This is a genomic window from Ramlibacter henchirensis (assembly GCF_004682015.1).
Taxonomy (GTDB): domain Bacteria; phylum Pseudomonadota; class Gammaproteobacteria; order Burkholderiales; family Burkholderiaceae_C; genus Ramlibacter; species Ramlibacter henchirensis.
This window is the reverse complement of the sequence record NZ_SMLM01000004.1, coordinates 1-230,686: the sequence shown is the minus strand read 5'-3', so window position 1 is coordinate 230,686 and position 230,686 is coordinate 1. Positions and strand designations below refer to the sequence as shown.

Annotated in this window: 191 protein-coding genes, 3 tRNA genes and 2 pseudogenes (1 of these 196 cut by a window edge); 104 read left to right on the top strand and 92 right to left on the bottom strand. The window is 67.0% G+C overall.

The genetic code is table 11. From position 1 onward, the window contains the following. Both EZ313_RS22365 and EZ313_RS23415 read left to right on the top strand, forming a co-directional pair. On the top strand, positions 1–1,502 hold the 3' end of the coding sequence (locus EZ313_RS22365; protein ID WP_135265535.1) for an efflux RND transporter permease subunit. Its footprint begins 1,633 nt before the window's first position; only the last 1,502 of its 3,135 coding nucleotides appear in the window; its start codon lies off the left edge, out of view; it ends in the stop codon at positions 1,500–1,502. 143 nt (positions 1,503–1,645) lie between these two features. Continuing rightward, complete coding sequence (locus EZ313_RS23415; RefSeq protein WP_167772706.1) at positions 1,646–1,795, top strand: hypothetical protein; 150 nt, start codon at positions 1,646–1,648, stop codon at positions 1,793–1,795. 36 nt (positions 1,796–1,831) lie between these two features. On the opposite strand, the gene moeA is transcribed toward EZ313_RS23415, so the two are convergent. The 6 genes from moeA to EZ313_RS22335 are packed head-to-tail and all read right to left on the bottom strand — an operon-like array spanning position 1,832 to position 7,940. Then, on the bottom strand, positions 1,832–3,103 hold the full coding sequence (gene moeA, locus EZ313_RS22360) for a molybdopterin molybdotransferase MoeA (protein WP_135265534.1): 1,272 nt from the start codon (positions 3,101–3,103) through the stop codon (positions 1,832–1,834). Then, positions 3,100–3,708, bottom strand: a complete 609-nt coding sequence (gene mobA, locus EZ313_RS22355; protein WP_135265533.1) for a molybdenum cofactor guanylyltransferase MobA — start codon at positions 3,706–3,708, stop codon at positions 3,100–3,102. Before mobA ends, moeA begins: the two co-directional genes overlap by 4 nt. Before the next feature lie 2 nt (positions 3,709–3,710). Then, positions 3,711–4,826: a GTP 3',8-cyclase MoaA gene (gene moaA, locus EZ313_RS22350; RefSeq protein WP_135265532.1), complete on the bottom strand. Its 1,116-nt coding sequence runs from the start codon at positions 4,824–4,826 to the stop codon at positions 3,711–3,713. A gap of 43 nt (positions 4,827–4,869) precedes the next feature. Next, positions 4,870–5,631, bottom strand: coding sequence for an SDR family oxidoreductase (locus EZ313_RS22345; RefSeq protein ID WP_135265531.1), 762 nt, complete (start codon positions 5,629–5,631; stop codon positions 4,870–4,872). Positions 5,632–5,663: 32 nt separating this feature from the next. Beyond that, the gene (locus tag EZ313_RS22340; RefSeq protein ID WP_135265530.1) at positions 5,664–7,097 is read right to left on the bottom strand and encodes an aldehyde dehydrogenase family protein; all 1,434 of its coding nucleotides are present in this window, start codon (positions 7,095–7,097) and stop codon (positions 5,664–5,666) included. 24 nt (positions 7,098–7,121) lie between these two features. Beyond that, positions 7,122–7,940 carry a metal-dependent hydrolase gene (locus EZ313_RS22335; protein WP_135265529.1) on the bottom strand — a complete coding sequence of 273 codons (819 nt, stop codon included), beginning with the start codon at positions 7,938–7,940 and terminating at the stop codon, positions 7,122–7,124. Between the two features lie 129 nt (positions 7,941–8,069). Between EZ313_RS22335 and EZ313_RS22330 the strand changes: the two genes are divergently transcribed. Continuing rightward, positions 8,070–8,648, top strand: a complete 579-nt coding sequence (locus tag EZ313_RS22330; protein WP_205960464.1) for a TetR/AcrR family transcriptional regulator — start codon at positions 8,070–8,072, stop codon at positions 8,646–8,648. A gap of 43 nt (positions 8,649–8,691) precedes the next feature. On the opposite strand, the gene EZ313_RS22325 is transcribed toward EZ313_RS22330, so the two are convergent. Next, the gene (locus EZ313_RS22325; protein WP_135265528.1) at positions 8,692–10,845 is read right to left on the bottom strand and encodes a sodium-translocating pyrophosphatase; all 2,154 of its coding nucleotides are present in this window, start codon (positions 10,843–10,845) and stop codon (positions 8,692–8,694) included. A 221-nt stretch (positions 10,846–11,066) separates the two neighbouring features. Here EZ313_RS22325 and ppa point away from each other — a divergent pair, with 221 nt between their 5' ends. Further along, positions 11,067–11,603 (top strand): inorganic diphosphatase, encoded by a 537-nt coding sequence (ppa, locus tag EZ313_RS22320; RefSeq protein ID WP_135265527.1) that lies wholly within the window; start codon positions 11,067–11,069, stop codon positions 11,601–11,603. A gap of 12 nt (positions 11,604–11,615) precedes the next feature. Here ppa and EZ313_RS22315 read toward each other — a convergent pair whose 3' ends face one another. Continuing rightward, the gene (locus EZ313_RS22315; protein ID WP_135265526.1) at positions 11,616–12,797 is read right to left on the bottom strand and encodes a GNAT family N-acetyltransferase; all 1,182 of its coding nucleotides are present in this window, start codon (positions 12,795–12,797) and stop codon (positions 11,616–11,618) included. Here EZ313_RS22315 and EZ313_RS22310 point away from each other — a divergent pair. Together EZ313_RS22310 and EZ313_RS22305 are read left to right on the top strand one after the other, a co-directional pair. Continuing rightward, positions 12,796–14,460 (top strand): NAD+ synthase, encoded by a 1,665-nt coding sequence (locus EZ313_RS22310; RefSeq protein ID WP_135265525.1) that lies wholly within the window; start codon positions 12,796–12,798, stop codon positions 14,458–14,460. The two genes, EZ313_RS22315 and EZ313_RS22310, sit on opposite strands and share 2 nt — an antisense overlap. 19 nt (positions 14,461–14,479) lie before the next feature. Beyond that, on the top strand, positions 14,480–14,818 hold the full coding sequence (locus EZ313_RS22305) for a P-II family nitrogen regulator (RefSeq protein WP_135265524.1): 339 nt from the start codon (positions 14,480–14,482) through the stop codon (positions 14,816–14,818). Positions 14,819–14,845: 27 nt separating this feature from the next. Here the strand turns inward: EZ313_RS22305 and EZ313_RS22300 are convergent, their stop codons facing one another. The 5 genes from EZ313_RS22300 to EZ313_RS22280 are packed head-to-tail and all read right to left on the bottom strand — an operon-like array spanning position 14,846 to position 17,713. Then, positions 14,846–15,454 carry an LOG family protein gene (locus tag EZ313_RS22300; protein WP_135265523.1) on the bottom strand — a complete coding sequence of 203 codons (609 nt, stop codon included), beginning with the start codon at positions 15,452–15,454 and terminating at the stop codon, positions 14,846–14,848. A gap of 13 nt (positions 15,455–15,467) precedes the next feature. Next, positions 15,468–16,022 (bottom strand): RDD family protein, encoded by a 555-nt coding sequence (locus tag EZ313_RS22295; protein WP_276606978.1) that lies wholly within the window; start codon positions 16,020–16,022, stop codon positions 15,468–15,470. Between the two features lie 10 nt (positions 16,023–16,032). Next, a complete protein-coding gene (locus EZ313_RS22290; protein ID WP_240788750.1) occupies positions 16,033–16,716 on the bottom strand; it encodes a DUF3106 domain-containing protein in 684 nt (227 codons plus the stop codon). 14 nt (positions 16,717–16,730) lie between these two features. Beyond that, positions 16,731–17,150: a DUF3619 family protein gene (locus EZ313_RS22285; RefSeq protein WP_135265522.1), complete on the bottom strand. Its 420-nt coding sequence runs from the start codon at positions 17,148–17,150 to the stop codon at positions 16,731–16,733. Continuing rightward, positions 17,147–17,713, bottom strand: a complete 567-nt coding sequence (locus tag EZ313_RS22280; protein ID WP_135265521.1) for an RNA polymerase sigma factor — start codon at positions 17,711–17,713, stop codon at positions 17,147–17,149. Before EZ313_RS22280 ends, EZ313_RS22285 begins: the two co-directional genes overlap by 4 nt. Positions 17,714–17,977: 264 nt before the next feature. Here EZ313_RS22280 and EZ313_RS22275 point away from each other — a divergent pair, with 264 nt between their 5' ends. The 7 genes from EZ313_RS22275 to pbpG all read left to right on the top strand — a co-directional run bounded on the left by EZ313_RS22275 (position 17,978) and on the right by pbpG (position 27,004). Further along, positions 17,978–19,765 carry an acetolactate synthase 3 catalytic subunit gene (locus EZ313_RS22275; protein WP_135265520.1) on the top strand — a complete coding sequence of 596 codons (1,788 nt, stop codon included), beginning with the start codon at positions 17,978–17,980 and terminating at the stop codon, positions 19,763–19,765. A gap of 90 nt (positions 19,766–19,855) precedes the next feature. Continuing rightward, positions 19,856–20,347: an acetolactate synthase small subunit gene (ilvN, locus tag EZ313_RS22270; RefSeq protein ID WP_135265519.1), complete on the top strand. Its 492-nt coding sequence runs from the start codon at positions 19,856–19,858 to the stop codon at positions 20,345–20,347. 33 nt (positions 20,348–20,380) lie between these two features. Beyond that, positions 20,381–21,397 (top strand): ketol-acid reductoisomerase, encoded by a 1,017-nt coding sequence (ilvC, locus tag EZ313_RS22265; RefSeq protein ID WP_135265518.1) that lies wholly within the window; start codon positions 20,381–20,383, stop codon positions 21,395–21,397. A gap of 155 nt (positions 21,398–21,552) precedes the next feature. Further along, positions 21,553–22,371, top strand: a complete 819-nt coding sequence (pssA, locus tag EZ313_RS22260; protein ID WP_135265517.1) for a CDP-diacylglycerol--serine O-phosphatidyltransferase — start codon at positions 21,553–21,555, stop codon at positions 22,369–22,371. 190 nt (positions 22,372–22,561) lie between these two features. Next, the gene (gene leuA, locus EZ313_RS22255) at positions 22,562–24,259 is read left to right on the top strand and encodes a 2-isopropylmalate synthase (protein ID WP_135265674.1); all 1,698 of its coding nucleotides are present in this window, start codon (positions 22,562–22,564) and stop codon (positions 24,257–24,259) included. Positions 24,260–24,279: 20 nt separating this feature from the next. Next, on the top strand, positions 24,280–25,818 hold the full coding sequence (locus EZ313_RS22250; protein ID WP_135265516.1) for a 2-isopropylmalate synthase: 1,539 nt from the start codon (positions 24,280–24,282) through the stop codon (positions 25,816–25,818). A 124-nt stretch (positions 25,819–25,942) separates the two neighbouring features. Continuing rightward, positions 25,943–27,004 carry a D-alanyl-D-alanine endopeptidase gene (pbpG, locus tag EZ313_RS22245; RefSeq protein WP_135265515.1) on the top strand — a complete coding sequence of 354 codons (1,062 nt, stop codon included), beginning with the start codon at positions 25,943–25,945 and terminating at the stop codon, positions 27,002–27,004. A 60-nt stretch (positions 27,005–27,064) separates the two neighbouring features. Here pbpG and EZ313_RS22240 read toward each other — a convergent pair whose 3' ends face one another. The 3 genes from EZ313_RS22240 to aat are packed head-to-tail and all read right to left on the bottom strand — an operon-like array spanning position 27,065 to position 29,401. Continuing rightward, positions 27,065–27,859, bottom strand: coding sequence for an IclR family transcriptional regulator (locus EZ313_RS22240; protein ID WP_135265514.1), 795 nt, complete (start codon positions 27,857–27,859; stop codon positions 27,065–27,067). A gap of 49 nt (positions 27,860–27,908) precedes the next feature. Next, positions 27,909–28,658, bottom strand: a complete 750-nt coding sequence (locus EZ313_RS22235) for an arginyltransferase (RefSeq protein WP_135265513.1) — start codon at positions 28,656–28,658, stop codon at positions 27,909–27,911. Further along, positions 28,655–29,401, bottom strand: coding sequence for a leucyl/phenylalanyl-tRNA--protein transferase (aat, locus tag EZ313_RS22230; protein ID WP_135265512.1), 747 nt, complete (start codon positions 29,399–29,401; stop codon positions 28,655–28,657). Before aat ends, EZ313_RS22235 begins: the two co-directional genes overlap by 4 nt. Positions 29,402–29,568: 167 nt before the next feature. Here aat and EZ313_RS22225 point away from each other — a divergent pair, with 167 nt between their 5' ends. The 9 genes from EZ313_RS22225 (at position 29,569) to EZ313_RS22185 (ending at position 56,330) form a co-directional block, all read left to right on the top strand. Beyond that, positions 29,569–30,759 carry a CHRD domain-containing protein gene (locus tag EZ313_RS22225; RefSeq protein WP_135265511.1) on the top strand — a complete coding sequence of 397 codons (1,191 nt, stop codon included), beginning with the start codon at positions 29,569–29,571 and terminating at the stop codon, positions 30,757–30,759. Between the two features lie 135 nt (positions 30,760–30,894). Next, on the top strand, positions 30,895–31,134 hold the full coding sequence (locus EZ313_RS22220) for a hypothetical protein (RefSeq protein ID WP_135265510.1): 240 nt from the start codon (positions 30,895–30,897) through the stop codon (positions 31,132–31,134). A gap of 159 nt (positions 31,135–31,293) precedes the next feature. Beyond that, positions 31,294–32,673 carry a GAF domain-containing protein gene (locus EZ313_RS22215; protein ID WP_135265509.1) on the top strand — a complete coding sequence of 460 codons (1,380 nt, stop codon included), beginning with the start codon at positions 31,294–31,296 and terminating at the stop codon, positions 32,671–32,673. Further along, on the top strand, positions 32,670–34,814 hold the full coding sequence (locus tag EZ313_RS22210; RefSeq protein ID WP_135265508.1) for a hypothetical protein: 2,145 nt from the start codon (positions 32,670–32,672) through the stop codon (positions 34,812–34,814). The genes EZ313_RS22215 and EZ313_RS22210 overlap by 4 nt, the downstream gene beginning before the upstream one ends. After that, a complete protein-coding gene (locus EZ313_RS22205) occupies positions 34,811–36,721 on the top strand; it encodes a preprotein translocase subunit SecA (RefSeq protein WP_135265507.1) in 1,911 nt (636 codons plus the stop codon). Before EZ313_RS22210 ends, EZ313_RS22205 begins: the two co-directional genes overlap by 4 nt. Then, on the top strand, positions 36,718–37,626 hold the full coding sequence (locus EZ313_RS22200; protein ID WP_135265506.1) for an efflux RND transporter periplasmic adaptor subunit: 909 nt from the start codon (positions 36,718–36,720) through the stop codon (positions 37,624–37,626). Before EZ313_RS22205 ends, EZ313_RS22200 begins: the two co-directional genes overlap by 4 nt. A gap of 7 nt (positions 37,627–37,633) precedes the next feature. Next, positions 37,634–51,907 (top strand): cadherin-like domain-containing protein, encoded by a 14,274-nt coding sequence (locus EZ313_RS22195; protein ID WP_135265505.1) that lies wholly within the window; start codon positions 37,634–37,636, stop codon positions 51,905–51,907. Continuing rightward, entirely contained in the window at positions 51,904–54,390 is a 2,487-nt protein-coding gene (locus tag EZ313_RS22190; protein ID WP_135265504.1) for a PAS domain-containing hybrid sensor histidine kinase/response regulator, read from the top strand. Before EZ313_RS22195 ends, EZ313_RS22190 begins: the two co-directional genes overlap by 4 nt. 17 nt (positions 54,391–54,407) lie before the next feature. Further along, positions 54,408–56,330, top strand: coding sequence for an EAL domain-containing protein (locus tag EZ313_RS22185; protein ID WP_167772705.1), 1,923 nt, complete (start codon positions 54,408–54,410; stop codon positions 56,328–56,330). A gap of 21 nt (positions 56,331–56,351) precedes the next feature. On the opposite strand, the gene EZ313_RS22180 is transcribed toward EZ313_RS22185, so the two are convergent. Both EZ313_RS22180 and EZ313_RS22175 read right to left on the bottom strand, forming a co-directional pair. After that, on the bottom strand, positions 56,352–56,660 hold the full coding sequence (locus EZ313_RS22180) for a hypothetical protein (protein WP_135265502.1): 309 nt from the start codon (positions 56,658–56,660) through the stop codon (positions 56,352–56,354). Positions 56,661–56,734: 74 nt separating this feature from the next. Beyond that, positions 56,735–57,052 (bottom strand): hypothetical protein, encoded by a 318-nt coding sequence (locus tag EZ313_RS22175; RefSeq protein WP_135265501.1) that lies wholly within the window; start codon positions 57,050–57,052, stop codon positions 56,735–56,737. A 181-nt stretch (positions 57,053–57,233) separates the two neighbouring features. Here EZ313_RS22175 and EZ313_RS22170 point away from each other — a divergent pair, with 181 nt between their 5' ends. From EZ313_RS22170 to EZ313_RS23850, 3 genes are all read left to right on the top strand, one after another. Continuing rightward, positions 57,234–57,575: a hypothetical protein gene (locus EZ313_RS22170; RefSeq protein ID WP_135265500.1), complete on the top strand. Its 342-nt coding sequence runs from the start codon at positions 57,234–57,236 to the stop codon at positions 57,573–57,575. Positions 57,576–58,189: 614 nt separating this feature from the next. After that, positions 58,190–59,323 carry a hypothetical protein gene (locus EZ313_RS22165; RefSeq protein ID WP_135265499.1) on the top strand — a complete coding sequence of 378 codons (1,134 nt, stop codon included), beginning with the start codon at positions 58,190–58,192 and terminating at the stop codon, positions 59,321–59,323. Beyond that, a complete protein-coding gene (locus tag EZ313_RS23850) occupies positions 59,304–60,545 on the top strand; it encodes a toll/interleukin-1 receptor domain-containing protein (protein WP_135265498.1) in 1,242 nt (413 codons plus the stop codon). Before EZ313_RS22165 ends, EZ313_RS23850 begins: the two co-directional genes overlap by 20 nt. A gap of 458 nt (positions 60,546–61,003) precedes the next feature. On the opposite strand, the gene EZ313_RS23845 is transcribed toward EZ313_RS23850, so the two are convergent. Then, positions 61,004–61,264 (bottom strand): N-acetylmuramoyl-L-alanine amidase, encoded by a 261-nt coding sequence (locus EZ313_RS23845; protein WP_420849336.1) that lies wholly within the window; start codon positions 61,262–61,264, stop codon positions 61,004–61,006. Next, the gene (locus tag EZ313_RS23840) at positions 61,201–61,695 is read right to left on the bottom strand and encodes an N-acetylmuramoyl-L-alanine amidase family protein (RefSeq protein WP_420849340.1); all 495 of its coding nucleotides are present in this window, start codon (positions 61,693–61,695) and stop codon (positions 61,201–61,203) included. The genes EZ313_RS23845 and EZ313_RS23840 overlap by 64 nt, the downstream gene beginning before the upstream one ends. A gap of 248 nt (positions 61,696–61,943) precedes the next feature. Between EZ313_RS23840 and EZ313_RS22145 the strand changes: the two genes are divergently transcribed. Beyond that, positions 61,944–62,909: a protein-glutamine glutaminase family protein gene (locus EZ313_RS22145; protein WP_135265496.1), complete on the top strand. Its 966-nt coding sequence runs from the start codon at positions 61,944–61,946 to the stop codon at positions 62,907–62,909. Further along, complete coding sequence (locus tag EZ313_RS22140) at positions 62,906–63,121, top strand: hypothetical protein (RefSeq protein WP_135265495.1); 216 nt, start codon at positions 62,906–62,908, stop codon at positions 63,119–63,121. Before EZ313_RS22145 ends, EZ313_RS22140 begins: the two co-directional genes overlap by 4 nt. Before the next feature lie 1,994 nt (positions 63,122–65,115). Here EZ313_RS22140 and EZ313_RS22135 read toward each other — a convergent pair. Further along, the gene (locus EZ313_RS22135) at positions 65,116–65,859 is read right to left on the bottom strand and encodes a hypothetical protein (RefSeq protein ID WP_135265494.1); all 744 of its coding nucleotides are present in this window, start codon (positions 65,857–65,859) and stop codon (positions 65,116–65,118) included. Positions 65,860–66,291: 432 nt separating this feature from the next. Here EZ313_RS22135 and EZ313_RS22130 point away from each other — a divergent pair, with 432 nt between their 5' ends. Beyond that, complete coding sequence (locus EZ313_RS22130) at positions 66,292–67,017, top strand: hypothetical protein (RefSeq protein WP_135265493.1); 726 nt, start codon at positions 66,292–66,294, stop codon at positions 67,015–67,017. A gap of 125 nt (positions 67,018–67,142) precedes the next feature. Here EZ313_RS22130 and mcrC read toward each other — a convergent pair whose 3' ends face one another. The 6 genes from mcrC to EZ313_RS23405 form a co-directional block, all read right to left on the bottom strand. Beyond that, entirely contained in the window at positions 67,143–68,195 is a 1,053-nt protein-coding gene (gene mcrC, locus EZ313_RS22125; protein ID WP_135265492.1) for a 5-methylcytosine-specific restriction endonuclease system specificity protein McrC, read from the bottom strand. 1 nt (position 68,196) lies between these two features. Then, on the bottom strand, positions 68,197–70,518 hold the full coding sequence (locus EZ313_RS22120) for an AAA family ATPase (RefSeq protein ID WP_167772703.1): 2,322 nt from the start codon (positions 70,516–70,518) through the stop codon (positions 68,197–68,199). Between the two features lie 212 nt (positions 70,519–70,730). Next, positions 70,731–71,105, bottom strand: a complete 375-nt coding sequence (locus EZ313_RS22115) for a nucleotide pyrophosphohydrolase (RefSeq protein ID WP_205960463.1) — start codon at positions 71,103–71,105, stop codon at positions 70,731–70,733. A 272-nt stretch (positions 71,106–71,377) separates the two neighbouring features. After that, positions 71,378–71,980: a nuclease-related domain-containing protein gene (locus EZ313_RS23835; protein ID WP_420849339.1), complete on the bottom strand. Its 603-nt coding sequence runs from the start codon at positions 71,978–71,980 to the stop codon at positions 71,378–71,380. A gap of 463 nt (positions 71,981–72,443) precedes the next feature. Further along, positions 72,444–73,127 (bottom strand): hypothetical protein, encoded by a 684-nt coding sequence (locus EZ313_RS22105; RefSeq protein WP_135265489.1) that lies wholly within the window; start codon positions 73,125–73,127, stop codon positions 72,444–72,446. A 579-nt stretch (positions 73,128–73,706) separates the two neighbouring features. Then, positions 73,707–74,075 (bottom strand): SHOCT domain-containing protein, encoded by a 369-nt coding sequence (locus EZ313_RS23405; protein WP_167772702.1) that lies wholly within the window; start codon positions 74,073–74,075, stop codon positions 73,707–73,709. 1,079 nt (positions 74,076–75,154) lie between these two features. Between EZ313_RS23405 and EZ313_RS22095 the strand changes: the two genes are divergently transcribed. Continuing rightward, positions 75,155–75,613, top strand: a complete 459-nt coding sequence (locus EZ313_RS22095) for a hypothetical protein (RefSeq protein ID WP_135265487.1) — start codon at positions 75,155–75,157, stop codon at positions 75,611–75,613. A 20-nt stretch (positions 75,614–75,633) separates the two neighbouring features. Next, positions 75,634–76,059: a thermonuclease family protein gene (locus tag EZ313_RS22090; RefSeq protein ID WP_240788747.1), complete on the top strand. Its 426-nt coding sequence runs from the start codon at positions 75,634–75,636 to the stop codon at positions 76,057–76,059. A 22-nt stretch (positions 76,060–76,081) separates the two neighbouring features. Here the strand turns inward: EZ313_RS22090 and EZ313_RS22085 are convergent, their stop codons facing one another. Then, positions 76,082–76,426, bottom strand: coding sequence for a hypothetical protein (locus EZ313_RS22085; RefSeq protein ID WP_135265485.1), 345 nt, complete (start codon positions 76,424–76,426; stop codon positions 76,082–76,084). Between the two features lie 206 nt (positions 76,427–76,632). Beyond that, entirely contained in the window at positions 76,633–76,755 is a 123-nt protein-coding gene (locus EZ313_RS22080; protein WP_240788759.1) for a DUF3606 domain-containing protein, read from the bottom strand. A gap of 209 nt (positions 76,756–76,964) precedes the next feature. Between EZ313_RS22080 and EZ313_RS22075 the strand changes: the two genes are divergently transcribed. From EZ313_RS22075 to EZ313_RS22060, 4 genes are all read left to right on the top strand, one after another. Beyond that, complete coding sequence (locus EZ313_RS22075) at positions 76,965–78,206, top strand: M48 family metallopeptidase (protein ID WP_135265484.1); 1,242 nt, start codon at positions 76,965–76,967, stop codon at positions 78,204–78,206. Continuing rightward, positions 78,203–78,589: a hypothetical protein gene (locus EZ313_RS22070; protein ID WP_135265483.1), complete on the top strand. Its 387-nt coding sequence runs from the start codon at positions 78,203–78,205 to the stop codon at positions 78,587–78,589. The genes EZ313_RS22075 and EZ313_RS22070 overlap by 4 nt, the downstream gene beginning before the upstream one ends. A 168-nt stretch (positions 78,590–78,757) precedes the next feature. Continuing rightward, entirely contained in the window at positions 78,758–79,138 is a 381-nt protein-coding gene (locus EZ313_RS22065) for a hypothetical protein (protein WP_135265482.1), read from the top strand. Positions 79,139–79,233: 95 nt separating this feature from the next. Beyond that, positions 79,234–79,845: a PIN domain-containing protein gene (locus tag EZ313_RS22060; protein WP_135265481.1), complete on the top strand. Its 612-nt coding sequence runs from the start codon at positions 79,234–79,236 to the stop codon at positions 79,843–79,845. 389 nt (positions 79,846–80,234) lie between these two features. Here the strand turns inward: EZ313_RS22060 and EZ313_RS22055 are convergent, their stop codons facing one another. Next, positions 80,235–81,497, bottom strand: a complete 1,263-nt coding sequence (locus EZ313_RS22055) for a PxKF domain-containing protein (protein ID WP_135265480.1) — start codon at positions 81,495–81,497, stop codon at positions 80,235–80,237. 446 nt (positions 81,498–81,943) lie between these two features. Between EZ313_RS22055 and EZ313_RS23665 the strand changes: the two are divergent. After that, a pseudogene (locus EZ313_RS23665) lies at positions 81,944–82,339 on the top strand (transposase); the annotation flags it as partial. Positions 82,340–82,478: 139 nt separating this feature from the next. On the opposite strand, the gene EZ313_RS22050 reads toward EZ313_RS23665, so the two are convergent. Further along, the gene (locus tag EZ313_RS22050) at positions 82,479–82,718 is read right to left on the bottom strand and encodes an H-NS histone family protein (protein ID WP_420849338.1); all 240 of its coding nucleotides are present in this window, start codon (positions 82,716–82,718) and stop codon (positions 82,479–82,481) included. Between the two features lie 1,036 nt (positions 82,719–83,754). Between EZ313_RS22050 and EZ313_RS22045 the strand changes: the two genes are divergently transcribed. The 5 genes from EZ313_RS22045 to EZ313_RS22015 all read left to right on the top strand — a co-directional run bounded on the left by EZ313_RS22045 (position 83,755) and on the right by EZ313_RS22015 (position 93,587). Further along, positions 83,755–84,348 carry a hypothetical protein gene (locus EZ313_RS22045; protein ID WP_135265478.1) on the top strand — a complete coding sequence of 198 codons (594 nt, stop codon included), beginning with the start codon at positions 83,755–83,757 and terminating at the stop codon, positions 84,346–84,348. 59 nt (positions 84,349–84,407) lie between these two features. Then, positions 84,408–85,370, top strand: a complete 963-nt coding sequence (locus tag EZ313_RS22040) for a hypothetical protein (protein WP_135265477.1) — start codon at positions 84,408–84,410, stop codon at positions 85,368–85,370. 1,797 nt (positions 85,371–87,167) lie between these two features. Then, the gene (locus tag EZ313_RS22025; RefSeq protein ID WP_135265476.1) at positions 87,168–90,080 is read left to right on the top strand and encodes a glycosyltransferase; all 2,913 of its coding nucleotides are present in this window, start codon (positions 87,168–87,170) and stop codon (positions 90,078–90,080) included. 12 nt (positions 90,081–90,092) lie between these two features. Beyond that, positions 90,093–91,202, top strand: coding sequence for a radical SAM protein (locus EZ313_RS22020; RefSeq protein ID WP_135265475.1), 1,110 nt, complete (start codon positions 90,093–90,095; stop codon positions 91,200–91,202). A 219-nt stretch (positions 91,203–91,421) separates the two neighbouring features. After that, a complete protein-coding gene (locus EZ313_RS22015; protein WP_167772700.1) occupies positions 91,422–93,587 on the top strand; it encodes an alginate lyase family protein in 2,166 nt (721 codons plus the stop codon). A gap of 350 nt (positions 93,588–93,937) precedes the next feature. Here EZ313_RS22015 and EZ313_RS22010 read toward each other — a convergent pair whose 3' ends face one another. Next, the gene (locus tag EZ313_RS22010) at positions 93,938–94,345 is read right to left on the bottom strand and encodes a hypothetical protein (RefSeq protein WP_135265473.1); all 408 of its coding nucleotides are present in this window, start codon (positions 94,343–94,345) and stop codon (positions 93,938–93,940) included. A gap of 131 nt (positions 94,346–94,476) precedes the next feature. Continuing rightward, on the bottom strand, positions 94,477–95,448 hold the full coding sequence (gene ku, locus EZ313_RS22005; RefSeq protein ID WP_135265472.1) for a non-homologous end joining protein Ku: 972 nt from the start codon (positions 95,446–95,448) through the stop codon (positions 94,477–94,479). A gap of 242 nt (positions 95,449–95,690) precedes the next feature. Here ku and EZ313_RS22000 point away from each other — a divergent pair, with 242 nt between their 5' ends. Together EZ313_RS22000 and EZ313_RS21995 are read left to right on the top strand one after the other, a co-directional pair. Then, the gene (locus tag EZ313_RS22000) at positions 95,691–95,927 is read left to right on the top strand and encodes a hypothetical protein (protein ID WP_135265471.1); all 237 of its coding nucleotides are present in this window, start codon (positions 95,691–95,693) and stop codon (positions 95,925–95,927) included. 724 nt (positions 95,928–96,651) lie between these two features. Continuing rightward, on the top strand, positions 96,652–97,563 hold the full coding sequence (locus EZ313_RS21995) for a bacteriophage abortive infection AbiH family protein (protein ID WP_167772699.1): 912 nt from the start codon (positions 96,652–96,654) through the stop codon (positions 97,561–97,563). Positions 97,564–97,878: 315 nt separating this feature from the next. Here the strand turns inward: EZ313_RS21995 and EZ313_RS21990 are convergent, their stop codons facing one another. Both EZ313_RS21990 and EZ313_RS23510 read right to left on the bottom strand, forming a co-directional pair. After that, complete coding sequence (locus EZ313_RS21990; RefSeq protein ID WP_135265469.1) at positions 97,879–99,561, bottom strand: hypothetical protein; 1,683 nt, start codon at positions 99,559–99,561, stop codon at positions 97,879–97,881. 361 nt (positions 99,562–99,922) lie between these two features. Continuing rightward, the gene (locus EZ313_RS23510; protein WP_135265468.1) at positions 99,923–100,144 is read right to left on the bottom strand and encodes a hypothetical protein; all 222 of its coding nucleotides are present in this window, start codon (positions 100,142–100,144) and stop codon (positions 99,923–99,925) included. Positions 100,145–100,203: 59 nt separating this feature from the next. Here EZ313_RS23510 and EZ313_RS21980 point away from each other — a divergent pair, with 59 nt between their 5' ends. Next, on the top strand, positions 100,204–101,235 hold the full coding sequence (locus EZ313_RS21980) for a hypothetical protein (RefSeq protein ID WP_135265467.1): 1,032 nt from the start codon (positions 100,204–100,206) through the stop codon (positions 101,233–101,235). 127 nt (positions 101,236–101,362) lie between these two features. On the opposite strand, the gene EZ313_RS21975 is transcribed toward EZ313_RS21980, so the two are convergent. The 6 genes from EZ313_RS21975 to EZ313_RS21950 form a co-directional block, all read right to left on the bottom strand. Further along, a complete protein-coding gene (locus tag EZ313_RS21975; RefSeq protein WP_135265466.1) occupies positions 101,363–101,680 on the bottom strand; it encodes a hypothetical protein in 318 nt (105 codons plus the stop codon). A gap of 74 nt (positions 101,681–101,754) precedes the next feature. Next, positions 101,755–102,570 carry a hypothetical protein gene (locus EZ313_RS21970; RefSeq protein ID WP_135265465.1) on the bottom strand — a complete coding sequence of 272 codons (816 nt, stop codon included), beginning with the start codon at positions 102,568–102,570 and terminating at the stop codon, positions 101,755–101,757. Between the two features lie 89 nt (positions 102,571–102,659). Beyond that, complete coding sequence (locus tag EZ313_RS21965; RefSeq protein ID WP_135265464.1) at positions 102,660–102,917, bottom strand: hypothetical protein; 258 nt, start codon at positions 102,915–102,917, stop codon at positions 102,660–102,662. Between the two features lie 123 nt (positions 102,918–103,040). Next, complete coding sequence (locus EZ313_RS21960) at positions 103,041–103,565, bottom strand: hypothetical protein (protein WP_135265463.1); 525 nt, start codon at positions 103,563–103,565, stop codon at positions 103,041–103,043. Between the two features lie 25 nt (positions 103,566–103,590). After that, positions 103,591–104,601 carry a tyrosine-type recombinase/integrase gene (locus EZ313_RS21955; protein WP_135265462.1) on the bottom strand — a complete coding sequence of 337 codons (1,011 nt, stop codon included), beginning with the start codon at positions 104,599–104,601 and terminating at the stop codon, positions 103,591–103,593. Positions 104,602–104,678: 77 nt separating this feature from the next. Next, positions 104,679–104,754: transfer RNA gene (locus EZ313_RS21950), tRNA-Asn, on the bottom strand. A 340-nt stretch (positions 104,755–105,094) separates the two neighbouring features. Here EZ313_RS21950 and thiD point away from each other — a divergent pair. The 11 genes from thiD to EZ313_RS21895 are packed head-to-tail and all read left to right on the top strand — an operon-like array spanning position 105,095 to position 114,818. Then, positions 105,095–105,940, top strand: a complete 846-nt coding sequence (thiD, locus tag EZ313_RS21945) for a bifunctional hydroxymethylpyrimidine kinase/phosphomethylpyrimidine kinase (RefSeq protein WP_135265461.1) — start codon at positions 105,095–105,097, stop codon at positions 105,938–105,940. Beyond that, positions 105,937–107,037 carry a LuxE/PaaK family acyltransferase gene (locus EZ313_RS21940; RefSeq protein WP_240788745.1) on the top strand — a complete coding sequence of 367 codons (1,101 nt, stop codon included), beginning with the start codon at positions 105,937–105,939 and terminating at the stop codon, positions 107,035–107,037. Before thiD ends, EZ313_RS21940 begins: the two co-directional genes overlap by 4 nt. Then, positions 107,034–108,506, top strand: a complete 1,473-nt coding sequence (locus tag EZ313_RS21935) for an acyl-CoA reductase (protein WP_135265460.1) — start codon at positions 107,034–107,036, stop codon at positions 108,504–108,506. The genes EZ313_RS21940 and EZ313_RS21935 overlap by 4 nt, the downstream gene beginning before the upstream one ends. Beyond that, positions 108,503–109,240, top strand: a complete 738-nt coding sequence (locus tag EZ313_RS21930) for an ABC transporter ATP-binding protein (RefSeq protein WP_135265459.1) — start codon at positions 108,503–108,505, stop codon at positions 109,238–109,240. The genes EZ313_RS21935 and EZ313_RS21930 overlap by 4 nt, the downstream gene beginning before the upstream one ends. Next, positions 109,237–109,980 (top strand): ABC transporter permease, encoded by a 744-nt coding sequence (locus tag EZ313_RS21925; protein ID WP_135265458.1) that lies wholly within the window; start codon positions 109,237–109,239, stop codon positions 109,978–109,980. Before EZ313_RS21930 ends, EZ313_RS21925 begins: the two co-directional genes overlap by 4 nt. Positions 109,981–109,988: 8 nt before the next feature. Next, complete coding sequence (locus EZ313_RS21920) at positions 109,989–110,969, top strand: ABC transporter substrate-binding protein (RefSeq protein WP_135265457.1); 981 nt, start codon at positions 109,989–109,991, stop codon at positions 110,967–110,969. An 11-nt stretch (positions 110,970–110,980) separates the two neighbouring features. Continuing rightward, complete coding sequence (locus EZ313_RS21915) at positions 110,981–111,748, top strand: SDR family oxidoreductase (protein ID WP_135265456.1); 768 nt, start codon at positions 110,981–110,983, stop codon at positions 111,746–111,748. Then, positions 111,745–112,815: a thiamine phosphate synthase gene (locus EZ313_RS21910; protein ID WP_135265455.1), complete on the top strand. Its 1,071-nt coding sequence runs from the start codon at positions 111,745–111,747 to the stop codon at positions 112,813–112,815. Before EZ313_RS21915 ends, EZ313_RS21910 begins: the two co-directional genes overlap by 4 nt. Next, complete coding sequence (locus EZ313_RS21905) at positions 112,812–113,837, top strand: FAD-dependent oxidoreductase (RefSeq protein WP_205960461.1); 1,026 nt, start codon at positions 112,812–112,814, stop codon at positions 113,835–113,837. Before EZ313_RS21910 ends, EZ313_RS21905 begins: the two co-directional genes overlap by 4 nt. Continuing rightward, positions 113,834–114,037, top strand: coding sequence for a sulfur carrier protein ThiS (gene thiS, locus EZ313_RS21900; protein WP_135265454.1), 204 nt, complete (start codon positions 113,834–113,836; stop codon positions 114,035–114,037). Before EZ313_RS21905 ends, thiS begins: the two co-directional genes overlap by 4 nt. Before the next feature lie 4 nt (positions 114,038–114,041). After that, a complete protein-coding gene (locus EZ313_RS21895; RefSeq protein WP_135265453.1) occupies positions 114,042–114,818 on the top strand; it encodes a thiazole synthase in 777 nt (258 codons plus the stop codon). Between the two features lie 21 nt (positions 114,819–114,839). Here EZ313_RS21895 and EZ313_RS21890 read toward each other — a convergent pair whose 3' ends face one another. The 8 genes from EZ313_RS21890 to EZ313_RS21855 all read right to left on the bottom strand — a co-directional run bounded on the left by EZ313_RS21890 (position 114,840) and on the right by EZ313_RS21855 (position 122,084). Continuing rightward, the gene (locus EZ313_RS21890) at positions 114,840–115,175 is read right to left on the bottom strand and encodes a helix-turn-helix domain-containing protein (protein WP_135265452.1); all 336 of its coding nucleotides are present in this window, start codon (positions 115,173–115,175) and stop codon (positions 114,840–114,842) included. A gap of 178 nt (positions 115,176–115,353) precedes the next feature. Next, positions 115,354–116,457, bottom strand: coding sequence for an NAD(P)/FAD-dependent oxidoreductase (locus EZ313_RS21885; RefSeq protein WP_135265451.1), 1,104 nt, complete (start codon positions 116,455–116,457; stop codon positions 115,354–115,356). Between the two features lie 7 nt (positions 116,458–116,464). Then, positions 116,465–116,794: a ferredoxin FdxA gene (gene fdxA, locus EZ313_RS21880; protein ID WP_135265450.1), complete on the bottom strand. Its 330-nt coding sequence runs from the start codon at positions 116,792–116,794 to the stop codon at positions 116,465–116,467. Positions 116,795–116,895: 101 nt separating this feature from the next. Beyond that, positions 116,896–118,194, bottom strand: coding sequence for a sulfate adenylyltransferase subunit 1 (locus tag EZ313_RS21875; RefSeq protein ID WP_135265449.1), 1,299 nt, complete (start codon positions 118,192–118,194; stop codon positions 116,896–116,898). Then, on the bottom strand, positions 118,194–119,147 hold the full coding sequence (cysD, locus tag EZ313_RS21870; RefSeq protein WP_135265448.1) for a sulfate adenylyltransferase subunit CysD: 954 nt from the start codon (positions 119,145–119,147) through the stop codon (positions 118,194–118,196). The genes EZ313_RS21875 and cysD overlap by 1 nt, the downstream gene beginning before the upstream one ends. Next, on the bottom strand, positions 119,144–119,869 hold the full coding sequence (locus tag EZ313_RS21865) for a phosphoadenylyl-sulfate reductase (RefSeq protein ID WP_135265447.1): 726 nt from the start codon (positions 119,867–119,869) through the stop codon (positions 119,144–119,146). The genes cysD and EZ313_RS21865 overlap by 4 nt, the downstream gene beginning before the upstream one ends. Then, complete coding sequence (locus tag EZ313_RS21860) at positions 119,869–120,243, bottom strand: DUF934 domain-containing protein (RefSeq protein ID WP_135265669.1); 375 nt, start codon at positions 120,241–120,243, stop codon at positions 119,869–119,871. Before EZ313_RS21860 ends, EZ313_RS21865 begins: the two co-directional genes overlap by 1 nt. 11 nt (positions 120,244–120,254) lie before the next feature. Then, positions 120,255–122,084: a nitrite/sulfite reductase gene (locus EZ313_RS21855; protein ID WP_135265446.1), complete on the bottom strand. Its 1,830-nt coding sequence runs from the start codon at positions 122,082–122,084 to the stop codon at positions 120,255–120,257. Between the two features lie 157 nt (positions 122,085–122,241). Between EZ313_RS21855 and EZ313_RS21850 the strand changes: the two genes are divergently transcribed. Further along, a complete protein-coding gene (locus EZ313_RS21850) occupies positions 122,242–123,015 on the top strand; it encodes a response regulator (protein WP_167772696.1) in 774 nt (257 codons plus the stop codon). On the opposite strand, the gene mnmC is transcribed toward EZ313_RS21850, so the two are convergent. Continuing rightward, on the bottom strand, positions 122,990–124,798 hold the full coding sequence (gene mnmC / locus EZ313_RS21845; RefSeq protein WP_135265444.1) for a bifunctional tRNA (5-methylaminomethyl-2-thiouridine)(34)-methyltransferase MnmC2/FAD-dependent 5-carboxymethylaminomethyl-2-thiouridine(34) oxidoreductase MnmC1: 1,809 nt from the start codon (positions 124,796–124,798) through the stop codon (positions 122,990–122,992). The two genes, EZ313_RS21850 and mnmC, sit on opposite strands and share 26 nt — an antisense overlap. 10 nt (positions 124,799–124,808) lie before the next feature. Then, entirely contained in the window at positions 124,809–125,081 is a 273-nt protein-coding gene (locus EZ313_RS21840; RefSeq protein WP_135265443.1) for an oxidative damage protection protein, read from the bottom strand. Between the two features lie 123 nt (positions 125,082–125,204). Between EZ313_RS21840 and EZ313_RS21835 the strand changes: the two genes are divergently transcribed. Then, a complete protein-coding gene (locus tag EZ313_RS21835) occupies positions 125,205–126,221 on the top strand; it encodes a sulfate ABC transporter substrate-binding protein (protein ID WP_135265442.1) in 1,017 nt (338 codons plus the stop codon). Between the two features lie 71 nt (positions 126,222–126,292). On the opposite strand, the gene EZ313_RS21830 is transcribed toward EZ313_RS21835, so the two are convergent. After that, a complete protein-coding gene (locus EZ313_RS21830; RefSeq protein ID WP_135265441.1) occupies positions 126,293–127,015 on the bottom strand; it encodes a sulfite exporter TauE/SafE family protein in 723 nt (240 codons plus the stop codon). Between the two features lie 120 nt (positions 127,016–127,135). Here EZ313_RS21830 and epsC point away from each other — a divergent pair, with 120 nt between their 5' ends. Continuing rightward, positions 127,136–128,044, top strand: coding sequence for a serine O-acetyltransferase EpsC (gene epsC, locus EZ313_RS21825; RefSeq protein WP_135265440.1), 909 nt, complete (start codon positions 127,136–127,138; stop codon positions 128,042–128,044). A 4-nt stretch (positions 128,045–128,048) separates the two neighbouring features. Here the strand turns inward: epsC and EZ313_RS21820 are convergent, their stop codons facing one another. Further along, complete coding sequence (locus EZ313_RS21820) at positions 128,049–128,252, bottom strand: hypothetical protein (RefSeq protein WP_135265439.1); 204 nt, start codon at positions 128,250–128,252, stop codon at positions 128,049–128,051. A 257-nt stretch (positions 128,253–128,509) separates the two neighbouring features. Here EZ313_RS21820 and EZ313_RS21815 point away from each other — a divergent pair, with 257 nt between their 5' ends. Further along, positions 128,510–129,073, top strand: a complete 564-nt coding sequence (locus EZ313_RS21815; protein ID WP_135265438.1) for an NADPH-dependent FMN reductase — start codon at positions 128,510–128,512, stop codon at positions 129,071–129,073. A 10-nt stretch (positions 129,074–129,083) separates the two neighbouring features. Here EZ313_RS21815 and glgA read toward each other — a convergent pair whose 3' ends face one another. The 14 genes from glgA to EZ313_RS21745 form a co-directional block, all read right to left on the bottom strand. Further along, positions 129,084–130,565: a glycogen synthase GlgA gene (glgA, locus tag EZ313_RS21810; protein WP_135265437.1), complete on the bottom strand. Its 1,482-nt coding sequence runs from the start codon at positions 130,563–130,565 to the stop codon at positions 129,084–129,086. Then, positions 130,562–135,616, bottom strand: a complete 5,055-nt coding sequence (locus tag EZ313_RS21805) for a malto-oligosyltrehalose synthase (RefSeq protein ID WP_135265436.1) — start codon at positions 135,614–135,616, stop codon at positions 130,562–130,564. The genes glgA and EZ313_RS21805 overlap by 4 nt, the downstream gene beginning before the upstream one ends. After that, positions 135,613–137,517: a malto-oligosyltrehalose trehalohydrolase gene (gene treZ / locus EZ313_RS21800; RefSeq protein WP_135265435.1), complete on the bottom strand. Its 1,905-nt coding sequence runs from the start codon at positions 137,515–137,517 to the stop codon at positions 135,613–135,615. Before treZ ends, EZ313_RS21805 begins: the two co-directional genes overlap by 4 nt. Further along, complete coding sequence (glgX, locus tag EZ313_RS21795; protein ID WP_135265434.1) at positions 137,514–139,679, bottom strand: glycogen debranching protein GlgX; 2,166 nt, start codon at positions 139,677–139,679, stop codon at positions 137,514–137,516. The genes treZ and glgX overlap by 4 nt, the downstream gene beginning before the upstream one ends. After that, positions 139,676–140,959, bottom strand: a complete 1,284-nt coding sequence (locus tag EZ313_RS21790; protein ID WP_135265433.1) for a glucose-1-phosphate adenylyltransferase — start codon at positions 140,957–140,959, stop codon at positions 139,676–139,678. Before EZ313_RS21790 ends, glgX begins: the two co-directional genes overlap by 4 nt. Continuing rightward, the gene (gene glgB, locus EZ313_RS21785; protein ID WP_276606980.1) at positions 140,956–142,857 is read right to left on the bottom strand and encodes a 1,4-alpha-glucan branching protein GlgB; all 1,902 of its coding nucleotides are present in this window, start codon (positions 142,855–142,857) and stop codon (positions 140,956–140,958) included. The genes EZ313_RS21790 and glgB overlap by 4 nt, the downstream gene beginning before the upstream one ends. 312 nt (positions 142,858–143,169) lie before the next feature. Then, positions 143,170–143,889 (bottom strand): ABC transporter ATP-binding protein, encoded by a 720-nt coding sequence (locus EZ313_RS21780; RefSeq protein ID WP_135265431.1) that lies wholly within the window; start codon positions 143,887–143,889, stop codon positions 143,170–143,172. Positions 143,890–143,991: 102 nt separating this feature from the next. Beyond that, entirely contained in the window at positions 143,992–144,744 is a 753-nt protein-coding gene (locus tag EZ313_RS21775) for an ABC transporter ATP-binding protein (protein ID WP_135265430.1), read from the bottom strand. Further along, complete coding sequence (locus EZ313_RS21770) at positions 144,737–145,762, bottom strand: branched-chain amino acid ABC transporter permease (RefSeq protein WP_135265429.1); 1,026 nt, start codon at positions 145,760–145,762, stop codon at positions 144,737–144,739. The genes EZ313_RS21775 and EZ313_RS21770 overlap by 8 nt, the downstream gene beginning before the upstream one ends. After that, complete coding sequence (locus EZ313_RS21765) at positions 145,759–146,622, bottom strand: branched-chain amino acid ABC transporter permease (RefSeq protein WP_135265428.1); 864 nt, start codon at positions 146,620–146,622, stop codon at positions 145,759–145,761. Before EZ313_RS21765 ends, EZ313_RS21770 begins: the two co-directional genes overlap by 4 nt. 9 nt (positions 146,623–146,631) lie before the next feature. Beyond that, on the bottom strand, positions 146,632–147,249 hold the full coding sequence (locus EZ313_RS21760; protein ID WP_135265427.1) for a LysE family translocator: 618 nt from the start codon (positions 147,247–147,249) through the stop codon (positions 146,632–146,634). 61 nt (positions 147,250–147,310) lie between these two features. Beyond that, positions 147,311–148,498, bottom strand: a complete 1,188-nt coding sequence (locus tag EZ313_RS21755; RefSeq protein ID WP_135265426.1) for an ABC transporter substrate-binding protein — start codon at positions 148,496–148,498, stop codon at positions 147,311–147,313. A gap of 95 nt (positions 148,499–148,593) precedes the next feature. Then, a complete protein-coding gene (locus EZ313_RS21750) occupies positions 148,594–150,171 on the bottom strand; it encodes a benzoate-CoA ligase family protein (RefSeq protein WP_135265425.1) in 1,578 nt (525 codons plus the stop codon). A 54-nt stretch (positions 150,172–150,225) separates the two neighbouring features. Then, a complete protein-coding gene (locus EZ313_RS21745) occupies positions 150,226–150,696 on the bottom strand; it encodes a flavodoxin domain-containing protein (protein ID WP_135265424.1) in 471 nt (156 codons plus the stop codon). Positions 150,697–150,797: 101 nt separating this feature from the next. On the opposite strand from EZ313_RS21745, the gene EZ313_RS21740 reads away from it, so the two are divergent. The 6 genes from EZ313_RS21740 (at position 150,798) to EZ313_RS21715 (ending at position 156,875) form a co-directional block, all read left to right on the top strand. Then, positions 150,798–151,727, top strand: a complete 930-nt coding sequence (locus tag EZ313_RS21740; protein WP_135265423.1) for a helix-turn-helix transcriptional regulator — start codon at positions 150,798–150,800, stop codon at positions 151,725–151,727. A gap of 102 nt (positions 151,728–151,829) precedes the next feature. After that, positions 151,830–153,521: a 2,3-epoxybenzoyl-CoA dihydrolase gene (gene boxC, locus EZ313_RS21735; RefSeq protein WP_135265422.1), complete on the top strand. Its 1,692-nt coding sequence runs from the start codon at positions 151,830–151,832 to the stop codon at positions 153,519–153,521. A gap of 136 nt (positions 153,522–153,657) precedes the next feature. Beyond that, a complete protein-coding gene (gene boxB / locus EZ313_RS21730) occupies positions 153,658–155,082 on the top strand; it encodes a benzoyl-CoA 2,3-epoxidase subunit BoxB (RefSeq protein ID WP_135265421.1) in 1,425 nt (474 codons plus the stop codon). Between the two features lie 273 nt (positions 155,083–155,355). After that, positions 155,356–155,790 (top strand): type II toxin-antitoxin system RelE/ParE family toxin, encoded by a 435-nt coding sequence (locus tag EZ313_RS23830; RefSeq protein ID WP_135265668.1) that lies wholly within the window; start codon positions 155,356–155,358, stop codon positions 155,788–155,790. Then, positions 155,678–156,166 (top strand): helix-turn-helix domain-containing protein, encoded by a 489-nt coding sequence (locus tag EZ313_RS21720; RefSeq protein WP_135265420.1) that lies wholly within the window; start codon positions 155,678–155,680, stop codon positions 156,164–156,166. Before EZ313_RS23830 ends, EZ313_RS21720 begins: the two co-directional genes overlap by 113 nt. Positions 156,167–156,317: 151 nt before the next feature. Beyond that, positions 156,318–156,875: a hypothetical protein gene (locus tag EZ313_RS21715; protein ID WP_135265419.1), complete on the top strand. Its 558-nt coding sequence runs from the start codon at positions 156,318–156,320 to the stop codon at positions 156,873–156,875. Positions 156,876–156,927: 52 nt separating this feature from the next. Here EZ313_RS21715 and EZ313_RS21710 read toward each other — a convergent pair whose 3' ends face one another. After that, positions 156,928–157,320, bottom strand: coding sequence for a DUF488 domain-containing protein (locus EZ313_RS21710; protein ID WP_167772695.1), 393 nt, complete (start codon positions 157,318–157,320; stop codon positions 156,928–156,930). Positions 157,321–157,367: 47 nt separating this feature from the next. Here EZ313_RS21710 and EZ313_RS21705 point away from each other — a divergent pair. Together EZ313_RS21705 and EZ313_RS21700 are read left to right on the top strand one after the other, a co-directional pair. Next, positions 157,368–157,444, top strand: a tRNA-Pro gene (locus EZ313_RS21705). Positions 157,445–157,456: 12 nt separating this feature from the next. Next, positions 157,457–158,836, top strand: coding sequence for an alkaline phosphatase PhoX (locus EZ313_RS21700; RefSeq protein ID WP_135265417.1), 1,380 nt, complete (start codon positions 157,457–157,459; stop codon positions 158,834–158,836). A gap of 33 nt (positions 158,837–158,869) precedes the next feature. On the opposite strand, the gene EZ313_RS21695 is transcribed toward EZ313_RS21700, so the two are convergent. Next, positions 158,870–159,304, bottom strand: coding sequence for a DUF4383 domain-containing protein (locus tag EZ313_RS21695; protein ID WP_135265416.1), 435 nt, complete (start codon positions 159,302–159,304; stop codon positions 158,870–158,872). 153 nt (positions 159,305–159,457) lie between these two features. Here EZ313_RS21695 and EZ313_RS21690 point away from each other — a divergent pair, with 153 nt between their 5' ends. After that, complete coding sequence (locus tag EZ313_RS21690; protein ID WP_135265415.1) at positions 159,458–159,991, top strand: DUF4334 domain-containing protein; 534 nt, start codon at positions 159,458–159,460, stop codon at positions 159,989–159,991. 51 nt (positions 159,992–160,042) lie between these two features. On the opposite strand, the gene EZ313_RS23735 is transcribed toward EZ313_RS21690, so the two are convergent. Further along, positions 160,043–160,174 (bottom strand): hypothetical protein, encoded by a 132-nt coding sequence (locus tag EZ313_RS23735; protein ID WP_276606977.1) that lies wholly within the window; start codon positions 160,172–160,174, stop codon positions 160,043–160,045. A gap of 25 nt (positions 160,175–160,199) precedes the next feature. After that, positions 160,200–160,475, bottom strand: a pseudogene (locus EZ313_RS23825) (tripartite tricarboxylate transporter substrate-binding protein); the annotation flags it as partial. 107 nt (positions 160,476–160,582) lie between these two features. On the opposite strand from EZ313_RS23825, the gene EZ313_RS21680 reads away from it, so the two are divergent. Both EZ313_RS21680 and EZ313_RS21675 read left to right on the top strand, forming a co-directional pair. Then, positions 160,583–161,551 carry a Bug family tripartite tricarboxylate transporter substrate binding protein gene (locus EZ313_RS21680; RefSeq protein WP_135265413.1) on the top strand — a complete coding sequence of 323 codons (969 nt, stop codon included), beginning with the start codon at positions 160,583–160,585 and terminating at the stop codon, positions 161,549–161,551. A 24-nt stretch (positions 161,552–161,575) separates the two neighbouring features. Beyond that, a complete protein-coding gene (locus EZ313_RS21675) occupies positions 161,576–162,946 on the top strand; it encodes an MmgE/PrpD family protein (RefSeq protein ID WP_135265412.1) in 1,371 nt (456 codons plus the stop codon). A gap of 123 nt (positions 162,947–163,069) precedes the next feature. Here EZ313_RS21675 and EZ313_RS21670 read toward each other — a convergent pair whose 3' ends face one another. The 4 genes from EZ313_RS21670 to EZ313_RS21655 form a co-directional block, all read right to left on the bottom strand. After that, the gene (locus EZ313_RS21670) at positions 163,070–163,687 is read right to left on the bottom strand and encodes a hypothetical protein (protein WP_135265411.1); all 618 of its coding nucleotides are present in this window, start codon (positions 163,685–163,687) and stop codon (positions 163,070–163,072) included. 325 nt (positions 163,688–164,012) lie between these two features. Next, a complete protein-coding gene (tcuB, locus tag EZ313_RS21665) occupies positions 164,013–165,134 on the bottom strand; it encodes a tricarballylate utilization 4Fe-4S protein TcuB (RefSeq protein ID WP_135265410.1) in 1,122 nt (373 codons plus the stop codon). Continuing rightward, on the bottom strand, positions 165,121–166,524 hold the full coding sequence (gene tcuA, locus EZ313_RS21660) for an FAD-dependent tricarballylate dehydrogenase TcuA (RefSeq protein ID WP_135265409.1): 1,404 nt from the start codon (positions 166,522–166,524) through the stop codon (positions 165,121–165,123). The genes tcuB and tcuA overlap by 14 nt, the downstream gene beginning before the upstream one ends. Positions 166,525–166,605: 81 nt before the next feature. Next, the gene (locus EZ313_RS21655; RefSeq protein ID WP_135265408.1) at positions 166,606–166,860 is read right to left on the bottom strand and encodes a hypothetical protein; all 255 of its coding nucleotides are present in this window, start codon (positions 166,858–166,860) and stop codon (positions 166,606–166,608) included. Positions 166,861–166,988: 128 nt separating this feature from the next. On the opposite strand from EZ313_RS21655, the gene EZ313_RS21650 reads away from it, so the two are divergent. The 3 genes from EZ313_RS21650 to EZ313_RS21640 all read left to right on the top strand — a co-directional run bounded on the left by EZ313_RS21650 (position 166,989) and on the right by EZ313_RS21640 (position 168,981). Further along, entirely contained in the window at positions 166,989–167,804 is an 816-nt protein-coding gene (locus EZ313_RS21650) for an exodeoxyribonuclease III (RefSeq protein WP_135265407.1), read from the top strand. A gap of 28 nt (positions 167,805–167,832) precedes the next feature. Then, a complete protein-coding gene (locus tag EZ313_RS21645; RefSeq protein WP_135265406.1) occupies positions 167,833–168,210 on the top strand; it encodes a hypothetical protein in 378 nt (125 codons plus the stop codon). A gap of 144 nt (positions 168,211–168,354) precedes the next feature. Then, complete coding sequence (locus tag EZ313_RS21640; RefSeq protein ID WP_135265405.1) at positions 168,355–168,981, top strand: hypothetical protein; 627 nt, start codon at positions 168,355–168,357, stop codon at positions 168,979–168,981. 10 nt (positions 168,982–168,991) lie between these two features. Here EZ313_RS21640 and EZ313_RS21635 read toward each other — a convergent pair whose 3' ends face one another. Further along, the gene (locus EZ313_RS21635) at positions 168,992–169,549 is read right to left on the bottom strand and encodes a DUF924 family protein (protein ID WP_135265404.1); all 558 of its coding nucleotides are present in this window, start codon (positions 169,547–169,549) and stop codon (positions 168,992–168,994) included. An 84-nt stretch (positions 169,550–169,633) separates the two neighbouring features. Between EZ313_RS21635 and EZ313_RS23390 the strand changes: the two genes are divergently transcribed. The 3 genes from EZ313_RS23390 to EZ313_RS21620 all read left to right on the top strand — a co-directional run bounded on the left by EZ313_RS23390 (position 169,634) and on the right by EZ313_RS21620 (position 172,754). After that, entirely contained in the window at positions 169,634–169,921 is a 288-nt protein-coding gene (locus EZ313_RS23390) for a hypothetical protein (protein WP_167772694.1), read from the top strand. 103 nt (positions 169,922–170,024) lie between these two features. Further along, positions 170,025–172,307 carry a YgiQ family radical SAM protein gene (locus tag EZ313_RS21625; protein ID WP_135265402.1) on the top strand — a complete coding sequence of 761 codons (2,283 nt, stop codon included), beginning with the start codon at positions 170,025–170,027 and terminating at the stop codon, positions 172,305–172,307. 63 nt (positions 172,308–172,370) lie between these two features. Continuing rightward, the gene (locus tag EZ313_RS21620) at positions 172,371–172,754 is read left to right on the top strand and encodes a VOC family protein (RefSeq protein WP_135265401.1); all 384 of its coding nucleotides are present in this window, start codon (positions 172,371–172,373) and stop codon (positions 172,752–172,754) included. Between the two features lie 12 nt (positions 172,755–172,766). Here the strand turns inward: EZ313_RS21620 and EZ313_RS21615 are convergent, their stop codons facing one another. Further along, complete coding sequence (locus EZ313_RS21615) at positions 172,767–173,660, bottom strand: CoA transferase (RefSeq protein WP_135265400.1); 894 nt, start codon at positions 173,658–173,660, stop codon at positions 172,767–172,769. 47 nt (positions 173,661–173,707) lie between these two features. Continuing rightward, the gene (gene pobA / locus EZ313_RS21610) at positions 173,708–174,883 is read right to left on the bottom strand and encodes a 4-hydroxybenzoate 3-monooxygenase (protein ID WP_135265399.1); all 1,176 of its coding nucleotides are present in this window, start codon (positions 174,881–174,883) and stop codon (positions 173,708–173,710) included. Between the two features lie 124 nt (positions 174,884–175,007). Between pobA and EZ313_RS21605 the strand changes: the two genes are divergently transcribed. The 7 genes from EZ313_RS21605 to EZ313_RS21575 all read left to right on the top strand — a co-directional run bounded on the left by EZ313_RS21605 (position 175,008) and on the right by EZ313_RS21575 (position 180,969). Beyond that, positions 175,008–175,766, top strand: coding sequence for an IclR family transcriptional regulator domain-containing protein (locus tag EZ313_RS21605; RefSeq protein WP_135265398.1), 759 nt, complete (start codon positions 175,008–175,010; stop codon positions 175,764–175,766). Positions 175,767–175,859: 93 nt separating this feature from the next. Next, positions 175,860–176,501 (top strand): peroxiredoxin, encoded by a 642-nt coding sequence (locus tag EZ313_RS21600; RefSeq protein ID WP_135265397.1) that lies wholly within the window; start codon positions 175,860–175,862, stop codon positions 176,499–176,501. A 45-nt stretch (positions 176,502–176,546) separates the two neighbouring features. Next, positions 176,547–177,539, top strand: a complete 993-nt coding sequence (locus EZ313_RS21595; protein WP_135265396.1) for a sulfate ABC transporter substrate-binding protein — start codon at positions 176,547–176,549, stop codon at positions 177,537–177,539. Further along, a complete protein-coding gene (cysT, locus tag EZ313_RS21590) occupies positions 177,540–178,427 on the top strand; it encodes a sulfate ABC transporter permease subunit CysT (RefSeq protein WP_135265395.1) in 888 nt (295 codons plus the stop codon). Beyond that, positions 178,427–179,311 (top strand): sulfate ABC transporter permease subunit CysW, encoded by an 885-nt coding sequence (gene cysW, locus EZ313_RS21585; protein WP_135265394.1) that lies wholly within the window; start codon positions 178,427–178,429, stop codon positions 179,309–179,311. The genes cysT and cysW overlap by 1 nt, the downstream gene beginning before the upstream one ends. 13 nt (positions 179,312–179,324) lie before the next feature. Then, a complete protein-coding gene (locus EZ313_RS21580) occupies positions 179,325–180,419 on the top strand; it encodes a sulfate/molybdate ABC transporter ATP-binding protein (RefSeq protein WP_135265393.1) in 1,095 nt (364 codons plus the stop codon). A gap of 31 nt (positions 180,420–180,450) precedes the next feature. Next, positions 180,451–180,969 (top strand): disulfide bond formation protein B, encoded by a 519-nt coding sequence (locus EZ313_RS21575; protein WP_240788742.1) that lies wholly within the window; start codon positions 180,451–180,453, stop codon positions 180,967–180,969. Between the two features lie 21 nt (positions 180,970–180,990). Here EZ313_RS21575 and EZ313_RS21570 read toward each other — a convergent pair whose 3' ends face one another. Both EZ313_RS21570 and argA read right to left on the bottom strand, forming a co-directional pair. After that, positions 180,991–181,224, bottom strand: a complete 234-nt coding sequence (locus EZ313_RS21570; RefSeq protein ID WP_135265392.1) for a hypothetical protein — start codon at positions 181,222–181,224, stop codon at positions 180,991–180,993. Positions 181,225–181,293: 69 nt separating this feature from the next. After that, positions 181,294–182,643 carry an amino-acid N-acetyltransferase gene (argA, locus tag EZ313_RS21565; protein ID WP_135265391.1) on the bottom strand — a complete coding sequence of 450 codons (1,350 nt, stop codon included), beginning with the start codon at positions 182,641–182,643 and terminating at the stop codon, positions 181,294–181,296. Between the two features lie 96 nt (positions 182,644–182,739). Between argA and EZ313_RS21560 the strand changes: the two genes are divergently transcribed. From EZ313_RS21560 to EZ313_RS21550, 3 genes are read left to right on the top strand one after another with little or no spacing between them, the layout of a single operon-like run. Continuing rightward, positions 182,740–183,957: a diguanylate cyclase domain-containing protein gene (locus EZ313_RS21560; RefSeq protein ID WP_135265390.1), complete on the top strand. Its 1,218-nt coding sequence runs from the start codon at positions 182,740–182,742 to the stop codon at positions 183,955–183,957. Between the two features lie 41 nt (positions 183,958–183,998). Continuing rightward, on the top strand, positions 183,999–187,943 hold the full coding sequence (hrpA, locus tag EZ313_RS21555; RefSeq protein ID WP_135265389.1) for an ATP-dependent RNA helicase HrpA: 3,945 nt from the start codon (positions 183,999–184,001) through the stop codon (positions 187,941–187,943). Next, positions 187,943–189,124 (top strand): Bcr/CflA family efflux MFS transporter, encoded by a 1,182-nt coding sequence (locus tag EZ313_RS21550; protein WP_135265388.1) that lies wholly within the window; start codon positions 187,943–187,945, stop codon positions 189,122–189,124. Before hrpA ends, EZ313_RS21550 begins: the two co-directional genes overlap by 1 nt. A 3-nt stretch (positions 189,125–189,127) precedes the next feature. Here EZ313_RS21550 and EZ313_RS21545 read toward each other — a convergent pair whose 3' ends face one another. From EZ313_RS21545 to tagH, 7 genes are all read right to left on the bottom strand, one after another. Continuing rightward, entirely contained in the window at positions 189,128–190,258 is a 1,131-nt protein-coding gene (locus tag EZ313_RS21545) for an ABC transporter substrate-binding protein (protein ID WP_135265387.1), read from the bottom strand. Positions 190,259–190,365: 107 nt separating this feature from the next. Continuing rightward, positions 190,366–191,124 (bottom strand): HAD family hydrolase, encoded by a 759-nt coding sequence (locus tag EZ313_RS21540; RefSeq protein ID WP_135265386.1) that lies wholly within the window; start codon positions 191,122–191,124, stop codon positions 190,366–190,368. An 89-nt stretch (positions 191,125–191,213) separates the two neighbouring features. Continuing rightward, a complete protein-coding gene (locus EZ313_RS21535) occupies positions 191,214–192,491 on the bottom strand; it encodes an amidohydrolase family protein (RefSeq protein WP_135265385.1) in 1,278 nt (425 codons plus the stop codon). A gap of 23 nt (positions 192,492–192,514) precedes the next feature. Beyond that, on the bottom strand, positions 192,515–193,144 hold the full coding sequence (gene upp / locus EZ313_RS21530; protein ID WP_135265384.1) for a uracil phosphoribosyltransferase: 630 nt from the start codon (positions 193,142–193,144) through the stop codon (positions 192,515–192,517). Between the two features lie 26 nt (positions 193,145–193,170). Beyond that, positions 193,171–194,439, bottom strand: coding sequence for a URC4/urg3 family protein (locus EZ313_RS21525; RefSeq protein WP_135265383.1), 1,269 nt, complete (start codon positions 194,437–194,439; stop codon positions 193,171–193,173). Then, the gene (locus EZ313_RS21520) at positions 194,436–195,704 is read right to left on the bottom strand and encodes a GTP cyclohydrolase II (RefSeq protein ID WP_135265382.1); all 1,269 of its coding nucleotides are present in this window, start codon (positions 195,702–195,704) and stop codon (positions 194,436–194,438) included. The genes EZ313_RS21525 and EZ313_RS21520 overlap by 4 nt, the downstream gene beginning before the upstream one ends. A gap of 60 nt (positions 195,705–195,764) precedes the next feature. After that, entirely contained in the window at positions 195,765–197,054 is a 1,290-nt protein-coding gene (tagH, locus tag EZ313_RS21515; RefSeq protein WP_167772693.1) for a type VI secretion system-associated FHA domain protein TagH, read from the bottom strand. Positions 197,055–197,329: 275 nt separating this feature from the next. Here tagH and EZ313_RS21510 point away from each other — a divergent pair, with 275 nt between their 5' ends. The 3 genes from EZ313_RS21510 to EZ313_RS21500 are packed head-to-tail and all read left to right on the top strand — an operon-like array spanning position 197,330 to position 207,987. After that, positions 197,330–199,027, top strand: a complete 1,698-nt coding sequence (locus tag EZ313_RS21510; protein ID WP_167772692.1) for a ShlB/FhaC/HecB family hemolysin secretion/activation protein — start codon at positions 197,330–197,332, stop codon at positions 199,025–199,027. Between the two features lie 39 nt (positions 199,028–199,066). Continuing rightward, positions 199,067–205,849: a two-partner secretion domain-containing protein gene (locus EZ313_RS21505; RefSeq protein WP_135265379.1), complete on the top strand. Its 6,783-nt coding sequence runs from the start codon at positions 199,067–199,069 to the stop codon at positions 205,847–205,849. Continuing rightward, positions 205,846–207,987, top strand: a complete 2,142-nt coding sequence (locus EZ313_RS21500; protein WP_135265378.1) for a serine/threonine-protein kinase — start codon at positions 205,846–205,848, stop codon at positions 207,985–207,987. Before EZ313_RS21505 ends, EZ313_RS21500 begins: the two co-directional genes overlap by 4 nt. A gap of 158 nt (positions 207,988–208,145) precedes the next feature. On the opposite strand, the gene EZ313_RS21495 is transcribed toward EZ313_RS21500, so the two are convergent. Next, positions 208,146–209,654 carry a helicase HerA-like domain-containing protein gene (locus EZ313_RS21495; protein WP_135265377.1) on the bottom strand — a complete coding sequence of 503 codons (1,509 nt, stop codon included), beginning with the start codon at positions 209,652–209,654 and terminating at the stop codon, positions 208,146–208,148. A gap of 76 nt (positions 209,655–209,730) precedes the next feature. Here EZ313_RS21495 and EZ313_RS21490 point away from each other — a divergent pair, with 76 nt between their 5' ends. From EZ313_RS21490 to rng, 8 genes are all read left to right on the top strand, one after another. After that, entirely contained in the window at positions 209,731–210,459 is a 729-nt protein-coding gene (locus EZ313_RS21490; RefSeq protein WP_135265376.1) for a YebC/PmpR family DNA-binding transcriptional regulator, read from the top strand. Position 210,460: 1 nt separating this feature from the next. After that, positions 210,461–211,741 (top strand): phosphoribosylamine--glycine ligase, encoded by a 1,281-nt coding sequence (gene purD / locus EZ313_RS21485; RefSeq protein WP_135265375.1) that lies wholly within the window; start codon positions 210,461–210,463, stop codon positions 211,739–211,741. Then, a complete protein-coding gene (gene hemF / locus EZ313_RS21480) occupies positions 211,741–212,652 on the top strand; it encodes an oxygen-dependent coproporphyrinogen oxidase (protein WP_135265374.1) in 912 nt (303 codons plus the stop codon). Before purD ends, hemF begins: the two co-directional genes overlap by 1 nt. After that, the gene (gene nadD, locus EZ313_RS21475) at positions 212,649–213,266 is read left to right on the top strand and encodes a nicotinate-nucleotide adenylyltransferase (protein ID WP_240788741.1); all 618 of its coding nucleotides are present in this window, start codon (positions 212,649–212,651) and stop codon (positions 213,264–213,266) included. Before hemF ends, nadD begins: the two co-directional genes overlap by 4 nt. Continuing rightward, on the top strand, positions 213,266–213,937 hold the full coding sequence (gene rsfS / locus EZ313_RS21470; protein WP_135265372.1) for a ribosome silencing factor: 672 nt from the start codon (positions 213,266–213,268) through the stop codon (positions 213,935–213,937). Before nadD ends, rsfS begins: the two co-directional genes overlap by 1 nt. Further along, entirely contained in the window at positions 213,934–214,401 is a 468-nt protein-coding gene (gene rlmH / locus EZ313_RS21465) for a 23S rRNA (pseudouridine(1915)-N(3))-methyltransferase RlmH (protein ID WP_135265371.1), read from the top strand. Before rsfS ends, rlmH begins: the two co-directional genes overlap by 4 nt. Next, positions 214,394–214,996, top strand: a complete 603-nt coding sequence (locus EZ313_RS21460; protein ID WP_135265370.1) for a Maf family protein — start codon at positions 214,394–214,396, stop codon at positions 214,994–214,996. Before rlmH ends, EZ313_RS21460 begins: the two co-directional genes overlap by 8 nt. 155 nt (positions 214,997–215,151) lie before the next feature. Then, a complete protein-coding gene (gene rng / locus EZ313_RS21455; RefSeq protein ID WP_135265369.1) occupies positions 215,152–216,633 on the top strand; it encodes a ribonuclease G in 1,482 nt (493 codons plus the stop codon). Positions 216,634–216,642: 9 nt separating this feature from the next. On the opposite strand, the gene EZ313_RS21450 is transcribed toward rng, so the two are convergent. The 4 genes from EZ313_RS21450 to galE form a co-directional block, all read right to left on the bottom strand. Continuing rightward, on the bottom strand, positions 216,643–217,749 hold the full coding sequence (locus EZ313_RS21450; protein ID WP_135265368.1) for a glycosyltransferase family 9 protein: 1,107 nt from the start codon (positions 217,747–217,749) through the stop codon (positions 216,643–216,645). Beyond that, positions 217,746–218,912: an O-antigen ligase family protein gene (locus EZ313_RS21445; protein WP_135265367.1), complete on the bottom strand. Its 1,167-nt coding sequence runs from the start codon at positions 218,910–218,912 to the stop codon at positions 217,746–217,748. Before EZ313_RS21445 ends, EZ313_RS21450 begins: the two co-directional genes overlap by 4 nt. A gap of 104 nt (positions 218,913–219,016) precedes the next feature. After that, positions 219,017–220,780 carry a lipid A export permease/ATP-binding protein MsbA gene (gene msbA / locus EZ313_RS21440; protein ID WP_135265366.1) on the bottom strand — a complete coding sequence of 588 codons (1,764 nt, stop codon included), beginning with the start codon at positions 220,778–220,780 and terminating at the stop codon, positions 219,017–219,019. After that, entirely contained in the window at positions 220,744–221,742 is a 999-nt protein-coding gene (gene galE / locus EZ313_RS21435; protein ID WP_167772691.1) for a UDP-glucose 4-epimerase GalE, read from the bottom strand. The genes msbA and galE overlap by 37 nt, the downstream gene beginning before the upstream one ends. A gap of 78 nt (positions 221,743–221,820) precedes the next feature. On the opposite strand from galE, the gene EZ313_RS21430 reads away from it, so the two are divergent. The 8 genes from EZ313_RS21430 to EZ313_RS21395 form a co-directional block, all read left to right on the top strand. Further along, positions 221,821–222,591, top strand: a complete 771-nt coding sequence (locus tag EZ313_RS21430) for a glycosyltransferase family 2 protein (protein WP_135265364.1) — start codon at positions 221,821–221,823, stop codon at positions 222,589–222,591. Between the two features lie 88 nt (positions 222,592–222,679). Beyond that, on the top strand, positions 222,680–223,963 hold the full coding sequence (tolB, locus tag EZ313_RS21425; protein WP_240788739.1) for a Tol-Pal system beta propeller repeat protein TolB: 1,284 nt from the start codon (positions 222,680–222,682) through the stop codon (positions 223,961–223,963). A gap of 35 nt (positions 223,964–223,998) precedes the next feature. After that, complete coding sequence (pal, locus tag EZ313_RS21420) at positions 223,999–224,541, top strand: peptidoglycan-associated lipoprotein Pal (RefSeq protein WP_135265362.1); 543 nt, start codon at positions 223,999–224,001, stop codon at positions 224,539–224,541. Further along, positions 224,538–225,317, top strand: coding sequence for a tol-pal system protein YbgF (gene ybgF / locus EZ313_RS21415; RefSeq protein ID WP_420849333.1), 780 nt, complete (start codon positions 224,538–224,540; stop codon positions 225,315–225,317). The genes pal and ybgF overlap by 4 nt, the downstream gene beginning before the upstream one ends. Further along, positions 225,317–226,111: a tRNA threonylcarbamoyladenosine dehydratase gene (locus EZ313_RS21410; RefSeq protein ID WP_135265360.1), complete on the top strand. Its 795-nt coding sequence runs from the start codon at positions 225,317–225,319 to the stop codon at positions 226,109–226,111. Before ybgF ends, EZ313_RS21410 begins: the two co-directional genes overlap by 1 nt. Positions 226,112–226,151: 40 nt before the next feature. Continuing rightward, positions 226,152–226,227 (top strand) — tRNA-Lys (locus EZ313_RS21405). 782 nt (positions 226,228–227,009) lie between these two features. After that, on the top strand, positions 227,010–227,555 hold the full coding sequence (locus EZ313_RS21400) for a hypothetical protein (RefSeq protein WP_135265359.1): 546 nt from the start codon (positions 227,010–227,012) through the stop codon (positions 227,553–227,555). Positions 227,556–228,657: 1,102 nt separating this feature from the next. Next, positions 228,658–230,686, top strand: a 2,029-nt coding sequence (locus EZ313_RS21395) for a pilus assembly protein (protein ID WP_476748475.1), incomplete at its 3' end; no start/stop codon positions are given.

Here is a 230,686-nt window from a genome sequence, read left to right as displayed (position 1 = left end):
CCAGCGCGCTGGGGATCGCGGCCGTGTGGCCGACGATGAAGTCCGAGCTCTCGCCGCTGGAGGATCGCGGCACCATCCTGGCCACCATCAATGCGCCCGACGGCGCGACGCTGGACTACACCAACCGCTATGCGCAGGAGCTGGAGCGCCTGGGGCAGCAGTACAAGGAGTTCGACCGCATCTTCGCGAGCCTGGGCAACCCGACGGTGTCGCAGGGCAGCGTGATCTACCGCGCGACACCCTGGGAAGACCGCAAGCGCACCACGCTCGAGATCGCGCGCGAACTGCAGCCCCGGGTGAGCGGCCTGCCCGGCATCAACGCCTTCATCGTCACCCCGCCGTCGCTCGGACAGGGCTTCCGGGACCGGCCGGTCAACTTCGTCATCCAGACCTCCGACAGCTACGAGAACCTCAGCCGCGTCGTGCGGGAGATGCAGGACGAGATCGCGAAGAACCCCGGCATCATCGGCGTCGACGTGGACCTGCGGCTGAACAAGCCCGAGCTGCGCATCCAGGTCGACCGCGACAAGGCGGCCGACATGGGCGTCGGCGTCGACGTGGTGGCCCGCGCGATGGAGACCCAGCTGGGCGGCCGCCAGGTCACGCGCTACAAGCGAGACGCCGAGCAGTACGACGTGATCATCCAGACCCGCGCCAGCGGCCGCAGCACGCCGGAGGACATCGACAGCATCTACGTGCGCGGCCGCAACGACACCATGATCCCGCTGTCGGCCCTCGTGAAGGTGAGCGAGAGCGTCAGCCCGCGCGAGCTCAACCACTTCGGGCAGCGGCGCTCGGCCACGATCACGGCCAACCTGTCCTCCGACTACTCGCTCGGCCAGGCGTTGCAGTTCATGGAGCAGACGGCGGCCAAGGTGCTGAAGCAGGGCTACACCACCGACCTGAACGGCACCTCGCGCGAGTTCCGCAACTCGCAGGGCGCGCTGGCCATCGTGTTCGTGCTGGCGCTGGTGTTCATCTTCCTGGTGCTGGCGGCGCAGTTCGAAAGCTTCGTCGACCCCTTCGTGATCCTGCTGTCGGTGCCGCTGTCGATGATCGGCGCGCTGCTCGCGCTCAAGTGGTCGGGCGGCTCGCTGAACGTCTACTCGCAGATCGGCCTGATCACGCTCGTGGGCCTGATCACCAAGCACGGCATCCTGATCGTGGAGTTCTCGAACCAGCTGCGCGAGCAGGGCAAGGCGCTCCTGGACGCGGTGGTCGAGGCCGCCACGCTGCGGCTGCGGCCGATCCTGATGACCACCGGCGCGATGGTGCTGGGCGCCATCCCGCTGGCGCTGTCCACCGGCGCCGGCGCGGAGAGCCGCATCCAGATCGGCTGGGTGATCGTCGGCGGGATGTCGCTGGGCACCGTGCTCACCGTGTTCGTGGTCCCGACGATGTACATGCTGTTCGCCCGCGACAAGGTGCCCGGCGCCAACAAGGCGGATGCACGCGAGGATGAGCACCGCGAGCCCATCCGCGGCGACCTCATCGCGAAGTAACCGATCCTTGCAGCCGCCGCGTTGGTGGCTCAGCGGCACGGTGGTGTCGCCGCCGTCCGACAAGCTGTGCAGTGAGGCGCTGACTCGGCCTTGTGGGCGATGCTGACGGGATGGCTCTGCCGTACCCCGGCACCATGGAGCCCATGAAGATCATTCGCTTTATCCACCTGTCGTTCGCTCAAGCGTTCTATGGTTGGGCGTTACGCGAGATCGATCCCATGCACCCCGACCTGCCCAAGCTGGTGATGCGGCGGCAGGAGCTGGCGGACCAGGCGCGGCGGATGTTCGCCTGAGGTCTTCGGCAGCGGGACGCCGCCCGGCGGCGAACGCTACAGCAGGCCTTCGAACATCATGACGTCCACCTCGTCCCCGGCGGCGACACCGCCCTGGGCGTGGTGGAGGACGATCAAGCCGTTGGCCTGAACCATCGAACTGAGCACGCCCGACCCCTGGTTGCCCGTGGTGCGCACTTCCAGCCGGCCGTCCCGGCCCGTCGACACGATTCCCCGCTGGTACTCGGTGCGCCCGGGCTTCTTGCGCATGGCTTCGACGCTGCGGGCGCGCAACAGCGGTGGCGGCGCGCAATCGCGGCAGCCCATCATGCGCAGCAGCGCGGGCCGCACGAAGGCCAGGAAGGTCACCATCACAGCGACAGGGTTGCCCGGCAGGCCGAACAGCACGGAAGAGCCGATCCGGCCGACCGCCATCGGCCGCCCCGGCCGCATGGCGATCTTCCAGAACGCCACGTCGCCCAGCTGCTTCATCATGGCCTTGGTGAAGTCGGCCTCGCCGACGCTGACACCGCCGCTGGTGATGATCGCGTCGGCTCGTGAAGCCGCGTCGCGGAAGGCCCGCTCCAGCAGCGCCGGCTGGTCGCGCACCACCCCCAGGTCGATCACCTCGCAGCCCAGCCGCGCGAGCATCCCGCGCACGGTGTAGCGGTTGCTGTCGTAGATGGCGCCCTCGCGCGCCGGCTCGCCCAGGCTGAGGATCTCGTCACCTGTCGAGAAGTAGGCGACGCGGAGGCGGCGCAAAACGGGCACGGTGGGCAGGCCCAGGCTCGCGAGCAGGCCGCACGCGGCGGGGCCCAGGCGGTCGCCTTGCAACAGCGCGGGTCGGCCGGCCGTCAGGTCCTCGCCCGCGAGGCGGCGGTTGTCGCCGCGCTGGAGCACGCCCGCCGGAATGGCGATGCGGTCTTGGCCGGCGGGCCGGGTGAATTCCTGCGGCACGACGGTGTCGAGGCCGGCCGGCATGATCGCGCCGGTCATGATCTTCACGCACTCGCCAGGGCGTACGTCGCCCTGCCAGGCCTTGCCCGCCAGCGCCGTGCCGATGACGCTGAGTTCCAGCGGCGCGCCGGCCAACAACTGCGAGCCGTCGAACGCGAAGCCGTCCATGGCCGAGTTGTCGTGCGGCGGAACGCTGATCGGCGACACCACGTCGCGGGCCAGCACGCGGTCGAGCGCCTCGCCGGTCGCGACGTCCTCGATGTCGGCCACCGGAGAAACCAGTTTCGAGAGGAATTCGCCGACGGCCGGGGCCGGCAGCGCCTGCGGGTCATAGCCCTGCAGTTCCGCGGCGATCTGCGCCAGCGTCTTCACCGCCGCTCCAGCTGTCGCAGCTCGGCCAGTGTGTTGGCGTTGAAGAAGGCTTGGGGATCATCGCCCGGCCGGTCGAACGGCACGACGACGGTGCGGTGCTGCGCAGTCCAGGCGTCGATCTTGCGGCCGCCGCCATGGGTGAACTGCACGAGGCTTTCGAGCAGGTCGCGGCGCAGGAGGCAGAACACCGGCTGCGTGCGCAGCTGGCCGTCCGCTTCCTTGGCGCTGGCCATCGCGATCTCGGCGTCCTCGCGCTCCGCGGCTTCGCCCAGGCGCTCGACCAGGTCGGCGGGGAACATCGGCGTGTCGCAGGGCACCGTCACCACCCACTCCGTCTGCGACTGCTCGAGGCCGGCGAGGAAGCCCGCCAGCGGTCCGGCGAAGTCGGGCAGGGCGTCCGGCCAGACCGGCACGCCGAACGATTCGTACGCGGCCAGGTTGCGGTTGGCATTGACCATCGCCTCGCCCACCTGAACCTGCAGCCGCAGCAATGTGTGCAGCGCGAGCGGCACGCCGTTGAAGTTCTGCAGGCCCTTGTCGACCCCGCCCATGCGCGAGCCGCGGCCGCCCGCGAGCACGACTCCGGTGACTTCTTCCCGATGCATCCTCAACCGCCGATGTAGCTCATTTCGACGCGCTTGCGGCCCTTGCCGGCGTCGGGGGGCAGCTGGCTGCGCAGCTGCGAATAACGGTCCGCCCGGCCGTGCCAGATGTGGGCGATGGCCGAGGCGAGCTGTTCGTCGCTGGCGCCGCCGCGCACCAGCGCGCGCAGGTCGTGGCCCTGGTCGGCGAACAGGCACAGGTACAGGCGGCCCTCGGTGGACAGCCGCGCGCGGTTGCAGGTGCCGCAGAACGCCTGCGTCACGCTGCTGATCACGCCGATCTCGCCGGCGCCGTCCTCGTACGCCCAGCGCTCGGCGGTCTCCCCGGGCGCCGTGGGCTCCAGGGCGCGCAGCGGAAAGACCTCCTGAAGACGCTGCACGACATCGGCCGAGGGCAGGACTTCGTCCATCCGCCAGCCGTTGGTGGCGCCCACGTCCATGTACTCGATGAAGCGAAGCACGATGCCGGTGCCGCGGAAGTGGCGCGCCATCGGCACGATCTCGTGCTCGTTGGTGCCGCGCTTGACCACCATGTTCACCTTGAGCGGACCGAGGCCCGCGGCCGCGGCCGCTTCGAGGCCGCGCAGCACCTCGGCCACCGGGAAATCGACGTCGTTCATGCGGCGGAACACCGCGTCGTCCAGGCCGTCCAGACTCACCGTCACGCGGCGCAGGCCCGCCTGCTTGAGTGCCGCGGCCTTGCGGGCCAGCAGCGAACCGTTGGTGGTCAGGGCCAGTTCCACCGGCTCGCCTTCCACGGTGCGCAGCTGCGAGAGCTGCTCGATGAGGATTTCGATGTTCTTGCGCAGCAGCGGCTCGCCGCCGGTGAGGCGGATCTTGTGCACGCCGTGGGCGACGAACTGCCGGGCGAGGCGGGTGATCTCCTCGAAGGTCAGCAGTTCGGCGTGCGGCAGGTACGGGTAGTCCTTGCCGAACACCTCCTTGGGCATGCAGTAGCTGCAGCGGAAGTTGCAGCGGTCGGTGACGCTGATGCGCAGGTCGCGCAGCGGGCGCGCCAGCGAGTCGCGCAGCTGGCCGGTCGCCGGGACGGGCTCGGCCGGGATGCGCGCCGTCAGCGCCGCGGTGCGCTGGTCGACGAGGGGAATGACGCGTTCTGCCACGACGCAATTGTGCCGCAGCGCTCATCCATCCCGGCAGCGGGGGTTAGACGCAGCGGGCGCCGTCCACCTCGATGCAGACGCCGGAGATGAACGCGGCCTCATCGCTGGCGAGATAGAGCGCGGCATTGGCCACGTCGAGCGCCGTCGAGAAGCGGCCGAGCGGGATGGTCGCCAGGAACCTGGCCTTGCGCGCCTCGTCCACGGGGCCGCCGGCGAACTCGGCCGAGAGGCCGGTGTCGGGGTTGAACACCGGGTTGATGCAGTTCACGCGGATGTTGTCCGGGCCGAACTCGGCGGCCAGGGACTTGCTGGTCGTGATGACCGCGCCCTTCGAGCCGTTGTACCAGGTGAGCCCCGGGCGCGGCCGGATGCCGGCGGTGGAGGCGATGTTGATGAAGACGCCGCCCTTGTTGGCGCGGAACACCGGCACCGCATGGATCGTGGAGAGGTAGATGCTCTTCACGTTGATCGCGTAGACGCGGTCGAACTCCTCCTCGCTCACTTCCAGCGCGGGGCGGTTGCGGTGCGTCCAGCCGGCGTTGTTGACCATGACGTCGAGCTTGCCGTGCCGCTCGACGGCGGCCTGCACCAGCGCCTTCATCTCGGCCGACTTCGTCACGTCGGCGGCAAAGAAGGACGCCCGCCCGCCCTGGCCCTTGATCGCCGCCACCACCTTCTCGCCGAGCGCGGCATTGATGTCGTTGACCAGCACCTGCGCGCCTTCCTGCGCCAGCCGCCTGGCGATGCCCTCGCCGATGCCCTGGCCGGCGCCCGTCACGATGATGGACTTGTCCTTGACTCGCATGTTCGTCTCTCCTGGGTTCTTCGTTCTTGCGTTCAGCCGTGGCGGATGGCGACCGTCTTGAGGGTGGTGAAGCCGTACAGCGCCTCGAAGCCTTTCTCGCGGCCGTAGCCCGAGGACTTCACGCCGCCGAAAGGCAGTTCGACGCCGCCGCCCGCGCCGTAGTTGTTGATGAACACCTGGCCGCTCTTGACGCGCTTGGCCATGCGCAGCTGCCGGCCGCCGTCGCGCGTCCAGATGCCGGCCACCAGGCCGAAGTGGGTGGAATTGGCCAGCTGCACGGCGTGGTCCTCGTCCTTGAACGCCATCGCCGCCAGCACGGGGCCGAACACTTCCTCCTGTGCGAGGCGGTGCGTGATCGGCACGTCACGCAGCAGCGTGGGCGCCTGGTAGTAGCCGGTGTCCGGCGCCTCGTCGACGATCTGCCCCTGCGCCACCATCGGGATGCTGGCGTGCTGCGCATCCGAGAGGAAATCCCAGACGCGCTGCTGCTGGGTGGCGCGGATCAGCGGGCCGACGTCCAGGTCCATCCTGGCGGGGCCGACGCGCAGGTTGGCGAAAGCGCCTCCGAGGCGATCGAGCAGCGGTTCATAGATCGACTGCTGCACCAGCAGGCGCGAGCCGGCCGAGCAGGTCTGGCCGGCGTTCTGCACGATGGCGTTGATCACCGTGGGGAGGGCGGCATCGAGGTCGGCATCGTCGAAGATGATCTGCGGGCTCTTGCCGCCCAGCTCCAGCGTCACGGGGCAGTGGCGCTCGGCCGCGGCCTGCTGGATCAGCGTGCCCACGCGCGGGCTGCCGGTGAAGCTGATGTGGTCGATGCCTTGGTGACGCGCGAGCGCCTCGCCGACCTCATGGCCGAACCCCGTGACGATGTTGATCGCGCCGGCCGGGAAGCCGCATTCGGCCGCGAGTTGCGCCACGCGAATGAGCGACAGGCACGCGTCCTCCGACGGCTTGACGACGCAGACGTTCCCGGCGGCCAGCGCGCCGCCGACGCTGCGGCCGAAGATCTGCATCGGGTAGTTCCACGGGATGATGTGGCCGGTGACGCCGTGCGGCTCGCGCCAGGTGAGCACGCTGTAGCCGTCCTGGTAGGGGATGGTGTCGCCGTGCAGCTTGTCGCAGGCGCCGGCGTAGAACTCGAAGTAGCGCACCAGCGCCAGCGCATCGGCGCGGGCCTGCTTGGTCGGCTTGCCGCAGTCGCGCTGCTCGATGGCGGCCAGTTCGTCGGCATGTTCCGCGACCTTGAACGACAGCCGCATCAGCAGGCGGCCGCGCTCGGCGCCGCTCAGGCGGCTCCAGACGCTGTCGTAGCACTTGCGCGCGGCCTGCACCGCCCGGTCGATGTCCTCGGGCGAGCCGCGCTGCAGTTCATCGAACGGCTGTCCGTCCGAAGGGTCGATCACGGGGATGGTGCGGCCGGAGGAGGACCGCACGCCTTCATTGCCGATGTGGTGGAGCTGCATGCCGCGATTTTGCGGCATGCGCGCTCACTGGCCGACGAGGGCGAAGCGCTCGCGGTTGGCGGCCAGCCAGCGCTGCGATGCCGAGCTGTCGTGCTGGCTCGGGTGGAAGTCGCGCCGCAGGTAGTCCTTCCAGGGACGGAAGGTCTGGCGCACGAGGCCGCGGCGGCCGAACAGGTAAGACGCCGCGCTCTTCCAGGTGCTCCACTTCCACAGCGTGCCGTCCTGCCGCAGGTTGCTGATCGTCTGCCGCAGCGTGTCCCCCAGGAAGAAGATGGTCACGCGGCGGAACCAGCGCATCCGCCATTCGTGGTCGCCGCCGAGGGCCTGGTACAGGTCGAACGCCGTGCTCTTGTGCTCGGATTCCTCCGAGCTGTGCCAGAGCCAGAGGGTCGCCAGGCGCGGGTCGCGGTCGCCCAGCAGGTCGGCGTTGTGCAGCATCCAGTCGGCCAGGATGGCGGTGAAGTGCTCGTTGGCGGCGGTGATCCCCAGCCAGTGGCGCACGTCGGCGCCTTCCATCAGCTGGAGCCGCTCGCGCGCGCGAGGCTCCCAGTGGTTCACCAGCCCGAGCTTTTCCAGATGGGCGTTATAGAGACTGTGCAGGCGCCGGTGCGTGGCCTCCTGGCCGATGAAGCCCTGCACCTCGGCGCGAAAGCGCTCCTGCTTTTCTGCCGGCAGCGCCTTGAAGCCGTTGCGCACCGAGTCGATGAAGAACTGCTCCCCGACGGGGAAGCTCATCGAGAGCGCGTTGAACAGCGCGCTGCGGAAGGCGTCGCCTGCGCACCAGTGGCGCTCGATGGGCGCCTCCATGTCGACGAGGAGGCGGCGGACGACAAGGTCGGTCATGGCGCTGTTTTCGAGGATGGCAAAGCTGTGGCGCCGGCGGCACCGAGCGCGGAATGATGGTTGCGAGGTTTGGTACTGTCAAGTACCAAAGACCTGTGAGCGCCCCCATTCGCTGGACACAATGCCCTGATGGCCGAGCCCGACTTCCTGATCCCCGAGCACCGCAGCCGCCTCCTGGAAGGCATGGCGCGTGCGGTCGCGGCCAAGGGCTATGCCGCCACGACGATCGCCGACATCGTGCGCGAGGCCAGCGTCTCGCGGCGCACCTTCTACGAGCACTTCCAGTCCAAGTCCGAGTGCCTCGTCGCGCTGTACGAAGCCGCGAGCCACAACGCGCTCAAGGTGCTGCGTGCCGCGATCGATCCCGCCCACCCGTGGCAGACGCAGGTGGAGCAGGCGCTCGCCGCGTACTTCGCGGGATTGGCGTCCAACCCGCTGCTGATGCGCACGCTCTACATCGAGATCCTCGGACTCGGGCCCGAAGGCCTCGCGGCGCGCCGCCGGGTCAATCGGGAGATCGCCTCGTTCATGCTCGACGTGGTGAACGGCGCCTCGCCCGAGAAGCCGCTCTCGCCTCAGATGGCGATGGCCGTGGTGGGCGGCATCAACGAGCTGGTGCTCGAATACATCGAGCGGGATGACGAGGAGCGACTGGCCGAACTGGTCGCACCGGCGGCGCAACTGGTGCACGCCGTGACAGGCAAATGAAAAAGGCCCGCCGGAGCGGGCCTTCCTTGCGGCTTGCGGGGGCTTACTTGCCCGTGCTCGCCGGCGTGGCCGGAGCCGCCGCCGTGGCGGCGGCCGGTGCCGCTTGCGGAGCGCCCGTCGCGTTCGCATCGCCGCTGTGGAACTTCACCACCAGCGGCACGATGAGCAGCGCCACGATGTTGATGATCTTGATCAGCGGGTTGACGGCGGGGCCGGCGGTGTCCTTGTAGGGATCGCCCACCGTGTCACCGGTGACCGCGGCCTTGTGGGCTTCAGAGCCCTTGCCGCCGTGGTTGCCGTCCTCGATGTACTTCTTGGCGTTGTCCCAGGCGCCGCCGCCCGTGCACATGGAGATGGCGACGAACAGGCCGGTGACGATGGTGCCCATCAGCAGGCCGCCCAGCGCCTTGGGGCCGAGGATCAGGCCGACCAGGATCGGCACCACCACCGGCAGCAGCGACGGGATGATCATCTCCTTGATCGCCGCCGTCGTCAGCATGTCCACCGCCCTGCCGTACTCGGGCTTGGCCGTGCCTTCCATGATGCCCTTGATGGTGCTGAACTGGCGCCGCACTTCCACCACCACCGCGCCGGCGGCGCGGCCGACAGCTTCCATCGCCATCGCGCCGAACAGGTAGGGGACGAGGCCGCCGATGAACAGGCCCACGATCACCATCGGGTCGGACAGGTCGAAGCTGATCGCCCGGCCGTAGCCTTCCAGCTTGTGCGTGTAGTCGGCAAAGAGCACCAGCGCGGCGAGGCCGGCCGAGCCGATCGCATAGCCCTTGGTGACGGCCTTGGTCGTGTTGCCGACGGCGTCCAGCGGGTCGGTGATGTCACGCACGGAAGAGGGCATGTCGCTCATCTCCGCGATGCCGCCGGCGTTGTCGGTGATCGGGCCATAGGCGTCCAGTGCCACGATGATGCCGGCCATGCTCAGCATGGCGGTGGCCGCGACGGCGATGCCGTACAGGCCGGCCAGCCAGTAGGCCGCGATGATCGCCATGCAGACGAAGAGCACCGGCCACGCGGTGGAGCGCATCGACACACCCAGGCCCGCGATGATGTTGGTGCCGTGGCCGGTGGTGGAGGCTTGCGCGATGTGGCGCACCGGCGAGTACTGCGTGCCGGTGTAGAACTCGGTGATCCAGACCAGCAGGCCGGTGAGGATGAGGCCGACGGCGCAGGCGCCGAAGAGGCGGATCTGCGAACCGGTGGACGTGATCGCGTTGTCCGGCATCAGCCACACGGTCACGCCGTAGAAGGCGATCAGCGACAGGAGGCCCGACACGGCCAGGCCCTTGTAGAGCGCCGGCATTACGTTCGTCATCCCGGGGCGGGCCTTCACGAAGAAGCAGCCGATGATGGAAGCGATGATGGACACGGCGCCCAGCGCCAGCGGGTACAGCACGGCCTGGCCGGCGGCGGCGCCGACGAGCAGCGCGCCCAGCACCATGGTGGCGATCAGCGTCACGGCGTAGGTCTCGAACAGGTCGGCCGCCATGCCGGCGCAGTCGCCGACGTTGTCGCCCACGTTGTCGGCGATCACGGCCGGGTTGCGCGGATCGTCCTCGGGGATGCCGGCTTCCACCTTGCCCACCAGGTCCGCGCCGACGTCGGCGCCCTTGGTGAAGATGCCGCCGCCCAGGCGCGCGAAGATCGAGATCAGCGAGGAGCCGAAGGCGAAGCCGATCAGCGGGTTGAGCAGGTTGGCCAGCTTGACGTCCGGCGTCAGGCGGCCGTTGCCCACCAGGAACCAGTAGAAGGCCGTCACGCCCAGCAGGCCCAGGCCCACCACCAGCATGCCGGTGATGGCGCCGCCGCGGAAGGCGACATCCAGCGCCGGGCCGATGCCGCGCGTGGCCGCCTGCGCGGTGCGCACGTTGGCGCGCACCGAGACGTTCATGCCGATGAAGCCGCAGGCGCCGGAGAGGATGGCGCCGATCAGGAAGCCGACGGCCGTCTGCGTGTCGAGGAAGATGCCGATGAGGATGGCGAGCACCACGCCGACGATGGCGATGGTCTTGTACTGCCGCGCCAGGTAGGCTGCCGCGCCCGTCTGGATCGCTGCCGCGATCTCCTGCATCCTGGGATTGCCGGCGTCCTGCCGCAGGATCCAGCCGCGGGCCCAGAACCCGTAAGCCACGGCCGCCAGGCCGCACACGAGCGCCAGTATCAGCGCCGAGTTGCCATTCATTTCTTCATCTCCGATCCGTTGTTTGCTTGGAGGAGGCGACGCTGCGGTGCCCCCGCTGCGTTGCTTCCTCGTGGCTCCCAACGACCGGGAGACGATTGGCCAACCCGCGGAATATATCGGCAAACGATGACGCCCCCGTGGCGCTGTTGCTGAGATGCAAGGGTCGCGAAAGTAGAATCAGGGTTAATCCCGAGCTTCCTTTTTCTTACCGGACCCGATCCATGTCCCTCGACAACGTCACGCCCGGCCGCCAGGCCCCCGATGCGTTCAACGTGATCATCGAAATCCCGATGAACGCCGACCCCGTGAAGTACGAGGTGGACAAGGAGACCGGCGCCATCTTCGTGGACCGCTTCATGAGCACGTCCATGCACTACCCGACCAACTACGGCTACGTGCCCAGGACCATCAGCGGCGACGGCGACCCGGTCGACGTGCTGGTGATCACGCCGGTGCCGCTGATCCCGGGCGTGGTGGTCAGCTGCCGCCCACTGGGCATCCTGAAGATGGAAGACGAAGCCGGCGACGACGCCAAGGTGCTGGCCGTGCCGGTCGACAAGGTGCTTCCGATCTACACGCACTGGCAGAAGCCGGAAGACCTCAACCCGATGCGGTTGAAGGCCATCGCGCACTTCTTCGAGCACTACAAGGACCTCGAGCCGAACAAGTGGGTCAAGGTGCTGGGCTGGGAAGGGCCGGACGCGGCCCGCAAGGAAATCGTCGAAGGCATGGAGAACTACCGCAAGGCCCAGCGCTGACGCGGCGCGCGCTCAGCCGCCCGGCTGCCGGAACGGCGAGCGCGCCTCCAGGTGCTCGAGGTAGTGCTCGATGCCCTGGCCCTCGCGTTCCAGGAAACGCTCCACCGCCTCGGCGAAGGACGGATGCGCCAGCCAGTGCGCGCTGTGCGTCTTCACCGGCATGAGCGCGCGGGCCATCTTGTGCTCGCCCTGCGCGCCGCCCTCGAAGCGACCGACGCCGTTTTCGATGCACCACTGCAGCGGCTGGTAGTAGCAGGCCTCGAAGTGCAGGCAGTCCACGCGCTCCAGCGCGCCCCAGTAGCGCCCGTACGCCGCCGCGGGCGAGGCGCTGTCGTCTGAAAGCGCGATCAGGCTGGATGCGATGTCGCGCCCGCCGCGCTGCGCGACGAACAGCAGCCAGTGCTGCGGCAGGTCGCGGGCCATTCGCCGGAAGAAGTCCCTCTTCAGGTAGGGCGGGTTGCCGTGCTCGCGGTAGGTGCGGTCGTAGCAACGGTAGAAGAAATCCCAGTCGGCTTCGCGGATCGCGTTGCCGCGAAGCGCGCGAAAGCGCACGTCGGCCTCGGCCACCTTGCGCCGCTCCTGCCGGATCTTCTTGCGCTTGTCCTGCGCCAGGCTGGCGAGGAAGTCGTCGAAGCCGGCCCAGCCCTGCGCCAGCCAGTGGAACTGGACCGTGTGGCGCGCCATCAGCCCGGCGTGCGCGCAAGCCGCGACATCGTCGTCGGACAGGAACAGCAGGTGCAGTGAGGAGAGCTCGTTCTGGCGGCACAGCGCGAGCAGGATGTCCACGAGTGCGCGTCTCGAAGCCGCATCGCGCGCCAGCAGGCGCGAGCCCGGCACGGGCGTGAACGGCACGGCCACAAGGCCCTTGGGGTAGTACGACAGGCCGTGCTGCTCGTACGCGTTCGCCCACGCCCAGTCGAACACGTACTCGCCGTAGGAATGGCTTTTCAGGTAGAGCGCGCAGGCCGCGTGCAACTCATCGCCGCGCCACAGCGTGGCGAAGCTGGGCTGCCAGCCGCTCTTGACCGTGGCGCTGCCGCTTTCGTGCAACGCGGACAGGTACTCGTGGCGCAGGAAGGGCGTGGGCAGGTCCTGCGAAGCCAGCAATTCGTTCCACGCTTTCGCGGGCAGCTCACCCGGAGCGCCGCAGAGGCGGATGACATAATCGTCCGGCTGTTTTCGCACTGCTGACATGGCCCTTCAAATCTGCATCGCCCAGCTCAACTACGTTGTGGGCGACATGCCGGGCAACGCTCAGAAGATCATCGACGCGGCGCGCACCGCCTACGGCCAGGGATCGCGGCTGGTCGTCACGCCCGAACTCTCCCTGTGCGGCTATCCGGCCGAGGACCTGCACCTGCGTCCGGCGTTCACCGCGGCCTGCGATGATGCCGTCAAAACCGTGGCCCGCGAACTCGCGGGGTTGAAGGGCCTGCACGTCGTCGTCGGCCATCCCATGGGCGGCGACGTTCGCAGCAAATCGGTGCAGGTTCAGCGGCGGCTCAATGCGGCCAGCGTCATCAGCGAAGGCCGAGTGCTCGAGACCTACGCCAAGCGCGAGCTGCCCAATTACCAGGTGTTCGACGAGAGGCGCTACTTCACGCCTGGCAAGGGCACCTGCGTGTTCCACGTCGAGGGCCTGAACATCGGACTGCTGATCTGCGAGGACGCCTGGTTCGACGAGCCGGCCCTGCTGGCCAAGGAAGCGGGCGCGGAGCTGCTGGTCGTCACCAACGCATCGCCGTTCCACGTCGGCAAGGGCGGCGAGCGCGTGGCGCGCATGGCCTATCGCGCCAATGCCGTGGGCCTGCCCGTGGTCTATGCGCATTTCGTCGGCGGGCAGGACGAGGTGGTGTTCGACGGCGGCTCGTTCGCCGTCGATGCGGCGGGCACGCTCGTCGGCCGCGCGCCCGGTTTCAAGGAAGACCTTTTCACTGTCACGGTGGAACAGGGCGCCAGCGCGTTGGTGCTGAACGCACCGATGGCCCCTGCGCGCGAGCCCGAGGCCGAGCTGTGGGATGCGCTCGTGCTCGGCGTGCGCGACTACATCCTCAAGAACGGTTTCCCGGGCGTGCTGCTGGGGCTTTCGGGCGGCATCGATTCGGCGCTGGTGCTGGCCATCGCGGTCGACGCGCTCGGCAAGGACAAGGTGCGGGCGGTGATGATGCCCTCGCCGTACACCGCCAACATTTCGCTGGACGATGCGCGCGAGATGGCCCGCCGGCTCGGGGTGCGCTACGACGAGATCTCGATCACGCCGCAGTTCGAAGCATTCAAGGCGGCGCTCGCCAAGGAGTTCACCGGGCTGCCCGAGGACACGACGGAAGAGAACATCCAGGCGCGCATCCGCGGCGTGCTGCTGATGGCGCTGTCCAACAAGTTCGGCAGCATCGTCCTGACCACGGGCAACAAGAGCGAGATGGCCACCGGCTACTGCACGCTGTACGGCGACATGGCCGGCGGCTTCGCGGTCATCAAGGACGTGCTCAAGACCTCGGTCTTCAAGCTGGCGCGCTGGCGCAATGCGAACGATCCGTACGGCACGGGCGCCGATCCCATCCCCGACCGCATCATCACGCGGCCGCCCAGCGCCGAACTGCGGCCCGACCAGGTCGACCAGGACAGCCTGCCGCCGTACGAGATCCTCGACGCGATCCTGGCGCGCTACATGGAGAACGACGAAGGCGTGGAGCAGATCGTGGCGCAAGGCTTCGACCGTGCGGTGGTCGAGCGCGTCGCGCGGCTGGTGCGGATCAACGAGTACAAGCGGCGGCAGGCGCCGGTGGGCATCCGCGTGACGCACCGCGGCTTCGGCAAGGATTGGCGCTATCCTATTACCGGCAAGTTCCGCGCCTAGGGCCGCAGAGGAAGAACACATGAAACAGATCACCGCCGTCGTCAAGCCGTTCAAGCTGGAGGAAGTGCGCGAGGCGCTGGCCGAGTGCGGCGTCACCGGCCTGACGGTTACGGAGGTCAAGGGTTTCGGGCGGCAGAAGGGCCACACGGAGCTCTATCGCGGCGCCGAGTACGTGGTGGACTTCCTGCCGAAGGTGAAGGTGGAAGTCGTGGTCAAGGACGACGACGTGGAGCGCTGCGTCGACGCCATCGTCAAGGCCGCCCGCACCGGCAAGATCGGCGACGGCAAGATCTTCGTCACCAGCGTGGAGCGGGTCGTGCGCATCCGCACCGGCGAGACCGACGAATCGGCGGTCTGATCGGGCGCGACGCAGCCCGCGCCGCCTTCAGATCTGCGACAGATCCTGCGCCGAAGGCGCGGTCGAGCCGTCCACCAGCGATTGCAGCAGCGCCCCGGGCTCGGTGCCTACCTGCACCAGGTCCATCTGCCAGCCGTTCATGAAGCCCTGGCGCACGCTCTGCTGCAGGAACTGCAGCAGCGGTCCGTAATAGCCGGCCGTGTCCAGGATGCCGACCGGCTTGTCGTGGTAGCCCAGCTGCCGCCACGTCCAGACCTCGAACAGCTCCTCGAACGTTCCGATGCCGCCGGCCAGCGCGAGGAAGGCGCCAGCCCGCTCGGCCATCATGCGCTTGCGGTCGTGCATGCTGTCGACGACGTGCAGCTCGGTGCAATCCCGCTTGGCCCATTCTTTCTCGACCAGCGCCTGCGGGATCACGCCGATGACGGCGCCGCCCGCTTCAAGCGTGGCGTCGGCGACGGTGCCCATCAGCCCGTTGTGGCCGCCGCCGTAGACCAGCTGGCCGCCGCGGCTACCGATCCAGCGGCCGACATCGCGCGCGGCTTGCACGAACGGCTCGGCCACGCCGTTGCGCGAGCCGCAGTAGACACAGATCGAGAACGGCGGGTTCGAAGGAGCTTGGGTCGGCCGGGACATGGGCGCGGATTGTCTACGACGCGCGCGGCGACGGTGGCGGCGCTTCGACCAGCCGCGTGCCGGCCAGCGCGTCGTGCCAGAACTGCCGCTCCGGGTGGAAGCGCGAGAGGAGCGCCCAGATCGCGACCCAGCCAATGAACACGACGAACACCGGGCCGACGGCGATGCGGTGCGTCTGGAAGGCGGCCAGCGGCGGCAGCAGCCACAGGTAGCTGAACACGTAGCGCATGAGCGCGCGCAAGGGCCGCACGCGCTGGCCGTATCGGTCGACCACGCGGATGCGCCACGTCTTCATCGCGAGCGTCTGCCCCTTCGACCAGAACCAGACGAAGTAGGCGGCCAGCACGGCGAACAGGAATGCGATCAGTCCCTGCCGGTTGTCCAGCCCGTGCCGCATCTGGGTGGCAACGCTGAACAGCAGCCCGGCCGGCACCACGACGCCGAACATCAGGACGCCTTCGTAGAGCCAGCAGGCCATGCGGCGAGGCAGGGGCGGTGCGATGAGCGATGCGCGCGAGGGCGGCACGGCAGCGGCCGCGCCGCCGGGCGCTCTCGGCGGTGGGGTCATGAGGCGGAGACTAGTTGGCGGTGCCCGCCGGGGGCGCCGGCATCGGCTGCGGTGGGTCAGCGGCGCCCGACGCGATGCGCGGAGGCTTGCTGGATCGCCTCTCGGCCCGGGGCACGTTGGTGAGCTTTTCGGCGGGGACGGGTTTGACGGCTGCGGCCGTGGGCGGCGTGCGCGCGTTGGCGCCGGCGGCGAGCTTGCGCTTTTCCTCTTCGGAGAGGGCCTGGTACGCCTCCCACTTGGCCTTCTTGTCGTCCGGCGACACGCCCTGGGTCTGGCCGAAGTTCAGCCGGGCCTGGGTGCGCTGCTGCGGACTGAGCGCCGCCCACTCGCTCATGCGGCTGTGCAGCTTGGCCTGCTCCTGCGGCGACATCCCCGCGTAGTTGCGCGACAGGGCGATCCACTTGCGCTTGTGCGGCTCGGTCAACGTGGCCCACGTGCCCGCGAGCGGCTGCAGCGCAACCCGCTGCTGGGGACTGAGCTCGTTCCATGCCGGGCCTGCGCCGGGGGCTTGCGCGACGCGCGTGCCCTGGGCTCGGGCAGGAGCCGAGGAAGCGGCGGCGGCTCCCGCGGTTTGGGGGGCAGGCGGGGCAGCCTGGATGGGACACCACAGCAGGACTGCGGCCGTGGCCAGGGCGGCGCGGCACGCGCGAGGGAGGGGGGCGGCGAACCGCGCGCCGAAACGGAGCCCGTTCATGCGAGGCTCCCCGGTCAACGGCTGGTCTTGAGGAACTGGACGAAGCCCGGATCGGCGTAAGCGGCCGGAGGCAGGTCGTCGGTGAGGATGGCGGCGTCAACCTCCGCAACCTCGCTGGCGCGGCGCTCGTTCTGGATGACGTGGATCGTCACCAGGCCGGCGGCCAGCACGATGATCGGCAGGGCCAGGCCGATGCGGTGCCACAGGCTGACATGCTCGTCGCCGGCCAATGCGGCCTGGCCGCCGGAAACGGATACCGAGCGGGCGGCCTGCAGGACCGACTGGCGCCGGGCCAGCGCCTGCACCCGCGCGGCGCGCAGGCGTTCGGTGATGTCGTGCGGAAGCTCTTCCGCGCCGGCGTTCAGGCGAGCCGCGATGCGACGGCCGAACTGGTCCTGGCGGGCGAGCGCCACGGCGGGGCTGATGCTGTTCATGGTTGTAATCCCTTTGCCTTCAGTGCTTTGCTGAGGGCCTGGACCGCGCGGGAGCAGTGCGTCTTGACACTGCCTTCCGAACAGCCCATGGCCGCCGCCGTTTCGGCCACGTCCATATCCTCCCAGTAACGCATGAGGAATGCTTCACGTTGACGGGCGGGAAGACCCTGGATCTGTACCTCGATCTCGCGCAGCACCTGCGCGCGCCGGGTGGAGTCCTCGGCACTCTCCGCCTGCTGTGAGTTCTCCAAGGCCGTGTAAGTTTCCAGCAGGTCGAATTCTCCGTCGTCGGTGGACGACTCGAAGTCGCTCATGTTGGAGAACAGCGCGTTGCGCGTCTTCTGCCGGCGGAAAAAGTCCAGCGTGCAGTTGGACAGGATGCGCTGGAAGAGCATCGGGAGCTCCGCCGGCGGTTTGTCGCCGTAGTGCTCCGCCAGCTTCATCATGCTTTCCTGGACGATGTCCAGCGCAGCTTCCTCGTCGCGGACGTGGTAGACGGAGCGCTTGAAGGCCCGCTTTTCGACGCTCTTGAGAAAGTCGGAGAGTTCTCGTTCGGTGGCCAAGTGGGACGGGGCCTTCGGGTCGCTGCGGGTGCGAAAGGAGGGGGTGCCTGGGCGGGCGCGATTATGGCATCGGGTCGCCGTTGTTCGGCTCCCCCTCGTTGAGGTGCCATAATGCGCGCTGCAAGTCAAAGGCAAACGAGCCCGGATCCGGCGGCGCAATCGGCCCGTCCATGGTCTGTGGGTTCTAAGTCCCGACCCGGCCTCACAAGGGCTCGTGAAGGGGCACCCCAAGGTTTTTCGTTCCCGAAGCCCGAAAGGTTGATCATGGAAATGTCGAAGGCGGAGCTCAGCTCCGCGGCCGCGGCCACCGCCGGCCTCCAGAACCCCCGTCCCCCCGAACTGCGCGGCGCCGAGATCCTCGTCAAGGCACTGCAGGCCGAAGGCGTGAAGTACGTCTGGGGCTATCCCGGCGGCGCCGTCCTGCACATCTACGACGCGTTCTACAAGCAGGACACGATCCAGCACGTGCTGGTGCGCCACGAGCAGGCGGCCGTGCATGCGGCCGACGGCTATGCGCGCGCCACCGGCGAAGTCGGCGTGGCGCTCGTGACGTCGGGCCCCGGCGTCACCAACGCGGTCACGGGCATCGCCACCGCCTACATGGATTCCATCCCGATGGTGATCGTGACCGGGCAGGTGCCCACGGCCGCCATCGGCCTGGACGCCTTCCAGGAGTGCGACACCGTCGGCATCACGCGCCCGATCGTCAAGCACAACTTCCTGGTGAAGGACGCGCGCAACGTGGCCGAGGTGATGAAGAAGGCCTTCCACATTGCCCGCAGCGGCCGTCCCGGCCCGGTGGTGGTGGACATCCCCAAGGACGTTTCCTTCAACAAGGCGGCCTGGGAGGGCTATCCCGAGAAGGTGGAGATGCGCTCCTACAACCCGGTGCGCAAGGGCCACTCCGGCCAGATCCGCAAGGCGGTGCAGCTGCTGATGTCGGCCAGCCGGCCCTACATCTACACCGGCGGCGGCGTGGTCCTGGGCAACGCCACGCAGGAACTGCGCGCGCTGGCCGACATGCTCGGCTACCCCTGCACCAACACGCTGATGGGCCTGGGGGCCATCTCCGGCACCGACCCCAAGTTCCTCGGCATGCTGGGCATGCACGGCACGATCGAGGCCAACAACGCGATGCAGAACTGCGACGTGCTGCTGGCCGTGGGCGCGCGCTTCGACGACCGCGTGATCGGCAACCCCAAGCACTTCGGGTCGGCCGAACGCAAGATCATCCACATCGACATCGATCCCTCCAGCATCTCCAAGCGGGTGAAGGTGGACGTGCCGATCGTGGGCGACGTCAAGGAGGTGCTGGCCGACCTCATCTCCAGCATCCGCGAGTCGGGCGCGAAGCCCGATGCGCAGGCGCTGTCCGGCTGGTGGGACGCCATCGAGGGCTGGCGCAAGCGCGACTGCCTGCGCTACGACCGCAAGAACCGCGAGGTGATCAAGCCCCAGCACGTCATCGAGACGCTGTGGAACATGACGAAGGACGTCGATACGTACATCACCTCCGACGTCGGCCAGCACCAGATGTGGGCCGCGCAGTTCTACAAGTTCCAGGAGCCGCGCCGCTGGATCAACTCCGGCGGGCTGGGCACCATGGGCGTGGGGATCCCGTACGCCATGGGCATCAAGCTGGCCAAGCCCGACAGCGAGGTGTACTGCATCACCGGAGAAGGCTCGGTGCAGATGTGCATCCAGGAGCTGTCGACCTGCTTCCAGTACAAGACGCCGATCAAGATCGTCTCGCTGAACAACCGTTACCTGGGCATGGTGCGCCAGTGGCAGGAACTCGATTACGAGGGCCGCTACAGCCACAGCTACATGGACGCGCTGCCCGACTTCGTGAAGCTGGCCGAGGCGTACGGCCACGTCGGCATGCTGATCGAGCGGCCGCAGGACGTGGAGCCGGCGCTGCGCGAAGCGCGCAAGCTCAAGGACCGCACGGTCTTCATGGACTTCCGCACCGACCCGACGGAGAACGTCTGGCCGATGGTGCAGGCCGGCAAGGGCATCACCGAGATGCTGCTCGGCTCCGAGGAACTCTGACCCACCCGTAACGCGGCGAACCTATCGCCCGCCGAGCCCGCCGCTTACCGGCGGTGGGGGAGGGCGGCGAGAAGGGGAACCGGAGGACACATGAAACACATCATCGCAGTGCTGCTGGAGAACGAGCCCGGCGCTCTCTCCCGCGTGGTGGGCCTGTTCTCGGCCCGCGGCTACAACATCGAATCGCTCACCGTGGCGCCGACGGAAGACCCGTCGCTGTCGCGCATGACGATCCAGACCACCGGCTCCGACGACGTCATCGAGCAGATCACCAAGCACCTGAACCGCCTGATCGAGGTGGTGAAGGTGGTCGACCTCACCGAAGGCGCCTACACCGAGCGCGAACTCATGATGGTGAAGGTGCGCGCCGTCGGCAAGGAGCGCGAGGAGATGAAGCGCATGGCCGACATCTTCCGCGGCCGCATCATCGACGTCACCGAGAAGAGCTACACCATCGAGCTGACCGGCGACCAGTCCAAGAACGACGCGTTCCTGGAGGCGATCGACCGCACCGCCATCCTGGAGACCGTGCGCACCGGCGCCAGCGGCATCGGCCGCGGCGAGCGCGTGCTGCGCGTCTGATAACCCCATCCCCGATTTCTACTGGAGAGACCCATGAAGGTTTACTACGACAAGGACTGCGACCTCAGCCTGATCAAGGGCAAGACCGTCGCCATCATCGGTTACGGCTCGCAGGGCCACGCGCACGCGCAGAACCTCAACGACAGCGGCGTCAAGGTCGTGGTCGGCCTGCGCCCGGGCGGCGCTTCCTGGCCCAAGGTGGAGAAGGCCGGCCTGAAGGTCGCGGCGGTGAACGAAGCGGTGAAGATGGCTGACGTCGTCATGATCCTGCTGCCGGACGAGCAGATCGCCGCCGTCTACAAGAACGACGTCGAGCCCCACATGAAGCAGGGCGCCTCGCTTGCCTTCGCGCATGGCTTCAACGTGCACTACGGCCAGGTCGTACCGCGCGCCGACCTCGACGTGTGGATGGTCGCCCCGAAGGCTCCGGGCCACACCGTGCGCAACACCTACACCCAGGGCGGCGGCGTTCCGCACCTCGTGGCCGTGCACCAGGACAAGAGCGGCAAGGCCCGCGACCTGGCGCTGTCGTACGCGATGGGCAACGGCGGCGGCAAGGCCGGCATCATCGAGACCAACTTCCGCGAAGAGACCGAGACCGACCTGTTCGGCGAGCAGGCCGTGCTGTGCGGCGGCACGGTGGAGCTGATCAAGGCCGGGTTCGAGGTGCTGGTGGAAGCCGGCTACGCGCCCGAGATGGCCTACTTCGAGTGCCTGCACGAGCTCAAGCTGATCGTCGACCTGATCTACGAAGGCGGCATCGCGAACATGAACTACTCGATCTCCAACAACGCGGAGTACGGCGAGTACGTCACCGGTCCGAAGATCGTCGACGAGCGCACCAAGGACGTGATGCGCCAGGCGCTCAAGGACATCCAGACCGGCGAATACGCCAAGAACTTCATCCTGGAAAACCGCGCCGGCGCCCCGACGCTGCAATCGCGCCGCCGCCTGATGGCCGAGCACCAGATCGAAGTGGTGGGCGAGAAGCTGCGCGCCATGATGCCGTGGATCAGGGCGAACAAGCTGGTCGACAAGGCCCGCAACTGACCTCGCTCTGCGGCGCAGGCCGCGCGCGAGGTCATCCCCGCGAAGGCGGGGATCCAGAGGAGCCCGCGCAAGCGGGCTTTTTCTCTTGAACACGGAAGCTCTGGATTCCCGCCTTCGCAGGAATGACGGTGGAGCGCCCATTTACACTTGCTCCCATGTACCAAGGCCCCGTCCACACCGACACCACTCCGCAGGAAGGCGTGGTCGTGCGCCGGCGCCGCAAGGGCATCTACATCCTGCCCAACCTGTTCACCCTGGCGGCGCTGTTCGGCGGCTTCTACGCGGTGGTGATGGCGATGAACCAGCGCTTCGACATGGCGGCCGCGGGCGTGTTCGTCGCGATGGTGCTCGACAGCCTGGATGGTCGCGTCGCCCGCATGACCAACACGCAGAGCGCCTTCGGCGAGCAGATGGACTCGCTGTCGGACATGGTGTCGTTCGGCGCGGCCCCGGCGCTCATCGCCTACGAATGGGCGCTCAAGGGTTTGGGCCGCTGGGGCTGGATCGCGGCGTTCGTGTATTGCGCCTGTGCGGCGCTGCGCCTGGCGCGCTTCAACGTCAACACCGCGGTCGTCGACAAGCGCTACTTCCAGGGCCTGCCCTCGCCGGCCGCCGCGGCGCTGGTCACCGGCTTCATCTGGCTGATGAACGACTACGGCATCAAGGGTTACGAAGTCAGCTGGGTGATGTTCACTTTCGCCCTGTATGCGGGGCTCACCATGGTGACGAACGTTCCGTTCTACAGCTTCAAGGACGTGTCGATGAAGAAGAGCGTGCCGTTCGCGGTGATCGTGCTGATCGCGCTCGGCATCGCCGTGATCAACATCGATCCGCCGGTGGTGCTGTTCGTGCTCTTCTGCGTGTACGGCGTGTCGGGCTACGTGCTGTATGGCTGGCGCAAGGCGCGCGGAGAGCGCGCCAGCGTGATCAGCACCTCCACCGACGAGCCCGAGGAAAGCGGCCTGCACAAATAGGCTGCTCTGCTTTTATGCTAAATTCGCCCGCCATGAACCTGATTTCGCTGGCTCTACTGCTATCCACCCACGGGCGGAGACGGTAGCGCGCGCGTTTCACCAGACCTCTACGGCCCGTTTGCACCAGCAGCGGGCCGTTTTGTTTTGGGGCTGCCGGTTCACCTTCCTCGAAGCGAAAGATCACATGTCCATGCTCAAGAACCCCGCCGCCAAGTACCGATCGTTCGCCCCGGTCGGCCTGAAGGACCGGACCTGGCCCGACACAGTGCTGACCCGCCCGCCGGCGTGGTGCAGCGTCGACCTGCGCGACGGCAACCAGGCGCTGATCGAGCCGATGGACATCCCGCGCAAGCTGCGCATGTTCCAGGCACTGGTGAAGATCGGCTTCAAGGAGATCGAGGTCGGCTTTCCCTCCGCCTCGCAGGTGGAGTTCGGCTTCGTGCGCAAGCTGATCGACGAGGAGCTCATCCCCGACGACGTGACGATCCAGGTCCTCACCCAGGCGCGCGAGCCGCTGATCCGCCGCACCTTCGAGTCGATGCGCGGCGCGCGCCGCGTCATCGTGCACCTGTACAACGCCACCGCGCCCGTGATGCGCAAAGTGGTGCTGGGCCTCGATGAGGATGGCATCGTCGAGCTGGCGACCAGCCAGGCGCGCCTGTTCCAGGAACTCGCCACCCAGCAGCCCGGGACGGAGTGGGTGTTCCAGTACTCGCCCGAGATGTTCTCCGGCACCGAGCTCCCGTTCGCCAAGCGCGTCGTCGATGCAGTCACCGGCGTGTGGCAGCCGACGCCGCAGCGCAAGTGCATCGTCAACCTGCCGTCGACGGTGGAGCATTCAACGCCGAACATCTTCGCGGACATGATCGAGTGGATGCACCGCCACCTGGCGCGGCGCGATTCCATCGTGCTGTCCGTGCATCCGCACAACGACCGCGGCACGGGCACGGCCGCCGGCGAGTTCGCGGTAATGGCCGGGGCGGACCGGCTAGAAGGCTGCCTTTTCGGCAACGGCGAACGCACCGGCAACCTCGACCTCGTGAACGTCGCCCTCAATCTCTACTCGCAAGGCGTGCACCCCGGCCTGGACTTCTCGGACATCGACGAGATCCGCGGCACGGTGGAGCACTGCAATCAGCTGCCGGTGCATCCGCGCCATCCCTACGTGGGCGAGCTGGTCTACACCTCGTTCTCCGGATCGCACCAGGACGCGATCAAGAAAGCGTTCGCTGCCCGCAAGGAAGGCGACCTCTGGGACATGCCCTACCTGCCGGTCGACCCGAAGGACCTGGGCCGCAGCTACGAGGCCGTGATCCGCGTCAACAGCCAGTCCGGCAAGGGCGGCATCTCCTATCTGCTGGAGAGCGAGTACGGGCTCGAGCTGCCGCGGCGGCTGCAGATCGAGTTCAGCCAGGTAGTGCAGGGCGTGATGGACGCCAGCGGCAAGGAGCTCACCGCACGCGAGCTGTACGAGCTGTTCTCGCGCGAGTACGGCGTCGGCGGCATCTCCGCGCCGACGCACCAGCTGGTGGAAGAAGCGGGCGCGGCCGGCACCACGGTGCGTCTCTCTGCCGACGTGGTGGTCGGCGGCCGGCCGGTGTCGGTGCGAGGCACGGGCAACGGGCCGATCGACGCCTTCGTGGAAGGCCTGTCGGCGGTCGCGGGCGTGGAGGTCCGCGTGCTGGACTACCACGAGCACGCGATCGGCTCGGGCGCCAACGCGCAGGCCGTCGCCTACCTGGAGCTGCGCGTGGGGACGCGAACGTTGTTCGGCGTGGGGATGGATGCGAACATCGTGTCCGCGTCGCTCAAGGCCATCCTCTCCGGCGTTCAGCGCGCGCAAGGCAACGCGCTGAACGAGCCGCAGGCGGTCGCCGCTGCCAAGTGACCCTGCAGAGGAGCCCCGCCATGGCCGACCAGCTGATCATCTTCGACACCACCCTGCGCGACGGCGAGCAGTCGCCCGGCGCCTCGATGACCAAGGACGAGAAGCTGCGCATCGCGCGGCAGCTCGAGCGGCTGAGGGTCGACGTGATCGAGGCCGGTTTCGCAGCCAGCTCCAACGGCGACTTCGAGGCGGTGCAGGCGATCGCGCACGCGATCAAGGACTCGACCGTGTGCTCGCTGTCCCGCGCCAACGACCGCGACATCTCGCGCGCGGCCGAGGCGCTCAAGGGCGCCTCGCGCGCCCGCATCCACACCTTCATCGCCACCTCGCCGCTGCACATGGAAAAGAAGCTGCGGATGACGCCCGAGCAGGTGCTGGAACAGTCGCGCCTGTCGGTGCGGTTCGCGCGCAACCTGTGCGGCGACATCGAGTTCTCGCCCGAGGACGGCTACCGCAGCGACGTGGATTTCCTCTGCCGCGTGCTGGAAACGGTGATCGCCGAGGGCGCCACCACCATCAACGTGCCGGACACGGTCGGCTATGCGGTTCCGGAGCTCTACGGCGAGTTCATCCGCACGCTGCGCGAACGGGTGCCCAATTCCGACAAGGCGGTCTGGTCGGTGCATTGCCACAACGACCTGGGCATGGCGGTGGCCAACTCGCTGGCCGGCGTGAAGATCGGCGGCGCGCGCCAGGTCGAGTGCACGATCAACGGCCTGGGCGAGCGCGCCGGCAACTGCTCCCTCGAAGAGATCGTGATGGCCGTGAAGACGCGTCGCGACTACTTCGGTCTCGACGTCAACATCGACACCCGGCACATCGTGCCGGCCAGCCGGATGGTCAGCCAGACCACCGGCTTCGTCGTCCAGCCCAACAAGGCCGTGGTGGGGGCCAACGCCTTCGCCCACGCCAGCGGCATCCACCAGGACGGCGTGCTCAAGGCGCGTGACACCTACGAGATCATGCGGGCCGAGGACGTGGGCTGGAGCGCCAACAAGATCGTGCTGGGCAAGCTGTCGGGCCGCAACGCGTTCAAGCAGCGGCTGCAGGAGCTCGGTGTCCAGCTCGACAGCGAGGCCGACGTCAACTCGGCGTTCGCCAAGTTCAAGGAACTGGCCGACCGCAAGAGCGAGATCTTCGACGAGGACATCCTGGCGCTGGTCAGCGACGAGTCGGTCACGCATGAGCAGGAGACCTTCCGGCTGGTGTCGCTCAGCCAGCGCAGCGAGACCGGCGAGCGGCCGCACGCCGTGGTCGTGTTCACCGCCGCGGGCAAGGAGGTCCGCGGCGAATCCGACGGCAACGGCCCGGTCGACGCGTCGCTCAAGGCGATCGAGAGCCTTGTGAGGAGCGGCGCGGAAATGGTGTTGTATTCCGTCAACGCCATCAGCGGTTCGACGGAGAGCCAGGGCGAAGTCACCGTCCGGTTGCAGAACTCGGGGAGAGTGGTCAACGGCGTGGGGGCGGATCCCGACATCGTGGTCGCGTCGGCCAAGGCTTACCTGAGCGCTCTCAATAAGTTACAAAGTAAAGCTGAACGGGTGGCTGCACAAGGTTAGGTTTGTGTCCATATAATTCCGCCACGACTGAGGAAAGTCTCCTAAGTCGTTGAAGTTGTACGGTTTTCGGCAGGTTCAGCGGATGAGCCGTCAGAAATCCGGGGACGAAGAAGGAGAGTCCTGTATGCAACCGGCGGTGCAAGAAGCCAGACGCAAGACCTTGACGAGTGTGCTGCACACAGTGCTGGCGCTCGCGGTTTTCGCCGCCTTGGCGCCTTCTCCGGCCGACGCCGCCGAGCGCCGCACCACCGTCGCCAAGAAGCAGCGGTCGGTGCACGCCAAGCGCGTCAGCAAGACCTTCGTCGCCAAGCAGCGCCGCTCCGTCGTCATCACGCAGGCCGCGCGGCCGTCCTTCGGCAAGCTCGCGGGGCTGCATGCCACCGATGACGACCTGAACCTGAGGTCGAGTGTCGCGCTGGTCATCGACCAGGACACGCAGGAAGTGCTGTTCTCCAAGAACGAGCAGGCCGTGCTGCCCATCGCTTCGCTCACCAAGCTGATGACCGCCGTGGTGATCAGCGAGGCCAAGCTGCCGATGGACGAGATGATCACCATCACGCAGGACGACGTCGACACCGAGAAGGGCAGCACCTCGCGGCTGCGCGTCGGCACCCAGATCAGCCGCGCCGAGGCCATGCACCTGGCGCTGATGTCCAGCGAGAACCGCGCCGCCAACGCGCTCGGCCGCACCTACCCGGGCGGGCTTCACGTCTTCGTGCAGGCCATGAACGCCAAGGCGAAGCAGCTGGGCATGAAGGACACGCAGTACGTCGAGCCCACGGGCCTGTCCAGCCGCAACCAGTCCAGCGCGCAGGACCTGGCCACGCTGGCCAACGCCGCCTATCAGGACCCGATGCTGCGCGAGTACTCCACCTCCACTGGCGTCGAGGTCGCGGTGGGCAAGAGGACGCTGCACTACAACAACACCAACCGGCTGGTGAAGAACCCCAACTGGGAGATCGGTCTGCAGAAGACCGGCTACATCTCCGAAGCGGGCCAGTGCCTGGTGATGCAAGCCAAGGTCGCGGGCCGCAAGCTGATCATGGTGTTCCTGGATTCGGCCGGAAAGCTCAGTCGCCTGGGCGATGCGGAGCGCGTGCGCCGCTGGGTCGAGACCAATGCCCCGGCCGCGGCGACGCCCGAGCCGACGAGTTCGTCCACCGCCATCAAGCAAGTCAGCGGTTGAGGCTTGGTGCCTCGATGGAAAACGGCGCCCTCGGCGCCGTTTTGCTTTGGAAAGAGCCGCTCACGCAGCCGCGCGCTGCTGCGGCGGCTTGTAGCCCAGCGCAGCGGAGATTTCGCTCGCCGTCGACTGCAGCTTGGTGAGCCAGCCTTCATCCAGCCGGTCCGCCGGCGCCGAGATCGAGAGGCCCGCCACCAGCTTGCTCTGGTCGTCGTAGATGCCCGCGGCCATGCAGCGCACGCCGAGCTCCAGCTCCTCGTTGTCGCGCGCGATGCCGTACTGGCGCGCCTTCGCCAGCTCGCGCTCGAGCACCGGGAGTTGCGTGATGCTGTTGCGCGTGTGGCCCGCCAAGCCGGTCCTCGTCGCGTACGCCCGGACGCGCTGCGGATCGTCGGCCGCCAGGAACAGCTTTCCGGTGGAGGTCAAGTGCAGCGGCGCGCGACCGCCGATGGCGCGCACCACCTGCATGCCGGACCGCTCGCTGTAGGCCCGCTCCACGTAGATGATCTCGTCGCCCTGGCGCACCGACAGGTTCACCGGCTGCTGGATCAGCTTGTGCAACTCGCGCATCGGCGTGAGCGCCGCGTCGCGCACGTTCAGGCGCCCCTTCACCAGGTTGCCGAGTTCCAGCAGGCGCATGCCGAGCCGGTAGCTGCCCGCTTCGGGGCGATCGACGAACCGGCCGACCGCCAGATCGTTCAGGATGCGATGCGTCGTCGAGGGATGCAGACCGGTCTTCTCGCTGATCTCCTTGAGCGACACCGCCTCCTCGCGCGAGGCCAGCACGTCGATGAGCGCGAACATGCGCTCGATGACCTGGATGGTGGGGGTGGCCGCGGGGCCGGGGGACTTTCTCATCGGGGGAACCTGCTACTGCTGGCGTTCCCGCGATTTTATCTTGTGAAAATCAGCGCCCGAGAGGATCGCTGTCCGTCCACACGCCTTCGTGCAGCACCTGGTGCGGGCGGAAGCGCGCCTTGTAGCTCATCTTCGGGCTCTCCGCGATCCAGTACCCCAGGTAGACGTGCGGCAGTTTCAGCTTGCGCGCCTGGTCGATCTGCCACAGCACGCTGTACGTGCCGAAGCTGGCCGACGCATCCGGCTCGTAGAAGGTGTAGACCGCCGACAGTCCGTCGCCCAGCACGTCGAGGATCGACACCATGCGCAGCACGCCCGGCGAGCCGTCGGGCAGCGTCTCGCGGAATTCGACCAGCCGCGAATTGACGCGGCTCTGGAGCAGGAACTGCGTGTACTGGTCGATGCTGTCGTGGTCCATGCCGCCGCCCGCATGGCGGCCGCTCTGGTAGCGCAGGTAGAGCTGGTAGTGCTCCGGCACGAAGCACAGCTTGAGCACGCGCGCCTGCAGGTTGCCGTGCCGCGCCCACGAGCGGCGCTGGCTGCGATCGGGTTTGAAGCGGTCGACGAGGACGCGCAGCGGCACGCACGCGCGGCAGCCATCGCAATACGGCCGGTAGGTGAACATGCCGCTGCGGCGGAAGCCGCTGGTCACCAGGTCGGAGTACGCGTCGTTGTGGATCAGGTGGCTCGGGGTCGCCACCTGCGACCGGGCCTGCTTGCCGGGCAGGTAGCTGCACGGGTACGGCGCGGTCGCGTAGAACTGCAGGGTCTGGAGCGGAAGGTCCTTGAGATGCGTCACGCGACGGGCCTCGGCAACAGGAGTTCGCTCCAGTATACGGGCTCGAATTTCCACGCAGGCCCGCGCCGGCGGATGCGGTGTGCGACAGCCGCGACAAATTCCTCGCGCGCGATCTCCCTCGCGCCAAGCGATGCGAGGTGCTGGGTGTTCTGCTGGCAATCGATGCACTCGATGCCGTTGCGCCGGCAGAACGCCACCAGCCCCGCGAGCGCGATCTTCGATGCGTCGGGCACTCGCGTGAACATCGACTCGCCGAACACGGCGTGCCCGATACCGACGCAGTACAGGCCGCCCGCGAGCTTGCCGTCGATCCACGTCTCCACGCTGTGCGCGTGCCCGGCGGCGTGGAACGCCTCGTAGGCCCGAACCATCTCCGGAACGATCCAGGTGCCGGACTGGCCCTCGCGCGGCGTGGCCGAGCAGGCGCGGATCACCTGGCTGAAAGCGGTGTCGAAGCGCACTTCGCAGTTCGGGTCGTCGATGAATTTCTTCAGCGTCTTGCGCAGCGACCGGTGCAGCCGGAACTCCTGGGTGAACAGCACCATGCGCGGGTCGGTGCTCCACCACAGGATCGGCTGGCCTTCGCTGAACCAGGGAAAGATGGCGCCCGAGTAGGCGCGCTTGAGCGTCGCCACGTCGAGCGCGCCGCCCGCGGCGAGCAGGCCCGGCGCGGGCTGGGACGCGTCCCACGCTTCGCTCGCCTTCGGAAACGGATCGCCAGGGTCGAGCCAGGGAAGCTTCATGCGGACCACGGGAACAAGGCCTTCAGCAGGTGCTGCAAGCCGTCATTGTGGCTGCTGCATGTGTGCAGACGGTCAAGCTCAGGCGACGTTCGTGAACTAATCTGAACTTCCCGTTGCCGCCTCGCGCCGCACGGGCTGCCTCAACTTGTTTGCTCAAGGAGATCCCCATGAGACTCAGCCGATTCTTGCAGCTCCCTGGTTCATTCAAGTGGGTCCTGGTCGCCGCGGTCGGCGCGGGATTCGTCGCCTGCGGGGGTGGCGACGGCGGCAGCGGCGTCGCGACCACCGGCGACCCGTCGCAGGTGGGGCCGACGGCCACGACGCTGTCCGCGACGCTCACCGGCGAGCAGGAGAATCCTCCGGTGATCACGGGCGCGGCGGGGACCGGCACTCTCAGGCTGGAAAGCGGTACGCGCAACGTGAGCGGCGGCATCACGATCACCGGCATCACGGCGACCGCGGCACACGTCCACACGGGCGAGTCGGGCGTCAACGGGCCGATCATCGTCAACCTCGCCCAGACCTCGCCGGGCACCTGGTCGGTGCCGGCCGGCGCGACGCTGACCGAAGCCCAGGCCGCGGCTTTCGCCAACGGCGGGCTGTACTTCAACGCGCACAGCACCGCGTTCCCGAACGGCGAGATCCGCGGGCAGATCGGACGCGAGGTGTTCGTCTCGCAGATGTCGCCGGCGCAGGAAGTGCCGCCCACTTCATCGAGCGCGTCGGGCGTCGGGCGCCTCACCGTCGATCCGGCGACACGCAAGCTCGTTTCGAGCATCACGCTGACCGGCATGACGGCCGCGGCGGCTCACATCCACACGGGCGCGGCCGGCACCAACGGTCCGATCATCGTCCACTTCGCCGAAACGGCCCCCGGCAGCGGCACGTGGGTCGCCGCGGCCGATGCGACGCTGACCGAGGCGCAGCTGGCCCTGATGCGGACCGGCGGTCTCTACTTCAACGCCCACAGCGCCACCTTCCCGGGCGGAGAGATCCGCGGGCAGATCGGACGCGAAGTGCGGTTCGCCACCCTGACCGGCGCCGAAGAAGTGCCGCCTACGCCGTCGACCGCCACGGGGACCGGAACGCTGGTCCTGGATTCCGCGACGCGCGCGGTCACCGGCGGCATCACGGTCAGCGGCATGGACGTGACCGTGGCACACGTGCATCCGGGTGCGCCCGGCGAGAACGGACCGGCCATCGTGCCGCTCACCAACGCCGGCGGCGGCGTCTGGTCCGTCCCCGCGAATTCGACGCTCACCCCCGAGCAGGCCCTGGCGTTCAAGCAAGGCAACCTGTACTACAACGCCCACAGCACGGCGTTCCCGAACGGAGAGATCCGCGGGCAGATCGAGTGAGGCGCACGGGAAGCGGTTGCACGCGGCCTGTTTCCGGATTGCGGTCCGGCAGGCCGTGGCGCGACCGCATCGAAGGCTGGCTCATAACCAGCCGAGCATGTAAAGTGACTTCGTGCCTCATCCATCCGACGCGCCATGAGATACGAGCGGCTCACTCCGCAAGCGCTCGCGCTGCTCGAAGCGTGGGAGCAGGCGCACCGCGCGGCCTGTGATGCCGAGGGCTGGCTGACCCGCCGCAGCGCTGCGGGACCGAGCACGCTCGATGAGATCCAGCAGAGCGCGACCGAGTTGCGCGCCCACGCCGACGCCAGCTTCCGGGTGCTTCTGGAGAGCAAGTGCTTCGGCGAGCTGACGCAGATGCCTTCCGCCGGCTAGCACCAGCCGGCGGCTCGCCGGCGCGCCGAGGGCTTCGGCCTCGGGCTCCAACACCGTTGTCCATAGGGAACCGTTCACGGATTGGCAAGTGCCTTTCGGGTATTCGTGCTTGCATGAGCTTGGGAGGGCGGGTGAGAATTTGTTTCACACCTGTCACAAATGGACCTCTCCAGCCCACCTCCGCAGTCGGCAGGCCCCCTGGCGACCGAGCCCCTCCTCCTGGGACCGCTCGCGGCCGCCTTGTCGCGTGCGGGCCTGGCGGAGTCGGCAGCGGGTTTTGGCGCAGAACTTTGTGACCTTCTGGGTTGCGCCCGCGTTGCGATCGGTGTGCTCGACGACGGCGTCCTTCGTCTCGCGGGCAGTTCTCATCCGGCCGAACTCCAGCCCGGCCAGCCGGCCACCGCGGCCCTGCTCGACGCGATGCAGGAGGCCCTGGACCAGCACCAGCCGGTCGCCTGGCCGCCACTCGAGCACCACGACCTGATCACTCTCGCGCACCGGCAGCTCGCCGCGGCGGGCGCCGCCTGTTCCGTGCCGCTGGTGGACGGGACCCGCGTCGTGGGAGCGATGACGCTGGAGCGCACGTCCGGCCGCTTCGCTGCCGTCGAACTCCCCCTGCTCCAGGACCTTTCGCGGCTGGCCGCACCGGTCTTCGAGTTGAAGCGGCAGCTGGCGCTTCCCTGGCACGTCCGTCTGGTCGAAACCGTGCGTGAGCGCCTCGCGGCGCCCAGGCAACGCCGGTTCGCGGTCGGCGGTGCGATCGCGTTCGTGCTGATCGCGCTGGCCGTTCCCTTGCCTTGGCGGGTCAGTGCGCCCGGCCGGCTGGAAGGCTCGGTGCAGCGCGCGGTGGTCGCCGCCAGCGACGGCTTCCTGCAGCAGGCCAACGTGCGTCCGGGCGACCGCGTGCGGGCCGGCCAGGTGCTGGCCGAACTCGCATCGCAGGACCTGGAGCTGGAGCGGCGGCGCCGCGAGAGCGAAGTGCGCCAGCACGAGGGCGCCTTGCGCGCCGCGCAGGCGGGCGCCGATCGCGCGCAGATGGTCACCTTCCAGGCCAAGGCCGCGGAGGCACAGGCGCTGCTGTCGCTGGTCGAGATGCAGCTGCAGCGCGCGCGCATCGAGGCGCCTTTCGACGGCATCGTGATCAAGGGCGACCTGAGCCAGAACCTGGGCGCGCCCGTCCAGCGCGGCGACGTGTTGATGGTGCTGGCGCCCAACGACAGCTTCCGCCTGATCCTGGAAGTCGACGAAGCCGACATCGGCAGCGTCAAGACCGGCCAGACGGGCCGGCTCGCGCTCACCGCGCAGCCCGATCGCACGCTGCGGTTCGTCACCCGTCGCGTGGTGCCGATCGCGACCACCGCGGAGGGCCGCAACTACTTCGAGGTCGAGGCCACGCTCGACGAGGCCGTGCCGGAACTGCGCCCGGGCCTGAGCGGCATCGGCAAGGTCGACGTCGGCTGGCGGCCGATCGCCTGGCTGCTGGCCCATCGCGCCGTCGACTGGCTGCGGCTGGCCTGGTGGAAGGTCACGCCCTGGTGAGCGAACCGCTGGTCAGCGCCTCGTGGCACCGGGTCGCGGGCCTGCGGCCCAGCCTGGTCCCGGGGCTTCGCATCGTGCGGCAGCAGGTGCGGGACCAGGTCTGGCACGTGCTGGTGGAACCGGCTTCAGGCCGCCAGCTGCGCCTGAATCCCGCGGCCTACTCGCTGGTCGCCCGCTTCGACGGACAGGCTCCGGTGGAGCAACTGTGGCAACGCGAGTTGCGCAAGCAGCGCGAGGACGCACCGACCCAGGACGAGGTGCTTCGACTGCTCGCCCAGCTGTTCCGCGGCGGCATGGTGCGCTTCGACGCAGCGCCGCACCTGTCGCTGCTGTTCGCGCGCCGCGACGAAGACGCGCGGCAGCGGCAGCGGGGCATGCTCAATCCGCTGATGGTGCGCATGCCGCTGGGGAATCCCTCCCGCTGGCTGGACAAGCTGGCGCCGGTGGGCGACTGGCTGTTCCGTCGCCCGGCGTTCGTCGTGTGGGTGGCGGCGGTGCTGCTGGCGCTGCTGGCGGCCGGCGTCCATTTCGGCGAACTGCGCGCCGACGCCAACCGCCTGTTCGCCACGCCCTCCAGCTACCTGGTCGCCTGGCTCTGCTATCCGGTGCTCAAGCTCCTGCACGAGCTGGGGCATGGCCTGGCCGTCCGGCGTTATGGGGGCCAGGTCAACGAGATGGGCGTGTCGCTGATGTTCCTCACGCCGGCGCCCTACGTGGACGCCGGCGCGGCCAACGCCTTCCCGCATCCGCGTCAGCGGCTGGTCGTCAGCGGCGCCGGCATCCTGGTGGAAGTCGCGCTGGCGTGCTTCGCGCTTTGGGTCTGGTCGGTGGTGAGCCCGGGCACCGTGCGGGACATCGCGCTGGTGGTGCTGCTGACCTGTTCGCTCTCGACGGTGCTGTTCAACGCCAATCCGCTGATGCGGTTCGACGGCTACTACGCCTTGTGCGACGCGCTGCAGCTGCCCAATCTGGCGCTGCGCAGCAATGCGTGGTGGTCGCGCCGCTGGCGCGAGTGGATCGGCGCTCCGGCGGCAGGCCCGGCGCCGCTGCTGGCGCGAGGCGAAGTCAAGTGGCTCGCTGCGTACGCGCCCGCGGCCGCCGTGTACCGCGTCGTGCTCCTGCTCGCGCTGGTGTTCTGGATCGGCAACCAGTCGTGGCTGCTCGGATGGATCGCAGCCCTGGTGCTGCTGGCCTGGATCGGACGCCATGCCTGGCGCTGGGCGCTCGGCGGGCAGGGCGGCGATCCTGCGTTCCGCCGGCGCTCGTTGCGCGCCGCAGGCCTGGTCGCGGGTGCGGCGGTCGTGCTCCTGTTGGTGGTGCCGGCGCCGAACGCGGTCGTCGCGCGCGCCGTGGTCTGGCCGCCCGAGGAGGCAGTGCTGCGCGCCGGCGCCGCCGGTTTCGTCGAGCGCATCGAGCTGCCCCAGGGCGCGCTCGCCGAAGCCGACCAGGCGCTCGTGTTGCTGCAGGACCCGGTGCTGGTGGCCGCCCATCAGAGAGTCGTGTCCGAGCGCACCGGTCTGCTCGCGCAGCAGTACCGCGCGCTCCTCAAGCAGCCGGTCCGCGCCGCGGCCGTCGGCGAGGACCTGGAGCGCAATGCCGCGGAACTCGCGCGGGCCGAGGAGCAACTGGCGCAACTCGAGGTGCGCGCGCGGGTGGCCGGCGAGGTGGTGTGGGCGCGCCCGCAGGACCTGCCGGGCAGCTACGTGCGGCGCGGCGCGATGCTGGGCCACGTGCTCACCGGGAACTCCGCCCACGTTCGCATCGCCCTGCTGGAAGACGACTACCTGCGCACGCGCGGCCGCGTCCGCGGCGTTGAAGTCCGCCTCGCGGAAAGCGTCGGCACGGTGTACGAGGCGCGGCTGTCCGAAATGGCGCCGGGCGCGAGCCTGGAATTGCCGGCGCAAGCGCTGGGCGATCGCTTCGGCGGCCCGATCCCGCTCGATCCCGCCGACCCCGATGGCGTGAGGACCCTCGTGCCCGTGTTCCTGCTCGACGCGGAGGTGCCGTCCCTGCAAGCCGCTGCGTTCGGCGGCCGGGCCTGGGTGAAGCTGGTTCTGCCACCGCAGCCCCTGGGCCTGCAGTGGTTTGCGCGCCTGCAGCGCCTGCTGATCAAGCAGTTCAGTCCCACGGGGCAGGCATGAGCACCGCGAGCTGGCCTTTCCCGGGGCTGGTCTGGGGGCCCTATCCGCAGATGCGCCTGCCGGTCGAGGAACTGCGGCGGCGCACGAAGCTGCGCCCGCGGAGCCTGACGGAAAGCGCCCTCGCGCTGCATGTGGAGCTGCAGGCGCCGATCGCGCTGGGCCCCGCGCTGCAGGCGCTGCGCAAGGTGCCACACGCGCGTCGGGACGACGCGTGGTTGCAGCAGGCCTTGCGGCTGTCGGCCGAGGCGATGAAACAGACCAAGGGCGTGCGGCCCTACTGGCAGCAGCTGATGGCGGCCCGCGCCTTGCTCGATCAGCGGCTGGTGGAGATGGACACGGGCGAGGGCAAGACGGTGGCGATTGCTCTCGGCGCCGCAGCGGCGGCCCTGGCGGGCACGCCGGTGCACGTCGTCACCGCCAACGACTACCTCGCCCAGCGCGACGCCGACGAACTGCGGGTGTTCTATGCGCGGCTCGGCCTCTCGGTGTCGTCGATCGCGCAATCCATGGAGATGGGCGAACGCCGCGCGGCCTACGCCTGCGACGTCACCTACTGCACGGCCAAGGAACTGGCCTTCGACTACCTGCGCGACAGCCTGCTGCAGCCGACGGACCTTTCGCCGCTGGAGCGCCGCCTGCGCCAGGGCGCCGTGCAGCAGGCCCCGGTGCTGCGCGGGCTGTGCATGGCCATCCTCGACGAGGCCGACACCATCCTGATCGACGAGGCGCGCGTGCCGCTCGTGCTGTCGCAGGCTGCGCCATCGCTGGCCGAACAGGCGTTCCTGCGCCGTGCGCTGTTGATCGCGCGGCGCCTGATCCAGGGGCGCGACTACACGCTGGAAGCGGGCTCCGTGCGCTTGACGGAGGCGGGCTTGGCGCATCTGGACGATTGGCCGGCCGACCCGCATCCGCTGCTCGGACATCCGCAGCACCGGGCCGCGACGCTCGAACTGGCGGTCACCGCCGTCGCGCGCCTCTCGCGCGATCGTGACTACGTGGTGCGCGATGGCGAGGTGCAGCTGGTCGACGAGACCACGGGCCGCACGGCGCCGGGGCGCGCGTGGAGCCGCGGATTGCACCAGCTGGTTGAACTCAAGGAGGGCGTACCGTTGACTCGGCGCAACGCCACCCTGACGCAAGTCACGTTCCAGCGCTTCTTCATCCGCTACCTCCGGCTGGCCGGCATCAGCGGCACGCTGCACGGATCGGGCGCGGAGCTGCGGGCGGTCTACGGGCTGGGCATGGTGCGCGTGCATCCGCGCACGCCGCGCCGGGTGCAGCACGGACCCACGCGCCTGTTCGCCGACAGCGCCACGCTGTGGCAGGAGGTGGCGGCGCGCGCGGCGGCACTCTGCGGTGCGGGACGCGCGGTGCTCGTGGGGACCGAAAGCGTGCAGCAGTCGGACGCGTTGGCCGACGTCCTTCGCGCGCGCGGGCTCGATCCGGTGGTGCTCAACGCGCGACAGGACCAGGACGAGGCCGAAGTGATCGGCCAGGCGGGGCTGCCGGGCCGGCTCACCGTCGCCACCAGCATGGCCGGCCGCGGCGCCCACATCACCGTGGCCCCGGAGGTGCTGGCGGCGGGCGGCCTGCACGTCATCCTCTGCCAACTCAATTCATCCCCCCGCATCGACCGCCAGTTCCTCGGCCGCACCGGACGGCAAGGCCAGCCCGGAAGCTGCGAAGTGATGGTGGCGCAGGACTTCCCGCTGCTCCAGCGCTGGCTGCCCGCATGGTGGCAAACCCTAACCCGGCGGCTGCGGTTCCCCCGTTCATTCGTCTGGACAAGCCTTCGGGCGGCGCAAGTGGCAGAAGTCTGTACTAGGACGCAACAACGTGTAAGACTTTCCCGCATGGCTGAGAACGAAGAGCGCGACCTGAACTTCAGCCGCTGGGGATTGGGATGAATCCGTCCGGCCGTGCGCTGCTGTCCCTGACTTTGTGGCTGGCTGGCGCCGCCCATGCGGCGGCAGGCGCGCAGGCCTTGGGCTGCCTGATCGAGCCGGCCAGCGTTTCCGAGCTGGGCAGCCCGGTGGTCGGTGTCATCGAACAGGTCCATGTCGAGCGCGGCGAACGGGTCCGCGCCGGCCAGCCGCTCGCGACCCTGCGCGCGGACGTCGAGCGCATGTCGGTGAGCGTGGCCGAAGGCCGCGCGCAAGGGCTTGGCGAACTGAAAGCGGCCGAGGCCAACGCCGAACTGGCGCGCCAGAAACTCGCCCGCGCGGCCGACCTCGCGCGGCAGGAATACATCAGCCCGCAGGCCCTCGAGCAGGCACGCGCCGAAGCCCTCGTGGCCGAGAACCGGCTGATCCAGGCGCGCGAGCAGCGCGACATCTATGCGCGCGAGCACGAACTGGCCCGCGCGCAGCTTGGGCTGCGCACGATCCGCAGCCCGAGCGACGGCGTGGTGGCGGACCGCTACATGTCGGTGGGCGAACGGGTCGAGGAAAAGCCGATGTTCCGCATCGCCGTGGTCAATCCGCTGCGGGTCGAGGTGGTGCTCCCCGCATCGCTCTACCCCGTGGTGCGCAAGGGCGTGTCCCTGCGCATCACGCCCGATTTCCCCGGCGCCCAGCCACGCCTGGCCACCGTGAGCCTGGTCGACGGCGTGATCGAAGGCGCCAGCAACACGTTCCGCGCGCGGCTGGCGCTGGCCAACCCGAACAACACCCTGCCGGCCGGCCTGCGCTGCAAGGCCGACCTGCCCGGCGGCGACACGGCCGCGGCGGCGAGGCCCGTGTCGGGGACGGCCGCCCCACCTCCATTCAAGGCGCCCCTGACGCCCGGCCCGCGGGTGCGACAGGGACTCTGAGGTCGCCATGACCCGCAGCTGGCTGCGAAGCAGGAGACCCGCACGGCGACGCCGGATCGCTCCGCATGCCGAGTGGCTGGAACCACGGCTGCTGTACTCGGCCGATGCCGGCGCCCTGCTGGCCGCCACGGCCGGCAGCGACGCCACCGAGACGCGCACGCTCGACGACGGCCTCGAATACACCGCAACCGCAACCGCCGCCACGCCGACCGAGAGCGAAGTCCGCTCGGCCTATGCGCTGACGCCGCTGCAGTTCGAGGCCGATGCCGGCCAACTGGGCGAGGGCGTCGATTTCGCCGCGACCGGGATCGGCTACGCCGTGCGCCTCGGCGGCGGCCAGGCCGAACTGCTGCTGGACGGCGCCGAACAACCGGTGCGGCTGGAACTGGTGGGCGCGCAGCCCGGCACCGCCACCGGCGAGAACCTGCTGGCCACGCGCAGCAACCACCTGGTGGGACAGGACCCGTCGAAGTGGACGACCGACATCGCCAACTACGGCAGCGTGCGGTACGAGGGCGTCTGGGACGGCATCGACGTCCGCTACTACGGCAACCAGGGCCAGCTGGAATACGACTTCCTGCTGGCCCCGGGCGCCGACGCGTCGAAGCTGCTGCTGCGCTTCCATGGCGTGGACGACGTGCGGCTGGATGCCGATGGCGACCTGGTGCTCCAGGTGGCCGGCACGAACCGCGAGGTCCGATTCCAGGCGCCAGTGAGCTACCAGCAAGGTGCACAAGGCCGCGAGAGCGTCGAGAGCCACTACGAGCTGCTGGCGGACGGCACCGTGCGCATCGTGGTCGGCCCCTACGACACCACCCGCGCCCTCGTGGTGGACCCGGTGCTGACGCACGCGACCTATTTCGGCGAAGGCGGAGCGGAGACCGCGCTCGGCGTGGCCGTGGGCGCCGACGGGTCCGTCTACGTCACCGGCCACACGACTTCCAGCAGCGGCATTTTCGGCAGCCGGCTGGCGAGCGGCTCCGACGGCAGCGAGGCCTACGTGGCCAAGTTCAATGCCGACCTCACCAGCCTGATCTATGCCACCCGCTTCGGCGGCAGCAGCACGGAGGAGGGCACCGCGATCGCGGTCGACGCGAGCGGCAATGCGATCGTCACCGGCTGGACCCGGTCCACGGATTTCGTCGGCGTCTCCGCGGGCAGCGACCAGGCCGCGCGCAACGGCACGCAGGATGCCTTCGTCGCGAAGCTGAACGCCGCCGGCAACGGCCTGGTCTTCAGCACCTATTTCGGCGGCAGCGGCAACACCGACGTCGGCAGCGGCGTGGCGGTGGACGCGGCCGGCACGATCCATGTCGTCGGCACGATCTCGGGCACGTCGGACGACGCGTTCCTGAACAAGTACTCGGCCGCCGGGACCTCGTTGGCCAAGCTGCAGTACGGCGGCAGTGGCAACGACAGCGCCGCCGGCGTGGCCGTGGACTCGGCAGGCAACGTCTATGTCGCTGGTACCACGCTCTCGAGCGATCTCGTCATCACGGGAGGCGCGCAGACCACGCGTCCCGGCACGGATGACGGCTTCCTGGTCAAGTACAACGCGTCGGGGGCCATCGCCTACTCGACCTACGTGGGTGGCACCAAGGCGGACACCATCACCGGCGTGGCGGCCGACGACAGCGGCCGTGCCTACGTGGTCGGGCGCATCAAGGATCCGAGCCAGGGCTTCGCCACGACGGCAGGCGCCTTCGCGACCACGGCCTACACGCACGAGACCGGCTACCTGCGCATCTACGACACGACGCTCACGGGCGCCGCGTCGCTGGAGTACTCCACCTTCATCGGCGGCAGCCTCACGGCGGGAGGCGCGACGTCCAGCACGCTCACCGACAGTCCCACCGGCGTGGCCGTGTCGGGCGGCTACGTGGCCATCGTGGGCTCGACCGACACCTCGAACTTCCCGACCACGTCCGACGCGGTCAGCCGCACCAACACCAGCGGCACCACGGGCTTCGTGATCGTGCTCAAGCCCAAGGGCGGCGGCAGCAGCGACCTGGCCTATGGGACGTACTACGGCACCGGCATGGCCACCGGCGGCGTCGCCTGGGGCACGGGCAACCGCGTCTACATGGTGGGGTCGGTCACGGTCGGTGGCCTGGCGACGTCCGACGGTTACGACAGCAACTACAGCACCGGCGGCGACGGCGTCGTCGCGGTCTTCGGCGGTTTCCCCAACAGCGCGCCGGTGCTGGCGGGCACGGCGATCACCCTGCCCGCGCAGGTCGAGGACGCGGCCCCGGGGACCGGCACGCGCGTGGTCGACCTCGTGGCCGGACGGATCACGGACGACGACGCCGGTGCGCCGCGCGGCATCGCCATCGTCGGCGCGGACACCAGCAACGGCAGCTGGCAGTACACGCTGGATGGGACGACCTGGACCACCCTCGCTCCTCTCGCCAGCGGTAACGCCTTGCTGCTGGCGGCCGACACGAATACGCGCGTGCGGTTCGTGCCGAACGCGAACTTCGCCGGCACCAGCTCCATCGCTCTGCGGGCCTGGGACCGCAGCGCGGGCACGCACGGCAGCGTCGTGTCGGCGGGCGTGGTCGGCGGCACGAGTGCCTTCAGCGCCGCCACGACCACCGCCAGCGTCACCGTCACCGCCGTCAATGACGCACCGGTTCTCACGGCTGGAACGCTGGGCAACCTGAACGTGCTCGAAGGCACAACCGCTCCGCTGGGCCTCCCGGGCTATGGCCCGGGTGGCGGTGCGGATGAAGCAGGGCAGGGCGTCACCGTCACGGTCACGGCGCTTCCCACCGGCGTCGGCAGCGTGCAGCTGGACGACGGCACGCCCGTCACCGTCAATGCCAGCTACACGCTCGCGCAGCTGCAGACGATGCGCTTCCAGTCGAGCGCGCCGGGCAGCGGCACCTTCGCCTTCACGGTCCGCGACGACGGCGGCACGATTGGTGGTGGACTCGACTCGCTGTCGCAGTCGATCACGATCACCGTCACCAACGCGGCCCCGGTGCTGGCCGCCTCCGGGAATGCGTTCATGCAGCTGGAGGACCAGCCCGGCATCGGAATTCGGGTGAGCGACCTCGTCGCAGGCAAGGTCGCCAACGCCGGCGGCTTCCTCGGCATCGCCGTGGTCGACATGCCCAACGGCAACATCAACGGCACCTGGCAGTACAGCCTGGATGGCGGCACGACCTGGCTCGCGCTGTCGGGAACCACGAACAACTCCCGGCTGCTGGGGCCCGACGCGCGCGTGCGGTTCGTCGGCACCCCCGGCGCCAACATCAACGGCAGCATCCCGGGCTTCGAGTTCCGGGCGTGGGACGGCACGAGCGGCGTGTCCGGTGGAACAGCTTCGACGAGCGCCGTGGGCGGCACCACCGCTTTCAGCAGCACGTTCGCGACAGCGGAGCTCACGGTCATCCCGGTCAACGACATCCCGGTGCGCTACGACGTCAACCTCGGCACGTTCGTCGCAGCGCCGGCCAACGTGACGGTGAACGAAGCGGCGCCCATCACGTCGCTCGGCCTCGGGGCCATGCAGTACATCTCCGGCTACGCCGCGGACGAGTACTACGCGCAGACCCTGAGCTACTCGGTGGCCACCGTGCCGGCAGCCGGCATGGGCACGGTCTACCTCGCCGACGGCGTAACCGCCGTCACAGCCAACACGAGCTACACCCTCGCGCAGATCCAGGGCATGCGCTTCAAGGCGGCGGCCGGCGTGCAGAACGCCGTGGGCACCTTCAGCTGGATCGTGAAGGACGACGGCGGCATGGCCAACGGCGGCGTGGACACGCTGGTCGAGTCCATCACCATCCGCGTGCGCAACGTCGCGCCGGTCCTGAGCGGCGTGAATGCCATGCCCGGCACCGTCGAGGACGTGCCGGGCAACGGCATGCGCGTGGCCGACCTGATCGCGGGCAAGGTCACCGACCCGGGCAACTCGCTGGGCATCGCCGTGATCGCCGCGGCGGGCGGCAGCGCCGGCACCTGGGAGTACACCAGCAACGGCGGCACCAGCTGGAGCTCGCTGGGCGCGGCCAGCAGCACCAACGCGATCCTGCTGGAGGCCGGCGGCCAGTGGCGGGTGCGCTTCAACCCGGCGCCCAACTGGAACGGCACCTCGCCGGCCTTCACCTTCCGCGCCTGGGACCGCAGCACGGGCAACGGCGGCCTCACGGCCGACACGACCCTGAACGGAGGCTCGACCGCCTTCAGCACGGCGACCGCGAGCGCCACCGTCGTCGTCGGCGCGGTGAACGATGCGCCAGTGCGCACCGATGCGCCCAGCGTTGCGCCCGGGCCGCTGGTCGTCCTGGACGGTACGCCGACCACTTCGCTCGGACTGGCAGGCTTCACGGTCGGCACCGGCGGTGGCGGCGACGAGGCGGCGCAGTCCATCCTCGGCTACACGATCACCAGCCTGCCGTCCGGCCTGGGCACGACGTACCTGGCCGACGGCACCACGCCGGTGGTGCTGGGCGCGAGCTACACGCTGGCCCAGATCCAGGGCATGCAGTTCGAGTCCTACGGGATCGGCTCGCTCGGCACGCAGGCGTTCTCCTTCGCGGCCCGCGACAGCGGCGGCACGGCCAACGACGCGACCGACACGGCGACGTTCACGGTCAACGTGGTCGTCAACCGGGCGCCGGTGCTCGACGGGGCCCATTCGCCCCTGACCGTCTACGAGGACTTCGACTGGACCAACAACGCGCCTTCGGGCACCCCGCCGCCCTGGGCCAGTGCGGCGCAACGAGCCGGCGTGCTGGTGAGCGACATCATCGCGGGGCAAGTCTTCGACACCAGCGGCAGCCAGGGCGGCATCGCCGTCATCGGCACTTCGGGCAACGGCACCTGGCAATTCACGATGGACGGCGGCACCACCTGGACGTCGCTGGCGGGGCTGAGCAATACCAGCGCGATGCAGCTCGCCGCCGACACGCTGACGCGCGTGCGGTTCCTGCCGTCGGCGGACTGGAACAGCACGATGGGCACGGCCGGCATCACCTTCCGCGCGTGGGACCGCACGGTGGGCACGCCCGGCACGCTGGGGGATGTTTCGTACAACGGCGGGCCGTTTGCGTACAGCGCGGCGACGGCGACGTCGGTGACCACGGTCGTCGCCCGAAATGACGCCCCGGTCGCCAGCAACACCACGGGCGGCACGGTCCAGGAGGGCGCCGCCCCGGTGCCGATGCTGGCCGGCGGAAGCTTCGCGCCCGGGCCGGCCACGGCCACCGACGAAGCTGGCCAGGCGCTCACGTTCCGCTTCACCGCCATTCCCGATCGCGTCGTCATCCTGCTGGCCGACGGCGTGACACCCGTGAGCCTGGGAACGGTCTACACGTGGGAGCAGTTCCAGGGCATGGTCTTCCGGTCCGGCCTCAATGCGACGCCGGGCGTGGCGACCGTGGCCTTCGAGGTGCTGGACAACGGCGGGACCGACAACGGCGGCACGGACCGGCTGAACCACACGCTCAGGCTCACCGTCACCAACCGCGCACCGGTGCTCAACGGCGCGAACCCGATGGCGCCGGTCCAGGAGGACACCGCGGATGCCGGGACGCTGGTGGCCGACCTTGTCGCGGGGCAGGTGGACGACCCCACGGGCACGCGCGGCATCGCCGTCGTCAGCGTGGACAACAGCCACGGCAGCTGGCAGTACACGAGGGACGGTGGCACCACCTGGCTCGCTTTCGGCAGCCCGTCCGCGGGCAGCGCGCGGCTGCTGCTGGCCGACGCGCTGACGCGCGTTCGGTTCGTGCCGGCTGCGGACTGGACCGGCACGGCGACGCTGGGCTTCGCCGCCTGGGACGGCACCTCGGGCAGCGCGGGCGGGCTGGGCAACTCGACGCTCAGTGGCGCCGGCACTGCGTTCAGCACGGCGACCGCCGTGACCAGCATCACGGTGGTCCCGGTGAACGACGCTCCCGTGGGCGGCGTCGTGTCCGACCTGGTGGTCGCCGAGGACAGCGGCAGCACCGGACTCGGCCTCGGCGCGGTGAACTATGGCCCCGGCGGCGGCGCCGATGAGGCGGGGCAGGGCCTGACCTTCATCGTGGCGGCCCTGCCGCCTGCGAGCCTGGGCCGCATCACGCTCGCGGACGGCACCGACGTCACGACGGGCGAGTACACGCTGCAGGAACTGCGCGGCATGCGCTTCGTCACCGCGAGCAACGCCGTCGGGACCGCGACCTTCGGCTTCCAGGTGAAGGACAACGGCGGCGGCGCGGACACGCTGGCGCAGTCGCTGCAGATCACGGTCAACCCCGTCAACGACGCGCCGGTCACCGCGGCCGACTCTGTATCCGGCACTGAAGACCAGCCGCTGGTGATCGCCCCCGGCACGCTGCTGCTCAACGACAGCGACCTCGAAGGCGACGCGCTGACGTTCACCGGTGTCACCAGCGGCACGGGCGGGACCGTGGCGCTCTCCGGCGGCAACATCGTCTTCACGCCGCAGGCCGACTTCAACGGCGCCGCGACCTTCACGTACACGGTGAAGGACCCGAGCGGCGCGGAGTCGACGGGCTCTGTGACCGTGAACGTCGCGCCCGCGAACGACGCGCCGGTGGCCAACGACGACAACCTCACTGCCGGCACCCTCAATCTGACCATCAACACGGCGGCTCTGCTGGCCAACGATTTCGACCTCGAGGGCGACACGCTGACGGTCGTCTCCGTGGGCTCGTCGGATCACTGCACGGTGACGCTGCTCGGGAATACGGTGCTGTTCGTGGCGCAGCCCCTCTACACCGGCCCGGCCAGCTTCGAGTACACGGTGAGCGACGGGCGGGGCGGTTTCGCGACCGCCACGGTGCACGTCAACATCGTGCTGCTCAACTCGCCGCCGACCGCCGGCGCCGACACGGTGGCAGCGACGGAGGACACGCCGAAGGTGATCGCCGCCTCCACGCTGCTGGCGAACGACTCCGACCCGGACCTGTTCGACTCGCCTTCGATCACCGGCGTCTCCGCGATCCTGGGCGGCACGGTCAGCCTTTCGGGCAGCACCATCACCTTCACGCCGGCCGCGGACTTCAACGGGCCTGCCCGCTTCAGCTACACGGTGAGCGACGGGCGCGGAGGCAGCACCGTCGGCACAGTGACGGTCAACGTCGCGGCGGTGAACGATGCGCCGCTCGCGGGTGCCGACAGCGTGGCGGGGACGGAGGACCAGGTCCTCACCATCGCGCCGGCGACGCTGCTGGGCAACGACAGCGACATCGACGGCGACGCGCTGGCCATCACGGGCGTGGCCAACCGCAGCGGCGGAACCGTCGCCATCGTGGACGGCAACATCGTCTTCACGCCCGCGGCCAATGCCAGCGGCACCGGGAGCTTCGACTACACAGTGTCCGACGGGCGCGGCGGCAGCACGACCGCCACGGTGAGCGTGGTGCTCGCCGCCGTGAACGATGCCCCCGTGGCGACGGCTGACGCCATCGCAGGCACGGAAGACCAGCCGCTGACGATCGACGCGTCGCTGCTGATCGATAACGACAGTGACGTGGATGGCGACGGCGTGGTCATCACCGGCGTGGCGAATGGCTCGGGCGGAACCGTGACGCTGTCGGGCAGCACGATCGTTTTCACGCCCACGGCCAACCACAACGGCCCGGCGACCTTCAGCTACACGGTCTCGGACGGCATGGGCGGCACCGCGACGGCGGTCGTGACCGTGAACCTCGCCGCGGTGAACGACCCGCCGGTGGCGGCGGACGACACGTTCACCACCGGCGAGGACACGCCGCTGACGCTCACACCTGCGGCGCTGCTGGGCAACGACAGCGACACCGAGAACGATTCGCTCGCGATCACTGGCGTCACCGGGTTGACCGGCGGAACGGTGCAGATCGTCGGCGGCAACGTCGTGTTCACCCCGGCAGCCGACTTCAACGGCACGGCGCGATTCAGCTACACGGTCTCCGACGGCCACGGCGGCACGGCCACGGCCATCGTCGACGTGGTCGTGACCCCGGCCAACGACGCGCCGGTCGCGACGGATGACACCGTTACCGGAACGGAAGACCAGCTGGTGGTGATCACCCCGGCGGCCCTGCTGGCCAACGATGCCGACCTGGACCTCGACACGCTGGCCATCGTCGGCGTCACGAGCGGCACCGGCGGAACGGTGGCGATGTCGGGCGAGAACATCGTGTTCACGCCCGACGCCGACTCCGACGGCACGGCCACGTTCACCTACACCGTGAGCGACGGCCAGGGCGGCACGGCCACCGGCACCGTGCGGGTGACCCTCGCGCCGGTGAACGACGCGCCGCTCGGTCACGCCGACGTGCTGGCGGCGGCCGAGGACACGCCGCTGGTCATCGACACGGCCACGCTGCTGGACAACGACGAGGACACGGAGAACGATGCCCTGACGATCACCGGCGTCGCCAACGCCTACGGCGGCGTGGTGACCCTCTCCGGGAACACGATCGTCTTCACTCCGGACGCGAACTACGCGGGCACCGCCGGCTTCACCTACACCGTCTCGGATGGACGCGGCGGATCCTCCAGCGCCGGCGTGACGATCGTGGTGGCGCCAGTGAACGACGCGCCGGTGGTCGTGGGGGAGACGGCGGCGACCGACGAGGACACGCCGCTCGCGTTCACCCCGGGCGCGCTGCTGGCCAACGACAGCGACATCGAGAACGACACACTGAGCATCGTCGCCGTGGCCGACGGCGCCGGCGGGCAGGTGAACATCGTCGACGGCAACGTCGTGTTCACGCCGGACAGCAACTTCAACGGCACGGCGAGCTTCTACTACACGGTCTCCGACGGAAACGGCGGCACCGCCACCGTGCAGGTGGTGGTCGCCGTCGGCGCGGTGAACGATGCACCCACCGCCGGTGACGACCTGCTGACCGGCACCGAGGACACGCCCGTCGCTATCGGGGTGGCCGACCTGCTGGCGAACGACAGCGACGTGGAGGGCCAGGCCCTCACGATCACCGGTGTGACCGCCATCGCGGGCGGCAGCGTGACGCTGTCGGGCGGGACGATCAGCTTCACCCCCACGGCCAACTTCAACGGGCCGGCCAGCTTCAGCTACACCGTGTCGGACGGCAACGGCGGCGTTTCCACCGGCACCGTCATCCTCCAGCTCGACGCCGTGGACGATGCGCCGGTCGCCGTGGACGACACGCTGTCCGCCACCGAAGACCAGCCGCTGACGATCACGCCTGCCGAGCTCCTCATCAACGATCTCGCGTTCGACGGCGAGACGCTCACCATCACCAGCGTGACCAGCGGATCGGGCGGCACGGTCACTCTCAGTGGCGGCAGCATCGTGTTCACGCCGGACGCTGGCTTCCACGGCGACGGCACCTTCAGCTACACGATCGAGGACGGGCAGGGCGGCACGTCGAGCGCCACCGTCACCATCCAGGTTGCCTCCGTGAACGACCTGCCCGTGACCGGCGCGGACGCAGTCGCGACGCCGGAAGACCAGCCGTTGACCCTCCTGCCTTCCGATCTGCTGGGCAATGATGCGGACGGCGACGGCGGCGTGCTGGCCATCGCGGGCGTGACCGCGGGCGGCGGTGGCACGGTTGCGCTCGTGGGCGGCAACATCGTCTTCACGCCGACGGCGAACTTCCATGGCACTGCGACGTTCACGTACACGCTGAGCGACGGCCAGGGCGGCACGGCCACGGGGACGGTCACGATCACCGTGACGGCGGTGGATGACGCGACGGTCATCGGGGCGGACGTCGGCGCCACCGTGGAAGACGGCGTCGCCTCGGGCAACGTCCTGGCCAACGACAGCGACGTCGACAACGCGCTGCAGGTCGCGGGCTTCAGCATTGGCGGCACCAGCTACGCCGCAGGGGCGTCGGTAAACGTGCCCGGCATCGGCAGTTTCAGCCTGGCCGCCAACGGCGACTATGTCTTCACCCCGGCGGCCGACTGGAACGGCACGGTCCCGCAGGTCAGCTACGTCACGAGCACCGGCGCCACGGGGACGCTGGACATCACGGTCGGCGCGGTGGACGACGCCACGAGCACCACCGCCGATGCGGGCACCGTGGACGAGGACACCGTGGCCACCGGGAACGTGCTGGCCAACGACGTGGACGTGGACAACCTGCTGCAGGTCAGCAGCTTCTCGATCGGCGGCACGCTGTACGCAGCGGGCGCGACGGCCAGCGTTGCCGGGGGCAGCTTCACGCTGGCCGCCGATGGCATCTACACGTTCACGCCGGCCGCGAACTGGAACGGCACGCTGCCTCAGCTCACGTACACCACCAACACGGGCGCCAGCAGCACGCTGGACATCACCGTGGATGCTGTCGATGACGCCACGGGCGCCACTGCGGACACGCTGCTCGTCGACGAGGACACCGTCGCCACCGGCAACGTCCTGGCCAACGACACCGACGTGGACGACGCGCTGCAGGTGACGGGCTTCAGCATCGGCGGGAGCTCCTACGCCGCCGGCGCGACGGCCAGCCTCTCCGGCATGGGAAGCCTCACGCTGCGGGCCGATGGCAGCTACACCTTCACGCCGGTGGCGGACTGGAACGGGGCGCTCCCGCAGCTGACGTACACGACCAGCACCGGTGCGAGCAGCACGCTGGACCTCACCGTTGCTGCTGTGGATGACGCGAGCGCGCTCGTGCCCGAGACGAACATCGTTGATGAAGACACCACCGGCACCGGCAACGTGCTGGCGAACGACAGCGACGTCGACTCGCCGCTGCAGGTGGCGAGCTTCGAGATCGGTGGCACGACGCATGCTGCCGGTTCGACGGTCGCGATCGCCGGCGTGGGCAGCTTCACGCTTGCCGCGAACGGCGCTTACATCTTCACGCCCGCAGCCAACTGGCACGGTGCCGTCCCGCAGGTCACCTACACGACGAACAGTGGCGCCAGCAGCACGCTGTCGCTCACCGTGAACCCCGTCGACGACGCCACCGTGATCGGAGCGGACGTGGTGACCACGGCCGAGGACAACGCCGCCACCGGCAACGTGCTGACCAACGACAGCGACGCGGACGGGGCGCTGCAGGTCACGACGTTCCAGGTCGGCGCTACGACCTACGCTGCCGGGCAGACGGCCACGATTTCCGGAGTGGGCAGCATCACGATGTTGGCCGATGGTGGCTTCAGCTTCACTCCGCTGGCGAACTGGAACGGCAGCGTGCCCGTGGTGAGCTACACGACCGACACGGGCGCCATCGGCACGCTCACGATCACGGTGTCCGCAGTGGACGACGCCTCGGTTCTGGTCGCTGATGCGCTCACCATTGCGGAGGACAGCGTCGCAGCCGGCAACGTCCTCGTGAACGACACAGACGTGGATTCGCCCCTCCAGGTGACCAGCTTCGAGGTGGCCGGCACCCGGTACGCAGCGGGCGCGACGGCCATGATCGCAGGTGTGGGCAGCTTCACGCTGGGCCTGGACGGAGCGTTCAGCTTCACGCCGGCAGCCAACTGGAACGGCGCCGTCCCGCAGGTCACCTACACAACCAGCACCGGCGCCAGCAGCACGCTGGACCTCACGGTGACACCGGTCGGCGACCCGACGGTGGCAAATGCCGATACGGCCACAGGCCCTGAGGACAACGCGGTCACTGGCAACGTGCTTTCCAACGACACCGATGCTGACTCCGTGGTCACCGTGGCCTCGTTCCAGGTGAATGGCTCGGCGCACACGGCGGGCAGCACGGTGCTGATCGCGGGGGTCGGCTCCTTCTCGCTGAGCGCCGGCGGCGATTACCTGTTCACCCCGGTGGCGAACTGGAACGGCAGCCTGCCGCTGATCGGCTACACCACCAACACCGGCGCCACGAGCACGGTCGCCATCACCCTCGTGGCGCAGGACGACGCCACGTCCGCCACTGCGGACACAGCGGCGGGAACGGAGGACACCGTCGCGACGGGCAACGTCCTCGCCAACGACACCGACTCCGATTCCGCACTCCAGGTGGCCAGCTTCGGGATCGCGGGCAACACCTACGCCGCCGGCTCGACCGTGAACCTGGCGGGCGTGGGCACGTTCACGTTGGCATCCGACGGCAGCTATCTCTTCACACCCGTGTCGAACTGGAACGGCACGCTGCCGCAGGTCAGCTACACGACAAACACCGGTGCCGTGAGCACGCTGGCCATCGTCGTGGCCGCGGTCGACGACGCCTCGGTGCTCGGCGCCGACAGCGCAGTCGGCGACGAGGACACGGTCGTGACCGGCAACGTGCTGGCCAACGACAGCGACGTGGATAACGCACTGGCCGTCGCAAGCTTCTCCATCGGCGCGACCAGCTACGCCGCCGGCGCGACCGCGGTGCTGGCCGGCATCGGCAGCTTCACGCTGCAGGGGAGCGGGGCCTACACCTTTACGCCGGCCGCCCACTGGAACGGCGCCGCTCCGCAGGTGGAGTACACGACCAGCACCGGCGCGCGCGCCACGCTCGACGTGCGCGTGACGCCGGTCAACGACGCGCCCGTGCGCACTTCGGCCGCACCCTCGCGGCTCAGCGTGGTCGAGGGCAGCGCCGCGATGCCGCTCGGACTTGGCGGGCTGTCGTATAGCCCGGGTGGAGGCGCGGACGAGGCGGCCCAGGCGCTGCTGGTCACCGTCACCGGTCTTCCGTCCGGGATCGGCACGCTCGTGCTCGCCGATGGCCGCACGCCCGTAACGATTGGCGCGAGCTACACGCTGGCCGAACTGCGCACGCTGCAGTTCATCGCGTCTTCGACCGTCAGCAGCGGCGCCGGCACGTTCACCTTCAGCGTGCGCGACGACGGCCCCGGCGCAGCGGCGTTGACGGAACGCGTCTACATCAACGTCGTCAACCAGGCCCCGACGCTGCAAGGCGCCAACGCCTTGCCGGCCATCGCCGAGGACGCGCAGTCCAGCGGCGCCATGCGGGTCGCGGACCTGCTCGCGGGCCAGGCCTTCGATCCGCTCGGCCGCACCGGGATCGCCGTGATCGCGGCCGAGGGCAGCGGCGGGCACTGGGAATTCAGCCGCGACGGCGGGACGAGCTGGTCGGCCTTCAGCGGCGTCAGCGCAGCCGATGCCGAACTCCTGGCGGGCGACGCGCAGCTGCGCTTCGTGCCCGGCGCGAACTGGAATGGCCAGGCAAGCGGCCTGGGCTTCCGGGCCTGGGACTTCAGCGGCGGCACGGCCGGCACCACGCGGGCGGATACGCGCGTCAACGGCGGCAGCTCCGCCTTCAGCAGCGGCATCGCCTCCGCGAGCGTGACGGTGCAGGCCGTCAACGATGCGCCGGTGCGACTCGACGGCTCTGCAGCCGTCACTGAAGTCGCCGAGGGTAGCGCCGGGTCGCTCGGATTGGGCCAGCTGGCCTATGGACCGGGCGGAGGTTTCGACGAGGCGGGCCAGGCGCTCACCGTGGTCATCACCGCGCTGCCTTCCTCCGCGCTGGGCACCGTCCTGCTGGCCGACGGCAGCACGCCGGTTGTCGTGGGCGGGACGTACACGCTTGCCGATCTCCGTTCGATGCAGTTCGTCGCCGCCGCGGGCAGCAGCGGCAGCATGGGCGAGCTGGCCTGGACCGTCCGCGACGACGGCGGCACGGCCGGCGGCGGCATCGACCGCGTGTCCGGCGCGCTGCGCATCGAGGTCGGCAGCCAGGCGATCGACGCCGGCGGCGGGATCGGCCCGATGCCCGCTCCCGCATCTGCGCAGCCGCCGCTGACGGACCCGCAGCTCCCGGCTGCCGCACCGGGCAGTGAACCCGCCAGCACGCCAGGTCGCGTCGTCGGGTCGATCGAGGCCCTCGGCGGCAGCCTGCGAGACGATCTGGCCGGCGCCAACGTGCTCGGCTCGATCATGGGCTTCGCGCCGCCGCAACCGCAGCACGCGACCGCCACCGGCCGCGTGCTCGACGGAAGCGACGTTACCCAGATCACGCTGGTTCCCGCCACGCTCGACTTCGCGGGCGACTTCCTCGTCACGGGCTTCGCCGGCCTGCAAGGCGCCTTCGCGCCGGTCTCGGCGGAGCAGCTCCAGCTGGCCTTGCGTTCCGCCGCCTTCCTGGAAGAACTGAACCGGCTGCGCCGCCAGCTGCAGGAGGAGTTCAACCTCGATCGCACGACCACCATCACCGTGGCCGGCCTGTCGCTGGGTGTCTCGCTGATCTACGTGCTGTGGCTGATCCGCGGCGGCGTGCTGCTCGGAAGCTACCTGTCGGCGCTGCCCGCGTGGCGCCTGCTGGATCCGCTGCCGGTGCTCGCGCGTTCCGGTGACGACAAGGACGAGGACGACGAGGCGCTGCCGCCGGCCACGCGCATCGCGCCGGATCCGCTGCGGGGTTTCGCTTGAAGCTGCTCAACACTCGCACCTACATCGCGCTGGGCCTCGCGTCCATCGTCAGCACCGTGCTGCTGGCGGCGTCGTTCCTCGGCCTGGTCCCCGACCGCAACGGCGCCATCCGTGCCGGCCATGTGGCCCTGGCCGAATCGGTGGCTGCCAGCAGCGCCGCTTTCCTGAACAGCTCCGACCCCGCGCGGGTGCAGGAGCTCCTCCGGTTCATCCAGACCCGCAACGACGACCTGCAGTCGATCGGCCTGCGCTCGCGCGAGGGGCGACTGCTGCTGACCACCGGGGACCACGCGCGCCATTGGCTGCCGGTGGAAAGCGGCCGCGTGCCGGACTCGCAGATCCAGGTGATGCTGTTCGCCGGCAACCAGCCCTGGGGCCAGCTGGAGATGCGCTTCGCGCCGCTGACCGCGCCGGGCATCGCGGGCGTCTTCCAGATGCCCCTGGTGGTGCTGCTCGCGTTCGCGGGCTCGCTGTGCCTGCTGTCGTTCTACATCTACCTTCACCGCGTGCTGCACCACCTGGACCCCGCCAAGGCGATCCCTCCGCGCGTGCGTTCGGCGTTCGACTCGCTGGCCGAAGGCCTGGTGGTGATCGACTCGAAGCAGAACGTGGTGCTGGCCAACGAGGCGCTCACGAAGCTGCTGGGCCGCGACCACGAGCAGCTGATGGGCAAGCCGGTGTCGGAGATCGCGTGGCTCGATGGGGAAGGCCGGCCGCTCGCGTCCGAGCACTTTCCCTGGACGGCATCGCTCGCGACCGGCAGCCTCCAGAAGGACCTTCCGATGAAGCTGCGCGACGTCCAGGGGCAGGTGCGCAGCTTCGTCGTCAACTGCTCGCCGGTGCTGGCCCGCGGCGGGCAGGCGTCCGGCGTGCTGGTCAGCCTGAAGGACATCACGCTGCTCGAACGCAGCCAGGTGGAACTGCGCGAGGCCCGGGACGAGGCCGAGGCCGCCAACCGCGCCAAGAGCGAGTTCCTGGCCAACATGAGCCACGAGATCCGCACCCCGATGAACGCCATCCTCGGCTTCACCGAGCTGCTGCGGCGCGGCTTCGGCCGCAACGAAGGCGAGTCTTCGCGGTACCTCGAGACGATCCATCGCAGCGGCAGGCACCTGCTCGGCCTGATCAACGACATCCTGGACCTCTCCAAGGTCGAGGCCGGCCAGCTGGCGGTGGAGAAGATCGCCTGCGCACCGCACGAGATCGTCCAGGGGGCGGTCGAGGAGCTGGGACTCAAGGCCCGCGAGAAAGGGATCGCCCTCACGCTGCGGCAGGACACCCAACTTCCGGAGCAGGTGCAGTCCGACCCCGCGCGCATCCGCCAGGTGGTGCTCAACCTGCTCAGCAACGCGATCAAGTTCACCGATGCGGGCAGCGTGGAAGTGGTGCTTTCGTGCGCCAACGGCCACTACACCGTGACGGTCAAGGACACCGGCATCGGCATGGAGCAGGGCAAGGTCGAGTCGATGTTCGAGCCGTTCACGCAGGCGGACGCATCGATCACGCGCCGCTTCGGCGGCACGGGCCTGGGGCTGGCCATCAGCCGCCGATTGGCGCGCGCGCTCGGGGGAGACCTCACCGGCAGCAGCCGGCCGGGCGCCGGCACCACCATGGTCTTCAGCTTCGCCACCGGCGCGCTCGACGGCCTGCGGATGCTCGATCGCTCCCAGCTCGCAACGGGCGCAGCGGCTCCCAAGGCCAGCCGCCGCCGCTGGAAGATCCCGCCGGCGCGGGTGCTGGTGGTGGACGACGGCGCGGAGAACCGCGAGCTCGTCTCGCTCGTGCTGGCGGAGCAGGGCCTCTGGGTGGAGGAAGCCGAGCACGGCCAGGCGGCGCTCGAGAAGCTCGCGGCTGCGAGCTTCGACCTCGTGCTGATGGACATGCAGATGCCCGTGATGGACGGCTACGCGGCGACGCGCGAGCTGCGCCGCCGCGGCGCGCGCGTCCCCATCGTCGCGCTCACGGCCCACGCGATGAAGGGCTCCGAGCAGAAGGTGCTGGAGGCGGGCTGCACCGCGTACCTGACGAAGCCGATCGACATCGATGCGCTGATCCAGCAGGTGGCGCACCTGCTGGGTGGCGCTCCCGAGGACGTAGCGGCCGGCCTCGCGACGCAGGTGGCGCAAGAGGCGCAGGCCCCAGCCGAACCCGATGACGCGCCGGCACGGATCCGCTCGCGCTTCGCCGACAACGCGAAGCTCGCGCCGATCGTGGCGCGGTTCGCCGGCCGGCTGTCCGAGCAGCTGGGGCACGCACGCGACGCGGCCGAACAAGGCGACCTGGCGGAGGTGGAACGCCTCGCACACTGGCTCGCCGGCGCGGCCGGCACCGTCGGCTATGACGAATTCACGCCGCCCGCCCGCGAACTCGAAGCGGCCTCGCGGGCCGGCGACGGCACGCGCGCCCGCACGGTCCTGCAGCGCCTGCACCGCATGGCGGAGCAGCTCGAAGTCCCTGAACACCCCGCAGCAAACCCGCAGTAACCCCGCAGTAGATGTCCATGAAAAACTTCCTGTTCAAGTCCGATCCGGCCCCGGCGAGCGATCCCGAAAAAATCGAGCCGGAGCTCGACGCGCTGGCGACGGTGCCGACCATGTTCGCGCCCGGCGAGGAGAAGCTCTCGCAGCAGGAGTTCCGCGCACTTTCACCGCAGGAATCGGTGTGGCCGCACGGCTCGATGTCGAAGCTGCCGGAGTCGCTGATCATGATGGTCGACGACGAGGTACTGAACATCGAGATGACGCAAGCCTTCCTGGTCGAAGCCGGCTACCGCCACTTCGCCAGCACGGATGCGCCCGAGACGGCGGTGGAAGCGATGCGCCGTCAGCCGCCGGGCGTCCTGCTGCTGGACCTGAGCATGCCCAAGGTCAGCGGCCTGGAGATCCTGGAGGCGATGCGCGCCGACTCCGTGCTGCGCCATGTGCCCGTGATCGTGCTGACCAGCAGCACCGACCCTCAGGTGAAGCTGCAGGCGCTTTCGCTGGGCGCGATGGATTTCCTCTCCAAGCCGGTCGACCCCAGCGAGCTGGCGCTGCGCCTGCGCAATACGCTCACCGCGAGCGCATACCGCGACTACCTGCGCCAGCACGACCCGCTGACCGGCCTGCCGAACAAGCAGCGTTACCGGCGCGACCTGGCCGCGGTGCTCGCTTCGGCCCAGGACGAGCAGCGCGCGGGCGCCTTGCTCCTGGTCGGCGTCGACGCACTGGGCCGCGTGAACGACGCGCTGGGGCGCGCCAGCGGCGACCACCTGCTGCAGCGCATCGGCAAGCGGCTGGCCAGCTGCGTGCAGACCGAGGCGGGCGGCGAGCTCAGCGCCGGTGACGTCAACCCGACGCTGTACCGGCTCGACGGAGACGAGTTCGCGGTCGTCGTGCCGCACATCGAGGGCGTTCACAGCGCCGCCGCCTTCATCGGCAAGCTGCTGGACGACGCGGCCGTGAGCTTCCAGCGGCGCGGATCGCCCGAGCTGTTCGTGACGTGCAGCATCGGCGTCGCCGTGTTTCCCACCGACGGGGCGGATCCGGAACTCCTCACGGGCAATGCCGGCCTCGCACTGCGTCACGCGAAGCAGGCGGGTTCGCACCGCTACGAGTTCTTCACGCCGCGGTTCACGCAGGTGGCGCAGAGCCGGCTGGACCTGAGCGCGGAGCTGCGCCGCGCGATCGGGCGCGACGAGATCGAGCTGCTGTTCGAGCCGAGGGTGGAACTCGCCTCGGGCAAGTTGCTGGCCGCCCAAGGCCTGCTGCGCTGGAACCATTCCTCAGGCCGCGCGATCGACGGCGACGAGCTCCTGGACCTGGCGCGCGGCTCCGAGATGAACGTCGCGCTCATCGAGTGGGTGCTGGACCGGCTGCGGCTGAGCGCCGGCAAGTGGCGCGCGAGCGGCCTGCAGCCGGTGCCAGTCGGGATCGGCGCGTCGCTGGCGAACCTGCCCCTGACGGAGCTCAGCCACCTGGTGTCGGCCGCGATCGCGGGTGGCCTGGAGCCGCGTCAACTGACGCTGGAGCTGCAACACCTGGGCGGGGACCACCGCCTGCACGACGCCGACGAGAAGGCGATCGTCGCCTTGCGCAGGAAAGGGGTGCGCCTGGCGCTGGACAGGTTCGGCTCGATCACGTCCGTCGCGGACGTTCGCCTGATCACGTGCGACGAGATCAAGGTCGATGCGTCTTTCGCGCACCAGGTGGAGAACAACCCCCTGAACCAGGCCATGCTGCTGGGCATCGGCGACTTCGCACGGCGTCTGAACCTGACCTGCGTGGCCTGCGGCGTGGACACCGGCTCGCGGCTCTCGTTCCTGCGAAAGAACGGCTGGCAGCAGGGACAGGGCCGCGTCTTCGGCAAGCCCCTGGCGGCGGTGCCCTTTGCCGCGCAGTGGCTCTCGAAGAGCGGCAGGTCCCAGCGGGTGGAGCTCGATTGACCCGCGGCTCGGCTTCTTGGGCTAGTGCTCGCAGGCCCCGGCGACCAGCACGCTGTCGTTCAAGCTCAAGCTCGCGCCGGCTTCCGGCGCAACCATGGCGGAGAGGCGCGACCTGCGGCACATCACCAGGGTTCGCTGGTGCACGTCGTTGGCCAGCTCCTGCAGCTCGCGCTGCGTGACGGGCACGCAGCCCTCGGCCGCGCAGGTCTCGGCCCAGCCCGGCTTCATCTCCAGCCAGGCGGGATAGCGTTCAACGGTCTGGGTCGCTTGCGGGGCGCTGGCGCATGCGGCCGCCATCAGGGTGGGGAGCAGGGCGATCAGGGCTTTCATGGCGCTCCTCGGGTCAATGCTGCTGACCGGGTGCATCCTCTTCCGGAGGATTTCGGTGTGTCGGTCCTGACGGACTAGTCCCGCTTGCGAACCGAGGCGAAGGGGTCGATGCCTGACATTTTGCTGGGAGAACCGTCCCGTGTCCTGACGGAATCGAACGCGGAAATCGGACCCATCCGGCTGTCCAGCTCCGTTTGCGATTGCTCCCACAGGTCCCAGGCAGAGTCGTCGCTGATTTCCTTCACTTCCGGCGCGGGAAGCGGAAAGGCCGGCCGCTGCCGCGCAAGATCGGCCCTGTTGCGGCGCGCAGCAGTTCGCTTCGAAGACGCCGCCGGCGCTTTCGGGGCGGGGTCTTGCACCGCAGAGACGATTCGGGCGAGGAGCTTGAACACGATTGGATCGTGCCGCCTGGCTCGGCTGTTCGATCTAGGACGAGTTCTCAACGTATGCACGCCACGAGGATGCTGGCCGCGACGACCGCGAGTGGCGTAAGTGAGACGGCACCCCAGTTGTTGTTGGGTTCCGCGAAAAAAGCCCTCGCGGTGCCATGCACTGCAAAAGTACGCTCCATGCATGGATGCAATTGCAGACCGTGACGAGTACCCCAAGACCGCACCGGCGGGGCTCGAGACAGTGGCCACGACCCCCGAGCACTTCGTCGGTCCTCTCGAAGGCCACCACCTCGCGTGCTACACGGTCAGGACCGGCCGCGGCTACGTGGCCTACGCCACGGTGTTCGCCGAGCGGCCGGACACGGTCTGGACGGACGAGAAGCCCCTCGAGAAAGTGTCCGCGGGGCCGTTCAGCGACAGTGAAGAGGCACTGCAAGCGGTCGTTGCGAAGTGCACCCGCAAGCTGCGTCTGGGGCGACCCAGCAGGCTGAGTGTTCTTCTGAGGCTTTTGGTGAGGGCTTGATCGCAAGGCTGCGAGAGACGCTCGAGTCTTGCGCCGCGCACGCCGTCCGCGCAAAGAGAAAGGGGTTGCGTTCGCACGCAACCCCTTGATTTTTTGGCTCCCCGACCTGGGCTCGAACCAGGGACCTACGGATTAACAGGCCAGGTTCGAACACAAGTCCGCTGCCGCCGGACTCCGCAAGACACCAGAATACACCACGCCAGGCTCGAAGCGCCCCTGGTGAATCGGCCTCCGGCGGGGAAAAGGCGCGGCAGCTAGGCACGTCAACAAACGAACTCAGAGGCCGCATCCTGCGAAAGAACTTGCGGTTTGCCTAGCTGCCCCTCACTAGGCCGCTGCCGCGGCGACCCTGGGACGGCCAGTCTTCAGACCTCCTGCCCGCGAACATATGGTCTGGGCCCCAGCCACTGCGAAAGACACTGTGACGCGTTTGGTTCTGGCTATGAGAGCCTCCCCCCTAGGCACGCTTAGCGACGCTGAGAACAGTCAGGTTGGACGTTTCCTCTGCGGCTGAGACGTTGCCGCGAGGAACCACTACACCTACCGAAGTACTGATTCCCACGACGGTCGCGCAGTCGACCACCGATGCGGCGCGCGTGACGGCCGGATAGCTGTTGACTATCATCATGGCAGCTCAACAGCGCGGGAGGGGAAGAGTGACTTTGACTGACTTCGAGCCAGAGTTCCTGCCGGTACGTCCGGAAGGCGAGCGCATCTGGGTGGTGCGTGCTTCAGGCGGCGCGTACGTCGGACATTTCCGCGAGCACGGGCTGATGGCGATAGGCCACCTGAACCCGCTAGGACTCCGACAGGGAGCAATCAGTCAGGGGACCCTTCCAAACCTCGAAGCGCTACTGCTCCGGGCAGATTCAGAACGTTCGCAAGGATCGCTCACCTCTCATGCGAATCAGGCTCGCACATTCATCTCCGGTATCTCCGAGGGAGACCTGATTGTCACTCTGAACTCCGGCAGCATCTCAGTCGGCCGTGTAGCGGGTGATGCCTTTATCTCGCGTGAATCCCTCTACATATACGACAAGAACGGCAGGAGTTACGCGCTGGAGCACGAGTTGCGCCGAAAGGTCATCTGGGGGCCCCGGCTTCTACGAACGCAGGTGCCAGCTGCGCTTCAGCTGACTCTGCTGGCGCATCAGACTGTCTTCAACATCGATGACTACTGGGACTCGATATACCACCTTCTGTACCCATGCTTCGCCTACAGAGACCATCTGTACCTCTCCGCGAACATCAAGCAGACGTTGGAACTGGACAACTATTCACTGTCGCAGTTCTTTTCGATGCTCAGCGCAATTGAGAGAACTGCACGCGACTTAGCGGAAGGGCTTGAAGTCGGCCACACACCGAAGCGCCATCGTGAGGACTTGAACCTCACGACAAAGGCGGAGTTCATGTCTCCGGGAACCATTTGGGCCCAGGTAGCAATGGACTCTCAGTCCTTACTGTGGTGTGCGGTGATCTACGTCATGCTCTTCGGAGGTGACCTCAAATTCTTCAAAACAGACGGCCTGCTAGACACGCACACGCGACAGAAGATCTGGGATGTCGTGATCAAAATAGTCAAAGACTTCGACTTCTCGCGCGTGCAAAAAAGGCTCCGCGTCGACATCCCGAGGGTTGACACTTCGAAGATCGATCCGCCAAAGCCCAAGCGGATCCGGAAAGCGAAAATTAAGCGCGAGAACGAACCCGCGCAGTTGCCGCAGGAAGATGACCCGGATCTCGGATAGTCAACTTGCACGTGCGGGCAGCTCCCTCCGAACCATCAATTCTGCAGGCGATTGGCTTTCAAACCATGCGCAATGCATCGAAGTCACCGACACGCACTTAATGTGCGGACAGCCTCTCTACAACGACAAGATGACTACTACACCACGAAAGAAGCGGGGCGTCGCTGCACCTGCCCCCACAGGAGCGAAGGCCGCGAAAGACAAGAAGCAGCCTCCACTGATCTCCGAGGAAGTGGAGGTGATGCTGCACATTGCTTTCGTCAACGCACGAGATCGTCGCCATGAGTTCATCACTGTCGAACATTTAGTGTTCGGTCTCGTCGATGGGCCCTCTTCCAAGGTTGCTTTGACTGCCTGTGGTGCTGACTTAGATGAACTGAAGTCGCGACTCGGCTTGTTCATTGATGAACACACGCCAGTAGTCGACGCCAATGAGGAAGTTGATACCCAGCCCACACTAGGTTTCCAGCGAGTCGTGCAGAGAGCGATCATGCAAGTGCAAGCGGCGAACCAGGAGGGGCGCCAAGTACTCTGTGTGGACCTGCTCGTAGCCGTCTTCGGAGAAAAGGACTCGCACGCAGTCTACTACTTGCATCAGCAGGGCGTCACTAGAGTGGATGTGATCGACTTTTTGGCGCATGGAACCAAGCGCGCGGCGGGATCGCAGGTAGAGGAGCGGGAGGCACAAAGGGTAGACCGAAATGTCGCCACAATCTTGGCTGAAGCTGCTCAGCCATTTGTGATTTCAGAGGTGAAGCGAAATGAGCGCCCGAAGCTCTTCATTTCGTACAGCCATGTGGACACTCAGTGTGTTGAGAGGCTGCTGGTCCATCTGAAGCCCCTCGAAAGGGCCAACACGGTTGTTTGCTGGTCAGACAAGAGGCTGCGGACAGGTGACAAGTGGAAGGCGGAAATCGAGCAGAATCTCAATGAAGCAGTAATAGCCGTATTACTCATAAGCGCAGATTTCCTGGCCTCTGACTTCATTGTGAACAACGAATTGCCTCCCCTGCTGGTTAAGGCCGACTCTAACGGGCTAAGGATTCTTCCTGTAATTGTTAAGCCCTGCGGTTTCCGGCGGGATCCGATCTTGAGCACATTTCAAGCGGCCAATGACCCAGCGACGCCTCTTTTGGGTATGACGCCTATTGAGCAGGAGGCCTTGTACGACAAGATTGCCGATGAAGTTGCTAAGGAGATTGCAAATCGGCGGGTATCTTGACCGTCCTGGCAGTCATAGTGCGGCTAAGCCGCGCAGTTCTCTAGCGAGCGACATCTGCTCGGAACCGGCCGGCGTGAGATTCGCCGATTCAACCGACTGCTCCTCCCAGAAGAAGCAAAGAAGTCATACAAGGGGCCGCAGGCACTTTGGCGTTCGCGATATCCTGCTGGAGGTCTGAAGCGAGTCATAGACATCTACTCAGAGCTGGTCAGACGCGACACTCGCGAAGGTCGGCCGACAGCAACCTACGAAGAAGCCCGAGCCATTTGTGAGAAGCAGCTACGCAGGTTCCAAGGAACCGACTAAAAGGCGCGCAAGCCGCAAGGAAGCCGCGGCCTTATTCCGAACCGACGGACTCTCAGTCCCCCAGGCAGGAGGACCGCTCATCTTCAATCCTGGTTAGCGAGGCACTCATTCCTGCGCGTGTGGCAAATCAAAGTCGCAGCGAAACTCAAGGCTCACTCCTCCAACGCCACCTCGGCTGCATCCTCTGTGCCAGGCACGAGAGGCAAGTCTGATGGGGATTCAAGCTGTACGCCCTCCGGTGCAGCTGCGCTTAGGAAGTCAGAGATACCATTGAGAATTGCGGCTGCCAATTGGCGGCGGTAGTCGTCTCTTGCAAGTCTTCGGTCCTCAGGTGGGTTGGTGATGTAGCTCACCTCCACCAAACACGCGGCTGTCTCGGGCAAGTGGCTCTCGGGCTGCAGTACGCCGAACACGCTGCACGTTGGACCTGTCGAGGCCGTGACCCAGTTACGTCGCGAACACGACTCAGTACGGCCTCTGCCAACCGCATTGATTCTGCTGACCCGCGCTCATGAATGTACGCGGAGCTGCGCTGTACGGTTGGGTCCTTAGATCCGTTGCAGTGGACCGACACAAAGGCGACTGCTCCGCTGAGTCTGGCTACGGATGCCCGGTCGGTTAAGCCTAGGTTCGCATCGTCCTCGCGAGTCAGTAGCACACGAAATTGCCCCGGGTCGTCACGCGCTGCTCTCGCGATGCCCAAAGTAACAGTTTTCTCAAGCTGCCCGCTAGGTCCAGTGGCATTGTTCGGACTTGAGCCGCCAACACGCCTGTGGCCGCCGTGCCCAGGGTCATTACCACTACCTCCATTGTCACCTCCTGTACTGCCGGGCCGAAGCGGCATCGTCCCCACATGCTGCTCATTGTTGGCGGCCCGGTAAAGAGGGTTCATGTTGTTCTACTCAAAGTTGCTTGGAAATCGATGAGTTAATCGCTACCGAGGGGCGAGTCGCGACAACGAATCAAAAAGCCGTCGAGGCAGCAGCGGTCGACTGTCTCGCCGCAAGAGTCACAGCCGCACCGCACCCGTTATGCAGAGGTAGATGACACGCTCTCGCGGGGCTACACTTCTCTCGCATCTCGGGAGCCATCATGTCCGAAGAGAAGAACATCGACCCACGTGAGCGCGGGGAAGTCGAAGTGAGATTCGGGAGATCAGCTCACGAACTGAGTCTTGCCCGTCAGGTCGGTTCGAGCTACTTCGGTGAGCTCCAGCGGTCTGAGCTGCTGGGCACCCTGGAAAGGCTTGCAACCCGCACGCAGGAGCCGTTGTTCTCAATTCAGCGGGAAGGCGTGCTGTTATCAGTCGGCGCTGTAGAAGTCCACAAGGTACTTGAGATCAGTAACGGACGCGCGTCCCTGACTGCAAGTCACGCCCGCCATAAGTTGAAGACTGAGTCGCCGCTGGAGCCGGGTAAGACTTACGAGATGGTTATCGATCCGGCCACAAACGAGGTGCGCTGGGCTCGGCAGACGGACAAAGCTGCGCGGGAACTAGGCGGCCCTGTCGTTCACAGCACCGAGCCGATCAAGAAACTCAGAGCAGTCCCGCGCAAGAAAGCCAGCGAGTTCTTCGACATCGTGCGCCGTCAGCCTCACATTCCTTTTCAGTACCCTGCGAACGGCTGCTGGGCGCGGGCTCACGAGATGTGCCGAATAATCGAACGCCATCTTGACGCAGATCCTACCGACGTCGTGGCAAAGGTGTGGCACTACGCTGGAGCAGGCACCGAGCTTTCGGCCAGGAGCAACAATACTCCAGAATGCAAAGTGGAGTGGTCGTACCACGTTGCCCCAGTCGTTCAGCAAGATGACGAGCTTTGGGTCATCGATCCTTCTATGTTTGACGAACCCGTGCCGCTAGACCGGTGGCGGCAGGCTCAAAATCCGGACAATAGTACGCTCGCGTACAGCACTTGGTCGGTGTACTTCCGCAACAGCAAAGGCGTGGAAAGTGCTGAAGCACCGTATGAGGCTGAGAGCGATATGCAGGAGATGCGGGCGAAGCTTTACGGCCAGATCTACGCGCGGGGGCCACTGCCTTATAAGTGCCCGTGAAGAAAGAAAAGTCCTGCATCGCTGACGCGGCGCCGCGGCGCGATCGCGACCGGCTGATGTATGACAAGCCGGTCTTTTGGACTGGAACCGTCACGGCTCTCGTCAAGCGCCGCAAGCTGAAGTGGGCAGGCGGGAAGCGCCGCCCAAACGGCGGATCGCGCATGCCGCAGCACCACAGAGCCGTGTTTCGAACCGACTCCGAAGCAAGCTGATGCCTGACGGAGCGGGGGTTCTCACTCCGTGACAGGGTTAAATCCCGCAGGTGCGCGAACGCCGCACCCGATTAGCTGCCCGCCCGCCCGATCCTTCCAACTGTGAGTTGTCGTGGCGCGCAGCCGGCGGTATCCCCCATAGTGCTCCGCTTGTGCACGGGCGCAAGCTCAGTACCGCGACAACTTCGCAATGCAGCTGTACTGATGCAGAACTCGACCTGAGCGTCGCACAGCTGGCTGTCCGGCTCACCTGAACGAGAGCGGCGGACTATCAGTCCCCGGGCAGTCGCGATTGGCGAGCGGCTTTGCTAAGGGTGCACCTGTGCGAATTGCCGTCGAAAGCTCTTCTTGCTCTGCACGGTCTGCGATCCGTCCACGAACCCGCGAGTAGTACACCGTGATCATCGGATTGCTGTAGCTCTCGTCGTTGTTGATCACTTCGAAGTAGCGCGTTACGCTGATCTCGTTGGAATCCGCCCCGAGCGGGCTGCAGAGCGAAGCGTACCTCAGCCGCGGCCCCGGAGTGAATGACGAGGACTCTCGGGCGTTTCGAATACCGAATCGCCAGCACATCGGCGATCCTTGAGAGAGGGTTGGGTCGACAGTAATGACTCTCCACTTGGTCCTAACTAATCGAGATGGCACCGTACACGTAGGCGATCGGAAGCTCACGTTCAGTGGCGGCCGGCAATTCGACGACGCTTCGAACAAGATCGTCATATTCCGTGCTCGGGACGCGATGGTGAGTATCGGATTTACTGGGATCGCTTATCTCAATGGGATGCCTACCGATGAGTGGATTGCCCGGCGGCTCGTTCCAGAAGCCTACTCAGATAGCGCCTCGGCGTGCGCTGTTGGCAGCATCAATACCGGGTCTGGGTCAGCGCCCGCGGTTACGCTTCTGCTTTGTCCGCGCAAGGGCGTTCAGTCGTATTGGCCAAACTTGCCTTTGGCTTTAAGGCGCCTGCAGTCGGCGCTCAATGAATGGCTACAGGTAGCGCGACAGCCCGATCGCGAGCAGGCATTGACAGTTGTAGCGACCGGTGTTCGTTTGGTCTGGGAGAGTCGTCGAGCGGCCAAGATGCACCCATGTGCTGCGCTAGTCTCTAAGGACTTCGGGGGTCCACAATTCACGTTCAAGTGGACTCGTCCTCGCGATTTCTATCTTAGCGGAGGGCACAGCCTGAAGCTATTCTCATATCCGGCCGAGGTTTTTGGTAAACAAGAACGCGCTGCGTTGATGAATCGGCTTCGAGCGTCACTTCGACCAGGAGAACCGATTAACTGCGACATTGTCGAGCGTGTGCTTGTGAACACAATCCAGGACGTAGCACTGCGCACCCCTTATGTCGGCGATGCATGTGTGAGCGTCACACGCGTGGGAGTGTCGCTGCGCACACGATATTTCGAGCTCGACGAGGTCACAGGTAGGCTCGAACAGCCGATGAACCGAGGCTTCACTCCCACAGTGCTGATGCCAACTCTTCGAAAACCAGCTGGGGAGACTACAGGAGGATGGAGGCTCACGACCGGGCTCGGCTCCGAGATGCTCGAAGACGTACTGAGCGAGGACGGTCGCAAAATGAGTGAACTAACTCTCCGCGCACAGCCTCGCAAAAGTTGGCCGTAGAAGCAGCCTATGCGCGAACGACTGGCGAGAGCTGATGGCCTGGTTGAAACTCGATCCCAGTTCTGGTGGTCGGTAAGAACACTCCAGAGCTGATTGGTACGGCTTCGATTCGACTGAAGACATCGTGTGTGAACGCTCAGATTGCTTGCGCATGGCGGGCAGAGGCGCTGCGGGATGAGTGCGCCGCTCGCACCAAGTCAAAGCTGCTTCCCGTCGTGGGGCACGGCGGGAGCGGCGGTTTGCACGACCGCCCCTCATCCTGCGAGAAGAGTGGGTGAGGGTGGTAAGTACGAGCCACGCCGAAGCGGCGTGAATACAAGCTGAAAGCGGTGGACGCCAGTTCGCGGTATCGGCGGCTACCGTTTCACTTGGGAGCTGTCAGTTTGGTCCCATCGGTGAACACCACCATCTCTGGCTCCCAAACAACCTTGAATTTGTCGTCTGAGAGTTCAGCCAACTTTTCGTCCTTGTTGTTTCCGAAGGAAAAGCGAGTCGATCGGGAACCGGTCCACGTCACGGTGTCACCGACCTTGATTGTTTCGTCGTTCGAGATCAGGAACTCGGATAGGGTATCCCCGAATAGGTCCTGCACGATCAGCGTTCCCTTCACCCCCGCTATGTCCTTGGTGCCGCTGTTCTTGTAGGCGACAGACATGACGAACTTGCGGTCCATCTCAATTCCGCTGTAGCCGCGCTGAACGTCTAACCTCTTGCTCACCAGCGCGACGGTGACGATGTCCCGCATGGCCTTAAGTCCAGCCTCTCGTTGTGCCTTCGCCTTTTCCTTCAAAGCAGCAGCCTCGGCTTCGCGCCGAGCCGCTTCGGCCATAAACGTGCGCTGGTTTTCGATGGCCTCGCCGATCGTGGTGGCGTCTGTCGCTCCGGCCATGCCGCCCAACAGCGTGCCTTTCATCGCCTTTCGCATTGCGTACTTGGCAAAGAGCTCGCGCTCCTCAGGTGTGAGTTTCTCGACCTGCGGCTTGATCGTCTCGTACTTCTCGATCTCAGTTGGAAGGGCAGTGTGCTTAGGGTCAGAGCAGCCGACCAGTGCGACCACTGCAACTGCGATGAGCAAACGAGACATGTTTTCCCCCTCTGTATCGACCACGCGCCTCTTTCTAGAGCTTGCGCAGCCTACTTCGTTAGGCCTCGACGCGCCACAGGAGCCTTCCGGGTGTGCGCGCTGCCGATTTGCTGTACACGACTGCCCGATTGCGGAGCCCCTCCAAGTGTGCGCGCCGACCGCAAGTTCGCGCCGAGAGAGCGGTAGTAGGGTCTTACCCGGGCTGGGTTGGCTGCCCAGGTAATCAAATGGACGGCTGTCGGCCCGGATAGCATACGGAATGCTCACTCCGTCCTCAGAACTAAATACAGAAGGCTCAAAAGCGCCCCTTGTATTTGTCCCGAAGCGGCCGCCGTTCGAAGACGCGCTGCCTACCGTATTAGGGGGCGAGCGTAGTCGGTCAATTTGCTCGGAGATGGAGTCACTGCCGCTGTTCGCGGGAGAGGCCATCGGTGCACCCTCGGGCATGGAACACACATGAATTCGCCTTTAATTCCTGACGGTTTGGGATCGGGTGCGGTACGCGCTACCTACTACCGCTACAGCGGGCGCCTACAATCCACGCTCATCTTTGAGCGGAGTTTAGTGATGTACAGGGTGTTGATTTTCCTCTTGATCGCGGGCGTATCGGGAGCGTGCAACGCGTCGAAATCAGCGCTGGACTGCGAAGCTGAGGTGGGTGAAGTCCATGGAGACTCTTCCCGACGGGCTGCGGTTGCCAAATGCCTGCTCGACGCCGCAACTGCCTCAAGTCCTGGCCAGAGTTCGGCGACAGACAGCAGTTCGTCGACGCTGCCATCGAATGGACCACATCCATCGCATGTAGTCCAAGCGTTCGGAATTGAAGAGGTCAACTCTGCTGGCGGCGTGGAGTTGGAGGCTCGCTTTGTGAACCCGAACAAGATGTCGTCGATCAAGTACATTCGGCTGCAGGTGACGCCTTACAACGCCGTCGGCGACGTGGTTCGAACTCGGATCGGCGATCACTCAACGACATGGATTCGGGCGACCGGCCCGATCCGCAGCGGCGAGGAGCCGGAGTGGCGCGGCTGGAACCCAGTCTGGTACAACGCGACGACCGAATGCGTGAAGATCAATGCCGTGGAAGTCGAGTACATGGACGGTAAGAAGCGCATGTACACCGCCAAAGCACTGAAGGAAGTTCTAAGCCCCGAGATCAAAAACGACTGTCGACCCAGGTAGTTGATCTCTGGTCTCTTTTGTTGCCCTCCGGAGCTGGCACTTAGTGAGAGTTGCCCTTGCAAGCGAGTCCGCCGGCTCCACGCGTCCCGGCCAACCCAGCGACGATTCAGGTTGCGAAGCTCCGCTCAGGCACTGCCTAGAGTAGCCACGGGCTTCGCGAGCGCCAAGAGGTCATCGCGAATCCCCTGGGGAGCTTGACTTAGATCGACCGTCCGCACTGACATCCTATGGCCTTGCACGGTTGTCGTGAAATCCACGGCCTTCTCGGTAGTAGGGTAGAGAAGGATCCCATCAGCGTTCGTGTAGTCGCCGCCCTTGAACTCAAGGTTCTTCAGGTACGAGAACAGCTGATAAAGGTGTTCGGACTTGAGCTTCTGCTTCTGAAATCTCTGCTGAAATACCGATTGGGAGAACTTCGTGTCGATCACTACAACGTGCCCTGGCGCGCGGAGAGTTATGTCCGTCTCCATCATGGGCATGAGCTGATCACTCTGAGAATCAGGCGCAACGATGTTCCACCTGAACCGGTCGTTGCCGACTTCGTAGTGATCCTGGTGATGTCGAAGAAGGTTCGAGACGAAATGCTGGAAGAGGCGCCTCATGGCGTGCTCGTCTTCGATGAAGCTTCTGAAGGAGTATTCCCCGTTGGCAGAGTCGACTAGTAGCCCGTCATGAACGACGCGGCAGATGTCGATGAGGAATTTGTAGAAACTATTATTAGAGTGCAGCTGAACCCGATCAAAGTCCCTTCGGCTGAGACGTATCGCTTCAACGTCTGGTAGACGCCGCACAAGCAAGGCAAGGCCATGACGGAGATCTGGGTCAAGAGCAGGCAAGCGGGTTAGCTGCTGCATAGTTGTCTTAACGATCTGATTGGCCAGGATGTTGCTGGTCAACTCGTCGACGTGGCAGGCTGCACGGGCTTGCTTCAGCAGCAGACGCCTCACGGACACCCCAAGGTCCAGGCGGCCACGGACAAATGTGCCCTCTTGCAGCTGCTCTTTGTACCCACGATCGATCCCGTCCTTGAGGCAGCGTTGAACCCCCCGCAATAGAACACTGGCCAAGAGGTCCGGAAGGGTTTCGATCTGTTCCGTGCTGACATCTACGAGCTCTGCTTGGTCGAGCCGGTTCCATGCGTAAGAGAGCATGAAGTAGATATTCCTGATCGGAATCATGTCAGGCCAGCAATTCGTTGACCCGATCTTCGATGTAGCTCGCGGGCTTGTCGAACCAGTACTCCGCAAGCAATGGTGCTACTTCCGCGCGGATAACCCTGGCGTACCAGGCGTCCGCGCTGACTGATTCGTCGGGCGAGGTGAAGAAGCTATGTCCAACCATAAATCCCGCGCCCAAGTCTTTATCGGCTGCGATAGCCGCGTTCAGTTTGGACATACGGTCAACGATTTTCTTGGTGAAAGCCTCAGGAATTTCCCTAGACTGCAGGTGCACCTTGAACCGTGCAGACTCGAACGCAGGCAGCAAAGTCCAGAAGGCGAAGCGCCGCCGAAGAGCGTAGTCGACCATTGCGAGCGACCGATCGGCGGTATTCATCAAGCCGATGATGTACACGTTCTCGGGAATGTAAAAAGGCGGCTCCTGCTCGGTCGAGTAGGTGAGTGGAATCGCCCACCCGGGTCCGCGCTTGTCGGACTCCATCAGCAGCATCACTTCGCCAAGGATCTTGCTCAGATTGCCGCGGTTGATCTCGTCGATTACAAACACGAACTTCGCGGTCGGCCGTTGCGTTGCAGCCGCGCAGAATCGCGAGAACACTCCAGACTTGAATGCGAACCCTTCGCCAGTTGGACGGTAACCCCCGATGAAGTCCTCGTACGAGTACGACTGGTGGAACTGCACCATCGTGACGCGGTCATCTGCGGCCTCGCCCATGAGAGCGAAGGCGAGTCGCTTAGCCAGGTAAGTCTTGCCTGTACCAGGCGCCCCCTGGAGGATCAAGTTCTTCTTACTGGATAGAAGTCCAATGAGTTCCTCGAGGTCGGTCTTCGAGAGGAAGATGTCTTCGATTGCGTCGTCGACGGTGTAAGGCTTTGAGGGCGTAGGCACACCTGTCTTCTGCTTCCGGTACGCGTAGCCGAAGGTGCTCTGGTTGAGGATGTTGTTGTCGCTGGACCAAGGTGCTGCCGGCTCAAAATCTGAGAGCGCGAGAGCCGGCTTGATTTCTTCGACCGAACCCACGAGCAGCCAAGTCTTGAATACCTCGCTCTGGCGATCGCCGGCACGTGTCGCCCCTCTCAGGCGCAGAGGCGTCTTCTCTGGCCATGGAGACTCCATCCCCGAGTTGCCTTGGCTAGTTCGGAAGTCATCGACACGACATCGGTGAGTGAAAACTCCGCCGCCCCGATTCAAATACACGTAGAACGGGCGGGGGAGCGCGCTTTGTGCCTCACTCTTGATTGGGAAGCTCCACCACCACGCCTGGCCTCCTTCTCTGTTGACCAAGTCTTGAAACTCGTCGAGCTCCTTGTCGGTTCTTCTGGTGGTTCCAATCAGGACGACTTCGTCGATCATGTCAATCGGCTTTCCATCGGTGATCGCCTCGAACAGCCGTCTGCTAAGTGGGCGGATCGCGTGCTGAACGTTGTACCCGGGCTGCGCAGCGATTTGCGCCTTAAGCGCAGCAGAAATTGGCTTTGGCGGGGAGAACGGTGTCCAGGAAGTGAACTCGCTCACGAACTCTTGCGAACCAGAGGGCGTCACCTTCGACTGCGCGGGCCCCAGGTTGCCGTGCCCGCGTAGCCTGGTCCCGTTTGAGCTTGTCGAATCAACAACTACGCGTGCTCCAACAAGCAGCTTCTTGTGGTTCGGAACGGTGTTCGTGAAGTGATAGCGGACGCCGAGCTCGTCGTCATACGGGGAGTCTTCATTCGAGCGGATCAGGAAGAACAGGTCATCTGAAGGCTTAGGCTGAATGGTGAACCCCAGCTTCTCCAGTACGCGGAAGTTCTTCGTCCCCATACCAGCGGAAAATTCGCTGGGTCTCAGAGGCCGGCCCAACGTGCGCATAGTCGCTATCCCTGCAGCTGCTTTAGGCGGATACGGCTTACCCTCGTGTACCAGGTTGTAATCCGTTGATGGCCCGTACCCGTGGGTCTCACCCGCGTCAAGGCGAGCCAAGGCATCGAGGACATCTTGTCTCGTGATGTTGTCCAAAGGATGCGCATCGATCGGTCTGCTGAGGAGCTGCTGCTCCACAAACGTGTTGATCGACCCGAATTCGGCCTTGATGCGTGCGGACTTCGCGTCGCTAATGCGGGTGAACCCCATATAGCCCTGTTGAAGGTAGCCGGCCAGGTCGAGCAGGGGGACATCGAGCTTCTGCGGTTCCGTGAGGAAGTAGATCAGGCTCCAAGTTCGGCCTTCAGGGTCTTGTCCCCAGATCGCGCGAGCCAAGTCTTCGTTCTCAAACTTCTTGAGGACCTGGGCGACGTACCGATACCGTGAGTCGTAGACGCACAACGCGAGATCGCCTTCTTGCATCGCAGCCCAACGTGGTCTGTTCTGAGGGCCCGGGATGGCGCCCCATGCATAGAGACCGTGCTCTTTGCTGATTTCACTGATTTGCGAGTGCGTGTCAGGCGGAAGGTGAGCAAGAACGGTCTCAAGCGAAATGGACTTTGTGATCGAATCATCGAGGTGAGCCCGAGCGGATGCGTCCCCGGCTGTGAAGATGAATATGTTTGTTGGTTCAGTCATTCCTCGCCCTCGATTCCGAATGTGGTGTACTTCTTGGCGTTACCCTTTGCCCTTTCGACTGGGTACTTCTTCGCGTTCAAATCGATCTTCTGCTGGGCGGCTGCTGGGAGATCAATGGACAGGCGGTCCGCGAGCCGGACTAAATACAGGTAGACATCTGCGAGTTCTTCGCCGACGGCCTGCTTCGCTTCCGCGGACAGGCTGTCGCTTTCGGACTCTGAGAGCCATTGAAAGTGCTCAAGAACTTCCCCAGCCTCACAGGCGAGCGCCATCGCCAGATTCTTCGGTGAATGAAAACGCTCCCAGTCGCGCTCTGCTGCAAATTGGCGCAGCTGCTGCTGCAGATCGGCTAAGTCAGAAGTACGTTGCACGTAGGGCCCCCGGCATGATCGGTTTATTTTTCCACAACGCGTAGGCCTGGGGCCGGGATAACTGTCGGCACTCGTTCACAAGGCTGGACATCGCCCCCTCGTGGCGAGGGGGGCGAGGAGGCTATCGGAAGCCTTTCGCGAGGGCCGTAAGCGCTCGGTCTCGCGTACTGAAGCCTGGTGTAAGAAGCGCGGACCAAGTTGCCAGAAGACCGTTAGTCCAAAGCCAGCGGGTATGGGCGAGAACCTGCGGATTGCAAGTCCGGTCGTTAGAGCTACTTAGCTTGTGAGCTCCGGACGTAGCGGGATAGGTGATACGCGAGCAACCGCGCGTCTTCAGGTGAGAGTCTTGAGGGTTCAGTTTCGATGAAGTGGGGTAATGCCTTCGGCTCCAAAACCCAGACGTCAGTACTTCGCCCAGTCGTCTCCACGAACCACCCGGGAAACGCGATCACCGGTCGGACTTGCACGGAGCGGCCGCTGCTCTCTGCCAGCAACCCGCGCAGCCAAGATGCTTGAGCACGGGCTTGCGAGATCGGGTCACGCTCCGGGCTTCTTGCGCCCACTTTGAGCGTGTCCCCATCGAAGACGATCCGAGCGTTGCCAGAGCTAGGTTTGCTCCACGTCTTTGTCTCTACCGTAAACAGACCTTGAGGACCGACAAGAACGTGGTCTACGTTGAATCCAGGTCCGACTACGTCGTGGAAAACCTGAAATCCACTTCCCCTCAAGCGCTCCAGGAACTGGCCCACAGCCTTCTCGCCTTCTTCGCCAAGCCGCAGTGCCCTTAGCTTTGGACGCACTCGGAAGAATCGCAACGCAGCGTACCCAACCGCAGCGGCGGCTGCCAGTGAAAAGATGACCGGATTGGGCTTCATTCCCGTGTACCACCGCCACCACTCGATGCCCGCCAGGAGGACGAACAAGAGCGCCTGCATCATTGGTGTTGAAACCGAGTCTTCTATGAGCTTTTCTCTTTGTTCGAAGACAGATTGGCCCGGCAGGCGCAGTGGTTTGTCCTTGAGGGGAGATCGTTGGCCGGGATCAGACAATTTTCGTAAACAGGAGTCCTGACTGCTGAGTTTACGTTCCGCAAGGCCGAGCGACTCGCATCGTCGCGCGAAAGCTGCAGTTACGCCCCGCGGAGCGTCGAAATGAATCCAGGAGAGTCTGGCTAGTTGACAGGCGGATTCATAGTCCGGCGTGTGAAAGTGGAGGGGATTCGCGATCGCTCGTCTCGCGTTCGATCTGGAGCTGCCGGACTCTCAGACCGCGGGTCGTTCGCTCGGTATCTGAATGGATCCAGCCGGATGGGAACAACGCCTGCGGGCGGTCTTGACTTCAGGGGACCGCAACACGCAGGCTTTCTACGTGTTCTCCTAGCCGTCTCTCGCCGCCCTGGGAAAGCTGCATCTCCTTGTCTGTGCACGCACCTAGATCAATCCGCGCAACGGTGCGCCACTCAGCCAGGACGCGTTCCACCGCGGCTTTGCCCGTGCGCTCCCATTTCGCATCGAGCGCCTTTATCACCTTCTTCCGCTGCACGGGATTTGGGTAGAAGATTGACATGTTGGAGCCCGACCGATAGCGGCCGGACATCCACTCGTACTCACGGCCGGAGTCCGGATCAACAGCGCGGTACATTGCCAAGGGCACTCCGTACTCGTACAGCCCTGAACGCAGCCCGCTCAGCCACTTCTCGGCTACATCTTCTGCATCCAGCATGCTGTGGAACGCCCGGCCCATGAACTGGAAGTGCCTGGTCTGGCCATCTAGATCCACCAAGTCGAAGAAGAAGAGTTTTTCGATCCTCCACAAGTCCCGCGCGGGGGTAGGGGGCAGGTTCATCGCGGCAAACGAGGCGAAGACACTCTGAGCGGCCCGCGCACGGTCGTAGCCCGACCAAGATGGGCCGCCGTCCTCGTCGTCGGCATTGCACCCAGCACCACCACGTGACAAGTGATAGGCGCTGTTGTTCGGGTTCAGCTGGTTAGCACGATTGTCGCGGTCGGACTTGGAAGACACAGTGGGCCCTTGGCTCGGTTCGACCTGAGTAGGTTAACCGTGGGGGCTGCATCAGTCTAGTTGGCCGGAGAAACCAGACCAGTCAGCCATCGGCAAGGAACAGCACCATCCCGACGGTCAGCGCCGAAGCAGCTCGGCGCTCGACCGGTGGATTGCGAGTCCGCCGGCTGGATGTTCGCGATCGGCCAGGAGCAGACGTCCTACCAACACACCACTCGCACAGGCACTCGAGGGACAGTGGGAGCCCCTTTCAGAGCGCAGAGGTGGCAAGAGTCGACGTGACACCCACGGCCCTTGGAGCCAATCCCGAAATCTCACGCCTTGATCCTGAGGCAGACGGAGGCCCAGCAATGTCGGGGTGTTCTTGCCGAGCGGCACCAGGCGGCCTTTTCCCAGCAATGCCCCCAGCACTATTGATTGGACCTGGTCCTTGTCGCTTCCCTTACACCCGATCAAGCCCGAGCTCAGTTCGGCCCAGTCGTGCGAATGAGGCACTCCCGGCTTGAGAATCCAAACTCTCCAGGTATCTGCAATGTCGTAGACACGCAGTTATCTCCATAGAACTTTGCGCAGCCGCCTTTAGGCTTTTTTGAGGATGTCCGCCTTCTTCTTGGCGAACTCCTCGTCTGTTATCAGACCCTTGGCCCGGACCTCATCGAGACTGGTCAACCTCTGCGCCAGAGAAAGCTGGCGAGATGCGGGCGGCGGCTCATTGGCGATTCTGTCGACGCTGACACTCGCCGGCGGAGCTGGCGATTTTGAAGCCTTCAGTATTGGGCCAATCCCCAGAGCAGTGCCGCCAACGATGATGCCGATGAACATGCCCCAGATGCCGTTCACGAAGTAGCCAATCACCCCTCCGATGATCGCGCCAAGCATCATGGACCCGTGCGCCTGTCCCGACTCCGTCGTGTCGCGGTGGCAATAGGGACAAACCTTCGCGGCCATTGAGATCTCTTTCTGGCAAGCAAGGCAGCGCATTTCCCATCTCCTCCTACGGATGTTGGATTCTGAACGGCGATCCCGCCAATTGCAAATCTGAGTTGGTGCCGGCCCGGTAGGTTTGCCCGCGCCGTCGCTGCTGATTTGAGGCACGTCGCCGCCCAGGCGCCGTCGAGCGTCGGAGCTGCCTATACCGACCAGGCCCATCGACGCCTTCCGTCTGCTCGCTGCAAGGCATGTAGAAGTGGTGTTCCGCGAGGACAACACCCACACCCGACCTCAGTTCACCTAGGAGCCGGTAGACAAGGCAGACATCTACGGCCTTCCTGGGCTGGTGCGCGGGTCACAAGGACTATGGTGGGCTCGTTAGCGTGGAGGCGGCGAAGAGCAGGCGTGTAAGGGAGACGCTGGGCAAGGCGGACAAGCGGAACCTTGTTCTTCAGAAGGAGGAGCTGGGCGCCTGGTTCCGAGCGGTTTGCGAGAGTTGTCGAACCCCGTGATCTCCGCCTACCTGCAGTTCATGCTCCTGAACGGACCGCGGCCAAATGGGCCGCTCGCGCTGCAATGGGAGGATGTGAATTTCCAGCGCCGCATCATCCGGATCCTTGAGAAGATCGAGGGGCACAGGCTGATCCCGAGACTCCCTACACGGCGCACCTGCTGGCGGGTCTGCCTGGGCGCAAGAAGTGGGTGTTCTCCACCCCGAAGAGCGAGAGCGGCCGGCTGGTCGAGCCTGGCGACGCGCAGATCTCGCCTGCGGTGTCGCGGAGTTGCCGCGCATCACGCTGCAGGGGCTGCGCCGTTCGTTCGCTACCTTCTCCGAGTGGGTCGAGATCCCGGCGGGCGTGGCGATGCAGATTCAGGGCACGCGCCGCAAGGCGTTCGGGAGCAGAACTGCATCCGGCGTCCGGTGGACTTGCTTCGCATGTATCACGAAAAGTTGGAGGCGTCGCTGCTGGAGCAGGCGGGAATCGTCTTCAAGGAAGATGCCGCAGCGAACAGGCTCCAGCGGTCAAGTAGGGCAGACCACCCAATTGCGCCATTCGGCGGCCTTGAGTTACCTTGCGGACTGAGGAGGGGTTGCCGTGGATAAGTTCGTGAAAGCATCCGTCATCGCTGGCGCGCTAATGGGTGGAGGCGGGGTCTTCTATCACTACGTTGTCTTCTTGCCGGGCGTCGAGCGCGCGAAGTCTGAAAAGGAGGCGGCGGCCGAGCACCAGAAGGAGCAAGCCGCAGCCGCACGCCGAGCGGCCTATGAGCGCTGCAATCGTAGTGCCCGCGCTATCTACGACATGGATTGGGCAAACGCGTGCAAGCTAAAGGCGAGCAGGAACAAGACTGAATATCAGCACTGCCTTCGGGATCCGCTGGTTGCAGGGAACCCGTACCTTGGAAAAAGCCATTGCGAGAAGATGTACGGCCAGCAAGAACAGTCTGACGAGTGCTCGTTGTCGACATCGCAGGCGAATTACCTGAATAGTCGACTCAAGGAGTCTCAGGAGAGGTGCCTGGCAGAAGCTAGAACCGGTTTGGGCTTGGATTGATTGCTGCGGCTGCCATCTGCTTGATTGTCGCGATCAGCGACGGCGACACCGTCAAGGCTCGCTGCGGCGAGCCTGGCGCCTCCCAACAGGTTTCCGTGCGGCTGGCGGAGATCGATGCGCCGGAGAGTGCGCAGGCCTACGGGAAGCGCTCCAAGGCCGCTCTGAGCGTGCTGTGCTTCGGCGTCTGGGCAACCATCAAGCCACTGGCGCGCGACGGCTACGGGCGCACCGTGGCGCGTCTGGAATGCCGCGGGAAAGACGCCAGCTCCGAGCAGGTGCGGCAAGGCATGGCGTGGGCGTTCACGCGCTACCTGACCGACCCCGAGATCAAGCGGCTAGAGGAGGGCGCGCGCGCTAGTCGCGCCGGGCTTTGGGACGACCCTGAGCCACTTGCGCCCTCGGACTGGCGGGCTTCTCAGCGCTTGAAACCCAGCGGGCTTCGATAACCTCAGAAGCAGGTGCCGCGGGTCAGTGGCAGCCGAATGGGCCACACGTCCGCTGATAAGGCCGGCCTCTGCTGTCGGTGCCTTGGTGGATTTGCGTGTTCCCAATGCTCGTCGTCGTGCCGTTCCAGTTGTTGCCGTTGGCAGCGGTCCCGTTGTGGAACGTCGTATTGCCGTAGGTCTGGCTGGTTTGGTTCCACTGTGAACCGTTCGGATTCGACCCCTGCATCATGGTCGTATTGCCGAATCGGTTTACGGTGTACGAGTTGCCGGAGCTGTCGGTGCAGCTCTGGAAGTTCGGGGTGCCGACGCACATCGCCTGAGCACCGAACGATGCGGCGAAGAGCAGGGCCGCAAGAGTGGATCGCATTTGCCTCTCCCAGAACACCCCGCGAGCCGCGCGGGGGGCGGTACAGCAAATGCATGATGCGCCGTTACGCCGTCGGCGTCAGCGCTACCGTTGCTTCCGCGACGAGCGGCGGACGTTCCGTGAACTAACGAACTAGTTATTCTGAGACTAGTCGGCTGCACCGTGTCAGGCGCCCGCGAGACTCGGTCAGCGGGGCTTGTCGGACTTCAGGTACTCGCGCACCTTCTTGACGCGATCTCCGCCGGCGGCAAACCGCCTTCTTCTGCTCGGGGGCTGACTCCCAGGGTCTTGCTCCAGTCGCGTACTTGATGCTCCTGGTTCACGTTCATGCGCTCACGGTCTCGACCGTGTGCGTTCGTTTTGTCGTCGGCCATGATGGTCTCGCGGTTGGTTGCACTCCAAAGGTTGCGACTAGCTTGGGGGGAACCTGTCGGATACGTTGAACAGATGAGGTCGGACGTATTAAAGAGCGGGGGATGCTTGCCGCTTACTGACCAGCCACCTATGATCGACTTACAAACTGCAACAGGGAGAGATCATGAGGGTTGTGCTGCCAGTCTTAGTTGCGCTCCTACTAACTGGGTGCGCCAGCCCCACCACCCAGCGCGTGTCGGTCAGCAAGGAACAGACCGCGACCGAGGCTCAGAAGCAGCTCGACATCGTGGCGGAGGAACTGATCTCCGAGACGAAGCGCCTGCGCGAAGTTCATTGGCGTCTCAGTACTAAGGGCGTGGCCATGTGCCCCAAGGTGGGACCCGCGTGGGGCGCTGAACTGGCGACTACCCCTAAGGGTGAGTTGGCCGGCTCCATGGTGCGTCTCTACGGTACGAGCGAAGTCCCCACCGTCTTGTTCTTGGTCCCGGGAAGTCCAGCCGAGGCGGCCGGGCTTCGACCTGGCGACAGGGTGCTCTCCATCTACGGCACTCCTACTTCCGACACGAAAGCGCTCGCAGAGAAGCGCAGGACGATGAAAGCTCAGGATCCGATGCCCTTGGTAGTGCGCCGGGGGGTGGAAGAACTGAAGTTTGAAGTGAAGCCTGTGCCGGCTTGCGACTACCCTGCAGTGCTTGCCCCTCAGCAAATCCTGAACGCGTTTGCAGACGGTGAGCGGATCATGATTACCCGCGGCATGATGAACTTCGCCCGCACTGACGAAGAATTAGCCCTGGTCGTTGGCCACGAGTTGGCTCACAACACGATGCGCCACATCGATGCGAAGAAGGCGAACGCGGCCGGCGGCTTCGTCGCTGACTTGGCTCTAGCCGTCCTGACGCGAGGCGCTTACAACCAAGCGAACTTCGCTCAGGCCGCAGCTAGCGCGTATTCCCAGGAGTTTGAGGCAGAGGCCGACTACGTGGGGCTGTACATGATGGCCGCGGCGGGCTATGCGATAGACGACGCGCCGAAGTTCTGGCGTCGCATGGCGGCCGCGAACCCGGGCAACATCAAGGGCACTCACTCCGCGTCGCACCCCTCGACGTCTTACCGAATGGTGGCCCTTGAAGAGGCCGTCAAAGAGATCAAGGTAAAAGCTGCGAGCGGCTCTGCACTCATTCCCACGAAAAAAGATGGAACGGCCTTTGCCGGCACCTCGTCGGCCGCGCCGGGTGCGGGGGGTGCGGCCGAGGTTTCAATGTGCGTGCAGAAGGGTCGACGTGTGGGCGACACGTTCAAAGTGCCGGGCGACGGTGAGTACGTCGTCAGGCGCATCCAGAGCACGGCCGGCAATTGCCCCTCCAGCATGGCTGACAACGCTCTTGTGGAGCGGGTGACGCGTTGAGCCGCGTCAAAGAAGGTGTGTTGCGACTGAATCGGCGCGGGCCGATATTGGGTTCTGCAGTCCGTTCGGCAGTTGCTGGCTCGCTGCTGCTAACACCGCTGGTCAGCACTGCCGGTTGGGTGAATGGGGTTGATCCTGGGTCGATCCGCGTTGTGGCCAGCAGCGGTGATGTCACCTTCGCTCCGCGAAACTTCAACATCGCTTCTGCCTGCGCTGCGAATGACTTCTGGATCATCAAGTCCGCCGCGAATGCTCGAATGGTGCTTGCGGTCTTGCTAACCGCGAAATCGACGGGCAAGCTGGTGAACGTCCACCTAGACGGCAGATGCGATGCTACAGGTGGCGGTCGTCCGACCGTTAGCGAGGTCATGCTTGTGGACTAGCCACGAGCAGCTAAGCGGAGAGGCTTGAGAGAAGCCGTGTGGGGGCTTGCTTTATCACGGATTGCGAGTCCGTCGGCTCCTAAGTCCGCTTTCGGGCAGAAGCGGTCCTGGCTGGCGCTTTGTCACAGGCTCTCCAAGCTGCTGTAGAGTTGGGCTCAGGGAGGGCGTATGAGGTTTTATGGGCTCTTGCTTCTGCTGCCAATGGCCGCAGCGCATTCTGGTTCTATCTATCTGTGCAAAGCCTACAACGGCGGAACGTTCTGGGCACAGGCGCACTGCAATCAACATAACGCGCTCATAGAGAGCATCGTGAGTGTTCCCGACGGAATTCCTTGGGATCAGCAGGTTGCCTTAGCGGAGCAGCAGCGGAACGTTAATCGCCAACCGCAGCATCGCGTGGTGTCGAACGAAGTTAACGTCCATGCTGCGCGGCAGAGCGAATGCAAATCGCTCGATGCGCGAGTGGCACATCTGGATGCCATGGCACGGCAGCCCCCAAGGTGCCCAGATGCACGACTGGATCCGATCGGAGCGCAAGCAGGCACGTGACCGGCAGTTTGAGATTCGCTGCCAGTGATGATGGGGGCCCAGTGCAACGGAGTTGCAGCCTCTGCGTGGGGCGGGCGGGCTAACGTCTGAGCTCGATGCGAACCAACATCGTCATGGTTGATTGGGAAAGCGTCCAGCCGGAGTCCTTTGATCTGCTCACGCCGGTCTACTTCAGAGTGCTGGTTTTTGTCGGGGCCACTCAGAAGAAGCTGCCGTTTGAAGTCGCCGATCGAATTCACAGGCTTGGCGACCGCGCCGAGTTTGTGAAGATCTCCGGGGTAGGCCGCAATGCCCTCGACTTCCACATCGCCTACTACATCGGAAAGCTGGCCGCAGCCGATCCTGGTGCCTTCTTCCACATCATTTCCAAGGACGGTGGATTCGGCCCACTGATTGAGCATCTCAAAGAGCACAATATCTTCTCCGCGCGCTGGCCGGCTATCGAGGCAATTCCAGCCGTGAAAGCAGCGCGGGCCAAGTCACCACAAGACCGGGCGGCGCTCGTCTTGGCGAAACTTCATGGTTCGGGCGCTCCCAAGCCGCGTTCGGAAAAAGCACTTCGCAGCGCAGTGGCCGCCCTGTTCAACAAGCAGTTGTCCGATGGCGAGGTCACCGGAGTCTTGGAGCGGCTGGAGGCTGACGGTGAGATGGCCATCGTTAATGGGCGAGTGTTTTTCCCGAAGCTGAATATGGCGGCGACCACCTAGGAGTTAGCTCGTCCGAGCGCCTGTGGAAGACGTAAGGCTGCTTCGGGTCGGTAGCGGACATCCTGGACCGACGGATTGACACTCCGCAGGATAGGACTCCAGAGGAGATCAAACGTCTCTAACGCACGGGGGCGGCTACACAAGCAAATCTGGATCCACACAGCCAAGTAACGCCGCAGGTGCGGTCAAACCAGGCTCGCTGAATGTCTCACACGTGGGAGGGCCAGCCACTTCGTTGGCCAGAACGCAGGCTTGACGCTAGGCTCTCGGACTTGGGCCTGATGAGACGCACGTGCAGAGAGACGCCCCCCTAAAGCCGAGGCGAATAAGGCGGAAGACCGCCTCGTGACGGCGCGCTGCGCCAGCCGATCTGAACCGGTGGCCGAGGCTTATTTCGTGAAGCGGAAATAGGCGTTGTGTTCCGATCCATCCTTCAGCTTGAGCGTCAAGATTCGACAAGTGCCGGCCCAAGAATTGTCCGTCTTCCACACCAGCGTGTAGCGATCGGTTGTCGGGTCGTACGCGAGTCCGCTAGAACCCGGCGTTGCGACTTCTTCCACCGGAGCTTCGCTTGTCGTCTCGTTGCAAGACACGTTCTTGGACGCGGGTCCGCCTTGTTGGAAGATGTCCATGCCCTGGTTACCGCTCAACGAGAACTTCACCGGAACGGATTGCCCGGCTCTTGTGGAATTCATATTGCGTTGCTGACCCGTACTCCTATCGACTGGAGCGAAGAACCCGCTGAAGTTATAGAGGACGCCGTAAGCAGATGTCAGAAGGGTGGTGTTGCCCGCGTAGTCGCTCGCGCTTACACTGAAAGATTTGGAGCCAACAGTGGCGGTATCTACTGCGGCTCCATTGCCTACCGGCCCCGCACAAGTTGCGACTCCCGTGCCATTTCCATCACTGCAGCTGTAGTTTGCTGCGACGGATCCAGCTAGCAGGTAACTGGCCCCATTCGCTGGCGACGTAATCGTGATCGATGGCGACTGAGCGTCTTTTACGACAGGCGTCCATCTAACGCCCATGTTGGATGGAATGCCTTGACCGTAGCTGAGAAAGGAACCGACTGTCTGGTCCCCGTGGGAAATGGCTATTACTCCTCGCAGCGTTTCCGCAGCTCCGGCATCAATACCAAAATACTGATATTCAATGATCCCGTTCTCGTTGAATATCGTTTGAAAGGATAGTCGTGGTTCTCCGCCATTAGGAAAATCCCACCAGTAGCCAAAGAATGAGACGTTGTCCCACTGCACGATCCATTGTCTATTCGGCGGAAAACCGCGAACTTCAGTTCTCAGGGACGCCTGTTGGTCCACCATGAGATCCCAGGTGTACGTATAAATTACGGTCGCGCCGCTATTGCCCAAGTAGATGTAGCCGTTTGTTGATAGCCACGCCTCGTTGTACGTGTTCCCGAAAGCGTTGATCGGGAAGGGTGGGTCATATTGGAAGTGGAGATCATCCGCATAGACGAGACTTCCAGCACCACCGATTGGCATCCACTTTGACGATACGTCAGTGCAGGTGTAATACGGACTTGCGGTGCTTGGGCAAACTCCCGCCGCTTGTGCCGCATAAGGCATTGCGGCCGCGCTCGCGGCTAGAAGGGATTGGGCCAGCAAACGGCTGAATGAATTCGTGCGTCGCATTACTTATCGTCTACGGGCACTTGATGCAATTGCGTGGATACCGGGACAATCTTGGGCTCAGCCGATGCTGTTTCGCCAGTACCGCCTCCGCCACAACCCGCAAGCAGCAGAACCGCCACTGCAGAGATCAGAACTTGAGCTTTCATCTTCAAGGTATTCCTTCGCCTTCTTGTGTCCAAAATTTTGGTGCCCCTCCCATCTGAGGACCGGACCGGGCGCTAAGCGGCTCGCTCCGATTGAGGCATCTCGCCGTGTCAGCTTGCATCCCATGCGGACTCCAGCTCGCAGCGCGTTGAACACTACCCGAGCCAAATAGGACCTGGCTGAGAGTCTTCCTCATTGCGGGAAATCTGTGCATGCAAGCGGAATCTGGCCTCGTTGCTGTCTCCTTCCTGCCTAAGGGCCCTCCAGGTGATTCGGGCGAACCGCACAGCGGCTCGATTCGCCCAAAGAACATCTCTCCAACAGATCCGGCGGCCCGCTGGACTGCAGTCCCGGTGAGCCAGCGTTCTCTGCGTATTCCACCAACTACCTGATTGACCTCGACGCGGGAATCATCCTGGACGTGGAAGCACACCCCAGCTCACCGCACCGAAGAAGTGGAGGCAACTCGGACCATGATCGAGGCGTCGAGCGACAGTTCGATCTCAAGCCCAAGCGCCTGGTCGGCGACACACTTATGCAGCGGCGCCGATGCTGAACTGGACCGTCAACGAGAAGAAGATCGAGCCCCACATCCCGGTGTGGGAGAAGTCCATTCGCAACGACGGCACCTTCAGGCGCCCGGATTTCCGCTTCGACGCGCAGACAACACGTACGAATGTCCAGTCGGAAAGAAGCTGACGACCACCCCGCCCTCCGTTTATTGGCCCTGCAAATCGCAGAGCGCGATCCTGCTGCTGACTCTTCCGCGGGATTGACATCCGGGGCTCTGGATCGCCGCCGATTGGAACGCCAGCGAGCCTGACTTCGCTTGCTCTGCTAGTGAGCGAAGTCCTCGAGCTTTGCGCCACCTGCGAGCGCGTCTTTTAGCCAGCGAGGGCGAGGCCCTCGGCCTCCCCAAGTGTTGCCTTGGCTGTCACGGTAGGCGGCAGTTGCCGATGCTTTGCTCGTCTTGGACTTGACGGGTGCGTTCGTGACGGTCTTTCTGCCGGGTCTACGTCCGCCTGTGAGTCCGAGATCTTCAGCAGTGATGTCGTAAACGGCAATGGCTTCCCGCATTCGCTCAATGACGCCCTTTCGTTCAGCCGCCTTCAGTGCCTCAGCCTCCTTCTGGAGAGCTTGAATCTGCTGATGAACCTCAATGTACGTTGCCATCTTTGCCCTGAAAAAGTTGAAGAGGCATTATCGACGCAAAGCCAAGCGATTTCCGCTTTGAGGGCGTGCAGTTGCGTCACTGAATGCGCCCGCTAAATGCCGTAAGTTGCGCTTCCGACGTCCTGCGGGGGGCTGCAGTCCTCTGCAAAGCGCGTGCGAAATGGCGCCGCATCGGCGAGCACGGCTGGATGTCGGTTCCGGACAGAGGCATCCACCATCTGCGGGCACTAGGCTGCGCGCGCGCTGAGATTTAGGTTAGGTCGCTTTCTACCTAAATTCAACCTGACTCGTAGAGCGCCGCCCAAAGCCCCTGCTCGCAGCAGATTCTTTCCGTCACAGGCTTCCAAGCCATGGGGGAGGGGGTCTGCAGTCACGAGTGCGACGGCGGCAGCCGCTTCCACGCAAAAGAAAACGGAGGCATTCACGCTTGCTGGACATTGCGGCCCGTGACGCCTCTCCGAGCGGCGTTTGGGGTCTCCATCTGTCCGAGGCATTCGGAGCAATCCGCTAAGCCAAACTCATACTGCACTCGGTAAGTTCCACTGGCACAAGGCCCCGCCCGCCTAGAAGCTAGCTGCTTGGCCATTGATGCTGACCCCGGCGATCTTGTTCGCAAGTGCGCAGCTGCTGAAGGCACTTCGGTGAGCAAGCCAAAGGCCGGCTTCTTTTCGAAGAAAGTACAGGTCGGAAGATCACCCCGTCGGTGCGTTGGTCGTGGCTGAATGCTCGGCCTGCGTCACGGACATCCTTGTCGAGTCAACCAGAAGAATTGACTGGACCGTGGTCCCCGTGACGCCTTGCTTCGGGTCTTGCGCCCGTTGCCTGATTGCCGCAAACTGCACCGTCCTCAGCTAAAGGCAGGAGTCGCAAAATGGTGAGAGTCGCGCGAAATTCCTTGTCGATATTGGCTGCTGTTCAATGGCCTGTACTAGCAGTCGCTGTGACGATCGAGGAAGTAAACCAGGCAACGTCACCTCCTTTGATTGTTGGTTCAAGCCAGGCATGCAACACGACCCTAGCCTTTAAGCCAGCCATTGCAGAAGGCTTCGACGACATGCATGCCTTCCTTGTCATCTCCCGTCCTGACGGCTCGAAGACGGAAGTCCGCGGAGGGCCGTCTCAGAAGGGAAGCGGCACGTCCTCGGAGGCGGGGCCAGTTGGCAACCCGTTCGCCTGCCCTGTAGCAACGAAGTGGGGCGTTGTTGTTCCATATATCGGACCACACGGCAAACTGGGAACAGATGGCAGCGGTGCTGCCGTTTATTCACCGGATGGCAATGTTCCAGATCCGAAGGGCACAACCGTCATCTCTAAGACCCTCGACGGAAAAAAGGCATGTGTCATAGCCAACTGCATCATGCAAGTCGTGCACGCTGCAGGGAAGACATGCCAACCGTATACCGTCGGAGTCGGCGAACTTCGAAACTCGAATACCCTAGTCTCGTTCGCGCTGTCGGCGTGTGGTGTTAAGGATCCCCTTCCTGCCGGCATAACTGCCACCGGTTGGGGCAGCGCTTGGTATACGAAGCAGTGACTTCAAGCTTGTAGGGCGGAGTTTTGATGCCAGCTCGACACATCTTCAGGCTAGTGCTCTTGCTTCTTTATTCGGCCGTAGCAAACGCCAATTTGCACGTGGTGGAATTTAGGCGCACCTTCTCCGCGCCTGATTGTGCGACGGGAGAGGTTTACATCGATGGGTACCTGAAGGCGTTCTTCTACACCACCCCGGTCTTTTTTGACAGTCAACTGGCGACTCAGCCCGTTCACAGCGGGAGCGCAATTAGTGAAACTTTTAGTCAGGTCGCCGAATATCTGCCCTCGAAGACACTTGGCGCCCGAGTGCCACTTCCCAATGGTTCAGGCATTAGAGTAATTGCGCTGGACGATACATCGTACTGGCAATATCAAAGACCTCGTAAGAAGGCGCGCACCTTACCCAGTGACGTCATTTTGCTCGGGACGAAGCTTCTTAACCGAGAATGTCGGATTCGCTCCCAAGGAGAGGACGCCTACTATGAGGCGAATTACTACTATGCGTGGGCTAGCGGGATCTTGGCTGCTTCCCTATTTGATGGCAGATTGAATCGAGCGGACTATACGCCGGGGATAGTTGCAAACGCCGTGTTCATGTGGTCCGATGCTGGTGAGACGAGACGCACCACGATGGGCGCTATCGTCGCCACCGCAACAAAACCTCGCGACTCGAATTCTGTGGGACCCGACAATCCATGCTTGACGCGAGCCGAACATATGTCGAACACGATCGTCATGCAGGGTGGAGCTAAGAAGTATGAGCGCAGGGATGACGTGTGGTTCTGCCATACGGGAACGCTTATCGGTGCAGCGGGCGGAACAGTACTCGAAATGAACTATGACGTCCGTTACTGGAGCTTTGTGTCGGATGAAATTTGCGGCCATGTCTTGGGCATTCCATTGAACCGCACCTACCTCGTTGGTAGGGGGGAGCGCGGCGATAGCACAGGGGCGTGGACACGGTGCTTTGGTACGGACGACTGGACTAAGTTGACGGATCAGTCGCAGGTTGAGTCGTTTTAGGTTCGGCAGAGAACGCCGCCCGGCGTACGCGGACGGGTCAGCGCCTCAGCAACGAAGCATCTAACCACATAGGCGGCGAGCACCGCCGCTGCCGCCGAGGGTGTTCCGGCGAGCACTGGCAGCAGCCCCGCTTGTTGGACCAGGTGGGGCCGCAGCGATGTGGAAATTGCGCTAATCGCGCCCGCAGCCCGAGTTGCACGTGCGCCCACGTCTGTACGAGCAAAAAATCCAGACAGCATGAGCGCGCCGTTGCAGGAGATCTTCAAGGCTGTCGGTGTCAGTTTATCCACACCGTGGTGGGCCGCATTGACGTAGCGGCAGGAACTCGAGCTGCAGGGCGTGTTCCAGCAGGCAGCGCGAGAAAGCACATTGCAGCGAGCCCAAGATATACCGTGCCCATACGGCGGCCAAGCAGCAGGACACCTTCCGTGGCTTCCACCTGCCAACGACCCACAACTACATGTGCGATGAACAGTTATTCGAGTCGAGAACAAGAGCGATTATGGCGGCGGGCTGCGGCGCCCGGTAGGTCATGACTGGGTCTCCAAAGCGGAAGGCAGATGCTCGTTCTAAGCACTATTGCTGTGGGTGCCAATCCTCAGAATGAAAACGATCTGCAAGTTCCGCCGTCTCCTGGAGCGCCACGAACTTGGCCGGCAGCCTTTTTCGAGCGCGTTGGCGCACACCTGCAGTCGGGGCTTTCGCCTGAGCCACCGGCACGATCGTGGACGCCACGCTCATCATGCCCAGCTCAACCAAGAACACCAAGGGCGAGCGTGACCCCGAGATGAAGCAGTCCCGCAAGGGCAATCAGTGGTTACTTCGGCATGAAGCGCATGTGCCGCGGACGCGAAGATCAGCAGATCCGCAATGTGGTGGCCACCTCGGGGGCGGTCTCCGACGGCAAGACGCTGCCCCACCGGGTGCGACGATCTCCATCTTCCACGCGGCAAGTGTCACACAGCATCGGCTAGAAGCCACCCTTTTGGCACTGCGCTTTTAGGTGCCTGCAGTGAAAACCAGCGTTCGTCGCACCGGTCGAGAGGCGCGCACCGGGGTCGAATTGCTGCGGCCCATCGGTTCAACACCGCGCTGTGTCGGTAACGCTCTGACGGCGCGACATTGAGAGAGAAAAGTCCGTGCTGAGACACGCGTTGTTGATTGGCTGGGCTAGGCTCTGCAATTCGCACCCCGTTTACTAAAGCGCGACGAGCGCGGCGCCACTCGCTCTTGTTACGGATCCAAGGTCTCGGTATGACAGCAAGGTCTCGACGAAACGCGAGCCGCGATGCGCACAATGATTGAGGACCCCGTCGATTGTGGATCGCTCGAGCGGCAGACGCCTCCAGCTCTTGGGTCGACAACAACGCGCCGCTTTGAAGAGCTATGGCGGCAAACAAGTATGGACGACATGACGGCTTGCCTGCTATATCGTGTCGGAGCAAAGCCCAGCGTCTTCGTAACCTTCCTCCAGCGGCATCATGGCATCGATTCAATTCACGCCAGCCCAGCGCCAGTTTCTGACGCATCCGCTGGACTCTTCGCTCCCTCTTGTTCGAAGGGACGAACACGCAGAACGCAACGGTAAAAAGACGACATGTGCCCGATTGACAAAAAGAGAGCAAACGGGCCCTTGCGCCCACGCTTGCAAATACGTGATAGTGCCGCGATGCTGGGGGCGTGCGCCGTTCCGGAACGCCTTGGGTTCGTGGTAGTGCGCACGTGACTTAGCTGGCGTTCGGATTAGCGGACTTGGAGTGCCACTTAGTCACAGCAACCGTCACAAGGAGTTTGCTCATGGGTCAAGATGTTGCATTCGGTTGGCCCCGAGCCGGCAACGACTATTCAGTCGTCGTTCCAGCTCGATTGGGCGACAGTGCTTGTTGCGTGCAACCGATCTCGATGGTGGTTCCGACGTACAACAGAGCGGAAAAACTGGAGCGGTTCCTTGCGGCAGCGACCCATTTATATAAGCCCGTAGGAGGTCTCGAGATCGTCGTCGCGGATGATGGCAGCGGAGATAACACGGCTGAGGTTATCCGGAAATTCGAGGACCGGCTGAACGTCATCCATGTGCGACAGCGAGACGCTGGACATCGCCTCAGCGCGGTGTGCAATTTAGGCGTTCGCGCTGCAAAACACGATCGGATCGTACTGCTCCAATCCGACATGCTCCCATCGAGACGTTTACTGAGCGCCTACAGCGCTTCGCTCGAGTACGAACAGGTGCTACTGATCGGCATGCGGCGCTTCACCTGTACTGATTCGATTACCGCGGAGGACATATTAAGGGCTCCCGACTTTGAAGATCATCTTCCGGTGATTCAAACTCGGAACGAGATGTGGATACAAAACGGCGCAGGTGTCGCCGAAGACTGGCGAATGGAGGTCTATCGGCGCACTGACTACCTGCGAAATGACTATGCCCCGTTTCGCGCTGTTGTTGGTAGCAATCTTGCGTTCAGGCGAGAAGCCGCCCTCCGAATAGGCGGGTTTTGCGAATCCTTTCAATCTTGGGGTGGTGAGGATGGGGAGTTCGGCTATAGAGCTTACTTGGCAGGCTTCCATCTTATCCCCATTCCCGCGGCTGTGGCGTATCACCAGGAGCCTCCTGAAGGGATCAACGAAACTGACCGCCGCGCTGGTTTTATTCAAAGTCGAGACTTGCGAGAGCAACTTTGCCCGCTTCCGCCTTTTCGAAGTTCAAAAAGCGAAGTGACGAGCTACGCGGTTCCGAAAGTGGCTGTCGGAGTTACGACGCCTTCGCCCGGCGCGTGTGCTGAGCACCCTGAGTTCACGCAACTGGACGCGCGAGTTATCCAACTTAGTCGGGTCTCCGCGCCTCTTCCGTTACCAGACAGCGCTGCGGCTTCAGACGTAATCGCATTCGATACGAGGCCTGCGGAACTGCTTAATGCACTAGCCTGCGAAACGCGGGCTCCATATCTAGTTCTTGCATCAAGCGGGGGTTTGCCTTCCGCCGATTCGATCTCCGCTCTGGTGGACTGGATCCAGTCCGACTCCGCGGATGCCTTGTTAGGCACTGCTGAAGACTCGATATTGATTGTCAAGGCGCGAGCATGGAACAGGGTCTCCGCTGAAGTGCGCCGCTTCTCAGGCGAGACGTTCGTTGACTTGCTTGCTCAGTTGGGAGGCTGTCTAAATTTGAAGCAAAGGAATTTAAGTGACTTTGCGCCAACGGCCACCGACCGCAGCAATCCAGTCGATGACACGGTGCACGGGGCAATGGGATACGACCTTCGTGAAATTCTGCGAGATGTTCTGGAGGGGTTTCGTCTTCGGCAAGATCGTACTCATGGCGTTGGACACTGGGCAAGAGTCTGGGAGAACGGACGTCACCTTGCCAAACTCCTTGGCGCCTCAGTGCCAGTCGTTGAGTTGTTTGCGATTCTTCATGACTCGCAACGCGACAAGGAGGGAGCGGATCCCGACCACGGGCCGCGTGCCGCTGCGTATGCGATTGAGCTAGCTCGTCGTGGTTTGATTCGGCTCGCGCCGAATGACATTGAGGTCTTAGCCTTTGCGTGTGAGCATCACTCGAAGGGGACACGAGATGGTCCCCTAACCGCACAAGTTTGTTGGGATGCAGATCGTCTCGATCTCGGACGTGTAGGTGTTGCACCGCTACCGTCACGCCTATGTACGAAGGCGGCGTGCGAATCTCCATTCTTTGAGCATGCGGTAGCTGCTGGCAGAGCTCACGCATTGCCAAACTTAATAAAAAGCGAGTGGGGGCTTGAGTGGCAGGGTAGCCGCGTTCGTTTTTCGAAGGGAGTAGCCGAGCTAGGTGATTTAGGGCTGATATTTCACGGTACTCAGGACGCTGTACTTCAGCCTGCGTTAGAGAGAGGATTCCGGTTTCGGCGCCACGAGGCAACGTTAACGTTTGATTTGGTGTCGGCGTGCCTTATCTTCGCTAACCAGGCGCACCACGCAAACCGTGAGATGCAACCCACGGTCGAATACGGCCGCTGCCTGGCTCTTCAGTTGCGTCCTTGGATCCCCGCCTATTCGCCTACGGCTTATGTCTGGGCGAGCTCTGAGCGACGAGGAGTTTACGGCGGAATGACTAAGTGGATAGGCGGGTACGTTACGCCATATAAGCTCGCTGAACTAACGGCGCGGGACAAACATCGCACGCAGTTCGTCTCGCACGAACTTTCAGATTGTGCAGATTGGAAGCGAGAGCGTAGTGAACACGTGTCGATGCCAACACACAGTTTGGTCGCGGCGCCACGTGTGACGGCGTCTCTTGAAAGCTGGCTTCGTGCGGTCGATGAAGATTTTCGGTGCGGAGAAAAGGCGTTTGACCCAGGAGACAACGTTTGCTCGATATTTGGCGGCGTCGATAGCCGAGCGCTTTTTTTGGCAGCATACAGAGCGCGTGCATCTAGGTACATGCGACGACTGCTTCTCTCGTTGCTCGCTGCTCGCAACATCCCTCTGTACCGGACCGACGTAACCCCTTGGATACAGCCCCGGCATCCGTTTATTTGGGATGCGAATGAAGTGAACACTTGGATGGCGAGCATCGATAAGTCATTGGAGCGTCGTGGAGGCATCACGCCGTTACAGACCGGGATGGACCTTTGCCTAGCGGTTGCAAGTGCGAAGCGCTTTCATCAGAGCGATGTTGCTGAACTGTTGGTTAAATTTTCCCGGCTAACTGAGCCGTGTAGCGTGCTGTAGTGGGGCGGAGCTATGTACTCGCAAGTTGATATCCGGCGCATTCATCTAGAGATGACGACGCGTTGCAATGCTGCATGTCCAATGTGTTCGCGAAACGAACGGGGCGGATTTCAGATTGCGGATCTCCCCCAGGTTGATCTCACACTTTTGGAGGTGCAGCGAATGCTGCCGCCTCATTTTATAGAACAGCTTGAGCAAGTTTGGCTATGCGGAAACTATGGTGACCCAATAATTGCGCCAGACACACTCGAAGTCTTGACTTATCTAAAAGCCGTCAATCCGAAAATTCGACTTGGACTAAATACAAACGGAAGCGCGCGCAAGCCAGATTGGTGGCAGAGGCTCGCGCGTGTTTTGGATCACTGCCACTTCGGTATTGACGGACTGAGCGATACAAACCACCTCTACCGCCGGAGGACACATTGGAACGTGATTATGGCCAATGCGGCTGCTTTCATTGATGCTGGAGGAGCGGCACACTGGGAATTCATCGTTTTTCGTCACAACGAGCACCAGATTTCTGAGGCGCAAGAGCTAGCTCGAACGATGGGGTTTCGGAAGTTTAGACTCCGTAAGACCGGGCGGTTTTTCTTCGATGGACAGTTGCACCCGGCTCTCGACATCCAAGATACAAGTGGAAAGACAATATACAGTATCGAGCCGCCCATCGATATTTGCCTTCGCAATGCCTCAAGCGCGGAACTTGGCGGCATCGCATCTGAACGAAATGGCTACGCAAACTATCTTGATACGACTTTGATCGAGTGTAAAGCACAGACTGAGCGCGAGCTCTACATAAGTGCTGAAGGTCTAGTTTTTCCATGCTGCTACCTCGCTAGCTGGTATCGAGGATCTCGTCGAAAGAGGGACGCGCAGTTCCAAAAACTGCTTGAGCAGCACGGAGGCCGCAATTCTATCGATGCTCGTCTTCGACCTATTGGCGAGATTATTGAAGGCGGAATTTACCGAGGCATTGTCACGTCCTGGTCGCAGCCCAGTGTTGCCCAAGGTCGACTCGCGACCTGTAGCGGCACCTGTGGAGGAGACAGCCCAAATAGGCATCAGTACACCAATGCTATTTACCTGAAGCCCGTTCACAGGGACGAGCGCGATACTCACTAACGCGGATCCAAGGCGCGCTTCGACGAAATGGCACCTTCCGCCCCCTTCTGTGCTGTACGGGTCTGAGTGGACCGGAGCAGGTGCGCGTGCCGCGGGGCCGCGGCCGCAAGGAAGACGATACCGACACCACGATCGTGCGGGCCAGGCAATGTGGTCGCGTTCCGTCAGAAAGCTGCCCTAATGGTTAATTTTCAGATCGGCGCAACAAGAGGATTGAGTGTGAAGAATCCTAAATTGCAGACTGACTCATCAATTCGTCAGTTGGCCCTTGGTAGGACTCAAGCGGCAAACGTTCTGTTGTGCCGGATTTTGGGTAACGACCTTCCCCCTCGACACTGTCGCAAGCAGACGCTCCGCAACGTGGAATTCATTTTGCGAAACGAAAGCGCATTGCCACGGGTACAGAAGAGATGGATACTGAACCGCTTGGTGGATACTGAAGTGCAGCAGCAGCTGTTGCAGATGCTTAACGACGCTGCTCAAGACGTTTTGGTTATCCCTTTTGAAGGGGATGCTCTTGATGGACTCCAACCTAGCTTCCCGCATTTTTCTGCCGACGACTTTGCTCCGCTGCTGTGCGGTCAAATCCTTGATGATTATCGCTACACGTTGCTCTTGGACCACGCATTCCATGACTCCAACAGATACGTGATGAACGTCAACGGTGCTCGGAACGTTGCACTCGATACCGGTGATGCGTTCGGATGGGTACTTCCATGGGACGGCAACTGCTTTATTCACCCAAGTGGTTGGAAGAAGATTCTAGAGGCAATAGACGGGTCGTCCACCGAGAAATACATCATCGTCCCGATGGAGCGAGTTCTCAGGAACGATGAACTCCTAAGTCCTACGTTCACCTGTGAGGCGCTCGAAGAGCCGCAGATCATCTTCAGGAGTGATGCGCTTGAGCGTTTTGACGGTGACCTGAGGTATGGCCGATATTCAAAGGTCGAATTTCTTCGCCGAATTTCATATCCTGGTGTGTGGGACGATTGGGCCTACCAACCATGGGAGAACAAGCGTTGGACCTTGTCAACGGATGCTGGCCGTTGGGTGAAAGCTGGCTGGGTGGCTAGATTGAGTTCGGGGCGTGATGAGTTCGACACAGATCCGAGCGTTCAAGGAATCCGACGAAGGAGCAACGCCAGACGAACTTCAGTGAGAAACTTTCTGGCTTCTGTTCTTGCAGAGCGCGCAAGAGCTGCTAGCGATACAACGGAAGGAATCCTGTACGACGCGCAAAGGATTTCAAGGCTGAGTTCTGCAGCCGACATCGTTCGCGAAGCTATCTTAGGGAAAGCAGCAGAAGCCCTCCAGAAGGAAGTTCCATGTGTTTTGGACAAGCTTCGGCTCCCTCCGTCCAAGGACAAGCGAGACTACTACAGCGTCGCTCCATTCTGGTGGCCTGACGCTGCTGGCACCGATCTCCCATATGTCCGGCACGACGGAATCCGAAACCCCGAGGCATCATTGGATCACATTGAAAGCCTGCAGTACGACAGCACTCGCCTTCAGCAAGTGTTTGATGACGTCACGGCATTGAGTCTCGGGAGTGTAATTTCCGGAAAAGCTGAGTTTCGAGCGAAGGCCGAAGCAGTATTGGATAGTTGGTTTGTTGGGCCCGAATCAATGCATCCAGATTTGCGTTTTGGCCAAATGCGACGTGGCCACGATCAATTCGAGGCGGCTGGACATGGAATCATTGACGCAAAGGACCTCTATTATTTCTTAGACGGCCTTCAGATTCTTCATTGCAGAGAAGGCATTGCGGGTAAAATCTGGGTTGGAGTCCAGCATTGGTGCACGGGGTACCTGCGATGGCTCAAAAACAGTCCGCAGGGAAAAATCGAAGCGCAGGCCGCCAATAATCACGGTACTTGCTATGAGTTGCAGGTTCTTGCGCTATCTCGATTCGTGAGTAACTTCGAAGAGGTGGCAAACAGCTTCGTGCGATCTAGAGCTCGACTATGGCAGCAGTTCACGGACAGTGGCTCGCAGCCCGCAGAAGACAACCGACAAAATCCGCTGCACTACAGACTATTCAACGTCCAGTGCTGGTTGCTCTTGAATCACATGTTTCGGCGGCTAAATCTTCGGCTTCTTGCGGACTTCAAGCCTTTCCACGTCGCGCTCCATGATGTGCTGGTTCAGGTGCGCGCCATCACCGACTCTGCCGCGGCTCTTGGTGGGAGCGCCGCAATGGAATCTCTTACAAGGATCGTACCGCTGCTTTCGATGTTGGATGAGGAGTTAATCTATTCGCAACCCGTTCGCGACATGAAAGACGCGGTAGCCCGAGCGATTCCATGCGGTTCTTACCTTGTTCTTCACCCTTACTTTGGCATCCCCCCTTTTTGGCCTCTTGTCAGCGGTGGAAAATCGTAACGCCTACTCACCGCCCGCGCCTCAATGAGCCCAGCGCCTCGTCGCGCCCGCGCAGACACGGGCCGCCCTCGTGGAGGGCATCCACGTCGAGGGCGGTAAAGGTCGTGCTCTCGAAAGACATGCTGGAGACCATCAAGACCATGGGCTACGAGCCCTGGACGATGCACCCCGGTGAGTTCAAGGCCTTCATCCGGACCGATCACGCGAAGTGGGGAAGTCATGAAGGCCTCCGGTTTCAAAGCGGAGTAAGGCCGCTGCGAGGCTCGACTGCAATGGCCGCCACGGTCGAAAGCAGACATGGACCGGCGGATTGTTGATCCGCCGGCTGCCCGGGCAAATGCCGGCGCCCGCTAACTGTTCCCTCTTCTCAGCGCCGCTTTGAAAGGCGAGGGCGCAAATTTGTGACCGCAGAGCACAGCGACTTCGTGAGCCTTGCGCATCAGGGGGTCGGTGAGAGACGGCCAGTTCTCACCAACGCAGTCCAAATCAGAAGCTTCGAAGGCGATTTCGCGTGAAGTGGACCTGGCGCTGAAGATCAAGCCATGACCGGTGGAAATCGGGCCGGCCTCAAGCACGACTCGGCGCTTCGTCACAATTAATAGGAAGCGGTGCAACGCACCAGCAGCTGCGGGAACGTAGGCATCACAGTAGTACGTGGCTTTCACCGGGAGACCTGTTGGCACAAAGCGAGCCCAAAGCTTCGCATCAAACTCAAGGTATCGCGCGAACAGTTCGTCCGTTTCATCGATGAGCGACATGGTGTACCCCTTTGGCTGTGAGCGGCCAAAGGGTACAAGCGGCTTGAGCAGGCGACACAGCCTCCCGGCCTTGCGCTCATTCGCGTTTAGCGCTAGCTCCCAGCCGGGGAGGGCTTCGATGGTCCGGCGCGCTACGCCGACTTACGCTTGCTCGCCTTCACAGTGGCCTTGGCCTTCCCCGTGGTCTTCGCGGCGGCGGCAGCCCGTTCGCGCTCGTCATTCGCCGCTGTCTTGACGCTCCGGGCCGCGGCTTTCTTCGGCGCAGGGGCGGGGGTGCGGGATGGCGCAGGTGCCGCGCCACCCTTGAGGCTTCGGCGCAGCAGTTCCGTTAGGTCGAAGACTTCGGCCGATGCAGGCACGGCCTCGTCTCCCATGATCTCTGCAACCTGCTTCACTTCCCCGGCCCTCCGCTTGGCTTCGATCAGTGCCTGCACTTTCTCGGCGAACTCGTCGCGGAAGCGCTCCGGGTGCCATTCGTCAGCCAGGTCGAGAACGAGCTGCTCGCCCATCTTCAGCTCGCGATCCGTGAGGCCCACCTCCTTGGCATCTCCCGGAAGTTGCAGGCCGGTCTGGTCACGGATCTCCTCGTGCCAGCGCAGCAGGTTGACCACCAGCCCGTCGCCGTGGGGCAGCACCAGCGCTAGATGCTGCTTCGTGGAGACCACGATGCGGCCGACGCCGACCCTGCCGGTGCGCCGCAGCACGTCACGGAGCAGGGCGTAGACCTTCTGGGCCTTGCCCGTCGGCGAAGTGAGGTAGGGCTTGTTGAAGTAGATCGTCGGCACTTCTTCCAACTTGACGAACGACTCGATCTCGATCGTCTGGGTCGTCTTGGGCAGGGCTTCCCTGATTTCGTCCTTCGTGAGCGTGACGTACTGACCCTTGTCGACCTCGACGCCCTTGACCACGTCCGCCTGGCTCACGGCCTCGCCGGTCACCTTGTCCACCTTCTTGTAGCCAACCGGGGCACCGGTTTCCGAGTCCAGCATCTTCATCTTCGGCCTGACCTCCACGGTGGCGGAGTGCAAGGCGATCGGGATGAACACCAGCCCGAAGCTGATGCTGCCCTTCCAGAGGGCGCGAGTGGGTGCAGGTGCGGCCATGCTCGCAGGTTAGTTGCTGGGCCATCGGGAGCGCTGTAGGCGATCCCACGTTGCCGCTGTGAGTACGCATAGATGAGTCCGCTTGAGAGAGCAGCAACTGCTAGAGCGCTTGCAAGCAGTGGGCGTTCTGCGATACTGTATGGACATACAGTATAGATACAGGAGAGCAGCATGGAGCGCCCCTACACAGTGGCCCTGCGCGACGGCAAGGCCTTGCCTAGCCCCGAACGCATCGCTGCGGAGTGTCGTTCATTGCCGCGCTGGAGCGAACCCTCGGTAAGCCAGAAGAGGTGGAAGCCACGTACCGCGCCTGGCTGACGGCTAACGAGGTGCATGCAGGCGGTCTTAATGGCACTACCTTCGCGCGAGCGGTCCGCTGGCCCAAGGCATACCTGCTCGCCGCGGAAGCTGCCTTGGCGGGCACGGACGGCGCCGAAGAACTTGCCTTCGAGATCAGGCTGTTTCCGCAGCCAGCGTGAAAGAGGAAGTGCAATACAAGTGGCGCATCAAGTGGTGCGGACGTTGGACCACGAGCCACTACTGCACCGAGGAAGTAATCCGCCGCGAGCACCCAGAAGCCGTACGACTAGAGGGCTCCAGGCGGGTGGTCAAGGTGGCCTCCACCAGCCACGAAGTTCTTCAGAACATGTGCAGACCACGCGGTGGCCGTTAGAACTCGGCCTCTCCACCTTCGCGGCGGACTACGAATCCGCCGGTCTTCTTGTCGTGTGACTCACTCGAGGCATAGAGGTCCGCTTTCGGACACTCCTGGACTGGACTCGCGCGCGGTGTCTCATAGGGATGGTTTTGCCCCTGCATCAACGCAATGGGGTTGAGCCCGCCGTGCGCACGCCGGATCGGATGCGCAGCCTGCGAGATCGGCGAACCTGGATGCCGATCGTGACGGGAACGATTGGGCTTAAACCCAGACAGCGTGGCTGTCGTTTTTGTCGGTGTCGCGGGTCCATTCCTTGCCGCACACCTGGCACCGGTACTTCTCGATGGCGCCCTTGGCCATGCCCCCCGACTTCTTCGACCAACTCTCACTGCTGACGAGTTCAAGATCCTTGTGGGGCTCAGTCTGGCGAGCGGGTTTGCCAGCGAGCTCGGTACATGCGACGCAGGTCATGACGCGAGTCTACTTGCTCCTCATTAACCCGGCGTAGTGCTCTAATTCGAAGGACGGCAATACTGAGGCTCACATTGTCCACCAAGACCCTGTACATCATTGGTAATGGCTTCGACCTCCATCATGGGGTCGGGTCGAGGTACGCTGATTTTGGCAAGTACCTAGAAAAGGCCGATCCAGAAACGTACGACGCCGTCGACCAGTATTTCTACATCGACGATTCCTTCTGGAACGAGTTCGAGGCGCGGCTCGCGCACTTCGATGCTGCGACCGCGATCGAAGACGCTTCAGACTTCTTGATGCCGTACGGTGCGGAGGACTGGAGCGATGCCGGGCACCATGATTACGAGTACGAGCTGGATCGAATCATCAGAAAGATCTCCAGCACGATGCGAAGCCGATTCGCGGATTGGGTTCGACAGCTTCAAATCCCACCGCTGACCCAATCGGGAGTCGCTCCCCTGCCGATCGACAGGAGCGGCGTGTTCCTCAACTTCAATTACACGGACACGCTGACCAGCGTGTATGGCGTCGCGCCCGCGCGAGTGCTTCACCTCCACGGCCAAGCGCGGGATGCCACATCCCAGATCGTCCTTGGTCACGGCTGGAGGCGCACGGAAGCTGACTCCCTGAACCACCGGGCAGACCCGGAGGCAATGGACACCCGGGTGTGGCAGGGAAACTTCATTGTTGACGACTACTTCGCCAAGACGTTCAAGCCTACCGAAAAGATCATCCAGGCGAATCAGGCCTTCTTCTCAGCCTTGAAAAGCGTGGAGACAGTCCTTGTCATGGGCCATTCCCTTGGCGAGGTGGACTGGCCCTACCTGCAGCTGGTCTGGAAGAACGTCTCGCCTGCTGCTCAGTGGAAGTTCAGCTACTACGGGAACCCTCAACACACGCAGGATGCCGCCGCTCGGATGGGCATCGAAAAGTCGAGGGTGGCGTTCCATACGCTCGCCGATGCTGATGCATGGGTGCCCTGATCCCGAGATCATGAAAGGAGCGGCTCGTGAACTGCTTCGGTCGCGCCAATCGGCCCGAGGCACCTGAATCCACTGCGGGCCTGGAACGATGTGAAGTTGGTCTGGGTCAAGCTGTCCGCGAGGTCCGCCTTCGGCCAGACGCGGCCGCAACTCGAGTCATCGAGCCGCGAATCGTCCCAGTGTCTGGTGGCTCACGCGGGGAAGGCAACAAGAGCGGGGATGCTTAAACTCTGGATAAACGCTTGCGCAGTTCTCAGGGCACTGCCTGCCGACTGCGGGCAGGGCCCGCGCGCCGCACCCGGCGTTGCGTTGCAACTAGCTCCTGCGGTGAAGCCGACCCGTATCCGGATCCACCTTCTCGTACTGCAGCGAGTGCCGGAAGCCGACTTCTTCTGCCCGGATCAGCATCTGCGCAAATCCAATGATCGGCCGTTCCTCGCCGCCGCGGGGATCACCTTGCGGGAAACTCCGGTGCTCGATGGCATAGGCCATCAGTGCTGTACCCCAATCTTCCCCCTTGTCGACCTCTGGCAGGCGGCCATCACGGTGCAGTCTCTTGAAAAACTCATCGCCTGACTTCGCGCCTTCCAGCTCGCAAAGTAGAGCGTCGCGCGAGTAGCTCTGCGGCGGGCTGCCCGGGGTCTCGTAGCGAGCCGCCATCCCAAGCGCGACGTTTAGCAGCTCGGAAATCGCGAAGTTCTCCATCTCGATGTCCGGGTTGGAGAGAAGGAACGCGCCGTGGAACGTCTCCTCGGATGCAGCTTTGCGCAATGTCCTGACTACGTCAGCTCGATCGGCGTCGAGCATGATGAAGCTGAAAGTGCCACTGGCTTTGTCGGCAGCCAGGGATTCAGCGAAGGCGAGCCCTCGGCCGCCCCGCTCCACGACCGCCCCGCTCAGGTTCACGACGACGCACTGGCTCGTGGATCCCAGGACATGCCGCAGTGCGCCCAGCTCAGTTTGACCCTCGACGTAGCAACGCGCCTTCACGCCGCCGTCCAGCCCGAACGAGCCCAGGAAGTCACGCAACATGGAAGGCGCAGCGTCGAACACTCGGTCCGTTCCGTACCGGATCTTTCGTGCACCGACCATCCACATCCCAGCGCCGATCTCATCTTCTTCGGGGAGCTCGACGCTCAAGTGGCGCTCGACGGCGCGGCGGATGGATTCGGCCATGTCCAGCAGCCGCATCGCCGCGCCGATCCGGCCTTCGATCCGATCCCGCTCAAACCGCTTCATCAGCCGCAGCAGGGTGTGCAGCCCGCTGTTCGGGTCCAGCTCCCCCGCCGACAGCGCGAACGCTTGCCTAGTGCTTGGGACCGCGTCCTCTGGCAGCGTACGAAGATGTGATTGAAGCTTTAGCCCGTAATCCTGCAGCCACAGCTGCTCGGGATCCTCGTTATCTGTTTCGCGCCGCGTCCATCGGACCGGCTCACACACGATCGCGAGCTCGCAGGTCCAGTTCCAATGGTCAAAGCGGTCGAGGAAGTTCTTCGATTCAGTCCAGTGGTTCAGGCTGCGTAGCTGCCATTCGACGACGCTGAGCACACCGGGAGTCCACAGCAGGTACTGCGTGTTGCTCGTGCTGACTCCCAACGTGCGCACAACGTGGTGCAACAGGAAGATCCTGTATGGGTGGAAGTACGGCGTGAGCGCATCTTCCGGGGCCTCGTCCTTCGGCACGAAGGAAGGCGACCCAGTTGGTCTTGCCTTTGGTTTGCCCACATCGATGAAGCGCACATCGGGCGCGCCCTGCACTGGCTCAAAGCCAGGGACCTGTGCAGGAGCCTGCGCGGTGGTGACGTCCGCACGAACAAGCCCGATGCGCCACAGTGCACGGATGCCGGCCTCGTCGAAGTGCCCGAACCCAAGCTTCCGGGCCAAGTTGGCGAGCTTGGCTGCATCCAAGAGCGTGGATTCCCAGCCGGACCATCTGGCTAGCCTCGACCGCAATGGGCGCAGGTCCACGTCGCGATAAGGATTGAGGTCGGGCGTCATCCCGCCCATCCTAGCCTCGAGCAGCCAGAAGACCCGGATATGGGAGTACCGCAGAGCGAAACTGCTGTATAGACAACCAGTGTCCGGCCGAGAGTCTTTGCAGGCGCCCTCCAACGACTTTTCACAGTCAAACCGCGAAAGCCGATTTTTTTACTGTGGCCGTGGAGTACTTCGATGACTTCGATCCTGCCGCTCTTTCTTCGAGAGACGCTTTCGAGCTGTCGGCGCGCAGTCCGCTCCTGCGAAGCCTGGATGCAGGTGCTGCCCACGGGGCCCAGTACGCCTCCATGCAAGCATTTCGCTCCTACATGCTCCGCAACATCCCCTCTGAGGCTGTCGACGCCCTGGCTCAGAGTGCTCGTCAATCGGCTGGGTGCTTGAAGCCACTCTGGTCCCATTTGAGCACGTGCACCCCGAGTACTTGCGTGCCACACAAGTCGAGGGCGGCGTAGACGAGCTTGCGCACGAAGGTGATCGACTGGAGCTGGTTGTCGGCCTGCCTTACGGTCGGCCGCTCCTGGACCTGATCAACGCATTCAGGGCCGAATACATCCGGCTGGTCATCGGGCGCACGGTGGCGCACCTAGCGCATCGCAACTGAGCGGCTGTTTGCGGAAACGGTCGCCCATGCAAAATGAGCTCATGAACATGCGTGTGAATCGCCACGGGCTTAGGCGCCATATCCCATCCGACGTACGTCGAGAGGTCCGGCGCCGCTCGAAATTCGGATGCGTCATTTGCCGTGACGGGTTCTGTGTGTACGAGCACCTCGAGGATTTTGTCGGGGTCGATGAACACGACCCCGCGAAGATGTGCCTACTATGCGAGAGCTGCCACGGTCGGATCACGCGAAAGCAGTGGTCCAAGGACCGAGCGCGACTGGCGTACGAGCAGATCCAAGCGCAAACGCCGGCCGAAGCGGGGGAGCCTCGGGGCCCACTGGACTTCCACACGGGCCAAGCAGAGTTGGCACTGGGCGATCTCGTGTACGCCCCCGCCGTAACCAGCGTGTTGCGCTACTTCGGCCAAGATCTCATCAAACTGAATCCTGGAAGGCCCAGTGAGCCTGGGACGATCTCCGCGGTTTTCACAGATGACGAAGGGAAAGCCATCTTGGCGTTAGACGAAAACGAGTGGATCGGCTCACTCGATGCCTGGGACATCGAAGTGGAGGGACCCCGAATTGTGGTCAAGCAGAAGCTGGGCGTCGTTGCGCTCCAACTTAGGCTGGACCCGCCAGGCCGGATCGTCGTTGAGCGTTTGGATATGCGCATCGGCGACCACCATGTGCTGGCGTCCGAGCACGGCTACGCGGTCGGAGTGCACTTCGAAGACGGTCACATGAACTGGACATCACCGAGACTGATGGTGACGGGAGCTGCTGCGAACGGGATCGCTATTGAGATCGAGGACGGCCCGATCTTGCGCGAGCGCTTTAACCGGTTCAAAGCCGCTGGTAAGGGTGTCTGGCTGGCGACTGCGGACGAGAGCATCATCATGCACTCCCCCGCTGGGGCAATGATTCCGCAGCTTGGCATCAGCATTGCAAGCTGGTGCTCGTTCGATATGTTCGAAGACGCAGCTGGTGCAAAGACCCTCCCTCAGATGCGCGATGCGGTCTTCTTTAAGCCTGCGAGAGAGATGCGGCTGTTTCTAGCCTCCGGGCTTGTCTAGCGCACCGGCTTGAGTGTGTGGCGGAGTGCTCGCGACTCCGGGCCGGCTTGCTAGACGCTCAGCCGGCGGCGATGTCTGTTATGGGTCGAAAGCCGCATTGACCCCGGATTGTTCATCCGGCCGTCCGCTACTTGGGGACCAAGAACATCTTCGGACCGCGGGTTGCGGCCGAAGGCGCGCCCAGCTGAAAGAGACACTCGTTTGCGTCGATGACCCTCAGCCAACCCTTGTCTTTCATCACTGCAAGTGCGCCGCGAAACTCCGCTTCCGTCACTCGAGCCTGATGCAGTAAGCGGAGTGTCGCCTCGATGTACACGTACCCGCTGTCATCAGCGCTGTCCGAGAGCGCCAGCGCCAGCTTGAAATCATCGCCGCCTCCCGGGTACTTGTCCCAGACCAGTCCAGTGCACTTACCGCTCACGGTTACCTCCATGTCAACTGTCAAGTAAATCAAATTTCCAGCCACTAGCGAAACGCCGGGGGTCGAATCACCCGCATCGTTTGTCTTCGCAGAAGAACCTAAAGGGGGGGTAAGTCGATCCCGTGCCAGTCTGTGGATGTGCCCGTTGATGTCCCTCGTTCGCGACGAAGGGCATCTGTCACTCGCCCCTTGTAGACAAGGAACTGTTCCATGGATGTGTTCGGATCCCAAGTGCCGACACCTAGTCTTTCTCCATGCGCAACAACGACTTGCCACGGCACTTCACTCCATTCCATGGTGCGCTCGACTTCTGTTCCGACGGTGTCCAGCCTCTTGTTGATTAAGGTCTGCGCGCCGTACGCGAGCGCGTTCTTGACACCCGGAATTCTTGAGGCCGCTCTTATGGCGGCGAGCACCTCCCCCGAGTGCGCGCCAATTCGCACCAGTTCCTCCAACCGGACTGCGTCGTGCCGGGAGACTTCGACACCAGCGGCAATCAACGATTTCGCTAACTGCTTAGCCCTTAGCTCAATCTCCTTGTCCTGAGACTGTTCCTTTACTGTTGAGCTATGTTTTGGATGAACTGCATCGTCAGCTGTCCCACGCACTCCTTCTTCATGTCCCAGGTGAACCACATCGACATGGTCCGGCGTGCTTGAGGGGTGAGCGGTATCGTCACCTCCTGTGGAAAACTTCTCCCACAAACCCCTCTCACCAGCGGCAAGGCGCTTCGCGAGGTCTACAAGACGCGGCCCAAGAATGTAGATGTTCGAAGCGCCTGTACGTCGTCGCACAACCAGTTCTCCCGATTCCTCCAAACGTCGCAGACATTTCTGCGTCTGCCGCACCGATCGTTGGATAGCATGTGCGATGTAGCGTACTGGCGGCCATGCTTCGTGAGTGTCCCAACTCATGAACGAAGTCACCGCCGTGAGAACGAATCTGTCGGTGTTGCGGCTTTTTGAGGCTAGCAACACTGCGGTTGTATGAGGCCACGCCACGGTTACGCGCTATACCGCTGGCGAGCTTTTTCAATCGCTAGCTCATGCGCGATCTCGGCCACCTTCTTTGGATCGACTTGTAGCCGACCGCGGTGGTAGGCGAGGGCGCCGGCTTCCGCCAAGCGACGCTTGATGGCGCGCAGCGCCCATCGCGCCGACTGCTCAGAGGGAAAGAGGGCGCCGTCACCCTCCCAAAGCACACTTACAGGCCAGAATTGCCCGAATGGCCTGGAGAGTTCTGTAGTCTTCACCTTGTTCATAAGTCCTTCATCTGACAGCGTGTCCAAGGCATTGAGCCTTGGCCCAAGGCGGGGTGCCTTGGGTTCCCAGACAACGCGAGGTGAAGTCTTGCGGTGAGTGGCGGCGCCGCCAATGATTTGGAGTCAGCGCCCCCGCTTCATTGACACAAGCTTCGGCGACATGTACGTGTCGCTGTACTTCGAGAGGTAGGCCGCCTCGCCCCCAGCCGCCCAAACGGCAAATTCCATCGCCTCTTTATCGCAGCGAGTGTGCTTGGACTTGTACAAGCGCTCTAAAGTCGTCGCGCTCAGGCCTTCTGAGCACCTCGGTGTATCTGCAATGATCGCAGCTGCATCGTCCGGTTTCTCACCGAGCATCACTAACGTCTCGAGTTCAATAAGTAAGCTCTCGTCACGGCACTCGCGCATCTGGCTCGCAACGTACTTCGCCATGCCGCCTAGGCCGAGTGCGTCGGCCAAATCTCCCCGCGCCCCGTTGAATATCCACTGAGAAAAGGCCCGATTGAGCCACATCAGCGTTTCGCGATCCATGGATTGACGTCCGTGAAAAGCATCGAAGAAGCGGTAGAGGTGCGGAATGCCACTCGAGCCCTCATTGCTTGGATCAGACGCGTTCACACTGCCGTCCGGACAGCTGCTTTCCAACATTGGATTCCTCCCTAAATAGTGGTTCCTAGGCGATGGTTCCGAGTGCACTTCGCATCGCATGTGCCTTTGACTGAGTGGTCAGGTGTGCATACCGCCGACTCATGTCTAACTTGCGATGTCCCAGCACTTCCGCGATGACATTCAGAGGTGTGCCAGCTTGGGCAAGGTACGACGCGCAGCAGTGACGGAGATCGTGGAAGCGGAAGTTTTGGATCTGCGCACGCGCAACTGCATCACGCCACGGCGAGTCGATCACGACCGGCAGCTGGCACCGGCTGCGAACGGAGCCAAACACATACCGCTCCCCGTCTCCTGAGAATGGACGCAGAACGTCGACGACTTGCGGAAGTAGCACCAAGGCTCGCCTGTCGCCATTCTTCGTTTTTCCGAGAAGAGCGACTCCTCTGTCGAGGTCTATGTCGCGCCAACGAAGGCTAAGTAACTCCCCTTTTCGGGCGCCGGTGAGCATGGCCGTGAGGGCAAGCGCATAAAGCCGCGGGTATTTCGAGCGACGGCACTCCGCGAAAAGCCGGTCTCGTTCGGCCTCGCTGAGGAAGCGGACTCGTCCATCGGGCTCTTCCAAACGCCTAATCCCGCGGCATGGATGCACCCACCCGCGCGGTGCCAGACGTTCATCTATGGCCCAGGTGAAGACGGCGGCCACGGCCACCATGTACCGATTCACCGTCGCTGGCGTCTTCAGCTTCCCTCCGCGCTTCGCCTTGAAGATGCGGCGCCCTGTGTGATCCAGGCCGTAGAAGGTCAGCGAGGGCTGTTTCGCAAGCTCGGCACGGCCAGCGTGCATGAGGTCGGAGTCGACCTGTTCGAGCGTGAAATCACCAATGAGAGATGACCAGGCGGCGAGTCGCTGGGCGCGCGTTGTGTCGGCCCCGGCATAAACCGCCATGTAGCGGTCGATCAACTCGCGCACAGTCAGTGACTGAGGGCGCACGGCCAGCGCCTTCAGACGCTGGGCTATGGCTGCGGAGTCGGCGCTGGGAATCGCCTCCACCGCGAAATTCTGCTGAACGTTCATTCAAGTCTCCGAAAGAAGCCGGAAAAACCGGCGGACTAGCGGAGTCCAGAGAAAAACGCTGGCAGATCAAGAACTTATGGCTCCCCGACCTGGGCTCGAACCAGGGACCTACGGATTAACAGTCCGGCGCTCTACCGACTGAGCTATCGGGGAACAAGCCCAAGATTATAGCGTCATCTTCCAGGCCTTCTCCGCAGCCGAGTCGGCAAGGGAAGAAGCACGTGCTCAACGCGCGTTCGTGAGGCTGTGCCGTGCGGCAGTGGCTGCGCGCGGAGCGCCTGCCACGGGTCCGTGTCACAATCCTCTTCGCTCCGGGGTGTACGCGCCAGCGTGCTGAGATCCAGACCCGTGAACTTGAACCGGTTCAGACCGGCGTAAGAAGAGCACCAGCCCGCGGCTCCACAGCCGGGGGCGACCGTCCTTCGGAGCAGCGGCCAGCAGCCACCGAAGGAGGTCCGATGTCCCCGCCTGCCTCATCTCCGCGGAGCCGTCCATGAACGGCGTCGCGACGACCATGCGCTATCCGCGCGTGCTGACGATCGCCGGCTCGGACTCGGGCGGCGGCGCCGGCATCCAGGCCGACCTGAAAACCTTCTCGGCGCTGGGCTGCTACGGCATGAGCGCGATCACCGCGTTGACGGCGCAGAACACGCTGGGCGTGCGCTCGATCCACGCCGTGCCGCTCGACATCCTGTCCGACCAGATCGACGCGGTGGCGCAGGACATCGGCATCGACGCCGTGAAGATCGGCATGCTGCACTCGGCGCCCACCGTGCAGACCGTGGCCGCGGCGCTGGACCGGCACGGGCTGCGCCAGGTGGTGCTCGATCCCGTGATGGTGGCCACCAGCGGCGCGGTGCTGATCGATCGGCAAGCCGTGGCTTCGCTGGTGCGCGAACTTTTCCCGCGCGCCCTGCTCGTCACGCCCAACCTCGACGAGGCCGCCATGCTGGTCGACCGGCCGCTTCGCAATGAATCCGACATGGAGGCCGCTGCGCAGCAGCTGCTTGGGATGGGCGCGCGCGCGGTCCTGCTCAAGGGCGGCCACCTGGAAGGGGAGATGGTCAGCGACCTGCTGCTCGTGCAAGGCGCTCCGCCCCGCTGGTTCCGCGACCCGCGCATTCCCACGCGCAACACCCACGGAACCGGATGCACGCTGTCCAGCGCGATCGCAGCGTGGATCGCGCTCGGGGCCGGTCTGGAGGACGCCGTGGCCCGCGCCCGCGCCTATGTTCGGGCCGCGCTCGAGGCGGGCGCGAAAGTGCGCACCGGCGCAGGCAGCGGCCCGCTCAACCACGCCCATGCACCGGTGCCGATGCAACTGAGGCCGCTGCCATGAGCCGGCACCTGCCCGAGCCCATGCAGCGGCTCGTGGAGCGGCTGCTCGTCTTCGTTGGCCAGGAGGGCTGCACCGATGCGGAGTTCGACGCCATGGCGGCCGAGGTGTTCGCCTTCCAGTACGAGCATGGCGAGACGTTCCGCCGCTTCTGCCAGCGGCGCGGTGTCACACCGCGGCGCGTGAGCGGGTGGCGCGACATACCGGCCGTGCCGATCAGCGGCTTCAAGGAGACCACGCTCAGCTGCATGTCGCCCGCCGAATGCGAGCGCGTATTCATGACGAGCGGCACGACGCGCGCCGACGTCAAGGGCCGCAACCACCATCCGACCATCGAGCTGTGGGACTTGTCGATGCGCCGCAACTTCGCGCAACGCTTCATGCACACGCGGGAGCGCACGCCGATGCTGACACTGTTCCCGGATGAGAAGGAACTTCCGAACTCCTCGCTCGCGCGCTATCTCTCCCTCGCCGCTCGCACGTTCGGCACGCAAGGCAGCCGCTCGTGGGTGAGCGCGAAGCACGGCCTCGTTGTCGATGGGTTCTGCGACGCGCTCAAGCAAGCCGTGGAGCGTGGCGAATCGGTGGCGGTGCTCGGCGCCACCTTTAGCTTCGTGCACCTGCTCGATGCAATGGCTTCGCGCGGGCTTGCCTTCCAGCTCCCGCCCGGCAGCCGCCTGCTCGACACCGGCGGCTACAAGGGCCAGGCGCGCGAGCTGCCTCCGGACGATTTCTACGACGCTCTCGCGCGTGCCTTCGGCGTGCCACGCAACCTGTGCATCAACATGTACGGCATGACCGAGCTCAGCTCGCAGTTCTACGACGCGGGCAATGCCGTGGTGCCGTCGGTCAAGTCGGGGCCGCACTGGATCCGCACCCGCGTGCTGGATCCGCTCACCGGCCGCGAACGCCCTCCTGGCGAACGGGGCGTTCTCGCCCACTGCGACCTGGCCAACTTCAATTCGGCCGTGGCGATCCTCACCGAGGACATGGGTGTCGCGGTGGATGGTGGGTTCCTGCTGCTGGGCCGCGTCGAGGGCGCCGAGGCCAAGGGCTGTTCGCTCGCGGTGCAGGAATTCCTGGAGGCGGCGCGGCCATGAACGAGCAGCGCTGGCGCGCCGGCCACCTGCCGGGCCTCGATGCGGGCCAGGTGGACTGGCACGTGCTGCCGTTCGAGGCGCACGGCCGGCGCGTTGCGATCGAGGTGCCGCTGCTGGACGAAGCTGCGCTGACAGCGCTGTCCCGCCGCGTGCGTCAGGCTGCGCGCGACAGGCTGCAGCCGTTGTACGTCGACCAGATCATCGACATCGTCGCGCGCGCCGTGGCCCGTCTGCTCGATCCGCAGGATCCGGCGCGCCGCGAGCTCGACGAGCTGCTGCCCATCGTCACCGGCTGCGATGCCGAGATGGTTCGGCTCGGCCTGACCAGCTACCTGCACACCTTCCGCGCGCCGCAGCTGCGCCGCTTCCTCGCGCAGGACTTCCCCAATCCCAAGGTTCTGGACGGCTTCCAGCCGGCGACGAAGGGCGGCTCGGTTCGCGCGTTCGGGCCGGCGCTGCTCGCGCACCTGTGGGCGGGCAACGTCCCGGGCCTGCCGCTGTGGAGCCTGGTCTGCGGCCTGCTCGTGAAAGCGGGTAACGTCGGCAAGCTGCCGAGCGCGGAGCCGGTCTTCGCCAGCGTGGCAGCGCGCGTGCTGGCCGAAGTGCATCCGCCGCTGGCCGACTGCCTGGCGATGGTCTGGTGGAAGGGCGGGCAGGCCGGTCCCGCGAAGGCGCTGTACGGCGAAGCCGACACGGTGCTGGCTTACGGTGGCAACGCCGCCCTGCGCGCAGTGCGCGACGAGCTGCCGGTGACGACGCGCTTCCTAGCCTACGGCCACAAGATCGGCTTGGCGATGGTCGGCCGCGCGGCGCTCGACCGTCAGCGTGGCCCGGCCACAGCGCGCCTCGCCGCCTTGGACATGGTGCGATACGAGCAGCAGGGCTGCTACTCGCCCCACGTGCTTTACGTCGAACGCGGCGGCGCGGTGCAGCCGCGAGAGTTCGCGCAGTATCTCGCGGCGGAACTGGCCAACCTGTCGCACCGCCATCCGCCTCGTGCGCTTTCGCTGGAAGAGGCGGCGGCGCTGGCCGACTGGCGGCAGGCCGCCGAATGGCAGGCGCTCGGTGCACCAGGCGGCGAGCTGCTGGGTGGAGAGGGCTCCGGCTGGTCCGTGGTGTTCCGCGACACCCCGCAGCCGCTCGCGCCGACGGCGGGCCATCGCTCGCTGGCGGTCAGCGCCGTCGATTCACTCGACGAAGTGGTTGCGCAGCTCGAGCCGCATGGGGCCTTCCTGCAGACGGCGGGCCTCGCCACCACGTCCGAGGAGCTGTTCCGGCTCGGCCACTTGCTCGGGCAAGCCGGCGTCACGCGCATCGCGCCGATCGGCGGCATGGCGCAGCCCGAGGCCGGGTGGCACCACGACGGCCGCTTCAACCTGGCGGACCTGGTGCGCATGGTGGAGATCGAGCAGTCCGCCGAGGCCGCGGCCGACCGCCTGGAGCCGAGTTGGCAGGAGGGTCGTCCATGAGCTTCCTCCGATTCGAGAGCGTCGGTTTTGCCTACCCCGGCCATGGGCCCGTGGTGCAGGGCGTCGATCTGTCGCTGGCGACGGGCGAAGTGCATTGCCTCGTGGGCCGCAGCGGCTGCGGCAAGACCAGCCTGCTCAAACTGGCGGCGGGCCTGCTTGCGCCGACGCAGGGCCGCGTGCTCCTGGAAGGCGTGCCTTCGCCGGGCGGAACGCCTCTGGGATTCGTGTTCCAGGCGCCGACGCTGCTGGACTGGCTGAGCGTGAACGACAACGTGCTGCTGCCCGCGTCCCTGCAGCGGCGCCCGGGCGCGCAGGACCGCGCTGCGTGCGCCGCGCTGCTGTCGCAGCTCGGCCTCACCGCATACGCGGACCGCTATCCGCGCCAGCTCTCGGGCGGCCAGCAAAGTCGGACCGCGCTCGCGCGGGCGCTGCTGCTGCAGCCGCACTTGCTGCTGCTCGACGAACCCTTCGCGTCGCTGGACGCGATCACGCGGGAGGAGCTCCAACGCGACCTGCTGCGCCTGGCGCGTTCCCGCGGAACCACGGTGCTCTTCGTAACGCACGACATCGGAGAGGCGGTGTTCCTCGGGGATCGAGTGTCCGTGTTGGCGGGCGGCTGCCTTGTGCGCACATTCGCGATCGAGGGCGATGCCCGCGTACGAGACAGCGGTGCCTTCGGCGCGGCGTGCGCGCGTGTGCGCGAGGCGCTCGGCATGCAAGAGGTGCCCGCATGAAACGCGCCGCCGGGCTGTTGCTGCTGGTCGTGCTGCTCGCGCTCTGGGAAGCGGGCGCGCGCGCCTTCGCGCTGTCGGCGCTGGTGCTGCCGCCGCCCAGCGCCGTCGTCGCATCCTTGTGGAAGGGCCTGGCCAGCGGCTACTTCTGGCCGCACCTGCGTGCCACCGGCGTCGAGCTGCTGCTCGGACTGGCCGTGGGCTGCGGGTTCGGATTCGGCGCCGGCGTGCTTCTGGCCGAGCTTCCCGCGTTGCGCCGCATCCTCATGCCCTATGTCGTCGTGAGCCAGGTGGTCCCGAAGCTCGCGCTCATGCCGCTGTTCGTCGTCTGGTTCGGGTTCGGCCTGACCTCCACGGTCGTCATCACGGCGCTCATCTGCTTCTTCCCGCTGATGGAGAACACGCTCACCGGCCTGGCGCAGGTGCCGCCGGAGCGATTGGAGCTGTTCCGGCTGCTGGGCGCGAGCCGGCGCCAGACGCTCCTGCGCCTGAAGCTGCCCACCGGGCTGCCTTCCATCCTGGCGGGCCTGCGCATCGCTGTCGTGCTGGCGCTCGTGGGCGCCGTTGTCGGCGAATTCATCGGCGCGAGCCAGGGGCTGGGCGCGTTGATCATCGCCGCGCAAGGGAGCATGGACACGCCGCTGATGTTCGCGGTGCTGGTCCTCGTCTCCCTGCTCGGCCTCGCGGCCTACCAGGCCACCCTGCTGCTCGAACGACGCCTGCTGCGTCCCTACCAACCATGAGAACGATGATGACTTCGCGCCGACACCTCCTCGCGCTCGCCGCCCTCGGCCTGCTGCCCGCCGCCGCAATCGCGCAGCAACGCGACCGGCTCGTCGTGGCCGGCTGGAGCAAGCCCATTACGGAAGTTACGCCGCTGCTGGTGGACGAGGAAAAGGGCTTCTACCGCTCGCAGGGTGTGGCGCTGGAGTACGTGCCCGGAGCGGGCGGAGGCGACGCGATCCGAAACATCCTGAGCGGCCAGGCCGATGTCGCGTTCACCGATCCCGGCTCGCTGTTCGCGGCGCTGGACAAGGGCGAGAAGCTGCGGGCCATCTACGACATCTATCCGCAGAACGTGTTCAACGTGGTGTCGCTCAAGAAGAGCGGCATTCGCGGCCCGGCGGACCTCAAGGGCAAGCGCATCGGGGTCTACAGCCTCGCGAGCGGGACGCGGCAGAACCTGCAACTGCTGCTGCACCAGGTGGGGCTGACGGAATCCGACGTCACCATCGTCGTCACTGGCCTGCTGAACTTCGCGCCGCTGCTGCAGGGCCAGGTCGATGCGACCGCGGCCACCGACACCGGCCTGCTGGTCGGCCGCCGCCGCGGGCTGGGCGAGGTGGAGGTCATCGAAGTCGGCCAGTTCCTCAACGTCTCGAGCGACCTGTTCGTGGTACGAGAGGAAACTCTGCGCGCCCGCAAGGACGTGCTGCGCCGCTTCGTGCGCGCGTACCGCGATGCGGCGGCATGGATGCTGGCGCAGCCGCAGGAGGCCGCGACCGTGGCCGCGCGGCGCGCCATCGACGGCAGCGATCCTGCACTCAACCTCGAGGTGATCCGGCTGCGCAATGCCGCGAGCGTCTCGGACCTGACGAAACGGCAGGGCCTCGGCGCGATGGATGTCGCGTCGCTGCAGAGGGCGGCAGACGTGTACCGCCAGCTCGGCCTCGTCAAGCAGCGGCTCGACATGGCGCAGGTGGTCGCGACCGACCTGCTGCCCGGACATTGAAGGACCAAGGCATGGACATGAAGGGCAGGGTGGTGCTGGTCACGGGCGCATCGCGCGGCATCGGCGCGGCCATCGCCCGGGCATTCGCCGCACAAGGCGCGGCGGTCGCCGTGAACTACCTGCGCCAGGCGGATGCAGCGCAGGCCGTGGTGCAGGCCTGCCGCGAAGCCGGCGGCGACGCGCTCGCGCTGCAGGCGGACGCGACCGTCCCGGAGCAGGCCCGCTCGCTGGTGGAGCGCACGGTGCAGGAGTTCGGCCGACTCGATGCGGTGGTCAACAACGCCTTCGCGCCGTACGCGTTCGACCCGGAGCGGCGCGCGACCTTCGCCGACCTCGGCTGGCCCGACTACCTGCGGCAGTTCGAAGGCTCGGTCGGCGCCGCGTTCCACGTCTGCCAGGCCGCGCTGCCGCACCTGCGCCTGCGCGCGCAGGGCGCCATCGTGAACCTCGTGAGCGACCTGGTGGAGGACCCGGTCGTGCCGTACCACGACTACGGCACCGCGAAGTCGGCGCTGGTGGGCTTCTCGCGCCAGCTCGCGGCCGAGGTTGGGCCGCAGGGCGTGCGCGTCAACTGCGTCGCGCCCGGCCTCGTGCATCCGACGGCGGGCAGCGAAGCGACCCGCGCGTCGTTCCGCGAAGCGATCATGGCGGCGACGCCATTGCGCCGGCTGGCGAGACCCGGGGACGTGGCAGGACCGGTGGTCTTCCTGGCGTCACCGGCGAGCGGCTTCATCACCGGCCAGGTGCTGATCGTCGATGGCGGGAGGGTGATGCGATGACGGTGCCTGATCGCACTTGCCTGCTGCTTGCACGCGGACCAGGCGCTCCGATCGAGCAGCTCACGGTCGATGAAGCGCGGGCACGCGCCGGCGCGAGTGCAGGGGTTGCGAAGCCTGCGCTCGCCGCGTCATTGCGGGATGCGGGCGCGCGTGCGGTGCTGCTGCTGCAAGGCGAATCCGCGTGGCTCGACGCGCCGCATGCGCGCGGCGAAGTCCGCGGGGGCTCAGTCGGTTCACACGATGTCGCACTACGTTGGTCCCGCTTCCTGGCCGACGGCTTCGTCGCGGCCGATGCCGCGTTGCTGGCGCTGCGGCGGGACGACGCGCGCTTGCCGACCCTGGGCTGGGGCGACGCAGTGCCCGAACCGCTCGGTGCGCGAGCGCCGGTCGACGGCATCTATGCCATCGTCGGTTCGCTCGATCTGCTCCGTGGCGTGCTCGACGCGGGCATCGCCATGGCCCAGCTGCGCATCAAGCGGCCGGCCGATGCCGACGCAGCCTGGGACGCTCGACTGCGGCAGTCGCTGCGCGACGGACTCGCCGCGGCCCGCGATGCCGGCGCCACCCTCTGGATCAACGACCACTGGCGCCTCGCGGCCGAACTCGGCGCGAGCACGGTTCACCTGGGCCAGGAGGATCTCGGCGCCCTGGGCGAGCGCGGCCTGCGCGAATTCGCCGCCACCGGGCTCGCCCTGGGCGTGAGTTCGCATGCCGTGTGGGAGCTGTGCCGCGCCCGTTCGCTCGCGCCGGCGTACGTGGCCTGCGGCCCGGTGTGGCCGACGACGACCAAGGACATGCCCTGGCGTCCGCAGGGACTGGACAACCTCGGTTGGTGGACGCGAGAGGCCGGCTGCCCCGTGGTGGCGATCGGCGGCATCCTCGATGCGCGGCAGGTGCGCGAAACCGCGCGCGCCGGCGCATCCGCGGTCTGCGTGCTGCGCGGTCTGGGCGACGATCCGCGGCGGACCGTGCCGGCGTTGCAGGAGGCCTTCGCGCAAGGGCGCGCCGAACACGATCCGCGAGCCGCGCCGCGCCTGCCGCATCCCTCGCTGGAGGCCGACGCATGACGTCGCGCCTGCGCATCGGCGTCGCGGGCGCAGGCCTGCTTGGCCGCGTGCTCGCCGTGCAGCTCGGCGCGTCGGGGCACGAGGTGCATGTGCACGATCCGGCCTCCGGGCCGCAGGAGCGCGGCGCAACGGGATGGACCGCGGCCGGCATGCTGAGCCCCCTGGCCGAACTCGAAACCGCCGACGAGCGCGTGTTCCGCTGGGGGCAGCGCTCGATCGAGCTCTGGCCCGGGATCCTGCGCCGCCTGCCGCAGCCCGTGGAATTCCGCTGCGATGGCAGCCTGCTGGTCGCGCATCGCGAGGACCTCGGCGCCGCGCGGCGTGTCGTGGACCTGCTGGCCCGCAAGGCGCCGGCCGGGCACCAGGCGCAGGACCTCGCGCCGAAGGAACTCGCGCAGCTCGAACCTTCGTTGAAGGCCGGGCTGCATGCCTGGCTGCTGCCCGGCGAAGGGCAGATCCACACCGTGCAGGCCATGCAGGCCTTGCAGGCCGGCGCGCTCGACACCACGTGGCACTGGAGCAGCTCCGTTTCGGAAGTGCTGCCGCGATGCCTGAGGACGGCGACCGGCGACGAGCGCTACGACTGGGTCTTCGACGTGCGCGGCCTCGGCGCGCGGCCGCAGCTTCCGGTGCGCGGCGTGCGCGGCGAGATCTTCTGGCTGCAGGCCCCCGGCCTGGGCCTGCGCCGGCCGGTGCGGCTGCTGCATGCGCGCCATCGCGTGTACCTTGTGCCGCGCGAGCCCGACATCGTGGTGGTGGGCGCCAGCGAGATCGAGGGTGAGGACCGCTCGCCCGTGTCGGTGCGCAGCACGGTGGAACTGCTCGCGGCGGCGTGCAGCATCCTGCCGCCGCTGGCCGAGGCGCGCATCGTCCACACCGAAAGCAACCTGCGTCCGGCGCTGCCGGACAATCAACCGCTGCTGGAACACGCCCCCGGGCTGGTCCGCATCAATGGCCTGTTCCGCCACGGCTGGCTGATCGCGCCCGGCCTCGTGGAGTCGGCCCTGGAGTGCCTTGCATGATCGAGATCCAACTGAACAGGGAGCGGCTGCAGCTGCGCGAAGGCGAGACCCTCGCCGGCCTGCTGGAATCGCTCGGCCGCCCGCCGGCATCGCTGGCCACCGCGGTCAACGGCGACTTCGTGCCGCGCGACCACCGCGCGCAGCGCACCTTGCGCGATGGCGACATCGTGCTGACGTTCGAACCCATCACCGGAGGCTGACACCATGGCTTTCTCCATCGGCGGCCGCGACCTCGAGAGCCGCTTCTTCCTCGGCACCGCCGGCTATCCCTCGCCGCAGGTGCTGCGCGAGGCGGTGCGCGCTTCCGGCACCCAGGTCATCACCGTCGCGCTGAGACGCCAGCTGTCCGGTGGCGGCGAGCCCGGCGACTTCTATCGTCTGATCCAGGAAACCGGCGCGCACCTGCTGCCCAACACCGCGGGCTGCACGACGGCACGCGAGGCCGTGACCCTGGCCCGCATGGCGCGCGAGATGTTCAACACGAACTGGATCAAGCTGGAAGTCGTGGGCGACGAGTACACGCTTCAGCCCGACCCTTGGGAGCTGGTGGAGGCCGCACGCGAACTGGCGCGCGACGGCTTCGAGGTCTTCCCGTACTGCACCGACGACCTGGTCACCTGCAACCGCCTGCTCGACGCCGGCTGCCGCATCCTCATGCCCTGGGGCGCGCCGATCGGCTCGGGGCAGGGACTGCTCAATCCTTCGGCGCTGCGGACGTTGCGTGCGCGGCTGCCTGGCGTGCCGCTCGTCGTCGATGCCGGCATCGGTTCGCCGCGCGATGCGGTGCAGGCGATGGAACTCGGCTACGACGCCGTGCTGGTGAATTCCGCGGTGTCCCAAGCGCACGACCCGGTGGCCATGGCCCGCGCTTTCAAGCTCGCGGTGGAGGCCGGCCGGATCGCCTGGGAAGCAGGGGTGATGGCCAGGCAGGAGATGGCGGTGGCGACAACGCCTGTCACGGGCAAGCCGTTCCTGCTTTGACACGCACTTGGTCGTCCCGGATCAGATCGCGAGGATGGCTTCAACGCCCTTCTTCTCGATCACCTGCAGCAGGCGGGCGGCCGCCCCGGTCGGATGCTTTCCGGATTGGGGCGACTCCCACTTCTGCACGGCGGACACGCTGACGTTGAGCACCTCGGCGAACACCGCCTGGCTCATTCGCGCCTTGTTGATCCGGATGTCGGCCACCTTGCCGGCGGTGTAGACCGGAGGCGTTTCACACAGCGCGCTCACCTGCAGCAGGTCCTCCTTGGAGAGCAGGCCGTGCCGGCTCAGCTCGGCGGCCATCTCCAGCATCTCGCCGAGAACCCGGTCCTTCTTCTGGCTGGCATCCTTCATTGCAGATCTCCTTGATCGTTCCTGCGGCAAGCAGTCTGGATGGTCTATAGCACGTTGTGATAGAGCGAAAGTCAGGCAGAGCGTAGCGCTCCGGGCTCTGGCTTGGGTGCATCCCGGAGTGATCGACCCTGAAAAGAAAAGGGCGCCGAGGCGCCCTTTTTTCATCGCGTGCAGATCCTCAATCAAAGACGGGTGTCTCGACCCCCAGCACCTTGTGCAGCTTCGGCGAGGTGGTCGTGTACTGCAGGTGGATCTTGCCCTTCTCGGGGAAGATGATCGGCGCGGCGCCGAAGGCGGCCAGGGCGCACTCGTGGAAGCCGGAGAGGATCAGCTTCTTCTTGCCCGGATAGGTGTTGATGTCGCCGACCGCGAAGATGCCCGGGATGCTGGTGGAGAACTTTTCCGTGTCCACCACGAGCTGCTTGCGCTCGATGTCCAGGCCCCAGTCGGCGATCGGTCCGAGCTTGGGCGACAGGCCGAAGAAGACCAGCAGCATGTCCAGCGGCACCACGCGCGTCACGCCGTCGGATCCCGTGACCTTGGCGCCGGTGAGGCGGCCGTCCTTTTCCTCGTAGCCGGTGACCTGGCCGACGATGAATTGCATTTCGTACTGCTCGCACAACTCCCTCATCCTGGCCACCGATGCGGGCGCGGCCTTGAAGCCGTCGCGGCGGTGGATAAGGATCACGCTCTCGGCCTTGTTGGGGCCTTCGGCCGCGAAGTTCAGCGTCCAGTCCAGTGCCGAGTCGCCGCCGCCGACGATGACCAGGTTCTTGCCCGCGAAGTCGGACGGGTTGCGAACGCGGTAGAACAGCTGCGAGCCCTCGAACTTGTCCAGGCCGTCGACCTTCAGCGTACGCGGCTCGAAGGCGCCCACGCCCGCGGCGATGAAGATGGTCTTGGTCAGGAACTGCGTGCCCTTGGACGTCTGCACGAAGAAGCGGCCGTCGTCCTGCCGCTCCAGCACCGAGACGGTCTGGCCCAGGTGGAAGGTGGCGCCGAAGGGCTCGATCTGCTTGAGCAGCGCGTCGGTGAGCTCCTTGCCCGTGCACACCGGGATCGCCGGGATGTCGTAGATGGGCTTGTCGGGATAAAGCTCGATCGGCTGCCCGCCGGGATAGGCGAGCGAGTCGATCACGTGCGCCTTGATCTCCAGCAGGCCCAGCTCGAAGACCTGGAAGAGGCCGACGGGCCCGGCCCCGACGATCACCGCGTCGGTTTCGATGGGGCCGTCATGCTCGGCGGCAGTCTTGATCACTTCTTGGCTGAGTCTCGGTTCCATATTCTTTTCAGCGGACAAGCTCGGACATCTTGCCCGGCTTGTCTTTCCATTCGTCCGCATCCGGCAGCGCGGGCTTGCGCTTGGTGATGCTTTTCCAGCCCGTCGCCTGGGCCAGCTCGGCGTTCAGCTTGATGAACGGCATCTGGTCGGCCGGCACGTCCTCTTCGGCATAGATGGCGTTGACGGGGCACTCGGGGATGCACACGGCGCAGTCGATGCACTCATCCGGGTCGATCACCAGCATGTTCGGCCCTTCCCGGAAGCAGTCCACGGGGCAGACGTCCACGCAATCGGTGTACTTGCAGCGGATACATTGTTCGGTGACGACGTGGGTCATGTTGTCTTCGCGTGTGCGCTGGGGAAAACCCCGAATTTTACGGCTGCTCCCGGGTCCCTCCGGACGCTATGGAGATGAGCCTCAAGGGGCAGGTATCCGGCTCAGCGCACCAGCAGCGCTCCCGCGGTGCGATGCGTGGCGGTGTCCACCAGCACCAGCGATCCTGGCAGCCGCGCCCGCTCGAAGGGGCGGGTTGCCAGCGGCTCCTGCAGCGTGATCTCGACCTGGCCGATCGCATTGGCTTCGAGCTGCGTCGCTTGCTGCTGCGCCAGCGTCTGGATGTCCAGCCGGTGCCCGATGCGCCGCACGCGCGCCTTGACCCAGCGGTGGCCATGCAGCGCCCAGTAGACGCGGCCCGGCAGCAGCGGCTCGTCGTCTAGCCAGGCGACGGTGCCCGACACTTCGCGCACGGCTTCGGGCGCATCGGTGGCCAGCAGCCAGTCGCCGCGCGAGACATCGACCTCGCGGTCGAGCACGATGCCCGCGCTGTGGCCGGCGCCGATGTCGCGCGGGCGGCGCACGGCGTCCAGCACCTGCGCCACGGTGGCGGTCTGGCCCGAGGGCATGACGCGCACGGCCTGGCCGGGACGCACCTGCCCGGTGGCGATGCGGCCCCAGAACACCCGGCGGCCCTGGCTCGTGTCCGACGAGCCGGAGAACTTCTCGACCCACTGCACGGGGAACGAGAACGGCTCGGCGGTCTCGGCCTGCGTGACCGGCAAGGTCTCCAGCAGCTGCAGCAGCGACGGTCCCGCGTAGCCGCACCAGCCGGGCGCGGCCTCGACCACGTTGTGGCCCTTCAGCGCGGAGACCGGCACGACGGCACGCGGCTCGATGCCCGCGCTCTGCGCAAACCGGCCGAGCGCCGCCGAGATGTGGCGGAAGGCCAGGGCGGGGTCCTGCACCGCGTCGAGCTTGTTGATCGCGAACACGATCGAAGGCACGCGCAGCAGGTGCGCCAGCAGCGAGTGACGATGCGTCTGCGGCAGCAGCTTCAGGTCCGCGTCCTGCCAGGCCAGCTTGGTGGCATCGACCAGCACCACGGCCGCATCGGCGCTGGAGGCGGCCGTGACCATGTTGCGCGTGTACTGCTCGTGGCCGGGCGCGTCGCCGATGATGAACTTGCGCGCCGGCGTGGCGAAGTAGCGGTAGGCGACGTCGATGGTGATGCCCTGTTCGCGCTCGGCCGTCAGGCCGTCGGTCAGCAGCGCCAGGTCGGTCTCGCCCGAGCGCTGCACGCCCGCGAGCTGGTCCTGCAGCACGGCCTTGCTGTCCACGAGCAAGCGGCCGATCAGCGTGCTCTTGCCGTCGTCGACGGAGCCGCAGGTGATGAAGCGCAGGGCCGCGTCGTGGTCGCCGGAGGGCTGGCGTACGGGCTGGGCGAGGGTGCTCGCATCCATCAGAAATACCCTTCCTTCTTGCGCTTCTCCATCGACGCATCCGAGGTCTTGTCGTCCATGCGCGTTGCGCCGCGCTCGCTCACGTCGGCGGCGATGGTCTCGGCGACCACTTCACTCGCGTTGGCGGCCGGGCTGGCCACCGGGCAGGTGCAGGTGATGTCGCCGACGGTGCGAAAGCGCACCGTTCGGGTGACGACCTGCTCGCCTTCGCGCGGCGGGGTGAGTTCGGTCACGGGCACGAGCAGGCCCTTGCGTTCGATCACCTGGCGCTGGTGCGCGTAGTAGATCGAGGGCAGGGCGATGTTCTCGCGCTCGATGTACTGCCACACGTCCAGTTCGGTCCAGTTGGAGATCGGGAACACGCGGAAATGCTCGCCGGGCTGCAGGCGCGTGTTGAACAGCGTCCAGAGTTCCGGCCGCTGCGCCTTGGGCTGCCACTGGCCGAAGCTGTCGCGGTGCGAGAACACCCGTTCCTTGGCGCGCGCCTTCTCCTCGTCGCGCCGCGCGCCGCCGATCAGCGCGTCGAAGCGGAATTCCTCGATCGCCTCCAGCAGCGTCACCGACTGGTGCACGTTGCGCGACTCGCCCGGATGGGCCAGGCGCACGGTGCCGCGGCGCATGGAGTCCTCGACGCTGCGCACGATCAGGTCGGCCTTGAGTTCGGCCGCGCGCCGGTCGCGGAAGTCCGTCACCTCGGGGAAGTTGTGCCCCGTGTCGATCATCAGCAGCGGGTACGGGATGCGGCCGGAACCGAAGGTTCCATCTCCATTGACTCCGAAGGCCTTCTCGGCGCACCGGAGCAGCACCAACGAATCCTTGCCTCCGGAGAACAGCAGGGTGGGGCGCTCGAAAGCGGCCACTTCGCGCAGCACGAAGATGGCCTCTTCCTCGAGCGCGTCCAGGTGGCTGCTGGACAGCCGGGTGAGCAGTTGCGGTTCGACGCGGGCGTTCATGCGGCCGCTCCTTCCTTGTTCTTCACGTGCAATCCGCACTCCTTCGCGGCCTCGTCCTCCCACCACCAGCGCCCGGCCCGGAAGTCCTCGCCCAGGCTGATCGCCCGCGTGCAGGGCGCGCAGCCGATGCTGGGATAGAACTCGTCGTGCAGCGGGTGGTAGTCCACCTCGTTGGTCGCGATGTAGTGCCAGACGTCGCCCCAGGTCCACTCGGCCAGCGGGTTGAACTTGGCCCGCGCTTCGCTCGAGTCCTGCAGCGGCACGTCAGCGCGAGCAGTGGACTGTTCGCGGCGCAGGCCGGTGATCCAGGCGCGCTGGCCTTCCAGGGCGCGTTGCAGCGGCTCGACCTTGCGGATGTGACAGCAGGCCTTGCGCAGTTCGATGCTGCGGTACATCGGCTCGGCGCCCTCGCGGCGCACGAACTGGACCACGGATTCCTGGACCGGGCGGTAGACCCGCACCGGCGCGCGCGAGCTCGCCTTGAGGCGATCCAGCAGCTCCAACGTCTGCGCATGCAGCATGCCGGTGTCCAGCACGAAGACCGGGATGTCCAGCTCCAGCTGGTTGATCAGGTGCGTGATCACCACGTCCTCGGCGCCGAGGCTCGACGCCTGAGTGAGGGGCGAGAACGACGCCGCGGCGCGCATCAGCAGCGCCTGCGTCTGTTCCAGCTTCGCGGTGTAGTCCCTGGACGGCCGCGCGTGCAACTCGATCGCACCCATCAGGCGGCGGCCCTGAAATGCGGCGGCTGCTGCAGGTCACCCTGGTAGAAGGCGGAGTAGCGATCGAACTGGCGCTGGGCCTCGCCGATGTCCTTGCCTTCCTTCAGCACCGCGCTGGAGAAGCCGGTGCGCTGCATCTGCACCAGCTGGTCGATCAGCACGTCGCCGGTGGCGCGGATGTCGCCCGCGAACTTGCGGCGGCGGCGCAGCAGGTAGGCCTGGCTGTAGGCCCGGCCGTCGCTGAACTTCGGGAAGCTCAGCTCGATCCGGTCCACGCCTTCGAGCGGCAGTTCCGTCACGTCGGCGTCGTTGGCGACCGCCAGGACGTTCACTCCGGGTTCGGTTTGCGCCTCGCCGGCCTGCAGGATCTTGATCAGTCGATCGGTCACGCGACTTCCTTTTCCACGAAGCGGGCGGCGTTGGCGGCGGCCTTGAAGGGGTCATGGCCGACGCGCCTCAAGGTGGCGATGAAGGTTTCCGACCGGCCGTCGCCGGCGGGCTGCCGCAGCTTGCGATAGGTGTCGACCAGGGCCTCGATCACGCCCGCCACTTCCTCCTTGGCGAAGGACGGGCCGACGATCTTGCCGGGCGCGGCCGGGCCGCCGGCATGGGAGCCGTCGCCGCCGCCCAGCGTGATCTGGTACCACTCCTTGCCGTCCTTGTCGACGCCGAGGATTCCGATGTGGCCGGCGTGGTGGTGGCCGCAGGAGTTGATGCAGCCGGAGAAGTTGATGTCGATCTCGCCGATGTCCCATTCCTCGTCGAGGTCCTGGAAGCGCTCGGTGATCGCCTCGGCGATCGGCAGCGACCGCGCGTTGGCCAGCGAGCAGAAGTCGCCGCCCGGGCAGGCGATCATGTCCGTGATCAGGCCGATGTTCGGGCGCGCGAGCCCCAGCTTGCGGGCCGCGGCCCACAGCTCCGGCAGGTCGTCCTGGTGGACCCAGGGCAGGAGCAGGTTCTGTTCGTGCGTGACGCGCGCCTCGCCGGCGGAAAAGCGATCGGCCAGGTCCGCGCAGGCTTCGAACTGTTCGGCCGTGCAATCGCCGGGGTTCTGGCCCAGGCGCTTGAAGGACAGGACCACGGCGCGCAGCTGCGGGTTGCGGTGGGGCAGCACATTGCGCTGCAGCCAGCGGTCGTACTGCGGGTCGGCCTCGGCGTCGGCGCGGATGATCTCGTGCACCCGCTCGGCGGCGGCGGCGCGGGGCTCGCGCCTGATTTCCGGCGCGACGAACTGCGCAGCGACGCGGTCGTACTCGGCCTGGGTGATCGTGTGCGGCGCGCCGTCGATCTCCAGGATCTGGCGGAATTCCTCTTCGACTTTGTCGATGTAGCGCTGGCCCTCGGACTTCACGAGGATCTTGATGCGCGCCTTCCAGATGTTGTCGCGCCGGCCGTACTGGTTGTAGACGCGGATGCAGGCCTCGAGGTAGCTCAGGACGTGCTGCCACGGCACGAACTCGCGCACGACGGTGGCGATCACCGGGGTGCGGCCCATGCCGCCGCCCACCAGCACCTTGAAGCCCAGTTCGCCGGCCTCGTTCCTGAGCGCCTGCAGGCTGATGTCGTACCAGCCCAGCGCCGCGCGGTCTTCCCGGGCGCCGTTCAGGGCGATCTTGAACTTGCGCGGCAGGAAGACGAATTCCGGGTGCAGCGCGGCCCACTGGCGGATGATCTCCGCGAAGGGACGCGGGTCGGCGATCTCGTCCACCGCGATGCCGGCCAGCGCCTCGGTGGTGATGTTGCGGATCGCATTGCCGCTGGTCTGGATGCCGTGCATGTTCACGCTCGCCAGCAGCTCCATGACGTCGGCGGCCTTCGCGATCGGGATCCAGTTGAACTGGACGTTGGTGCGGGTCGTGAAGTGGCCGTAGCCGTACTTCAGCTTGGACACGACCTCGCGGCTGGTGCCGGGGATCGGCACGGGCCCGAGCGACAGCTGCTTTTCCTGCGCGTCCTGAAGCAGGGCCGGTTCCGGCACGTCGTATTCGCGCGCCACCTTGGCCAGCACCCGCAGCTGGGCGCTGGACAGCTCGCCGTAAGGCACGGAGATGCGCGCCATCGGCGCGTAACGCTGGATGTACCAGCCGTTCTGCAGTCGCAGCGGCCGCAGCTCCTCGTCCGTGAGCGTGCCCGCCTGCCAGCGCTCCAGCTGGTCCCGGAACTGGGCCGCACGCGCGCGAACGAACTCCCTGTCGAACTCGGTGTATTGATACATGGGCCGCGACTCTACGGAGGGCCCTTATGGATCCAAACTATTTTTTTCTTCGCGCCTTATCCGGATATGCATATGCGCGAGGCCTGGCGCGGCTTTCCGCGCGTTGGACGTGAAAGTTCGGATAAGCCGCTTTTCAGCTCGACGGTACGCGCTGATAATGGCTGGACAGGTCGAGGAGCGGATGGAGCAGTTGTTCGTCAAGGTGGTCGGGTTCAGCGATGTCGAGCGGCATGCGCTCAACACGCTGTTTCGCCTGTCCGAAGAGCGCCAGACGCGCTACGCCCTCTGGACCCCCGACTGCGGCGCGACCCCCGACGTGGCGCTGATCGACAGCGACTCGCACGAGGCGCTGGTCGAGTTCGAATTGCCCAGCAACGAAGGCGTGCGGATGGTGTGGGTCGGTGACAGGCCGCCCGCCCGCGCCTGGCGCAGCTTCCAGCGGCCGATCGACTGGCCGGCCGTGATCGCGGCCATGGACCAGCTGTCCATGCCGCCGCCGGACCTGGAACTGAGCCTGGACCTTGATTTCGACTTCTCGGTCCCGCCCTCGCAAGCCCCGACCGAGCCGGGCGTGCGCCGGGCTCTGATCGCCAATGCCGATCGCGCCGAGCGGCTCTACATCCGCGCGCGGATGTCCCTGGCTGACCTGACGCTCGCGGACGAGGCCGAGACCGCGGGCGATGCCCTCGAACTCGCCCGCAAGCACCGCTACGACGTCGCGGTCATCGACCATGCCCTGCCCGGGAAGTCGGGCGGGCGTGAACTGCTGCGCCAGCTGGCCCAGATCGACCGGCGCATCCCCTGCCTGATCGTCACCAAGCCGCGCCTGTCCGCGGCCGAGAAGGCGCGCTCGCTGCTGGGCCGCCAGCCCATCCTGCTGGAAAAACCGGTCGATCCCGTCAGGCTCACCGCGCTCCTGCAGAGCCTCTAGCTGCCCGCTGGGCGGCCAGCGCAGCGGCCAGCCGCACCGGCAGGGGCAGCGGCTCGCCGTGCAGGCGTGCAGCCAGCAACTCCGCGCAGAGCGCCGTGAACGTCAACCCCCGCGATCCCATCGCCGTGCTGACCCACAGGCCCGCCGCCAGTTCGCCGACCAGCGGCCGGCGGTCGGCCGAGGCGCATCGCACGCCCACCCAGGCGCGGACGGCGCCGCCGCGGAACTGCGGTTCGATCCGGGCGGCGGCTTCCGGGGCCAGGACCTGCAGCCGCTCCAGGTTCGCCAGCTGGTCCTCGGCACGCGGCTCCAGTGACAGCTCGCCCCGTCCGTAAGTCGACCCGGTGAGCCAGGCGCGGCCTTCGGGCAGCGGGACGTCGGGGAGGAAATGGCCGTGGCCGTTGCGGGGCGGCTCGTGGGGAGCCGAAGCCCCGTCGTGCAGGTTCCAGCTCACCTGGCCTCGGACGGGATTCAACGTGAGACGCTGGTCGAGCAGTTCGGCCGAACCGAGAGCGGCGGCGACGACGGCGAGATCGGCGCAAGCCAGTGCCTCGCCGGCATCGTCCAGCGCGCACCAGCGGCCTTCCCGCTGCAAAAACGCGTTGACGCGGACCCCGCCCCGCCACTCGACGCCCGGTTCCGAGAGCCACGCGCGCACCAGCGCGCCGGGCCGCACCCAGGCCGCAGCCGCATGCCAGAGCGAACCGCCTTCGAGGAGGTGCTGCCAGTCTCCTTCCCACGACCCCAACCGAGCCGGCACCCGCGCATCCGCTTCGCGCCGTTCCAGCACGCCAGTTCGCTCCCAATCCCGGCCGTCGACCAGCCTCTGCCCGGCCTCCTGCAGCGTCATGCGAATGCCGGCGCGCGAGAGGCGCGAGAGCAGGTTGTCGTCGGGCGAGGTGTGCGGCGCGAGCAAACCCGCGGGAAGTCCGGACGCGCCCGAAGCGGGTTCGTTCGCACTATCGAGCACCTGCACGCGCCAGCCGCGCCTCGCCAGGCTGGCCGCTGCAGCCGCTCCGGCCAGCCCACCGCCGACGACGAGCGCAGTCCCGGGTGCCTCGCGCCGGGAACGCGCGGGACGCCGCAAGGCCCACTCGGGATCGAAGGTCGCCCGCAGGCGCTCGCGCTTGGGTGGCAGCCCCGGCACCCTCTCAAGCCGGAAGCCGCATTGCTGCAGGTCGCGCCGCACCTGGCCCGCGACGGTCCACGTCGCCGCCATCGTGCCCCGCCGGCAGCATCGCGCCACCGACTTCAGCGTGGCCAGCTCCCACATCGCCGGATTGCACTGCGGATCGAAGCCGTCCAGGAACACCGAATCGGCCGCGAACGACTGCTCGTCCAGCATGCGCTTCGCGTCGCCCACGCACAGCGTGAGCAGCACGCGGCCGCCGTCGAACTGCAGGCGATGCCAGCCCGGCACCAGGCCCCACCAGCGCGTGGCGAGTTCACGCGCGAGGTCCTGCACCTCGGGCGCCTGCGCGGATGCGCGCAGGATGTCCTCGGCCGCGACCGGCCAGGCCTCCATCGAGACGAAATGCAGGACCCGGGGCCGCTGCGGGTCGTCCTTCCAGGCGCGCCAGGCGGCCAGGAAGTTCAGGCCCAGGCCGAAGCCGGTCTCGAGGATGTGCCAGCGTTCGCGGCCGGCCCACGCGGCAGGGAGATCGCACCCGGCGAGGAAGACATGCCGGGCCTGGTCGAGCGCCCCGCCGGCGCCGTGGTAGACGTCGCCGAACCGCGGGCTGCGTGGCGTGCCGTCCGGCGACCAGTCGACCCGCTCGGCCACGGGACGCGCGTCAGGCGCTGGGCGGCACGTACCCCTGCGCCACGTCGGCGCCGCCGCCGAAGAAGTGCGCCTCCATCTGGCGCTTGAGGTACTCGCGTGCGCGCTGGTCGGCCAGGTTCAGGCGGTTCTCGTTCACCAGCATGGTCTGGTGCTTCAGCCAGGCCTGCCAGGCCTCCTTGCTCACGTTCTCGTAGATGCGCTTGCCGAGTTCGCCCGGATAGGGCGGGAAGTCCAGGCCTTCGGCTTCGCGGCCGAGCTTGATGCAGTTGACGGTACGCGCCACGGCTTGCTTTCGTCGTATGAGCTTATGCGGATATGCAAGTGAGAACTCGGTCGTTCCCTTCTCGCTGCGGGCCCCGAAGAATGCGCCCCATCCATTGAACTGGAAAAACAGGAGCGACCTTCCATGAGCCTTCGCCGCGACTTTATCAAGATTCCCCTGGCCGGCGCCCTCGTTGCGGCGCTGCCCGCGATCGCGCAGAAGCCCGCGGCGGTGACGCTTCTGAACGTGTCGTACGACCCGACGCGGGAGCTGTACGTCGAGTTCAACCAGGCTTTCCAGAAGCACTGGAAGGCGCGCACCGGCCAGGACGTCACCATCAAGCAGTCGCACGGCGGCTCGGGCAAGCAGGCGCGGTCCATCATCGACGGCCTCGACGCCGACGTCGCCACGCTCGCGCTGGCGGGTGACACCGATGCGGTCGTGAAGAACGGCGGCTGGATCCAGGAAGGCTGGCAGAAGCGCCTGCCGCACAACTCCTCGCCCTACACGTCGACCATCGTGCTGGTCGTGCGCGCGGGCAATCCCAAGGGCATCAGGGACTGGGACGACCTGGCCCGGCCGGGCGTCAGCGTGATCACGCCGAACCCGAAGACCTCGGGCGGCGCGCGCTGGAACTACCTGGCGGCCTGGGAGTACGCGAAGCGCAAGTACGGCGGCGACGCCAAGGCGCGCGAGTTCGTCGCCCGCGTGTACGGCAACGTGCCGGTGCTGGACACGGGCGCGCGTGGCTCGACCATCACGTTCGCGCAGCGCAACCAGGGCGATGTGCTGATCGCGTGGGAGAACGAGGCCTGGCTGCTGGAAAAGGAGTTCGGCACCAGGTTCGACGTGATCGCGCCCTCGCTGTCCATCCTGGCCGAGCCCGCGGTGGCCGTGGTCGACCGCAACGTCGACAGGAAGGGCACGCGGGCCGTCGCCGAGGCCTACCTGCAGTACCTGTACTCCGAGGAAGGACAGGACATCGCCGGCAAGCACTTCTACCGGCCGGCCGTTTCGCAGAAGGCGCAGGCCAAGTACGCCGACCAGTTCCCGAGACTGAACCTGTTCACCATCGACCAGGCCTTCGGCGGCTGGGACAAGGCCGGCCGCGAGCACTTCGCCGACGGCGGGTCGTTCGACCAGATCTACACGCGCAAGTAGGCGGCTCGCGTGCGAGCCGACGCGTTGCGGGTCCTGGGAGTGACGGCCGCTGCCTGGGGGCTGGCCCCTGCTCAGCGCAGGGCCGCCACGAGCATCGCCAGGCCTGAAAACACGAGCAGGCCGTCGATCAGCAGCCGGAAGGTGTCCTGCGAGAGGCGCAGCACCACGTGCCGCCCGATGAAGCTGCCGGCCATCAGCGAGGAGCCGGCCACCAGGCCTTCGAGCACCACCTTGCCCGGCAGCGCGGCGGAGGCCGCGAAGGTGGCGATCTTGGCCGCGTACACGGCCAGCGAGGCCAGCGCCTCCGTACCCAGCAGGCCGCCGCGTTCGAGACCGTAGGCGGTGAACAGCGGCACCTGCAGCGGCCCGGTGGAGACCACGATGCCGGTGAGGAATCCCAAGGGCGCGGCCAGCACCGCCAGCTGCAGGATCGACAACCGCCAGCCGCGTTGCCTAAGGTGATGCCGCGCCGGCACCATCGCGAGGAAGAAGACGCCCAGGGCGGTTTCAGCCACGCCTTCCGGGATCGCCAGCAGCGTGCGCACGCCGAGCGCCGCGGCCGGCAGGGCGGCGATGCAGAAGGCGCCCGCCGCGCGCCAGTCCACCTCCCGCCGCCAGGCCACCACCCGGCCCAGGTTGCCCAGGAAGGCGGCGATGGCCATCACCGGCACCGCTTCCACCGGGCCCCAGGCCAGCACCAGCACGGGCATCAGCACGATCGACGAGCCGGTGCCGACGATGCCGCCCAGCGTTCCGCCCAGAAGGCCGAAGGCCAGCACCAGCACGTAGTCCATCAGCGGGGCGGGCGCGGGCAGCTCGACATTCCGCGACTCTAGCGCTTGCCCGTACCGCCGGTGGGTGCGCTGCTTCTCCGGTATCTTCGCGGCATCCCGACCTCAACGGATTCCCGCACCATGACCAGCTTCGACATCGCCGAACTCGTGCAGGGCCTGCGCACCGCGCGCGGCGAATGGCGCGATTCGCAGGGCCGCTCGCGCGAGAACGGCGGGCGCGAACTGCCGTCGCCGCAGGCGCTGGAGCGCATCGTCGACCAGCTCAAGGGCGCGCTGTTCCCCATGCGCCTGGGCCCGCCCGACCTGCGCAACGAGACCGAGGACTTCTACGTCGGCCACACGCTCGACGCCGCGCTGCGGGCGCTGCATGCGCAGGTGTGCCTGGAGGTGCGCCACGCGGCGCGCCATTCCGAAAACGGCGCGGACGGCACGCCCGCTCGCGCGTCGGCGCTGGTGCGCGAGTTCGCGCAGTCGTTGCCGGATATCAGGCGGCTGCTCGACACCGACGTGCTCGCCGCCTGGCAGGGCGATCCGGCCGCGCGCAGCGTCGACGAGGTGCTGCTGTGCTATCCCGGCGTGCTGGCCATGATCCATCACCGGCTGGCGCACCGTCTGTACCGCCTCGGCCTGCCGCTGCTGGCGCGCATCGTGGCCGAGATCGCGCACAGCCGCACGGGCATCGACATCCACCCGGGTGCGACCATCGGCAAGGGCTTCTTCATCGACCACGGCACGGGTGTCGTGATCGGCGAGACGGCTGTGATCGGCGAGCGCGTGCGCCTCTACCAGAACGTCACGCTGGGCGCGAAGCGCTTCCCGATGGCCGAGGACGGCCACCTCGCCAAGGGCCTTCCGCGCCATCCGATCGTGGAAGACGACGCCGTGATCTATGCCGGTGCGACGGTGCTGGGCCGCGTGACGATCGGCAAGGGCGCGGTGATCGGCGGCAACGTGTGGGTGACGCACGACGTGCCGGCGGGCGGCAGCGTGGCGCAGGCCCGCAACGACGAAGGCCGCGGGGTCAGCTGACGCCTCAGTGGGCAGCGGGACGGCCGCGGCTGCGACCGAGCTGGCGGTAGACCTCCGCGTGCAGCCGGTCGGCTCGTTCGCGCAGGAGGCGCGCGTCCTGTTGCAGTTGCTGGCGAGTGGGCCCGTTTTCCTGGGCGGCTGCGCGTTCGGCTTCTCGCGCGGCGCCGTGGGCGGCGCCCCAGCGCTGGAGTTGTTCGACGTGATCCATCTTTTTCGTTGTCCCTGAGTCGGGTCTTTTGTGAATGCGGGCCGAGTCTGGGGGCGGCGCGGATTGTGCGCTATCGGAGGGGCGGAGAGGATTGCGTCGGTCTTGGCTGACGCGCGAGATGGTGCAGGGGCAAGAAGACGTTCAGCCGCCTGCCCAACGGTCATGCGACATCCATCTCCATTCGTTTCCCGTCCAGTACGCCGGCGTAGCAAGCTGCCGAGAATGTCCGATTCCCCCTCGACAGATCGGAGCTCCCCATGCCCACGAACACCTACCGCATTGCCGTCCTCGTCGGCAGCCTCCGGCGGGACTCCTTCAACAAGCAGCTCGCGAACGCGCTGGCGAAGCTGGCGCCGCCGGACTTCAGCCTGCAGCAGTGCGCGCTGAACGACCTGCCGCTCTACAACCAGGACGACGACGCCAACCAGGCCGAGCCGGTGCGGCGGCTCAAGTCGGAGATCAGCAATGCCCAGGGCGTCATCTTCGTCACGCCCGAGTACAACCGGTCCATCCCCGGCATGCTGAAGAACGCCATCGACAACGCATCGCGGCCCTACGGCCAGAGCGCGTTCGCGGGCAAGCCGGCGGGGATCATCGGCATCTCCGTGGGCGCCATCGGCACTGCGATCGCGCAGCAGCACCTGCGCGGCATCCTGGGCTACCTGGACATGCCCACCCTCGGCCAGCCCGAGGTGTTCCTGCAGAACAAGGAAGGCTTCTTCGGCGCCGACGGAGGCATCGGCAACGAGAGCAGTCGCAAGTTCGTGCAGGGCTGGATGGACAAGTACGCCGCCTGGGTGCGGCAGCACGCGAAGATGTAGCGCGATCCCGCTACGCGGTCGTGAAGAACCGCGGCCGCGCGCGCTCGATGGCCTGCTCGTAGACCTCGACGTACCGCCGCGCGCTGGCTTCCCAGCCGAACGAACGCGCCATGCCGTTGACCTGCAGGCGTCGCCATGCCTTCGGGTTCCGCCACGCAGCGCGAAGGCGCGTTACCGCGTCGGCGAATCCTTCGGCGTCGGGTGAACGCATGACGAAGCCGGTGCCGTTGGCCGGATCGTCCGTCGCATCCACCACCGAGTCGACCAGCCCGCCGGTGCCGCCCACCAGCGGCGGCGTGCCGTAGGCCTGGCTGTACATCTGGTTCAGGCCGCAGGGCTCGAACCGCGAGGGCATGAGGAAGGTGTCGGCGCCGGCCTCGATCAGGTGCGCCAGCGACTCGCTGAAACCCACCGTCACGCTCATGGCCTTGTTCGAGCGAGCCGCGGCTTCGGCCAGTGCCTGCTGCAGCCCGGGATCGCCGGTGCCGAGCATCACGAGCTGGCCGCCGTCGCGCAGCAGCACCTCCAGCTGGCCGAGCACCAGGTCGATGCCTTTCTGCGAAGTGAGCCGGCTGACCATTCCGAACAGCAGCGCGCCGGGGTCGGGTTGCAGTCCGCACTGCGCCTGCAGCGCCGCCTTGTTGCGCGCCTTGCCCGCGAAATCGCCCGGGCCGAAGCGGTGCGGCAGCAGCGGATCGGTGGCGGGATTCCAGACCTGCGCGTCGATGCCGTTGAGGATGCCGGTCAGCCGCTCGGCGCGCGAGCGCAGCACTCCGTCCAGCCCCACGCCGAACTCCGGCGTCTGGATCTCGCGTGCGTAGGTGGGGCTCACGGTGGTGATCGCATCGGCGAACTGCAGCCCGCCCTTGAGCATCGACAGCTGCCCCCAGAACTCCACGCCGTCGATGCCGCGCCAGTGGTAGGGAATGCCCAGCAGGTCGGCGTGTTCCATCGGGAACACGCCCTGGAATGCCATGTTGTGGATCGTCACCACGCCGGCCGCGACCGGGTCGTGCGCATTCAGCTCGCGTGCCGCGGCCAGGTACAGCGGCGCGAGCGAACAGGGCCAGTCGTTCGCGTGCACCACGTCCGCCTGCCACCTTTCGAGGGGCGAGCTCGTCGTACCGAGCATCGCGGCCACGCGGCTCAGGAAGCCGAAGCGCCGCACGTTGTCGGGGTAGTCGTGGCCGGTCTGGTCCACGTACGGCCCGCCGGGGCGCTGGTAGAGCGCCGGGCAGGCGAGCAGGAGCAGGGTGACGCCGTTGTCCGCGCGCACCGGCAGCAATTGCGCCGCAGGCCATGGCCCGGTGGCGGGAAGGTCGACGCTGTCGCCCACCTCGCCACTGACCTTCATGCCGCGATAGGCGGGCAGCAGCACGCACACATCGTGGCCGAGCGCCGCCAGCGCGGCGGGCAACGCGCCGCTCACGTCGCCCAGCCCGCCGGTCTTGACGTAGGGGGCGCACTCGGGCGTGGCGAACAGGATCTTCATGCGCCGCCCTCGCGCGGGCCCTGCGCCACCAGCACGGCGAAGGGCAGGCCGGCGGCGCCGGCGAACACCTGCTCCAGCGACAGTGCGCCATCGGCTGCGGTGCCGCCCGCCTCGTCGCCCGTGAGCCAGTTGCGCCAGCGCGGCCACTTCTGCAGCGCCGCTGCGTCGGCAGCGCGTACCCTCGTGCCGCGCCAGAGGGCCGGGCCCCAACGGGACTCGTCGCCGCCGCAGAGCGTGAAGGCCAGGCGCGCGGCGACCACGACCACCGCCTGGTCGTCCTTCGTGCGCACGAAGGCGATCGCATGGTCGGCCGCCGGGCCGTCGACGGCGAGCGGCAGATAGGCGCCGCGGCAGAACAGGTCGCGCAACTCCTGCCGCAGCTGCAGCAGCCGCCAGGTGACCAGCTGCTTGATCCGTCCATCGGCCATCGATGAGTGCAGCTGCCGCCACAGCAACAACGGCGGGATGCCGCCGCGGCACTGCCCCTGCAACTCCGCCAGCGAGCGCTGCAGGCGGCCGAAGTCCACCGGGCGCCGGTTGTCCGGATCGACCAGGCTGAAGTTCCACTGCTCGCAGCCCTGGTACAGGTCCGGCACGCCCGGCACCGTGTACTTGAGCGCCACCTGCGCCAGGCTGTTGCGGAACCCCCAGGATGCGATGCGAGCGGTGAACTTCTGCAGCTCGTCGACGAACGGGTTGGCGTGTCCGGGCCGCAGCACCGCTTCGACATAGCGGGCCAGCGCGTCCTCGTACGGCTGCTCGGGGCAGACCCAGCTGGTGTGCTCCTTGGCCTCGCGCACCGCCTTGCGCACGTACTCCTGCACGCGCTGGCGCAGCGACTCGCGTTCCTGGGCATGCGGCACCTCGGCGGGCCAAAGCCCCGCGAGCGTCTGGAACAGCAGCCAGATGTCGTTGCGCGCCGGCGCGAGGCCGGCCTCGGTTTCGGTGAGGTACATCTCGGCCCAGCCGGCCCAGCGCTGCACCGTCTCGGCCCACAGCTGCGGCATCTCGGAGAGCACGTCGATGCGCGCGCGCAGGTCTTCGCCGCGCTTGCTGTCGTGGGTCGACGTGGCCAGCAGGCAGTGCGGGCGATGCCGCTCCCGCGCCTGGTTCGCACCGTGGAACGCCGACACCGACAGGCCGTAGCTGGCCGGTTCGCCGCCCACTTCGTTCAGCGACGTGAGCCGCAGGTAGCGGTAGAACGCCGTGTCCTCCACCGCCTTGGCCATCACCGGCGCGGTGAACTGCTGCCAGCGCGCCAGGAACCGCCCGCGCTGCTCGGGTGGCACCGTGGCGGCTTCGCCTTCGCCCAGAAGCACCTCCCGCACGTGGTCCAGCACGCCGGTCTCGGAGCCCCCCAGGCGCCGCCGCGCCGCGGCCACGGCCCAGTCGATGTGGCGCCGGTCCGCGGCGCTCGGCGTGTCGCCGGCACGAAGGTAGGTGCGGTACACCGGAAAGCCCGCCGCGATCTCCGCCAGCGCCTGCCGCAGCCGGTTGCGTGTGAAGTCGCAACGGCGGCGGTTGGCTCGAGTGATGCGGTACATCGATTCCACCAGCCAGTTCAGCTCGGAGAACAGCGACGTCTCGATGATCAGCCGCTTGCACTGGTAGACGATCTCCGCGAAGTCCTCGCGCTCGCCGGTGAAGTCGCGGTACGCGCTTTCCATCTCGGCGCCCCGGGCGTTGTCGACGAACAGGCCGTTGACCAGGCTGGCGAAGCGGTAGCCGGTGTCGCCGTGCACCGGCCACTGGTGCGACAGCGGCTCGTGCTCGGCCAGGATCTTCTCGATCACCAGGTACAGCGCGCGCGGTTCGCGGCCGGCCACTTCGGCCTGCCGGGCGTAGCGGGCCTGCAGCCGCTGGAAGTATTGCTGGGGGTCCGACAGGCCGTCCGGGTGATCGATGCGCAGCGCGTCCAGGTGGCCGTCCTGCAGCCATTGCAGGACGCGCGCGTGCGTGGCCTCGAACACCTCCTGCCGCTCCATCCGCAGGGCGGCGAGGGTGTTGACATCGAAGAAGCGCCGGTAGTTGACGTCGTCGCTGGCCGTGTGCCAGTCGGCCAGGCGGTAGGCCTGCCGCGAGAGCAGGCGGTCCAGGGCGTCGAAGCTGGCCGGGTCGGCCGGGTTGCCGTTCAGGCGCTGCACGCAGCTGTCGATCCAGTGCGCCAGCCATTCGTTGCGCGCGACCAGCCGCGCCAGGTTGCGCTTGTAGATGGACACATCCCGCACACGGGCCCGGCGCTGTTCGTCTTCGGTGCTGTCGCGCGGCGGCAGGCGCTGGAACGAAGCCAGCATCGATTCCACCACCGCATGGCTGTCGCTCTCCGCCTCGTCCTGCGCGGGCGGCGCGGGCAACACGGACAGGATGTCGGGGTAGGTGGCGGGGTCGATCGGGAAGCGGTGGTTCCAGTAGCGCAGGCCGAATTCGCCGCTGTCGGGCGAGAAGTGCAGCTGCAGCTCGCCGGATTCCAGCACCCGGCCGTAGTGGTCGCCCAGCACCGGCAGCAGCACGCGGCCGGCCATCTCGGGCGCGGCGGGAGACCATTCGATGTCGAAGGTGTTGGCATGGGCCGAGGCCTGGCCATGCTCCAGCACTTCCAGCCACCAGGCGTTGTCGGCCTCCAGCACGCCCATGTGGTTCGGCACCAGGTCCAGCATCTGGCCCATGCCGTGCCGGCGAAGCGCGCGGCACATGCGCTCGAACTCCTGCTCGTCGCCGACCTCGGGATTGAGCGCGCCATGGTCCACGATGTCGTAGCCGTGCGTGCTGCCGGGCCGCGCGCGCAGGAAAGGGCTGCTGTACAGGTGGCTGATGCCCAGAGCGTGCATGTAGGGCACCGCCTCGGTCACGTCCGCAAAGCGGTTTCCCTCGTGGAACTGCACGCGGTAGGTGGAGAGCGGGATGCGCGCGGTGTCCAGCGCGGGCAGCTCCGCCGGGGCGCTGTCGGGCGCCGGGCCGCTGCGCTCGGCGCGCAGCACGGCCGCCACGGCGGCGAAGCGCTCGTCGCTCGCGAGGTCCTCCACCTGCACCGAGAGCTTGCGGCGCCAGTTCGGGAACCGGTCCTCGGTCGTGCCGGGCACGTTCACCTGCAGCAGCTGGCCGGTCACGTCTTCGAGCTGCACGCCGACAAGCCAGCTCGGGGTGCGCGCAAGGAAACCATAGACGCTGGCGACGAAGGCCGGCGTCGCGTCCGGCACGGAAGTGGGCTGCGCATTCGCATCGGGCGGCAGCAGGTTCTCGTGCTGCAAGGCCAGCAGAAGCCGCGCCCGGTCCTGTGCGCGGTCGATGACGGAGCGCTCGCGTGCGCCTTCGTCCGGGAACAGCCCCAGCCTGGCGAGCAGTTCCAGGTCCTCGCCCAGCCAGAAGCCGCGCAGCGTGGGCAGGTCGTGCGTGCTGACCACCGCGAGCGCCTGCGGCTGCCATTCCGCCGGCAGTCGGAAGCCGCCGTCGGCGTTGCGTTCGAAGAGCAGCGGCCGGTACGACAGCAGGCTGCGCTCGCGCATCGCCTCGCGCATCGCCGGCGCCACGTTGCCGAGGTCCTCGCCGATGACCAGGCATTGGTGCCGATGGCTCTCCAGCGCGAGGATGCCCAGCAGGTCCTGCAGCGGGTAGGTGACGTAGGTGCCGCCCTGGCCGCCGATCCAGAACAGGCGCATCAGCGCCATCACGTGGTCCATGCGCAGCGCGCCGCAATGCCGCATGTTGGCGCGCAGCGTCTCGACGAAGGGGGCGTAGCGCGCGGCGCGCAGCTGCACCGGGTTGAGCGGTGGCAGGCCCCAGTTCTGGCCGAGCGCATTCAGCGGATCCGGCGGTGCGCCGACGTGCATGCCCAGCGCATAGAGCGAAGGCTGCACCCAGGTCTCGGCCCCGCCTTCGTTCACGCCCACGGCCAGGTCGCAGTACAGGCCCAGGCCCATGCCGCGGGTTCGCGCGTAACGCTGCACCGACTCGAGCTGCACCTCGGACAACCACTGCAGCCAGAAGCGGTAGCGGATCGCCGAGCCGTGGCTCTGGCGGAAGGCCTGTATCGCTTCGCCCTGCGGGTACCGCCAGGCTTCGGGCCAGGCCGGCCAGCCCCAGACGCTGGGGTCGGTGGCGTACAGGTGGGCCTGCACGGCCTCGAACAATGCGTGCGGGCCGAGCGTGGCCTCGCGCTCCTGCATGTACCGCGTGAAGTGCGCGCCGCGCGAGCTACCCGGATGCATCTCGTTCTGCTCGAAATGCCGCCACAGGATGGCCAGCATCTCCTCCTTGGCGGCCGCCACGGCGGGATAGTCGACCAGCTCCGCTTCGCGCAGCCGGCGCAGGCGGTCCTGGAACTCCTCGCCGTGGAGCTTGCGCAGCGCTTCCGCGCAGCCGGAGAGCTCGGCCAGCGCCTGCACGTCCAGGTAGATCGGGTTCAGCGCCGTGCGGCTCGACGGGCTGTACGGGCTGGCCACCTCAGGCCGGTGCGGGAAGAGCGCATGCAGCGGCGAAAGCCCGATGAACGACGCGCCCTGGCGCGCGGCCGTGTCCACCAGCCGGCGCAGGTCGCCGAAGTCGCCGATGCCCCAGTTGCGTGAGGAGCGCAGCGCGTACAGCTGGATGGTGCAGCCCCACCAGCGCTCGCCTTCGACCAGCGCCTGCGGCGCCCAGCAGCGGCGCGGCGCAACCACCAGCAGGCAATGGCGCTGCGGGTCCGCTTCCAGGACCAGCCGCCAGTAGCCGATCGCGGGCGGGGAGGGCAGTTCGATGACCGACAGCTCGCCTTCGCGCCGGAGTTCACCCTGCAATGCGTTGGCCCCTCCCTCGGGCGTGAGCTGCCAGCGGCCGGCTTCCGGTCCGCCCGCGAACGCGATGCGGACCGTTTCGCCTTCGAGCACGACTTGCACCGGCGGCAGGCCCTGTTCAGCGGGCGGCGGTCCATGCCGCAGGCCCATGACGTCGAGCGCCTGGGCCAGCACCTCGGGCTTGACTTCGAGGTCCTCGCCCCAGAAGGAGTGGTAGCGCAGGGCCACGCCGTGCCGCTCGGCCTGACCTGCCAGGTCGTGCATCTCGCCTTCGAGGCTCATAGGGTGATCTCGGGGCCCAGGCGCCAGCGGGCGGCCCACGCGGGCCAGGTGTCTTCGGGGGTTTCGGCCGGCCAGCGGTGGCGGAACACGTCCTGCGTCTCGACCGGGCCCATGCGTCGCGGAGAAACCTGCAGCGGCTGCGGCCCGAGGTTGATGTCGAGCTCGAGCACCTGGCCATCGTCGTAGCGCCACTGCACGGCAATGCCTGTCTCGCCCACGCGCTGCGAGGTGTGCTGGCCGGTGAGCAGCTGGCCTTGCCTCGGCACGATCCAGCTGCGGCGCGCCGCGAGCGCATCACGCACCATCGCGGACCAGGCGCGGCCCTGTTCGCTGTCGCGCTCTTCCTGCGTGGGGCGACTCGCCTCGAATGTCTCGGCGCTGCACGGGTCGGGCAGCGGGACCGGCTTGCCGTTCACGAGGCGCGCGACATGGCCGAACTCGCGCTTGCGCCCCTCCTGCACGGCCTTCTTCAGGTCGCCTTCCCAGTCGGCGAAATAGAGCCAGGGCCGCGTGCTGCCGAACTCCTCGCCGAGAAACAGCATGGGCACGGCCGGCGTGAGCAGCGCCAGCAAGGTGGTGAGCGGCGCGGCATCGGGGCCGACCAGCGCGGCCAGCCGTTCCCCGAAGGCGCGGTTGCCCACCTGGTCGTGGTTGTGCGCGAAGTTCACGAGGGCGGACAGCGGCACCGTGGGCGCGGGCCGCGGGTCCTCGCGGCCGCCGCCGGCCTTGCGCGGGCTGTCCTCGAACAGCATGCCGTGCGTCAGCGAGCGGGCCAGCAGGTCCATCGGCGTTTCGCCGGGCGCGTGGCCGTAGTCGTGGTAGTAGCCGCCCGCCTCGCGGGTCAGCGCGACATGCAGCGCATGGTGGAAATCGTCGTTCCACTGGCCGTCGTAGCCGCCGGGCTCCGGCGTGGTCGACAGCCGCTCGTGGTGGTTGTTCTCGTTCTCCAGAACCAGGTGGACGTGGCGGCCCGCCGTCGCCTCGCGCACGCGTTGGGAGATCTCTTCCAGGATGTGAGGCGAGCTGTCGTCGCTGATCGCATGCACGGCGTCCAGCCGCAGGCCGTCGAACCGGTACTCGGTGGTCCAGTAGACGGCGTTCTCGACGAAGAACTCGCGCACCGGCCGGCAGTGGGGGCCGTCGAAGTTGATGGCCGCGCCCCAGGGGCTGCTGCGCGTCGTCGAGAAGAAGCCCGGCGCATAGCGGTGCAGGTAGTTGCCCTCCGGCCCGAAGTGGTTGTAGACGACGTCGAGGAACACCATCAGGCCCAGGCGATGCGCAGCCTGGATCAGCGCCTTGAGTTCGTTGGGCGTGCCGTAGGCGGAGTGCGGGGCGAACGGCAGCACGCCGTCGTAGCCCCAGCCGAAGCGGCCCGGGAAATCGGCCAGCGGCATGACTTCGATGGCCGTGATGCCCAGGTGCGCCAGCTCCGGCAGGCGCTTCGCCGCGGCGGCGAAGGTGCCCTCGGGCGTGAACGCGCCCACGTGCATCTCGTACAGCACCACTTCGTGCCAGGGGCGCCCCCTCCAGTCCTCGTCCCACTCGAAGGCGAGCGGGTCCACGACCGCGCTGGGCTCATGCACGCCGTGCGGGTTGTGGCGCGAGGCCGGGTCGGGGACCATCAGCTCCTCGTCGATGCGCCAGTGGTACAGCGTGCCGGCGGCGGCGTCGGGGACATGGGCTTCCCACCAGCCCTCGGCATTGCGCGTGGCGGCGTGGAGCATGTACTCCGGCCGCTGCGCGGCGGGAGAAGGGCTGGGCGAGGGCTTCGCACTCAGCCCGAACAGGGTGGGATAGACCGCCAGCTCGGCCCGGCGCGCGGCCGGCGCCCACAGGCGGAACTCGACGCCGCCCTGGCGCCGCAGCGACGCCCCGAACCGCATCGCATGCGCGTGCTTCATCCGGAGCGCCCCTCCACCAGCACCGCCATGGCGTGCGACTCCAGTTCGATCTTGGCCTGCGGCTGCACGCGCTCGGCCTCGTCGTGGGTGAAATGGCCCTGGCCGGTGTCGACGCGAACGCGCCACTCCTCGATGCCGGGCACCTCGGGCAGCGTGAAGATCACCTCCTCGTCGGAGGCGTTGAACAGCAGCAGCACGCTGGCGCTGGGATGCCCGTTGACCGGGGTGAACTTGCCGTCGAACAGCGCGGCGATGCAGCGCACCGAGGGATTGGTCCATTCCTCCTCGGTCATCGGCAGGCCCCACACGCTGAACCACGCCAGCTCCGCGCGGCCTTCCTCGTCGGGTTCCCCGGTCGGCCAGCCGTTGTCGCGCAGGACCGGCAGCTCGCGCCGCAGCGCGATCAGCTGCGCGGTGAACTCGATCAGCGCATCGCTGCGCCGCTCCTGGCTCCAGTCGAACCAGCTGACCGGGTTGTCCTGGCAATAGGCGTTGTTGTTGCCGCCCTGGGTGCGGCTCATCTCGTCCCCGCCCAGCAGCAGCGGCACGCCGCGCGAGCAGAACAGCGTGGCGATGAAGTTGCGCTTCTGCCGCTCGCGCAGGACCAGAACGTCCTCGTCGGCGGTCTCCCCTTCGACCCCGCAGTTCCAGCTGCGGTTGTGGCCCTCGCCGTCGCGGTTGTCCTCGAAGTTGGCCTCGTTGTGCTTTTCGTTGTAGCTGACCAGGTCGTTGAGCGTGAAGCCGTCGTGCACCGTGATCAGGTTGATGCTGGCGCTGGGGCGGCGCCGCGAGGGCGAGTAGATGTCGGCCGACCCGGCCAGCCGCGCGGCGAACTCCTGCACCGCGCCGTCCTCGCCGCGCCAGAAGTCGCGCACCGAATCGCGGTAGCGGCCGTTCCATTCCGACCAGCCCGGGGGAAAACCGCCGACCTGGTAGCCGTTGTCGCCGATGTCCCAGGGCTCGGCGATCAGCTTCACCTGCCGCAGCACCGGGTCCTGCGACACCGCGGCGAGGAAGGGCGAACGGTGGTCGAAGTCGTAGTTGCCATTACGGGCGACCGCGGGCGCCAGGTCGAAGCGGAAGCCGTCGACGTGCATCTCCTCGACCCAGTAGCGCAGGCTGTCCATGACGAGGCGCAGCGTGGCGGGATGGCTGATGTCCAGCGTGTTCCCGGTGCCGGTGACGTCCTGGTAGTAGCGGCGGTCCTCGGAGAGCCGGTAGTACGAGGGGTTGTCGATCCCCTTGAGGAACAGCGTCGGGCCCAGGTGGTTGCCTTCGCAGCTGTGGTTGTAGACCACGTCCAGGATGACTTCGAGCCCCGCCGCGTGCAGCGCCTTCACCATGCGCTTGAAGTCGTTGGGGTCGTTCCCCGCGCAGTAGCGCGGCTCCGGCGCGAAGAACGCCACCGTGTTGTAGCCCCAGTAGTTGGCCAGGCCCAGGTCGATCAGGCGGCGTTCGTCGTTGAAGGCATGCACCGGCAGCAGTTCCACAGACGTGACGCCCACCCGCTTGAGGTGCGCGATCGCCGATTCGCTGGCCAGGCCGGCGAAGGTGCCGCGCAGGCCGTGCGGCACCTCTTCCAGCAGCTTCGTGAAGCCGCGCACGTGCACTTCGTAGAAGACCGTGTCCTCCATCGGCACCGCCGGCCGGCGGTCGTCGCCCCAGTCGAAGGCGCTGTCCATCACCACGCATTTGGCCGCGCCGGCCGCGTTGTCCACCGTGTCGAGCGCGAGGTCGCGCGCTGGCCCGCCCAGGGTGTAGGCGTATTGCCAGGCGCCGCCGCGCAGCGGCCGGTCCAGGGCCTTGGCGTAGGGGTCCAGCAGCAGCTTGTGCGGGTTGCAGCGCATGCCCTCCGCCGGCTCGTAGGGGCCGTGGACCCGCAGGCCGTAACGCGTGCCCGCGGGCAGGCTGGGCACGAAGCCGTGCCAGATGTCGTCGCTGCGGCAGGGCAGGGCCAGGCGGCGCACCTCGCGCGTGCCGGTGCGGTCGAACAGGCACAGCTCCACCTTCTCCGCCACGCTGGAGTACACGGCGAAGTTGACGCCGTGCTCGGTGAGCGTGGCGCCCAGGGGAAAGGGGCTGCCGGGCTCGCAGTGGTCCGGCAGCTGCGCTTCGGCCGGGATCGGATGCGTGTGGGCGGCGGCGACGGCCGCTGCCGTCATGCAACCACCTCCAGTCGCCCTTTGCCGGCGCGCACGGTGCCGCGCGTCGTGGCGAAATGGCGCGCGCCGGGCCGGAAGTAGCCGGCCGGCACCACCACGATGCCGCTTTCCGTGACGTGGAAGCGGCGGCGGTCCTGCTCCAGGTCGAAGCCGATGCGCTCGCCGGCGGGCACCTCGTTGTCCTGGTCGATGATGGCGCGGTGCACCTGCGCGCCGCGGCCGATGCGCGAGCGCTCCATCACGATGCAATGCTCCAGACGCGCGCCGCGCTCCACCACCACCGATCGGCGCAGCATCGCGTGGTCCAGCGCCGCGCCGTCGATGATGCAGCCCGAGCCCACCACCGAGCGATTGAGGACGCCGTTCTCGATCTGGGCCGATTCGGCCTGGTCGGGGCTGGCGTAGATCGGCCAGCGCACGTTGGTCATGCGGAACTTGGGCGCGGCGCCGAGCGTGTCGAAGTGGGCCTCGAAGTAGGCGTCGATGGTGCCCACGTCGCGCCAGTAGCCGTGCTCCTCGTACGGCTCGGTGCCGGGGATGTGGTTGGTGTCGAAGTCGTAGGCCACCAGCTTGTGCGTCTTCACCATGGACGGCAGCAGGTGCTTGCCGAAGTCGCTGGTGCCGTTCTCGTGCATCTTGCGCAGTTGCTCCAGCAGCACGTCGGCGTTGAAGATGTAGTTGCCCATCGAGCCCAGCGCGTGCGATGTGCTGCCCGGCATCGGCTTGCAGGCCTTGGGCTTTTCCATGAAGTCGACGATGCGGTTGCTGTCGTCGATCTCCACGATGCCGAACTGGTCGCTCTGCGAGAGCCGCACCGGCAGCGTGGCCACGCTGGCGTGGGCATCGCTCTGGAGGTGGAAGTCGATCATCTGCCGCACGTCCATGCGGTAGATGTGGTCGGCGCCGAAGACGGCCACCAGGTCCGGCTTCACGCTCTCGATCAGGTGGATGTTCTGGTACACGGCGTCGGCCGTGCCCTGGAACCACTCGGGCCCGTTGCGCATCTGCGGCGGCACGCAGGTGATGAAGTGCTGCGGCATGAAGCGCGCCATGGTCCAGGTCTGGCGCACGTGCTCGATCAGCGACTGCGACTTGTACTGCACCAGCAGGTAGACCGAGTAGATCTCCGAATTCACCAGGTTCGACAGCACGAAGTCCACGATGCAGTGCTTGCCGTTGAAGGGAACCGCGGGCTTGCAGCGGTCGGCCGTCAGCGGATGCAGGCGCGAGCCCTCTCCGCCGGCCATGACGAAGGCCAGCACGTTTCGATGAGCGGTCATGGGCGAACTCCTCCTGAGGTTGTGTCGTTCTCGTCGACAAGCAAAAGCGTTGCCAGCGGCGGCAGGGTGATCGAGGCGCTGGCCGGCAGGCCGTGCAGCGGCGTGTCGTCCGCGACCACGCGGCCGAGGTTGCCCATTCCGCTGCCGCCGTAGTAGGTGGCGTCGCTGTTGAGCAGCTCCTGCCACTCGCCGGCGTGCGGCATGGCCAGGCGCAGCCCGACGCGCGGCTCGGCCGTCATGTTGATGACGGCGACCGCGGTCGCGTCGCCGGGGTTGCCGCGCCGCACGAATGCCAGCACGGTCTGCGGCTCCGGCGTCTCCACCGGCACCCAGGCGAAACCTTCGCCATGGAAATCGTTGGCGTGCAGCGCCGGCAGCCGCCGGTACGCCGCATTCAGGTCGCACACCCAGCGCGCGATGCCGGCATGCAGCGGACGCGCCCACAGGTGCCAGTCGAGCGTGCGCTCGTGGTGCCATTCCTGCAGCTGCCCGAACTCGCCGCCCATGAAGAGCAGCTTCTTGCCCGGGTGCGTCCACATGTAGCCGTACAGCGCGCGCAGGCCGGCGAAGCGCTGCCACTCGTCGCCCGGCTGGCGGCCGAGCAGGCTGCCCTTGCCGTACACGACCTCGTCGTGCGAGAGCGGCAGGACGAAGTTCTCGTTGAACGCGTAGACCGTGGAAAAGCGGATGTCGTCTCCGTGCCAGCGGCGGAAGAAATGCGGCCGCTGCATGTAGCGCAGCGTGTCGTTCATCCAGCCCATGTTCCACTTCATGCCGAAGCCCAGGCCGCCGTGGTGCACGGGCCTGGAGACGCCGGCCCAGGCGGTGGACTCCTCCGCGATCATGTGGACGTCGGGGAAGGCCGCGTACACCGCGCTGTTCAGGTCCTGCAGGAAGCGCACCGCTTCCAGGTTCTGGTTGCCGCCGTACTGGTTGGGGATCCACTGGCCCGGCTCGCGCGCGAAGTCCAGGTACAGCATCGACGCCACCGCGTCCACGCGCAGGCCGTCGAAGTGGTACTTCTCCAGCCAGAACAGCGCGTTGCTGATCAGGAAGTCGCGCACCTCGTAGCGACCGTAGTTGAAGATCAGGCTGTTCCACTGCGGGTGGTATCCCAGGCGCGGATCGGCGTGCTCGTACAGCTCCGTGCCGTCGAACTGGGCCAGCGCGTGCCAGTCGGAAGGAAAGTGCGATCCCACCCAGTCGAGGATCACGCCGATGCCGTGCTGGTGCAGCGTGTCCACCATCGTCATCAGGTCCTGCGGCGTTCCGTAGCGCGCCGTCGGCGCGAAGTAGCCGGTGGTCTGGTAGCCCCACGAGCCGTAGAACGGATGCTCGGCCACGGGCATCAGCTCCACGTGCGTGAAGCCCATCGTGCGGCAGTGCGAGGCCAGGCGCACTGCGAGGTCGCGGTAGTTCAGGACTCGGCCGTCCTCCTCGCGTTGCCAGGAGCCCAGGTGCACCTCGTAGATCGACATCGGTTGCCGGTGCGACTGGCGCTCGCCACGCTGCGACATCCACTCGCGGTCGCCCCAGGTGTGTCCCTCCAGCGGCCATATCTGGGACGCGGTGCCGGGCGGATGCTCGCAGCGGAAGGCATACGGGTCGGCCTTTTCCATCCATCCGCCGTGCGCGCCCTCGATGCGGAACTTGTAGTAGTCGCCGGCCCGCGCGCCTTCGATGCGGCCATGCCAGAGGCCGCTGCCGTCTTCGATGCGCTGCAGGGGTTCGCAATGCCAGCCGTTGAAGGAGCCGGTGACGCCGACGCTGCGAGCGTTGGGCGCCCAGACGGTGAAGCGCGTGCCGTTGCCGTCCGGGTGTGCGCCCATGACGTCGAACTGGCGGAAATGGTGGCTCGGCCGTGGCCCCGGTCGATGGGTTACTGCGGTCGAGGTCACGGCGCCGGGGTGAAGCTGGGAAGGCGTCATGTCTCGTAAGTTGTGTGAGAAAAATTGTGGTTGTCCGTGGCCCGGTGAGGATGAAGGAAGCGCCGGCGAATTGCCGTAGGCAGACACCTACAGACGCGTGTCGACTTCGCCGACGATCAGGCGGGACGGGATGTAGCTGAGCGGCGAGCCAAAACGGCGCACGTGTGCGGCGTGTTTGCCGACACGGGCTGCGTATGGCTGGGCTTGGTGGCGCGCGCGGCTGTGGTGCATCGCTGCACAAGCCGCAAGCAGGCAGTCATTTGCCTAAGCGGTTCGACAAAGCTAAACGCCCAAGTGCTGCGTCAACACTTCAGGCCGGGACCTCAACTCGTCGGATGTCCCGCTGAACACGACCTCGCCCTTGACCAGGATCAGGTTGCGATTGGTCAGCCGGGTGACGTGCTTCCAGTTCTTGTCGACGATCACCGTCGAGATGCCGGACTCCCGGATCAACCCGCAGATCCGCCAGATCTCCCGCGCGATCAGCGGCGCCAGGCCTTCCGTCGCTTCATCGAGGATCAGCACGTCCGGATTCGTCATCAGCGCGCGCCCGATCGTGAGCATCTGCTGCTCGCCGCCCGACAGCTGCTGCCCGCCATGCGACAGCCGTTCCGCCAGCCGCGGAAAGGTCTGGAGGACCCGCTCGAACGTCCAGTCCCGCTGCCCGTTCGTACCGGGCCTGGCGGCCATCTTCAGGTTCTCGACCACGCTCAGGTTGCCGAAGATGCCGCGGCCCTCGGGCACGTAGGCGACGCCGCATTTGGCGATCTCGTAGGGGGCGCAGCCGGTCATGTCGCGGCCCTTGACGTGCACCGTGCCGCCGCGCGGCTTGACGAGGCCCATGAGCGTCTTGAGCAGCGTGGTCTTGCCCATGCCGTTTCGTCCCATGAGGCCGATGGTCTCGCCGCGGGCGACCTGGAAATCGACGCCGCGCAGGATGTGGCTCTGGCCGTAGTAGGTCTGCAGGCCGCGGGCGTCGATGAGGAGTTCGGTGGTGCTCATGTTGCTGAAATGCGGAACGCAGAAACCGCAGAAAACGCGAAAAGCGCAGAGTGATTCGAGACGCCGTTCAAGCTCATTTCTGCGCTTTCTGCGTTCGGCTGTTCAATGCTCTTCCCCCAAATAGGCCGCGCGCACGCCGGCGTCGGCGCGGATCTGCTCCGGCGTGCCGCTGGCGATCACCTGGCCATTGACCATCACCGTGAGCCGGTCGGCCAGCGCGAACACCGCGTCCATGTCGTGCTCCACCAGCATGATCGCGTGGGCCTGCTTGAGGCGCTGCAGCAGCGCCACCATGCGCTCGGCCTCCACCGTGCCCATGCCGGCGAGCGGTTCATCCAGCAGCAGCACCTGCGGCTCGGTGGCCAGCGTCATCGCGATCTCCAGCTGCCGCTGCTCGCCGTGGCTGATGGTGCCCGCGATGGCTTCGCGTCGGTGCTCCAGGCCCGCCAGGACCATCGCCTTCTCGGCCCGCTCGTTGGTGACCGAGTGCGAGGTGGCGCTGCTCAACCAGCTCGCCGCACGCTGCGCGCGCGATTGCGAGGCCAGCCGCACGTTCTCCCACACGGTGAACGGCAGGAAGATGTTGGTCTTCTGGTAGCTGCGGCCCAGGCCCGCGCGCGAGATCTTCTCGGGCGAGCGCCCCGTTGTTTCCGCGCCGCCCAGGTGGATGGTCCCGGTGGTCGGCGGCAGGTCGCCCGAGAGCAGGTTGGTCAGCGTCGACTTGCCCGCGCCATTCGGTCCGATGACGGCATGGATGCGGCCGCGCCAGAGGTCGACGGAGACGCCGTTCACCGCCGCGAGGCCGCCGAAGCGCTTGACGAGGTTCTTCGCGGAGAGCAGCACTTCGTCAGCCACGGTGCTCTCCCTTGCTCCGCAGCACGCGCTCTGCCAGGCCGAGCAGGCCACGCGGCGCGAAGGCCACCACGAGCACGATGAAGAGGCCCATCCAAAGCTGCCAGTGCTTGCCCGCGCGAAAGCCGCCGATGTCGGGCGCGTCCTTGAACAGGTGCAGCAGGTACTCGAAGGCAAAGGCGCCGACGATCGCGCCGGCGAAGTTGCCCATGCCGCCGAGGATGACCATCATGATCGCGTGCGCGCTCATGTGGAATCCCATCAGCTCGGGGTTCACGAAGCCGGTCTGCGCACCCCACAGATAGCCGGCCAGCCCTGCCAGGCCGCCCGCGAGCGTGAACGCGGCGAGCTTGTAGCCGAAGGTGCCGTAGCCCAGCGCGCGCATGCGGTGCTCGTTCACGCGGATCCCGGCCAGCACGCGGCCGAAGGGACTCCACAGCACCCGCCGCAGGAACAGGTAGACCAGCACCAGGCACGCGAGGGTGAAGAAGTAGAAGACCTTGCGGTTCTCCAGGTCGAACAATGCGGCGTCGGGCTTGAGGTTGATGTAGACGCCGTCCGAGCCGCCCAGGCGCAGCGGCAGGCCCAGGAGGCTGACTTCCTTGTTGTCGAACACCAGGTAGAACAGCATCTGCGCGAATGCCATCGTGACCATGATGAAGTAGATGCCGTGGGTGCGGACCACGAAGAAGCCGATCACCAGGGCGAACAGCGCCGACGCAAGCACTGCACCCGGCAACGTCCACCACAGGCTCACCGTGCCGCTGTCCGTGGACACCAGCGAAAGGAAATAGCCGCCGATGCCGAAGAAGGCCGCGTGCCCAAGCGACACCAGGCCGGTGACGCCCTGCAGCAGGTCCAGGCTCATCGCGAAGATGGCCAGGATCATCATGCGGGCCATCATGGCCGCGTAGAAGTCGGTGCTGACGAAGGGAAACGCCGCCAGGGCGATCAGGCCCAGCACCAGCAGCAGCTGCAGGCTGCGCGGCAGGACTTCGAGGTGGGACTTGGCGACGCTCATTGCTTGAACAAGCCTTCCGGTTTCCACAGCAGCACGGCCGCCATCAGCATGTAGACCAGCATGCCGGCGATCTGCGGCAGCAGCACCTTGCCGAAGGTGTCGACGGTGCCCACCAGCAGCGCGGAGATGAGCGCGCCGCGCACCGACCCGATGCCGCCGATCACCACCACCACGAAGCACATGATGAGGACCTGCGAGCCCATGTTGGGGTAGACGCTGGAGATCGGCGCGGCGATCATGCCGGCGATGGTGGCCAGCCCCACGCCGATGGCGAACACGATGGCGTGGATGCGCTTGATGTTGACGCCCAGCGCCTCCGTCATGTCGTGGTTGAAGGCGCCGGCCCGGATCTTCATGCCCAGCCGGGTCTTCGAGATCAGGAAGTACAAGGCCAGTGCGAGTGCGATGCACACGCCCGACATGAACAGCCGGTACACCGGGTAGGACAGGTTCTCGGTGAGCGGGATCGAGGCGCCCAGCGTCGCGGGAATGTTGACGCCGTGCACATCGTCGCCCCACAGGATGGAGCGCATCTCCTCGAACACGTAGATCAGGCCGAACGTGAGCAGCACCTGGTCGAGGTGGTCGCGGTGATAGAAGTGGCGGAACAAGAGGCGCTCGAGCAGCAGCCCGAAGGCCACGGCCAGCACGGCGCCCAGCAGGATGGCCACCGTCAGGCTGCCCAGGCGGCTGGACAGCGACCACGCCACGTACGCGCCCAGCATGTAGAAGCTGCCGTGCGCGAGGTTGACGACGCCCATGATCCCGAAGATCAGCGTCAGGCCGGCCGCCAGCATGAACAGCAGCAGCCCGTACTGGACGCTGTTGAGCAGCTGGAGCAGGAAAAGCGAGAAGTCCATGGGACGTCCTCAGGCGTTGCGCCGCGAGAGCAGCAGCAGGCCGGCCATCAGCGTGAACAGCCCGCCGCAGACGCGATTGATCCAGCGCACCACGCCCGTCCGTTGCAGCCAGCCCGCGAGGCGGCCCACGCCGAACGCGCAGGCCACCAGCATCAGGAAGTCGCCGGACACGAACGTGAGGGACAGGATCGCGAACTGCGGCAACATGGGCGAGGCCGGGTCGATGAACTGCGGGAAGAACGCGGCGAAGAAGAGCAGCGCCTTCGGGTTGCTCGCGCCCACCAGCAGCCCTTGCATGAACAGCGAGCGGTGCGGCGGCGCGGCGGGCGTGAGCCCGAGCCGGTCTCCCGCGCGGAACGTCCTGACGCCCAGCCAGACCAGGTACGCGGCGCCCAGCACCTTGAGCGCGGTGAACGCCGCCTCGGACGCGGCGAGCACGGCGCCCAGGCCGAGCGCCGACAGCGCCATCACGCCGAGACTGGCGGTCAGCGCGCCGCCCGCGGACACGAGCGCGCGGCCCGGTCCGTGGTTCACGGCGTTGGACAGCGTCATCAGCAGGGTCGGCCCCGGCGTGACGATCAGGACGCTGACCGCGGCGACGTACAGGAGGTAGGTGGACAGGGTCATCCGGCGGAGTATCGGGCAAGAAAAAGGGAGGCCACGGCCTCCCTCAGCGGAACAGAACCCCTCAGCCCAGCTTGCAGCCGGCGCCCGAATCGGCCAGCGCCTTGGCGGCGATGCCGACCACCTTGTTGTCCTTGTTCTCCACGCGGCGCAGGTAGATGTCCTGGATCGGGTTGTGCGCCTTGCTCATCGACCACTTGCCGCGCGGGCTGTCGATGGTCTGCGTCTCCAGCGCCTTGTAGAGCGCCTGCTTGTTGCCGATGTCGCCCTTGACGGCGCCCATGCCCTGCGACAGCAGCAGGCCGGTGTCGTAGCCCTGCACGGCGTACACGTCGGGCTGCAGCTTGAAGGTTCGGGCGAAGTCGCCGCGGAATTTCTGGTTGCGGGGCGTGTCGAGCGAATCCGCGTAGTGCATCGTGGTCATGATGCCCTCGGCGGCCGGGCCCGCGGCGTCGAGCACGCCTTCGGTCAGGAAGCCCGAGCCCCACAGCGGGATGCGGTCCTTCAGCCCCGCGGCCGCGTAGTCGCGGATGAACTTGGCCGCGCCGCCGCCGGCGAAGAAGCAGGCCACGGCGTCCGGCTTGAGCGACGCGATCTCGGTGAGCAGCGCCTGGAACTCCACGTTGGGGAAGGGCAGGCCCAGCTCCTTGACGATGGTGCCGCCGGCCTTGGTGTAGCTGTCCTTGAAGCCTTCGAACGCCTCGTCGCCCGCGGCGTACTTCCACGTGATCCAGACCGCGCGCTTGAGGCCCTTGTCCATCATGGGCTTGCCCAGCGCCAGCGTGGGCTGGCTGTTGGTGAACGAGGTGCGGAAGACGTTGGGCGCGCACAGGGCGCGGGTGGCGGCGTGCACGCCGGCGTTGGGGATCAGGTTCAGCACGCCGGAGTCGCGCGCGACACGCTGGATGCCCATCTGCACGCCCGAGTGCACGGTGCCGATCAGCACGTCGACCTTGTCGCGCTGGACCAGGCGCTGCGCGTTCTCCACGCCCTTGGACGGCTCGGACTCGTCGTCCACCTTGAACCACTCGATGTCGCGGCCGCCCAGCTTGCCGCCGCGCTCGTCGATGGCCATGCGCACGCCGTTCTCGATGTTCACGCCCAGCTGCGCGAACGTGCCGGTGTACGGAAGCATGAAGCCCACGCGCACGCGGTTGGATTGCGCGCGCACGATCTGCGGCAGCAGCAGGCCGACCGAGGCGGCGCCGACGGCGGCGGCACCGCGGGTGAGGACGAGACGGCGGGTGGTCATGGAGCGCTCCTTTTCATTTGTTTAGGCTTGAAGCATTTGTACCTGATGTCACTGCCGCGCCGCCACATGAATAACCCGTAAGGCGCGGCTGCCGCTCAGCGCGCCTGCGATGTCGCCCGCAGCTTGAAGCGCTGGATCTTGCCGGTGGCGGTCTTGGGCAGCTCGGGCACGAACTCGATCCAGCGCGGGTACTTGTAGGGCGCCAGCTGGTTCTTCACGTGCTGCTGCAGGTCGGCCTCGCTGGCCCGCTGTCCCGGCTTGAGCACCACATACGCCTTGGGCTTGACCAGCTGGTCGCTGTCGGCCACTCCGATCACGGCGGCCTCCAGAACCGCCGCATGCGTCATCAGCGACGCCTCCACCTCGAACGGCGAGACATAGATGCCGCCGACCTTGAGCATGTCGTCGCTGCGGCCGCCGTAGGTGTAGTAGCCGTCGGCGTCGCGTGTGTACTTGTCGCCGCTGCGCGTCCACTCGCCGGCGAAGGTCGCCTTGGTCTTGGCGCGGTTGTTCCAGTACATCAGCGCCGCGCTCGGGCCGCTGATCTGCAGTTCGCCGATCTCGCCCACACCGCATTCGCGTCCGTCGTCGCCGACGATGCGCAGCTCGTAGCCGGGGACCGCCTGCCCGGTGGTGCCGTAGCGCACCGCGCCCGGACGGTTCGACAGGAAGATGTGCAGCATCTCGGTGGAGCCGATGCCGTCCAGGATCTCGACGCCGTACTCGGCCGTCCAGCGCTTGCCGATCTCGGCCGGGAGCGCTTCGCCCGCGCTGGTGCAGACGCGCAGGTTGAGGTCCGATCGTTTGGGCCGGTCGGCGTCGGCCAGCAGCGCGGCGTAGAGCGTGGGCACGCCGTAGAAGATGGTCGGGCGGTGCTTCTTCAGCACCGCGAAGACGTCGGCCGGCGTCGGCCGGGTGGGCAGCAGCACGGTCGTGGCGCCGACGCTCATCGGGAAGGTGAGCGCGTTGCCCAGTCCGTAGGCGAAGAACAGCTTGGCCGCCGAGAAGACGACGTCGTCCTCGCGGATCCCCAGCACGCCGCGGCCATACAGCTCCGCGGTCTGGATCAGGTGGCTGTGCAGGTGCACCGTGCCCTTGGGCGTGCCGGTGGAGCCGCTCGAGTAGAGCCAGAAGCAGGGGTCGTCGCAGCAGGTCGCGGCCACCTGCGGCGTGGCGTCTCCGGCGGCGACCATCCCAGCCACGGAGTCGGGGCCCTCGCCACCCGCGACGATGACCGTCTCGAGCGTGGGCACCTTGCCGGCAATGCCGTCGAAGGTGGCGGCCAGCGGCTTGGAGACGAACAGCGCCTGCGCGCGCGAATCGCGCAGCATGAATTCGAAGTCGGGCGCGGTGAGCAGCGTGTTGGCGGCGATCGGCACCACGCCGGCCAGGATGCAGCCGAGGAAAACGACCGGCCACTCGGGCGTGTCGAGCATCGCCATGAGCACGCGCGATTCGGGCTGGAAGCCGCGGGCGCGCAGCGCGTTGGCGAAGCGGTGTGCCTGCTGCTCGAGCTCGCCGTAGGCGAGGGCGCGGCCGCTTGCCGCGTCGATGAACGCGGGCCTGGAGGCTCGGCCTGCATTGCGCGCGAGGAGGTCATGCGCCGCGTTGTAGTCGCGCGGGATCTCCACCCGCGGCGGGCTGGTGCTGTGGTCGGCTTGGCTCAGGCGCATGGGTCTCCTCGTGTTGTGGTCGCCTTGGTGTTCGCGGGTCCTGCCCGCTGGCCGTCAGGCCGCCGCTTCTTCGTCCGCCAGGGCCTGCGTCAGCCACTGGCGGCACCAGGCCGTGCCTTCTTCCTCGGGCATGGTCCCGGCGCTGGCGTCGTGGCACCAGACTTCGCCGATTCGGCGCGCGCCCAGGTTCTGCATGCGCTCATCGAACTTCTTGCCGCCGAAGCAGAAGGTCTGCAGGTAGGTGCGGTCTCCCAGGGCGATCACGCCGTACCGCACGTGTCCGAGGTACTTGGGCGACTCCTCGAGCGAGTCGTAGAGCGCCCGCGCGTTGTCCGGCACGTCGCCGGACCCGTAGGTCGAGGTGCAGATGAGATAAAGTGCATCTTCGTCGAACACGGAGATGTCGAGGCCGTCCATCAGGACGACTTCGATGTCATCCACCAGATCGGCGCAATCCATCTGGATGGCCTGCGCGACATAGTCGGCGGTACTGGTCATGGTGCCGACGAGGATCTTGAGCTTCATGGTCATGCGTCCTGTTGACCGACATGCACTAAACTGCTTGACATGTCGTTGGGCGGAAGTATACTGCAATCTTGATCCACGTCAAACCGGATCGAAAAAAGATGCCCACCCCGCAGCTCATCAACGACACCGATACCGACGCAAAGGCCACCCTGGCCGAGCTGGGCGCGCGTGTGCGCGCCTGGCGCGCCCGCCGCGGCATGACCCGCAAGCAGCTGGCCCGCGACTCGGGGCTGTCCGAGCGTTTCCTGGCGGATGTGGAAAGCGGCAAGGGCAACGTCTCGATCAACTCGCTGGAAGCCACGGCGCGCGCGCTCAACATCACCATCCTGGAGCTGCTGCAGGACGCGCCGCGCCCCGCGCTGGCCCGGTTGCACCACCTGCTCGGCCGCCTGGACGAGACGCAGCTCGACCAGGCCTATTCACTCCTGGCCGGCGCCTTCGGGCTCGGCGATGCACAAGGCCGCGAGCGCCGCATCGCGCTGATCGGCCTGCGTGGCGCCGGCAAGTCGACGCTGGGCGCGCAGCTCGCCGCGCAGCGCGGCGTGCCCTTCGTCGAGCTCGACCGGGAGATCGAGCGCGAGGCCGGCACCAGCATGAACGAGATCCTGCTGCTGCACGGCCAGGCCGGCTACCGCCGCTACGAGCGCCGCGCGCTCTTCCGCATCGCCGAGGACCACGAGGATGGCGTGGTGATGACCACCGGCGGGAGTATCGTGAGCGAGCGCGAAACGTTCGACCTGCTGCAGAGCCGCTTCTACTGCGTCTGGCTGAAGGCCAGCCCGCAGGAGCATATGAGCCGCGTGGTCGCCCAGGGCGACATGCGGCCTTTCGACACCACGCGCGGTGCGACCAACGAGGCGATGGAGGACCTGCGCCGGATCCTCGTCAGCCGCGAACCGCTCTACGCCCGTGCCGATGCGGTGGTGGACACCGCCGCGCGCACGGTGAAGCAATCCCTCAAGGACCTGGAACGCGCCGTTCCGGCCCTTGCGCCCCGAACGACCAAGGAGCCGACTCATGAAGCGTAGGGCGAGGGGCCCCAGCTTGCTGGGGATCGACCCGCGGAATGAGGCGGTGGCGGGCGACCGCCCCGATGTGAAGTTCAGACCTGAAGTTAAGGAGCCCGCCTGATGAATGCAATGACCGAACCCCTGCTGTTCAAGCAGGGCGAGCGCGAACTGGTGCGCTTTTCCACGCAGCCCGCGAAGTACCAGCACTGGACCCTCAGCGTGGAAGGCGACGTCGCGCGCCTCAAGCTGGACATCAACGAGGACGGCGGCATCAAGCCGGGCTACAAGCTCAAGCTGAACTCGTACGACCTGGGCGTGGACATCGAGCTGCACGACGCCCTCAACCGCATCCGCTTCGAGCACCCCGGCGTCAAGGTGGTGGTGTTCGAGTCGGGCAAGGAAAAAATCTGGTGCTCGGGCGCCAACATCTACATGCTGGGGCTGTCCTCGCACGCCTGGAAGGTGAACTTCTGCAAGTTCACGAACGAGACGCGCAACGGCCTCGAAGACTCCTCTGCCCACGAGGGCCTGAAATCGGTCGCGGCCGTCACCGGCGCCTGCGCGGGCGGCGGCTACGAGCTCGCCCTGGCGTGCGACCGCATCGTGATGGTCGACGACCGCGCGTCCACCGTGAGCCTGCCCGAGGTGCCGCTGCTGGGCGTGCTGCCCGGCACCGGCGGGCTGACGCGGGTGACGGACAAGCGCAAGGTGCGCCGCGACCTCGCCGACATCTTCTGCACCACCAGCGAAGGCGTGCGCGCCGACCGCGCCAAGGACTGGAAGCTGATCGACGCCTACGCCAAGCCGCAGCAGTTCCCGCAGCTGGTCGAGGCGGAAGTCGAGGCGCTGCGCAAGCAGTCCACGCGCCAGGGGCCGGACAAGGGCATCGAGCTCACGCCGGTGGAAGCGAGCATCGACGAGCAGGGCTACCACTACTCGATCGTCGACGTGGCCATCGACCGAAATGCGCGCGTCGCCACGTTCACCGTCAATGCGCCCGCCGCTGCCATCGAAGCCACGCCGGATGCCATCGTCGCCGCAGGCGCCAGCTGGTGGCCGCTGAAGTTCGCGCGCGAGCTGGACGACGCCATCCTGCAGCTGCGCACCAACGAGCTGGAGATCGGCACCTGGGTGATCAAGACCCGTGGCGACGCGCAGCGCGTGCTGCAGATGGACCGGGTGCTGGAGCAGCACAAGGCCCAGTGGCTGGTCCGAGAAACGACCGGCCTGCTGCGCCGCACGCTGGCCCGCCTGGACGTCACGAGCCGTTCGCTGATCGCGCTGGTCGACCAGGGCTCCTGCTTCGCCGGGACGTTCTACGAGCTGGCCCTGGCCTGCGACCGCATCTACATGCTGGACCTGCCCGATGCGCCCGATGCCGCGCCCGCGCTGCACCTGTCCGTGGCCAACTTCGGCCGCTACCCGGAAGTCAACGGCCTCACGCGCCTGGAGACCCGATTCAACGAGGACGCGGCCACGATCGAGCAGGTCCGCGGCCTCGGCGACAGCCCGCTGCGCGCCGACCAGGCCCTGGGCCTGGGCCTGGTGACGCTGACGCCGGACGACATCGACTGGGACGACGAGATCCGGCTGATGCTGGAAGAGCGCGCGTCGCTCTCGCCCGATGCCCTGACCGGCATGGAAGCCTCGCTGCGCTTCCCCGGCAAGGAAACCATGGAGACGCGCGTCTTCGGGCGCCTGTCGGCCTGGCAGAACTGGATCTTCATCCGCCCCAACGCCGTGGGCGAGGAAGGCGCGCTGAAGCTGTTCGGCACCGGGAAGAAGTCCCGGTTCGACTGGAAGCGCGTTTAAGGATGAAAGCGGACAGCCGTACGCGGAAATCGCGGAATCGCGCAGAAAACGCTGAAGACATGACTCAGATTTTTTCTGCGTCCTCTGCGTGGTTTCCGTCTTTTCTGCGTACCGGAGTCCATAGCAAGGAAACATCATGAGCACCATCGACCTCCAAGCCTTGATTCCCAACAACGTCGGCCTGTCCGACAACCGCCAGCTGCAGCGCGCGCTGGAGCACTGGCAGCCCGCCTTCCTGCGCTGGTGGGACGAGATGGGCCCGAGCGACTTCAAGGCCAACGACGTCTACCTGCGCACCGCCGTGGGCGTGGACGCTTCCGGCTGGGCCCAGTACGGCTACACGCCGATGCCCGACTACCGCTGGGGCATCTTCCTGGCCGACAAGCAGGAAGGCCGCAAGATCGGCTTCGGCGACTTCATGGGCCAGGACGCCTGGCAGGACGTGCCCGGCGAGTTCCGCTCCACCTTCCGCCGCCTGATCGTGACGCAGGGCGACACCGAGCCCGCGTCGGTCGAACAGCAGCGCCTGCTGGGCCACACCGCGCCGTCGCTCTACGACCTGCGCAACCTGTTCCAGGTGAACGTGGAGGAAGGCCGCCACCTCTGGGCCATGGTCTACCTGCTGCACGCCTACTTCGGCCGCGACGGCCGCGAGGAGGCAGAGGAACTGCTGGAGCGCCACTCGGGCGACCCGGACAAGCCGCGCATCCTGGGCACGTTCAACGAGCCGATGGAGAACTGGCTCTCGTTCTTCATGTTCACCTACTTCACCGACCGTGACGGCAAGTTCCAGTTGAAGAGCCTGGCCGAGAGCGCGTTCGACCCGCTTTCGCGCACCTGCCAGTTCATGCTGACCGAGGAAGCGCACCACATGTTCGTGGGCGAGACCGGCGTCGGCCGCGTCATCCGGCGGACTCTGGAGGTGATGAAGGAGCTGGACACCGACGACTGGAAGAAGGTGCGCAACGCCGGCGCCATCGACCTGCCGACCATCCAGAAGTTCATGAACTTCTGGTTCTCCAGCTCGCTGGACCTGTTCGGGTCCGAGGCATCGTCCAACGCGGCCAACTACTTCAGCAACGGCATCAAGGGCCGCCCCGACGAGTCGAAGTTCGCCGACCACGTGGAGACCGACACGTCGATGACGATCCAGGTGCCGGACGGCAAGGGCGGCGTGCGGGACGAAAACATCTCGGTGCGCAACGGCATCAACGAGATCACGCGCCTGGAATACGCCAAGGACTGCAACGTGGGCCTGACCCGCTGGAACATGGGCGTCAAGCGCGCCGGCGTGCCCTTTGAGTTCAAGCTGCCGTCCACGCGCTTCCGCCGCAGCGTCGGCGCCTGGGCCGGACTGCACACCGACCCGCAGGGCAACCCGATCACGGCCGCCGAGTTCGAGGCGAAGAAGGATGACTGGCTGCCGACGCAAGAAGACATCAGCTTCGTCAAGAGCCTGATGCAGCCCGTGACCCAGCCCGGCAAGATGGCCGCGTGGATCGCGCCGCCGGACCGCGGCATCAATGCGCAGCCGGTCGAGTACGAGTACGTGAAGCTCTGACGCGTCTCTGCGCGGTGCAGTTCAAAAGCCGGCCCTTGGGCCGGCTTTTTTTTGGCGGCTTCCAGCGAGCGGAATCCCTCCGCAACCCTGCGGAGACGAAAGGGTTGGTGGCGTCGAAAGCTGCGGAACGAGACTGGCCTTCGGCTCATCCCATGGCCACATCATCATTAAGTGATATCATTCAAAAGTGATCAACCCGCGCGCCCGCAACAGGAGCAATCCGGGCACTGGGAAGTTGAGTTCCACGAGGAGTTCGTGCCGGAATACAAGGCGATGGACACCGAACAGAAGAAGGCGTTGCTCGCCGCGGTCACGGCGCTGGAGGCAAGAGGCCCCGCGGCTGGAAGACCCTTGGTGGGCACGCTCAGGAACGGCAGGCATCCGAACATGAAGGAGCTGCGGTACGACGCCCATGGCAAGACGCAGGTCTGGAGGGCGGTGTTCGCATTCGATCCGCAGCGCAACGCGATCGTGCTCGTTGCGGGCGAGAAGCAGGGCGGCGCCGAGGAGCAGTTCTACAGGGACCTTCTGAGGAAGGCGAACAAGCGGTTCGACAGCCACTTGGGAAATTTCGCAAGCGATCAGGAGCAGAGGAATGGCGAAAAAACTGAAAGACCTGATGGCCGAGCTCTCGGCCGAGGATCGCCGCGACGTCCGGCAGCGGGCCCGCCTGCACATCCGCGCCATGGAAGACGCGGAACGTCTTGACCAGATCCGCAAGGCGGCGGACCGCAACCAGAGCGAGGTCGCGCGGCTGATGGGGATCGGCCAGAACGCGGTCTCGCAGCTCGAGAAGCGCGACGACCTGCAGCTCTCTACCCTGCACCGCTACGTCACGAGCCTCGGCTTGCGCCTGGAGCTGGCGGTCGTCTCCGCAAGTGGCGAGCGGGCTGTGCTCAGGAACTACCAGCCGTGGCGCGGCATGGGAACGGCCGCAGGCAAGGCGGTGCGCGCCGCGCAGCAAGTGGCACCGGGCAAGAAAGCTCCCGCCGGAACGGCCTCCGATCCGCAGAAGGCCGTGGCATCAAAGGGCGCCATCCGGCCTCCGCGCAGCGCAACCCGGAAAGCCGCGAAGAATCGCTGATGCCTCAGCGCGAGGCATCTCCTACCCGCGGTCGGACTGGCCGCACTGTGATGCTTTCCCATGTCCGACCGGCCGCAGCCCGGCCGCGGCCCATGCTCATCCCATACCCCGACGCAATCCGCCAGGGGCCTCACCCCATGGAGATGAATGCATGAGCAGACTTCTTAGCCTTCTGGTCGCCTCGCTGGTCGCGGGCGGCGCCATCGCGCAGACCAGCACGAGCAGCTCGACCACCACGCCCTCCGCCGGCACGTCGGCCAGTGGCAGCACCAGCCAGTCGAGCGACACCAACGTGCAAGGGCAGGGCGCCACCACCACAGGCACGCTGGGCGCGAGCGGCGGCGCCATCGTGCAGCCTGGCTCGACCGCAGCCACGACCGGCACGGCGCCGGGAACGAGCACCACACAACCGAGCGGCAGCGCCGGCACGACAGCGGGGACGGGCACGACGGGCAGCACCACGGGTAGCGGAACGACGCTTTCGGGCAGCAGCGGCACCGGCACGACCGGCACGCTGGGCGCCAGCGGCACTTCCGGGTCCGCCTCGACCGGCACGCAGTCGAATGTGGGCAGCACGGGCACGACCTCGTCGACCAGCGCGGACTCCGACTCCTCCAGGATGGGAAACCGCGACTGCCCGCCGGGACTGGAGAAAAAGGACAACGGCTGCCTGCCGCCGGGACAGGCCAAGAAACAGCAGGCGCAGTGACGTCACACGCTCACCGGAGCGAAAACGCCGGCCTCGCGCCGGCTTTTTTTATTCAGTCAGCGGCAATCTCGGCGCCGTGCTGCGCCAGCAGCTCCCGCAGCAGCGAGCGATGGCAGCGCGCCTCGTTCTCGCAGTAGCAGCCCATCGAAAAATTGCTCTGGTGCGACAGCGCCGCAAGCAGGTCCAGCGTTCGGCTGGCGTCCGGTTCGGCCATCTCGGCCCGGTACTTGCGCGCGAATGCGGCCCATTCCTTGTCGGTCTGCGCGGCCATCGCCGCCTGCACGTTCCCGGCGCTCGGTGCCAGGTTGGGGAACCACACGTCGTACCAGTTGCCCGAGGCGAACTGGGACTTCGGCACCCCGCGCGGTGGTCGCCGCACCGTGCCGATGCGCAGCCCTTCGCCCGCCGCCCGCGGTGTGCCCAGCCTCACGATCCGGATCGCCATCGCCTTGCCTCCTGGCCGGCGCGCCCGGCCGCTAGAATGCCTGCGTTCGGAGCGTAGCGCAGTCTGGTAGCGCATCTGGTTTGGGACCAGAGGGTCGGAGGTTCGAATCCTCTCGCTCCGACCATTTCGAGAGCAGTTGACCTCTTCCCGCCGCAACTTCATCCGGTTCCTGGGCACGAGCGCCGCGATCTCACCGTTGGCCGCCCTGTATTCCCGCGCGGCGCAGAACGGGAGGACCGTCGGGCCCGGCTTCGGCGACCTGTCGTCGGTCCTGCCCCTGAACACCGCGGACATGGTCGTCCCGGGCGTGTTCGATTACCGCAACCAGCCGCTGCTGATGCTGCCGCCGGGATTCCGCTACTGGGCGATCTCGTGCACCGGCCAGTGGATGAGCGACGGCACCCTCGTGCCCGGCGACCACGACGGCATGGCCGCCTTCCAGGGCGCGCAGGGCACGACGATCCTGGTGCGCAACCACGAGCTCATCAACCGCGAGCCGAAATTCGGCAACGAGAGAGGCGTCGACGTTCCCGACGCCCTGAAGTTCGACCGCTACGCCACCGGTGGCACCACGACGCTCGTGCTGGATGCGCAGGGCAAGCTGCTGCGCGACTTCGCTTCGCTGGGCGGCACCAACAACAACTGCGCCGGCGGACCCACGCCGTGGGGCAGCTGGCTCACCTGCGAGGAAAGCACCGCGCTGCCCGATGCGTCGCTCTCGACGTACCAGCAGCGGCACGGCTACGTCTTCGAGGTCCCCGCCCTCGCCGACGGGCCCACGCGCGCGACGCCCCTGCGCGGCATGGGACGCTTCAACCACGAGGCGACCGCCGCCGATCCGCGCACCGGCATCGTCTACCAGACCGAGGATGCGGGTGACGGGCTGTTCTACCGGTATGTCCCGAACCGGCGCGGGGCGCTGGTCCAGGGCGGCAAGCTGCAGGCCTTGAAGCTGAGGGAATTCCGAGGTGGCGTCAGCACCGGCCGGGGGTTCCTGGACAGGCTGAATCAGCCTATGCCCGTCGAATGGGTCGACATCCCCGAGCCCGACGCGCGCGACGACCTGTTCGCCAACAGCACGCGCGGGCAGGGCCAGGGTCAGGGCGCGGCGAGGTTCGTCCGCGGCGAGGGCGCCTGGTGGGGCGACGGGCTGGCCTATTTCTGCTGCACCACCGGCGGCAATCTCGGCGCTGGGCAGATCTGGGCCCACGATCCCGTACGCGAGACGCTCACGCTGGTGGTGGAGTCGACCAACCGTGCCGTGCTCGATGCGCCGGACAACATCACGGTCGGGCCGGACGGCCGGCTGTACATGTTCGAAGACGGCAGTGGCGGCAACAACATCCTCGGCGTCGACCGATCGGGAGAGCTGTTCCGCGTCGCGACCAACGCGATCAACGCGAGCGAGTTCTGCGGCGGCTGCTTTTCTCCCGACGGCCGCTTCCTGTTCGTGAACATCCAGGCCCCCGGGCTGACGCTTGTCATCGAGGGGCCCTGGGGCAAGGGACGGCCCTGACGGGGGCCATCCCTGCATCGGCAACGCGCGAACTCAGGCCCGCTCGGCCCGCTCGAGCCGGTGTTCCTGCCGGTGCATGAAGCCGAAATAAGCGCCGACCGCGGCCAGCACCGCATGCAGCCAGATGTCATGGCCATACAGCGGCACGAACCCGAACAGCGTGTGCAGGTTGCCTGCCGTGACGAGCCCCATCACCGTGAGGACTGCATAGGCGATCGCCACGCCCTGCCCGTAGGTGCGCGATGCAGCGTCCGTGCGCGACGCGGCCAGACCCCACGCGCCGAACAGCAGGTGCGCGATGTTGTGCAGCACGTTCACGGGGAACAGGCCCAGCACCAACCCGAGCCCGGACTTGAGCATCACGTTCGGGTGGTCATGCGGCACGGTGATGCCCGGGATGAAACCCGCCACGCCGACCAGAAGAAACACGATGCCGAACACCAGCGCGAAACGACGCAAGATGGACATGGGAACCTCCTTGAATGAAGTTGAACGTGACTTGAGGATCGAAGATATGGACCCTGCCGGGCTGGCATCAAGTAGGCCGACGCTGACAAATGGCCGCGGCAAAAGCCGATTGCTCGGGGCCCGCGGAAGCGACCGGGGCAGCACGCCGCACCCATGAGTTCGTTCCGTCAGCCCGTTGTGCGCAGCACCGCCGATGCGCTGGCACTCTTCGATTCGCTGGAGCCGGTCGAGGTGGAGGCGATGCTGGGCACGTGGACCGGCGAGGGCTTCCCGACCGGTCATCCTCTGGACGGCGTGCTGGAAGCCTGCCACTGGCAGGGCAAACGCTTGGACAGCCCGGAGCATGCCCATCCGCTGGTGTTCCGCACGTCCGCCGGAGGCACGGTGCACGTCAACCCGGTGCTGTTGGCGGCGGGCATTCCGCTCGCGATGCGCTGGCCGCGCTTCGCCAGGTCCGCATGGTTCGGCCGCCTCTTCCAGGCGCCGCTTCCGCTGCTGGCCACGCGCAAGTCGCGCGCCCGCTTGCGAATGACCACGCACCGGGGCCGCTCGACGGCCACGCTGGTCTATGACCAGCTTCCCATCCTCGACGTGTTCCGCCGCATCGACGCCGACAGCGTGCTGGGTTTGATGGACCTCAAGGGCATGGAGCAGCCGTTCTTCTTCGTCTTGCGGCGGGCGCGCTGAACGGACGGGCGCTGCAAGAGCAGCGCCTGATCGCTGCGCCGCGCCTGGCGCCTACTCCGGCGTGATGCCGGCGTTCTTCACCAGCTCCGCGAAGCGCTTGTACTCCTCCTGGTAGAAGGTGCGCAGCTGCTCCGGCGTGCTGCCGATGACGTCGTAGCCCAGGCTGTCGAGCTTGGAGGACACATCGGGCTGCTGCAGGCTCGCGAAACGTGGACGCGAGCTTGGCGGCCACCGCCTTGGGCGTGGCCGCCGGCGCGTACGCCGCGATCCAGCCGGCCAGGCCAAAGCCCGTGAAGCCCTGCTCCTGGAACGTGGGCAGGTTCGGCAGGCCCTTGTTGCGTTCGGTGCCGGAAATGGCGAGCCGGCGCAAGAGATGCGGCGCGCTAACGCGGGCTGCGAGGGGTGCAGCACCTTGGCCGCCGCGAAGCTCTGCAATTGGCCCACGGTGACGAAGGCCCGCGGGTCCGGCCAGCCAAGGCTTCATTCAGGGCCTCCTTCATTCATGCACGGCACGCAACAAGCCTTCCAAAGGTTGCTATTTACAGCAGGGGAGGGGGCTCGCATCATCGTCCGCACGACAGGAGACAAGACATGCAGCGCCGCCATCTTCTTCAGGCCGCGGCGGCGGCCGTCGCCGCGCCGCGGCTGGCCCTCGCGCAGGGCTATCCCAACAAGTCGATCCGCTACATCGTCCCCGTTTCCGCCGGCGGGGGCAGCGACATGATCGCGCGCGTGGTCACGGAGCGCTGGGGCAAGGCGCTCGGACAGACCTTCGTGGTGGACAACCAGAGCGGCGGCGGCGGCGTGGTGGCCTGCCAGGCCGCGGCGCGCGCGCCGGCCGATGGCTACACGCTGCTGCAGGGCTACGTGGCCACGCACGGCACGACGCCCGCCACGCGCAAGGTGCCCTACGACGCGGTGAAGGACTTCACCCCGATCGGGATGATCGGCGCGACGCCCAACGTGCTGGCGATCAACGCCACGTTGCCGGCCAGGGACATCAAGGAATTCATCGACTACGTCAGGCGCAACCCGGGCAGGGTGAACTACGGCTCGGCCGGGCCGGGGTCGCTGACTCACCTGACGATGGAGCTGTTCAAGCAGGAGACGGGCGGCTTCATGCTGCACATCCCCTACCGCGGCATCGCACCCGCGATCAACGACGTGCTCGGCGGCCAGACGCAGGCGATGTTCCCGGGACTGGCCGCGGCGCTGCCGCACCTGCGCTCGGGCCGCATGCGCGCGTTGGCGGTCACCGGCAAGGAGCGCAGCCCGCAACTCAAGGACGTTCCCACGATGGAGGAAGCCGGCTTCAAGGGCTTCGACGCGATGCAGTGGTACGGCACGGTGGGACCGGCCGGCTTGCCCGCCGACATCGTGCGGCGCCTGAACGAAACGCAGGTCTCGGTGCTCAAGGCGCCAGACCTCGCCGAGAAGCTGGCGGGCGAGGCCGTGGAGCCCTGGCCGATGACGCCGGAGCAGTTCGGCGACTACATGCGCAGCGACATCGCGCGCTGGACCGCGCTGGCCAAGGCGCGAAAGATCCAGCTCGACGAATAGCGGCGGTTTCCAGGAAGCAAGACAGTGGCACGCAACACCCAAGTCGCCGCCGACACGGCGGCCCCCGCGATCACGCAGATCCTCGCGCGCTTCGTGGCGTCCCATCCCGCCAAGGGCTGGAGCGACGCCGTCGAACACGAGGCGCACCGCACCTTCTACAACTGGCTGGGCTGCGCCATCGGCGCGGCGCGCCATGAGGCCGCCGAGGCCGCCGTGTCCGCGGTGCAGCTGCTGCAGCCCTCGCCGCAGGCCACGGTGCTGGGCCGCCCGGAAAAGGTCGACATGGCCAGCGCGGCGCTGGTCAACGGCATCACCTCGCATACCTTCGATTTCGACGACACGCACCTGAAGACCATCATCCACCCGGCCGGGCCGGTCGCTTCGGCCGTGCTCGCGCTGGCCGAGCACAGCGGCAGCAGCGGCCGCGACGTGGTCGATGCGCTGGTGCTGGGGATCGACGTGGCCTGCCGCATCGGCAACGTGATGTACCCGGACCACTACGACCGCGGATGGCACATCACCGGCTCCACCGGCATGCTGGGCGCCGCTGCCGGTTGCGCGCGCCTGCTGCGCCTGGACGAGTGGCGCACGGCGATGGCGCTGGGCATCGCGGCGTCGCAGCCGGTCGGCCTGCGCGAGCAGTTCGGCACCATGACCAAGCCCTTCCATCCCGGAGGCGCGGCCCGCGCGGGCCTGATGTCAGCGCTGCTCGCCAGTCGCGGCTTCACCGCCAGCCCGCGCGCACTGGAGGCCCCGCGCGGATTCGTGCAGGTGGCGTCGGACAAGCGGGCCTGGAACGAAGCGACCGATGAACTCGGTCAGCGCTTCGAGATCTCGTTCAACACCTACAAGCCCTTTGCCTGCGGCATCGTCATCCATCCCAGCATCGACGCCTGCGTGCAGCTGAAGGCGCGTGGCGTCACGCCGGACCAGCTGGAGCGGATCGAGCTGCGCGTTCATCCGCTGGTGCTGGAACTGACCGGCAAGAAGGAGCCGAAGGACGGCCTCCAGGGCAAGTTCAGCGTGTACCACGGCTGCGCGGTCGGCCTGATCCACGGACGCGCGGGGGAGGACGAGTTCTCCGATGCGGTCGTGAACGACCCGCTCGTCGTCGAAACGCGCCGGAAGGTGAACGCCACCGTCGACGACTCGATCAACGAGGAATCGGTGCAGGTGACGGCGGTGCTCAAGGACGGCCGCCGCATCGACGTGGGCGTCGACCACGCCATCGGCTCGCTGCAGAACCCGCTGTCGGACCAGCAGCTCGAGGCCAAGTTCCACGCGCTGGTCGAGCCGCTCCTGGGTGCGGCCAAGGCGCGCGACATCACACGTGCCTGCTGGGGCCTGGCCTCGCAGCCCGACGTGCGCGCCCTGACGGCCTTGTGCCGGCCCTGAACGCCTGCGACGCATCAGCAACTTCGTGGAGGCGGTGAAGGTGGCGGTGCACATTCCGCCGTCGGACCGCAGGATGGAGTTCGACCCCGCGGGCAAGTGCACCGCGGGGTGTGCGGCCGCGCACTAGCGGGCGACAGCGCGCAGCGGCATGCGCTCCAGGGCGGCGGCGCCGCCGCGGGACACGTACTCGACCCAGGCGGTCAGCGTGACCATCAGGAAGAAGCCGCCGAACACCAGCATGGGCCAGGCCGCCATGATCTGCGCCAGCGAGAACTGCCAGTTCAGCGGCCGGCCCACGCCCAGCGCGGCGGCATAGAACCACGACACCGCCGAGACCGCACCGACGAACACCGCGAGCAGGCGGTTGGTCAAGGTCAAGCGCATGAGGGCGCCGGCCTTCTTCATCGCGGGCAGCACGAAGCGCTCCAGCGCGAGGCCGTTGAGGGTGAGGAGCAGCACCACGAAGAACTTGGCCTGCAGCTTGGGATTGAGCATCACGTCGGCGCCGCTTTTCCACACGTCCATCGAGACGACGGCGAAGCCCGTCACCCACAGCGCAAGCAGCGACCGCGCCAACGTGTGGTGCAAGCCGGCCAGGTGGTCGGCTTCCACCTTTCCCCCTTCACTTCGCAGCAGCCCGCGCACCAGCCGCAGGTCGCTCATGAACACCGTGCCCAACGCGATGCAACAGGCGATCAGGTGCAGGTACACGACCCCCATTCGCAACAGATCAAATTTCATCCGTCGTTTTCCTTTCCTCTCTGGTCCCAAAGAAGCCCGTCGGGACTCGGGCGGCGACCCGTGCATCGAATCGCTGGCTCAACTGTGGTGGAATTTTTCTTAGCTCTAAAGGTCGCTTTGAAACATCACGTTCGCTTACGAAAGTGCGCACCGCTAGCTCAGCTGTAGAGGCAGAAAAGCGTGAGCTCATCGAGCGGAAAACCGCATGCGGGTTACATCGGCTCGCAATCGGGTTCAACTTGCTGCACAACAGAAGCACTGCTGTGTTTTGCCGCCCTGCGAAGGCATCCACATGACGCCATCGCTCATTCGCAGCTTGGCTTCTTCAGTCCGCGCCCAGTTGCAGCCGGTTGGGCTGCCGCCGTTCGATCGCCCATTTGAGCAGGGCCGCCGTGCGGTAGACGGCATGCGCGAACTTGCCATAGGGCAGGGTCACGAACAACGCGAGCACCGTGCCGAGGTGCACCGCCAGCAGCAGCGCCATCGCGCCGGTGTCCCGGCAGGCGAGCAGCGCCAGGCCGGTGAGGCTGGTGGCGAACAGCAGCACGATGAACGCCCGGTCCATCGGTCGCTGTTGCGGGTCGCCGTGCAGCGGATGCCGCCGCAGGTTCAGCCACAGCAGGCCCGCCGGTCCGGCGAGCAGCCCGAGTCCCCCTGCGGTGCCAAGCACCACGGGCAGGCTGGTGAGCGGATAAGGCGCGGGCCACCGGAGAGCGTAGTGGTAGAGCGTCGCGACGCAGGTCGAGGCGAAGCACAGCAGGAAGCCGTAGAACGTGAGGTGGTGGAAGCGCCGCCGCAGCCTGGTGAAGCGGTCGTCCCGCTCGTTGCAACCGTCGCCGTGGCCGCCATCGAGGTAGGTGAGGGCGAGCGCGTGCCGGGCAGCTTCGGCGGCGGACGCGCCGCTGGCCGGGCCGGGCGACTGTCCACGCCAGAACCGCGCGGTGCCGATCGACAGCGCGAGCACGGCCCATGCGAATGCGGCGCCGAAGAGGGCCACCATCAGGTTGTGCGGGAACACCGCGTAGAAGTTGCCCGCGAGCGGCTCGTGCAAGAGCGTCCCGCGCAGCGCGAGGACCAGCAGCAGGAACAGCGCCAGTCCGCCGGCGGTCGCGAGCGCGACCGTGATGCCATTGCGGCGATAGAGGGCGCCGAGCGCGCGCGGCCAGGCATGCTCGACGTACGTCTCGCGCCGCACCTGCGCCATCGCGCGCGGCACATTGACCGCGAACTCGTGCGGCGGCGCGTACTGGCAGGCGTGCAGGCAGGCGCCGCAGTTGTGGCACAGGTTGGCCAGGTAGTGGGCGTCGCCCGCGGCGAAGTCCAGCCGCCGCGTCATCGCGGGGAAGACAGCGCAGAAGGACTCGCAATAGCGGCAGGCATTGCAGATCTGCATCTGCCGCGACACTTCCGCCTCGGCGGCGCGTACGAGCGATTCAAGCTGCTGCATGCGCCACGTTCTCCAATGCCGCGGCCGCCGCCCGCGTTCCGGCGATGCGGCCGAAGGCCGTGCCGATGCTCATGCCCACGCCGGCCGTGTAGCCCTGGCCCAGCACGTTGCCGGCCATCATTTCTCCCGCCACGAACAGGTTGTCGCTGGGCGCGCCGCCGAAATGCACGCGCGCGTGCTCGTCGGTCTTCAGGCCCAGGTAGGTGAACGTGATGCCCGGCCGCAGCGCATAGCCGTAGAACGGCGGCTTCACGATCGGGCGCGCCCAGTGCGTCTTGGGCGGCGACAGGCCTTCGGTGTGGCAGTCGTCCAGCACGGTGTGGTCGAAGCTGCCCACGCGGCAGGCCGCGTTGTAGTCCTCGAGCGTGCGCACGAACGTCGGGACATCCAGGCCCAGCGCGCCCGAGAGTTCCGCCGGCGTGTTCGCCCGCACGCCCGGGAACACCGGCGGCATGAAGCGGCCGATGGCCTGGCTGTCGATGATGCAGTAGGCGATCTGCCCCGGCTGCAGCGCAACGAGCCGGCCCCAGATGGCGTAGCGCTTGGGCCAGAAATCCTCGCCCTCGTCGTAGAAGCGCTTCGCCTCCCGGTTGACCATGATGCCCAGCGAAACAGCGTCCACCCGCGTCACGATGCCGCCGTCGTAGAGAGGGGCGCGCGCGTCGATGGCGACGCAGTGGGCCTGCGTCGGGTCGCCGATGATGTCGGCGCCCTGGTCCATCATGTGACGCAACAGCACGCCCTGGTTGAAGCGCGTGCCGCGGATCAGGAAGTTGTCGGCCGGCCACTCGCCGCGCTCGTTCTGCCCCCACGCCTCGCGCAGCCACTCGCGGTTGGATTCGAAGCCGCCGCAGGCCAGCACGCAGGCGCGCGCCTCGATGCGCTCGCCCCCGCAGTACGCGGCGACGAAGCGCCTGTCGTCCAGTTCCAGACGGTCGACCGGCGAGTCGTAGCGCACGTCGACGCAGAGGTTCTCCGCGCTGCGGTAGTACGCGTTGACCAGCGCCTTGCCGCCGCCCATGAAGAAGGCGTTGGTGCGCGAGAGGTGCAGCGTGCCCGCGAGCGAAGGCTGGAAGCGCACGCCGTGCTTTCGCATCCAGGGCCGGCAGGTGGAGGACGCGCGGATCACCAGGCGCGCGAGTTTTTCGTCGGTCGCGCCGCCGGTGACCTTGAGGAGGTCCTGCCAGAACTCTTCTTCCGGGTACGCGTCGACCAGCACGTCCTGCGGCTCGTCGTGCATGCAGCGCAGGTTGCGCGTGTGCTGCGAATTGCCGCCGCGCCATTCGCGCGGGGAGCTTTCGAGGACGAGGACGCTGGCGCCGGCCTCGCGGGCCATCAGCGCGGCGCACAGGGCGGCGTTGCCGCCGCCGACCACGAGGACATCATGCATCCCGCCACTGTAGGGCGCCGCGGCTCTGCCGGACAGGGCGAGGCACGCCGCCGGTGCCGGCGCACGCCAGGAGCCACCGGACTACGGCCGGTCCGGCTTCTCCCGGTCCTTCACGAACCCAGCCTGGTTCTCATCCTTCCCCGGACATGCCTCGCCATCGGCCTGGCTGCGCTCCCGCGACTCGCCTTCCGCCTGCCCGCGGTCGCGCGGCGTGCCGTCGCCGCCCACCTGCGCGTCCAGGCCTTCCACCGGTCCGGTCGCGCGCGCCGCTTCACCGAGCAAGTCGTCCTGCGCCACGGGCGTGCCGGGGGCGCCCTGCTGCTTTTTCTCAGCCATGGTGTGCTCCTGAAAGAGTCCGGCCCAATCTAGTCGGGCGAGGAGGGCGGCACCGTAGGACGCCGCCGTCCCTCAAGGCGCGGTCCTACGGCAGCGCTCTGGCGGCGGAGCCATGATCGGCAGCGCCGATGAAGATCGCCACCTTCAACGTGAACGGCATCAAGACGCGGCTGCCCAACCTGCTGGAATGGCTCGAGCGGGAGCAGCCGGACGTGGCCTGCCTGCAGGAGCTGAAGGCACTGGACGGCGCGTTCCCCGTGCGCGAATTGCGCGAGGCAGGCTACCACTCGCTGTGGAAGGGCCAGCGCTCGTGGAATGGGGTGGCGATCCTCAGCCGTGGCGGCGAGCCGGTCGAGGCGCGGCGCGAACTGCCGGGCGATCCGGACGACACGCACAGCCGATACCTGGAAGCCGCGGTCGACGGGCTCGTCGTGTGCTGCCTCTACCTGCCCAACGGAAACCCGCAACCGGGTCCCAAGTTCGACTACAAGCTGGCCTGGTTCGAGCGGCTGATCGAGCATGCGGCCGGGCTGGTCGACGGGCCGCATCCCGTCGTGATCGCCGGCGACTACAACGTCGTGCCCACTGACTTCGACATCTACAACCCGCGCTCCTGGCTCAAGGACGCGCTGCTGCAGCCCGAGAGCCGCGAGTGCTACGCGAGGCTGCTCGCGCAGGGCTGGACCGATGCGCTGCGGCACCTGCATCCGGACGAGCCCATCTTCACGTTCTGGGACTACTTCCGCCAGCACTGGCAGCGCAATGCGGGCTTGCGCATCGACCACCTGCTGCTCAACCCGGTGCTCGCGCCCTGCCTCAAGGAAGCCGGCGTCGACACCTGGGTGCGCGGGCAGCCCCATGCCAGCGACCATGCGCCCACGTGGATCACGTTGGACCTGCAAAGACTCAAGCCGCCGACGCCCACGCGCCGCCGCGCGAGTTGACAATCAACGTCCCTGCAAGGAGCACCGCATGAGCACCATCCTCGCCGCCTTCGATGACCGCCACGCCGCACAGATGGCGCTGCACCGGCTGGCGCACGAAGGCATCGCGCGCGACGACCTGCACATCGAGCACGACCTGGAGCGCCTGAAGGCGGTGAGCCGCGTGCGCCGGCGGCAGGCGGACACGTCGGTGCTCGGCGCGCTCGGACGGGTGTTCGGCGACCTGGTGAAGCTCAACGTCGACCACCACCACGTCGACGTGGTGACCGAGGCGGTGGAGCGGGGCGCCATCGTGCTGGTGGCGCGCACGCCCGATTCCGGGCTGGCCGACCGCGCGGCGGCGCTGCTCAAGGAAGCGGGCGCCTTCAGCGTCGGCGTGCATGCCGCGGCGCTGCATACGCGTTAGGCCGCGTTGGCGGCGCGCAGAGGCCTGGCGAACCAGCGTCCGGTGAGCAAATTCCGTAAGGGCCACGCCCCTTTTGCCTAGCGTCACGGATGGGCTCACTGACGATAGTTGTTACCCATGGCAACAAATGCAGGAAGCCACCCGATGAGCAAGGACGAACGACCTTTCGACGAGCCCGCGGCCCAGGCCGGCGAGGCGACCGCGGGTGAGTCCGACGGCAGCTCGCCGGTGGCCCTGGAGCGCCGCACGCTGACGCTGCTGTTCGTCGAGCACCTGCCCGTGGAAATGCGCACGGAAGTCCTGGACGAGGAGCTGGAGATGCAGCTCGAGTGGCTGGCCGCGCGGCACCACGGCATCCGCGACCGCCTCGCGCCCTCCGGCGGCGCTTCGCTGTTCTTCGACGACGCCGTCGATTGCGTGCGCATGGCGATGGCGCTGCAGCACAGCGCGGCCCCGCTGCGCCTGCGCATGGGCATCAGCACGGCGTCTTGCCAGATCGCGCGTTTCTCGCGCGGCGGCGAGGCCTTCGCAACGCTGCTGGGCGCCGAGGGCGAGCTGGCGGCCCGCGTGGCCGCGGGCGCTTCCGCCGGCAGCATCCTGATCTCGCCTTCGACCTACACGCTGGTGCGCGACGCGGTGCACGCCGACAGCCGCGACTGCCTGCTGGCCGAGGAACTGGACACGCACCACCAGCCGCTGGCTTCGATCACCGCCACGCCCACGCGTCCGGGCGGGGAGTTCAGCACCTTCGCCGGCCTCGGCGTCTACTGACCCGGCCCGTCTAGCCCGCGAAACCGCCTTCCGCGAGGAACGCGCGCTCCGCGGCCGTCGAGTTGCGGCCCAGCAGCGCGTTGCGGTGCGGGAAGCGCCCGAACCGAGCCACCACGTCATGGTGGTGGATGGCCCAGCGTTCCGATTCGGGGTCGAGCGTGCGGGCCAGCTCCACGGCCCGCACCTGGTCGGGCAGCCACTCCGAATGCGAGAAGGGCAGGTGGAAGAAGCCCTGCATCGCTTGCGCCACCTGCCCGCGCTGCCCTGCTTCGACCGCCTGCTGGGCGACCAGCCGCGCCAGGGCGTCCGTTGCGTACATCCGCGCCGAGCCGCGGAAGGCGTTGCGCGGGAACTGGTCCAGCAGCACCAGCAGGCCCAGCGAACCCTCGGCCGTTCGCCGCCAATCGTCGAGCAGCTCGCCGTGTGCCGCGGCCGCGTGCGCCGGCAGGAAGCGGTCGCGGAACTCGCGGTCGAACGCCTCGTCCTTGCGGAACCAGCGGTCGGCCCCCGCGTCGCTCCAGAAACGGACGACTTCGGTGGGGCTGGCGAGCATCTGCGACCGGGACATGGACGGATGGTATCGGTGCGTGCCTACAGCCTGGGGCGGGTCCGGCTCCTAGAGTGGACCGCAATGCACGACAAGGAGTCGAACATGAGCGGCAACCAGAGCATCGGGCGCGGCCCGGCCCACGGCAGCAACGAGAACCACGACGGCGATCCCACCCACAAGACGCTGGGCGAGGACGCGTCGCAGAACGAGGCGCCGGCCGGCAGCGACCTAGTGGACGAGGCGGCGCCGGACATGCCTGCAGGCGTGAAGGGCGGGGCAGCCAAGCCCGGCATCGCCAAGGGCCCGCAGAGCTTCCCGGATGGCCCCAACGTGGAGAGCAGCCCCTGGGAGCTGGAGGCCGCGCGGGGCCGCGTGCCGAAGGAAAAGTAAAGCGGGCCGGGTGTCCTCGATCCCGTAAGGACACCGCCTCGCGCCGGGGCGCTCCGAGGCGCCGGAACTTAAAATCCCGGGTCCTCCCCCCCGGTCCCCTGCCTTGAACGCCCCCGTCGACGTTTCCCTGTTCGCGCGCGCCGCCAAGCCGATCACCAGCTATCGGCGGTACTGGGCTGCGCGCTTCGGCACGGCGCCGTTCTTGCCGATGAGCCGGGAGGAGATGGACAGGCTCGGCTGGGACAGCTGCGACATCATCATCGTCACGGGCGACGCCTACGTCGACCACCCGAGCTTCGGCATGGCCGTGATCGGCCGTGTGCTCGAGGCGCAGGGCTTCCGGGTGGGCATCATCGCCCAGCCCGACTGGCAATCGGCCGACCCGTTCAAGGCGCTCGGCAAGCCGAACCTGTTCTTCGGCGTGACGGCGGGGAACATGGATTCGATGATCAACCGGTACACGGCCGACCGGAAGATCCGCAGCGACGACGCGTACACACCCGGCGACGCGGGCGGCAAGCGGCCCGACCGCGCGTCGCTGGTCTATTCGCAGCGCTGTCGCGAAGCGTTCCCCGAGGCGCCCATCGTGCTCGGAGGCATCGAAGGCAGCCTGCGGCGCATCGCGCACTACGACTACTGGCAGGACAAGGTGCGCCGCTCGGTGCTGGTGGACAGCAAGGCCGACCTGCTGCTGTACGGCAATGCCGAGCGCGCCATCGTGGAGATTGCGCACCGGCTCGCTTCGAAGGAGCCCGTTTCGCAGATCACCGATGTGCGCGGCACCGCCTTCATCCGGCGCGACACGCCGGAAGGCTGGTTCCAGATCGATTCCACGGAAGTTGACCGGCCGGGGCGGGTCGAGGACCACGTGAATCCGTACATGACGGTGGCGGAGCAGGCGAACGCGCAGGGCTCGTCGTGCACCAAGGAAGAACTCCCTCTCCCGCTTGCAGGAGAGGGCGGGGGTGAGAGCGCTCGAGTGCTCAAGTTCGTGCCGAACCCGCGCCTGAAACTGAACCGCGACCGCACCGTCATCCGCCTCCCGTCCTACGACCAGGTCAAGTCCGACCCGGTCCTCTACGCCCACGCCAATCGCGTCCTGCACCTCGAAACCAATCCGGGCAATGCCCGCGCGCTGGTGCAGGCCCACGGCGATCGCGATGTCTGGCTCAATCCGCCGCCGATCCCGCTGACCACGGCGGAGATGGACCACGTGTTCGGCCTGCCTTACGCGCGCAGTCCGCATCCGGCCTATGCCGACGAGAACGGCTCGCACGACGGCGCGACGAAGATCCCTGCGTGGGAGATGATCCGCTTCAGCGTGAACATCATGCGCGGCTGCTTCGGCGGCTGCACCTTCTGCTCCATCACCGAGCACGAGGGCCGCATCATCCAGAGCCGCAGCGAGGACTCCGTCATTCGCGAGATCGAGGAGATCCGCGACAAGGTGGCGGGTTTCACCGGCGTCATCTCCGACCTGGGCGGCCCCACGGCCAACATGTACCGCATCGGCTGCAAGTCGCCCGAGATCGAATCGGCGTGCCGCAAGCCCAGCTGCGTGTACCCGGGCATCTGCCCGAATCTGAACACCGATCACCGGCACCTGGTCTCGATGTACCGCCGGGCGCGCTCGCTCAAGGGCATCAAGAAGATCCTGATCGGCTCCGGCCTGCGCTACGACCTGGCGGTGCAGTCGCCCGAGTACGTGAAGGAACTGGTGCAGCACCACGTGGGCGGCTACCTGAAGATCGCCCCCGAGCACACCGAGGCCGGGCCGCTGTCGAAGATGATGAAGCCCGGCATCGGCAGCTACGACCGCTTCAAGCAGATGTTCGAGAAGTTCTCGGCCGAGGCGGGCAAGAAGCAGTACCTGATCCCGTACTTCATCGCGGCCCACCCGGGCACCAGCGACGAGGACATGATGAACCTCGCGGTCTGGCTCAAGCGCAATGGCTTTCGCGCCGACCAGGTGCAGACCTTCTATCCCAGCCCAATGGCCACGGCGACGGCCATGTACCACTCGGGCCGCAACACGCTGCGCAAGGTGCGGCGCGAGGCGACGGAAGAAGACAGCGTCGACGTCGTGCGGGGCGAGAAGCGCCGGCGGCTGCACAAGGCCTTCCTGCGCTACCACGACCCGAACAACTGGCCCCTGCTGCGCGAGGCGCTCAAGTCGATGGGCCGCGCCGACCTGATCGGCAACGGCAAGCACCATCTGATCCCGAGTTTCCAGCCGGTGACGGACGGCAGCTACAACAGCGCGCGGCGCAAGAACTCGACGCCTGCCGCGAAGCCGCGCAAGGGCACGGTGCTCACGCAGCACACCGGCCTGCCGCCGCGGGTGACCGGCGGGGCCAAGGCCGCGCCTCGCAGCAAGCCGCGCTGAGGCGTTACAGCCGGTGGCGATCCGGCCTCCTAGACTGGGTTCAAACCGCCCAAGGAGAACGCCATGCTGAGCCAAGCTCCCCTGTACGCGTACGTCCCCGTCCACGACCTGGAGCGTGCCCGGGCGTTCTACGAGCAGAAGCTCGGACTGCAGCCGGGCGAGCCGGTGGCCGGCGGCCTGACCTTCCGGTGCGGCGCGGGCACGGCGTTCTTCATGTACCTCTCGGCGGGCGCCGGCACCAACAAGGCCAGCACCGCCTTCTGGACCGTGAAGGACGTGCGCGCGACGGTGACCTGGCTGAAGCGACGCGGCGTGGTGTTCGAGGAGTACGACACGCCGGACATGAAGACGGTGGACAGCATCTTCACCGGCGGCGGCGCCGCGGCCGCGTGGTTCAAGGACACGGAGGGCAACATCCTGGCCATCATTTCGGAGGCGCCCGCTTGACAGCAGGCCGCGTCAACCGGCCTGCATCGTGTGCAGCGGCAGGTCTTTCTCCCGGGCCAGCCGTTCCAATTCGTCGCAGGTCCGGCTCGCAAAGAATTTTGCAATGCTTTCGTGCGTGGCCCGCGCGAACATCGCCTTGATGTCCGATGCCGACACGCCCGCAGCCGCGCAGAGCGCAGAAGCAAAATGGGGTTCAAGCGCGGCGACGGCCACGCGGCCGTCGCGGCACGCGTAGATGCGGTAGCCGGCATGCGCGCCGCCGACCGCGCCGGAGGGCTGCGTGAGTCCCCAGCGGCGGGGCAGCGCCAGGTACGCGGCGGCATCGGACAGGGCCACTTCGAAGTAACGCCCTTTCGGATGCACGTCGCCCGATCCCGCGTAGCGCTCGGCCTGCAGCAGCGCGGCCTGCAGCACCGCCTCGCTGGCCATCACCGAGCCGCCCATGTCGGCGAACAGCGTGGCGGGCAGCTCGGTGCCGGTGACGAGTCCGTTCTCGGCGAGGTAGGTGAGGTCGTGTCCCGGCACTTCGGCCGCATCGCCCGGCCCGCCGACGATCGCCACCTGGCAGAGCGAGGGATGGCGGCTGTGAAGCTGGAGCCAGTCGAGCCCCAGCTTCTTCATCGCCGAAGGCCGGAACGAGGTGAGCAGGACGTCCGTGCGCGCGAGTTCGCGGTGCACCAGCGCCCGGCCTTCCTCGCTCTTCAGGTCCGCTTGCAGGACCTTCACGCCTTCGTGCAGTTCCGCGTACGCGGCCGGGTTGTAGTGCTGCATCGGATCGCCCGACGGCGGTTCGAGCTTGGTGCAGGTCGCGCCCATCCGGCGGCAGCGCATCAGCGCCGCGGGGCCCGGCAGGTTGAGCGCGAGGCTGAGGATGCGGACGTTGGCGAGGGGGCGCGGCGGCGTCATGCCGCTAGGCTAGCAGAGCGGCCTCGCGCCTGCGGTCGGGCCGTGGCCTAGAGGGGCAGCCCGACGTAGTTCTCCGCGAGGGCGGTGGAAGCCGCCTCGGAATGCACCAGGTACTCGAGCTCGGCTTCCTGCAGCTTCTGGTTGAACGCGCCCATGTCGGGGAAGCTGTGCATCAGCGTCGTGAGCCACCAGGAGAATCGCTCCGCCTTCCAGACACGATGCAGCGCCCGGTCGGAGTAGTGGTCGAGCCCCGCGGCGCTGCGTTCGCGGTAGTGCTCGATGAACGCGGACGACAGGTACTTCACGTCGCTGGCCGCGAGGTTCAGGCCCTTGGCTCCCGTGGGGGGCACGATGTGCGCGGCGTCGCCCGCGAGGAACAGGCGGCCGAATCGCATCGGCTCGGCGACGAAGCTGCGCAACGGGGCGATGCTCTTCTCGATCGAAGGTCCGGTGATGATGTTGTCTGCGAGGTGCGGGTCCACCCGGCGCTTCAGTTCGTCCCAGAAGCGGTCGTCCGGCCAGTCCTGGACCCGGTCGTCGACCGGGCACTGAACGTAGTAGCGGCTGCGCGTGAGGCTGCGCATCGAGCACAGCGAAAAGCCGCGTTCGCTGTTGCCGTAGACGATGGCGTGCGGGGACACCGGCGGCACGTCGGCCAGCACGCCCAGCCAGCCGAAGGGATAGACCTTCTCGTATTCGGTCACGTGGTCCTGCACCGTCGCGCGAGACACGCCGTGGAAGCCGTCGCAGCCCGCGATGAAATCGCAGTGGAGCTCGTGCTCCTGCCCGCCGTGCCGGTAGCGCAGCAGGGGCTTGTCACCGTCGAATCCGTGCAGGCTCACGTCGGCGGCTTCGTAGACCGTGGGCAGTCCCGCCGCCTGGCGCGCTTCCATCAGGTCGCGGGTGAGCTCCGTCTGGCCGTAGGCGGTCACGACCTTGCCGCCGGTGAGGCGATCCACGTCGATCGGGTGGCGCTCGCCCCGGAAGACGAGTTCGATCGCGTGGTGGACGACACCCTCGCGGTGCAGACGCGCGCCGATGCCGGCCTCGTCCATCAGGTCGACCGTGACCTGCTCCAGGATGCCGGCCCGGATGCGGCCGAGCACGTACTCGGCGGTCTGGCGCTCCAGGATCACGTTGTCGATGCCGGCCTTGTGCAAGAGCTGGCCGAGCAGCAGCCCCGCGGGGCCGGCGCCGATGATGGCGATCTGGGTCTTGGGCATCGTTCGTCTCCTGGATCTTGCTTCCGCGCAGCTTAGGCGCGCGGGCGGCGGCTGGGGAGGGAGGCGCTCGACGTTTGTGCGATCATTGCGCCGCTTGCGCGATGATCGCGCAGCCAGACCCGACATGATCGCCCGCGCCGATTTCATCGACGGCATGGCCAAGGGGATGGCCGTGCTCGAGAGCTTCGACACCGAACGCCAGCGCCTGAACGCCACGCTGGCGGCGCAGCGCGCCGGCCTCACGCGCGCGGCCGCGCGGCGTCACCTGCTGACCCTGACGCACCTCGGTTACCTGGAAACGGACGGCAGCTACTTCTGGCTGGCGCCCAAGGTGCTGCGGTTCTCCGGCAGCTATCTCGCCTCGGCGCGCTTGCCGCGGGCGCTGCAGCCGACGCTGGATCGGCTCGCTGCACGCACGGGAGAAGCCTTCTCGGCCGTCGTGCTCGACGGCGACCAGGTCGTGATCATCGCCCGCAGCGGGCCGGCGACGCGCATGCTGGCGTATGGGCTGCACCTGGGTGCCCGGCTGCCAGCCCACGCCACCTCGACCGGGCGAGTGCTGCTGGCCGCCAAGGCCAAGGCCGAGTTCGTGGCCTGGCTCAAGGGCCGCGAACTGCCGCGCCTGACGGCGCACACCGTCCTTGACCCGAAGCAGCTGCGCCGCATCGTCGAGCAGGTGCGGCAGCAGGACTGGTGCATCGCCAGCGAGGAGCATGAACTGGGAGTGCATGCCGCGGCCGTTCCGCTTCGGAACCTGGAGGGCCGGGCCGTCGCCGCGCTGAATGTCGTGACGCGGCTGGAACGGCTGCAGGGGCCGGTGTTCGCGCGCGAGGTGCTGCCTCTGCTGCAGGACGCGGCGCGCGAATTGCGGCCGTTGCTGTGAGAGCGAGCGCGGAATAAGCAAACAACAAGAGATTCGTTGGGTTTTCATAACCGAATCCCCACAATTCCTGTTCCTCTTATTCGCAGGAACGACATGGCGACGCTTCGTCTGGGTGACACCGCCCCGGATTTCCAGCAGGACTCCACCGACGGCCCGATCTCCTTCCACAACTGGGCGGGCGAGTCGTGGGTCGTGTTCTTCTCGCACCCGGCGGACTTCACGCCCGTGTGCACGACTGAACTGGGCAGGACCGCCACGCTCGACCGGGAGTTCGCGCAGCGCAATGTGAAACCGATCGCGGTGAGCGTGGACCCGGTAGATTCGCACCTGCAGTGGGTGGGCGACATCAACGAGACGCAGAAGACGACGGTGAACTTCCCGATCCTGGCCGACGCCGACAGGAAGGTCGCCACGCTGTACGACATGATCCACCCGAACTCGCTGGTCAACGCCACCGTGCGCAGCGTGTTCATCATCGACCCGAAGAAAACCATCCGCGCCACGCTCACCTACCCGGCGAGCACCGGCCGCAACTTCGACGAGATCCTGCGCATCATTGATTCGCTGCAGCTGACCGACAGCCACAAGGTCGCGACGCCCGCCAACTGGAAGGTCGGCGATGACGTGGTGATCCTGCCGAGCCTGCAGGACCCGGAGGAACTGGCCAGGCACTTTCCCAAGGGGTTCAGGGCTGTCAAGCCGTACCTGCGCCTGACCCCGCAACCGAACCGGTAAAACAAAGGTGAAAACGAGGCTGCGCAGCAGCCTCGTACTTGCAACATGAAGTCCCTGAAAATCGCCCTCGCTTCCCTCGCGCTCGTCGCGAGTTCCCTCGCTTCCGCCCAGCCGACGCTGCTGAACGTCTCGTACGACGTGGCGCGCGAGTTCTACAAGGACATCAACGCGGCTTTCGTGCCGCACTACAAGAAGACCGCCGGCAAGGACGTGAAGGTCGAGCAGTCGCATGCCGGTTCCAGCGCGCAGGCGCGCGCGGTGGCGGACGGCCTGGACGCCGACGTGGTGACGATGAACACCACCACCGACATCGAGTTCCTGGCCGAGCGCGGCGTGGTGGCCAAGGACTGGGCCAAGCGCTTCCCGGACAACGCGTCGCCGACGACGTCGACGATGCTGTTCCTGGTGCGCGAGGGCAATCCCAAGGGCATCAAGGACTGGGAAGACCTGACGCGGCCCGACGTGAAGGTGGTCGTGGTGAACCCGAAGACCGGGGGCAATGGGCGCTACGCCTACCTGGCGGCCTGGGGCTACATCAAGAAGAAGGGCGGGACCGACGCGCAGGCGCAGGAGTTCCTGTCCAAGCTGTACAAGAACGTGCCCGTGCTGGCCCGCGGCGGCCGCGACGCCACCACCGCCTTCCTGCAGCGCAACACGGGCGACGTGCTGATCACGTTCGAGTCGGAGGTCGAGTCCGTCAACCGCGAGTTCGGCAAGGGCAAGGTGGACGTGGTCTATCCGTCCATCAGCATCGTCGCGGAGAACCCGGTCGCCATCGTGGAGCGCACCATCGCCAAGAAGGGCACGGGCGACCTGGCAAAGGCCTACCTCGACTTCCTGTACTCCGAGGAAGGGCAGGAGATCGCGGCGAAGCACTCGATCCGTCCGCGCAACCAGAAGGTCCTGGCCCGGCACGTGCAGACGTTCAAGCCCATCAAGCTCTTCACCGTGCAGGAGCTGTTCGGCTCGCTGTCCGAGGCGCAGAAGGTGCACTTCAACGACGGCGGCCAGTTCGACAAGATCTACACGGTCAGGTAAATGGCCGGGTCCGCCGCCACCCTCCCGGCGCCCCTGCCGGCCACGGCGGCGTCTTCGCGCCGCGGCGGCGCGCGCAAGGTCCTGCCGGGGTTCAATCTCACGCTCGGGTACACGCTGCTGTACCTGAGCCTCATCGTCCTGATCCCGCTGTCGGCGCTGGTGATCAAGACGTTCGCCATGAGCTGGGACCAGTTCTGGGCCGCGGTCAGCTCGCCGCGGGTCGTCGCGTCCTACCGCCTCACGTTCGGCGCGTCGTTCCTGGCGGCGTTGTTCAACGTCTTCTTCGGGCTGCTGCTCGCGTGGGTGCTGGTGCGCTACCGCTTCCCGGGCAAGAAGATCGTGGATGCGCTGGTTGACCTGCCTTTCGCGCTGCCCACCGCGGTGGCCGGCATCTCGCTCACGGCGCTGCTGGCCGGCAACGGCTGGATCGGCCAGTACCTCGAGCCGCTCGGGATCCAGCTCGCGTTCAACCCGAACGGGGTGGTGATCGCGCTGATCTTCATCGGGCTGCCGTTCGTGGTGCGCACCGTGCAGCCGGTGCTGGAGGACACGGAGCGTGAGCTGGAGGAGGCCGCGATGTGCCTGGGCGCGACGCGGTGGCAGACCTTCAGCCGGGTGATCCTGCCCGCCATCCTGCCCGCGCTGCTGACCGGCTTCGCGATGGCCTTCGCGCGTGCGGTGGGCGAGTATGGCTCGGTCATCTTCATCGCGGGCAACATGCCCATGGTCTCCGAGATCACGCCGCTGGTGATCATCGGAAAGCTGGAGCAATACGACTACGCAGGCGCGACCGCGGTCGCGACCGTGATGCTGGGGATTTCGTTCGTGCTGCTGCTGGTGATCAATGGCTTGCAGGCCTGGCAGCGGCGCAGGGCAGGGGCCGGCTGATGGCAGGCAACCTCGCGCAAAAGCGCGTCATCACCACGGAAACGGCTTGGGTCCGCCGTTCGCTCATCGGCGCGGCGCTGCTGTTCGTGTTCCTCTTCCTGGTGCTGCCGCTCGCCGCGGTGTTCACCGAGGCGCTGCGAAAGGGCTTCGAGGCCTATCTCGAAGGTCTGCGGGAGCCGGATGCGTGGTCGGCGATCCGGCTGACGCTGATCACTGCAGCGATCGCCGTGCCCCTGAACCTGGTGTTCGGCATCGCGGCCGCGTGGTGCATCGCCAAGTACGAGTTCCGCGGCAAGGCCTTCCTGACCACGCTGGTCGACCTGCCGTTCTCCGTGTCCCCGGTGGTGGCCGGCCTGATCTACGTGCTGGTGTTCGGCGCGCAGGGCTGGCTCGGCCCCTGGCTGGCGGCGAACGGCATCAAGATCGTCTTCGCCGTGCCGGGCATCGTGCTGGCCACGATCTTCGTCACCTTCCCCTTCATCGCCCGCGAGCTGATCCCGCTGATGCAGGCGCAGGGGAACGAGGAGGAGCAGGCCGCCATCGTGCTGGGCGCCAACGGCTGGCAGACCTTCTGGCACGTCACGCTGCCCAACATCAAGTGGGGCCTGATCTACGGCGTGATCCTGTGCAACGCGCGCGCAATGGGCGAGTTCGGTGCGGTGTCGGTGGTGTCCGGCCACATCCGCGGCCAGACCAACACCATGCCGCTGCACGTGGAGATCCTCTACAACGAATACCAGTCGGTGGCCGCCTTCTCGGTCGCCTCGCTGCTGGCGCTGCTGGCGCTGGTGACGCTCGCGATCAAGAGCGTGGCGGAGTGGCAGCACGAGCGCCTGATGAAGGCGACGGCGGAGCTGCCGCCGGAGCGGCCGGCGGCCGCGTGAAGGACGACAACCCATGAGCATCGAAATCCGCAACGTCAGCAAGCAATTCGGCGAGTTCCACGCGCTGCGCAATGTCTCGCTGGACATCGGCTCCGGCGAACTGCTCGCGCTGCTCGGCCCTTCCGGCTGCGGCAAGACCACGCTGCTGCGCATCATCGCGGGCCTGGAAACGGCCGACAGCGGCAGCATCCTGTTCGCGGGCGAGGACACCACGGACGTGCATGTGCGTGAGCGGCAGGTCGGCTTCGTGTTCCAGCACTACGCGCTCTTCCGCCACATGACCGTGTTCGAGAACGTCGCGTTCGGCCTGCGAGTCAAGCCCCGCGGGCAGCGGCCGGGCGAAGCGCAGATCAAGCAGAAGGTGCACGAGTTGCTGAACCTCGTGCAACTGGATTGGTTGGCGGACCGCTTTCCGTCGCAGCTGTCGGGCGGGCAGCGGCAGCGCATCGCGCTGGCCCGCGCACTCGCGGTGGAGCCCAAGGTGCTGCTGCTGGACGAGCCGTTCGGCGCGCTCGACGCCAAGGTGCGCAAGGAACTGCGCCGCTGGCTGCGCCGCCTGCATGACGAACTGCACGTCACCAGCATCTTCGTCACGCATGACCAGGAAGAGGCTCTGGAAGTGGCGGACCGGGTCGTGCTGATGAATGCCGGGCGCGTGGAGCAGGTCGGCTCGCCACAGGACGTCTGGGACCATCCGGCCAGCCCCTTCGTGTACGGCTTCCTCGGCGACGTCAACATGTTCCACGGTCGCGCCCACCAGGGCGAGGTGCACCTGGAAGGCATGCAGCTGCACGCGCCCGAGCACGCCGAAGCGGAGAACGCCAAGGCCTTCGCGTACGTGCGGCCGCACGACCTGGACGTGCAGCGCTACTCGCCCGGCGCGCGTGGCATCGTGGTGCAGCTCTCGCGCGCCATCGTGGTCGGGCCCATCGCCCGGCTGGAACTAATTCCGGCCGAGGACACCCAACCGGCCAACCCCAGCGGTCAGGACCCCATCATCGAGGCCCAGATTCCTGCGCAACAATTCAGGGAGCTGGGGTTCCGGGAGGGCGAGACGCTGGTGGTGACGCCGCGCAGGGCCCGCGTGTTCGTGGAAGGGGCGCACTGAGGGATTGCGGCGCCCGCATCGGGAGAGAGTCTTGATCGAGTGGCTGTTCGCGGCGCCGCGCCGCACCTTGAGCCTGGTGGCTGCCGCCTGCGCGGGCATGCTGGCGTTCGCGCTGTACCTGCAGCATGGCGTGGGCCTCGAGCCTTGCCCGATGTGCATCGTGCAACGCTATGCGCTGATCCTGGTGGGAGTCATCGCCGGCGCGTCCGCGGCGATTCCGCGCCGCGGCGCCTGGATCACCGGCAGCGTCCTGGCGCTGGCGGCCTCGGGATTCGGCGCTTTCGTCGCCGCCCGCCAGAGCTGGCTGCAGTGGCATCCGCCGGAGATCGTGTCCTGCGGGCGCGACTTCTACGGGATGATCGAGACGTTCCCGCTCAAGCGCGCGATCCCGATGATCTTCCGCGGCAGCGGCGATTGCACGAAGATCGACTGGACGTTCCTGGGGCTGTCGATCGCCAACTGGTCGTTCGTGGCGTTCGTGGGGTTCGCGCTGGTGTTGATCGCTTTGCTGGCGCGATCAATGCGCGCGCCGCGGCTGGCGCACGCCTGAGGCGCGGCGCGCCCCGGCCGGTCAGTGCGCGAGGTCGAGGCGCCGTTCGACGCGATCGAGACGGCCGTCGAACCGGTCCAGGCGGATGTGGATGCCTGCGATGCCTTCGTGGAAGAAGGCCACCTGCTTCTCCAGCGAGTTCAAGCGGCTCTTCACCACCTCCACGTCGGAACGAAGCTCCGCCTTGAAGTCGCGCAGCTCATTGCGGAGCGCTTTCAGGTGCTCGAGGATGAGGGGCGAAACGTTGTCGGTCATGAATCGACTGCAGCTGAAAAGTAGACTTTCGTGTTCATGCACTTCCCCGAAGTGACGGGGGAGCGCCCGCTACGTCAGCTTCTTGACGAACACCATCGACCGCCGGTCCCAGTTGTACTTGCGCTTGCGGGCCTCCGGCAGCCACTCCGGCTCCACCTGGACGAAGCCGCGCTTGAGGAACCAGTGCATCGTGCGGGTCGTGAGCACGAAGATGCTGTCCAGGCCCATCGCCTTGGCGCGCTGCTCGACCCGCTTGAGGATCTTCTCGCCGTCGCCCTGGCCCTGGCTTTGCGGCGAAACGGTCAGCGCCGCCATCTCGCCGGTGCGCGCCTCGGGGTAGGGATAGAGGGCGGCGCAGGCGAAGATCACGCCGTCGTGCTCGATGATGCTGTAGTTGGCGATGTCGCGTTCGATCTCGGTGCGCTCGCGCCGGACCAGGGTTCCATCGCGCTCGAACGGTTCGATCAGCTGCAGGATGCCGCCGACGTCGTCGGCCGTCGCCTCGCGCAGTTCCTCCAGCTTCTCATCGATGACCATGGTGCCGATGCCGTCGTGCACGTAGATCTCCAGCAGGATCGAGCCGTCGACCGCGAACGGGATGATGTGGCTGCGCTCCACGCCGCCCTTGCAGGCCTTGACGCAGTGCTGCAGGTAGAAGCCGGTGTCGGTCGGCAGCTGCGGGCCGGGCAGCGAGGCCAGGATCTGTTCGGCGGCCGCGAGCGGCAGCTCGGTGTCGATCGGGTTGTCCTCGGACTCGGCCTCCGCCGGCTTGATGCGGATGCCGGGGATCTCGGTCAGGAACACCAGCTTGTCCGCCTGCAGGGCGATGGCCACGCTCGTGGCCACTTCCTCCATCGCCAGGTTGAACGCCTCGCCTGTCGGTGAGAAGCCGAAGGGCGACATCAGCACCATCGCGCCGTGGTCGAGCGTGCGCTTGATGCCGGCCACGTCGACCTTGCGCACCATGCCCGAGTGCTGGAAGTCGACGCCGTCCACGATCCCCACCGGCCGCGCGGTGATGAAGTTGCCCGAGATCACGCGGATGGTGGAGCCCGCCATCGGCGTGTTCGGCAGCCCCATGCTGAAGGCCGCCTCGATCTCGTAGCGCAGCTGGCCGGCCGCCTCCTGAGCGCAGTCCAACGCCACTCCGTCGGTGATGCGCATGCCGTGCGAGTAGCGCGCCTCGTGGCCCTTGGCCCGCAGCTGCTCGTTCACCTGGGGCCGGAAGCCGTGCACCAGCACCAGCTTGACGCCCATGCTCTGGATCAGCGCGAGGTCCTGCGCGATGGCCTGCAGCTTCCCGGCCGCGACGGCCTCGCCGGCCACGCCCACCACGAAGGTCTTGCCCCGGTGCATGTGGATGTACGGCGCCACCGAGCGGAACCAGGGCACGAAGGTGAAGTTGAAGACGGTGGACATCGACTGTGAGAACTGACAGCGAAAACGGGGGCGGCGCCAGCGGAACAGTGTAAGGTACGGTCCGGCCGCCGCCGGCGGCACGAGGGGTGCGGGCGCGTGGACAGCGTGGCGGTGGGATTCTGGGGAGCCTTCTTCGGCGCGGCCGGCCTGTCGCTGATCGCCGCCGTGCTCGCATTCCGTCAGTCCGCCCGTCGCGTGGCCACCACGGGTTCGCTGTCGGCGCTGCTTTCCTGTCTCTATGTCCTGATCTTCCTCGGCTGGCTGCCGGGCGACTCGCCCGAGGCGCACCTGCGCGTGCAGGCCCATGCCGCCGTGCTCGTCTCGGCGGTCCTGGCGCCGTTGCTGTTCTGGCTGCTCGGGGTGCTGCGCGGCTCTCGTGCCCGCGCCATCGTCGCGGCGACGGCTGCCGTCACGGCAGTGGTGCTGGCCATCGGCTGGTCGCTGCCGCCACTGGAGGCGCTTGCACTGTCGGTCGCGATGCAGGGGATGCTGGTGGCCCTGAGCCTGGCCGCCGCGCTGCGCAGCGCCCGTCGCGGCGCAGCGGCCGGCTGGTTGGCCTTCGCCGGCGTGTGCTTCATGTCCCTGGCCATCGCCGGGCTGACCTGGCATGCGTTGGACCCGGCGAGCACGCCCTGGCCCGTGCACGCGGCCAGCGCGCTCGCTGCCATCGCCTACACCGCGTGCATCGGGGGTGCCATGTGGGCGCGCTACGCGTACCTGATCGACGTTCGCCAGGCCATGGTGCATGGACCGAGCTATGACCCCGTGACCCGGCTCGCCTCCCATTCCGAGACGCACGTGATGGTCGGCGAGGCGTTCGCGCGGGCCGAGCGTGACGGCAGGCCGCTCGGCGTGCTGGCGGTGAGCGTCGCGAACTTCGACGCGCTCGAGCACCTGCACGGACGCGCGGCCTACAACCACGGCCTGTTCATCTGCGCCAGCCGCCTGCGCCGCCTGCTGCCGCCCGGCGTGCAGCTCGGGCGCCTCGACGCCGACGCTTTCCTGCTGCTGGTGCCGAGGCCGTCGGCGGCCGACCCCCTGATGGAGCTGGCGCACCAGGTGGTGCAGCGGCTTTCGCGCCCGGTCGGGCTGGGCACCAGCAAGGACATGGCCGAGCTGGAGTACAGCCGCACGACCTGGGTGGCGGAGGTCGGCGTGGGTGTCCTGGTGGCTCCGCCGCAGATGCGCCCGCAGACCGCGGTGGCGGCGGCCAAAGCCATGTCGCGCACCGCCTGGAGCTACGCCAGCCGCGTGGCCTGCTACGACGAGGAAGAACGGCAGATCGCCGAGCTGGCGCCCGAACCCGCCCGATAATCCGGGGCTTTGCGCCCCTGCGGCGCCGCAGTTCCGCCGCCTTGCCCGCTCCCCGCATCACCTTTCCAGAATCGCTGCCGGTCTGCGGCAAACGCGACGAGATCGCGCGCGCGATCGCCGAGCACCAGGTGGTCATCGTCTGCGGCGAGACCGGCTCGGGCAAGACCACGCAACTGCCCAAGATCGCGCTGGCCATGGGGCGGGGCAAGCTCAACGCCCCGCCGGGCGAGCGCGGCCGGCTGATCGGGCACACGCAGCCGCGGCGGATCGCCGCATCGAGCGTAGCCAAACGCATCGCGCAGGAGCTGGAGACGCCGCTCGGCGAAGTCGTCGGCTTCAAGGTGCGCTTCCAGGACCGGCTCTCGCGCGACGCCTCGGTGAAGCTGATGACCGACGGCATCCTGCTGGCGGAAACCCAGACCGACCCGCTGCTGTCGGCGTACGACACGCTGATCATCGACGAGGCCCACGAGCGCAGCCTCAACATCGACTTCCTGCTCGGCTACCTCAAGCAGCTCCTGCCGCGCCGGCCCGACCTGAAGATCGTGGTCACGTCGGCCACGATCGACGCCGAACGCTTCGCGGAGCACTTCGCTTCGGCCAGGGGCAAGGCGCCCGTCATCTACGTGTCCGGCCGCATGTATCCGGTGGAGCAGCGCTACCGGCCGTTCGAGGAGACGCGCGATTACGGGCTGGACGAAGCCATCGCCGACGGGGTCGACGAGCTGTGGCAGGGCAACGCTGCAGGCGACATCCTCGTGTTCCTTCCGGGCGAGCGCGAGATCCGCGAGGCGGCCGACCACTTGCGCAAGCACCTGTCGCACAGCCCGCTCACGCGCGGGGCCGAGGTGCTGCCGCTGTTCTCGCGGCTGTCGCAGGCCGAACAGGACCGCATCTTCGAAGCGCACGCGGGCCGGCGCATCGTGCTGGCCACCAACGTGGCCGAGACCTCGCTCACCGTGCCGGGCATCCGCTACGTGATCGACGCGGGCACGGCGCGAGTCAAGCGCTACAGCTTCCGCAGCAAGGTGGAGCAGCTGCTGGACGAGCCCGTGAGCCAGGCCGCGGCCAACCAGCGCGCGGGCCGCTGCGGCCGCGTGGCCAACGGCATCTGCATCCGCCTCTACGACGAGCAGGACTTCCTCTCGCGCCCGCGGTTCACCGACCCGGAGATCCTGCGCTCGTCGCTGGCCGGCGTGATCCTGCGCATGAAGGCGCTGCACCTGGGCAGCGTGGAAGACTTTCCGTTCATCGAGGCCCCGCAGCGTCGCGCGATCGCCGACGGCTACCAGTTGCTCAATGAACTGGGCGCCGTGGACGACGCCAACGAGCTCACTCCCGTCGGCGGCGAGCTGGCCCGCCTGCCGCTGGACCCGCGAGTGGCCCGGATGATCCTGGAGGGGCGCGAGCGGGGCGCGCTGGCCGAGGTGCTGGTGATCGCATCGGCGCTGTCCGTGCAGGACGTGCGCGACCGGCCGCTGGAGCTGCAGGCGCAGGCCGACCAGCAGCATGCGAAGTTCGATGACGAGAAGAGCGAGTTCTCGGGGTACCTGAGGTTGTGGGAGTGGATCCATGCGGCGCGGGGCGGCACCTCGCCCCAACCCTCTCCCGCGAGCGGGAGAGGGAGCCCAGGCGCTCCGAAACTCCCTCTCGCGCGTGCGGGAGGGGGTGGGGGTGAGGGTGCACCCCACCACAAGCTCTCCAACCGCCAGTACGAATCCCTCCTGCGCCAGAACTTCATCAACGTGCGGCGTGTGCGCGAGTGGAAGGACATCCACTCGCAACTGCACACGGTGGTTGCCGAGCACAAGTGGCGCATGAACTCGCAGCCCGCGGGCTACGACGCGCTGCACAAGTCCATGCTGGCCGGCCTGCTGGGCAACATCGGCTGGAAGATGGAAGAGGAGGACGTGTACCTCGGCGCGCGCGGGATCAAGTTTTATCGCCACCCCGGAGCCCACCTAAAGAAGCGCCCGGGGCGCTGGATCGTCTGCGCCGAGCTGGTGGAGACCACGCGCCTGTTCGGCCGCGGCATCGCCAACATCGAGCCGCAATGGGTGGAGGAAGTCGCCGGCCACCTGCTCAAGAAGCAGCTGCTCGATCCGCACTGGGAGAAGAAGGGCGCCGAGGTGATGGCGCTGGAGCGCGCCACGCTGTACGGCCTGGTGATCTACAGCGGCCGCCGTGTGCCCTTCGCCAAGGTCGACCAGCAGGGCGCGCGGGAGATCTTCATCCGCGAGGGCCTGGTCGCGGGGCAGTGGGAGACGAAGCTGCCGTTCCTGGCCGCCAACCTGAAGCTGGTGCGGCAGGTCGAGGAGCTGGAGCACAAGTCGCGCCGCCAGGACGTGCTGGTGGACGAGGAGCTGATCTACGCCTTCTACGACCAGCAGATCCCGGCCGACGTCTACAACGGCCACACCTTCGAGGGTTGGTATCGCCAGGACAGCCGGCACAAGCCCGATCTGCTGAAGCTCACTCGCGACGAGTTGATGCGGCACGAGGCCGCGGGCATCACGACGGAGTCCTTCCCGAAGACGATCCGACTGGGTGGTGTCGATTGCGCCGCGGCCTACCTGCACGAACCCGGCGATCCGCGCGACGGCCTCACCGTGACCGTGCCGCTGTTCGTGTTGAACCAGGTGAGCGAAGAGCGTGCCGAATGGCTGGTGCCCGGCATGCTCAAGCACAAGGTGCAGGCGCTCCTCAAGAGCCTGCCGCAAAAGCCCCGCTCGCGGTTCGTGCCGCTGCCGGAATCGGCGGCGCGGCTAGCCGATGAACTGACGGCGCCGGAACGCTGGGCCGTCGGCTCGCTGGTCGACGTGCTGCTGAAGATGGTGCGGGAACGGACGTCGCTGGACGTCAAGCGCACGGATTTCAAGCTGGACATGGTGCCCGCGCACCTGTTCATGAATTTCCGGGTGGTGGACGAGCACGGCCGGCAGCTGGGGATGGGGCGGAATCTCGGGGCGCTGAAGGCGGAACTGGGGGCGAAGGCGCGGGGGGCGTTCCAGGCGCTGGCGGGGTTGACGGTCGCGGCGGCTCCAACTCCCTCTCCCGCTGGCGGGAGAGGGCGAAGTGAGGGTGGTGCGGTGGCGAAGGCAGACCCTCACCCCAGCCCTCTCCCGCAGGCGGGAGAGGGAGCGAGGTACACCAGCTGGTCCTTCGGCGAACTGCCCGAGCTGATGGAAGTGCGAAAGGGCTCGACGTCCCTCGTCGGCTTCCCCGCGCTGGTCGACCAGGGCCACGCCGTCGTCATCGAAGTCTTCGACGAACCCGAGGTCGCCGCGGCGAAGCACCGCGCGGGCCTGCGCCGCCTGTTCGCGCTGCAGCTCAAGGACGCGCTCAAGTACCTGGAGAAGAACATTCCCGACCTGCAGAAGATGGCCGTCGCCTTCATGCCGCTCGGCACGCAGGAGGAATTGCGGCAGCAGATCATCGATCTGGCCCTGGACCGGGCCTTCCTGCTCGATCCGCTGCCCACCGACGAGGCCACGTTCAAGCGCCGGGTGGACGAGGGCCGCGGCCGCCTGACGCTGATCGCCAACGAGGTGGCCCGCCTCGCGGCCACCATCCTGGCCGACTACGCGACGGCGGCGCGAAAGATCAAGGACACCAAGGGGCATCCCGATTGCACCGCCGACGCCGCGCAGCAGCTGCAGCGACTGGTCCCGAGGCACTTCCTCGCCCGGACGCCCTGGGCGGCCCTGCAGCATCTCCCGCGCTACCTCAAGGCGATCACGCTGCGGCTAGAGAAACTGCGCGCGGATCCTGCGCGCGACGTGGCTCGCATGGCCGACGTCCGGCCGCAGGAGCAGCGCTACTGGCGCCTGGTGGCCGAGCGCAAAGGCCACGTCGACGACCGCATGCAGGAACTGCGCTGGCTGCTGGAGGAACTTCGCGTCAGCCTGTTCGCGCAGGAACTTCGCACGCCGCAGCCCGTGAGCGTCAAGCGCCTCGAAAAGGTCTGGGCGCAGTTGAACAGCTGATGCACTTCCTCCTCATGGCCAACCTCGTGGCCCAGCTTGCCTTCGGCTTGCTGGCCATGACGATCTGCCTGCCTTCGATGCAGGACTGGCCGGCCCTGTTCGGCAGCACGCAGGCGGCGGTGCAGCTGACGTTCAGCGGATTCATCGCGGCGTACGGCGGCATGCAGCTGGTGTACGGGCCGCTGTCGGACCGTTTCGGACGCAAGCCGGTGCTGCTCGCCGGACTGGTGATCGCCTGCGCGGGCTGTCTGCTCGCGGCGTTCGCGGACAGCCTGGAAGTGCTCACGCTCGGCCGCGTGCTGCAGGGCGCGGGCAGCGCGGCGGGCATGGTGACGGGGCGGGCGATGGTGCAGGACCTGTTCCAGGGACCGGAGCGCACGCGTGTGATGGCCTTCATCGGCATGAGCATGGGCGTGTGCCCGCCATTGGCCACGCTGCTGGGCGGTCACTTGCACGTGCGGGTGGGCTGGCAGGCGAACTTCGCGGTGATGGCGGCGCTGGCGGTCGTATTGATGGCGGCGGCCTGGTGGGGCCTGCCGGCGCGCAAGGCGGACGCGGCGCCCTCGACCGGCGGGCTGCGCACGCTGGCCGGCAGCTATGCACGCCTTGCGCGCGAACCGGCCTTCCTGCTGCACGTGCTGCTGCTGTCGTCGGCCACCGCGACGTTCTACAGCTTCCTGGGCGGCACGCCGCTGGTGCTGCGCGCGTACGGCGTTACGCCGGAGCAGCTGGGCTGGTACATCGGCGTCATCCCGATCGCCTACATCTTCGGCAACCTGGCCACGACGCGCATGACGCACCGCCGCAGCGACCGCTACATCATGGGCTGGGGCCAGGCGCTCACGATCGGCGGACTGTTCTTCGTGCTGGCGCTCGGTTGGGCCGGGTGGCGAAGCCCGCTTGCATTGGCGTTGCCGCTGCTGCTCCTCGGCGTCGGCCACGGGTTGCTGGTGCCGCCCACGCTCACCGGCACCGTCGGTGTGATTCCCGCACTGGCCGGTTCGGCCGCCGCGGTGGCCGGCCTGTCGCAGCAGCTGCTGGGAGCGCTCGGCGGCCTGGTCGTGGGCATGGTGCCGCACGAGGGCCAGCTGAACCTGGGCGGGCTGATGCTGATGTGGACCCTGGTCGGCCTGGCGGCCTACCTGCTGCTGCAACGGCAGGCGCGCGTGCGCCCCCGCTGAGCGTCAGGTGCGCACGCGGCCGTCGCCCGTCAGCATCGACAGCTCGACGAACTTCGACGCGACGTGGTCGTTGCTGGAGAAGCTCACGTTGAAGCCGCCGTACGACGACATCCCCAGCGCCTCGAGGCTGGTGACGACCGTCTCGCGCGTGGGCTTGGCCGGGCCGCGGCGCAGCGCGTCGGCCATCACCTTGGCGGCCAGGTAGCCTTCCATGCTGGAGAAGTTGACGGAGTGCTCGCCGCCCGCCTTCTTCACCGCCTCCACGAACTCGCGCGTGATCGCGCGAGCGGGGTTGTAGGGCGAGGGCATCACCTGCGAGACGACCACGCCCAGTCCATCCTTGCCCAGTTCGTCGGCCAGCGCCTGGGTGCCCACGAACGACACGTTGTAGAAGAGGCCGCCATAGCCCGCCGCCTTCGCTGCCTTGATGAAGGCGGCGCACGCCTTGTACGAGCCGATCTGGACGATGGCGTCGGGGCGCAGCGCAACAAGCGCCTTGACGGCGGCCGCCACCTCCACCGAGTTGCGCTCCACCGTGGCCGTGCCGACCGGCTTGGAGTTGTGCGCGGCCAGCGCCAGCGCCACGCCGTCCAGGCCCGCCTTGCCGTACGCGTCGTTCTGGTGGAACACCGCGATCTTCTGGCGGCCGAGCTGGATCAGCTGGTCCACGATCAGCGCCGTCTCGTCGTTGTACGAGGCCCGCAGGTGGAAGGCATAGCGGTTGAACGGCTGGCGCAGTCCCATGGCGCCGGTGAAGGGCGCGTAGTAAGGCGTCTTCGCCGCCGTCGCGACCGGCAGCGCGGCCAGGCTGGTGGGCGTGCCGACATAGCAGAACAGGGCCACCGGGTCGTCGGCCAGCAGCTTGCGGGTGTTCTCGACGCAGCGGTCCGGCTCGTACCCGTCGTCCATCTTCACGATCTCCACCGGCTTGCGGTGGATGCCGCCCTGGGCATTGACCTGGTCGAAGTACAGCCGGGCGCCGTTGTGGAACTGGATGCCCAGCTGCGCGGACGGGCCGGTGAACGGCGCCGACTGGGCCAGCAGGATGCGGTCGCCCTGGGCGCGGACGGCAGGCAGGGCCATCAAGGCAGCGGAGCCGACGAGGGTGCGGGAGAACTTTCTGCGGTTGAGCATCCCGCGATTTTCACGCTGAACAGGCGCCTGCCTCGGCAGTATTTCGCTTATTGGTCGCCCGCGTGGCTTGCAGCCGACGCGGATGACTGCCGGCCTCGCGCCGAGGCCTACGACGCCGGCTTCGGCTGGGCGGTGCCCTCGAGCGTGTCTTCCGCGGGCTGCAGGACACCCAGCAGGTCCGACGTGGTCGCAAGGATCAGCCCGGCGCCGGCCTCGCGCAACTCGAGCTCCGTCCCGAAACCGCACAGCACGCCGACGGTCTGCGCGCCGGCTGCGACGCCGGTGCGGATGTCGATCGTGGTGTCGCCGATCATCAGGCACTCCTCGGGCCGCACCCCCATCTCCCGCGCCGCGAACAGCAGCGGCTCCGGATGCGGCTTCATGCGCCGGGTGGTCTGCGAGCCGATGACGGCGGTGAAGTGCTTGCGCACGCCGTAGTGCTCGAGGAACCGCTCCACCCGCGGCGCACCGCCGGTGGAGATCGTGCACATCGGGAAGTGCCGGGCCAGCGTATGGATCATCTGCTGCACGCCGGCCACCATCTCGTGCGGCACCTCGTCGGCGGCTTCCGGGTTGCGGGTGTGGGCGGGGTCGCCCTCCAGCCGCTTGATGGACCTCAACCGGTCGCGCAGCCGGGTCAGCGGCACGTCCAGGCCGAGCTCGTCGAGCTTGGCGTAGGCCGCATGGACCGGCGTCTCGAGCGCCATCACGGTCTGCCGCGCGAGCTTCTCCGCCCGCCGGCCGCTGACGCCCGGCACGGCATCGATGAGGCCGGCCAGCCGCGCGACGATGTGGTCGTCCGTATCGGAGATGGTGCCGTCGACGTCGAAGCACAGGGCGCGGATGCGGGAGAGGTCCAGGGCCATTCCCGGATTGCGCCACGGGCAGGCAGCGCGGATGTGAGTCGATTCCCCGATTGCGATTGCGGGTGTGCCGACAGCCGGCACGGCAGAGCTCAGCCTGCCGTCGTGAACCGGGTTGCGGCCGGCCGGCCCTCGACGTGCAGACTCGCCGCCACCTCCGGCGTCTCGGCCAGCAGCTTTCCCTTGCGCCACACCTTGAGCCGGTTCGCACGCAGCCGGATCGCCTCCACGACATCGCGCGCCTGCAGCAGCACGAAGCTGGCGTCGCAGCCCGGTTCGAGACCGTAGCCGGGCAACTGCATCACCTTCGCGGCGTTCGTGGTCACGGCGTCGAAGCACGCGCGGATGCCGCCGCGGCTGGTCATCTGCGCCACGTGCAGGCCCATGTGCGCCACCTCCAGCATGTCGCCCGAGCCCATGCCGTACCACGGGTCCATCACGCAGTCGTGGCCGAAAGCGACCGTGACGCCGGCGGCCATCAGCTCGGGCACTCGCGTCATGCCGCGCCGCTTGGGGTAGGTGTCGTGGCGGCCCTGCAGCGTGATGTTGATCAGCGGATTGGCCACGACGCTCACGCCGGACTCCGCGATCAGCGGCAGCAGCTTGCTGGCGTAGTAGTTGTCCATGCTGTGCATGGAAGTGCAGTGCGAGCCGTTCACCCGGCCCTCCAGCCCGAGCCGTTGCGTCTCGAAGGCCAGCGTCTCGATGTGGCGCGAGAGCGGGTCGTCCGACTCGTCGCAGTGCATGTCCACTGGCAGGCCGCGCCCGGCCGCGAGCTCGCACAGCAGCTTCACGCTGGCCGCGCCTTCGGACATCGTGCGCTCGAAGTGCGGGATGCCGCCGACGATGTCCACGCCCAGGTCGAGCGCGCGTTTCAGGTTCTCGACACCGAACTGCGTCCGCAGCACGCCGTCCTGCGGGAAGGCGACGAGCTGCAGGTCGACGTAGCCGGCGACACGCTTCTTCACCTCCAGCATGGCCTGCACCGGCAGCAGGCTGGGAGCGCTCGTGTCGACATGGCTGCGGATGGCCAGCAACCCCCTGGCCACGGCCCAATCGCAATACGCCAGCGCGCGCTCGATCATGTCCTCGGCCTTGAGCAGCGGCTTGAGCTCGCCCCACAGCGCGATGCCCTCCAGCAGCGTGCCGGTCTCGTTGATGCGCGGCAGCCCGTAGCTGAGGGTCGCGTCCATGTGGAAGTGCGGATCGCAGAACGGTGGCGAGAGCAGCCAGCCGCGCGCATCGAACTTCTCGTGCGCCGGTGCGTCCAGGCCGGCCGTGATTTCGCGGATGCGGCCGTCCTGCACCGCGACCGAGACGCCCGTGCGGCCGTCGGGCAGGGAGGCGTTGGTGATGAGCAGGTCGAGCATGAAGGAGCCCGCCGCGGGAACGCTTATTTCGTCCCGAAGATCCGGTCGCCCGCGTCGCCCAGCCCGGGCAGGATATAGCCGTGCTCGTTGAGCTGGCGGTCGATGGCCGCGGTGTAGAGCGGCACGTCCGGGTGCGCCCGCTGCATCGCCTCGATGCCTTCCGGGCAGGTGAGCAGGCACACGAACTTGATCGACTTGGGCTGCAGTTCCTTGAGCCGCTCCACGGCGGCGATGGCGCTGTTGCCGGTCGCCAGCATCGGGTCGACCACCACGACGTCACGCTCGTGCATGTCCTGCGGCATCTTGAAGTAGTACTCGACGGCCGTCAGCGTCTTGGGATCGCGGTACAGGCCGATGTGGCCCACCCGCGCGCCGGGAACGACGCTGAGCATGCCGTCCAGGATGCCGGTGCCGGCGCGCAGGATGGAGACGAACACCAGCTTCTTGCCGTCGATGACCTTGCCGGTGGTCTTCTCCAGCGGCGTCTCGATCTCCACCTCCTGCATCGCCATGTCGCGCGTGACCTCGTAGGCCATGAGCGAGGCCAGCTCGCCCAGCAGGCGCCGGAAGCTGTTGGTGCTGGCCTCCTTCTTGCGCATGAGGGTCAGCTTGTGCTGGACCAGCGGATGGTCGATCAGGTGGACTTGGGACATGGCGATCACTATAGCGAGCGCACCGCTCAGAACACGGTGCCGTCGCTGTGCACCTGCAGCGGCGGCAACCCGCCTCGGGCGCGCTGCGCCAGTTCACGGCCGGCCGCCCAGGTGCCGCCTTCCAGCACGCAGGCCAGGGGCAGCCGGTCTTCGTCCACCGAGAGTTCGTGGCGCACCGCCCCGGCCAGCTCGTCGAGAAGTGGCACGGTCAGCGCGCGCCATTCCACGATGATCTCGTCGCCGGGATGCCAGACCTGGTGGGCGGCATCCGGCTCGCGCAGCGTGAGCACGCCCGAATCGATCAGCAGCCCGCCGTTCCGGTATTCGGGCAGCGCCGTGAGCTTGTCGATGCCGCGCAGCTTCACGCCGGCCCAGTGGAAGGGCTCCAGCAGCGAGTAGGTGAGCCACTGCGAAAGCTTGTGGAACGGCACCCAGCCGTCCGAGGGGCCGTCGCCACGAACCGCGGCGTGGCGCCAGACGTCGCCCAGCGGCACGCCGCCGATGCTCGTGCCCATCGGCCAGATGCCGGACATCGAGGTGAGGATCTGCGACAGCAGGTCGTGCACCTCCACGTCGGCGGTGTGCGCGATGCCGCCCTCGTCGGCCACCATCAGGAAGAACAGGCCGCATGGACGCGCATCCTCGGTGAAGACCTCCGGCTGCTCCGCCATCGCCTCGCCCAGGCGGCGCAGCAGGATGGCGCGGCCCTCCAGCCCCACCAGCGGATTGGATTCGCTGACCTGGAACACCTGGGCCAGCTGGTCGGTGCCGAGCGAACGCAACCCCTGCGCGTCGGCCTGCAGCGGCCGCAGCCGGTCGCTGGAGAACATGCCGGCCATGAAGGCGTGGAAGGTCGCCACCGCCAGTCCCTCGGACCGGGTGTAGGTCTGGCCCGTGGCGGGATCGACGTACTTCCAGTCCGCTCCGGCGCCCGCATCCAGCAGCACGCTGACGACGGTGAGATCGATCATGGCGTGGGCGCGCGCCTGCGGCGCGACGTTGCCGAGCCTTTCGTTCAGCTGCTTGCGGCGGTCGACGCCGCCGGCCTCGAAGTGCCGCCAGCGGCTGTGGAACGGGATGTGCAGCCTGGGATAGCGGCGGCGCGTGATGGCCGCGACTTCCGCGGCTGCCGCGCGCAGCTTGCTTTCATCCACGGTGAACCAGGCCGACTGGCCGACGCGTGCCCGATCGAGCAGCTGGCCGCAGCGCTCGCGCACGGCGACGGTGGAGCGCAGGAGGCCGGCCGCGACCTCGCCGCGCGAGCGTTCGCGGATGAAGTCGTTCTCGACGCTCATTCCAGGCCCCGTCCCTTGGTGGTCTTGAGCTTGCGCGCATCGGGCACTTCGCCGGGCGTGAAGTAGCCGGCGGCCATCTTGGCGTCCATTTCCACCCGGGCATCGGCCGGGATCAGTTCGTCGGGGATGTTCACGCGTTCCCCGACCTCGATGCCGGACTGCGTGATGGCATCGAACTTCATGTTGCTCATCGAGACCAGCCGGTGGATGCGGCGCACGCCCAGCCAGTGCAGCACGTCGGGCATCAGCTCCTGGAAGCGCATGTCCTGCACGCCGGCCACGCACTCGGTGCGGGCGAAGTACTGGTCGGCCGTGTCGCCGCCCACCTGGCGCTTGCGCGCGTTGTAGACCAGGAACTTGGTGACCTCGCCGAGCGCGCGGCCTTCCTTGCGCGAATAGGAGATCAGGCCCACGCCGCCGCGACCGCCCGCGGACGCCGGCTGCGCGCCGCGGATGCATTCCTCGATCGCGTGCGTGAGGTACGGGCGGCAGGTGCAGATGTCCGAGCCGAACACGTCCGAGCCGTTGCACTCGTCGTGCACGCGGGCCGTGAGTTCCACCTCGGGGTTCGCAAGATCGCGCGGGTTGCCGAAGATGTAGACGGTCTGGCCGCCGATCGGCGGCAGGAAGACGTCGAGGTCGCCGCGCGTGACCAGCTCCGGGTACATGCCGCCCGTCTCCTCGAACAGCACGCGGCGCAGGTCGGTCTCGGTGCAGCCGAAGCGCCGCGCCACGCCGGGCAGGTGCCACACCGGCTCGATGGCGGCCTTGGTGACCATGGCCGCGCCGCTGGGCAGCAGCATCTTTCCATCGGGCTTGAGCCGGCGCTTGTTCACCGCCTCGATGATCTCCGGAAGGATGACGTGCGCCTTGGTCACCGCGATCGTGGGCCGGATGTCCATGCCCGCCGCGATCTCGTCGGAGAACACGTCGGCGACCATCGCGCCCCACGGATCGAGGCTGACGATGCGGGCCGGGTCGCTCCACTGCGGATACGGGCCGATCGCGTCGGTCGGCGAGGTGTTGGTCAGGTCCGCCTTGTGGCTGCGGGAGAGCGCGCCGGCCGCCACGGCGAGGGCGCGATACACGCTGTAGGAGCCGCTGTGCGTTCCGATGACGTTGCGGTGCGCGCGGGAAGTCGTCGTGCCCACGACCGGACCGCGCTCGGTGGGATCGGCCGCGCCCCAGTGGATGGTCGGCGCACCGTTGCCCCCGCTGTGCGAGGTCAGGCGGATGTGCCGGGGCGCTGTGCTGTTGGGCGACATGCAGGTCTCCTCAAAAGGCCACTGTAGCGCGCCGCTTGCGGCCCGTGGGGCCGCGGACCTTCAGTCGTTGCGCTGCTGCGACCTGCGGGCGTGGGTGCGCCGCAGGCGGTCGATTTCGCGCAGGTAGGCCGTCATGTAGTAGCGGTCGAACAACTGCTCGCGCCATTCGGCGAGCTTCGCCGCCTTCTTCTCGTAGCCGGTGGTGTACAGGTCCCAGAGCCGGGCGTTGTCGACCACCGAGGCGATGCTCAACTTGCCCTGCAGCAGCTCGCCGCGCAGCTTGCCCGGTTCGAATTCCGCGATGGCGCCTTCGGCCAGGGCGCGCGCGGCTGCCTGCGCCGCGGCCTGGTGCGATCGCGCCTCCTGCGCCGCTTCCTGCAGCGCCTTGTCCGCGGGCGTGTAGCCGGGCACGTCGGGCGGCGAGAGCAGCAGGTAATGCAGCAGGTCCTCGATCGGCATGCCGGACTTCAGCGGGTTGGGCTGCTTGGTGCCCACGAAGGTGCGGTCGGCCGCCTGCATGTCCTTCTTGGCTTCGGCGCGGGTGCTCAGGTGTTCGTTGAGGCACTCGACCACCTGGCGAAGGGACTGGCCGAACCGCTCCCAGTCGAAGTTGAACGACTGCGGCGGCTGCAGCCCCAGCCCGCGGCAGAGCGATTGCAGCGCGTCGCTGTCGGGTGTCGTCGGGTCGCCCTGGACCGCAGCGCGCTCCTCGGCGGCCAGCGCGGCGAGCGGATCCGGTTCCCTGGCCGGGGCGCGGGCGGGCGCCGCGGCAAAGCTGCCGCTGAGCATGCGCCATGAAGTGGACGTGGTGAATGGGTCGTCGCGATCGAAGCTGCCTGGCGCTTGCGCCGCGAGGGAAGCCGATCCCGGCACGGTGGCGTCGGCCCGCTTCGGCCCCGGCGACCACTCGGACAGCAGTTCCGCCCACGGGTCCTTCTCGGTCGCGGCGGCTGCCGGCGAAGCGCTCTTCGCCTCGGGCCCGAGCGGCACCGGCCGCGAGCCCATGCCAGAGAAGTTGGTGGCATCGGGGTCCACCGCCGCTGCGGGGACCGAGACGAGCAGGTGGAAGGAGCCGATGCGCGCCGCCTGGCCATCGCCCAGCACGACCTCGTCACCGGAGAAGTAGTCGCCCTGGTCGGTGTTGATGCCGTTGGCCGAGAGCACCGTCACCTGCGCGCCTTTGCCGGACCAGGCGATGGAGAGGTGGCGCCGCGACACGACCCGGTCGGTGTCGGGCAGGTAGACCGCCGCCTCCGGATCGCGGCCGACGACCACGGGTTCGCCGCCGGGCTTGAGGGTGATGGTCTGCTGGAACGAGGCCGGACCGGAGAAATGCAGGAGATACGACACGCCGTTGCCTGTGGTCTGCGGCCCGCGAGAGCCATTGATGAGCCGACTGCTGTTACAGCTCGAAGCCGAAGACGTGTACCCAGCCGCCGCTTTCGCCGGGCCAGTGTAGCGGCTCATCGATGCGGCACCAACACGAAAGCTTGCCTCCGTGGCTGGGATGCGCCACTGCTGGCGTTCGACGCGATTGACAGAGACGTTAACGAATGTAAGAGTCGGCGGGCTCAGCAGTGAACCTGCAGCGAGCCCAGGCAAACGCCCAGAAGAAGGAGTTGATGTTGAAGAGCAAGACATGGGTGGCCGCAGCGGCAGCGTCGGCCTGCGCGTTACCGGTGGTGGCGCAGCAGGCTCCGCGACCCGACGCGGGCATCCTGCTGCAGCAGGAGCGCCAGGCCCCCTCCGCGCCCGCTGCGGGAACGGCCCCCATCATCGTGCCGCAGCCGCCGACGGTCGCTCCGTTCAGCGAGTCCGTGCGGCTGATCCCCGCGGCCTTCCGCGTGCGCGGCAGCACCTTGTTCCCGGAGAAGACCCTGGTCGCGCTGCTCGACGACCTGGTGGACAAGGAAATGGACATGGAAGGCCTGGTGCAGGCCGCCGCCCGCGTGCGCCGCTACTACCGCGAACGCGGCTACCTCCTGACCGAGGCCTATCTTCCCGAGCAGTTGTTCCCGGCGCGCAACGGCGCCATCCAGATCCACGTGGTCGAAGCGCGCGTGGGGCGCGTCGCGGTGCGGCGCGAAGACGATGCCGTCTCCGAGTCGCTGGCCAACGACATCGTCCGCAAGCACCTGCAGCCCGGCGAGCACATCACGGAATACATGCTGGAGAAGCCGATCCTGCTGCTGCGGGACCTGGTCGGCTTCGACGCGACGGCGGCCGTGACGCCGGGCGCCAACACCGGCGAGGCGGACATCACCGTGTCCGTCAAGCCGCAGGGCGCGCGGGCCGATGGCGTGGTCGGCTTCGACAACTTCGGGGCGCGCAGCGCGGGCGCGGTGCGCATCGGCGGCACGGCCAACCTGAACAACCCGACCGGTCGCGGCGACGTGCTCAGCGCCAACGTGCAGGTCTCGGAACATTCCGGCGCGCAGCTGTACCGCATCGGCTACTCCACGCCGGTGACGGGCTACGCCACGAAGGTCGGGGTTTCGGTCACGCGCACCGAGTACGCGCTGGGCAAGCAGTTCGAAGCGCTCGGCGCCACCGGAACGGGGGATATCTACAGCGTCACGGCCACGCATCCCATCATCCGCTCGCGCACCCGCAACGTGATCGGCGCGTTGACGTACGACCACAAGCGGCTGGACGACGAGACCACCACGCCGCCGACGGACAGCGGACGCCGCGTCGATTCCATTCGCGCCAGCCTGCTGGGCAACTTCGTCGACGAGGCCATCGGGTCGTCGTTCAACAGCTACTCGGTCAACTACACCAGCGGCGAGCTGAAGCTGGACCCGGCGACGCGGGCTTCCGACACCGGCCCGACCGGGCTGCGCACGTCCGGCTCGTTCAGCAAGGTCAACCTCGATTTCCTGCGGACCACGTTCCTGTCCGCGATCAGCCGGGTCTCGATCGGACTGCAGGCGCAGCTCGCCTCCAAGAACCTGACGTCGGCCGAGAAGGTCGGCCTGGGCGGACCCAACGGCGTGCGCGGCTACCCGGTGGGCGAGGCGGTGGGCGACACCGGCGCGATCGTCAGCCTGGAGTACCGCCGTCAATTGCCCGACCTGGCGAAGGTGCCGCTCTCGGCCGGCGTGTTCTACGACTGGGGCTACGTGAAATACAACGAGGCGGGCGCGCCTTTCCCCGTCACGACGCCGAGCGAGTCGATCAGCTCGGCCGGCCTGGGCCTGACCGCCGGCCGCTACGGCGACTGGCTCCTGACCTCCCAGCTCGCATGGCGCACCGACCGCGCCGCGCTCTCCGATCCCGACCGGCGCCCGCGCCTGTGGCTGTCGCTGCAGAAGTGGCTCTGACCGCCTGACCGCACGACCGCCTGTTCAAAGGAGCATCCCATGAACACCGTCATCCCCGAGGACCGGCCCGCGAACCGCACGCTGGTCGTGCGGCTCTCGCGCAAGCTCAAGGCGGTCTACCGCATCCGCCAGGGTGCGGGGCGCGTTCCGCGGCTGCTGGCACGGTTGCTCGCGGGCCTGTTCGCGGCGCAGGTGATGCAGGTGGCGCATGCGCTGCCGCAGGGCCTGCAGGTGCAGGCCGGCACGGTGACGGTGCAGAACCCGAATGCCAATTCGATGGTGCTGAACCAGGGGACGAACAAGGCCATCCTCGACTGGCAGAGCTTCTCGATCGGGTCGGGCCAGTCGGTGCGGTTCCTGCAGCCGGGCGCCGGCGCGGTGGCGCTCAACCGGGTGCTGGGCGGCGACGTCTCGTCCATCTTCGGCACGCTCTCGGCCAACGGGCAGGTCTTCCTGGTCAACCCCGCCGGCGTGCTGTTCGCGCCGGGCGCGCAGGTCAACGTCGGCGGCCTGGTGGCTTCCACGCTGAACATGAGCAACGCCGACTTCCTGGCCGGCAAGTACACCTTCAGCGGCGGCAGCGGCTCGGGCGTGGTCAACCACGGCGCGATCAAGGGCGGTTATGTCGTGCTCGCCGGCGCGCAGGTGACGAACAACGGCACGATCGAGGCGACGCCCGGCGGCTCGGTGGGCCTTCTCGCCGGATCCCGCGTCACCGTGGACCCCAGCGGCCAGGGCCTCGTGAAGTTCTCGGTCGAAGCCGCGGCCGTCAATGCGGCCGCCGCGAACACCGGAACGATCACCGCCGACGGCGGCCAGGTCGCGATGCTGGCCAGCGCCGTCGGCGACACGCTGCCGACTGTGATCAACCAGGCCGGCGTGATCCGCGCCAACTCCATCGCGGAGCAGGGCGCCTACATCAACCTCAGTGGCGGTTCGACGGGCGTCGTCAAGGTGAGCGGCACGATCGAGGCCCGCGGCGACGACGCCGGCGAGAAGGGCGGCACCGTCAGGATCCTGGGCGACCGCGTCGGCCTGATGGCGGGCGCGAAGGTCGATGCCAGCGGGGACGCCGGCGGCGGCACCGTGCTGGTCGGTGGCAACTACCAGGGGCAGGGCGCGGAGCAGAGGGCCGCCGTCACCGTGGTGCAGCAGGGCGCCACGATCGATGCGAGCGCCACCCGCGCAGGCGACGGCGGCAAGGTCATCGTCTGGGCCGATGGGTCGACCCACTTCGCGGGCCAGGTGAGCATTCGAGGCGCGGGCGCCGGCGGGAACGGCGGCTTCGCGGAGGTCTCCGGCCGCCGGCATCTGGCCTTCAGCGGCAGCGTCGACGCACGTGCGGGCGCCGGCGGGCAGAAGGGAACGCTGCTGCTCGACCCCGAGCACATCGAAGTGGTCGACGATCCCGCCACGGCGGACATCGACGGCGATTTCGATCCGCTCGACCCCGCCACGGAGCAGGGCGACGACCATGTGCCGGCCCTCGCGTCCGGAACCATCAGCGCACCCGGCGCGGATGGACTGACCAGCAGGATCTCCAACGACGCGCTGGTGGCGCAGCTCGACCTGTCGAACGTGGTGCTGCAGGCCACGAGCAACATCACCGTGTCCGCGGCCGTGGACGCATCCGCGAATGCGAATTTCGGGGGCAGCCTGTCGCTGCTTTCGACCGGCGGCGCGGGAACGATCGCGATCAATGCGCCGATCACGTTGACGACCGCCGCCACCGCCGGTACGGCCGCGGGCGTCTCGACGTTCACGGCGAATGCGACGGGCAGCGGCAACGTCGTGCTGGCCGCGGATGTCGTGAGCGGAGCTTCGCAGTCGTATATCGGCTCGGTGGCGGTCGATGGCGCGCGGACGCTGACCGGCTCGGCGGTGAACTTCGGCGGCACAGTTGGTGGGAACGCAGCCGGTGGCGCGGACAGCCTCACCGTGAACGGCAATGCTGCCTTCGCCGGCAACGTGGGCGCGGTGGCGCTGGACCGCCTGAGCGTCTCGGGGACGAGCAGCATCGGCGGGAACGTGTCGACCACGAACGGCCAGACCTACTCGGGCGCCGTCACGATCGGCGCTGCCGCCACGATCTTGAACGCCGGCGCAGGGAACCTCGCTTTCGGCTCCACGGTGTCGGGCGCCGCCGGCACGGAGTCGCTGACCACCCTCAACGGCGGCACCCTCGGTTTCGCCGGCCCGATCGGCAACCTGGCGAACTTGACGATCGCAGGCGGTCCGACGTCGGTGAGCTTGCCGGCCACTACGATCACGGGCGCACTGGACGTCGCCGCAGGCGGACTCATCGTCGGCGGCTCGATCACAGCGGGCGGCAATGTCTCGATCTCCACGGCCGGCGGCGGGCTCGCGGTCGGCGGCAATGCCGTGCAAGGCGGCAGCGTGACACTGACCGCGGGTGGCGCTTCGTCCGACATCACCTCCGCCGCAGCGGGGACGATCACCGCCACTGCTGGTAGCGCGACGTTGACCGCCGGACGCAACGTCACGCTCGGCGCGAACCTGAGCGCCACGGCAACGGTGGCCGTCAACATCGGCCAGGCAGGCACGGCCGGCAACCCCGGCGGCAGCTTCAGCACGACGGCGGGCGTGACGTCCAGCGGCGCGACCTTCACGGGCGGCGCAGGTGACGACACCTTCGATTTCAGCGGCGCCTCCGGCTCGATCGCAGCCTCCGTCGCCGGCGCGGGTGGCGCGAACACGCTGAAGGGCCGCAACGTGGCGACGACCTACACGCTCGACCCGACCGCGAACACCGGAAGGACGAGCGACGGGATCAGCGCCTTCAGCGGCATCCAGACCATCGTGGCCGGATCGTTGGGGGACACCGTCGCCGGGCCGGCGGGAGCGACTTACAGCCTGACCGGAACGGACAACCAAGTCTCGGTCCAAGGCATCACAGCGAGCGGCATCGAGCAGATCAGCGGCAGCGGCAGCGGCAACACGCTGGCGGGCTCCAGCACCAGCACGACCTTCGAGCTGACGGCAGCGAATGCCGTCACGGCCGCCAACATCGCGGCAACCGGCATCGGAGCGATCGCCGGCAATGGCGCAGCCGACGTGCTGACCGGGCCGGCGAGCACCACGTACGCCCTGACGGGCACCACCAACCAGGTCCAGGCGCTGGCGGTCACCGCCAGCGGCATCGAGCAGGTCACGGGCATTGGCTCGGCCAACGCGCTTCTGGGAACGAACACCGGCACCACCTACACGATCACGGCGGGCAATGCCGTCACGGCGGCCGGCGTGGCGTTCAGCGGCATCGGCACGATCACCGCGGGCAGCGGCTCGGACACGTTGGCGGGTTCGACCGCCGGCCGCAGCTGGACCCTCAACAGCAGCAACAACGTGAGTTCGCTCGGCATCACGGCCACTGGCGTGGAAGCGATCGCCGGCGCGGGCGCGAGCGACACGCTGCTCTCGCCCGGCGCGACCACGTTCACCCTCAATGGCACCGACCACCAGGTCTCCGCGCTGGGCGTGGCGGCCACCGGCATCGGCACGATCACGGGCAGTGGCGCGGCCAACGTGCTGGTGGGTTCCACTTCGGCCACCAGCTTCGGCCTGACCGGCCCGAACGCCGTGACCGTGTCCGGCATCGCCGCGACGGGCATCGGCTCGATCTCCGGCAACAGCACGGCGGACGCGCTCAGCGCGCCCGCGGGCACGGCGTTCACGTTGAACGGCACCGCGGGCCAGGTCTCTGCCCTGGGCGTGGCGGCGACAGGTATCGAGTCGGTCGCGGGCGGCACGTCGAGCGTGCTGGTCGGATCGAACAACGACACGACCTACACGATCGAGGGCGCCAATACGGTCAAGGTCGACGGGATGACCTTCACGGGCGTGGCGACGATCGATGCAGGCACCGGCAGGGACGCCCTGGCCGGCTCGACGGCGGGGCGCAGCTGGACGCTGACGGGCCTGAACAGCGTCAGCTCTCTGGGCATCGCAACGAATGCGGTGGAAGCGATTTCCGGCGCCGGCACCACCGACATCCTGCTCGCGCCTGCCTCGACGACGTTCACGCTCGACGGGACGAACAACCATGTGTCGGCCCTGGGCGTGGCCGCCACCGGCATCGGCGCCATCGCGGGCACGGGCACGGCCAATGTGCTGGCCGGCTCGGGCTTGCCCACCAACTTCAGCCTGACGGCGGCGAATGCGGTCACGGCGGCGGGGATCGCCGCCAGCGGCATCGGCACGATCAGCGGCAGCAGCGCGGCCGACACGCTGACGAGTCCCGCGGCCGGCGCGACCTACACGCTCACCGGCGCAGCCGGTCAGGTGCAGGTGCTGGGCATGCAGGCGAACGGCATCGACACCGTCGCGGGCATCGGTACGACGGACGTCCTCACGGGCCCGGCGGCGACCACCTACACGCTGAACGGCGCGACCCAGCAGGTGTCCGCCTACGGCGTCCAGGCCACCGGCGTGGAGCGGATCACCGGCAGCGGCACGGCCAACGTGCTGGCCGGCTCGAACCTGGCCACGACCTACACGCTGACCGGGGCCAACGCCGTCACAGTCGCCGGCATCTCCTCCACCGGCATCGGCTCGATCACCGCGGGTTCGGGAGCGGACACGCTGGCCGGCGGCTCGGCCGGCATCGGCTGGACTCTTGCCAGCGCGAACACCGTCACCGCCCTGGGCATCACGGCGAGCTCGATCGAGTCGATCGCCGGCGCGGGCACGACCGACACCCTGATGGCTCCGGCGGCGACGACGTTCACGCTGGGCGTGTCCAACAACACCGTCTCCGCATTGGGCGTCTCTGCCAGCGGCATCGGCACCATCGCCGGAACCGGCGCCTCGAATGCGCTGGTGGGCTCGACGGCCGGCACACGCTTCGTGCTGAACGGTGTCAACGACGTCACCGTGACGGGCATCCATGCGATCGGCATCGGCACGATCAGCGGCAACGGGACGGCGGACGTCCTGACCGGTCCTGCGGCTACGGCCTACACCCTCACCGGCACCGACAAGCAAGTGCAGGCGCTGGGCGTCACCTCCAGCGGGATCGACCTGATCGACGGCAATGGCTCGGCCAACGCGCTGGTGGGCTCGAGCGCTCCGACCACGTTCATCCTCACCGGCATCAACGAGGTCAACGCCGCCAACATCGATGTCAGGGGCGTGGGGACGATCACAGGCAACAGCGCCGCGGACGTGATGGCCGGCGGCGCCGCCGGTACCGTCTGGACGGTTTCGGCGCCCAACACGGTCGCCGCCAAGGGAGTGACCGGCACGGGCATCGAGAGCATCGCGGGCGCGGGAACCACCGACACCATCACCGGCGCACCGGGCGGAACGACCTACGCACTTACCGGCGTGGCGAATGCCGTGGCCCTGCCGGGGCTCGGCGTGAATGCGACGGGCATCGGCACGATCACGGGCACCGGCACCGCCAACCTGCTGGCCGGCACCAATGCGAGCACGGCCTACACCCTCAACGGGCCGAACAGCGTCACGGCTGCGGGCATCACGGCCGGCGGCATCGGCACAGTGAACGCCGGCGCGGGCAACGACAGCTTCACCCTCGCGGCGGGCCAGTCCACGTTCGCCGCAACGATCAACGCGGGCGGCGGCACGAACACGCTGGCCGCAGCCGACGGCGCCAACACCTGGTCCATCACGGGCAACAACGCGGGAACGCTGAACGGAACGACCACATTCAGCAGCGTCCAGAACCTTGCCGGCGGTTCCGGGGCCGACACCTTCCGCCTGGCCGACGCCGGCTCGGTGGCCGGCTCGATCGCCGGGGGAGCCGGCACCGACACGCTGGACTTCAGCGCAAAGACCGGGGCCATCACGATCGCCCAGTCCGGCAGCACGGGCGTCGGCGGCGGCTTCAGCAGCATCGAAGCGGTCATCGGCAACAACAACGCCACGCTGGTGGGCAGCACATTCGCGCTGACCGGCAGCGGCAGCGGCGCCGCGGACGGCATGGCCTACAGCCAGGTCAGCAGCCTCCAGGGCAGCGGCGCTTCCAGCTTCACGGGCGCGGGGGGCAGCGTCAGCGGCTCCATCACCGGCGGCTCCAGCAGCAGCTTGAGCGGCACCATCGCGAGCGGCGGGTCGCAGGCGTACACGTCGGCCACCGTCGCCAATGGCACAACGCTCTCGGCCGGCAGCGGCTCGGTGGCGGTCACGGGCGACATGCAGGGCAGCATCGGCCTGGCGGGCGGCGCGACCAGCATCAGCCTGCAGGACACCAGCGCCGCAACGCCCATGGTGGTCACGCAGCTGCAGGGCGCGCCCAACGCGAACGTCACCGTCACCTCACCGTCGTCGCTGACGATCGACGGCTCGCAGATGTCGCCGTTCTACCCGTCGGGCGTGCTCACGCTCGCGGCCAACAACGGCAGCCTGCTGATCAACAACACGGCGGACCCGGGCCACTGGGTCAGTGCGGGGACGCTCAACCTCACGGCCGTCGAAGGCGGCATCGGCCAGGCGAACAATCCGATCTACCTGAGCAACAACATCGGACCGGTCAACGTGACGATCGGAAGGCTGTTCGCGAGCTACTTCGCCGGCAACGCCAACGCCGACGTCACGACCCGCGCGATCCTGACGGCCTCGTCCAACCAGACCGGCGCGACCCAGGCCGAGATGGTGCGGTTCTTCCTGCAGGAGATGAAGCGCAACGTGGGCATCGGCATCATCGAGGAGCTGGTGCTGTTCGGCCGGACCAACACCGAAGGCATCACCGCGCCGCTGACGTTCCGTACCCTGCAGGCCAACATGCCCCGCTGCACGCAGGAGCAGTTGCAGGGCATGCATTGCGTCGACGTGAAACGACAGTGACCGTCGCCAAGAAACTCGGCCGCTACGACATCGTCCGCACCCTGGGCAAGGGCGCCATGGGCATGGTGTACGAGGGCCGGGATTCGGTGCTGCAGCGCCGGGTGGCGATCAAGACCATCATCGTCGACAACCTCGACTCCAAGTCCGCAGAGGAATACGAGGCGCGGTTCCGCACCGAGGCGCTGGCCGCCGCGCGGCTGCTGCACCCCAACATCGTGCCGGTGTTCGACTTCGGCCGGCACGAGGACATCGCCTTCCTGGTGATGCAATTCATCGAGGGCGACGACCTCAAGCAGCACCTCGACCGCGGCGAGCGGTTCTCCGGCCAGCAGGCCGTGGCCATGGTGCTGGACCTGCTCTCGGCGCTGGACCACGCGCACGAGAACAACATCGTGCACCGCGACATCAAGCCGGCCAACATGCTGATCGAGAGGGGCCGCGTCAAGCTCACCGACTTCGGCGTGGCCCGCATCCAGGATCCGGACGCGGCCAACAAGACCCAGGTGGGCGGCGCCGGCATCGGCACGCCGCGCTACATGTCGCCCGAGCAGGCGCAGGGCCAGCGGGTCGATGCGCGGTCGGACCTGTTCTCCGCGGGCATCGTGCTGTACGAGCTGCTCACCGGCGTGCGGCCTTTCGACGGCGACAACCCGTTCGCGATCATCCACCAGATCGTCAGCTCGGTTCCGCCGCCGCCGACGTACCACAACCCGCGGCTGCCCAAGGCCATCGACCCGGTGGTCGCGAAGGCTCTGGCCAAGGACCGGGAAGAGCGCTATGCCACCGCGCGCGAGTTCGCCATCGCGCTCAAGACGGCCGCGCAGCGCGTGAACTGGAGCGGCGCGACGCCGCCGGCCCCTTCCAGCGGCGGCGCGGCCACGGCACCGGGTGTGTCGGTTCCGGGCCAATCCCGTTCCACTGCTGCGACGCTCCCCTCGTCACCCGCGGACGACGACGAGGCCACGCGGCTGCCCGGCCAGCTGGGTTCCGACACCTCCGGCATCGTCGGCGGGCCGGGGGCGTCCGACATCGGCGGAGCGCTGTCGAGGGACGGTGTGGTCGTCCCGCAGGACCAGACGATCGTCGCGCGCTACGCCGCTCGCGGCACGGAGCCGGCGGACGAAGACGCGACGCTGCTCACGTCCGATGCGATGGCGGCGCGGCTCGAAGCGGACCGGCAGGCCCGCGCCGCCGAGGAGGCCGCGGCGGTCCAGGCCCGGGCCGCGGCGGCCGCCAAGGAAGTGGAGCGGCTGGAGGCGGAAAAACAGTTCTTCGCGGCCAAGGCCGACGCCGAGTCCCGGGCCCGCCTGAAGGCCGAAGAGGCGGCTCGTCATGCGGGCGGCGCGCCCGATCCGCAGCCTGTTGCCCGCGGCAAGAAGTCGAGGATCGTGCCGGTGGCGATTGCAGGCGTCGTGGCGCTCGGCGCGATCGGAGCCGCCGTGAAGTTCATGGGGGTGGAGCGGTCCAGCACTCAAGCCGCCGCGCCTGTGCCCGCAGCGGCAGGCGAGCAGCAGGCCAAGCTGACTTCTCCTGCAAAACCGGAGACGGTTCGACCGGCAGGGCAGGCGCCCGCGGCAGCGCCTGCGCCCGCTCCGTTCAAAGCAGAACCGGCCGCGCCGGCCAAGGCAGCGCCCGCGCCTGCCCCGATGTCCGCCCCCAGGAGCGCCGTGCCGACACCCTCACTGAGTGTGGCGCCGTCACCCGCGCCCGCTCGGCCGACCACACCCGTGCAGGCACCGGCACCCGCCGCCGCGCCCGTGACTGCAGCGCCCCCGCCGCCCGCCGCCGTGGCCGCCCCCGCGCCGGTGCCGACGCCGGCCCCCGCCGCAGCACCCGCTGCTCCGGCCGAAGCACCGGTGCCGGCCCCACTGCCCAACCCGGCCGTCCTGCTCGCGCAGGCGCAGGACGCCGAGCGCGCCGGCAACATGGGCCAGGCCGTCAGCGCGTACCGCCGTGCCGCCAACGCGGGCAGCGGTGTCGCTGCCAGGCGACTGGGCGAGCTCTACACCAAGGGCGAGGGCGGCGTCGAGCGCGACATGCAGCAGGCGACCTTCTGGAACAACCGGGCGCGCGGGCTGGGGGAGCAGGTGCAGCAGAGCGCCGGACCTTGCGCGCTCAAGGTCGGCACGACCTGCTGATGGCGCTGCCTGGCTGACGACTGAAGAACTCCGGTACGCAGAGAACGCAGAAAGCGCGCAGAAAGCGCAAAGAATTCATTGGGATTCTTTCGGCGTTCTCTGCGCGCTTTCTGCGCTTTCTGCGTACGGATGTTCTGGCCCACCGGGCCGCTGCCCATTCAGCGCCGCTTGCCGCCGAGCAGCCCGCCCAGCACGCCGCGCACGATCTCGCGTCCCACGCTGCTGCCGATGGTGCGCACGGCCGACTTCGCCATCGCTTCCACCATGCCTTCGCGGCGACCGCCGCGCGGGCCGGTGGAGCCGAACAGGATGTCGCCCAGCCCGCCCATGGACGGGCCGGTGGCCTTGTCGGTGGCACCACCGCCGCCCGACGAGGCGGGCGAGGGCGCCTGCTCGGCGCGCTCCTTGAGCTTCTCGTAGGCGGATTCGCGGTCCTGCGTCTTCTCGTATGCGCCCGCCACCAGCGAGCCCGCGATCAGCGCCTGCCGCTGCTCGGCCGTGATCGGACCGATCTGGCTGCCGGGCGGCAGCACGTAGACCCGCTCGGTCACGCTCGGCCGGCCCTTGTCGTCGAGCAGGCTGACCAGCGCCTCGCCGACGGCAAGTTCGGTGATCGCCGCCTCGATGTCCAGGCCGGGCTTCTGCCGCATCGTCTGCGCCGTCGCCTTCACGGCCTTCTGGTCGCGCGGGGTGAAGGCGCGCAGCGCATGCTGCACGCGATTGCCGAGCTGGGCGAGCACCGTGTCGGGGATGTCCAGCGGGTTCTGGGTGACGAAGTAGACGCCGACGCCCTTGGAGCGCACGAGGCGCACGACCAGCTCGATGCGCTCGACCAGAACCGTGGGCGCGTCCTTGAAGAGCAGGTGCGCCTCGTCGAAGAAGAACACCAGCTTGGGCTTGTCCAGGTCGCCCACTTCGGGCAGCTGCTCGAAGAGCTCCGAGAGCATCCACAGCAGGAAGGTGGCGTACAGCCGCGGCGAGGCCATCAGCTTGTCGGCCGCGAGGATGTTGACGACTCCCGCGCCGCCGGACGTCTGCATCAGGTCGCCGATGTCGAGCATGGGCTCGCCGAAGAAGCGCTCGCCGCCCTGCGATTCGATCTGCAGCAGCCCGCGCTGGATGGCGCCCACGCTGGCCGTGCTGATGTTGCCGTACTGCGTTCGGACCTGGCTCGCGTTGTCGCCGGCGTACTGCAGCATCGCGCGCAGGTCCTTGAGGTCCAGGAGCAGCAGGCCGTTGTCATCGGCGATCTTGAAGACGATGTTGAGCACGCCCGACTGTGTCTCGTTCAGGTCGAGCATGCGGGCGAGCAGCAGCGGCCCCATGTCGGACACGGTGGCGCGCACCGGATGGCCCTGCTCGCCGAACACGTCCCACAGCGTCACCGGGCAGGCGCGCGATTCGGGCGGGGTCAGGCCGCGGTCCTTCAGCACCTGGGCCAGCTTCGGCGGCACGGTGCCGGCCTGGCTGATGCCGGTGAGGTCGCCCTTGATGTCGGCCATGAACACCGGCACGCCGATGCGCGAGAAGTTCTCGGCCAGCGTCTGCAGGGTCACCGTCTTGCCGGTGCCGGTGGCGCCGGTGATCAGCCCATGCCGGTTGGCGAGCCCCGGCAGGAGGAAGCATTCGGTGTCGCCCTTGCGGGCGATCAGCAAGGGATCGGCCATAGGTCAAAAGTAAAATGAGGTCCCGAGCAATATAGCAACGCACACCGCGTTGGCGGGGCGAAAAGAAGGAAAGCAAGTGGCCGGACACAGCAAATGGGCGAACATCCAGCACCGCAAGGGCCGGCAGGATGAGAAGCGCGGGAAGATCTGGACGCGCGTGATCCGCGAGATCATGGTCGCAGCACGACAGGGCGGCGGCGACCTGGCGGCCAACCCGCGGCTGCGGCTGGCGGTGGACAAGGCCAAGGCGGCCAACATGCCGGCCGACACGATCAAGCGCAACATCGACAAGGCCACCGGCAACCTCGAGGGCGTGAACTACGAAGAGATCCGCTACGAGGGCTACGGCATCGGCGGCGCCGCCGTCATCGTCGACACGATGACCGACAACAAGGTGCGCACCGTTGCCGAAGTGCGCCACGTCTTCAGCAAGTACGGGGGCAACCTGGGCTCCGAAGGCTCGGTCGCGTTCCAGTTCAAGCATTGCGGGCAGCTCATCCTGGCGCCGGGCACCAGCGAGGACAAGGTGATGGAAGTCGCGCTGGAAGCCGGCGCCGAGGATGTGGTCACCGACGACGACGGCGCCATCGAGGTGCTCACCGCGCCGGGAGACTTCGAGAAAGTGAAGAACGCGCTCGACGCCGCGGGCCTGAAGCCCGAGATCGCCGAAGTGTCCATGCGGCCGGAGAACACGGTCGAGCTTGCCGGCGACGAGGCAGTGCGCATGCAGAAGCTGCTGGACATGCTGGAGGACCTGGACGACGTGCAGGACGTGTTCCACAACGCGTCGCTGCCGGACCTCTGACATGAAGGTCCTCGTCATCGGCGGCGGCGGCCGCGAACATGCGCTGGCCTGGAAGCTGGCGCAATCGAAGAAGATCCAGAAGATCTACGTGGCGCCCGGCAACGGCGGCACGGACCTGGACCCCCGGCTGGAGAACGTGCCGATCACCGAGATCGCGGCGCTGCGCGACTGGGCGCTCGCGCAGAAGATCGCGCTGACCGTCGTCGGCCCCGAGGCGCCTTTGGCCGCCGGCGTGGTGGACGACTTCCGCGCGCACGGCCTGCGCGTGTTCGGCCCCACCAAGGCCGCGGCGCAGCTGGAAAGTTCCAAGGCCTTCTCCAAGGCGTTCATGCAGCGGCACGGCATCCCGACCGCCGCCTGGCAGACCTTCTCCGATCCCGGGGAGGCGCACGCGTACGTCGACCGCCAGGGCGCGCCCATCGTGGTCAAGGCCGACGGCCTGGCGGCCGGCAAGGGTGTGGTGGTCGCGATGACCGCGGCCGAGGCGCACGAGGCCATCGACTTCATGCTTCTGGACAACCGGCTGGGCGTGGCGCACAACGAAGGCGGCGCGCGCGTGGTGATCGAGGAGTTCCTGCAGGGCGAGGAAGCGAGCTTCATCGTCCTGTGCGACGGCCGCAACGTCACGCCGCTGGCCACCAGCCAGGACCACAAGCGCCTGCAGGACGGCGATGCCGGCCCCAACACGGGCGGCATGGGCGCGTACTCGCCGGCGCCGGTGGTGACGCCCGCCGTTCATGCGCGCGCGATGCGAGAGGTGATCCTGCCCACCGTGCGAGGCATGGAGAAGGACGGCATCCCGTACACCGGCTTCCTCTACGCCGGCCTGATGGTCGACCGCAAGGGCCAGGTCAAGACGCTGGAATTCAACTGCCGCATGGGCGACCCCGAGACGCAGCCCATCCTGCTGCGGCTGAAGTCCGACCTGTACGACGTGCTCATGTGTGCAACCTCGGGATCGCTGAACCAGGTGGAGCTGGACTGGGACCGCCGCACCGCGCTCGGTGTCGTGATGGCCGCCGCCGGCTATCCGCTCAACCCGCGCAAGGGCGACGCGATCAGCGGGCTGCCGCGCGAGACCGAGGACGCAGTGGTGTTCCATGCGGGCACCGCCACGCGCGGCAAGGACCTCGTCACCTCGGGCGGCCGCGTGCTGTGCGTCACGGCGCTCGCCGACACGGTCAAGGCCGCACAGCAGCGAGTCTATGAAGTGGTCAAGGGCATCCGCTTCGACGGTGCCCAGTACCGCAGGGACATCGGCCACCGGGCCGTGCGCGGGTGATGCAGCAGGTCGACGCCGTCCGCGCGTACCTGCTGGACCTGCAGGAGCGCATCACCTCGGCCTGCACGGCCATCGACGGCACGCCGTTCCTGCGCGACGCCTGGGAGAAGGCGCCCGGGGAGCCCCTGCAGGGCAACGGCATCACCATGATCCTGGAGCAGGGGCCGGTGCTCGAGCGGGCCGGCTGCGGCTTCTCGCACGTGCGCGGGCCGCGCCTGCCGCCCTCGGCCACGCAGCACCGGCCGGAACTCGCGGGGGCGCCGTTCGAGGCGCTGGGCGTCTCGCTGGTCTTCCATCCGCGCAACCCGTATGCGCCGACGGTGCACATGAACGTCCGCATGATCTCGGCCGCGCCCGCGGGCGGCGAGCCCGCGTTCTGGTTCGGCGGCGGCATGGACCTCACGCCCTGCTACGGCTTCGACGAGGACGCCATCCACTTCCACGCGGCCTGCAAGCAGGCGCTGGAGCCCTTCGGCCCCGACAAGCATCCGCGCTTCAAGAAGTGGTGCGACGACTACTTCTGCCTCAAGCACCGCAACGAGCAGCGCGGCGTCGGCGGCATCTTCTTCGACGACGTGTCGGAGCTCGGCTTCGAGGGCGGCTTCGCGCTGATCCGCTCGGTCGGTGACGGCTTCCCCGGCGCGTACCTGCCGATCCTGGAGCGGCGCAAGGACACGGCCCATGGCGAGCGCGAACGCAGCTTCCAGCTCTACCGGCGCGGCCGCTACGTCGAGTTCAATTTGGTGTGGGACCGCGGCACGCACTTCGGCCTGCAGTCGGGCGGCCGCACCGAATCCATCCTGCTCTCGATGCCGCCGGTATGCAGCTGGGCCTACCGGCAGGAGCCGGCGCCCGGCACGCCGGAGGCGCAGCTCTACGCCCGGTACCTGCAGCCGCGGGAGTGGGTTTGAACACCGCCGCCGCGCAACCGTCACGCCTGGGCATCTTCGGCGGCGCCTTCGATCCGCCGCACCTGGCGCACGTCGCGCTCGCGCGCGCGGCCGTCGAGCAACTTCGGCTCGACCAGCTCCGCGTGCTGCCCACCGGGCAGGCCTGGCACAAGTCGCGCGCGCTCACCGAAGGCGCGCACCGCCTCGCGATGGCGCGTGAAGCGTTCGCGCAAGTGCCGCACGCCGTGGTCGATGACCGCGAACTGCGCCGGGCCGGCCCCACCTACACCATCGACACCCTGCGCCAGCTCCACGCCGAATTCCCGCGTGCCGAGCTGCTGCTCGTGATCGGCGCCGACCAGGCGGAGGCGCTCCACAGCTGGCGCGAGAGCGGCGAGATCCTGAAGCTGGCCACCATCGCGGTCGCCGCGCGTGCGCGGCCCGACCCGGATGCGCCACCCTTCGACACCACCACGCTGCCGGGCGCGCGCGTGGCGGCTGTCGAGCTGCCGAACATGCCCGTCAGCGCGACGCAGGTGCGCGCGCTGGCCGCGGCCGGGCAGGGGATCGATCATCTGGTTCCCCCCGGCGTCGCACGTTATATTGCCCAGAACCATCTCTATCCGAAGACCTGATGACCCAAGAAAGCAGCGCGAAGAAGGACACCCAGCGGCTCCAGCGAGCCATCGTCGATGGACTGGAGGACGTCAAAGCGCAGGACATCCAGGTTTTCAACACGGAGCACCTCTCGCCGCTGTTCGAGCGGGTGATCGTGGCCTCCGGCACGTCGAACCGCCAGACCAAGGCGCTGGCGGCCAGCGTGCGCGACGCGGTGCGTGAAGCGGGCTTTCCGAAGCCCCGTGTCGAGGGCGAGGACAACGGCGAATGGATCATCGTCGACTGCGGCGCCGCGGTCGCGCACATCATGCAGCCGGCCATCCGCAACTACTACCACCTGGAAGAGATCTGGGGCGACAAGCCGGTGCGCGTGAAGTTCGGCGCGCCCAGGCCGTTCAATGCCTCGCCCGCTCCGGCCGCCGCGAAGAAGGTCCCCGCCAAGACGAGCCTGAGGCGCAGCAGTGCGGCCCGGTCGGCGGCGCTGCACGCCGAGAGGGCGGAGAAGCCCAAGGCACCAGCGAAGAAGGCTGCTGCGAAGGCGCCGGCCAGGCCGCCGGCCAAGTCGCCCGCGAAGAAGGCCGCGGCTCGTCCCGCCTCGAAGACCGCAGCGAAGGCGCCTGCGAAGACGGCGGCGAAGAAGACTGCCGCGAAGAAAACCACCGCCAAGAGCCCCGCGCGCAAGGCATGAGGCTGGTCGTGGTCGCGGTGGGGCAGCGCGTGCCCGACTGGGCGGCCACGGCCTGGGACGACTACGCCAAGCGCTTCCCGCCCGAGCTGCGTCTGGAACTCAAGGCCGTGAAGACCGAGCCGCGCGGCTCGCGCACCACCGAACAGCTGCTGGCCGCCGAACGCGAGCGCATCGAGGCGGCGATCCCGCGCGGCGCGCGCATCGTCGCCCTCGATGAACGCGGTGCTTCGCTGAACACCACGGCGCTCGCAGCCAAGCTCAAGGCCTGGCAACTGGACGCGGCCGACGTGGCGCTGGTGATCGGCGGCCCGGACGGGCTCGATCCGGCTTTCCGCGCGGCGGCGCACGAGCGCATCCGCCTGTCGGACCTCACGCTGCCGCACGCGATGGTCCGGGTGCTGCTCGCCGAGCAGCTCTACCGGGCATGGTCGGTCAACGCGGGGCATCCGTACCACCGTGAGTGACTTCATCTACCTCGCGTCCCAGAGCCCGCGGCGTCGGCAACTGCTCGAGCAGCTCGGCGTGCGCTACGAACTGCTGCTGCCCGACGACGATGAGGACACGGAGGCGATCGAAGCGGTGCTCCCCGGCGAGGCGCCCGCGCGCTACGTCAGGCGCGTGACCGGGCTCAAGCTCGATGCGGCGGCGCAGCGCCTGCGGCGTCGCGGCCTGCCGCGCGCGCCGGTGCTCTGCTCCGACACCACGGTGGCGCTGGGCCGGACGATCTACGGCAAGCCCGAAGACGAGCGCGATGCCGCCCGCATGCTGCGCGAGCTCTCCGGGTCCACGCACCGGGTGCTCACCGCGGTCGCGCTGCAGAACGGCTCGCGGCGTCATGAAGCCTTGAGCGATTCGCGCGTGACGTTCGCGGCCCTCTCGCCGCGGCAGATCCGCGAGTACGTCGCCACGGGCGAGCCGATGGGCAAGGCCGGCGCGTATGCGGTGCAAGGCCGCGCCGCGGCCTTCATCACGCGCATCAACGGCTCCTACCCCGGGATCATGGGACTGCCGCTGCACGAGACCGCGCAATTGCTGCGCGCGTGCGGTATCGCGGCTTAACCGGCCGGCGCACGCCCGCATGCGCTCGCCCATGGCGCCGCCGCCCTGGAGGAATTCGAGGTCGGGGCGCGAAAGGGGATCCAAGGCGGGGCGGGAGGGCGCCCGGGTGTAATGGCCTGAGGTATCCTGTCCCCGCCCCGAGGAGCTCAGCAAGAATGCAGCAGGACATCCTGATCAACTGGTCGCCGCAGGAGACACGGGTGGCCATCATCGAGAGCGGCGCGGTGCAGGAGTTGCACGTCGAACGCACGCTGGAGCGGGGGCTGGTGGGCAACGTCTACCTCGGCAAGGTCGCCCGCGTGCTGCCGGGCATGCAGTCGGCCTTCATCGACATCGGCCTGGAGCGCGCGGCCTTCCTGCACGTGGCCGACCTGCACGGCGCCCGCGCCGAAGAGCAGGTCAACCACCGCCACGGCCAGCCGCCGGTGCCGATCGAGAAGCGCGTGTTCGAGGGCCAGCCGCTGATGGTGCAGGTCATCAAGGACCCGATCGGCACCAAGGGTGCGCGGCTATCGACCCAGATCAGCGTCGCGGGCCGCCTGCTGGTGTTCCTGCCGCAGGACGACCACGTGGGCGTCTCGCAGAAGATCCCGGGCGAGCAGCGCGAGGCGCTGCGCTCGCGGCTGCAGCAGCTGGTCGGCACGGCCGAGACCGGCGGCGGGGGCGGCTTCATCCTGCGCACCAACGGCGAGGACGCGAGCGACGCCGAGCTGGCCGAGGACATCGCATACCTGCGCAAGACCTGGGCCCGCATCCGCGATGCGGCCGTGCGGTTGCCGCCGGGCTCGCTGCTGCACCAGGACCTGAGCCTGCTGCAGCGCGTGCTGCGCGACCTGGTGACCGAGGAAACGCAGACCATCCGCATCGACTCGCGCGAGCAGTTCGCGGTGCTGCAGGCGTTCGGCCGCGAGTTCATGCCGCAGGCCGCGGAACGGCTGCAGCTGTACAAGGGCGAGCGGCCGATCTTCGACCTGTTCAACGTCGACGAGGAGATCGCCAAGGCGCTCGGCCGCCGCGTCGAGCTCAAGTCCGGCGGCTACCTGATCGTCGACCAGACCGAGGCGCTGACCACGATCGACGTCAACACCGGCGGCTTCGTCGGCGCACGCAACTTCGACGACACCATCTTCAAGACCAACCTCGAGGCCGCCCACGCCATCGCGCGGCAGCTGCGGCTGCGCAACCTGGGCGGGATCATCATCGTCGACTTCATCGACATGCAGCGCGAGGACCACCGCGAGGCGGTGCTCGGCGAATTCCGCAAGCAGCTGGGGCGCGACCGCGTCAAGACCATGGCCGGCGGCTTCTCCCAGCTGGGCCTGGTGGAGATGACGCGCAAGCGCACGCGCGAGTCGCTGGCGCACATGCTGTGCGAGCCGTGTTCGTGGTGCCAGGGCGCCGGGCAGGTGCGCACCGCCCGCACCGTGGCCTACGACATCCTGCGCGAGATCCTGCGCGAGGCGCGCCAGTTCAACCCGCGCGAGTACCGCGTCGTGGCCTCGCCGAAAGTGGTGGAGCTGTTCCTCGACGAGGAGAGTCAGCACCTGGCCGGGCTGTCGGATTTCATCGGCAAGCCGATCTCGCTGCAGAGCGAGAGTGCGATGGGGCAGGAGCAGTACGACATCGTGCTGCTCTGACCGGCTGCGTCATCCCCGCGCGGGCGCGGATCCAGGGCTTGCCTTCTCCCCCAGCATCCTGAGCGCCGCTTCGGTCACCCGCTCCGGCGTGATCGCGATCAGGCAATCGCTGCGGCTTTGCCGGTGGTCCTCGCAACCCGCCTTGCTGCAGGGCACGCAGGGAAGTTCCGCCTGGAGCAGGGTGACGTTGCCCACCGACTGCTCGAGCGCGCGGCGCTGGAAATGCACCGGCTGTTCGCCCGGCCGCCCGGGCCACGGCGCCCAGCGCTGCGGATTGGTGGGGCCGAAGATCGCCAGTGTCGGCGTGCCGGCCGCGGCGGCCAGGTGCGACACGGAAGTGTCCGGTCCGATGTAGAGCGAAGCGCGCTGCAGCAGGGTGACGAGCTGGTTGAAGTCCAGCCGGCCCGATGCGTCCAGCAGTGCGGGAGCCGCCGCGATCGAGCGAACCGGCCCGATGCATTCACGGTCGCGCGCTCCCGGCCCGCCGGTCAGCACCACCTGGTGCCCGCGGTCGAGCAATGTCCTGACGACCTGCGCGTACTTCTCCGGCGCCCATTGCTTGTAGGGCCACATCGAGGGCACGTGGACGACGACGGGCCGCTCGCGCAATGCCGCTTGAAGATCAGCGGGCAGCGGGGCGCCGGCAGGCGCGGAAACCGCAGGTGTTTCAGGCCGCTCGACCCAGGGCGCCAGCAGTTCGAGCTTCTCCTGCACCGCGTGCCGGCTGCCTTCGTCGCCGGTGCCGACGACCGCGTGGTCCAGCAGCAGGCGCTTCCACCAGTTGCTGCCGCCGTGTTCCGGCAGCACGCCGCTGCGTTGCCGTGCCGCGATCCACGCGATCAGGTGGGCGCGGTCGCTCGGCAGCGTCACCAGGGCCAGGTCGTAGCGCCGCCACAGGCGCCTTGCGAACGCGTACAGCCCGGACAAGCCGGGGCGGGCCGGCATTTCGATCAGCTCGTGGATGTCTGCATTGCCGCGCAGCATGCCCAGCGTGCCGGAGAAGCCGAGCACGTCGACCTGCGCCTGCGGCCAGCGGCGTCGCGCGGCGCGCACCAGCGGCGTGGTCAGCAGCACGTCGCCGATCTGGCGCGTACAGACGACCAGGATGCGGTTCATGACACTGGCGGCGGCGCCGCGGCGCGGCGTTCACCCGCGAGCAGCCACGCCAGCACCACCGTGTAGAAGTGGCCTTCGACGAAGTCCATCACGAGCGAGTTGAACAGGCAGCCCACCGCGAACGCGAGCACCAGGCCGGTGAGCGCGGGCGGCGCGCGGCCCGACGCGTCGCGGCGGAACGCGGCCGCCGCGATCCAGGCCAGCAGCAGCGCCAGCGCCGGGACGCCGCCGCAGGCCAGCTGCATCAGGTATTCGTTGTGCGGGTTGTTCGCGAACACCTCCCAGGAGGCCTTCTGCGGATTCCAGTCCGGTTCCTGCGCCAGCCTCCGGCGAGCGACAGGCTCATGGAACTCGGCGTAGCGGCTGAAGCCGACCCCCAGCGGCTGGTGTGCGGCGGCAATCGTCCAGCCGTTGGCCAGCAGCGCCAGGCGGATGCTCGTCGAGGTCTCGGCGCCCATGCGCATGGTCGACAGCCCCGACAGCGTCTCCTTCATGCGCGTTTGCACTGGAGGCGCGTTGAAGGCCACCAGCACGAGCGCGACGCAGGCCCCCACGGCCGCAGGCATCCGCCAGCGGCCCGGCCGCAGGTTCCACACCGAAGCGATGGCCAGGAGCATCAAGACGACGTGACCGGTGCGCCCTTCGATGCGGAACAGCACCGTCGCCGCGAGCACGGCCGCGATGCCGCGCCACATCCAGGCGAAGCGGCCGCCCTGGTGCAGCATCAGGTAGGCCGCCAGGGCCAGGCAGAAACCCGCCGAGATCCTCTTGGGCGCCAGCTCCTGCGAGAGCGCGGGGAACCACGGCGCGACCCAATGCGCCAGCGCGTAGGCCAGCGTGCCGGCGCCCAGGCCCCACAGGAAGGCTCGCGGACGCGACGTGGCGGCGAACAACGCCAGCAGCACCGGGAAGAACAGCAGCTCGTGGTACTTGTTGACGCTTCCCACGCTCGCCAGAGTCCACGGGCCCGCGACGGCCGTGTGCAGCGCGATGTAGGCGAACAGCAGCAGGCCGATGGCGGCTGTCGGCTCGCGCCAGGCGGCGGTGCGCGAGACATGACGCAGCGAACACAGCGCGACCACGAGCAGCGCCGCCATGAACCAGGCCACTCCTGCGGGCGAGAAAGGCAGCACGAACCCCAGTCCCGCCATCGCGGCTTGCATGGCAGCGTCGCGCCAACCGCCCACCCGCACCACGGCAGGTGCCGGCGGGCGGCGCAGCGTCTGAAGCCACTGCGGGGACCGCGCCCCGGTTGGCGCTTGCGCGATCATCCCGCCCCCTGCTGCAGCGCGTGCAGGTGGGCGTACAGCCCGCCGCGCGCCAGAAGTTCCTGGTGCGTGCCGGTCTCCGCGACACGGCCTTGCTCGAGCACCACGACCTGGTCGGCGTGCTCGATCGTCGAGAGCCGGTGCGCGATGACGACCGTCGTGCGGCCGGCCATCAGCCGCTGGAGCGCTTCCTGCACCAGGCGTTCCGACGCGGCGTCCAGCGCCGACGTGGCCTCGTCGAGGATCAGGATGGGCGCATCCTTGTACAGCGCGCGGGCGATGGCCAGGCGCTGCCGCTGGCCACCTGAGAGTTGCGTCGCGTTGTGGCCGGTGACGGTGTCCAGGCCATCCGGCAGCGACTCCACCAGGTCCCGGAGATTGGCCGCCGCGACGCAGCGCTGCAGCTTCTCGGGATCGATCGGCGCGTCCATGGTGATGTTGGTGGCCAGGCTGCCGTTGAACATCACCACGTCCTGGCTGACCAGCGCGAACTGGTCGCGCAGCGCCTGCAGGTCCCAGTCCGCCACGTCGTGTCCGTCCAGCAGCACCGCGCCGTCGTCCGGCACGACGAACCGCGGCAGCAGGTTGGCCAGCGTGGTCTTGCCCGAGCCGGAAGGCCCGACCAGGGCCACCGTGTGCCCGGGTTCGAGCACCAGGCTGACGCGGTCCAGCGCCGGCGCGGCGTCGCCGCGATAACGCACCGTCACCTCGCGCAGTTCGATGTGGCCGCGGGAGTGGCCCGGCGCATGCCGACCGCCCGACTCGGCCGGCGTGTGCTCGATCAGGTCGATGGCGCGCTGCACCGCCGCGAGGCCGCGCGCGATCGGGCTGGCCGCCTCCGACAGCCGCTTGATCGGTGCGATCAGCATCAGCATGGCCGTGATGAAGGACGCGAAGGTGCCGATCGTCAGCCCCTCCCGCGTCTGCCACAGGGCGACGCAGATCACCGCGGAGAGCGCGCCGGCGGCGAGCATGTGGGTGAGCGGCGTGATGGCGGCGGATGCGACAGCAGATTTCAGGGCGAGCCGGCGCAGCGCCGTGCTGAAGCCGGTGAAGCGGCCGGCCTGCGCCTCCTGCGCGCCGTGCAGGCGCACCACGCGCACGGCGAGCACGTTCTCCTCGACGACGTAGGCCAGGTCGTTGGTGGCCGTCTGCGTGCTGCGCGCGATGCGGTACAGGCGCCGCGACAGCGTGCGCATGATGAACGCCACGCCCGGCACGATCGCGAAGACGATCAGCGTGAGCTTCCAGTTCAGGTACAGCAGGTACACCAGCAGGGCCAGCAGTGCGAGGCTGTCCTTGACCAGCGCCATCACCGAGTTGACCAGCAGCATGGCGCCGTTCTGCACCTCGAAGACGACGGTGTTCGACAGCGTGGTGGCGTTCTGCTGCGAGAACAGAGACAGCCGCGCGTCCAGCACGCGCGCGAACATGGCCTTGCGCAGCGCGAGCAGGCCGTCCTGCGTGATGCGGGCCAGCGCCAGGTCGGCGATGAAACCGGCGGTGCCGCGAACCGCGAACAGCAGCAAGAGGCTGGCCGGCACCATCCACAGGTCGATGCCGCCCGGACGGAAGCCTCGGTCGAGCAAGGGCTTGATCAACGCCGGCACCAGCGGCTCGGTGGCCGACGACACCACCGTCGCCAGCGCCGCGATGGCCCAGAAGCGGCGGCTCGCGCCGCCGAAGTAGGGCGCGAGCCAGCGAACCGCGCTGAAATCTATCTGGGTCACGCCTTCCCGGCCTGGTGGAGCTTGCGCTCCCATTGCCAGGCGTGGGCGATGATGGTGTCCAGGTCTTCGTACTGCGGTGTCCAGCCCAGCTCGGCCCTCGCCCGCGCGGCATCGGCCACCAGCACCGGCGGGTCGCCGGGGCGCGGTGGGTCGTCGCGCACCGGGATCGGGTGTCCCGTCACGCGGCGCGCCGCCTCGATCACTTCGTTGACGGAATGGCCGCGGCCGTTGCCCAGGTTGTAGACCGTGGTCTCGGCGCCGCCTTCCAGCTTGCGCAGCGCTGCGAGGTGCGCCGCGCACAGGTCCTGCACGTGGATGTAGTCACGCAGGCACGAACCGTCCGGCGTGGCGTGCTTGGAGCCGAAGCGCGAGATGAACTCGCGCCGGCCGGAAGCGACCTGCAGCACTAGTGGGATCAGGTGCGTCTCGGGCTCATGCCGCTCGCCGATCGAGGCGTCCGGGTGCGCGCCGGCGGCATTGAAGTAGCGCAGGGAGATCGAGCGCAGGCCGTGGGCCACGCTGTAGTCCTCCAGCGCGTATTCCACCGCGAGCTTGCTGTGGCCGTAGGGATTGATCGGCCGCGTCGGGTGCCGCTCGGGGATCGGCACCTCCTGCGGGTTGCCGTAGGTGGCCGCGGTCGACGAGAAGATGAACTGCCGCACGCCGTGCTCCAGCATCGTGTCCAGCAGGTTCAGCGTCTGCACCAGGTTGTTGCGCCAGTACTTGCCCGGCTTCGTCATGGACTCGCCGACCAGGCTGGAGGCGGCGAAATGCATCACGCACTGCGGCTGGTATTCGCGCAGGATGGCGCCCATGAATTCACGGTCGCCGATGTCGCCGACCTTGAGCAGTTCCTGGCCTGCGGCTTCGCGGTGGCCGGTGGCCAGGTTGTCGACGACGATCGGGCGAAAGCCGCTTTCGCGCAGCATCCGCACCATGTGCGAGCCGATGTAGCCGGCGCCTCCCGCGACGACGACGTTGGGCGTTGGGGGCATGGATGAGGGTGGGATAATGGGTCGATCCGAGAAGGACGGGATTATGCCTTCGGGCATTGCTCTTCCTTTTGCCGCTTGATGCCCACGCTCTCCGTCATCGTCATCGCCCGCAACGAGGCCCGCAACATCACCGAATGCGTCCGCAGCGCGTCCTTCGCCGACGAAGTGATCGTGCTGGATTCCGGCAGCAGCGACGACACGGTCGAACGTGCCCGGGCCGCAGGCGCCCGGGTCGGCGTGGCGGCCGACTGGCAGGGTTTCGGCGTGCAGAAGAACCGGGCGCTGGCCCTGGCCACGGGCGAATGGGTGTTCTCGCTGGACTGCGACGAGCGCATCACGCCGCAGCTGCAGCAGCAGATCCGGCAGGCGATCGCGGCGCCGGGCGGCCACGTGGCCTTCTCCGTCAACCGCAGCTCCAGCTTCTGCGGCCAGTACATGCGCCATTCGGGCTGGTCGCCCGACCGGGTGGTGCGCCTGTTCCGCCGCGATGCGGCTCGCTTCTCCGATGACCTGGTGCACGAACGCGTGGTCGCGCAGGGCCCGGTGGGCCGCCTGCCGGGCGAGCTGCTGCACGAAAGCATGCGCGACCTGGAGTCGGCGCTGGTCAAGCTCGATCGCTATTCCACGGCGGGCGCGAGGGACCTGCAGCGGCGCGGCAAGCGCGGCTCGCTCGCGACGGCCCTCGGCCACGGCGTGTGGGCGTTCTTCCGCACCTACGTGCTGCGGCGCGGCTTCCTGGATGGCGCGCTCGGCTTCGTGCTGGCCGTCTCGATCGCCGAGGGCACGTACTACCGCTACCTGAAACTGTGGCTTCTGCAACGCACGCCTCCCGTAGAACCGCCGCGCTGATGCGCAAGAATGCGGTCCTCGCCACACGGCCGAACAAAAACCTCACGGCATGACTGAACCGAAACGCTCCATGGAGACACTAAGCGCCATGACCTCTCCCGCACCCTGGCGCCGGCGCCACCTGATCGGACTGCTCGGCGCCGCCGCCTTGCCCGCGTGGGCCCAGTTCCGGGTCGAGGTGACGGGCGTGGGCCTCACCCAGCTGCCCATCGCCATCCTGCCGTTCCGCGGCGAGGACCAGTCCCCGCAGAAGATCGCCGCGATCCTGCGCGCCGACCTCGAACGCAGCGGCCAGTTCCGCGCCATCGCGCCGCCCGGCATCGTGGTGATGGACGAGACCTCGCGCCCCGACGTCACGCCGTGGCGGCAGGCCGGCGCCGATTCGCTCACGGCCGGCAGCGTCACGCGGCTGGCCGACGGCCGCTACGACGTGCGGTTCCGCCTGTGGGACGTGGTGCGCGGGCAGGACCTCGGCGGCCAGAGCTACGCGGTCACGGTGGGCGACCTGCGCCTTGCCGCGCACCGCATCGCCGACTTCATCTACGAGAAGCTCACGGGCGACAAGGGCGTGTTCTCCACGCGCATCGCCTACGTCACGCGCGAAGGCAGCCGCCACAACCTGTGGGTGGCCGACGCCGACGGCGAGAACGCCCAGTCCGCGCTGGCCAGCCCCGAGCCGATCATCTCGCCGGCCTGGTCCGCCAGCGGCACCCAGCTCGCGTACGTGTCGTTCGAATCGCGCAAACCTGTGGTTTACGTGCACGAAGTCGCAACGGGTCGTCGCCGCCTGCTGGCCAATTTCCGCGGCTCCAACAGCGCGCCCGCGTGGGCGCCGGACGGCCGCACGCTCGCCGTGACCCTGAGCCGCGAGGGCGGCTCGCAGCTGTTCGTGATGGACTCGGGCGGCGGCGAACCGCGCCGGATCACGCAATCCGCCGGCATCGACACCGAGCCGGTGTATTCGCCCGACGGCCGCAGCATCTACTTCGTCAGCGACCGCGGCGGCGCCCCGCAGATCTACCGCATGCCCGCCAGCGGCGGCAATCCGGAGCGAGTCACCTTTACGGGGGGTTACAACATTTCCCCATCAGTCAGCCCGGATGGCCGCTGGCTCGCTTACATATCCCGCGTCCAGGGCAATTTCAAGCTGCATGTGATGGAGCTGCCCTCGGGCAACGCGGTGGCGATCACCGATACGACGGCCGACGAGAGCCCGAGCTTCGCGCCCAACGGCCGGTTGATCGTGTACGCCACGCGCCAGGGGGGGCGCGAGTCGCTGATGACCACCACGCTGGACGGGAAGATCAAGGCCCGTCTGGCGGGGCAGGGCGGCGACATCCGCGAACCCGACTGGGGTCCGTACCACAGATGAAATCGAAGTTTGTTCCAGAGAAGGAGGAATTGAAGATGAACCGACGCATCCTGACGAGCCTGCTGATTGCCGCCACGCTGGCCGGCTGCAGCTCCGGCGTCAAGCTGAGCGACGTCCCCGTCGAAGACAAGAGCGCCACCGCGGTCACCCCCGGCGGCCCGGGCGGCGGATCGACCGGCGGCGCCACGCAGAGCCGTGTGGCCCCGGTGGACGCGGTACCCACGCCCAGCAGCATCGCCGGACCGAACAACGTGGCGCGCCTCGTGTTCTTCGACTACGACAGCTACGTGATCAAGCCGGAAGCGCAGCCGATCATCGAGGCGCATGCGCGCTTCCTGCGTTCCAACGGCGGTCGGAAGGTGGCGCTCGAAGGCCACACCGACGAGCGCGGCGGCCGCGAGTACAACCTGGCGCTCGGCCAGCGCCGCGCCGAAGCCGTGCGCCGCGCGCTCGGCCTGCTGGGCGTGAACGACCAGCAGCTCGAGGCCGTGAGCTTCGGCAAGGAGAAGCCTGCCGCCAACGGCAACGACGAGTCCGCCTGGTCGCAGAACCGCCGGGTCGAGATCTCCTACCGATGATGCGCGCCACCTCCCTCGCGCGCGCGCTGGCCGTGGCGGCCCTGCTGTCGCCGCTGGCCGGCCAGGCGCAGTTCTTCTCGGACGACGAGGCGCGCCGCGCCATCCTGGAGCTGCGCCAGCGCATGGAGGTGCAGCGTCAGTTCGACGAGCGCCTGCAGGGCGACCTGCAGCGCGCCACCGAGGAGAACGCGCAGCTTCGCCGCAGCATCCTGGAGCTGAACACCCAGCTCGACGCGCTGCGCGGCGAACTCGCACGCCTGCGCGGCACCGACGAGCAGCTCACACGCGATGTGTCGGACCTGCAGCGCCGGCAGAAGGACGTGGCCGTGGCGGTCGAGGAGCGGCTGCGCCGCATCGAGCCCATCACGGTCAACGTCGATGGCCGCGAGTTCGTGGCCGACCCCAACGAGCAGCGCGAGTTCGAGGCGGCGCTGGCGGTGTTCCGCCGGTCCGACTTCGCGGCCTCGCAGAACGCTTTCACCGAGTTCCTGCGCCGCCATCCGCAGAGCGGCTACCGTCCCTCGGCCCTGTTCTGGCTGGGGAATGCGCAGTACGCCAATCGCGATTACCGCGGCGCGTTGGGCAGCTTCCGGACGCTGATCCAGACGGCGCCCGACCATTCGCGCGCGCCCGAGGCGGTGCTCTCCATCGCCAACTGCCAGATCGAGCTGAAGGAGAACGCCGCCGCGCGCCGCACGCTCGAGGACCTGGTCAAGGCCTATCCCCAATCCGAAGCGGCGCTGGCCGCGCGCGAGCGCCTCGCCCGCCTGCGCTGATGCAGCACGCGCTGGACGCGCCCACGGCGGACCTCGAGCGTCGCTTCTCGGGCCTGGAGCGGCTGTACGGCGTATCCGGCGCGGCCGCGCTGCGGCGGGCCTGCGTGGCCGTCGTGGGCATCGGCGGCGTGGGGTCCTGGGCCGCCGAGGCGCTGGCCCGCAGCGGCATCGGCTCGCTCGTGCTGGTGGACCTGGACCACGTCGCCGAATCCAACATCAACCGCCAGGTGCACGCGCTCGACGCCACGCTCGGCCAGGCCAAGGTGATCGCAATGCGCGAGCGCATCGCGCAGATCCATCCCGGCTGCCAGGTGCACGGCGTGGAGGAATTCGCCGAGCCGGACAACTGGCCCGCGCTGCTGCCGCGCGGGGTCGACGCCGTCATCGACGCGTGCGACGAGGCCCGCGCCAAGGTCGCGATGGCCGCGTGGGCGCTGCGCGAAGGCACGCCCTTCATCGCCTGCGGCGCGGCGGGCGGCAAGCGGCTCGCCCACAAGGTCGACATCGACGACCTCTCGCGCACCACGCACGACCCGCTGCTGGCCCAGGTGCGCTACCGCCTGCGCAAGTTCCATGGCGCGCCACGCGAGGGCAAGCGCATCGGCGTGGCCTGTGTCTTCAGCCGCGAGGCCGTCGCGCCGCCCGATGCGTCATGCGCGATCGAGGGCGACGGCTCGCTCAATTGCAGCGGCTACGGTTCCGTCGTCGCCGTGACGGCGACGTTCGGCCAGTGTGCGGCGGGTTGGGTGCTCGACACGCTCGTGCGCCGGAAGACGTCCTTGCTCCCGCTATAATCGCGGGCTTTGCTGCGAGCGACGTTCGCGGCAAGAGCGGGGGACGTTAGCTCAGTTGGTAGAGCAGCGGACTTTTAATCCGTTGGTCGCAGGTTCGAATCCTGCACGTCCTACCAAAACCCCTGATGCAGCACAACAAAGGCCCGCTATTAATAACGCAGCGGGCCTTTTCTGTTTCTGCGCCCGGTGACAGTTTGGTGACAGTGGGGCAGGATGATCACCAACAGGATTCGAGCTTTCTTCCGACCGTTCGTGGCTGCGCTGTGCGCCGTCATAGTTGTTACCTTGCTTGTGGTCTGCGCAGGCAGCAGGTGGACTGTGGCGTGGGCTGCCGTCTTGCAGCTCATCGCCATCTACATCGTGGCGCAAGAGCTGCAGACCCGTCTGGAGGTGTTTACCCCCGGCAAGTTCCGCGGCGATGTGCGAGCCTGGTTTTCTGCTGTTTTTGGGCGCCGCCGGACTCACGTAACGACAGGTGCTCTGGAAGGCGCAGAAGCGCGCGTCGATGCATTTGCGAGTATCGGGTGGCAGTCTCTGCCCAACATCGGCCCGCTAGAACAGCAAGTCGACGCGCTGCGAGTCCGCGTTGAGGGGCTGCAGCACCATTTGGCGGTCGTGCAGGAGAATATCGCTGCCATGCGGAGGGACGCTGCAGCCGCCCTCGAACAGGAGCGCGGTAAGCAATCAGCTGCGCTCAAGTCCCTGCGCAGCGACGTTGAGAGAGCCTCAGCGTCAGGCGCTTGGGTTTCTCTCTTCGGAGTACTCTGCTTGGCTCTCGGTGTAGCGCTGGGAGGTGTCAGTTCCGCGTTCACGTGGGGACCAGTACGCGTGGCGTCCACATGATCGCTACTTCAGCGATCGTGAAGGCCCGTCAGTTTTCAACGGCCTCTACGTTGAAATGCAGATCCGCACGCGCCTACAGCACACCTGGGCGACGGCCGTGGAAACCGTCGGAACCTTCCTCAGCCAGGCTCTGAAGTCCAGCTTGGGCGAGGCCGACTGGCTTCGCTTCTTCGCTCTAATGGGCAGCGTGTTCGCCGCGAAGGAAGATTGCCCTCCAGTGCCTAATACGCCGGTCCACTTTCGAGAGCTGACCGACGAAATCCAAGACATTGAGGCGCGCCTCAACGTGCGATATGCGCTCGCGATGTACCAGCACGCTATCCAGGTCGTGCGCAAAGGGAAGAAGTCCGACCACTATCACCTGCTGACCCTCGAGCCCGCGAAGGGAATGATGACCGTTCGCGGATTTCCACGAAGCCAACTAGTGGAAGCTTCCGAGGAATACCTAAAGGCTGAGGCGGAGACAGCCAAGACACCCGGCTCGGAGGCTGTGCTTGTCTCCGTCGACGCCTTCACCTCGCTTGAGCGCGCGTATCCGAACTACTTCCTCGACACGACGGTGTTCCTCCGAGAGCTAGAGCAAGCTGTCACAAGCCGCTGAGTCACAGCGCCTCCGGCTGGCGCCATCTCACCTTGACGGATGGCTGCGTGCCTCCAGTAGCCCACCCCGGAGGCCGCCGCTGTGGCCGGCTTGTTGGCGATAGCGCCTGCTGTTTGCGGCACCGGTGGTCCCCGGACGAGGAACACTGCCACTTAGGTGCCGCTGGATAGTCGTGCGTGACGTGCTGGGCGATCCTGTTCAAGATGCCCCCGACCATGTGAGCTGGCGGAGACTGCCTCCGCTCCAAAAGAGCTTGGTGGTTGGGCGAGAGCAGGCGCCGGTGCGTGTCGCCATCTTCTTACCCCTCGTGGAAGGTCCATGCGCGCACAGCCTGGTCGCGCTAGTCCTAATAAGGCTGCGCGAAGTTGTGCGGCCCTGTCTTCCGTAGCTGGCGGCAGGGGTGGAGTCGCAGTCGGCGTGTGAACAACGGTGAGCTGATTCGAACTCTCCGTGGTAGCTCGAACTGGACACACTGCGCCCCCAGTAAGCGGGTGAGCAGAGTAGGGGAGTACCGCGAGCGTTCCCCCTGCTGTTCCCCTGAGTTGGCCGCGTCGCAGGTCCTGAACGAGGAGACCTACGGATTGCGAGTCCGGAGCTGGCAGAGCGCGCCGCTTTGCGCGGAATCTTGGAGCAGCGACTTCGTGCTGTCCTCACAGACGCCGAGCGAACCGACATTGAACACGTCATTGGGCTTATCGATCGCGAAGTGGCCGACGTGCTGAAGCGGCTAGAAGCTTTGCAGCCCGGCGCGGGCGGTATTGGCTGAACCCCGGCGAAAACGGCATCTGGGGTGGGGGGCCTATCCGTCCCCCGGAATTCCAAAGGTTGGCCTTTCAGATCGATGTGGCGGCGCGACGTCTACGAAGCCACTTGGTAACAGATTGCGACCGGCCATCGGAATGCCCGTGCCGCGTTCACAGGACGCAACTAAGGTAGCTCGTCGAGGAGGACGGCATAGTCGGGGCAGTTGCCGAGCGCGACGGGAACTCGGCCGCATCGAACTCGCCAGCGCGAAGGAGGGTGAGCACGGCCGTGTGTTGAGGTGCCGGCGTGTATGCCTTAGACGCAACTGTGCCTTCCGCCCTTCTGGAGGAAAACGACGATGAAGATTCGCGCGCGCTGCAGCCCCCTGCGGGTTCTGGCGTTCTCAGGCCTGTCCATGCTGCTGGCCACGTCGGCGGTTCGCGCCGAGGACGTGGACCTGTTCCTGAGGAACCCGCTGGGCGATGCCACCCGTCCGAACCTGCTGCTGATCGTCGACAACGCGGCGTCCAACAACAGCAGCATCACGCCGTTGCCCAACGGCTCCGGCAACAAGAAGCTGGACCTGATCAAGGACGTGCTGCACATCCTGACCAATCCGTTGACGTCGCCGTATTTCCCGACCTGCACGGTCCCCTCCGATCCCGAGCTGCCGCGCGTGCCCGACGGCTGCTACACGCGCGCGGAGGTCGACGACATGGTGAAGAACATCAACATGGGCCTGATGTTGATGAACCCGTCGAGCGGCACGAAGGGCGGCTACGTGCGGTCCCACATCCGGCCGATGAACGTCACGGAGAACCGGACGAAGCTCTGGAACACGGTCAAGGACGGCATCCCGACAGCGAACAACGCCCCGTATGCCAAGACGATGCACGAGGCGTACCTGTATTTCGGCGGCAAGGTGGCATACGCGGGGTTCAGTTCCAGCGTCTATGACCCGGATGCGAAGAACGGCTCGAACTACCGCAGCCCGATCGGCGACGTCTGCCAGCCCAACTACATCATCTACGTCGGCAACGGCGGGCCGGACTCCAGCGAGGACGGCGACTCCCGCACGCTGCTCAGCGACATCGGCGGCGTGCTCAGCAGCGACCCGATCAAGTTCACGCCCAGCAACTACCAGTCCAACTGGCTGGACGAGTACGCCCGCACGATGAACCGGGTCGACCTCGTCTCGAGCCTGACGGGTGACCAGAAGGCGACCACCTACACCGTCGCCATCCAGAACCCGCAGGACAACAACTTCAATACGCAAAACCAGAAAAGCGCCCGCGCTTTGCTCCAGAGCGCGGCGCTCGCGGGCGGCGGCGAGTACGCCCTCGGCGAGGACGGGCAGTCCGTGCTGAAGGCGATCCTGAGCGCGCTGCGCAAGATGCAGCCGGTGAACTCCGTGTTTGCCGCGGTGACGCTGCCGGTGAGCGTGAACGTGCGGGGCACGTTCCTGAACCAGGTGTACATGGGCCAGTTCCGGCCGGACCCGAATGCGAAACCGCGCTGGCCGGGCAACCTGAAGCAGTACCAGATCGGCCTGGACGCCAAGCTCGACCCCGTGCTGGTCGACCGCAACAAGAAGCCGGTCGAGGACACGGCCAAGGGCTTCCTGCTGCCGGACATCACCAGCTTCTGGACCAAGAACTCCAACTACTGGGCGTTCGCTTCGGGTTCCAGCAGCGATGCACCCGACGGCGCAGTCGTGGAGAAGGGCGGGGCGGCCCAGCGCATGCGCGCCGACCTGGCGACTTCGACCCTGCGAACCAACCGCAAGCTGTACACCTGCGACGGCACCTGCGTCGCCGGTGCCGCGCTGTCGACGGTGAGCTTCGCCACGGGCAACTCGAGCTCGAGCGGGCCTTCGGCGGCCAACCTCGGAGCCGCCGACGCGACGGAGCGCGACGCGCTGATCGAATGGATCCGCGGGGCCGACAACCTGGAGGATGAGAACACCGACGAGTCCAACACCGACAGCCGCGCCTACATCCACGGCGACCTGCTGCATTCGCGGCCGGCGGTGGTGAACTACAACCGCACCGCGGGTGACCGGGACGTGGTGGTGTACTACGGCTCGAACGACGGCATCTTCCGCGCGGTCAAGGGCGGCCAGGACGACACCGACGGCTACGAGAAGTGGGGCATGGTCTTCCCGGAGTTCTTCAAGAAGCTCAAGCGACTGCGGGACAACGACGAGCTGATCGATGCTGCGAAGCCCAAGCCCTACTTCGCCGACGGCGCCGTGTCCGTCTACCAGAACGACGTCAACGGCGACGGCAAGCTGGTCGCCGCGGACGGCGACAAGGTGTACCTGTACGTCGGCATGCGCCGGGGCGGGCAGTTGATCTATGCGCTCGACGTGAGCGACCCCGACACTC

What these genes read in the sequence shown, in the direction of transcription:
- EZ313_RS21720 (WP_135265420.1), top strand. Translation starts at nt 155,678, where the DNA reads ATGGCGAAAAAACTGAAAGACCTGATGGCCGAGCTCTCGGCCGAGGAT.
- EZ313_RS22010 (WP_135265473.1), bottom strand. Translation starts at nt 94,345, where the DNA reads ATGTCGCTCATCGATGAAACGGACGAACTGTTCGCGCGATACCTTGAG.
- EZ313_RS21890 (WP_135265452.1), bottom strand. Translation starts at nt 115,175, where the DNA reads ATGAAGGATGCCAGCCAGAAGAAGGACCGGGTTCTCGGCGAGATGCTG.
- EZ313_RS21770 (WP_135265429.1), bottom strand. Translation starts at nt 145,762, where the DNA reads ATGAGCGTCGCCAAGTCCCACCTCGAAGTCCTGCCGCGCAGCCTGCAG.
- hemF (WP_135265374.1), top strand. Translation starts at nt 211,741, where the DNA reads ATGCAGCAGGTCGACGCCGTCCGCGCGTACCTGCTGGACCTGCAGGAG.
- leuA (WP_135265674.1), top strand. Translation starts at nt 22,562, where the DNA reads ATGCTCAAGAACCCCGCCGCCAAGTACCGATCGTTCGCCCCGGTCGGC.
- EZ313_RS21430 (WP_135265364.1), top strand. Translation starts at nt 221,821, where the DNA reads ATGCCCACGCTCTCCGTCATCGTCATCGCCCGCAACGAGGCCCGCAAC.
- thiD (WP_135265461.1), top strand. Translation starts at nt 105,095, where the DNA reads ATGAACGGCGTCGCGACGACCATGCGCTATCCGCGCGTGCTGACGATC.
- tcuB (WP_135265410.1), bottom strand. Translation starts at nt 165,134, where the DNA reads ATGCAGCAGCTTGAATCGCTCGTACGCGCCGCCGAGGCGGAAGTGTCG.
- EZ313_RS21740 (WP_135265423.1), top strand. Translation starts at nt 150,798, where the DNA reads ATGCCCACCCCGCAGCTCATCAACGACACCGATACCGACGCAAAGGCC.
- cysW (WP_135265394.1), top strand. Translation starts at nt 178,427, where the DNA reads ATGGCAGGCAACCTCGCGCAAAAGCGCGTCATCACCACGGAAACGGCT.
- EZ313_RS22295 (WP_276606978.1), bottom strand. Translation starts at nt 16,022, where the DNA reads ATGACCCCACCGCCGAGAGCGCCCGGCGGCGCGGCCGCTGCCGTGCCG.
- EZ313_RS21445 (WP_135265367.1), bottom strand. Translation starts at nt 218,912, where the DNA reads ATGCAAGCCGCGATGGCGGGACTGGGGTTCGTGCTGCCTTTCTCGCCC.
- EZ313_RS21670 (WP_135265411.1), bottom strand. Translation starts at nt 163,687, where the DNA reads ATGAAATTTGATCTGTTGCGAATGGGGGTCGTGTACCTGCACCTGATC.
- EZ313_RS22340 (WP_135265530.1), bottom strand. Translation starts at nt 7,097, where the DNA reads ATGCAGCTCCACCACATCGGCAATGAAGGCGTGCGGTCCTCCTCCGGC.
- EZ313_RS21970 (WP_135265465.1), bottom strand. Translation starts at nt 102,570, where the DNA reads ATGAGTTGGGACACTCACGAAGCATGGCCGCCAGTACGCTACATCGCA.
- EZ313_RS21410 (WP_135265360.1), top strand. Translation starts at nt 225,317, where the DNA reads ATGCAGCACGCGCTGGACGCGCCCACGGCGGACCTCGAGCGTCGCTTC.
- EZ313_RS21695 (WP_135265416.1), bottom strand. Translation starts at nt 159,304, where the DNA reads ATGTCCATCTTGCGTCGTTTCGCGCTGGTGTTCGGCATCGTGTTTCTT.
- upp (WP_135265384.1), bottom strand. Translation starts at nt 193,144, where the DNA reads ATGTCCCAAGTCCACCTGATCGACCATCCGCTGGTCCAGCACAAGCTG.
- EZ313_RS22290 (WP_240788750.1), bottom strand. Translation starts at nt 16,716, where the DNA reads ATGAACGGGCTCCGTTTCGGCGCGCGGTTCGCCGCCCCCCTCCCTCGC.
- EZ313_RS21905 (WP_205960461.1), top strand. Translation starts at nt 112,812, where the DNA reads ATGACGTCGCGCCTGCGCATCGGCGTCGCGGGCGCAGGCCTGCTTGGC.
- argA (WP_135265391.1), bottom strand. Translation starts at nt 182,643, where the DNA reads ATGTCCACCGTCTTCAACTTCACCTTCGTGCCCTGGTTCCGCTCGGTG.
- EZ313_RS21920 (WP_135265457.1), top strand. Translation starts at nt 109,989, where the DNA reads ATGACTTCGCGCCGACACCTCCTCGCGCTCGCCGCCCTCGGCCTGCTG.
- EZ313_RS21835 (WP_135265442.1), top strand. Translation starts at nt 125,205, where the DNA reads ATGAGCCTTCGCCGCGACTTTATCAAGATTCCCCTGGCCGGCGCCCTC.
- EZ313_RS22060 (WP_135265481.1), top strand. Translation starts at nt 79,234, where the DNA reads ATGCGAACCAACATCGTCATGGTTGATTGGGAAAGCGTCCAGCCGGAG.
- EZ313_RS21540 (WP_135265386.1), bottom strand. Translation starts at nt 191,124, where the DNA reads ATGGCCCTGGACCTCTCCCGCATCCGCGCCCTGTGCTTCGACGTCGAC.
- EZ313_RS21640 (WP_135265405.1), top strand. Translation starts at nt 168,355, where the DNA reads ATGAGCAAGGACGAACGACCTTTCGACGAGCCCGCGGCCCAGGCCGGC.
- EZ313_RS21505 (WP_135265379.1), top strand. Translation starts at nt 199,067, where the DNA reads ATGAACACCGTCATCCCCGAGGACCGGCCCGCGAACCGCACGCTGGTC.
- EZ313_RS22275 (WP_135265520.1), top strand. Translation starts at nt 17,978, where the DNA reads ATGGAAATGTCGAAGGCGGAGCTCAGCTCCGCGGCCGCGGCCACCGCC.
- EZ313_RS23415 (WP_167772706.1), top strand. Translation starts at nt 1,646, where the DNA reads ATGAAGATCATTCGCTTTATCCACCTGTCGTTCGCTCAAGCGTTCTAT.
- EZ313_RS21980 (WP_135265467.1), top strand. Translation starts at nt 100,204, where the DNA reads ATGAACATGCGTGTGAATCGCCACGGGCTTAGGCGCCATATCCCATCC.
- EZ313_RS22075 (WP_135265484.1), top strand. Translation starts at nt 76,965, where the DNA reads ATGAGGGTTGTGCTGCCAGTCTTAGTTGCGCTCCTACTAACTGGGTGC.
- EZ313_RS21715 (WP_135265419.1), top strand. Translation starts at nt 156,318, where the DNA reads ATGAGCAGACTTCTTAGCCTTCTGGTCGCCTCGCTGGTCGCGGGCGGC.
- EZ313_RS22305 (WP_135265524.1), top strand. Translation starts at nt 14,480, where the DNA reads ATGAAACAGATCACCGCCGTCGTCAAGCCGTTCAAGCTGGAGGAAGTG.
- EZ313_RS21535 (WP_135265385.1), bottom strand. Translation starts at nt 192,491, where the DNA reads ATGCTCGACCTGCTCATCACCAACGCCTCCCTGCCCGACGGCCGCACG.
- EZ313_RS21400 (WP_135265359.1), top strand. Translation starts at nt 227,010, where the DNA reads ATGCAGATCCGCACGCGCCTACAGCACACCTGGGCGACGGCCGTGGAA.
- EZ313_RS22225 (WP_135265511.1), top strand. Translation starts at nt 29,569, where the DNA reads ATGAGACTCAGCCGATTCTTGCAGCTCCCTGGTTCATTCAAGTGGGTC.
- EZ313_RS21525 (WP_135265383.1), bottom strand. Translation starts at nt 194,439, where the DNA reads ATGAGCGTCGAGAACGACTTCATCCGCGAACGCTCGCGCGGCGAGGTC.
- EZ313_RS21885 (WP_135265451.1), bottom strand. Translation starts at nt 116,457, where the DNA reads ATGGAACCGAGACTCAGCCAAGAAGTGATCAAGACTGCCGCCGAGCAT.
- EZ313_RS22325 (WP_135265528.1), bottom strand. Translation starts at nt 10,845, where the DNA reads ATGAATGGCAACTCGGCGCTGATACTGGCGCTCGTGTGCGGCCTGGCG.
- EZ313_RS22170 (WP_135265500.1), top strand. Translation starts at nt 57,234, where the DNA reads ATGGATGCAATTGCAGACCGTGACGAGTACCCCAAGACCGCACCGGCG.
- EZ313_RS22020 (WP_135265475.1), top strand. Translation starts at nt 90,093, where the DNA reads ATGTACTCGCAAGTTGATATCCGGCGCATTCATCTAGAGATGACGACG.
- EZ313_RS23840 (WP_420849340.1), bottom strand. Translation starts at nt 61,695, where the DNA reads ATGCCGCTTCGGCCCGGCAGTACAGGAGGTGACAATGGAGGTAGTGGT.
- tolB (WP_240788739.1), top strand. Translation starts at nt 222,680, where the DNA reads ATGACCTCTCCCGCACCCTGGCGCCGGCGCCACCTGATCGGACTGCTC.
- boxB (WP_135265421.1), top strand. Translation starts at nt 153,658, where the DNA reads ATGAGCACCATCGACCTCCAAGCCTTGATTCCCAACAACGTCGGCCTG.
- galE (WP_167772691.1), bottom strand. Translation starts at nt 221,742, where the DNA reads ATGCCCCCAACGCCCAACGTCGTCGTCGCGGGAGGCGCCGGCTACATC.
- EZ313_RS22315 (WP_135265526.1), bottom strand. Translation starts at nt 12,797, where the DNA reads ATGTCAGCAGTGCGAAAACAGCCGGACGATTATGTCATCCGCCTCTGC.
- epsC (WP_135265440.1), top strand. Translation starts at nt 127,136, where the DNA reads ATGACCAGCTTCGACATCGCCGAACTCGTGCAGGGCCTGCGCACCGCG.
- EZ313_RS21965 (WP_135265464.1), bottom strand. Translation starts at nt 102,917, where the DNA reads ATGAACAAGGTGAAGACTACAGAACTCTCCAGGCCATTCGGGCAATTC.
- EZ313_RS21595 (WP_135265396.1), top strand. Translation starts at nt 176,547, where the DNA reads ATGAAGTCCCTGAAAATCGCCCTCGCTTCCCTCGCGCTCGTCGCGAGT.
- EZ313_RS21935 (WP_135265460.1), top strand. Translation starts at nt 107,034, where the DNA reads ATGAACGAGCAGCGCTGGCGCGCCGGCCACCTGCCGGGCCTCGATGCG.
- EZ313_RS21930 (WP_135265459.1), top strand. Translation starts at nt 108,503, where the DNA reads ATGAGCTTCCTCCGATTCGAGAGCGTCGGTTTTGCCTACCCCGGCCAT.
- EZ313_RS21600 (WP_135265397.1), top strand. Translation starts at nt 175,860, where the DNA reads ATGGCGACGCTTCGTCTGGGTGACACCGCCCCGGATTTCCAGCAGGAC.
- EZ313_RS21605 (WP_135265398.1), top strand. Translation starts at nt 175,008, where the DNA reads ATGATCGCCCGCGCCGATTTCATCGACGGCATGGCCAAGGGGATGGCC.
- EZ313_RS21780 (WP_135265431.1), bottom strand. Translation starts at nt 143,889, where the DNA reads ATGAGCACCACCGAACTCCTCATCGACGCCCGCGGCCTGCAGACCTAC.
- ybgF (WP_420849333.1), top strand. Translation starts at nt 224,538, where the DNA reads ATGATGCGCGCCACCTCCCTCGCGCGCGCGCTGGCCGTGGCGGCCCTG.
- rsfS (WP_135265372.1), top strand. Translation starts at nt 213,266, where the DNA reads ATGACCCAAGAAAGCAGCGCGAAGAAGGACACCCAGCGGCTCCAGCGA.
- ilvN (WP_135265519.1), top strand. Translation starts at nt 19,856, where the DNA reads ATGAAACACATCATCGCAGTGCTGCTGGAGAACGAGCCCGGCGCTCTC.
- EZ313_RS21655 (WP_135265408.1), bottom strand. Translation starts at nt 166,860, where the DNA reads ATGGCTGAGAAAAAGCAGCAGGGCGCCCCCGGCACGCCCGTGGCGCAG.
- EZ313_RS21495 (WP_135265377.1), bottom strand. Translation starts at nt 209,654, where the DNA reads ATGGCCGATCCCTTGCTGATCGCCCGCAAGGGCGACACCGAATGCTTC.
- EZ313_RS23390 (WP_167772694.1), top strand. Translation starts at nt 169,634, where the DNA reads ATGAGCGGCAACCAGAGCATCGGGCGCGGCCCGGCCCACGGCAGCAAC.
- EZ313_RS23405 (WP_167772702.1), bottom strand. Translation starts at nt 74,075, where the DNA reads ATGGCCGCGAAGGTTTGTCCCTATTGCCACCGCGACACGACGGAGTCG.
- msbA (WP_135265366.1), bottom strand. Translation starts at nt 220,780, where the DNA reads ATGGGAGCGCAAGCTCCACCAGGCCGGGAAGGCGTGACCCAGATAGAT.
- tcuA (WP_135265409.1), bottom strand. Translation starts at nt 166,524, where the DNA reads ATGCATGATGTCCTCGTGGTCGGCGGCGGCAACGCCGCCCTGTGCGCC.
- EZ313_RS23835 (WP_420849339.1), bottom strand. Translation starts at nt 71,980, where the DNA reads ATGAAGCCCAATCCGGTCATCTTTTCACTGGCAGCCGCCGCTGCGGTT.
- EZ313_RS21710 (WP_167772695.1), bottom strand. Translation starts at nt 157,320, where the DNA reads ATGGCGATCCGGATCGTGAGGCTGGGCACACCGCGGGCGGCGGGCGAA.
- rlmH (WP_135265371.1), top strand. Translation starts at nt 213,934, where the DNA reads ATGAGGCTGGTCGTGGTCGCGGTGGGGCAGCGCGTGCCCGACTGGGCG.
- EZ313_RS22185 (WP_167772705.1), top strand. Translation starts at nt 54,408, where the DNA reads ATGAAAAACTTCCTGTTCAAGTCCGATCCGGCCCCGGCGAGCGATCCC.
- ku (WP_135265472.1), bottom strand. Translation starts at nt 95,448, where the DNA reads ATGGCCGCACCTGCACCCACTCGCGCCCTCTGGAAGGGCAGCATCAGC.
- EZ313_RS22300 (WP_135265523.1), bottom strand. Translation starts at nt 15,454, where the DNA reads ATGTCCCGGCCGACCCAAGCTCCTTCGAACCCGCCGTTCTCGATCTGT.
- aat (WP_135265512.1), bottom strand. Translation starts at nt 29,401, where the DNA reads ATGAAGCTTCCCTGGCTCGACCCTGGCGATCCGTTTCCGAAGGCGAGC.
- EZ313_RS22205 (WP_135265507.1), top strand. Translation starts at nt 34,811, where the DNA reads ATGAGCACCGCGAGCTGGCCTTTCCCGGGGCTGGTCTGGGGGCCCTAT.
- EZ313_RS21955 (WP_135265462.1), bottom strand. Translation starts at nt 104,601, where the DNA reads ATGAACGTTCAGCAGAATTTCGCGGTGGAGGCGATTCCCAGCGCCGAC.
- EZ313_RS21635 (WP_135265404.1), bottom strand. Translation starts at nt 169,549, where the DNA reads ATGTCCCGGTCGCAGATGCTCGCCAGCCCCACCGAAGTCGTCCGTTTC.
- EZ313_RS22065 (WP_135265482.1), top strand. Translation starts at nt 78,758, where the DNA reads ATGAGGTTTTATGGGCTCTTGCTTCTGCTGCCAATGGCCGCAGCGCAT.
- EZ313_RS21755 (WP_135265426.1), bottom strand. Translation starts at nt 148,498, where the DNA reads ATGACCACCCGCCGTCTCGTCCTCACCCGCGGTGCCGCCGCCGTCGGC.
- EZ313_RS21765 (WP_135265428.1), bottom strand. Translation starts at nt 146,622, where the DNA reads ATGGACTTCTCGCTTTTCCTGCTCCAGCTGCTCAACAGCGTCCAGTAC.
- EZ313_RS21745 (WP_135265424.1), bottom strand. Translation starts at nt 150,696, where the DNA reads ATGAAGCTCAAGATCCTCGTCGGCACCATGACCAGTACCGCCGACTAT.
- EZ313_RS22080 (WP_240788759.1), bottom strand. Translation starts at nt 76,755, where the DNA reads ATGAACGTGAACCAGGAGCATCAAGTACGCGACTGGAGCAAGACCCTG.
- EZ313_RS21875 (WP_135265449.1), bottom strand. Translation starts at nt 118,194, where the DNA reads ATGGATGCGAGCACCCTCGCCCAGCCCGTACGCCAGCCCTCCGGCGAC.
- pbpG (WP_135265515.1), top strand. Translation starts at nt 25,943, where the DNA reads ATGCAACCGGCGGTGCAAGAAGCCAGACGCAAGACCTTGACGAGTGTG.
- cysT (WP_135265395.1), top strand. Translation starts at nt 177,540, where the DNA reads ATGGCCGGGTCCGCCGCCACCCTCCCGGCGCCCCTGCCGGCCACGGCG.
- EZ313_RS21855 (WP_135265446.1), bottom strand. Translation starts at nt 122,084, where the DNA reads ATGTATCAATACACCGAGTTCGACAGGGAGTTCGTTCGCGCGCGTGCG.
- EZ313_RS21680 (WP_135265413.1), top strand. Translation starts at nt 160,583, where the DNA reads ATGCAGCGCCGCCATCTTCTTCAGGCCGCGGCGGCGGCCGTCGCCGCG.
- EZ313_RS22250 (WP_135265516.1), top strand. Translation starts at nt 24,280, where the DNA reads ATGGCCGACCAGCTGATCATCTTCGACACCACCCTGCGCGACGGCGAG.
- EZ313_RS22220 (WP_135265510.1), top strand. Translation starts at nt 30,895, where the DNA reads ATGAGATACGAGCGGCTCACTCCGCAAGCGCTCGCGCTGCTCGAAGCG.
- EZ313_RS21580 (WP_135265393.1), top strand. Translation starts at nt 179,325, where the DNA reads ATGAGCATCGAAATCCGCAACGTCAGCAAGCAATTCGGCGAGTTCCAC.
- thiS (WP_135265454.1), top strand. Translation starts at nt 113,834, where the DNA reads ATGATCGAGATCCAACTGAACAGGGAGCGGCTGCAGCTGCGCGAAGGC.
- cysD (WP_135265448.1), bottom strand. Translation starts at nt 119,147, where the DNA reads ATGAACGCCCGCGTCGAACCGCAACTGCTCACCCGGCTGTCCAGCAGC.
- EZ313_RS23850 (WP_135265498.1), top strand. Translation starts at nt 59,304, where the DNA reads ATGACCCGGATCTCGGATAGTCAACTTGCACGTGCGGGCAGCTCCCTC.
- EZ313_RS22195 (WP_135265505.1), top strand. Translation starts at nt 37,634, where the DNA reads ATGACCCGCAGCTGGCTGCGAAGCAGGAGACCCGCACGGCGACGCCGG.
- mobA (WP_135265533.1), bottom strand. Translation starts at nt 3,708, where the DNA reads ATGCATCGGGAAGAAGTCACCGGAGTCGTGCTCGCGGGCGGCCGCGGC.
- EZ313_RS21830 (WP_135265441.1), bottom strand. Translation starts at nt 127,015, where the DNA reads ATGGACTACGTGCTGGTGCTGGCCTTCGGCCTTCTGGGCGGAACGCTG.
- EZ313_RS22130 (WP_135265493.1), top strand. Translation starts at nt 66,292, where the DNA reads ATGAATTCGCCTTTAATTCCTGACGGTTTGGGATCGGGTGCGGTACGC.
- EZ313_RS21545 (WP_135265387.1), bottom strand. Translation starts at nt 190,258, where the DNA reads ATGCTCAACCGCAGAAAGTTCTCCCGCACCCTCGTCGGCTCCGCTGCC.
- EZ313_RS21815 (WP_135265438.1), top strand. Translation starts at nt 128,510, where the DNA reads ATGCCCACGAACACCTACCGCATTGCCGTCCTCGTCGGCAGCCTCCGG.
- EZ313_RS21620 (WP_135265401.1), top strand. Translation starts at nt 172,371, where the DNA reads ATGCTGAGCCAAGCTCCCCTGTACGCGTACGTCCCCGTCCACGACCTG.
- EZ313_RS21760 (WP_135265427.1), bottom strand. Translation starts at nt 147,249, where the DNA reads ATGACCCTGTCCACCTACCTCCTGTACGTCGCCGCGGTCAGCGTCCTG.
- boxC (WP_135265422.1), top strand. Translation starts at nt 151,830, where the DNA reads ATGAATGCAATGACCGAACCCCTGCTGTTCAAGCAGGGCGAGCGCGAA.
- EZ313_RS21615 (WP_135265400.1), bottom strand. Translation starts at nt 173,660, where the DNA reads ATGACGCCGCCGCGCCCCCTCGCCAACGTCCGCATCCTCAGCCTCGCG.
- EZ313_RS21790 (WP_135265433.1), bottom strand. Translation starts at nt 140,959, where the DNA reads ATGACCGCTCATCGAAACGTGCTGGCCTTCGTCATGGCCGGCGGAGAG.
- EZ313_RS22145 (WP_135265496.1), top strand. Translation starts at nt 61,944, where the DNA reads ATGTCCGAAGAGAAGAACATCGACCCACGTGAGCGCGGGGAAGTCGAA.
- EZ313_RS21960 (WP_135265463.1), bottom strand. Translation starts at nt 103,565, where the DNA reads ATGTTGGAAAGCAGCTGTCCGGACGGCAGTGTGAACGCGTCTGATCCA.
- EZ313_RS22215 (WP_135265509.1), top strand. Translation starts at nt 31,294, where the DNA reads ATGGACCTCTCCAGCCCACCTCCGCAGTCGGCAGGCCCCCTGGCGACC.
- pal (WP_135265362.1), top strand. Translation starts at nt 223,999, where the DNA reads ATGAACCGACGCATCCTGACGAGCCTGCTGATTGCCGCCACGCTGGCC.
- EZ313_RS22055 (WP_135265480.1), bottom strand. Translation starts at nt 81,497, where the DNA reads ATGCGACGCACGAATTCATTCAGCCGTTTGCTGGCCCAATCCCTTCTA.
- EZ313_RS21690 (WP_135265415.1), top strand. Translation starts at nt 159,458, where the DNA reads ATGAGTTCGTTCCGTCAGCCCGTTGTGCGCAGCACCGCCGATGCGCTG.
- EZ313_RS21650 (WP_135265407.1), top strand. Translation starts at nt 166,989, where the DNA reads ATGAAGATCGCCACCTTCAACGTGAACGGCATCAAGACGCGGCTGCCC.
- EZ313_RS22335 (WP_135265529.1), bottom strand. Translation starts at nt 7,940, where the DNA reads ATGACCGACCTTGTCGTCCGCCGCCTCCTCGTCGACATGGAGGCGCCC.
- treZ (WP_135265435.1), bottom strand. Translation starts at nt 137,517, where the DNA reads ATGAAGCACGCGCATGCGATGCGGTTCGGGGCGTCGCTGCGGCGCCAG.
- ppa (WP_135265527.1), top strand. Translation starts at nt 11,067, where the DNA reads ATGTCCCTCGACAACGTCACGCCCGGCCGCCAGGCCCCCGATGCGTTC.
- EZ313_RS21820 (WP_135265439.1), bottom strand. Translation starts at nt 128,252, where the DNA reads ATGGATCACGTCGAACAACTCCAGCGCTGGGGCGCCGCCCACGGCGCC.
- EZ313_RS21750 (WP_135265425.1), bottom strand. Translation starts at nt 150,171, where the DNA reads ATGCGCCTGAGCCAAGCCGACCACAGCACCAGCCCGCCGCGGGTGGAG.
- EZ313_RS22345 (WP_135265531.1), bottom strand. Translation starts at nt 5,631, where the DNA reads ATGCGAGTCAAGGACAAGTCCATCATCGTGACGGGCGCCGGCCAGGGC.
- EZ313_RS21570 (WP_135265392.1), bottom strand. Translation starts at nt 181,224, where the DNA reads ATGACCGACAACGTTTCGCCCCTCATCCTCGAGCACCTGAAAGCGCTC.
- mcrC (WP_135265492.1), bottom strand. Translation starts at nt 68,195, where the DNA reads ATGATTCCGATCAGGAATATCTACTTCATGCTCTCTTACGCATGGAAC.
- EZ313_RS22240 (WP_135265514.1), bottom strand. Translation starts at nt 27,859, where the DNA reads ATGAGAAAGTCCCCCGGCCCCGCGGCCACCCCCACCATCCAGGTCATC.
- EZ313_RS22330 (WP_205960464.1), top strand. Translation starts at nt 8,070, where the DNA reads ATGGCCGAGCCCGACTTCCTGATCCCCGAGCACCGCAGCCGCCTCCTG.
- EZ313_RS21450 (WP_135265368.1), bottom strand. Translation starts at nt 217,749, where the DNA reads ATGAACCGCATCCTGGTCGTCTGTACGCGCCAGATCGGCGACGTGCTG.
- EZ313_RS21910 (WP_135265455.1), top strand. Translation starts at nt 111,745, where the DNA reads ATGACGGTGCCTGATCGCACTTGCCTGCTGCTTGCACGCGGACCAGGC.
- EZ313_RS21850 (WP_167772696.1), top strand. Translation starts at nt 122,242, where the DNA reads ATGGCTGGACAGGTCGAGGAGCGGATGGAGCAGTTGTTCGTCAAGGTG.
- EZ313_RS21865 (WP_135265447.1), bottom strand. Translation starts at nt 119,869, where the DNA reads ATGGGTGCGATCGAGTTGCACGCGCGGCCGTCCAGGGACTACACCGCG.
- EZ313_RS22285 (WP_135265522.1), bottom strand. Translation starts at nt 17,150, where the DNA reads ATGAACAGCATCAGCCCCGCCGTGGCGCTCGCCCGCCAGGACCAGTTC.
- rng (WP_135265369.1), top strand. Translation starts at nt 215,152, where the DNA reads ATGCAGCAGGACATCCTGATCAACTGGTCGCCGCAGGAGACACGGGTG.
- fdxA (WP_135265450.1), bottom strand. Translation starts at nt 116,794, where the DNA reads ATGACCCACGTCGTCACCGAACAATGTATCCGCTGCAAGTACACCGAT.
- glgX (WP_135265434.1), bottom strand. Translation starts at nt 139,679, where the DNA reads ATGACGGCAGCGGCCGTCGCCGCCGCCCACACGCATCCGATCCCGGCC.
- EZ313_RS23830 (WP_135265668.1), top strand. Translation starts at nt 155,356, where the DNA reads ATGGACACCGAACAGAAGAAGGCGTTGCTCGCCGCGGTCACGGCGCTG.
- EZ313_RS22050 (WP_420849338.1), bottom strand. Translation starts at nt 82,718, where the DNA reads ATGCGGGAAGCCATTGCCGTTTACGACATCACTGCTGAAGATCTCGGA.
- EZ313_RS21940 (WP_240788745.1), top strand. Translation starts at nt 105,937, where the DNA reads ATGAGCCGGCACCTGCCCGAGCCCATGCAGCGGCTCGTGGAGCGGCTG.
- purD (WP_135265375.1), top strand. Translation starts at nt 210,461, where the DNA reads ATGAAGGTCCTCGTCATCGGCGGCGGCGGCCGCGAACATGCGCTGGCC.
- EZ313_RS21645 (WP_135265406.1), top strand. Translation starts at nt 167,833, where the DNA reads ATGAGCACCATCCTCGCCGCCTTCGATGACCGCCACGCCGCACAGATG.
- EZ313_RS21925 (WP_135265458.1), top strand. Translation starts at nt 109,237, where the DNA reads ATGAAACGCGCCGCCGGGCTGTTGCTGCTGGTCGTGCTGCTCGCGCTC.
- EZ313_RS21805 (WP_135265436.1), bottom strand. Translation starts at nt 135,616, where the DNA reads ATGAGCCTCGAAGGCGAGATGCACGACCTGGCAGGTCAGGCCGAGCGG.
- EZ313_RS22120 (WP_167772703.1), bottom strand. Translation starts at nt 70,518, where the DNA reads ATGCAAGAAGGCGATCTCGCGTTGTGCGTCTACGACTCACGGTATCGG.
- EZ313_RS21520 (WP_135265382.1), bottom strand. Translation starts at nt 195,704, where the DNA reads ATGTCGCCCAACAGCACAGCGCCCCGGCACATCCGCCTGACCTCGCAC.
- pssA (WP_135265517.1), top strand. Translation starts at nt 21,553, where the DNA reads ATGTACCAAGGCCCCGTCCACACCGACACCACTCCGCAGGAAGGCGTG.
- EZ313_RS21915 (WP_135265456.1), top strand. Translation starts at nt 110,981, where the DNA reads ATGGACATGAAGGGCAGGGTGGTGCTGGTCACGGGCGCATCGCGCGGC.
- ilvC (WP_135265518.1), top strand. Translation starts at nt 20,381, where the DNA reads ATGAAGGTTTACTACGACAAGGACTGCGACCTCAGCCTGATCAAGGGC.
- pobA (WP_135265399.1), bottom strand. Translation starts at nt 174,883, where the DNA reads ATGCCCAAGACCCAGATCGCCATCATCGGCGCCGGCCCCGCGGGGCTG.
- EZ313_RS21895 (WP_135265453.1), top strand. Translation starts at nt 114,042, where the DNA reads ATGGCTTTCTCCATCGGCGGCCGCGACCTCGAGAGCCGCTTCTTCCTC.
- EZ313_RS21990 (WP_135265469.1), bottom strand. Translation starts at nt 99,561, where the DNA reads ATGACGCCCGACCTCAATCCTTATCGCGACGTGGACCTGCGCCCATTG.
- glgA (WP_135265437.1), bottom strand. Translation starts at nt 130,565, where the DNA reads ATGAAGATCCTGTTCGCCACGCCCGAGTGCGCCCCCTACGTCAAGACC.
- EZ313_RS22085 (WP_135265485.1), bottom strand. Translation starts at nt 76,426, where the DNA reads ATGCGATCCACTCTTGCGGCCCTGCTCTTCGCCGCATCGTTCGGTGCT.
- EZ313_RS21550 (WP_135265388.1), top strand. Translation starts at nt 187,943, where the DNA reads ATGCACTTCCTCCTCATGGCCAACCTCGTGGCCCAGCTTGCCTTCGGC.
- EZ313_RS22180 (WP_135265502.1), bottom strand. Translation starts at nt 56,660, where the DNA reads ATGAAAGCCCTGATCGCCCTGCTCCCCACCCTGATGGCGGCCGCATGC.
- EZ313_RS22200 (WP_135265506.1), top strand. Translation starts at nt 36,718, where the DNA reads ATGAATCCGTCCGGCCGTGCGCTGCTGTCCCTGACTTTGTGGCTGGCT.
- EZ313_RS22310 (WP_135265525.1), top strand. Translation starts at nt 12,796, where the DNA reads ATGGCCCTTCAAATCTGCATCGCCCAGCTCAACTACGTTGTGGGCGAC.
- EZ313_RS22025 (WP_135265476.1), top strand. Translation starts at nt 87,168, where the DNA reads ATGGGTCAAGATGTTGCATTCGGTTGGCCCCGAGCCGGCAACGACTAT.